Genomic DNA, 185,601 nt, shown 5'->3' on the forward strand with positions numbered 1-185,601 from the left:
GTAAAATTGCCGTTGCCATCACTACCCCCGCCGAAACCAGTGCCGATTTGTCGCTAGCGTATAGCCCAGGTGTTGCCGAGCCTTGCCGAGAAATTGCCAAGAACCCTGACGATGTTTACAAATATACCGGTAAGGGCAATACCGTTGCCGTTATTTCAAATGGTACCGCTGTACTTGGCCTAGGAAATCTAGGACCAATGGCGTCAAAACCAGTAATGGAAGGTAAAGCGTTATTATTTAAACGTTTTGCCGATATTAACTCCTTCGATATCGAAGTAACCCATAAAACTACCGAAGAGTTTATCAATACAGTTGCCTGTATTGCTGATAGCTTTGGTGGTATTAATTTAGAAGATATCAAAGCACCTGAGTGTTTTATCATTGAAAAAGCACTGAAAGAGCGTTGTAAAATCCCGGTATTTCATGATGATCAACACGGTACCGCTATCGTGACGTCTGCCGCCATGCTTAATGCCTTAGAAATTCAAAATAAAAAAATCGAACACGCAAATATCGTCTGTTTAGGTGCCGGCGCTGCCGCGATTGCCTGTATGGAACTGCTCATTCAATGTGGCGCAATGCGTGAAAAGATATATATGCTCGACACTAAAGGGGTAATTCATACCCGCCGTAGTGATTTATCTGAATATAAAACACGTTTCGCTAATAACACCGACAAAAGAACCTTAGATGATGTGATTGAAGGCGCTGATGTTTTCCTTGGTGTTTCTGGTCCTAACTTACTTAGCCCTGAGCAGGTAAAGAAAATGGCTGATAATCCGATAATATTTGCTTGCTCTAACCCAGATCCTGAAATTAAACCTGAGCTAGCACACGCAGTTAGAAGTGATTTAATTATGGCGACAGGTCGTTCTGATTACCCGAACCAAGTAAACAACGTCCTTTGTTTCCCGTTTATTTTCCGTGGTGCCTTAGATGTACGCGCCAGCACAATTAATAATGAAATGAAATTAGCAGCGGTTCATGCTATTAGAGAGCTAGCCAAACAAGATGTACCGGAAAGCGTGTTAAAAGCCAGTGGTGAAAAGGAATTATCCTTTGGTAAAGGTTATATTATCCCTCGCCCTATGGACCCAAGGTTATGTAAAAACGTCGCCTTTGCTGTGGCTAAAGCCGCAGTAGACTCAGGCGTTGCTGCCCTGCCTTTACCCGATAATTATATGAATGACACTTAATTCATAGCTTAGTAAGTAACTATTCACTTATTGTCAGTAATAGTTACGTACTAATTTAGGAAGAACATATAACAGGGCATTTCCTATGGTAGCTTATATCTAATCTGACCGTCGATTTTGAACTGTGCGATATGCCGTTCCACCGTTGACTAATAAGGCTCACTTAGTGCGCTTAGCGGAAGCTAGCAACTCGTTAATCCAAACGTCCTCTTTACCGCTCAAAGCTGCCATTGACTTTCCAACACTTGATGTATTTGAGCCTAAAACAGATCTTTTATTTCTATGGAAAGGCTGACGCTGACGGGCAATTTTTTACCGACAAGTTTTGTCTTCTTAAATTGTTTTAAATAAAAAACTAAACTGTAGGCTGATATATGCAACTTTCTATATCCCTAAATTAAACTAGACTTAGGGAATATTCATTTTTAAGTAAAAATTAATTGTCTAAAAAAATACAATTTACCTTACCTTTTATAACGTTGCTTTTTGTAACGATATTCTTTTCTTCAATTGCTTTTTCTTTTGATGGAAAACCGTCTATTCGCTTTAAGCACATAACCATTGAAGATGGCTTACCCCAAAATTCCGTACATACAATACTGCAAGGTAGCACAGGTTTTTTATGGATTGGCACAGAAGAAGGGCTGGTTCGATATGATGGCTATAGCCTAAAAGTATTTAAACATGAGCCTAATAATAGTCACTCACTGTCTGATAATGACATTCTTAGCCTTATTGAAGACAGCCGAGGGAATCTTTGGGTGGGAACTCGTGGCGGCGGTCTTAATTATTTTAATGCCAAAACACAGCAGTTTACCCAGTACCGTCATCAGGCAGGTGATTTAAATAGTTTAAGTCATGACACTGTCTATAGTCTTCTAGAAGATAGCCAAGGCAACCTTTGGGTGGGAACTCGTGGTGGCGGTCTTAATCATTTTAATCCCAAAACTCAGCAGTTTACCCATTACCGTCATCAGACAGATGATGCAAATAGTTTAAGTGATGACGATGTCTTTAGTCTTCTTGAGGATAGCCAAGGCAACCTTTGGGTGGGAACTCGTGGTGGCGGTCTTAATTATTTTAATGCCAAAACACAGCAGTTTACCCATTACCGTCATCAGGCAGGTGATGCAAATAGTTTAAGTGATGACGATGTCTATAGTCTTGTTGAGGATAGCCAAGGCAATCTTTGGGTGGGAACTCATGGTGGCGGTCTTAATTATTTTAATCCCAAAACCCAGCAGTTTAGCCATTACCGTCATCAGGCAGGTGATGCCAATAGTTTAAGTGATGACGATGTCTATAGTCTTGTTGAGGATAGCCAAGGCAATCTTTGGGTGGGAACTCGTGGTGGCCTCAATCATTTTAATCCCAAAACCCAGCAGTTTACTCAGTACCGTCATCAGGCAGGTGATGCCAATAGTTTAAGTCATGACGATGTCTTTAGTCTTCTAGAGGATAGCCAAGGCAACCTTTGGGTGGGAACTCTTGGTGGCGGTCTTAATCATTTTAATCCCAAAATCCAGCAGTTTACCCATTACCGTCATCAGTCAGATGATGCCAATAGTTTAAGTGATGACACTGTCTATAGTCTTCTAGAGGATAGCCAAGGCAACCTTTGGGTGGGAACTCTTGGTGGCGGTCTTAATTATTTTAACCCCCAAACCCAGCAGTTTACCCATTACCGTCATCAGGCAGGTGATGCAAATAGTTTAAGTGATGACGATGTCTTTAGTCTTCTAGAGGATAGCCAAGGCAATCTTTGGGTGGGAACTCGTGGTGGCCTCAATCATTTCAATCCCAAAACCCAGCAGTTTAGCCAGTACCGTCATCAGACAGGTGATGCAAATAGTTTAAGTCATGACACTGTCTATAGTCTTCTAGAGGATAGCCAAGGCAACCTTTGGGTGGGAACTCTTGGTGGCGGTCTTAATCATTTTAATCCCAAAACCCAGCAGTTTAGCCAGTATCGTCATCAGGCAGGTGATGCAAATAGTTTAAGTGATGACGATGTCTTTAGTCTTCTAGAGGATAGCCAAGGCAACCTTTGGGTGGGAACTTATGGTGGTGGTCTCAATCATTTTAATCCCAAAACCCAGCAGTTTACCCATTACCGTCATCAGTCAGATGATGCCAATAGTTTAAGTCATGACAGTGTCTATAGTCTTCTAGAGGATAACCAAGGCAATCTTTGGGTTGGCACACCTGGTGGGCTTAACCTTTTTAATAACAAAACAGCAAAGTTTAAGCGGTTCACCACAGAAAATGGCCTAGCCAATAATGTTATTTACCGTATTGAAGAAGATAAACAAGGGAATATCTGGTTAAGTACCAATCAAGGGTTGTCACGGATGACGCTAAAAGCTAAAACGTTTAGAAATTATGATGTTGGCGATGGCCTGCAAAGTAATGAATTTAACAGTGGCGCTTCTTTTAAAAGCAAAAACGGAGAACTATTTTTTGGCGGCATTAATGGCTTTAATCGTTTTTATCCAGAAAATATTATCGATGATAAACAAGTACCCATTGTGCTGATAACTGATATGTTTTTATTAAATGAATCTGTGCCAATAGTGCCATTAGTATTAAGCAACAGTCCAACCTTGGAGCAAAACAGTGAGACAAAATCATTATTGGACTCTTCATCCAGCAATGCCGTTGATGAGGTGGCAGGTTTTAGTCTCACTCAGGCAATTCACGTAACTAAAGCGATAACATTAACCTATAAAGACAATATTGTTGCCTTTGAATTTGCCGCGTTACATTTCTCTAATCCGAAAAAAAATAAATTTGCTTATCAATTGGTCGGTTGGGATAAGGATTGGGTAAGTACCGACTACAAAAACCGAAGAGCTACCTATACTAATCTGCCTAACGGAGATTATACCTTCAGAGTAAAAGCGAGCAATGCTGACGGATATTGGAATGAAGAGGGAGCATCATTAAACATTACTGTTTTACCTCCACCTTGGAAAACATGGTGGGCATATACTTTCTATGGCTTGTTTTTACTGAGCTTAGTTTTGGCGTTCATTGATTCTCAAAGAAAGAAGGTGATTGTTGAACGAGTAATTAATGAGCAATTGGAGCGTAAAGTTGCAGAGAGAACAGCAGAATTGGAGAAAGTTAGTCTTACAGATCAATTAACGGGTGCCCATAATCGCCGTTTTTTTCATAAACACATAGGCAAAGAGATCGCACAAATAAAAAGAGCTTATTTTAAACCCAAAGAAGGTACACCACCTAAAATTGGTTTCATCATGCTTGATATGGATCATTTCAAGCAAGTAAACGATGTTCATGGACACGATGCAGGCGATAGAGTTTTAGTACAGTTAGTTAAAGTAATCACTGATACGTGTAGAGAATCTGATTGGGTTGTTCGCTGGGGCGGAGAAGAGTTTGTTGTGATTGCAAATACTGTTAATTTGCAAGAGATACAAAACTTAGCAGAAAGAATAAGAATTAATATAGAGGCATACTCATTTGATATTGGTAACGGAAAAACGTTAAATAAAACATGTTCTATTGGTATTTCTAGTTATCCATTTATTGAACAAAAACCAGAAGCTCTTAGTTGGGAGCAAACCTTGAGTTTTGCAGATATAGCCCTTTATGCTGTTAAAAATAATGGTAGAAATGCATGGATTAGTTTGTTTGAAAAAGATATCACTAATGTTGACCTGCTTATTGAAGTAACTAACTCAATTGAGACTCTAATAAAAAACGGCCACTTATCTTATGGGACCTCATTACAGCAAGAAGTAGATTGGAGCTGAAATAATTTAAAGGCTATTTAGGCACTAATAGTTCTATAACTTAAATCCAGAGAATGACATCTTTTGCTCTAAATAGCTCCCCCCATTGTTCTGAACGTCAGCTCTGGTGGCGAAGCGGACTATTTATTATGATAAATATCTGTCTAAATTAGGTCGGTTTTGTGGTAACAGTTGACGTTAAGAACTCAAAAGCTATTGTCTTCTTTGTGGTTATAACACCAGACACCCACTCCAAATAATTAATACATAATATCAATAAATCATCGTTACTGATTTACATTGAGCAGAGTTTTACTTTGAGTATTATGATGACAAAGAGGGTATTCAAATTAATTCACAAAAATAGAGGTTTCATCCACTTTAAAGTGCAACTAGCCTTAAGTAAATAAACCACTAAGCCAATCAAACGTTAATACTGTGGTGAATATTTTTAACGCTATTATGCCAAGGCCCAAGACGATTACCGCGACTTTTATTTTTCTGCTTTTAAGGTTATTCCAGTACAGCAGCTTGGCTTTCAGCTCAGTTTTCAGTTCATTCTTCACTTCTGCTATCGATTCTTTCATTGCTGCTTTCATGAAACCTTCTCCGCTAGATTATTAGTTAGTTTGTTAGCTATCCCCTGCACGACTCCTTTAGCCAAGTTATCAGGTGCTCCCCAACTATAGATGAATTCTTTCGCCTTGTTGCCACAAGGGGTATGCCAATAAGCTGTCGCTATATTCGTCGCCCCTTTCGCTTGGTAGAAGCCTATTGCTTTGTTATTACCGGCTAAAACCTCAAGGTATACATCATGGTCTTTATAATTGGCAGTAGCCCAAGATGCCGCAGCCGCTAATAAACGAGAGCCAGTACCTTGACCTTTATTAGCTGACATCACATGCAGGTTATCAATGATGGTGCCATATTTAGGATGGTTACCACCCAAGAGACAAATAAAGCCACAGAAAACTCCCTCTAACTCAGCCACTAGCACTAATTGATTACTCTGTGGTGTTGTTAATCTTGTTGTCCATATGGCTAGCCTTTCAGCAAAAACTTTATCATTAAGATAGTCTGCCGACAGTACTTGCTGATAGTTTTCACGCCAGCTTTGTGCATGTAACTCAGCAATATGCTCTAAATCGTCTAAACGCGCCGCTCTAATTATCACCATGATATCAATGAGCTCCAATACACCAACAAATACCGACTAAATAACTCACTATACACTTGCTCACATAAACTCCTGGTAACTAGGTAACTAACAAACGACAAAAAAACGGTTATTAACCAATCTAACCTTAATAGCTTTATTTTCAAAGTATTAAAATCCCTCTGCTACGCAAGATTTTACTTATGTGCTTACTGCTACTTTTAAGCAAAAAAAATGGCTGTTTAAATGAATAAACAGCCATGATGACTTGTCGCCTCCGATGAGGCTTACTTTTTAGCCGCACTAACTGGAAAAGTCTTCGTTAAAAAGCACTAACCTTATAGTTTAAAGTAAGTCGCTAAACCTTTAGCTTCGGCTAATTCAGCGGCTAAAGAAGCTACCGCTAAATCTTGTAAACCAACACCAGTACCATCAAAAAGAGTAATGTCTTCCGCTGAAGTACGTCCAGGTTTAGTACCATTAATTACTTCACCTATAGGAACGATATCACTTTGTTGAATTAGTTTGCGCGCAATCGCGTGCTGGGCTTCACCTATGGTAATTGATTGTGCTAATTCATCGGTAAATACCTTAGCCACTGTCAGTAATTTAGCATCAACTTCTTGCTTACCTTTAGTATCAGTACCCATACAAGCGATATGAGTACCGGGCTTGATCCAATCTTTTTCAATAAGTGCTTCAAAAGCAGAAGTAATGGTAATAATGACGTCTGCTTGGGCACAAAGCTCTTCACGTGTTACCGACTCAAACGGTAAACCTAATTCTTCAGCGACAGCGGCAAGGTTAGAAATGTGCTCTGGGTGTAAGTTCCAACACACTACTTTTTCAAAATTACGTTGCTCAACCGCAGCACGTAATTGGAAAGTAGATTGATGGCCCGCACCTATCATGCCTAACACTTTGGCATCTTTTCGGGCTAAATACGCGATAGAGATAGCAGAAGAAGCGGCCGTACGTACCGCCGTTAAATAGTTACCACCCACTAGAGATTTTAATTTGCCGGTATCTGGATCAAATAAAATCACTGTTGATTGATGGTTAGTTAGACCTTTTGCCATGTTACTCGGCCAGTAACCACCAGATTTTAAACCTAATACCATACCGTCACGATCGAAACCTGACTTAAATCCATATAACGCATCGGCATGCCCAATGGCTTCACGAATTACCGGAAAGTTGTAGGCGGTTTTTTTAGCCATAGCAGAAAAGACGTTTTCTACCGCAGTAAAGGCATTGGCTCTACCCATAACTTGTTGGCAAACCTCTTCAGAAATTACTGATACGCCCTTGTTTATTTGTGAATCACTCATAATTAATGTCCTAGAAAAATGGAAACACCCTCGGCGAATACCGAAGGCGATGGGCTACTATTATTTAAGCAGCAATTAAAGCAGAGCTAACTAGTACGCTTTACCACGTGCAGAAACTGGCCATAAGGTTTCAACCTTACCGTTACGCACACCAACGTAGTAATCGTGCACGTTACAAGTGGGATCACAATGACCTGGTACCAACTTTAATTTTTCATTAATTTTTAATACGCCGTTCGGATCTGAAATAACACCATGTTCATCAGAACACTTGATGTATTCAACATCATCACGACCAAAGATATAGGGTAAACCACTATCGACTGATTGTGCTTTAAGACCAGCATCACAAATAGCTTTGTCGGCTTTGGTATGGCTCATAACCGAGGTTAAAATGAATAGTGAGTTTTCGAATTCTGAAATTTTCTCGCCATTTTCATCATGAATACGTTGGTAATCAGCATCCATAAATGCGTAAGAACCACACTGTAATTCATTGAAAACACCTGAGTTACCTTCGAAGTAGTATGAACCTGTACCACCACCACCAACGATGTCACACTCAAGGCCTTCGGCTTTAAGCATTGCAACTGTGCGGGCAACCATACCGATAGCAATATCGATTTTTTCTTTACGTGCTTGGAAACTTTCCATGTGCTGCATAGCACCTTGGTAAGCTTGAATACCGGAGAAAGTTAAGCCTGGCGTTGCCGCTATCGCTTTAGCAATATCAACCACCGGTTGGCCTTCAGTAACACCACAACGGCCAGCACCACAATCAATCTCTACTAGACATTCAATTTGTGTATCATGTTTAGCAACGGCAGCCGCTAATTCAGCAACGTTATCAATATCATCAACACACACGATAGTACGGGCACCTAATAAAGGTAAACGGGCTAAACGGTCAATTTTTGCTGGATCACGAACTTGATTAGACACTAAAATGTCTTTAATACCGCCACGCGCAAATACTTCGGCTTCTGATACTTTCTGACAACATACACCACAGCTATCACCAAGCTTCTCTTGTAAAAGAGCAATATCTACCGATTTATGCATCTTGCCATGGACACGATGGCGCACGCCCATGTCTTTCGCGTATTGACCCATTTTAACGATGTTGCGCTCTAACGCGTCTAAATCAACGATTAAACAGGGTGTTTGAATATCGGCTTCATCCATACCCGGAATTGCGGGCACGTCATAACCTACGGCTAAATCATTTATTTTTGTCATTTTATTCTCCAAAATTTTAATTGTTTATATTTATTTAACGTAATATTTTTAACCACCGAGGTGCTACGCACTGCTCTGAGAAAAATATCCTGGTAGGCTGGTCAAGCCCTCGGTGGATAACATTGGCTTTATTTTTTATTTATTCATCCACGGCAGTTTGTCTAAATCGACATTGCCTCCGGTTATAATTACGCCAACACGCTTGCCCTTGAAAACTTCGGGATTATTCAAAATACAGGCTACGGCTACCGCTGAACTTGGTTCGATAATAATTTTCATTGTTTTCCAGACAAGTTTCATCGCAGCAACGATTTCTTCTTCGCTACAAGTAAAAATATCGGTTACGTACTTGCTAACAAAGTGCCAAGTTAGATCTTTTAAAGGCACCTTAAGGCCGTCGGCCACTGTGTTGGGCGCATCATCAGCAATAATGTGTCCGGCTCTAAAAGAGCGCGCGGCATCATCAGCATTTAAAGGTTCAGCCGCGTAAATTTTAACGTCAGGCGCAACATGAGAAAGTGTTAAACAGGTCCCTGAGATCATACCGCCACCACCGATAGGGGCTATTACAGCGTCAAGGTTGTTAACTTGCTCAAGCAATTCTTTGGCACAAGTCGCTTGACCGGCAATAACACGAGGGTCGTTGTATGGATGGACAAAATCAGCACCTGATTGGGCAACAACATCAGCAAATACTGCTTCACGAGAAGAGGTTGACGGTTCACATTCTACGATTTTGCCACCATAGCCGATCACCGCATCTTTCTTCGCTTGTGGTGCGGTATGAGGCATGACTACGGTAACGGGAATACCGCGGCGTCCCGCTGCATATGAAAGTGATAAAGCATGGTTTCCTGAAGAATGCGTGGCAACACCAATCTTTGCTGCTTCGTCGGTTAAACCAAAGACAGCATTACAGGCACCACGAACTTTAAATGCCGCTGCTTTTTGTAAGTTTTCACATTTGAAGAATAACTCAGCCCCGGTCATTTCGTTCAAACGCGTTGACGTTAGCACTGGAGTTTTGTGGATGTAAGGTTGAATGCGTTCATGGGCAACGAGTACATCTTCGTAGCTTGGAATGATCATAGTCGGTTTGGTTGCACTGCTCATAGGTTCCTCTTAATCTTTTCTTGGCTATTAACCGTGGTATTAGTCGCGGTTTCAGCCGTGATATTTCTCGCGTTTTTAGTCGCGCTATTAGTAATATTTTTCAATAATTAGTCTCAATGTGAGTGTTAATTAGTAGAATATTTTGTTTTTATCGCTTCAATTTCACCTTATGAAAAATAGCCAAAGCAGGCAAATAAGAGGGGTTTCACCATATGAAATCCAACCTCGCAGCCACCGAATTAAAAACAATAAACAATTGTTTTTATTCAACTTATTAACCACTAAATTCACCCTGAAATTAATATTCCACAATGTGAAATAAGCAAACTGAAATTAATTATGGTTTTTAGCTCTATATTTAAATCAAAAGTTGACACAAGAGTCAAGAAAGGGGATGTTAGATGGATGATAAAATTAAGCCTGTAAATAAGCGGTAACATTATGAACAAAGCCAAACCAGAATCTCGCATTCAAGTACTCGATAGAGCCGCCGCATTACTCGATGCGATATCACGCTATACCATGCCAGTAACATTAAAAGCGCTCAGTGCAGATACTAACTTGGCGCCATCTACTGCTTTTCGTATCTTACATTCCCTTATCGACAATCATTTTGTTGATCGTGGCAATTCAGGTAAGTATCAGTTAAGCGGCCGACTCATTAGGTTAAGTAATTATCAATATCAAAATGTTGATTTTCGTAAAGTGGCACTACCTTATATGGAAAAACTGCGTGATAAATTTGGTGAAACCATCAACCTTACCGCTCGTGAAGGTGATGTCGTTATTTATGTAGAAAAAGCCGTGCCCAATAGAATGATGCATGTACAACAAATTATAGGTAGCCGCGCGCCTTTACATGTCACCGGTGTTGGCAAAATGATGTTAGGTATGGAAGGCAGCAAAGGTATTAGTGGCTATGCGCAGCGAACAAACTTACCTACCTATACCCGTAAAACATTTTCACAGATAGAAAGCTTAGAGCGCGAATGTATGCGCTGTGTCGAACAAGGTTTTGCCTATGACAACGAAGAAGCCGAAATAGGCGTAGGTTGTATTGGTGTACTTTTATATGACAGATATGGCGAAGTTGTTGCCGGATTATCGGTGTCAGCGCCGATTGAACGACGTAAAGATGAGTGGATTAAAGACTTGGTTAAAGCGGGTAAGTCAATTTCCATTGAGCTGGGTTATGTTAAAACCGAACCAGTCATTAAAAAAGCCAGTTAAAAGATATTTTGTAATCGTTAAGCAGATTACATCAGCCAAGGTAATAACTCACTGTCAATATAATTATCTTGAGCAAGCTGAACCAGTTTTAAAATTAGAAGAGTAGCAACTATGTTGACAATAAATAGACTAAACCAAACGGAAGCAAAAACCATCATTGACGGCGCAGTACAAAAAGCCACTGAGCTTGGCATACCCATGTGTATTGCCGTTGTCGATGAATCCGGTAACTTAATTGCCTTTGAACGTATGGATGGCGGTAAAGTACACAGTATTACCATTTCGCAAGATAAAGCCTTTACCGCAGCATCGGCACGCAAGGGTACCCATGAATTAAATAAAGCCTGTATTCCAGGCGATAAAAATAATTTATTTGGTATTCATACCGCTTTAGGTGGCCGTATGTGTATTGTTGGTGGTGGTTTACCAATAAGCTTCAATGGCAACGTAGTTGGCGGCATTGGCATCAGCTCAGGCTCGCCAGAGCAAGATTTAAGCTGTGCGCAAGCAGGCATTGATAGTTTTAGTAAAACCTATGCTTAGCGGTAAGTTAAGGTGTTAACTCGATAAAAGCACTAAGACGCTAAAGCCATTAGGTTTTAGCATTTTTTATTTTATATACTCTGCTGTTCAATCAGCAAGATATCATAATAAAAACAATACTGGCACTAGTTGAATCGGCTTGCTAGCTGTTACTTGGCAAAGCTTCAATCGACATAAGTATGTCTCGCACTATCGCCTGCCTCTTGTAGAGATCACTCATGCCGTCTGGGGTATCGATATTTAAGGCAAAGAATACCGGCCCGTTAGGCCATTCAACCCAACCTACCCACCAACCATGCCGGCCTTGCCAGCCAGTTTTAGCTCTTAGTATCCAGGTTCTTTTTGCTGCAATCACCATAAGATCTTTCACTAATAATTGGTATTCGACTTTAAAAGGCAGCTCATTTTTATAAAGACGCTGCAGAAATTCTATTTGTTCGTGCGCTGAAACGGCCAGTTTACCCTCAATCCAATAGCTACCTTGTGCGGTACTTGGGTCGGCATTACCATAGGCTATTTTCTTCAAATAATTGCCAGACTTTTTCTTACCTAGCTGTTTAGCAAAAATATCATACACCCAGACCGCGGAGTTACGCATGGCCGAGCGTAAATTTTGATCTCGATTATGCGGTGAGTAAGCTCTTTTCACCCCATCCCAAGGAAAAACTTGCCATTCATCTTTTACCAAGCCTGCATCCAGAGCAAAAAGCGTGTGCGGGATCTTGTAAGTAGAAGCAGGTGAATAACGTTGCTGTGCTCTTTTTTGATCAAACACCCAGCTTTGCTCTTGATTAGCACGTTGATCAAGGATAACTATGGTGCCTTTAGCATTATACTTTTTGAAATATTTACCCCAGTCTGCTCCTAGGTTTTTAGGCGCTTCGGCCTGACTGACAGGGCTTATTGCTAAGCTCGCAATTAGCATAACGGCAGTTATAATAACGGCTTTAATTATTGATGAATTCTTCTTAAACGGCTTCATAAATTACTTTTTATTATTTAGGATAAATAGTACTAGTCAGCCATGATACTTAATGATAAATAACTAGAGAAACACTAATCTGTAACAAAATAATTATTACCACTCGCTAATTTTTTAATCAAGATTTATCCGCAGCAAGTAAGGTGATTTCACCACCAGAGAAACTGGCAACTACCTCGGTGACAATTGGCGCGGAAAAATCAATGCCCTGATGCGGCCTATGAGCTCGAAAATCACTAATATCATCATAACCAGAAGAAATTCGGCCACTACTCACGGGTAAGATGCCGTCAGTATTAAGCTGGTTAAAGCTGTGTAGTGAAAAAAGGGTTAAAGCAAAATAAACAAGCACAAAAACGCCATAAAATAACCGCCTTAGGGTCCTGCCTTTTTATATGCATTAATTCATGGTCAATTAGCAAACGTTGTTGCGCTACTGGCATGGTAAAAACAGATTGAGGTAACAACATAGTGACTTGGAAAAAACCAAAAACAAAAGGAGATACACTTTCATCGGTCACCAATATTCGTGTTTTTGTCGTCGCTATGGTCTTTTGCTGTGCTTGAGTGAAAGCCTTTAAATCCGTCACTAGCACCGCTTGTTGAATGAATTACTTCACTTTCCATAAGCCAAGGGCAAAGCGTAGCCGCCAGTATAGTGGTGTAAAGATGACCAAGTTTAATCACCAGATTTAGCTAAACTAGTCTTTTAATAGCCACAATATTTTAATTTCGTGCAGCAGCGCTTTAAGTACCGGCTCTTGTGCTCGGCTTTTAGCAATAACAAAATGCAATGGCGTGGTAAAATCAAGGGTTGGGATAATATGCACGGTTTTATTTTCTTGCGCTAAAAGCGCTTCATCTAAAGTGACAAAACTCAAACCAAAGTTATTTTTCACCAGCTCCAGACGAGTACCATCATCACTAGATTTCAATACCGATAAGATGTTATCACCAAGTTTACTGCTTAACATGTCATCAAAGGGGCAATACTCGCCCATCATTATCCAAGGTTGCTGACTAAGCGCTGACACCGTCAATATTTTTCTGCTAGCAAAGCTTAACGGCGCTATGGTGGTTATTTTTTGCGCCAGCACTGTTACACCAACAAAATCATCGGGAATATCACCAAAAATATAGCCACCGTCTAGTTGCTTAGCTCTAATATCTTCCAGAATTTTACCTGTGGATTGCTGATGAATAGCTAAACTAATACCTGGACAATTTTCTTGTAGGTTTTCAGTCAACTCAGCAAGTTTTATCTGCTCAACACTGAGGTTATTACCTAAGTTAAAGCTGCCGATAATTTCATATTGATTATCAGCGGCTAGATTGACTAAATCGACCGCACTATCTAAGGTTACTTGTGCTTTTTTTAGCAGTAATTGACCTTTTTCGGTTAATGCCATGCCCTTGCTTGAACGGATAAATAGCGGTGTTGCCAACTCCTCTTCAAGACTTTTTATATGGGCACTTATTGCCGGCGGTGTAGTATATAAACGCTTGGCCGCTTGAGTTAAGTTGCCTGTTTGCGCAACCGCGACAAATGAACGCAGGTGATAAAATTCCACAGCTTACTTCCTTACATTTTACTCAATACTCTACTCGGAACCTTACTAGCGATTTGACCAAGTTCTTTGCTAGCTAAAGAATGAGTCAACTATACTCGTTAGCCGAAATTATTACCCTTCAGTATTAGCGAATATTGACTTCAGTATTGCTGAATGTAGCAAAAGAATACGTCACGTTAAAGTAATGCTCTTACCAATAAATTAAGAGTATTTATGTCTAACTATAGTAATGCATTTCCTCAACAAATAATCACAACTCAACAGCGGCATAATTTTTTTGCCGCTAAACTTGCCAGTGAAACCGATTGTTCAGATGTCTATGGGGATATTAAAGCGGCTAACCAAAACTATATATTATTAGATGTACGCGCTAAAGCAGCTTTTGAAAAAAGCCACGCTATTACCGCCATCAATATGCCGCACAGTGAAATAAACACGGATACCTTGGCTAAATTCGATAAAACGACCCTGTTTGTGGTTTATTGTTGGGGGCCAGGCTGCAACGGTGCCGCGAAAGCGGCATTGAAAATTTCAGCCCTAGGCTATGGCGTAAAAGAAATGCTCGGTGGTATTCATTACTGGGAAGACTTTGAAAGATATCCGGTGAATCGTCGAATAAAAGTCGCACAAAAATAGTCACTGCGCTATTAAATAACATCTCCGCTAATGGCAAACAAACGGGGTCGAAGGATTCGGCTAAAACGCTTTTATCTCGAACAAAATTTAACCCTCAAAGATCAACAGCCCCTAATGAAAAAGATTTTATTTTTACTGCAACTTTTTTAAGTCAATGGCGTATAACTAATTGAACCCTGATAAAAATGGACTATAAAAATGAAATCATACCTCTTGATTTTTACTCTAATCACCAGCGCTTGCTTAGTTTTATTATCCGCTTGCGGTGGTGGTGACGGAGGCTCATCTACTCCAGCTGACGGTGGTTATGTTGAACCACCGGTAAGTAGCACTTTCCCTACGCAAGTAGCGTTGCCAAGTATGACCGTTGTTAATGACAATGGCAGCTTACTTTTAGCCGCGTCTGGTTTATCTTTATATACCTTTGATAATGACGCAATGAACGTTTCTAGCTGTAATGGCGCTGTTGATGATACAACAAGTTGTGCTGGACGATGGCCGCCCTTATTAGTAACTAATGGCGCGATAGCTTCGGGGAACTTTAGCTTTATTACTCGCGCTGACAACGTTCAACAATGGGCTTATAACCAACAAGCCTTATATACCTATGCACTAGATTCAGCTCAAGGAGATGTCTTGGGTGATGGTATAGATAATATTTGGCACCTAGCTAGACCTATGCCAATTAAAACCGCCATGATAAATGAGCTTGCTAGTTATGTTGGTAATCAAACCGTGTTGTCTGTCAGCGAAAACAATGCAGTATTAACACCTTTAAGAACTAATAAAAACGGCTTTACTTTATATACCTTTGATATGGACATGGTTAATACCACTAGCTGTACTGGCAGCTGTATTAATGCTTGGCCACCGCTACTGGCCGATACTGGCGCACAAGCACAGCTACCGTTAAGTCTTATTAATGTAACTGCTGGCATGATGCAATGGGCCTATAAGGGCAAACCATTATATTTCTATATGGGCGATGAAGTTGCCGGCGATAACAAGGGGGATGAAGTTAATGATGTTTGGCATACCGCCACATTAGAGCCAGCCATTCAACGTACCGATGTCAATGGTCGTTATTTATCTGCCACTGGGTTGGTTAATGTGTTACTCGCCGATGAAGGCAGTAATACTGAGTTTTCCGTGGTTAAGCAAAGCATGGACGGATTTTCACTGTATACCTTTGCTATGGACTCAGCCAATAGCTCTAGCTGTAGTGGTGATTGTCTAGTCAATTGGCCTGCTTTTGTACCAAGTGCCGCCGATGCCACCATAGGTGATTTTTCCATATTTACCCGAGCAGACGGCACTAAACAATGGGCCCACAAGGGTATGGCTTTGTACTTCTTTGCTGGTGATACCGCTAAAACGGATATTAACGGCGATAACGTCAATGGTGTCTGGCACTTAATTGCGCCAAGTACTACCACCAACTTCGTCGAAGAAACAACTGCCTTAGGGGCCAGTATTACCATCATGGGTATGGTCCATGTAATGTTGAGAGACGTTGATACCATGGATTTTGTTGACCTGCTAATGGATAAGTCAGGTTTCGCCTTGTATACCTTTGATACTGATAGTGCTGGCGTGAGCAACTGCTTTGATGCGTGTTTAGATGCTTGGCCAGCTTTACTTGCCGATGATGGCGATCAAGCCACAGCACCCTATTCAATAATCACCCGTAGCAATGGCATGAAACAATGGGCAATTAATGACATGGCTTTATATTTCTTTAGCCCTGATACCACAGCAGCCGACCTCTTAGGTGAAAACGTTGATCTGACCTGGCATATAGCACGGCCAGCACCGGTTAAAGTAGATAACCATGCCACTAAAGGCGATCTATTTGCCGCCCATGGCGATGTCTTGGCCAGCCAAGGAAAAACATCAGCTCAACTAATGGGACTTACCCTTTATACTTTTGACAGCGATACAGCAAACTCAGGGTTAAGTACTTGTTTTGATAGTTGCGCAATGATTTGGCCGCCATTATATGCCAGCTCTACTGAGCAAGCTTTTGGAAAATTTACTATTATTAGTAGAGCAGAAAACAGCGGCACAACTTATCAATGGCTTTATCAAGGTTTACCACTGTATTTTTACATAGGTGATAGCCTAGTTGGCGATACCAACGGTGATTATCCGTTATGGACAATTGCCCGGCCTTAATTGCACTAAATTAAGTGTTGTAAATGGATATTGAAACCTGACTTGAGCAAAGGCTTTGCTCAAGTCGATAAGAGGTGAATATGAAATTATTATTTATCACTATGATAGGGCTATTAACAGCTTGTAATGCCGGTAATGGTGAAAACCTAGATGGACAAGGACAACCGCTAGAGCCAGTCATAGCGGAAGATATTACCGACGATGATGGCAACGAAGAAAAATCAACACTGTTATGGATTCAAGATAATGTCTTTAGCCCTATCTGCGTTGAGTGTCACGGTGGCGCTAATCCCGCTGCGGGTCAAAACCTGTCGGACTTGGCAACATCGGCCAAAAACTTAATTAATGTTACTTCCGCCAATGCAAATTTCAAGCGGGTTTTGCCCGGCTCGGCACAAAACAGCTACTTATATTTAAAAATCACTGGCGCTAGTCAAGCCGGTGCACGTATGCCTTTAGGTAAACCCGCTTTATCAACTGACGCAATTAACGCCATTAAACAATGGATTACTTTAGGCGCACTGGTGCCGCCAAACAGTAATATTAGCGCCCAGGTAAATAACAGCCATATGACAACAAGGCAGCTTAATGAACATAAAAGTGCGACGTTAACTTTAAGCTTCAATCAGCCGATGAACTTTAGCAGCTTAGCTAGTGAGCAAATATTGATTAACGCCAGTTCGCCGACCGCGACCTGGTCAATTAGCGATGAAAATATCACCTTATCTGTCATTAACCCACAGACACTAAAGATAACTATCAGCCAGTTACCCCTAGCCGTGACTCAGCTGAAGTTTTCTCTAAATAACAACAGTATCTCTTCTATTATTTCTATCGGTGGGCAACTGCTAGATGGCAATTATAATAATGTCGATGGTGGAGAATTTAACTATGAACATAATTTTTAAGCAAGCCGCTCTCTTACCAGGGTTAGTGCTAATAACGTTATTATTGAGCAGTTTCACCAGTAAAGCCGAGCCTTATTTAGCTTATAAAAACAATTTAAAATGTATGGCTTGTCATGTAAATCCCGATGGTGGCGGGCAAAGAAATAACTTTGGTCGAGCATTTGGTCAAACAATATTGCCCGCTAAAACTAATAGCTTTGATAGTAATAAACTGGCGCAATTAACGCAGTATTTAACCATAGGCTCAGATGCTCGCTTCAACGCTAATGCTCAAAAAGACAAAAATGAACTAACCAGTAAATCCTTTGAGGTCAGTAGTGTCTTGTTATACGCGAACATTGTCTTTGCTGACACCGGTCTATCTTTCTATATAGATGAACAAATAGCCCCAGGCTCGGCGCTAAACAGAGAAGCCTGGGCGATGATGAGTTTTGCTAGTGGCAACTTGCTCAAAGTGGGTAAAATGTTCCTGCCCTATGGCATCAGAATAGAAGATGATGGTGCCTTTATCAGACAAGTCACCGGTATGAACTTTGACAATGGCGATAACGGTATTGAATACACGGTAAATTATCAAAGGTCGGCGATTAATTTGTTTATGGCCAATGGTACCAGTCAACTAATCAATGATGATGATAACTTTTTATATGGCATTAGAGCTGAACATCTATTCAGTGATTATCGCCTTGGTACTAGTCTAGTATTTAATAATAATGAACAACAAACTAAGATGTTTAATCTATATTCAGGTGCTACTTGGGGAAATTTCACCCTGCTAGCTGAGGTAGATTTAATCACCTTTAAGCCAATAAATAACGTTAGCTCAGCTCAAATAAAGCAGCTAATTACCTTTGTAGAAATCAATTATCAATGGCAAAAAGGCCTAAATTTTAAGATTACGGCTGAATACTTTGACCCTGATCAGGATATTGATGAGAACCAACAAACTCGCTACTCATTTGTCACTGAATACACCCCAATTGCCAATGTGCAGTTACGATTAGGGCTACGGACCAAAGAAGATATACCGCAAAAGCCAAGCCAAAGTTATGATTTGATTTTTTTGCAAAGTCATTTTTATTTTTAGTAAATGGTTAAGACTCACTCAATTAATATATTAAGTTCGACCGATGGAAAACAACAAGTTATGCCATACGAATCAATGAAATATGACCAGCAGCACAACCAAGAAATTAGTGAGCTAATTGACTTGTTATATCACTGTGGCAAGGGCGACAAGGTCGCCTTTAAGCGGTTATATCAACAAACAGCGCCGCGACTAAATGGTATTGCCTATCGCATTACTCGCAATCGAGATAGTGCCAACGAAGTACTACAAGAAGCCTTCATTAAGATATGGGAAAATAGCAGTCATTATCAAGTGGACAAAAGTGAGCCCTTTACTTGGCTCGCGGCTATTGTCCGATATCGAGCCTATGACAGATTAAGGTACGATAAACGTAGGCACCAAGCAGATATGATTGAGTTTCATGAAGACGACATTCAGGCATTAAACTTCAACAGTCAACAACTTGCTTTCAAAGAACATGCGCAAGGTGCGCTCAATGACTGTTTAGCTAAGCTAGCACAGCAACAAAGCCAAGCTATTTTAATGGCCTACCTATACGGTTATAGTCGAGCAGATATCGCGGCATATTTAAAATCTCCGGTCAATACGATTAAGTCTTGGATACGGCGTGGATTAGGGAGATTACAATTATGCCTAAAAAATTAGCGCCTAAGCAATTAACGCGTTACACCAAGCCGACCATAGTAGAGCATATTGCTAGCCACTATGTTTTAGGTACGTTATCTACACTCGTACATAATAGAGCAGAGCAACTTATGCTTGTTCATCCGCAACTTGAAGCCATAATCAATCACTGGCAACAAAGTTTTATTGCTTTGGACAGACAAACCACAGAATTAGCGCCTAAGGAGTCAACTTGGCAAGCAATAACGGCCCAGGTAGACAATTTAACAACTACCGAGGCTAACAATAACTTAGGACAAGCTGCGGTAAAAGCACAACCAGCAAAACAAAAGCATGCCCGGCAAGAACTAGTCGCGCTAATTAAGCCGTGGTTTACGTTAGCCAGTTCGCGCTTTATCCACGCAGTATCTATTGTCGTTATTTGCCTGCTAAGCTTTGCCTTACTCAACTCTAACCGACAAGGCGGCACAGAGGATTCGTTAAGTTACATTGCCGTACTAACCAACCCAGATAATAATGCACAATTCGTTGCCAGCACCTATGGGGAATCAAAGACATTAGTCATCAACATCATACATACCCCTGACATTAGCGCCGCAGAAGATTTAGAGCTTTGGGTTGTCTCCAAAACCGACCAACAAGCACGCAGCCTAGGCATTATCCCCCGAAATGTCGCCATACTTGCACAGCAATTAACTGTAGCGCAATGGCGTTTAATTAAAGACTCAGCTTCACTGATAGTGACCATTGAAGACTTAGGGGGCTCTCCCATAGGTGAGCCCAGTGATATTATTGTTGCTCGAGGCTTATGTATTAGGTTAAAGGAATGGCAGAAAAATGCATAGAACCATGCCTAAAATAATACGTAAGACAATGTGTAAAACAATAAATATAGCCTTGATAACATTACTAGCTGGCTTTACTGGCGTGTCTTTTGCGGAAGTAGAGTCAAAGGAACAAGTAGCTGACAAATACAATGTTGAACTACCAGGTAAACATGAGCTGGCTTTTCGTAGTCGTTATCAAAGTACCCATGATGATTGGTGGCAAGATGCCAATGCCTTTACAACTCGGGTTAAATTAACCTCTAGCTTTACCTTAGATGATAATGAGCAATGGCTACTTTTATTACAGCCTAACTATGTTTTTGTTCACAACGATAATTACAACTCAATCAGCCAGTTTAATCGCAAGTCGGTTATTCCTGATACCCAAGGCGGCAGCTTAAGCCAAGGTTATTTAGCTTTTAGCAGTAATAATAATTGGCAGATAAAAGCTGGCCGACAAAGCCTGTCATACGATAATGAACGCATGGTTGGCGCGCTAGAGTATTGGCAAACCCCGCAAAGTTTCGATGCTATTTCAGCGCAATATAACGATCAAATGAACTGGCATATTCAATACGCTTATGTTGATAAAGTGCAGCGAATTTTTGGTCGGCATGCAGATAAAGAGTTACCTGCAGACGACCCTCGTAATGATTACCTGACTAACAGACCGACAAGTGAATGGGGTGAACACCAGCTTAAAGGCCACTTCATTAATGTCGGCTATAAAACAGAGAATAACTGGCAACTTGTTGTATACAATTATCTTATTGATAATAGAGACCAAGCATCATTTTCTAGTAACACTGTCGGCATTAGAATTGCAGATGAATTTAAGCCCAATAGTATTAAATATCGTTATAACGCTGAGTTTGCTTGGCAAGAAGATGCTTACAACAACACCGACAATTATCAAGCTTGGTATAACCTAGTTGCAGCCAGTATTCAGTATAAAAGTCATATCTTTCAACTTAGCCAAGAAACCTTTAGCCAAGATCAGGGCATTGGCTTTAAATCTTCACTGGGCACTAACCATAAATTTCAAGGTTGGGCCGATGTCTTTACCAGCTATTCCGGACAAAAGGGCTTACGCGATACGTTCTTTACCTATCGTGGTCGTCATAAAAAGCTACGTTGGCGCTTTGTTTACCATGACTTCAATACTTACGGCACGGGCCAAGAGATAGGCTATGAGTTCGATTTTGAGTTAGCGTATAGACTGACCAGAAAGTGGCAGATAAAAGCGGTTTATGCGGATTACCGTAGTAAAGATACCTGGACAGCTGAGTACCTCGCCGCCAATTTTGATTTATCGACTTGGTTTATTTCGATTTCCTATAATATTTAACCAGTGAAAATGATCACATAGTTAATGAGATTGCTATTACTTCCAATCGTCAGCATTACCATCATGGATAATGGTAATGCCTTCCATTTCATCATAACGGTCGTACACTTCATCCGGCATTGGGTTCTGCCTTAACTCGATAAATTTTAATTTAGTTAAACCGGCAAGCACTAGATCTTCAAGCTTGTTATCAAAAAAGTAAGCCTTTTCTAATGAGGTCAGTGCACTGATATTAATATCAACTAACTGGTTATTAGTAATGCGTATTTTTTTTAACTTCCCTAGACCCGTTAGATTTATTGACCTTAATTTATTTTTGAATAAATACAGTGTCGTTAGCTCTGACAAGCCTGACAGTTTTACTTCGACCAGTTGATTATTAGAAATATTCACAAACTTTAATTTTTTGAAAGATGAAATATCTACTACTTTTAATTGATTATTAAATAACGATAAGTGCTCTAAATCCGTCAACACAGTTAAACCATCTAATTGCTTAATATGCTTACCATGACATTTTACTTTTTTTAACTTATGCCATGCAACGGCTGGCGTATCAGCAACTAATTCAGTAAGACAGCGAGCTAAATATTCATCTTTAATAATGTTAGTTATTGACTGCTCAGTTGCCTGACTAGCAAAATTTGTCACTAAACTGAGGGCAATAATAGGCAAAGTGACTGATAAAACTTTACTTAGTTTATTGATGTTTAGCTTGGTCAATGGTTTGATGATATTAGTGATCACAGTGAGCTCTTACGGCAATTATTAATAAAGTCAAAGCTGGTTACTTTGCTACTTATTACTTTAGCCTAGATAAATAATTAATAGCACTATGGCCACTCTTTTTTTACTAAGCAACTTCAAACCCTAATGCTATTACTTTTTCGGTTGATGAAACTCGATAACATTACAGTCGGGATCACGAATGAAAACCGATGTTCCGCTAGGAAAAACTACCGGCCCTTCAGTAATATCAATAGCCAATGTTTTCAGCTGGGCAATAACAGCATCCATATCATTTACTTCCAAAGCAACATGGGTATAACCTGCTTTTTTCACCGCTTCATCCATCAACACATTCGTCTCTGTTGGCGCGGCGGCATTTAGAATAAAGTTAATATTAACGCCACTGGCATGCTCCATAATGGCAACAGGCTCAGGTCCTACCGGGCCGACAATAAATTTAAAACCCAGCTTTTCGTAAAAAGCTCTCGAGCTAGCCAAGCTAAAAACACGAATGCCAAGATGATTTACCCGGGTGATTTGCTGCATAGTAGACCTTTAAGTTATTGTGCTGCTGATTAACAGTGTAATCAATATATCAAATAAGATGAATACCCTGACAGTACAATTATTGTTGCCATCTTCAGTTTAATAAAGCTTGACCGTAAGGAGAAAAATGAAAGGGCCAGGCATTTAGCCGCTGACGTTTGCTGGTAGGCAATAGTGCCTTTAAACTACTCACAGATTACAAATTGTCATATTCCTTATTATTTCATTTGTTTAAGATAGCTTACTAAGCATCGTACTAGGAGTTTAGTCCATATCGGCATTACTTAGCTAAGCTATTCTACGCAAATGACTATTAGAAGGTTCAATAGGAACGGAAAAAATGAAGTATTGGTTAAAACAAATCGCTATTTTTGGTGTGATTTTTCTTATGATGAGCTTTGCCGTAGATACATGGCGAACTAAGGATATGGATCGACAAGCGCTGCCCGAATTACAAGGGCTGACGATTCATAACGCAGCAATTGATTTAAAGGCGTTAAGCTTTGAACAGCCCATATTAGTGTACTTTTGGGGTACCTGGTGTCCGGTTTGTTCCGTAGTGAGTTCTTCGGTCGATACTATTTCGCGGCATTACCCTGTTTACAGCATTGCCATGCAATCTGGTGATAATGAGACACTAAAAACGTATATGAGCACTGAAGATTATCAATTTAAGGTCATCAACGACAATGATAATCGTATAGCGAGATCACTGGGTGTGCAAGTAACACCTTTAGTGATGGTGATTGACCAAGGTGAATTAGTTAATTACACCACAGGTTATGTCAGTTTATTTGGTTTATGGTGGCGCATTGCTTGGGCTAGTTGGTAAGTAATACCTGACAGAAAATTATCGAATATATAGTGTAATAGATATCACCAACATGGCTAAAGTAACCTTAACCATGCCACTTCAGCAACGCCCCAATAAGGGGCTAATAATAGTTGGCTAAAATGTGAAGCGATGCTGAAGCGAGCAAACGGTTAGCAGTCCATTTTAATTGGCTTATGTGCCATAGTTAGCATCGACAAGTTTACCCATATTAAACTCTGCAACGATATTTTGGCCTTTCAACCAATTAGAGATGCTTGATATGTCCGATTCAGTGACTGAACCATAGCGTTCCTGAGAAGAAATAAAGCCTGCAAAGGAAGTCAGATCTCCGCCCCCGCCAACACACAAGTTTAGAGTGTCAACATAAACAAAAAAGTCATCCATTATGGTTGCTAATTCAGACTCATCCTTACAAGTTAAATTACAATCTAATTCAACCCCCATTACAGCAAATTCATCTAAATAAAGTTTTTTTCTTAATCTACGGGATTTTCGAGAGTGCATAATTTTTCCTTGACCTAACGCCACAATATGCGGCTAAGTAACAGTTGGCTAAAATAAGTGATACACGAACAAAAAGCCAACTGTTTTTTGTCCTTGTTGAATTGCTTATAGCAGTATATTCACTGCATTACGCTATTTCTTGTTTATAAAGCTTTAATCCTCTCGCTTTATAATTAGATAATGCTGAATCGTGATCTAATGAACAAGTATGTACCCATACTCTCTTAGTTTTAGTGATTTTCCACGCATTCGAAATTGCTTGTGATAATAAATAACCGCCAAAACCCTTACCAATAAAATTTGGAGCTAAGCCAAAATAAGCTATTTCTGTATCTCCTGATTCGTTAGTATTTAATTCAAAATAACCAGCGATAGTCCCTTCATAATATGCAACCCAAGTACGTAAATCTGGGTTTTCTACATACGCTTCCCATTCTGCCTCCGGGAGTGATAATTTATCTACCCACGCCCATTGCTCTCCGATAAGCTGATAAAGAAATTTATTGAACCTAAATTCGTTAATTTTCGCTTCTACAATGGCAAGCCCACGTGGGTTTGTTTTTTCAATCAACTCTTCAGGAGTATTCATTTCTAAATAATAAGTTCTAACTTTCATATAGCTCCATACTACCGACACTGCTAACGCCGTTTTAAGCGGCCGATTGCTGTTAACTATAATCGCGAAGCGATGGCTAACTGTTATTTTTCCGTTGAAGCAACTTGTAAAGCCGCATTATGCTACTTGAAAATTATATGGTGAAACATGTAGTGATTTTTGCTCTAGTCTTGTTTGCCATAAATCATGTGCATTCTGTAAACGAAGCCAATGTTCTGCTGATGGTTTACCAAAAGCCAACTCAAGACGTACAGCCATTTCAGGTGTGACAGCGCCTTTAGCATTTAAAATTTTAGATAAAGTTTTACGGCTTACATCAAGATGTTTTGCAACATCGGTGATCGTTAATTCTAAAGAGTCGATCACTAACTCTTTTAATATTTCTCCCGGATGAGCAGGATTAAACATAGCCATTAGTGGTAATCCTCATCATTTATTATCTCAACATCACGTCCAGTAAACCTATATTTCATACGCCAACTTCCGCTTGATCTAAGATTAGCGAGGATAAGGCGTAGCTTATTTTCGTGCTTTTTTGTATCCCCGCAGTGCGGCCTGAAGCATAAAACTTTCGAAAAACCTTATGAATTAAGTTTTAAATCATAGATCAAGTGTAACCCTAAAGGTGTCGAATTAACAGCGGGACTTTGATATACCAACGCCCCAATAACGGGCAAATAATGCTTGGCTTGTTATATTTACTTATCACCTAAAGCTTCATTAATTTTGTTAACTAAATCCCTAGCTTGAGCCTCATCAAGAGATATAGGGAAAGATGAAGCAGACAAAAAACCTTTACTCACTATGTTAAGACCAACGCCAGTAGCGCCATCTTCTAGGCAAAGCTTATGAACATTCATTTTAGTTTTAACAAAAGACTTCTGTAATGCTTCAACTTGGCCTAAATCGCCAACCTCTTCACCTTTAAATAAATTGAAAAATGCCATGACTACCTTGGTAAATATAACGCCATTTTAAGCGATAATTAACAGTGGGCTAAAATGAGTGAGGGACGAACAACAGCCCACTGTTAATTGTCCGTCTTGAAAATTCTTATGAGTATGTGCTAGTGGTGCTGCCTCATATTTTTATGACTTTAGGTCTAAATAAGAAACCAAGAATACTACCAAAGAGATTTTTATACATTGCTTCTATCTCTTCTTTACCAATGTTTCCGCCAAATATTAGCATCTCAAGCCGCTCTCCAGGTTCTTCCACTATATAACCTGAAGAAATGAACCCGTTTTTCTCATAAAAAGCTTTACGCTTGACCCGCTGTTTGTAGTTTTTTGTTTGCTGATTAAGTTCTTCAATATTTAGTACAATTCTTTTTCCGGAGTGAGTCCCCTTCAACGAAGCCATTACCTTACTGCCGTACCCAGCTGAGCGATAAGATTCCGCTATAGCTAAAAATTGTACAAATATAATATCGGTATACTCAGTGATATAAATGAGGCCAATCCAAGTATCATGCGCATAAATAATGTTAAAACCTACCTTACCTTTTCTTAGTGTATATCGAAGCAACCATGTAGGTATATGCCGAGCTTCTGGAAAAGCTTTTTTATAAAGATCGATCACATCAAAATAATTTTCGTCAGACTTAGATAGTGGTCGGAGATTAATATTCATACGAAGTACTCATAATGCCGCATTAAGCGGACTAGAATTGTTGGGTATAATTCGTAGCGACTCCAAACTTAACCAACTGTTTTAATTGCGTTAAAATTACTTTCTATACACCAGACTTCGCATTTTCTATATAGTTTGCATGTATTTCTTTAATAGGCATGACTTTAAATGGGCTCACATCTGCTCCACCTGTATTGCCACTTGGAACTAAGCCGATAGCTGTTTTTGTTGCAGCTCCGATCACCCTAAAGGTTTGACCAAGTAATTCATGAATATCTCGCTGCCGCAATGCCCAATAAAACATAATGCAATGTACTTTTACGTGAAAGTATGTCGACTCTTGGCCTAATACATGAGCATTTTCTAGGTATTTAAATGCCTGAGAGTAGTCTCCAACGACATAAGAAGTACGTGCGAGCTGTAATTCAGCCTCTACGTACGGCTTAATATTGGTTGTAAAATTACCGAGCATGGGAAACTACCTCTAGCTAGACATAATGACTCCCACGAGGTGCTAGCCTCCAGATTCGTGGGTTAGTAAAACCAGAGCCATAATATATGTGTTAAACAATATAAACTGGAGGCTAACAGGTATCAACATAACATACTTTTCATTGGTCTAGATACCCATAAAGTATCTACCAAAGTGGCACACATAGCAGACCAACGTGGTGCCAGAGCCTAAAGACGAAGCAAGACGTGACTTATCAAGAGCGGTGTTAACAGGCAATAAAATAGTTGGTTAAAATTAGCGACACAGGAGCAAAAACCAACGGTTAGTTATCCACCTCAGGGCGTGTTGTTAGTTTTTCATAACACCAGCACGCCTTTTAGCATAATAAATTGCTAGACCACAAATGATTATAAAAAGACTGTAGAAACCTACTTGAAACTCCCACGGTACTTGTGGCAATGAACCATAAAGCCGAAGACTATCATTAACGATAAATATACTAATACCTGAAATTACAGCGGTAACTTTAAAATAAAATAGATTTCCAGTCTTAATTGTAACTATAGATATAACCAATATTAACAGAGTAATAATTGATGCTAGAGCTGACATTGCACCGGGCACTATACTTGGCGCAAGAACTATTACCTCGATTAGAATACACATCCACCCTAAAACTTTTAAATACACCATTCCTCCTTGAAAAACTAACGCCCGGTTAACAGATAATAAAATAGTTGGTTAAAATATGAAGCGAAACGTAGCCAACTGTAAATGTTAGCTTTTTTTAGATTTAAGTCCTAAAAAGTGTTTTCTTGAATAAATAGCAACACCGAAGATAATACCTAGAAAAAGATAGAAAACATCACCTCTAATGAAGAAATTCATACTCACAGCAAGAGAGCAGACTACTGCATAAGAGAATTTTTTAGAGTGACTATATTCAACCTTAATAAGGTAACCTTTAGCCTTACCAATTTTCATCAGTATAAAGACCATTACAAAGATTATAAAAAGAAGAATCTGAATATCCATATAGTTGAGCCCTCTATAAAAGCTAACGCCCAAATAATGGGCAAATATCAGTTGGTTAAAATTAGCGACGCAGGATAAAAAACCAACTGTTATTTGTCCTGCCTTAATTGGCTTATTGTTATTTAACTAGTTCAGATAATTGGCTCTTTGTTAATGAACCACTTTTCCTAGCAACTTCATCGCCATTTTTAAATACTATGACAGTAGGTAACCCTCTTACTGCGTATAACTTACTAAGTGTTGAATTTAATGATACGTCGACTTTAACAACAGCTATCTTTCCTTCATATTCTTTTGCCATGCTATTTATAGTTTTATTCATCAATAAGCACGGACCACACCACTCAGCCCAAAAATCGACTAAGACAGTGCCTTGCTCAGCAACAATTTGACTAAGCTCGCTATCGGAAGAAATATTAATTGGATCACCCATACCTAAGTCTTTTTTATTCAGTCTTTTATATATCGCGGATAAAGGCCATTTAGCAAGAGCTATTAAATTCGTAATCATCAAAGCAACAAACAGTAATATCCAACCTATTATTTTTAATGGAAATAAATAGCTTGGTGAATTCTCAATGAACATCTCAATGTTATTTAATTTTTCTGTAATTTGATTACCAAGGTTCAATTAAAACTCCTTATATACACATAATGCCTAAATAACAGGCGAAGCGAAAAGTAGCCAACTTACGTGTCCTTGTTGATTTTCTTGGTTAGGTATACTTAGCCCAACACTTTGATTTGGTTTATTGATTTAACTCTTATATGAGTTTGAAAATAATATTTTTCAGTTCTTTTACCATTAGAAAAAAACCAAATTTTCATTTTTTTAGCTTCACCAGTAACTTCGATATTTTTATTAATAAAGTATTCTTCAGGTGAAGAGCCATATTTTTTGGTAAACGCTGCGATTGTTTTAGGATGAAGTGCAACCGTAATACTTCTTTTATCCCTGTAATCTAATTCAGTGTTTAAATAAACAACTTTTCTCTCTATACCAGAGGCTTTTATTGCAAATTGAAACGTACCTTTTACACCTTTTGGGGCATTTACTTCTGTTTGTTCAATTAATCGCATAACGTCAGTTGATGCTGAATTTGAAGTTACCTCGAGTGTTGTAGTACATGCAGATAAAACTAAAATTGATAATAATAAAAAACACTTCATTGAAATGACATCCTTGTTTGTATACCAACGCTCAAATAACAGGCTAAGTAATGCTTGCTAAAATGTGGAACTGGGTAAGCGTTACGTGTCCCTGTTTATTTTCTTATAGTTTAAAATTGATAGCCGGCCTGAAATATACCACCGACACCTATACCATCTTTTTCATTTCCTGCGACTAGAGTAAAGCCAAAATTAAAGCCGGGATTTCCTATGCCTCTATGAAAGTAATGATATCCTAAGCCGGCACCATACACAGCCTCATGATCTAAATTGTCATACTCACTGCCAACGACGCCAATATATAAACTTGCACCATGTTTCGGGGTCTGGAAGTCAAAGATGTCCGTTTTGACCCAACCAATACCAACACCACAGGTACCACCGTAAATGGAAGAGTAGCTAACACAACCAGCAGATATATATTTCAAATCATTTTTAGATTGAATACCTGCATTAACACCAATACCACTATAAAAGGTGCCAGCACCCATACCAAAGGTAAAGTTATCGTTTGCTAATGTTTGAGGTGATAAGACTAAAGCGAATGAAACTAGAAGTGATTTTGTGATTGTTTTCAAAAGTGATCCCTACTTGATTTAAATATTTAAACATAACGCCCCAATTAAGCGGCAAATTGCAGTTGGCTAAAATAAGCGACGCAGGATAAAAAACCAACTGTTATTTGTCCTGATTAATTTGCTTATATTTTACTTGTGTCCAAATATAAATTCAGTTGTCACATAAACAGGCGCATTTGATGAATTAGCTTTAGAGGGAACATAGTGAATATTGCTTAAGGCACGTAATGCAAATTTATCCCATGCTCCATTGGGGGAAGACTCAACAACTGTTGGATTGAAAATCGCCCCATTAGAGTCAACTAAGTACTTAACTTTAACGAAGCCACTGGTTTTCGGTGGCTTTAATGTACTAGATTTAAAACTAAACTCTTTGGCTTCTTGAACCCAATAGTTTTGTAACTCAGATTGCTCCACGGTTATAGGGGATTTTGTAAGGTACTGCTCAGGAGTTGACTTGCAACCACTCAACACTAAAAGTCCTAGGGATAAAATACTCAAAAGTTTCATATACACTCCTTGTAAAATATAACGCCCTGTTAACAGGCAAAAAATTGTCCACCAAAGTGGTACAAGATCAAAGTGAAACAGCCAACTGTAATTTGTCCGTTTGATTGCCTTATTATATTTTTTGAACTACAATGTACGACAATACCGTACATAAACAGCGAGTTAATTATGGATAGCATAAGCGTAAATCAGTTTAGAGACAACCTAAAAACATATGTTGAACAAACTGTTAGTCAGCACGAGCCTATTAAAGTTACTAGGCGAGCTGGTGACGACTTTATTATAATGAGTGCTGATGATTGGGAAAGAGAGCAAGAGACACTACATGTTTTACAAAGTAGTAATTTAATGAAACAAATTTCTGAATCGATGGCGACACACCAAACAAACACTGGATATAAACCGACACAAGAGCAATTAAATGAGATCACTAGTTTTTGAAGGTAAGACTTGGCTTATTTATGAGCAGTTAAGAGAGAAAGACAAAAAGCTTCATAAAGCATTATGCAAAACTTTAAAAGAAATGTTACTTGCAGATCCTGCAAGTGGTTTAGGTAAACCAGAACCGCTAAAGCATAATTTATCGGAATTATGGTCAAAACGTATTTCCCAGAAAGACAGAGTGGTCTATAAATTTGATGATGACAGTATTTATATCTTCGCAATTGGCGGACATTACGACCAGCATTAAAAATATAACGCTTAAATAAGAGGAAATAGTGATTGGCTCGCTTTTTTACGGCTCTTTGCAAAAAACGAGACGAGCTCTATTTTTCCTTTTAATTTGCTTATGTGCTTTTTGAATTGTTTTTAATCCAATTTATAATTGAGGGATATAGGTCAGCAATTTTTTCTTTAGCTGACTTGTTGTTATACAAGCGGATAAGTTCATTATTAAAAGCTTTAAATTGGGAAAAACCCTTCTTATTTATCATGAAATCTTCAGTATATTTTTTTATAAATAGATACTCTTGCGGAGAATAATTTTCCATTGCGTATAAAGAGACTAATGACCATGTCATATACTCATTAAATATTAAATAAGGTTTGTTGTATCCACCGCCGTTATACCACGGTTTTAAATCCACCAGAGCAGCATTAATATCGTCTATATATTTGTCAGAGGTTGGATTCACGTAAGTATGATCAATTTCAGTAAAGAATGAACGAGTGAACTTTATCGATTGAATTGAAAAAGACTCCCTCTCATTTTCATAACGGTTAGGGGCAACGATAAACATGATAGATTCATTAAATCCATTATTGGCATACATTCGAGAACTATTTTTACCCGGCCCTAATGGAGAAAAGAAAACCTTATAACTTTGATATCTTGCCGGGAAATGAGACTCTAACCATTGCCAAATGTTTTTTGGTTGAGCACCTAGTTGGAACACGTTACTCAACTTTAAGTAATACTCATGATGTTGTTGGTAAAACTTTTTGAAATTACTCTTTTTTGCAAAATCTTCTAACAAGGTAATATTGTCTTTAATAACATCAACGGCTCGAAAGCTTTTATATACCGATGATTTTTCTATTTTATCGCCGTTAAAAACATACGCAGGACCATTTTCAACAAATGAATAATAATCAACGTTAACGAGTTTTTTAAAAATCTCATGATCTTTAAAAGGTGAAAACCACTTTAAAACATCTGAGTAGTATTCTCCTTTCGAATACATCTTATAATTAGCGTGATAAAACTTGTCAAATAGAGCTAATATAATGTTGTTAAGTTCGTAAACTTCGGGCGTTTCAACACTAACTTTTCCAATATGCTCTTGAATATACTCTTTATTATAACGAACCGGATTAAGCTGTATATTGAAGGTAATTGTTTTTACTTTTTGATTAAATTCTAAATGTACTTGTTCAATTTCGTTATCATGACCCGAAATAAATAAACTTTTGCCATTGTATTTAATTTCAGCTTTTGGGCTACTTCCCCAATAGGTTAAATTAACCGTTTTGTTTTCAGGTAGTGAATTAAAATCTAAACGTTGACTAAAAAAAACATCTGTAACCAAGGTAAAATCAGCACTTTGCAATGATATGTAATAATCACTAGCTTGAACTCTACCACTAGAGCAAATTATTAAAATAAAAAATATATACTTCAACTTTAATTTATCCTTTAAACATAAAATCTGGTAAAACATCAGACATCCCTTTAAAATAATCACCATAGGTTATCACAAGTCATTAAATTTTCATCATTAACATCACCTGTTATTGAGGGATTTCACGTAAAAAAAATGAATTGTTGGCTGTAGAGGATGAAATCAGCTGCTCGGTAAATTTCAGTCATGCTTAAGCCTTAAGTCTCAAAAATCTGCTTAATTGGTTATGACTTTTTGTTATGAGTTTGGTTATGAAGTGATGCTAAGCGAATAGCTTTTGGCAAACAGAGACTGCCGCACGTTTTTTAAGGTGTTGATGCTGACAAAACTCAGTTAACGCTTTAGGATTACCCACCGCGCCATGAAATAATGTTCTAAATTGTGTGGTCAATACTAACCAGTTTTCAGTACTGATGTTTAATCGAGTGAGTATATTGGGCAGGTTATTGTCAATGTAGCCGCATTTGTCTTCCCTAATACAACGACCTGTTAAATCAACTAATTCAATATACTCTGTTAGCTCAAACGCTAAACCTTTAGGCGCGTTTTGTCTTGGATTGCCAATAAAAGGGAAAAGTACTTTCGGTTGCTTTGCTTTTTTTGCTGAATGAATGCGTTGTTGAATACTGGTGTGGTTTGAGGTTTCGGGGGTTGTAGCTATGTTGGCTCTTATCGGGTTTAAATCAACATACGCCATACAGGCGATAACAGCAGCTTCATCTAATAAGGCTTGGGATTTAAAGCGACCTTCCCAGAACCTGCCTGTGCATCCATCTTCTTTGTTGGCTTGTACGGCAATGCTTTCATTTAGAATGCGCATAAACCAGCTGATATCGGTTAACCTTGCTCGATACACCTCTGCGGTTTCTTCCAGTACTTGTTGCAGAGGTTTAATCAGTTTTTCGCCGCGTAAATATTGTTGCGTGATTAATGTGCCTTTAAATAATTGATGCCAACGAGTAACAACTTCATGCATTGACCATGCTTTGGCTTGCTCAACATCAACATGTAAAACAAGATGAGTATGATTACTCATTACTGCGTAAGCACATACATCAATAGCAAAGGTTTGGCTTAACGCTAATAGTTTATCCTTGACCCAACCGCGCCTGTGTTCAAAGCTTTGCCCGGTTAACTTATCTTCGCCACATAGAAAAGCACGACGAACACAACGAGAGATACAGTGATAATAACAGGTATCAATTAAACTGACTTGCTGTTTTCTTGGGGTTGCCATAGTAACCTCAACTGGTTTTTTTGCTGATTAAATAAGCATAGTTGAGGTTTTTGTTTAGTTCCATTGAAAGGGGTGTCTGCTATATTTTATACCAAGAAAGTAACACCAAGGAGTTTACAACCATAACGGAGCCAGCGACGGAATTTTTATGGCGAGTGCTGCAACATGTTTTGCCCAAAGGATTCAGGCGAGCGCGTAATTATGGTTTTTTACACGGCAATGCTAAACAAACATTACATTGGTTACAGTTAATGCTAAAAGTTGTACTGCCGCCCATCGTAATATCGGATAAAAAAGGCGTCTGCTGCCCTCACTGTAAGACGATAATGACCTTAGCTCTAATGCGAATAGGGCATCGAATTATTAGTGGCCAGTCGATTTAAAACAAGGAGGTGCTTAAGCAGAGGGAATTGTTGCGTGCTAAATATTAACTAACCGAGGGTTTAAACAACAAGAGAAAATATAGGGTGAGTGACGATATTACCAAACTCAGTTTAGTGATAATGGCTAAGTTTGGCCTGAAGTTTACCCATAACAAAACCACCAAAACACCGCCAACCTCAATTTTATTTATTTACTTATAAAGAGTACTCATCAATATCGGGCTTGTTCAACAACAGGATCAAGTTGCGGCTGCGCGCAACCTATCCTTTATTTATTATACCTAAATTACACTTCAGCTCTTGGTCTAACTTTTGCCTCTATAGCTGTCCCTTTTACTGAGATCTTTAATAAACCATCTGTACCTTTACACCTTTTAGCTAATGGTAATAATTGAGATTTAAAGTCATTATTATGAATTAAGTGCTCCATAGCACTTAATGATATTTCATACTCACCGCAGTTTTCATTTGAGCATAAATAATGGCGTTTCTTCTCATTATCCGTTTTAATGTAATTAGAATCCGAATTACATAGATAACAACTTTCAGAAAATTTAGTATTACTCACGAATTATCCTTTAGGTATAACAGCTTATTATGGATACGGCTCAGTAATGTCCGCTCCATAGCTTTAATTTAATTCATATTAATATCCCATATTTTCAGCACCTTAGACACTTAAAATATTTTATTTCTGTTAGGCCTTGGAGATTACTGAGACCTCTAAGTAATCTCCAATATATAATTAAAGACTATTTTACGTAATATCAATTGGTTAGGTCTTATAACGATTGATTGGGGGGATATTACTAAGGCTTCTCAGTAATATTTAGTTGATAAAATATTTGATATTTAATTAACCTAAAACTATAACTGTATATAAATACAGCTTTAGGGTTTTATTATGTCTACTTCACCTTTTCTTGAGAGTATCCGACACATCCTTCGTACAAAGCATTACAGTATTCAAACAGAAAAAGCGTACTTACTTTGGATAAAACGCTTTATTATTTTTAATCACAAACGGCACCCTAAGGATATGGGGGAACAAGAAGTAAGTAATTACCTCACTTATATCCATAGTAAGGACTTGGCGGAAGGAGAAGGTAAAACGAGTTTGCATTCTGGGTCAACCCGTAAATACCCAATAGCAATTGCGCAGTTTAAATGGCAATATTTATTTCCCTCACCCGTAAGATGGCAACATCCTACGGACGGTTATTTTTGTCGTCGTCACTTACATTGGACTTCATTAAGTAAAGTTTTGAGAGCGGCGGTTATGAAGACGGATATTAGAAAGCATGTCACGGCACATACGTTCCGACACAGTTTCGCGACTCAGTTGCTATTGAATGGCGCTGATATAAGAACTGTCCAAGAGTTGCTTGGCCATAATAACTTAAAGACTACACAAATATATACTCATGTCATTGGTCCGCATTCGTCAGGGAATTTAAGCCCTATTGCTAGGTAACTTAACCATTACCACATAAGAGACAAGCCTTTGTTGGCTGAATTAGTCAGTTACAGTATTAGCGCTCGGTTTATTGTCATTGTCGACTACATCCGCCAATAACTCGGCCATTGTATCTATGGCGAAGTTGATAAACTTTTTGCCACCACTTGATGTCAACATGACGACACCAACACCATGCTCTGGCGAAAACCTATACTCACTACCAAAGCCATCAAGATCTCCACCATGAAAAAGCTCTAGAGCAATCATGCTGGTTATTGCTTTTGAATGTGAGCCAATTTGAAACAGGATTTTTGAATTGATTGCTTGGTTATTTATTCTATCCATTACACCATACGCGGAAGTAAAGACAACTTTTCCGTGTTGAATAATACCGATGGCTAATGCTTACTTGTCACTGGTCCTTCCTTTGGCTAATGTCGCTATTGGCGCTAGCGGTTTTAAGGCTGCATAATAAAAAAACAAACACACCAAAAACCATAAATCTTTAATCAGAAAATGCCCCGTAGTTGACAGTAAGGTTTCACTAGATAAGGCAGCAGAAAAACTTAACAAAAAGCTTTGAGTTACCACAAAAACCATGCCCGACATTAACACCGCCGGATAAATAAGTTTCGGATAATACATCGCCAAAATTAATAATAACACGGCAATTAAGTCATACACGCCAATGATATTTGACGTGGTTTGTATACTGAAAACATCATACAACCAACTCATTAAAGGCGAACTTTTAACCAATGCTGCTATGCCTTGCGCTTCGAGCAAGGTGAACTTCATACCACCAATCCACAATAAAACTAACAGCACAGGAATAATACTAATCCAAGCGGAGAGCAAGGGAGAAAGCGTGCGTTTGATTAACAATATTCCTATCGATAACAAGGCGAAATACTTAATAACACCTTGGCCTGAGCCAATAACGGGAAAGCCACCCATAGACGCTATCCACATGGTGTCACTCAGCAGTGAACCTAAAGGCACTAAGCTTATAGCAATCAAAACGTAGGCTAAAATTGGCCGAAAGTTACTTTGCTTGATCGATAAAAAAGCCAAAATTGCACTAAAAATAAAAGCCAGTGCCGCTAATAGGTTAAAGACTTTAGCCGGGAATAAATCACTAATAAGATAAAAATCAGTGGTTAAGGCAATATGTTTATGAGGACCTAAGAGCAATATACTTAAACCCAATAGCAAGGTGGAAAAGCCAAGTAAGAGTAACGCAGGGGTCATGTGTCGTGGTTTCATCGGGATCCTGAACGGGTTAACATGTTAACTGTTCATAAGACCTGATTAACTGAGCTTTATTTCATTGGTAAAATAAATAATATCGCTAGAATTTGCCCCTTTCATTGTCGAGTAAAAGTGCTTTGTTGAAAGTCACTCTAGCTTGCTAATCTATAATATCTACGGCAATAGCTGCGGCACCGGGTCTGCGTGGATCGGCTGCACCTAAAAATACGCCATTATGTTTCATAATAGTTTGTAAACTACCCAGCGAACTAGAGACTTTTACGGTATAACCCATAGTTTTTAAGTTATCGACGGTATCGGCAGGAATATTTCTTTCCACATATAAAATATCGGGTTGCCATTGATGATGAACCCTTGGTGCGTTGGTCGCCTCAGCAATATTCATTTCGAAATACAAAACATTCACCAATTGTTGAAATACTGCCGTAATAATTTTACTGCCGCCAGGAGTACCTGTGGCAATATAAGGTTTACCATCTTTTAGCACTATTGTTGGCGTCATTGAACTTAATGGCCGTTTTTTTGCTTCAATAGCATTAGCGGTGCCGCCAATTAAACCATAACTATTGGGTCTACCCGGTTTTAACGAAAAATCATCCATGGTGTTATTGAGTAAGATGCCTGTACCTGGAATAATAATGCCACTGCCATAATTATGATTTAAGGTATAAGTACTACTGACCACATTACCCGCAGCATCCATAACAGAAAAATGCGTGGTATCGGGGCTTTCATATTTATTTGGCTGCCCTGCTTTGATATCGCTTGATGGGGTAATTTTATTGCGCTTAATATTTTCACTTAACGCTTGCGCGTATTTTTTACTGGTTAAGCCCTTACTTGGCACTTGCACAAAATCTGGATCACCTAAAAAGGTACTTCTGTCGGCAAAAGCACGCTTAAAGATTTCAGTTTGCAGATGTATCATGGCTGCAGAGCCTTGCTGAATACCGTCTAAGTCTAGAGATTCAAACATATTTAACATTTGAATAAGATGCACGCCACCAGAGCTGGGTGGTGGCATGGTTAAAATTTCATAGCCGTGGAATGTGCCACGAATCGGCGCCACTTCTTTCACGGTATAATCCGCTAAGTCTTTTGCGGTAATAAGGCCATCACCTTGCTCCATTATCGCGACAATTTTTTTAGCGATGTCACCTTGATAAAAACCCGCTTTACCCTGCTTTTGTAAATACACTAAGCTATCAGCCAGATCTTCTTGGATAAAGAGCTCTCCGGCTAAGTAAGGCTTACAATTGGCTTTCAAATAGACTCGACACGTTTCTGCGCTATTCGCTAAAAAATTTTGCTCTTTATAAAAAAATCTCGCCATATCATCATCAACAACAACGCCATTTCGAGCCAGTTTTTCTGCCGGTTTTATTACCTCAGCCCAAGACATTGAGCCATAATTTTCTAGGGCATAATGTAAACCAGCCACTGTACCAGGTACGCCTGAAGCGGATAATGATTTTAGTGATTTGTTCACTATCGGCGTACCATATTTATCAAGAAAAAGATCTTTATAGGCTAAAGCCGGTGCGGTTTCACGATAATCAATGGCGATGGTTTTATTTTGCTCGGCTAAATGAACCAACATAAAACCACCACCGGCTAAGTTACCTGCTCGCGGTAAAACCACGGCTAAGGCGAAACCAACGGCTACCGCAGCATCAATGGCATTACCGCCTTGTCGGAGAATATCAGCACCCACTTCACTGGCGATACGCTTTTGACTAACCACCATGCCTTGTCTACCAATAACAGGATGGTTTACATCATAATAATCAACTAATTGCGATAAATACGGCGGCTTAATTTTTGTAACTTGCTGGCTGGCGACATTGGCATTGGCATTGGCATTGGCAATACTATTAACGCCAATAAAAACCAAACAGCAACAGGTCAATTTTATTGCCGAATATCGTGATTTTGTTAGCCGAACAAATCTGGAGAATATATGCGTCTGGATATGGGTAATGAAATGTTTTTGCATGGTTATTTCTTTATTGCCTATGTTTTTCCACCAAGGAAAAATGGTTGAATGAACGGCCCCGCTAAAGCTAGGCAGTTGCTAATTCAGAAAATTTCGCTTACTCAAACTTAGCAGGTATATGAGTAATCTTTGAGGATTGTAAAACATTTACATCAGATTAAGTATCTCTGCTTGGTAACATTCGCTATTGGGTTAGTATTGCTTCAATTACTCATTTTTATTAAGCGCATAGCCAATAACCGCACTAAGTAAACCTTTTTCAAGCAAAAAAATAGCCGCTACCTATCTTCAGGTAGCGGCTAGTTTATGAAGGTAAGCCGAGTTTTAGGTTAGTGCCTAGTTAAGATCGACCAAGCTATTAACTAATCGGTCACTTCATTTTAACCGGATTATTCTACAGTAACTGATTTTGCCAAGTTACGCGGTTGGTCAACGTCGGTACCTTTGATGATGGCAACGTAGTAAGAAAGTAACTGTAACGGTAAGGTGTAAACTATGGGCGCGATAATGTCATCACACACAGGCACATCAATCACTTTCATGGTGTCGTCACTAGCGAAATTAGCATCGCTATCGGCAAAGACATACATTAATCCGCCTCGAGCACGTACTTCTTCAACGTTTGATTTAAGTTTTTCAATTAAATCATTTTTTGGTGCTACGACAATTACCGGCATTTCAGCATCAATAAGTGCTAATGGACCATGTTTAAGTTCACCCGCGGCATAGGCTTCAGCATGAATATATGAAATTTCTTTCAGCTTCAGCGCGCCTTCCATTGCGATTGGATATTGGTCACCACGACCTAAAAATAGTGCATGGTTTTTATCAGCAAAGTCTTCTGCTAGCTCTTCAATGGTAGAGGCAAGGGCTAATACTTCATCAAGTTTTGCCGGTAATGACATTAATGATTGGCAAATTTCGCCTTGTTTTTCTTTGCTCATACCATTATGTTGGCCTATGGCTACGGTCAGCATTAATAAGCCAACAAGTTGCGTAGTAAAGGCTTTAGTTGACGCTACGCCAATTTCAGCACCTGCTTTAGTCATAAAGGCTATATCAGACTCACGCACTAACGATGAACCTGCCACATTACAAATAACCAAACTTGATTTGTAGCCTATCTCTTTGGCTAAACGCAACGCGGCTAAAGTATCTGCGGTTTCACCCGATTGTGAAATAGTGACCAATAATGAATTTTTTGGTACAAACGATTTTCGGTATCTAAACTCACTGGCAATTTCAATATTACAAGAAATACCAGCCAGCTCTTCTAACCAGTACCTTGCTACCATACCTGAGTGATAACTGGTACCACAGGCAATAATTTGGATATGTTTTACTTGCTTAAAGATCTCGTCAGCACCTTCACCAAAAGCATTGATATCCAAAGCACCCGCAACGATTCGACCTTCTAAGGTGTTACGAATAGCAGTCGGTTGCTCGAAAGTTTCTTTTAACATGAAATGACGGTATTCACCTTTATCACCACTGTCATGTGAGACGTTAACTTCTTTCGCGGCACGCTCTACTGGCTTGCCATCAATATCAAAAATTTTCACCTCAAAACGACTAATTTGCGCCACGTCGCCTTCTTCAAGGTAGGAGAATTTACGGGTTACCGGCAGTAACGCCATGATATCTGAGGCAATAAAGTTTTCACCTAAACCATAACCTATCACTAATGGGCTACCAGAACGCGCCACAATAAGATTGTCTTTATCGCGACTATCCATCACCACAGTACCGTAAGCACCTTCAAGCTGCTTAACGGTTTTTTGTACGGCTGCAAGTAAGTTATCGCTGGTTTTTAGTTCATGATGAACCAAATGGGTAATCACTTCGGTATCGGTTTGCGATAAGAATTCGTAACCCAAGCCTTGTAGTTGTGTACGTAAGGCTTGGTGGTTTTCGATAATGCCATTATGTACTACCGCAATAGTATTACTTGATATATGCGGGTGAGCATTCACTTCGCTTGGTGCACCATGAGTAGCCCAGCGTGTATGAGCAATACCAGTGCCACCAGATAAAGGTTGTTGCTCTAACGCTTGCACCAACTCTTGAACTTTACCTAAACGTTTTGTGGTAAATAGTTCGTTATTGTTATTGATCACTGCGACACCGGCAGAATCGTAACCGCGATATTCTAATCGCTTTAAACCTTCTACTAAAATATCTGTTACATCGCGTTGGGCTACTGCGCCGACTATGCCACACATAATGTTGATTCCTTTATTTTTACGTTATTTATTGTCTATGATTTATACACATCATTGCTTTAATCTGGGCTTAACAAAGCTTCTCTGAACTCAGTTAAGCTTTGGCGATAATTAGCTTTACGCCTTGTTCACTTAGCGCGGTTTGCATTTCATCTGAGAGACCATCATCGGTGATCAGGGTATGAATTTGTTGCCAAGTGAGCTCTAAATTAGGGATTTTCTTACTTATTTTGGCCGACTCAACCATGACAATGACTTCACGGGAGACTTCTGCCATAACCCGGCTTAAGCCAATTAATTCATTAAACGTGGTGGTACCACGGTTAATATCAATACCATCGGCACCAATAAATAACTGGTCAAAATCGTAAGAGCGTAATACTTGCTCGGCAACTTGCCCTTGAAACGCCTCTGAATTGGCATCCCAAGTACCACCGGTCATCAATAATGTCGGTTCGTTTTCTAATGCGTGAATTTCGTTAGCTATGCTAAGAGCATTGGTCATCACCACTAAGCCTTTTTTATTGGCTAATTCACTCACTAAAGCCGAAGTGGTTTGGCCGCTATCAATAATAATGCGGTTATGATCACGAATAAGCGTTGCTGCTGTTTTGGCAATCAGTAATTTTTGTTGCGACAGTTGCTCGGTCTTTACTTCGGTAATTTCACTCGGCAAGGCCACCGCACCACCGTAACGCCTTAACAGCAAACCACTGGTTTCAAGGGCGGCTAGATCTTTTCTGATGGTTACTTCTGAAGTATCAAATTGCTTGGCTAAGCTGTCTACGCTCACTTCACCCTGAGCATTTAAGTCGGCAATAATATTATGACGACGTTGTTGAGTATTTCGTTTAGACATAGGATTTTTGTGTTTAACTGCTATGATTAATTTGTTTCGAAAAGTTTCGAAGTGCGTAACTTAGTTTCGCTATAACGGTTATTATGTTTCATACCGAAAGATAAAGCAATTTTTTCCTTTGATCTTGCCATCACTTACCTTAAAAATTTGTCACAAAAAAAGCGCTAAAAATAGCGCTTTTGTAAAGTATACTTAAATTAAGCTAGTCCACGTTAACTGCTATTTTTTACCGGTCGTTGCCAGCCGGTTACATTGCGCTGTTTAGCTCGACCCAGGGCTAAGTCATTTTCTGCTACATTTTTAGTGATCACAGAACCCGCACCTATGGTCGCTGACTTGCCAATAGTTACTGGTGCTACCAAGGAGCTGTTTGAACCAATAAAAACATTGTCACCAATTTCTGTGATCGACTTATTAACGCCGTCATAGTTACAGGTAATAGTACCAGCACCAATATTTACCTTGCTACCAATTTGGGCATTACCCAAGTAACTTAAATGACCGGCTTTACTGCCAGCACCTAAAGTGGTTTTCTTCATTTCAACAAAGTTGCCAATATGAGAATCTTGTTTCATTACTGAGCCCGGACGAATACGGGCAAAAGGACCAACAGAGCAGTCTGCTTCAATAACAGCGTCTTCAATAATACTGTTGGGCTTAATTTCGACATTATCGGCAATAGTGCTGTTGGTGATAATACAGTTAGCGCCGATAAGTACGTTATCACCTAAAGTGACGTCACCGGCAAAGATACAGTTAATATCAATAGTTACTTCCATGCCTGTGGTTAACTTGCCACGAACATCAATGCGGGCAGGGTCGCGTAAACTGGCACCAGCAAGCATCAACTCTTCGGCTATACGAGCTTGGTAAGCGCGCTCTAACGTGGCTAATTGTACGCGGTTATTCGCGCCTTCCACTTCAATTTCAGTATCAGGGTGGGCGGTGGCAATGGTTTTACCTTCAGCATGGGCAGCAGCAATGATATCCGTTAAATAATACTCGCCTTGGGCATTATCACTGGATAAGTTACTTAACCAACGCTTTAAATCAGCACCGTTGGCAAGTAAAATACCGGTATTGGCTTCATTAATTTTTAACTGCTCGGCGCTGGCATCTTTTTGCTCAATAATACCAACCACTTGCTGTTGGCCGGCTATTTCTTCACGGACAATACGGCCATAACCCATAGGGTTGGCTAAATGTACGGTTAACAGCGCCATGCCATTTTCTGGTTTAGCCGCCAGCAAACGTGCCAAGGTAGATACTTTTGTTAAAGGTACATCCCCGTAAAGCACTAAGACGTTTTCATCATCTGATAAAAAAGGTGAAGCTTGAGCAACCGCATGTCCTGTACCTAGTTGTTCTTTTTGCTCAATAAACCTTAGGTCGTCACCGGTATTGTCTTTAGTGAGTGTCGCTTTTAACACCTCACCACCAAAGCCGTACACTAGGTAGATATTACTGGCGCCTAGTTGACGAGCACTATCGATAACATGAGCCACCATAGGTTTGTCAGCAATATTATGGAGTACTTTTGGTAAAGAAGAGCGCATGCGAGTACCTTTACCCGCAGCAAGAATAACAACAGAAAGTGACATGATAAATCCATTCATTGAGCATTTTTAAGAGCGCGTATTGTAACCAAGTTAGCCCTTACTTTGCTAGAGATTGTTTAGGGTGATCGCTTTACTGTGTTTTGTTTAGCAGCATCACCCTTTCATGCCATCAACCCGCACCGAGTTCATTTACAGCCAAGGGTTCTGAAGCTTTATGCAAACTAATCATGCTGGCCAATTCCGGCTTACATGATCCACACTTAGTACCACATTGCAGCTGTTCGCCCAATTTATCGACACTAGTACAACCTTGCGCTATGGCATTAACAATAGTTTTTTCACCAATATTGAAACAACTACACACTTGTTTACCTTGATTAAACTCATTACTGGCAATGCCCAACAATAGCGATTGTATGGTGGCAAACTCCAATGTTTCTTCACTGAAAACATGCTCAAGCCAGCTAGTTTCTATCACAGGCCATTGCTGAGAGAAGTACGCTAAGGCAACTAATTTTCCCGCTTGCAAGCAGACGATATAGGATTGACTGTCTTGATTAAATTGCAACCATTCTCCAGATAAACCGGTCGCTTGTTGGCACCACAACATGGCATCGACAATAGGTTCATCAAACGCGGCTTGATAAGCATCACCGTAAGCCGTGGTATTTTTCAGCCAAAAATCTGCCGAGACTTCAAGTTCAACATCACTCACTGTGTGCAAGCTTAAATATTGACTATAACTTTTTTTCGTTAGCGCCACCGCGCCTTGTTTACACTCGGCTTGGCCTGAAATAGGGTCAACAATACTTTGATACAAAGCGCTGACATTAGCATGGGAAGCAAAACTTTTATTCCAATGTATTGGCATAAAACATTCACCCGCGCGCTGTTTATCATCTAGCTTAACGTGGGCAATCGCGTGACCCGTACTGGCGGTAATGTTAAGCATATCGTCATCAACGACCGCTAAGGTTTTCGCATCACTGGGGTGCAGGTAAAGATAAGGTTTGTCGGTGTGTGCGACCAGCTTACTGGTTTTGCCCGTGCGGGTCATGGTATGCCATTGATCACGAATACGACCACTGTTCAGCACAAAAGGAAACTGCTCGGAAGTTCTTTGTTTGGGCAGCTGAGGACTCACCGCGATAAATTGCGCTTTACCGGAGGCGGTATTGAATTGTCCATCGGCATAAACGCGATCACAACCTTGCGGGTATTGCTCGTTAACCGGCCATTGTATCGGTGTCAACTCATGGTATTCTTGCGCCGTTAATTGGCTTAAGCCACTTAAATCAAGCAAGCGCTCACCATTATTTTCAAAGTGAGTTAATTGTGCATGTTCTTTAAAAACATCGCTAACGTCTGCAAAATCAAAGCCAGAAAAACCCATGGCTTGGGCAACATCACGGATAATTTGCCAATCATGCTTGGCTTGTCCTGCGGGTAAAACCGCATTACGTTGACGAGAAATACGTCGCTCAGAATTAGTCACTGTGCCATTTTTTTCTAACCAAGGTGTTGCTGGCAATTTAACATCGGCAAAAGCCAAGGTATCATTTTCGTCAACACAATCAGATACCACCACTAATTGACACTTTTTCAACGCTGCGGCAATTTTGTCGCGATCGGGCAAACTCACCATAGGATTGGTGGCCATTATCCACACCGCTTTAATTTCACCGCTAGCAATTTTATCAAACATATCTATGGCTTTAGCGCCTTGCTTTGTGGCTATGGTCGGTGATTGCCAAAAACGCTGCACTTTATCTTGATGTGCGGGGTTATCAATATCCATATGGGCAGCCAGTTGATTAGCTAAGCCACCGACTTCCCTACCGCCCATGGCATTAGGTTGCCCGGTAATTGAAAAAGGGCCACAACCGGTTTTGGCCATTTTTCCGCTGGCTAAATGACAGTTAATAATACTTTGACACTTATCGACGCCAGAAGATGATTGATTAATACCCATAGAATAGAAGGTTATCGCCTTTTTACTCTGGCAAAAAAGCTGATAAACCGCAGTTAATTCTTGCTCGCTAACGTGGCAATATTCAGCCACTTTCGCCACCGACCACGTTGTGGCTTGTGCCAGTGTTTCAGCAAAACCTTCGGTGTTTTTCGCTATATAGTCAGCGTCTAAACCGCCATTTTCACTTAAATAGTTCAACAAGCCATTAAAAAATGCACCATCACTGCCTGGTTTTAATTGAATAAAATTATCGGCTAGTTCACAGGTAGCTGTTTTTCTGGGATCAAGCACTACCACTTTCATCAAGGGATTGATTTTTTTTGCACGCTCAATACGTTGATATAAAACCGGATGTGTCCACGCGGCGTTCGAGCCGATCAGTAATAGCAAGTCTGTTTGCTCAAGATCTTGATAAGTACAAGGCACAACGTCTTCACCAAAGGCACGCTTATAAGCAGAAACTGCCGACGACATACACAATCTCGAATTAGTATCGATATTGCCTGAGCCGATATAACCCTTCATCAATTTGTTGGCCAGATAATAGTCTTCGGTCAAGAGTTGACCGGATACATAAAAAGCAACGGCATCTTTACCGTGCTCTTTAATAATATCGCTGAACTTTTCCGCTACGTAATTCGTAGCTTGTTGCCAGCTAACTTTTTTACCATCGATTTCAGGCGCCAACAAGCGATTCGTTAAATCTATGGTATTGAGTAAGTTACTGCCTTTAACACATAACTTGCCATAGTTTGCCGGATGATCAGCTGAGCCCGTTAAGGAGGTAGCTTTGCCATCGGCGACCACAATATCAACACCACAACCAACACCACAATAGGCGCAGGTACTCTGAATAAGTGATGGCATCTTTTTTTCACTACTAGGTGAAACATGTGGTGAATCAGCGATTAATAAACTCATACTGAGCTCCTAAACAAGGTATTAATAAAACGATATGAAAGAACAAGTTAATAAAAAACTTGCACTTGTTCGTTTTCAATACGTATCTCGTACACAGCAATACTCTGCTCTTCCTGCAAACAACGCCCTGTTTTTAACGAAAAATGTTGCTTATATAAGGGCGAAGCAACCACAGGTTCATCGGCAATACAGCCAACAATACCGCGATAAAGCACGTTGGCTTTACCTATAGGGTCGTAGTTGCCAACGGCATATATTTTTTCTTCACTGTTAGGTAGGTGAAAAATGGCAATTTGTTCTTCGTTACCGGCCTCATCAGCAAGTAACGCGCAAATACCTGAATCTTTTACTAAGTCACTTGAGTCACAAATTGTGCGCCATGTTTTATTGGTAGTTGTAGTCATTTTTTTGTGCTCCTCTTAAGCGTCTTCAGCTACTGCTTCTTTTTCTGTAGCATCAATGATGGTTACCGCAATTTTTTCTTCATCGCGTGCGGGACGAATTTGCTCTCGTTCAGTAACAAACTGGATATTGCTATCACCTTTATCTGAGTTAACAAAAGGTTGGAAACGTTTTAATGCTTCAGGATCTGCCAAGGTCGTTTTCCATTCACATTGATAACTACCAACAATTGTCGCCATTTGCTCTTCTAGCGCATCAGTAATACCTAGACTGTCTTTCATGATAACGTCTTGTAAGTAAGCTAAACCGCCTGCTAAGTTTTCCAGCCAAACTGAAGTACGTTGTAACCTGTCACCCGTTTGTACATAAAACATTAAAATGCGATCAATATATTTCACTAAGGTTTCATCATCTAAATCGGTGGCAAATAAATCACCGTGACGTGGTTTCATACCACCGTTACCGCCGACAAAAAGGTTCCAACCATTTTCGGTGGCAATAATACCTATGTCTTTACCTTGTGCTTCAGCACATTCGCGGGTACAACCCGAAACACCAAATTTGATCTTATGTGGTGCACGTAAACCTTTGTATCTGTGCTCTAAATCGATGGCCATGCTCATGCTATCTTGCACGCCGTAACGACACCAAGTAGAACCAACACATGATTTAACGGTACGTAATGATTTACCGTAGGCGTGGCCGGTTTCAAAACCAGCATCAATCAACTCTTTCCAAATAGGGGGTAGCTGTTCAACACGGGCGCCGAATAAATCAACCCGTGCGCCACCAGTAATCTTGGTATAGAGATTATATTTTTTAGCCACTTGCCCTAAAACGATAAGTTTATCTGGGGTGATTTCGCCACCAGCAATACGTGGTACCACTGAATAAGTACCATCTTTTTGCATATTGCCTAGGTAAGTATCATTGGTGTCTTGTAATGATAAATGTGGTTTTTTAAGAATGTAGTCATTCCACACTGACGCCAATACCGAAGCCGCTACCGGTTTACAAATTTCACAACCTAAACCACGACCGTGCGAGCTAAGTAGTTCATCAAACGTTTTGATTTTTTCAACACTGACAATGTCAAATAATTCGCGGCGTGAATAAGCAAAATGTTCACAAATGTCTTTTTTAACAACAAGACCGCGTTTTTCAAACTCATTTTCGGCCACACTCTTAACTAGAGCGGCACAACCACCACAACCAGAACCGGCTTTAGTGTCGCTTTTCACTTGACCAACATCAACGGCGCCACAATCAATAGCGGCAATGATGTCGCCTTTAGTAACGTTATGACACGAACAAATGGTGGCAGTATCAGGTAAGGCATCCACACCTAAGGTTGGCTTATCTGCCGCCATTGGTAGAATAAGACCTTCTGGCGCTTCAGGTAATTCAATGGCATTAAGCATATATTGCAACAAGGTATCGTATTCACTGGTATCCCCAATAAGCACAGCACCCAGTAAGGTTTTCTTGTCGCTCGATACCACTATTTTTTTATAAACGCCTTCAGGTTGGTTTTCATAGGTATAAGTTAATGAACCCTCTGTTTTACCGTGAGCATCACCAATAGAGCCAACTTCTACGCCCATTAGCTTTAATTTTGTACTCATATCAGCGCCAGTAAATTCAGCCAACTCTCCGTTAGTACCCGTTACGCCGCCAATATGTTTTGCCGCCACTTTCGCCATGGCATAACCCGGAGCAACTAAACCAAAAATAAAGTTATTCCATAAGGCACACTCACCAATAGCATAGATATCGACGTCTGAGGTTTGACATTGATTGTTGACCACAATACCGCCACGCTCACCAATAGCTAAATCGAACTCACGGGCAAGGTTGTCATAAGGACGAATACCGGCGGAGAATAAAATTAGATCGGTTTCTAATTCACTGCCATCGTTAAAACAAAGTTTATAACGACACTTATCACCTTTTTCAATGACGTTAGTGGCTTTGGAGGTGTGCACTTGCACACCCAGCTCTTCAATTTTACTTTTTAATAAACGACCACCGCCGCCATCAATTTGCACGCCCATTAACTGCGGAGCAAATTCAACAACGTGTGTTTGTAGGCCTAATTGTTTGATCGCATTTGCCGCTTCTAGACCTAATAATCCACCACCAATAACGACACCGACTTTACTCACTTTAGCGCTATTTGCTATGTCTTCTAAATCATCAATGGTACGATAAACTAGGCAGTGATCTTGATCTTTACCGGGAATAGGAGGCACAAAGGGATAAGAGCCGGTCGCTAAAATCAACTTGTCGTAGTGATATGTGGCACCGCTTTCGGTCGTAACACATTTAGCGACTTTATCAATCTTGGTCACTTTGGCATTGGTTTTAAAAGTAACACCAAGTTCGTCATAATGTTCTGGCGTGGTCATCGCCAAGTCTTCGGCAGTTTTGCCACCAAAGTATTCGGATAAGTGCACTCTATCATAAGCTAAACGTGATTCTGCCGAGAGCACTGTTATTTGATAATCTGAATTTTTAGCCATTTCTTCGACAAAGTGATGGCCAACCATGCCATTACCAACCACAACAATTTTAGCTTTGCTCAACAGCTGTTTATCTGTATTCATAAGGACAATCCTACTCATAGTGCGAGAATAGAATAAAACGCTTTAGCAAAGGCTTAATTGCCACCAAGGTTCTATTCAACATGGTATAAGTAGAGCAAGCTAAGTGCCAACTAAATTAATAGTTATATAACAAGTGGTTAGATAGTTTACATCTCTATATCTGTTAGTTGATGCACTAGAGTGATGACTATTGAGCACTGCTACGGTGCAAGTGCTGACAAAAACTTAAACAAGCTGCACCTGGCTCAATAAATGGCAATTGAGGGCTGCACTCGGGAAGCTTTAGGGTCTAATGATGAATGTTTTGCTATTAAAAAGGCGATATTATCTCGCTGGCATTATGTTAGCGACTGCTAATTTTAGTCGCTATGAGCTTTAGCCGAACAAAGGATGGATATAGCGCCTATATCGACTCCAACACATTAAGGCTCTACTATCCGTAACATAATTTTTAGCTACAAAGCCCTTAATAGCGCTACTTTGCTCACGTTGTTATAGAGGAGACCATCCCTGCTCGCTCCGCTAAGCTAGTGTCCTTGGCTCGCTTAAATGTTTCGATAAATTGGCTGGCTGGCATAGGTCTGCCGGTATAATATCCCTGGACAAAATCACACTTTTCGCCCTGTAGATATTGCAGTTGCGCCTCTGTTTCTACGCCTTCGGCAAGTACATCTAATCCTAACGAGTGGCTCATCTGAATAATTGCCGTGGTAATGGATTTATTATCATCATCATTCTCAAGATCAGAAATAAAACTACGATCTATTTTCACCTTTTGAATCGGAAAACGCTTTAAATAACTCAGCGAAGAATAACCGGTACCAAAATCATCCATTGCCAACTGAAAGCCTGCATCGTGCAAGGCTTGCATCATATCAATGGCTTGATCAACATTATCCATCACCGCGCCTTCGGTGATTTCAAGTTCGATACAATTGGCACTAACATCATGCTGTGCTAGGATCAGCAGCATTTGTTGTAAAAAATCTTTACGCTTAAATTGTACCGGTGAAATATTAATCGCTACCTTAATATCTAAAATCCCCGCATTGACAAAGTTTTTTATGTCACGACAGGCTTGTGCCAGGACCCAATCGCCCAACTCATTGATCAAGCCACTCTGCTCAGCAACGGCAATAAATTTATCCGGAGGGATCATGCCTTTGTCAGGGTGGTGCCAGCGTATCAGCGCTTCTGCGCCAACAAGTGTTTTATGGTCGATAGTAAAAAGCGGTTGATAATAGAGTTCAAAATGGTCTTGAGTCAAAGACTCGGCTAGATCAGTCAAAATCTCCTTGTTTTGTTGCAATTTAGCCTTCATTTCACGAGTAAAGAAACGGGTAGTATTACGACCATCATCCTTCGCCTGATACATGGCAATATCGGCATTGCGCAGTAATTCGTCACAGTTATCGGCATCGTCAGGATAAATAGTTACCCCGATGCTACTGCCGATATTAATATTGTTGCCGTTAACTGCTATCGGTGTTTTCAATAACTTATTGAGTCGCAGAGCAAAGTTCACCGCGTCTGCAATGCTATCAATCTTATTAATAATGAAAGCAAATTCATCTCCACCTAACCGCGCAACCGTATCCGTCTCTCGCCCTGTTTCTGAGAGCCTTAGCGCCACTTGTCTAAGTAGTTCATCGCCAGCTTCATGACCCATGGTGTCATTAATGATCTTGAAGTTGTCTAGATCCATAAAGAACACGGCAAATTTATGCCCATGACGTTTAGCCAGCGCTATCGCTTGCTGCAACCGATCTTGAAATAATAACCGATTAGGCAAACCCGTCAGAGGGTCATGCAGTGCCAAATGTTTTAATTGCTGTTCTGCCTGCTTACGTTCATTTATCTGTAGTGTAAGATCTCGGTTGTTCCTATCTAACGCTATTTTTGCTTGGTTAAAATGATAAGCCAGTAAACCAAATTCATCCTGTCTGCGGTCATCAAGTAATGCTGTGTGAGTATGCTCCCCTTCTGGCACCGATTGCTGCAGTTGCTTGACCATTTTATACATAGGCACGATTAAACTACGTCGGCAATAAATAAAGCCGAAAAAAGCCGCGATAATCATGATTGCGGTCAGTAATATTAAGATCAGGTTTGCCACCTTACTCGCGCTGTTTATCGCCACCTGTTGCGGTGTAACCACAATAACCTTCCACAGGGTTTTTGGCATAATAAATACCGACACGTTCACCGGTTCACCGAGTAAAAAATCCTGCTTACTGATCATCGAAATCGTCTTAGCATTACGGTCATATTTCTGCTCTCGTAGCAGCAACATATTGGCGACAATTAATTGCGCGTCTAAGAGCGATATTTGCTTACTTTGCTCGGCAATGTCCTCAGCCAGTAGTCTATTATTGTCTGCGACAGACTGAATAAACGTTTTATTTATCTCAGTCAATATATCGGCAATAGGCTGAAATAAATCAAGCTTTTCTGCTAGTTGCTTTACTGTTATATATTCTTGAGTTAAATTATTATTATCTCGATTGCTTATTTTAGTTAACTGCTCATCAGGAAAAGACAAAAACTTATTATTACGATCGACGGCATATGCGTAACCGCCAAGTTTAGCGCTACCCTCGCGTAATATACTCTTGAGTTGTTGTAGACTGACATCAACCGTGGCATTGCCGACAAATTTTTGCTGTTGGAACATTGCCACTGTACAGGTTACCATCGGCGCCAATGTATAGGGATCCATATAAGACTTGGACCAAAGGCACTCCCCTGGTTTGCTATAACGACCTGGCACATACCAATCTTCATTGTGGTAACCAGTACTCTCGACATCATTATATTGGTCGAAGTATTGCAACTTACCCAAGCTGTCTCGACCCCAAAAAAAACTACGTAGCACTACGCCAGGAGTGAATTGTTCAGGTTCAGGCCACACGCCACCACCAACAATAAAGTCTTGGTTCTCTTGCATATCAAGCATCTGAGGAATAACTTGGCGGAATAGTTGCGGATCTTTAGGTAATGTTTCCCCTACGGCGGCCAAATTTCGAGCTAAAGTTTCCGCAATACTAATGCGCAGTGATATATCGGCGACGATATGCAAACCAGTCTCGTAGATCAACTCCTTATTTTTATTTATTAAATATTCTTTAGCAACGAGATCAACCACCATATACGTTGCTGTGATCATGACTAAAAACAGCACACTCATGCCAAAAGAAAACTTAAATAAAATCGTATTTTTGGGTCTTACCGTCGGTCGAATAACAGACACTCATTCTCCTAAGAACTAGGTATAGTCATAATACAAACTGAATTACAGGGTAAATATACAGCTATTCACTGTATAAACGTGATTAAAATTACCTTATTTATCAATCATATAAGTGTAATTAACTTCATAATTACCACTATCATTCATTAATGGCATTACCATGCAGCTTACGCATATTAAATAGAATATCAATAGGTTGTAATGCTGTGTAATATCACTTGCGCGCTGGAGACTAGCAAGCAAGTGTTTATTGCAAATATGGTCAAGGCGACATTGAGGATTAACAGGGCTTTTATTTCATTGCTGCGCTAACCTAAACTATCAGCAATAACAGCTAATAGTGACGCGTGCTTAAAGCAGCTAGGCAGTATTAAGTAGTTATAGGTGAGATAAGATGAAGCTTACGCTAGGTAAACTCATCTTGGGGTAAATTCAGGCAAGGTTTCATCAGCATCTACATTTTATCGAAGCAGCCTACTCACTAATGTTGCCATTAAGTTGCAGGCAAACACACTGAATATCACCGGATAAAATGATGACAACAAAGCCCTTTGTATCTCATAAATCAGGCATTGCTTGGGAAAACTAGTCACAGTGACTAGTTCATCAACGACTGTGTTTTTTTTACCACTTACCCGTAAAGTTATTGGCTTACTTCACTGTTTGCGTATAAAACTCACTAATGTACTGTCCTCCTTTAATTTTAGCAATCAGGCGTAGTTTATAGCTATCACCTTTATGGCTAATTAACTTACGTAACTCAGTATTGCTGTGCCAATAATAAGGATTTTTTTGCATGCCTAAAGGGTAAGGTGTTGCCTTATCGTGTTTATCGACTAAAAATAGAGTGACGCTATCAAGCGGAAAAGTAGCGTTCACTTCAGTCACCCCTGCGACATCTGAAATGTTAACTTTAAACTCACCCGATTTCAGTACACAACTTTGATTGATAATATCGCAGTGCCCATCTGGAGATAAGGTGATAAGTTTACTGTCGTTTGCAACCGCCTCTTCATAATAATCAGCGCCAACAAAACCAAAAACAGCTAGGAAAGGGGCCACGATAAAGGCAATCCTTGTGTGTTTATTCATAGGGTATCTTCTTATATTTTTTCTTTAAAAAAACATTTAGTTATCTAAAGACATTAAAACAAATAACGCTAGAAAAAGAAAGGCTAGCGACTTTAGGAGAAACAGTCGTCTAGCCTTTGTATTTTAACCTGACGTGACCTAAGTCACATCTAATCACTGTACATGCTAGTGATCGTGTGCGGCACCAGCACCTGATGGTATACGCATATTTTCAACCATTTCTTGAATATGCTTAGGCGCAGGACCAGTCACTTGTAATGCCACAAAGGCAACACTAAAGTTAACTATCGCACCAATGACACCAAAGGCATTAGGTGAAATACCGAAGAACCAGTTAGGTTCCATGCCACCTAGGAACGAAGTACCTGGGATAAACATAATACCCTTATGTTGGAACACGTACAACATAGTGATACCAATACCTGAACACATACCTGCCACTGCCGCTGGGCCACTCATTTTCTTACAGAAAATACCCATCATTAGTGCCGGGAAGATACTGGATGCCGCTAAACCAAAGGCTAAGGCGACCGTACCTGCGGCAAAACCAGGCGGATTTAAACCAAGATAACCGGAGACGATTATCGCTATGGTCATCACCACTCGACTCGATAACAGCTCATTTTTCTCGGACATGTTTGGTGTTAATATACCCTTCATTAAATCATGCGAGATGGAGGAGGATATCGCCAATAACAAACCAGCAGCGGTTGACAGTGCAGCGGCTAAACCACCCGCGGCAACTAAGGCGATAACCCAGTTAGGTAAGTTAGCAATAGCAGGGTTAGCAAGTACCATAATGTCACGGTCAACTTTAACCATTTCATTAATCGCTATTTCTTTACCCGTTTTTTCATCAATTATGATTTTATCGGTATTATTAGCCGTATATTGAATTTTACCATCACCATTTTTATCTTCATACTTTAACAGACCGGTTTTTTCCCAATCTTTAAACCATTGTGGACGCTCGTCATAAACAAGGTTTTGACCGGCTACTGGTTCAATAGTATTCATTAAATTCAAACGAGCCATAGCACCAACGGCTGGAGCAACAGTGTAAAGCAAGGCGATACATACTAAGGCGTAACCCGCTGAAGCACGTGCTGCTTGTACTGAAGGTACAGTGAAGAAGCGCATAATTACATGAGGAAGACCGGCAGTACCTATCATCAGAGATAAGGTGTAAGCGAACATGTTCACTGTGCCACCTAAGTTAGCTGTGGTGTACTCTTTAAAGCCTAAATCAGTTACTACTAAATCAAGTTTATCAAGTAAGTACATGCCACTACCGTCAGCTAAGGTTGAACCTAAACCAAGCTGTGGAATTGGGTTACCGGTAAGCTGTAATGAAATGAATACCGCTGGAATAGTATAAGCAAAAATCATCACCACGTATTGGGCAATTTGTGTATAAGTAATACCTTTCATACCACCAAGTACTGCGTATACCCAAACAACAAACATACCAATGTATAAACCGTTATCATAGTCAATTTCTAAGAAACGAGAGAAAGCAACACCGACACCTTTCATTTGACCAATGATGTAAGTTAATGAAGCGATGATTAAACAAGCAACCGCAACAACACGGGCAGTTTTAGAATAATATCTATCGTAGATAAATTCAGGTACGGTAAATTTACCGTGTTTACGCATATATGGCGCTAACAGCAAAGCCAATAAGACATAACCACCAGTCCAACCCATTAAAAATACTGAGCCGCCGTAGCCCATAAAGGAAATCATGCCAGCCATTGAAATAAACGACGCTGCCGACATCCAATCAGCACCAATTGCCATACCATTTTGTAATGGCGTAATACCACCACCAGCAACATAAAAATCACTGGTATTGGTCGCACGAGCCCACCAGGCAATAGCGAAATATAAGGCGAATGTGCCGAACACGGCAATGTAAGTATATAGTTTTAACTCTTCCATGCTTAGTCCTCCGAGTGATATTTTTTATCAAGCTTGTTCATTTTGGCACCATACCAAAAGATCAAACCTAAAAATGCGTAAATAGAGCCTTGTTGGGCAAACCAAAAACCAAGTTTGTAGCCACCTAGACGAAATTCATTTAATGGTTCAACTAACAGTAAACCTAAACCAAATGAAACTACAAACCAGATGGTGAGACAGATAAAGATCAGACGAAGATTCTCCGACCAATAGGTTGCTTTATTTTCTTCCACGATGTTCTCCTAGCGAATGTATAACGTTAATTAGCGTTTTATAGTTTTATTGCGCTTTGACGCCTTTTTTATAGAGAGTTATAAAAAACTTATAAAAGATAAGTTGTAATAATATAGTCAGTTATGACTGTAATTAATCTAACAAGCTTTTTTTGAGGCGGATATTAGCCTTTAGTCTAGATTGTGACGAAAGCCTACCAGTAAGGCGAAATCTGAGTAATTAGTCTATTTTTACTCATCAGCTGATACTTGTGATTTTCCGCAAATAAAATAAAACTTTAGTCTAGGTTTGCGCGATAATTCTTGTCTATACCGCAACAAAACTCTAAATTAACGCTATTACTTGATATTTGATCATTACTGGCTAGATGACGGGGCAAAACATGGCTACTGAACTTTCAGAAATTAGCACGTTTATTCACAGTATTCCGCCTTTTGATAGCTTGCCTAAGCAGGTATTGGCGCAGCTGGTGCGGGAATTAACGATCAATTATGTGCGAAAAGGTGACTATCTGCCGCCAAAAGGCGTTAACGAGCCGAGATTATATATATTGCGCAAAGGGGCTATCAGCTGCCTTTCCTCTGACGGTGAATTAGTCAGCCGCTTGGGTGAAGGCGACTTGTGTGACGCTTTTTATCATCACGATGAGCAGACACTAAGTAATAGTAAAATCACCTCCGAAAGCCCGCTACAAGTTCAAACCGATGAAGATTGTTTGCTCTACAGCGTCAAGGCCGCTGTCTTAGATGAAATAGGAGCACGTTTCCCTAGTATTAGCGATTATTTTAGCCAAAACTCCGCCCAGCGTTTAAAAAACAAAATGAGTCAGGTCAACGAAGAAGCGATTTTATCGTCCACCTTGATGAATACTGCCGTCAGTAATTTCTACCAAAGTCCTATCGCCTCGATTAATGCTGAAAAAACCATTCAGCAAGCAGCTATGCAAATGAATGAAGAGGGCTATTCCTGTTTAGTTGTGATTGACAAAGAAAATCCCGTTGGCATCGTCACTGATAAAGATATCCGTCGCCGTTGTGTCGCTACCGGATTAGCAACCAGTGCAGCCATTAGCGAAATTATGACCCGCAATATGTATACTATTGATGTGAAAAGCAACGCTTATGATGCGTTAATGATGATGACGGCTAAACATATCCATCACCTGCCCGTCACCCGACATGACCAGCTAGTTGGTATGGTTACCGTCACGGATTTGATTAATAACGAAGGCCATAATGCCATTAATTTGTCGAGCATTATCCACAAAGCACGTACCATTACTGAGCTAAAAGAAATAAGTCAGTTATTACCTAAATTGCAAATTCGCCTAGCAAAACTAGGCAGCAGTGCCGACCACGTTGGTAAGAGTATCAGCGCTATTACCATGGCATTTACTAAGCGCTTAATTGCGATGGCCGAATATAAGTATGGCCAAGCGCCGGTACCCTATGCTTGGCTTGCTGCGGGATCGCAGGCTAGACAAGAGCAGTTAGCACATTCAGATCAAGATAATGCCATTATTATTTGCAACACCATGAAGCCTTATGATGATGCTTGGTTTGAAAGTCTCGCTACTTTTGTCTGTGATGGTTTAGCTGAGTGTGGTTTTATCTATTGTCCCGGCGATATTATGGCCACTAATCCTAAATGGCGCCAGCCACAAAAAATGTGGCATAAATACTTTACCGATTGGGTTGAGACACCTAGCCCGAAAGCACTATTAAACAGTAGTATCTTCTTTGATTTAGAGACCGTTTATGGTGATGTCTCTTTACTTAACCAGGTAAGAAAAAAACTACTCCATAAAACGCAAAACAACACGTTATTTATCGCTCATTTAACTAAAAACGCCTTAAACTTACGGCCGCCACTGGGATTTTTTCGCGACTTTGTTTTAAAGCAAAATGGTAAACATAGAGCCACTCTCGATTTGAAAAATAATGGCATAGCGCCTGTGGTCGATTTGGCGAGAATTTATGCTTTATCTGAAGGTATTAGTGCGGTAAATACCATTGAGCGAATTCAACAGGCAGCGGGCACACCTTCGCTAAGCAAAGAGTCAGCGGAAAACCTAATTGATGCTTATGAGTTTTTAGGTATGCTCAGAGTTGAGCATCAAGCGAAAGAGTTAATGCGTGGCAAGAGTGCTGATAACTTTTTGTCACCGAAAGAAATCTCTAAGTTAGAGCAAGGGCACCTTAAAGATGCCTTTAAGGTGATTAAAAATCTACAAGATGCTAGACAATCGAGCTACTAATGCCCAGTGCCTCCTTAATTAATTCACCAATGTTCTCTTGGCTGCTGGGTTATGAAGCCAAGCGTAAACTGTTATTAAAAAAAGCACCGGCGGGCGTGTTACATGATTTTTTATCTGTGCCTTTACCCAATATAAATACTCCCATTGATAAAGTCGCTATTTTGGCGGTGGATTTTGAAACAACGGGCCTTAATGCCAAACAAGATAAATTACTGAGTGTCGGTTATATCACCCTTCAACAGCAACAAATTTCACTCAAGTCCAGCTACCATCAAATTATCAAAAGCAAAGCACAACTTGAAGAAAGTAATGTCATTATTCATCACATTACTGATAGCCAAAAAGAGCAAGGACAAGCCTTAGCAACTGTGGTGGCATCTTTACTGCAAGCACTGGCGGGTAAAGTGATGCTGGTACATTTTGCTCGTATTGAAAAACAATTTTTGACTGAAGCTTGTTATGAGCTTTATGGCATGGCACCCAGTTTCCCTATGATAGATACCCTGGCACTGGCTAAGCGCCGCTTAGATAAACGCGATGTTGCTTATGATCCCTCCGAATTGCGCCTTGCCAGCCTACGTCATAAAATACAATTACCCGAGCACCATGGCCATAATGCCCTCAACGATGCTATTGCTACCGCCGAATTATTTATGGCACAAATGAGTAAAGTCAATAAAGATGGCAAGATTACGCTGAAAGATGTCTTACTCTAGAACTGTATAAAAAACATCCCTGATAAAGCTTCTGCTGCAATATCAATTTCAGCTCTATTTTGTCAAATAGTGCTCTCTTTTGAGCGCTAACGCTTCCGCTTTACTGTGCTTAGGTTACAATCAGGACATGCATAAAAATGCCAGACAAAGGATGCTCATGAATAATTTACTGAATGCAGAAAACAACGGTACAGCGTTAATAATCCTTGAAAAAACAGCCTATCCAGCATGGCTTGAACAGCAAGATAAACGTTGTCAGAACTGGTTAGAAAACACCCAGTACAAAGGTGATGGTTTAGCCCTTATCCCTAATAACCAAGGCAAGCTAAGCCAAGCTTTATTCGTGGTTACAGATGCGCATGATTATTTTGCTTGTGGCGACTTAATCAAGCAGTTACCCCAAGGTCAATATTTATTGCAAGCACAAGCCGAACACGTTACCGCGATCAGTTTTGGTTGGTTAGTTGGTGCTTATCAATATGATAGATATATCACCGACAAGTCAGATAAAACATTAGCTAGTTTAGCCATTAACAATGCCGAGATAGTTGCCAGCGCCATTAAATTTGCCCAAGCAACCGCCTTAACACGTGATCTCGTCAATACTCCTGCTGCCGATATGATGCCGGTAGATATAGCCCAAGCTACGTTAGAGCTTGCTGAGACATTTAATGGTGCAGTTACACAAATTATTGGTGACGAGCTATTAGTGCATAATTACCCCACTATTCATGCGGTAGGTCGCGCCAGTATTAATACCCCGCGTTTAATTGATTTAACTTGGGGTGATAAAAGTCATCCACAAGTAACACTTATTGGTAAAGGTGTCTGTTTTGACAGTGGTGGTTTAGATATGAAACCCGCTGCTGGCATGCGTAATATGAAAAAAGACATGGGCGGAGCTGCTCATGTTTTAGGTTTAGCGCAGCTGATCATGGCACATAACTTACCCATTTATTTACGAGTATTAATTCCCGCGGTAGAAAATGCGGTGTCAAGCAATGCCCTTCGTCCAGGCGATGTGGTTACTACGCGTAAAGGTCTTTCTGTTGAAATTCATAATACCGATGCCGAAGGTCGTTTGGTGCTATGTGATGCCTTAGCAGAGGCAGAAAACGATGAGCCTGAATTGATCATAGATTTTGCCACCTTAACCGGTGCTATGCGTGTTGCTTTAGGCACTGAAATAGCGGGATTTTTCTCCAATAATGATCAAATTGCTGCCGAGATCACCTCTGCCGGCAGTAAAATTAGCGATCCGGTATGGCGTATGCCCTTACATAAGCCTTATGATGATTTATTCCAAAGCACTATAGCTGATATGACTAACTGCCCAACCCAGCCTTTTGGCGGTGCTATTACTGCCGCATTATATTTACAGCGGTTTGTTGAAAAGACCGATTGGGTACACTTTGATGTTATGGCTTTTAATGTTCGTCATTTGCCTGGTCGCCCCTTAGGTGGTGAGGCTTTTGCTATCCGTGCTGTGTTCGACTATTTACAAGCTAGGTTTAAATAGGCTAGGCGGATTAGGTACAGTAGATGTTCGCCGCTGCATAGTGATAGCCTGGTCGCCCTTAGGTGGTGAGGCTTTTGCTATCCGTGCGTTATTTATCGCTAGTATGCGACTATTTACCAGCTAGGTTTAAATAGGCTAGGCGGATTAGGTACAGTAGATGTTCGCCGCTGCATAGTTATCCTGGTCGCCCTTAGGTGGTGAGGCTTTTGCTATCCGTGCGTTATTTATCACTAGTATGCGACTATTTACCAGCTAGGTTTAAATAGGCTAGGCGGATTAGGTACAGTAGATGTTCGCCGCTGCATAGTGATAGCCTGGTCGCCCTTAGGTGGTGAGGCTTTTGCTATCCGTGCGTTATTTATCGCTAGTATGCGACTATTTACCAGCTAGGTTTAAATAGGCTAGGCGGATTAGGTACAGTAGATGTTCGCCGCTGCATAGTGATAGCCTGGTCGCCCCTTAGGTGGTGAGGCTTTTGGTATCCGTGCGTTATTTATCGCTAGTATGCGACTATTTACCAGCTAGGTTTAAATAGGCTAGGCGGATTAGGTACAGTAGATGTTCGCCGCTGCATAGTGATAGCCTGGTCGCCCCTTAGGCTAATTTACTTTTATAAAGTCACCCTGCCATAACTTAGGTAGGCTGACTTTTTTATGCTTTACTCTTTATGCACACACTTAGTGTATTTGATATTTAGCATAGATTTTTTCAATACTGCCATCGTGCTTTAGCTGTTTTATCACTTTATTGACCGCATCCCTTAAGTCAGCATCTTTAAAGGCCATATGTGAATACACATCCGGCCATAAGCGATGAATGTTAAAGTCACTTTTGTGTATGGGTGTTTCTCCTTGGTAATATTTATGTTCTAAGTCATGCCAAAATATATGAATATCACCTACTCGAATATCTTTCTGGCCCGCGGCCATTAAATAAGTAGTCTCTTTAGGGTGGGAGTGCTCTGAGTAATTAACATTAGCCAATGCCATTTTTTTATACTGCTCACCCAAGAGATCGGTTGCCCCTTGATAAGCGGCGATAGAAAATTCCTGTAAGTCGTCGATATTTTCAATTTCAAGGCCATGCTCCTTCTTAGACACAGCCACATCGGTATAACGGAAAAGCGCCGCAGATAAATAACCATTAACTTTTGCCGCAGAAAATATATTACAAGCGACGTCAATAATCTTGCCGCTGTTAATTTCATGCAGCAATCTATGATTACTCATAAAAATGAATTTAACCTCATATTCAGGTAATTGCTTAAATATTTCTCGGGTTATATCAAGAAACAAACCCTTGTTTTCCGCTTCGATAAAAAATGGCGGGAAATTACCGACACCAACACGCAGCTCTTGTTTGGCAAGTAACAAAGAAGGAAAAACCAGTAAAAAAACAATGAATACCTGCGGGTATATTTTAAACATAGACGAACAAATTGTTGAGAATACTGTAAATCAGTATAAACCAAGTGTTTACTAAATTTAAACAACTAAATTTAAACAACTAAATTTAAACAACTAAATTTAAATTACCATGAGTGAAATAGCCGTATAAATAGCAAGACCGGCATAACCTATGGTTAATAAGCCAAAAGCTAGCAGCAAAGAATTGCGAAAACCTATCTTATCGGCTAAGGCGCCTGTAAAAGTGGGTAGTAAATATAAACCAGCAGAAAATGAACCTGAGATCCAAGCGGCTTCAATATCATCAAAACCTAGAATTCTTGAAAGGTATAAAGTAATCACAATGAACACACCATAATAGGCAGCCCGTTCAAGTAACTCTACGCCATTGGCGGTCCAAAAAATTTTTGGAAAACCTCGCCATAAAGTAACGTTAATTTATTGTCCATTTATGCTAATTGATAAATTTGACAAAATACACACGAGTAACCTCTATTTAATCTCGATTTTTCCTCTTTTCATCGAATTTAATACACTTACCATTGGTTTCACGCTCAAAAAAACATAAACTCAGGGCGTTGAAATTTTTCAAATAGACCTCTAGGACTAGAAATGAAACTAAAAATAAACTCGTTAAAACAGGCCTTAGCGCTCAGCTTAGGCTTGCTTACTTGCTCAGTCGCCACAGCTGAACAAACAAGCAAAGTTATTACCGCTGAAAACCTGGCCACCTTGCAATCCGTTAGCCAAGCACAAGTAAGCCCAAGTGGTGAATATATTGCCTATACTCGCTCAGTTCCTCGGGAAATCTATGTTGAAAAAGACGGTAAAAATTGGGCTGAGTTATACCTAGTTAATGATAAAGGCGTAGAGCGTGCTTTTATTACTGGCAAAGTAAATGTTAGAAATATTCAGTGGTCTGCTGATGGTGCATTAATTTACTTCTTAGCCAAAATGAATGATGATAAATTCACTGCTCTTTATCAAATCCCTACCAACGGTGGCCAAGCACAAAAATCAGTGCAGTTAAAAGACACCAACATTGCGCACTATGCGCTGAGCAGTGATAATAAAAAAATTGCTATATTGGCGAAAAAAGCCAAAGAAAAATCAGTTAAAAAACTACAAGATTTAGGCTTTAAAGCCGAAGTTTTCGAAGAAGAGCTAAGCAATCAACTTTTATACCTAATCGACCTTACTCAGTCTGATAAAGCGCTCACACCTGAAGCATGGGACATCAAGGGTTATGTTGCTGATGTTCATTTTTCGCCAACAGGTAAAGAGTTATTAATAAAAACTCAACCTACCGCCTTAATTGATGACAAATATATGAAGTCACAATGGCACATTGTTGATATCGCTAAAAAAGCGGTTAAAACTTCTTTTGCTACCGCAGGAAAATTAGGCGCCGCTGAATTTTCCTATGATGGTAAATATGTTGCCTTACTTGGTGCTCAAGACCAGCATGACCCAGCAACAGGTCGCTTATTTATAGCGAATGTTAGCTCAGGCAAAGTAGCTAACTGGTTACCAGATTTTAACGGTCACGTCAGTGATTTCGAATGGTCTAATAAACGCAATGAATTATATTTTATCGCCAATATAGGCACCCAGTCTGTTGTTGCCAAGATAAAGCCTGGCACTAACAAATACCAAACAATTGTTGCCGGTGGACAATTCATCGCCGCTAACTTGAGTATTTCTGACTCAGACAAAACCATTGTGGTCAAAGCCAACAGTGCTCAGCATCCTAACGAAGTATTTATGCTGCGCGGCAAAAAGCAAACGCGTTTAACCGACTCAAATACTTGGTTAAATGATGTTGCCTTAGCGAAACAAGAAAGCCTTACGATTAAAGCCCGTGACGGTGTTGAAATTGGTGGTGTGTTAATTTATCCACTTAATTACAAAAAAGGTCAGCGTTATCCATTAATCATGTCAGTGCACGGTGGCCCAGAAAGCCATGATAAAGATGGCTGGTTAACCGCTTACTCTCGTCCTGGCCAATTAGCGGCTGCGCAAGGTTACGTGGTATTTCACCCTAACTACCGAGGTAGCACAGGTAAAGGCGTAGACTATTCTAAACTGGGTCAAAATGATTACGCGGGTAAAGAATTTGATGATTTAGTCGACCTTAAAAACCACCTGGTTAATATTGGTTTAGTGAATGAGAAAAAAGTGGGTATCACTGGCGGCTCATACGGTGGTTATGCTTCAGCTTGGGGTGCAACTAAATTAACTAAACACTTTGCCGCCAGTGTCATGTTTGTTGGTATTTCTAATCAGTTATCAAAGTTTGGTACTACCGATATTTCCAACGAAATGAACTTAGTTCATGCGCGTTCATATCCTTGGGACAAATGGCAATGGTACTTAGAGCGCAGCCCTATTTATTGGGTAGAGCAATCTGAAACACCATTACTCATTATGCACGGTAAAGCCGATCCACGTGTGCATCCAGCACAATCTATGGAAATGTACCGTTACATGAAAGTACGGGGTAAAACCGTGCGTTTAGTTTATTACCCAGGCGAAGGCCATGGTAATAAACGTGCCGCGGCAAAATACGATTACAGCTTACGTTTAATGCGTTGGATGGATAACTACTTAAAACATGATAACCAGCCAATGCCCGCACATGATTTACCTCATGCGGCGAACTTAACGGCGAAAAAAGAAAAAGAAACAGAAACAGAAAAAAGCTAATTAAAGCATTCTAAATATTAGCCTAAGGCCAAGTACTGCTGTGCTTGGCCTTTTTTGTCTTTATCTTTTCAGAAACCGCCCCTGCATACAAATAGCTAGTCAATTAGCCACCACTTTAGCTGAGGTGCTCGGTAATGATGCTAGCTTAAATTCAAACCCCCTTGCTAGTACAATGTACTGAGATGATTTACGCCGGCGCCGTTGATATCAATGGGTTATACCAATGTCATTAAATTATTGCTCACTTATGGGGGTAAAATACTTCACGTCCGCGTTCCTCTCAATCCCAATAGCCAGTAATTTCTCAATCGAGCGTCTTGCCCTGATTTATTTTTTCTATGCACAATAAGACCACAAACTTAATGAAAGTGGTATTACTTCCCGACTCATAACAAGTGCTGCTCTAAACCTTTTACCGATAACACGGATAAATTCCTCTTACAAACCTACAAACGAGATACCAGTGAAATTATACACCAGGTCTCAACGGCCATTTTTATTCAAGGTATACATTGCGGCGGTTTTAGCATGGACTCAAAGCTCAATAAATTTCAAATAATGAAGCTTTTTAATAAAAATCGACTAAAGTCTAAGTGATTTTTCTGGCAATGTAGACTTAGGTCTAATTCCTTTTGTTCACTTTACACTCTAAATTATTATTAGATAACAAAAAGAAAAAACACCATTAAATAAAATAACAAGCAGCATTTATAGCCAAAACAGCTCAAGTAACTCGGCTATAAAAGCACACAGAAAATTGCAACAAAGACATTACAATAAGTCACACTATAATAAGTAAGCAAAAATGGGGAATACCATGTTTAAGAATTCATTATTTAAGGTTAAAAAATTAGTACTGGCAACCACCTTATTAGCAGTTACCGGTGCCGCTAATGCCGGTTACACCATTAAACTAGATGACGGTGACAGCCTAACTTTTGGGGGTTACGTGAAAGTTGATGCTCGCTATATTAGTGGCGATATTGGCGCTACTGATTATTGGTACGGTGGTGGCACTGTCCTAGCAGAAAGTCAGTCAAACTTTGGTATTTCTGCCAATGAAACTCGCTTTAATACTAAATATATCCATGGTGATGTTACCGGTTTTATTGAAATTGATTTTTATGGTGACGCGGTTAAAGGTGGCGGTAATGAACTCATTTCTAATTCGTCAAATGTGCGTTTACGCCATGCCTTTGTGAAGTACAAAAATATCTTAGTTGGCCAAACCTGGACCACGTTCCAAAACACTAGCTCGCTGGCTGAAGCCGCTGATTTTGGTGGTCCATTAGTGGCCTCGGCCTTTATTCGTCAAGGGCAAATTCGTTATACCATGGGCGCCTTACAACTTTCCATTGAAAACCCGGCATCATACGGCGGTAATAACATTGCCCAAGGTGGTACAGCAAACGACAGCATTCCAGACTTTATTGGTAAATACACCTTTAAGGGCGATTGGGGTAATGTGTCCTTATCCGGTTTAGCGCGCCAATTAGAAAGCAAATCAGGCAATACAGAAGCGGCAGTCGGTGTTGGTGTTGCTGGTCGTATTAATACTTTTGGTAAAGATGATTTCCGTTTTCAACTACATGCGGGTAATACCGGTCGTTATGTTGGTGTAACGGCGGCAACGGATATGGTCGGTGAAGAAATAGAAGAGTCTATTGCTGTTATGGCTGCCTATCGTCACTTCTGGACGGAAACCTTACGCAGTTCAGTGTTTTTCGGCTACCAAGAAACTGAAGAATCTGATAGAGAGCGCTATCATGTTGGTGTTAACTTATTCACCAACGTCACTAAGCAGCTTTCTTTTGGTATTGAAGTCGGTAGTTTCGCCATTGACGATAATGCACCGGGCGCCAAAACTGGCGACTCAGCGTACTTACAGTTCTCAACTAAATTCGTACTCTAGCCTGAGCCAGAAAAACACAGATAAAACCGAGGCCATTTAATGTGACCTTTTGCGTTAGTTAACCTCTTTTGAGGTTGTTTTATAGGGAAGCATTTGCTTCCCTTTTTTTATATCAAAGCATTAACTTGTCTATCCTATGACCTATACTAAAGTATTATTCTCCTACCTTAGGCTAATAAAATGCCCCCTAATACCGGCAAACAAGCCTTTCTAGCTGCACTCGCTTTTCTGATTTTCATCATACCGCTGCTCCTCGCCGATGAAGTCTCTTTGTTAACGACTTGGTTATTCATTTTTATTAGTTGGTCATTCATCATTTTATTATCTGCTTTGAGCCCATCAAAGGATGATAATAACACCGCCAAGCAAACTGATTAGCGCTACAGGAATAGCCCTAAGTGATTTCATTTAGCCAGATAATCATAATATTATCCATTTATATTATCTCACTGTTTTCTTGGCTCAATGGGGCAGTCGGACAGTAAAAGCGCGAAAAAAACACGCAACTCTGCCAACACCTACGCCTTGAGTCTTGCTGTTTTTTTTGTACCTCATGGACCTTTTTTGGCAATATTTCCGTCTCGACTAAACAAGGAATCTTTCCAGTTTCCTTATACCTAGGCACTACATTAACCTTCATTTTTATGACGCCATTGTTAAAAAAGATGGTGCTATTGAAAAATGGATTTCACTCAACCAGTATTGCTGATTTCATCTCGGCTCGTTATAAAAGGTCGCAAGCATTAGCGGCATTAATTAGCTGACTGTGTTTAGTTGGCATCATACCCTGGTGCCATTGCCCAAATCACCAATAACTTGATCATCAATAGTTTGGTACACGCCTTTAGTGAGCAAAACGATAGCGGTGACGAAATAACCATTCAAGTTAAAGCCTTAGCTGAAAGTATAGAGTTACTTTATGGCGATAATGGCTGCAAGTTAGATGAAATCACTAAAGCACAATTATTTGAACCTTTTTATACCACCAAAAGAGGCCAAGGTGACTCAGGTCTAGGAGCACATATAGTCTACAACCTAGTTACGCAAAAATTAAAGGGCTCTATAGAGCTAATTACTGATCAAGCTCAAGGTAAAACGTTTAAAATAAATATCCCGCTAACGGTCGATTTATAACAGATAAAACACTGACAGGATTAGCAATAAATTGTTGTTTTATCAACGACTTTATTTTTATTTTACTTTGAGTAATTATGATAAAAATTGAACTAAACTGATAAATACAGTTTGAAAATAGAGAAGAATAGCCTATGAGTTTTTTACGTGAATTCACCATACAGCAAAGATTAGCCATGCTGGTGGCATTAATTATTATTGGCCTCACGGCGCTAGATGCCATGAGTTTGTCGGAAGAATATCAGTCATTACTAGCACAAAAAAAATCAACCACTAACGAGTTAATCGATAGCACTTACGGCATTATTGAACATCATTATGCCTTACAACAAAAAGGTGAGTTAACTGAAGCACAAGCACAAAAGCAAGCGCTAAGTATTATTGCAAGTTTACGCTACGATACCAATAATTATTTTTGGATCAACGACTTTACCCCGACTATGATCATGCACCCCATAAAACCACAGCTCAATGGTAAAAATATTGGCGGTATTAAAGACCCAGATGGTAAAGCTTTATTTATTGATATGGTTAATATTACTCGGGCAAAGGGCCAAGGCTTTGTCTATTACAAATGGGCTAAACCTGGCTTTGATAAGCCGGTCGACAAAATTGGTTTTGTTAAAGGTTTCACCCCTTGGCAATGGATTATTGGTACTGGTACCTATTTAGATGATATTGACGCTACTTTTGTCGAACAACGTAATAGGGTTATCATTGATAGCCTAGTTATTGCCTTTATTATTATGGTTTTAAGTTACGTTATCGGCAATAGTATCTTAGTGCCGACCCGCTCCGCCGCCGAGTTAATGAAAGATATAGCCCAAGGTGAAGGCGATCTGACCAGCTCTTTAGATGATAGCGGACAAGATGAGATTTCTCATTTATCTAAATACTTTAATGAGTTCATCGGTAAGATGCGGCAGTTACTACAAGATGTCACCGATAATACCTCGCAAGTGTTAGACCATGCAGAAGCGGTTGCTGATGCCAGTGAGACCACCCAATCGCTGATACAAAGCCAAAATGATATTACTGCACAAGTTGCTACGGCAATGGAACAAATGACCTCACAAATTAAGGACGTGAGTGATAATGCTAGCTCTGCTGAGCAAGCGGCTAATGATGCCAGAAATAACACCTCGGACGGCAAAGAAATCATCTCTCACACCATTGCGCAAATGCAAACGCTGTCGAGCAATATTGATGAGGTTAGTAAAGTAGTCGCTAGTTTAGCCTCTGAAAGTGACAATATAGGCTCAGTACTTGATGTTATTAGAGGGATTGCCGAACAAACTAATTTATTAGCGCTAAATGCAGCGATAGAAGCAGCACGCGCCGGTGAACAAGGCCGTGGTTTTGCTGTAGTGGCTGATGAAGTACGTACCTTAGCTAACCGTACGGAACAAAGCACTAATGAAATTCAGCAAATGATACAGAAACTTCAATCTGGAGCTCAAGAAGCTGTTGCCGCGGTGAAAGTCAGCCAAGATATTTCCCTGAAAACCGTAGAGCAAACAGCAAAAGCCGATGGGTCTCTTAACGAAATAGATCGTTTGATGGTGGTTATTTCTGATATGAATACACAAATAGCCAGAGCTACCGAGCAACAAAGCCAAGCGGCTGACGAGGTTAATTTACGTATTAATGATTTAGCGGGCATGACCGAGGAATCACTGGCTACCACCGAGCAGCTTAGTGAAACGAGTCAGAAATTGAAAGTAAGTAGCAATGCCATGTCAGAGGTTGTTAGTCGCTTTAAAATTTAGCTTAAAACTGAAAAATACCAATACCAATGGCACTAACTAAGTGATCATGTGCAAATGGCATAAAAAAGCCAGTAATACCTATCGATTAAGATAATATTACTGGCTAAACCATCAAAAATTTTAAAGTCGAAGTGAACTCCGTAGAATTCTAAAGCTGTTACTTAGTGATTATGTGTCCTGGAGCATAACCACTAAGTTCCATGCTTTGCTGTTACTTACTTAGTGAGAGAGCATTCACTGCCTAAGCAACGAAACAAATGATAATCATTCTCATTACTATAGTCAACACTATTTGTTAACTTTTATTAAGTAATACCACTTTTATTAAGTTTGTGATCTTGTGGTGCATAGGAAAAATATTTCAGGACAAGGCGCTCGATTGAGCAATAGCGAGCTATTGGGATTGAGAGCAACGTAGTCTTAGGCTATTTTACCCCCCACAAGTGGGCAATAATTTAATAAAATTGCTATTAATGCTTACATTGATATGACAGGCATAAAAAAACCAGTAACACCTATCGATTAAGATAATGTTACTGGCTAAACCATCAAAAATTTTAAAGTCGAATTGAACTCCGTATAATGCCAAAGTGGTCACTTAGTGGTTATGTGTCCTGGAGCATAACCACTAAGTTCCGTGCTTCACTGTTACCTATTTAGTGAGAGAGCATTCACTGCCTAAGCAACGAAACGAATGATAATCATTCTCATTACGTTAGTCAACACTATTTCGACAGTTAATTTAATAAAACTGTTTTTTATTTCTTAAACTTAGCAAAAGCATCGGCGAAAGCGTTACCCATAGCGGCATTATCACCTTTTTTAACTTTCGATTTATTTTGCGTTGCTGATGGTTTTTTTTGATTATGGCTACTGTTTTGCTGATTTTTCGTTTTATTGTTATCACGCTTGCCACTATCCTTAACTTGATAAGGCTTGTTAACTCGGGCATTAGTTTGCTCATCCAATCGCATGGTTAAACTGATACGCTTACGAGCCGCATCAACTTCTAACACTTTTACCTTAACAATTTCCCCCGCCTTGACAATTTCACGTGGGTCACTAATAAACTTATCAGTTATTGATGAAATATGTACTAAACCGTCTTGGTGTACACCAATATCAACAAAAGCACCGAAATTAGCCACATTAGAGACCACACCCTCAAGTATCATGCCTGGGATTAAGTCTGCCATAGTATGAACGCCTTCAGCAAAACTCGCGGTTTTAAACTCAGGGCGCGGATCTCTCTTTGGTTTTGCTAGCTCTTCAATAATTCCCTTGACCGTGACTTCACCAAAGTCATCATTTGTTAACTGACTTATATCTAACGCTTTTAATTGTGAACTGTTATTTAGTACCTCAGTTACATTCAGTTGTAATTGTTTGATAATTTTCTCTACCAAGGCATAACTTTCCGGATGTAAGGCCGACTGATCTAACGGGTTATCTCCGTCAGTAATACGTAAAAAACCGGCTGCTTGCTCATAAGCTTTTGGCCCTAAGCGGGCAACTTTTTTCAATTGTTTTCTATTAGTAAAACGCCCGTGGCTATCTCGAAAAGCAACAATGTTATTAGCCATAGTTTTGTTTAACCCTGAAACACGTGTCAATAACGCTGCTGACGCACTGTTTAAGTCAACACCAACAGCATTAACACAATCTTCAACGACATCGTCAAGGGTTTTACTCAGCTGACTCTGACTGACATCATGCTGATATTGGCCAACCCCTATTGCTTTCGGGTCAATTTTTACTAATTCAGCCAAGGGATCTTGTAATCGTCGGGCAATAGAAACTGCGCCACGTAATGATACATCTAGGTCAGGAAATTCATTGGCAGCAAATTCAGAGGCAGAATAAACAGAGGCGCCGGCCTCACTAACAATCATTTTAGTGAGTGTTAATTTACTTTCATCGTCTTTAAAGTTTTGTATAACCTCGGCAACTAATTTGTCACTTTCACGTGAACCAGTGCCATTACCAATAGCCACTAGCTCTACTTTATGTTGGCGACAAATACTGACTAGGGTGCGCACGGATTTATCCCAGTGTTTTTGTGGCACATGCGGGAATATAGTGGTGGTGTATAATAATTTTCCGGTGCCATCAACAATGGCAATTTTACAACCGGTTCTTAAACCCGGATCCAAGCCAAGAGTCACTTGTGGTCCAGCTGGTGCAGCCATTAACAAATCAGCAAGGTTATTAGAGAAAACATCGATCGCTTGTGTTTCTGCTTGCTCGCGTAAACTACTGAGTAATTCATTAGTTAAACTGATACTTAATTTAGCTTTCCAAGTTAATTGCACTACCTTGGTTAAGAATTCAGCACCTGCTTGTTTAGTTAACCGCAACGTTAAGTGCTCACTAATAATGTGTTCTGCGCTACTACATGCCCTGGCATCTTGTCCGGGATCGACATCAATATTAAGCTGTAAAAAACCTTCATTCCTACCACGTAACATCGCTAACATTCGATGTGAAGGTACAGTTCTCAGTTTCTCACTATGCTCAAAGTAATCACGAAATTTTGCGGCGGCTTTATCTTGGCCCTTAACAAGCTTGCTGGTTAAGTGCGCCTGTTTTAATAAGTGACGACGCAGCTTTGCTAATAAATTGGCATCTTCGCTAAAACGTTCGGCTAAAATATAACTCGCCCCCTCAAGTACCGCTTTTACCTCGGCAAAACCAGCCGCCTCATTTATAAAAGCTTTAGCTTCCTGCTCAGGAGAAAGTTGCCAGTTATTGAATAGTTTATTCGCCAAAGGCGTGATACCGGCCTCACTGGCTATCTTGCCTTTAGTACGGCGCTTTGGCTTATAGGGTAAATATAAGTCTTCTAAACGAGTTTTATTATCGGCTTGCTGAATTGATTTTTCCAGCTCAGCGCTAAGCTTATCTTGCTGCTTGATACTGGTTAAAATCACCTGACGGCGATCCTCTAGTTCCCGTAAATAACTTAACCGCTGTGCTAAATGACGCAAATGATTATCGTCTAACCCTTGGGTGACTTCTTTACGGTAACGGGCAATAAATGGCACGGTAGAGCCATCATCAAGTAAGGTAATAGCGGCATTAATTTGTACCGCGTTAACATTGAGTTCTTGAGCAATTTGCTCGGCAATAGTTAACATTAAATTGAAATTCCAACAGCATTAAGAGTAGACAGACATGATAACAGAAAACTATTCTGACGAAAATTACCTAGGCTAAGGTAATGAAATTACTCACTGCCAAGCGTACTCTGTTCGCTACTTGCTACACTTTTATCGCTCGCAATGAGGTAAAACATATAAAAAAGCATTAATAGCAATAAACAGATTATTATTGATATTATGTGCTGCGAAGCGAAACCAATAAAAGATATCTTGCTATGAAAAGATCAAATTACATTACCCGCGCAGGCTGGGACCGTTTAGATAAAGAGTTAAAATTTCTTTGGAAAGATGAACGCCCTAAAGTTACTCGCTCAGTCAGTGAAGCAGCAGCTGAGTGGCTCTTATAACCCCTATAATCATACTATTTAATAGATTAGTATTGATAAATAACAAAATATAAATAGTATGCGTACTAACCTCGCATACTATTTAATGAAATGTGTGAGAACACCTCTAACTAGATGGGCAAATGAACTATGCCACTATACCCCCTCAATATTTAAGCTAAGATTCCTATTTTTTAGGTTGTAAATTCTAAGTGTTATATTTCTTTTGATAACTAAAAATCCAAATTTATAATTTTGGAGCTTTAAGTTTATTCATCAATAGAAAACAAAACTTGGGTCATGATATTTTCAAACTCCACGCAGTCGTTATTTTCTTCCATTACCTTTCTTAAGTTAGAAAACTTGTTTGATACATTGTAAACCTGAGTACTTGTTGAGCTTCTACTTACTTCTAATACTCCAATTTTAATGAGCATACCTAATACATGAGAGTGATTTTTCATTTTCTTATTTATATTAACTAATAATTTTTCTTTAAATCTACCATTACTCCAAAATAACTTCAGGCACCTTATGACATTTGTTCTTTGTTGCTCTTGTTGACTTTGGTTTTGAACCTCTATCTCTACTAATTTATTTTCGATACCCACAAGCTCACAAGATTTCTGTTCGAAGTTCGAACGATTTAATAGTGTTTTGATTCCCTTTGTAAATAGGGGAGCTATAAAAGTTGAATTGCTAAAATATGTAATATCATTAAACCTACTTGTACCGAAACAATCATAATTTTCCAACCAACAGTTATCTAGTTTATACCCAGAGAAGTCAAAAGTAGGCTTTTGATCTCTCTTTGTATGGAAGTTGATTAAGCATAAATTGTTAATAACATTATCTTCGGACGAGAAAATATCTATTAATAAAGATGTTCGCTCTTTTATATTGTGTGGATTAAATAATGAGATAAGAAATGAAAATAAAGATGATGTTACTTTCCTATTCTTCAAGCAATCATCGTCTTCAATAAGCATATTAATGTACATATAAACGCCATTTTTTATATCTTCATTACTAATTTTAAAAAAACTTAGACGTTGTTTTATTATTTTAACTACATAGCTATCTAGGTTTATAATTTCTGTGATTATTGATTTGGTATTTTCAGAAATGTCTTCTAGGATGTTTTTAATAAATATTTTAGATAAATGAATCCCTTTAAAATACTCTGTAAAAAAGTCATACCTGAAAGTTAATGTTTCACTTTCGGCTGAATATATTAATAATGGGTGTGAAATATAAATGCTAATACTTTTTTCTATATCATGATCACTTGACTGATCGTTAAGTAATTTATTTAAATGAGACTTATGAATGTTGCCTTCATAATGAGTGGCAATAGATGTAAAGATATCAACTTGATCCTCTATTGATGTTTGATCTAGTTTAACTATCTCTCGTTCACAAACCTTTCCAATTAAAAAATCATTAGGTATTGATTTTATTAAAATTTTACTAGAAGGAAAATGTTGGTTTAAATTAGTGGATAAAAGGTTTTCTTTAACCATATCTAAAATATAAGGAATATACTCTTTTGATTTCTCATTTAAAGCAAATGTATTGGCATATCCCATAGCTTTAGAGGTTTTCTTATCATCGTTGCCAAATTGAAATTTAAAATATTCTAAGGCTAATTTTTCCGTAAATGGTTTTAATGTTAGTGTTTTTATATCAAAATCAATTTGAGAACGTTCCCAAAACTCATCTCTACAAGTAAATAAAACTTTAGTATTTGATACGCTATCAGAGTAAACATTAAATATTGCCGATATCAAACTGCTCACATCGAATTTCTCTCCTAATTTTGATATTACCTCATCAATACCATCTATAACAAAAATAAGATTTCCATGATCTATTGATAATTCAAATTGCTCCTTGTTCAATTGTTTAGAAACATTCTCTTTTTCTGCTAATACTCGATAAAAATCAAAAATGTCTTCAATTCTGTCCTGCCTCATCATTTCATTAATTAAATCATGTGAACTGATGAAAAGAATTTTTGCTGTTCCACTTGTATCTTTATAAAGTTTATCTAGAAAATCCTTTGCAACAGTTGTTTTTCCTATGCCGCCTAAACCTTTAATTACAAGTAATGGAGCTTCCTCTTCTTCGAACCATTCATATAGCAAAGTATCAGCATGCTTCTCATCTGAGCTCGTTGTCATAGGACTTATGAAGTCGTTGATAGCAAAACTACCATCATGAAAAATATCGGAATCTAAAGGTTCTCTATAAATTTTGTCATAAGAAAAATCCTCTACTGTATATGCGGAGATAGTAATTTTCTTTTCTTTAAAAATGTTGATAATACGATGAAGATTAAACTTCCCACCTGATTTATTAGCATTATCAGTAATTAAAATAACCTTGTCATTAGGCGTGATATGTTGTTCTGTGACTAAATGAGCAATAGTTTTGTCTTGAGAAGTATTTTTATTAAAATAAAGAATACTTAAAGAGCCTATGTATTCATCTACAAGCTTAAAAAGTTCATATTTAAATTCCTTATTCGCAGAGCAGGTTATTTGTGCTAGAGGCATCGTCTTATTTACGAATGATCGAACTAATTTATCAATACTAATTATTTTATCTGGAAAGTCATTTTTTTTGATTAATTTAACTTGTTCTATGAGCTTTACTGAATCTTCATGATTTGCAATTCCATTTTCAGGTTCACCATCAACTTTATTTTTTCTAATTAATAAATTGCCAATTTTAAATGAAGCGTTACCCTGTAATTCTTTTGTTAATTCTAAGCAGAATGGCGCTTGATTAAATTGAATAACAAGCAATTTTTTTCCTTGAAAATTGATTTCTTCAAGCTTAAAAAAATCTTGAATATCTTCAAGACTATTTTTAACTTCATTAGGTATAGCTTTAAAATTTAATTTTATTTTTTTTGCAATATAAACTTTGAAATCATCTAGTCCAGTAAAAAAAGGAATTACCTTTCCATTTCTATCTTCATTGTAGTTGTTACACTCTTTTGTTTTTTCATCAAAGCCTATAATGAAGTATTTTTTTGTTCCTTTATCTACATAAGTATTAAATAAAGCAGTAAAATCTTTTAAAAATTCACCTATCGCTTTTGGAGTGATTTTATCGGCTGCTTTCCAATACCAATATGATTTAAACTCTAACCACTCCGATTCCTTTTGCTTCAACAATTCGTTGATTAGTAGACTGCTCATTTTGCTATTCAATCCTTTATGTAAGACAAACTTTGATTATTTAAACGTTAACTAAATTAGACTAACACAAATGAATTTAGCCAGCGCTAATTACAGTTATTTTTTCAATGGGTTACAGCTATTATTGTACGTAGAATAAAAGATAAACAGTCATAAAACTTTAGGGGTAAGACTTAATAAATAAAGACTTCAGGACCAGTAACTACTGCATTAGGTCTATTTTAGCTAATCTAGGCTAATTTTATGCTTTCGTCTTGATGGCATTATTTCTTCAAATTCACAATTTAATGCATTAGTGAGTTTGTATAAAGTTTCTAATTTAATATTTACACCACCTCTTTCCATCTTGCCGTAATTTCCTCTTTCAATGCCAACATACGCAGCAAAGCTTTCCTGAGAATAACCTGCAGATTTACGCTTTAAGCGTAACATTTCACCAAATTCTTTAACTAAATCACTCACCAAATTTTCCCTAGAGGCAAAATAATTAGGTTTTCATGTTGAGGGCTTTGGCACCACGCCCTATATTCCCATTATCAATAATTACCAAAGATATACACCGTTAATTTCAACTAAAAACACAACAACATTTCGCTAAATTACTTAGTTATTCTTTATATATAGTCACTTTATTTTGGCTTATAGAGAAACCCTATAAAACTCATGTAGTAAAAATCGATAAACGATTGAAGGTTAAACAACCAATACTTATACCAATAAACAGATTATTATTGATATTATGTGCTACGAAGCGAAACCAATAAAAGATATCTTGCTATGAAAAGATCAAATTACATTACCCGCGCAGGCTGGGACCGTTTAGATAAAGAGTTAAAATTTCTTTGGAAAGATGAACGCCCTAAAGTTACTCGCTCAGTCAGTGAAGCAGCAGCGCAAGGCGATCGCAGTGATAATGCTGAGTATATCTATGGCAAGCGCCGTTTACGTGAGATAGACCGAAGAGTACGTTTTTTAATGAAGCGTACCGAAGACTTAAATATAGTCTATCCAGATCCCCAGCAAGAAGGACGGGTATTTTTTGGTGCTTGGGTGACCTTAGTTACTGAAGATGATATTGAAGTGGTTTATCGTCTGGTTGGCCCGGATGAATGGGACGTTAAACGAGGAGAAATCAGTATCGATTCGCCTATGGCTCGCGCATTATTAGGCAAAGCCATTGACGATGAAGTGGTAGTACAAGCCCCTGAAGGTGAGCGTGTTTTTGATATTATTCAGATTAGCTATAAAGCTACATTATAAAAGCACTATTGTGCTAGCCAGCTAGTAATCAAATTGTATACCTAAACGCAGATTAATGCCGCGCCGCAGCTCATTTCCATTTAAAATAACCTTATCTATGGTAGTGGCAACATCAAGATTAATAAATTTCAGTACGGTAACGCCGGCATTAACATAACCCAAGCCAGTACCGGCTAAATTTCTGCTCATACCTAAACGTGCGCTGGGTAACCACCAACTATCGCCAGCATAGCCTGCCGTTAAGGTAAACCATTGATACTCGTCATGCATAGGGTCATCAATAGGGTTAGCATCTAATTCAACATTTAAGCTCCAATGGCGCTGATCGGTATATATACCGGCTTCAAGCTTCAGCTGACGTTCCATGGTAAATACCTCGTGCTCATTCAACAGGCTGAGAATACTTGCGGAACTAAACCGCCGTCTATCAAGCTCAGGAAAGTCATAGGTGTGTTCGAATAAGCTAGTCAATGCAGCACCCAGCTGATAATGATCAGCTGCCCAAACAATACCTAAATCAAGGTCATAACCATTCTCATAAATAAAGTCAGCATTTTTTATATCGTCAAACAAGCCTTCGGTATCGGTAATATCACCAATACGCGTACCGACATTCGTTAAACCAACACGATAAAAAGTCGGCTTAACCCCCCAGTATAAATCTCCTGCATCACTTGCCAGTGCCTTACGACTATAAGACAAGGAGAACTGTGATACTTTTGCCGCTTTAATCAATAATAGACTGTCATTGTCCACAGACATTTTGAATTTATTATTGGCCGGATTATAAAATAAACTGATACCGCCGGAGAGATCAAGCTCTTGCACTGGGTCATTTTCAGTAAAAGTCGGAATTCTTTGCAACTCACTTCGCGCTTGCTCGACATCAAGGTTAATATCCTCAAAAATCCCTACCGCTTTTGAATTACCTTTAAAAGACATGCCAAACAATAAAGTACCACCTAATAAGTCTTTACTCAGCACAAAGCTGGCATTACTAGTGGCTTCGGCTTTGCCATAGCCCTCAGTAGCAATCAAAGCTAACGCTGCTGCAGTAGTGGCTATTTTGACTTTAATGATATCAAGGCGATCGGCTAACTCAGGAGTATTGGCAAAGAGATCTTGCCAAGTGTAATCTCTGCTTGGGTTTTCTACTGTTGGCGATGATGGTGGTTCAGATGGCTGACTACCATCATCGCCTGCACCGGGTGGATTAAACAAAAAAGATAATTCATCGATTTTGGCAAATAATTCATCGAGATTGCCGTATTCAATGCCGCCACCCAATTCGATAGAGCCCCCCGTCATCACCTGCGGATCTTTTCGGGCAACAATTAAGGCCGCCGCCGCAGGGTTACCGGCATTAGATAATGATTTTTGCGAATAATTAAGGCTAGCACTGCGGGGTTGAATGTCTGCCCAAGCATTGCTACTTAGTGCGGACAGACTGAGTAAAGTAACAACAGCTATGGCATTGTGCTTAGCGGTTAGTTCAAGAAAACGTGTTTTTAATAAGCTTAATGACGGCAAAATATCGACCCTAATTAGTTATTAGTGATAGGTAACAGCTACTATTAATAACCTAGTTTAACATGTTGATAATATTACACCTTCATAAAGCAATAAAACCACCAAATAATGACAACTTTATACAAGCGACTATACTCATGCCACTTGCCGCTAGTGGAATTAGCTAGTTAACGGTTAAACTAGCTTAATATTTACTTAATTAGCCTACTTCTAATTGGAATTTGGCAAACATCGAGTACTGGCGGTGGTTTTTTGTAGAAAAAGGCACTGTCGCGTGTACGGCGTTGTACCAAGCGCTCGGCAAATGCCGTTGATTCAGTATTCTCGACTTCAAGATGTATTTGCTCAGCTTTTGCTACATCACTCATTAACTGCATACTGACTATTTTAGTAAAGTGACCCGGCTCAACTGCATCATCGCCGTCAATAACTGCAGTGCGCTGTATTGCTTGAATATGTTGCATACCATAAACCACGCGACCAAATATGGTCATAATTCGGTCTAAATAACGCGGCGCTTGGCCAATAACAAAGTAAAAATGACTCGAGGCAGAATCCGCAGCATTGTTTCTAGCCATTGCTATAGTACCTGGGCAATGTGTTAACCACGCTGTACCTAGGCTATCATTTTCACCTGCTTGATAAGCCAAAGCAAAACCCTGTTTAAAGCCAGTTTGCGGGGCAAATAAATCGTGTTGCTGTACTGGCGTATAGGTCCATTTACTATCAGTTTGCCATTCCGATTCCATTGCTAATAGCGGTACGGACTTGTCTTTTTTACTACCATCTTTTGGCCCGGCTTGCGCAACAAACCCGTCGATAACACGATAGAACTTGGTACCATCATAAAAACCTTGTTGCGTTAACTTGCTAAATTGCGCGGCATTTTTTGGCGAAAATTGTGGCGCCAATTCGATCACCACTTGGCCATGGGGTAAGGTTAATAACACAGTATTGTTCAGTGACAATTTTCGCCACGAAGAATCATCGGCACCGCAAACACTAATAAAAAATAACGTTGCTAACGTCAGCACAATTTTTAAAGTAACTTTCATGGCACAATCGCATCTATTTTTAAGGAAAGTAAATTAAATGCTATCATAGCCGCCTTTATTTAACCAAATCATTGTGGAGTAGCTCGTGAACAAAAGCCTTATTACCAACCTTATTGCATTAACTTTTACATTAGCGGGCTATGTTAGCGAACAACATCTTCTTTTTACTGTGGGACTTTTTGCTTTATCTGGTGCTATCACTAACTGGCTTGCCGTGCATATGCTCTTTGAAAAAGTACCACTACTATACGGCTCTGGCGTTATTCCTGCGCGTTTTGAAGAATTCAAAGTAGCCATTGGTCAATTAATGATGGAAGAATTTTTTACCGAAGCAAACATCGACCGATTTCTTTCTGACAGTTCAGGTAAAGCCAGCACCATTAACTTAGCCCCCGTTATTGATAAAGTCGACCTTAGTCCGGCATTCAATAGTTTAGTTGAAGTTATTGAACAATCGTCATTTGGACCTATGCTTGACATGGTTGGCGGCAGTGAAGCAATTCAGCCAATGAGAGAACCCTTTATTGCCAAGATGAAACTCGCCATGCAGGAAATCACCCAAAGTGAGCAATTTAATACTCTACTGCGAGAAGAATTAGAACAACCGGATATGATTTCCGGTATACGGGATAAAGTTAGCGATATTATCGAAAAGCGCCTCAGTGAATTAACACCGCTGTTAGTCAAAGAGATCATTCAAAAAATGATCAAAAAACACTTAGGTTGGTTAGTGGTCTGGGGCGGTATATTTGGTGGTGTTATTGGCCTGGTTGCAGCACTTACTAATAGTTTCTAATTATTATTTACCCTGATAGCTATTCAGGGTTTTATTGAACAACTCGATGGCACTTATAAAATAAAGCCAAAATCCGTACAAATTAATCTTAGTTTTGTCACTATATGGCATAGAAATCTCTTTAATTGCGCCCTAACTTTACGTTATGCTTGAGTGATTAAAAATTAGAGAGTTTAGACTCATAAGCGCGATGATGCCTTATTGAGGTAACTCTCCTCTAACATAAGGTAAACTTCTGTCATGTTTGGTAGTTTAAAGGCTTTGCCTGCCGATCCAATTCTTGGATTATTAGCTAAATATAGAAAAGATAACAACCCAAATAAAATCGATTTAGGTGTTGGCGTATACAAAAATGAAGCAGGTCACACTGCCATACTTAATTGTGTAAAAAAAGCCGAACAACATCGCCTAAAGACAGAAGACACCAAGGTTTATATTGGTCCTACTGGTTCAGAGTTATTCAACGATGAAATGGCTAAGCTTATTTTTACCGCTGAGCATAAAGTATTAAACCAAAATCGTGCTCGTACCGTATCTACCCCTGGTGGTACTGGTGCTTTACGTGTTGCTGCTGAATTTATCAAATCTTGTAAAGCCGGCGCTACCATTTGGGTAAGTAATCCAACCTGGGCAAATCACACCGGTTTATTTAAAGCTGCGGGTTTAACCGTTAAAACGTATCCTTATTACGATTATGAAAACAAAAGCTTAGACTTTGATGGCATGTTAAATGCGCTTAAAGAAGTTAGCAGTGATGATGTGGTGTTATTACACGCTTGTTGTCATAACCCAAGTGGTATGGATTTAAACAAAGAACAATGGCAACAAGTTGCTGAAGTCGCTAAAAATGTTGGTTTCATGCCGTTAATTGATATGGCTTACCAAGGTTTTGGCGCTGGTTTAGACGAAGATGCTTACGGTTTACGTTTAATGGCTGACACGGTTAAAGAAATGATCGTCTGTAGTTCATGCTCGAAAAACTTCGGTCTATACCGAGACCGTATTGGTGCTTGTACCATCATAGGTGAATCCAGCACAGCGGTTGATATCGCTAAGTCGGTCTTACTTTATGTGATACGTGTTATTTATTCTATGCCACCAGCACATGGTGCGGCTATTGTAGAAACTATCCTAAGTTCAGATGAACTACGTAATGAATGGTATGGCGAATTAAAAGAAATGCGTGATCGCATTAATGGCAACCGCAAATTAATCGTTGATAAGCTTGTAGAAAATGGCGTAACTCGCGACTTTAGCTTTATTCAACGTCAAAGTGGTATGTTCTCTTTCTTAGGTATTACCCCTGAGCAAGTGCAACAGCTACAAGATGAATACAGCATTTATATGGTCGGTTCTAGCCGTATGAGTATCGCTGGTATTGCCAATAGTAATGTTGATTACTTAGCAAAATCTATTGCTAAAATATTGTAAAAAGCGCGAACAAGTTCCCGCCTACTAGCAATAACGCTAGGCGGCTTATTTTTAAGAAAAGTAATCGCGCAAATACAAAAATTAATATTGCTTACCGTCAGACAGGCTGAGCTTTTTTTATTCTAATAGAGTAAAATAATGCCCAGCCTTTTTTATTGGCAAAAATTTATAACTAAACGGAGTAATTAATTACTCAATTTAGTACTACTCATCTGTGATGCAAGTTTGTTTTAAAGGAAAGCCCTGTGATTGTTCCCGGTAATTTATTTATTCTTTCTGCACCAAGTGGTGCCGGAAAATCAAGCCTTATTAAGGCTTTACTAAAGCAAGATAAGCAAACATCAGCCAGAGCTATGCAGGTATCAGTTTCTCATACCACGCGAGATGCTCGTCCTGGTGAAAATAATGGCGAACATTATCATTTTGTTAGTGTTACCGAGTTTAAAAAACAAATAAATAACCATGCCTTTTATGAGTATGCGGAAGTATTTGGTAACTATTACGGTACGTCTGCTGCCGCTATCGATGCACAACTTGCCCAAGGTATTGATGTATTTCTTGATATTGATTGGCAAGGCGCTCAACAAGTTCGCATGAAAAAACCGAACGTAACCACTATTTTTATTAGCCCGCCTTCAAAAGAAGAGCTAGAAAGTCGCTTACGAGCTCGCGGCCAAGACAGTGATGAAGTAATAGCCAGCCGTATGGCGCAATCGCAAGCAGAATGCTCTCATTATCATGAATTTGATTACATTATCGTTAATGACAACTTCGACCAAGCCTTGCTTGATCTAACTACTGTGGTAAATAATCAACGGCTAAAATGCCGCCAGCAAAGCATTGCCCAACAAGAATTATTTAGCACGCTATTAAATAATGAAGCAACAAAAACTGCTAAATAAGTACTATAATAAGATATGCCCTTGGTTGTGTGGCGATAATACCAATGCTATTAATTTCCATTGAGTGGGATATAACTTAATAGACATGGTATTGCTTGCTTAATTAGTGAGTGGGCAGTAGACTACGCAGCTATTTTGTAAGTTGTTTATTAGTTGGAGTGACCGGATGGCTCGCATAACTGTTGAAGAGGCCGTAGAGAAAATCGGTAATCGTTTTGATTTGGTGCTAGTTGCATCACGTCGTGCTCGTCAAATCGCAACGGGCGGAAAAGAACCATTGGTTGACGTCGAAAACGACAAACCAACGGTAATTGCTTTGCGTGAAATCGAAGCAGGCTTAATTACTACCGAAATTATGGATGCTTCTGATCGTCAACAGCAAATCCAGCGAGATACAGCTGAATTAGATGCTGTTGCCGCGATTGTTGGTGGTCAACAAGACGAATTAAGCTAGAGTTGATGCCTTCTATCTAGAGAAGGCTTTAGTTTTAAGCACTTAAAACGCGTACCTTATTCTGCTTTATCTCAGAAAATAGGCTACGCGTTTTTTATTCGCTCAGCTTTAAATAGCAGTTTAACTAAGTTACTGGCCACTGGTGCTGGTTAAAATACGCCAAGGCGACGTTGCTCTCAATGCCAATAGCCAGCTATTGGTCAATAGTACACCTTGCCCTGATTTATTTTCCCTGCCGACAACAAGATCATAAACTTAATGAACTGGTATGATTTTCCTTGTAAATAGAGCGTATTGCCGCGTATTCTATCTAAACTCAAGAAACTTCAACTATGCAGTTCGAGGTAACATGAGTATATACTAGGGTAGATACTCGAACTCCCCCTTTTTCCCCCTTAATTTGGAGTATTAGGTGTACCTATTTGAACCATTAAAAGAACTTACCTCGACCTACCTATCAAAAGTACAAGTTGATCTGCTTAAACACGCCTATGTCGTAGCACGTGATGCCCATGATGGCCAAATGCGCTCAAGTGGTGATCCTTATATTACTCATCCAGTTGCCGTAGCGATTAATTTAGCCCAAATGCATTTAGACCATGAAACCCTCATGGCGGCTTTATTACACGATGTTATTGAAGATACCGACGTTACCAAGGATGAATTAGCGGAACTTTTCGGTCATACCGTAGCAGAACTCGTTGAAGGCGTAAGTAAACTCGATAAATTAAAGTTTACTAACCAAGAAGAGAGGCAAGCGGAAAACTTCCGTAAAATGGTACTTGCCATGGTGCAAGACATTCGTGTTATTTTAATTAAACTTGCCGACCGTACCCATAATATGCGCACCCTTGGTTCTTTACGACCTGATAAACGACGTCGTATTGCCCGCGAAACCTTAGAGATTTATGCCCCCATAGCGAACCGTTTAGGTATTCATGATATAAAAAACGAATTAGAGCTATTAGGCTTTGAAGCGCTTTACCCTATGCGGTCACGTGCTTTAAAATCAGCGGTAAAAAGCGCCCGTGGTAATCGTAAAGCTATTATTGATAATATTGAAAAAGAAATTTCGGCTCGTTTAAAGGAAAGCGGTATTGAGGCACAGGTTATCGGTAGAGAAAAGCACCTGTATTCGATTTATAAGAAGATGCTTAATAAGGAATTAATGTTCAATGAAGTCATGGATATCTATGCTTTTCGCGTTATCGTTACTGAGAAAATTGACAACTGCTACCGCGCCTTAGGTGCCGTGCATAATCTCTTCAAACCCATTGAATCACGGTTTAAAGATTACATCGCTATCCCTAAAACTAACGGTTACCAATCACTGCATACATCATTAATTGGCCCCCATGGCATTCCGGTAGAAATTCAAATTCGTACCCAAGATATGGATCAAATGGCGGATAAAGGTATTGCCGCTCACTGGCTCTACAAGCAAGACGGTAAAAACACTGGCACAACGGCACAAATGAAAGCGCGTCGTTGGATGCAAAGTTTACTTGAGCTACAACAAAGCGCAGGTAGCTCTTTTGAGTTTATTGAAAACGTTAAATCAGACTTATTTCCAGAAGAAATTTATGTCTTTACCCCTAATGGCCGAATTATTGAGTTGCCCATGGGCGCCACCGCTATAGATTTTGCTTATGCAGTGCACACCGATGTCGGCAACTCTTGTGTTGGTGTGAAGGTCGACCGAAAACCTTATCCAATGAGCCAACCGATAGATTCAGGACAAACCATAGAAGTAATTACCTCTACGGCAGCCCGACCGAATGCGACCTGGCTAAACTTTGTTGTCACCTCCAAAGCACGTTTACAAATCAGAACTTACTTAAGAAGTTGCGAAAAAGACGAATCCCATGCTTTAGGCCTGCGTTTATTAAGTCATGCCCTGGGTGAAACAAAACTTGAAGATTTAGCGAAAGAAAAAATTGATGAAGTAGTACAACAAAGTGGTAATGCTAATTTTGATGATTTACTGACCAATATTGGTTTGGGTAATGCGCTGAGTATAGGTATTGCCCGACAGCTAACCGATGGTTTTACCGAAGAGACCGAGCTAGACCCGAACAGCACTAAAGCTAAAATGCCGATAAGAGGCACCGAAGGCATGTTAGTAAATTACGGTAAATGTTGTCGCCCTATCCCAGGTGATGCAATTTTAGCTTACTTAAGTCCAGGTAAAGGCTTAATGGTCCACCAGCAAGGTTGCCGCAATATCAAAGGTCATGACCAAGTTAGCTTGTTCCCAGTAAGATGGGACAATGATATTGATAAAGAATTTATTGCTAAGCTACGAGTGGAAATCGTCAATCATCAAGGTGCGCTGGCATTACTAACCAATGTTATCGCTCGATGCAACTCCAATGTCCATAGCTTAAACTCAGGTGAAAAAGAAGCGGGTTTATACGTAATCGATATGGAAATCACCTGCCGCGATCGTATTCACTTAGCTGATATTATTCGCAAGATTAAAGTAATGATTGATGTACAACGTGTCATCCGCAATAAATAATAACAGTGCTTTGCCCATTAATGACGGCAAGGCCTAAGACCATTTTGTCTAATTTAGTACTCAATGATGACACGGAAAAATTAGCAAATTGAGCGATAAACTCCAGCAGTTAACAACAGGAAGTATTATGAAAAGTATTATCAGTACAGACAAAGCTCCAAGTGCCATTGGTACATACAGCCAAGCGGTAAAAGTAAATAATACTGTTTATTTATCAGGACAAATTCCTCTTATTGCCGAAACCATGGCAGTGGTTGAAGGTGGTTTTACTGAACAAGCTGAACAAGTATTTAAAAACCTAGTCGCTGTCTGTGAAGCGGCGGGTGGTGAAATTAACAATATGGTAAAAGTAAATATCTACCTTACGGACCTAAGTAACTTTGCCACGGTAAATGATATTATGAGCCGTTACTTTACTCAGCCTTATCCAGCAAGAGCTGCGGTACAAGTGTCTAGATTGCCTAAAGATGTTGAAATAGAAATTGACGGTATAATGGAACTGCCTAGCGTTAATTAATATATGTGTCATGCCTGATATTTATTCGGCATTGTCTGCGCTGTTCGTTCAAGTCACTGTGCTTATTCTTTTATAGAAAAGCATAAGCTCCATGAACTCACAGCGTGACGGCTTTGCCTAAATTTCATTCATTTAACATATTGGCTATGTTTACGCGTATTGCTTGTTCGTGCAGCAACACTTAAAACTAACAGATTAGACTTTTTACCTTTACAGAATAAACCACAATGACTCCAGAAAGATTAAAACGTATTAACGCCATGTTAGACCAACGCCAGCCAGATTTAACCATTTGCATGGAAGGTCTGCATAAAAGCCATAATTTAGCCGCGGTTGTACGTACTTGTGATGCCATTGGTGTTAGTGATGTTCATGCTGTATGGAAAAGTGATGCCGCTGAAGTACGTGGTGGCAGTGCTGCCGGCAGTCAGAACTGGATTGACGTGCATAACTATCAAAAAACAGCTGATGCCATTGCCGCATTAAAAGCACAGGGCATGCAGATATTGGTGACAAATTTGTCTGCTACTGCAGTTAATTTTACCGAAATTGATTATACCAAACCAACCGCTATTATTTTAGGGCAAGAAAAATTTGGCGCCTCTGATGTAGCCCTAGAGCTTGCCGATCAACATATTGTCATTCCTATGGTTGGCATGGTGCAATCATTAAATGTTTCAGTGGCTTGTTCCGTTGTTTTATACGAAGCACAACGCCAGCGTCAATTAGCCGGTATGTATAATAAACCTCGCTTAAGCCATGAACGTCGTCAGCGTACTTTATTTGAAGGTGGTCATCCGATTTTTGCCGATGCCTGTCAGCGTAAGGGCTTACCTTACCCTGAAATTGATGAGGATGGTCAAATTGTTGCTAATGAAGTCTGGTGGCAAAAAATGCAAATGAATAAAAGTGCTTGGCAACACATTGATGACTAGGTATTAACAATGGCAGAAGAAGCGTTAAGCCTATTATCACAAGTTCCTCTGAGTACACTCAAAGGTGTCGGGCCTAGTTTAGCGGAAAAATTAGCAAAAATTGGCTTGCTGTCAGTACAAGATATGCTCTTCCATCTACCGATGCGTTATGAAGATAAAACCCGTGTCACCACAGTACGCAATTTATTAGTGGGTACCTCAACCAATATTATTGGTGAAATTACCGACAACCAAATAACTCATGGTAAACGCCGCATGCTGGTGGTTACTCTCCATGATGGCACCGGCAGCATACAATTGTGTTTTTTCAGCTTCTCTGCCAGCCAAAAAAACAGCTTAGCCATAGGTAAAACTATTCGTTGTTACGGTGAAGTAAAACGCGGTCCGCGTGGCTATCAAATTGTCCATCCTGAATATAAAAGCCTTGATGACGACAGAGCATTAACCTCCGCTGAAGAAACCTTAACACCGATTTACCCTAGTACCGATGGTCTAAGGCAAATATCGTTACGCAATCTAACCGAGCAAGCCTTACTGCGATTACAGCGCGGCCAGGTAGAAGAGTTACTGCCCAGCAATCTTTTTAATGAACAATACTCTCTCGGTGAAGCCTTAGCGATTATTCATCGTCCGCCACCAGACGTTTCTATTGAGCAATTAGAGCAAGGCCGCCACCCAGCACAGCAACGTTTAATTAAAGAAGAGTTACTGGCTCACAACTTAAGCATGCTTAAGATCAGACAAAATAGTGATAGCCATGATGCAATACCTTTATTGGGTGATGAGCAAGTAAATCAAAAATTCCTCAACGCTTTACCGTTTACGCCAACCAAGGCGCAAACACGTGTGGTAGCTGAAATAAAAGCTGACCTAGCTAAAAGTCAGCCAATGATGCGTTTGGTACAAGGCGATGTCGGCTCAGGAAAAACCCTAGTTGCTGCCCTTGCCGCATTAACCGCCATTAGTGAGGGCTATCAAGTTGCCTTGATGGCACCCACTGAAATTCTTGCCGAACAACACGCTATTAATTTCACCAACTGGTTTACCCCGCTAGATATCAGTGTCGGTTGGCTGGTAGGGAAAACTAAAGTAAAAGCAAAAAGACTGGCGCTCGAGCAGATTGCAAGTGGTGCCATGCAAATGATTATTGGCACACACGCACTATTTCAAGCCGATGTGGTCTTTAAAAACCTGGTACTGGTTATTATTGATGAACAACATAAATTTGGTGTTCATCAACGTCTAACGTTGCGTGAAAAAGGCGTTTTTGATAATAAATACCCACATCAACTGATCATGACAGCCACTCCTATTCCCCGCACTTTATCGATGACAGCTTATGCGGATTTAGATGCCTCAATTATTGATGAATTACCTCCAGGTCGCACCCCGATAAATACCGTGGCATTACCTGATTCACGCCGCGCCGATGTGATTGAACGTATCCGCCAAGGCTGTGTGAATGATGGTAGACAAGCGTATTGGGTATGTACTTTAATCGAAGAATCTGAAGTATTACAGTGCCAAGCCGCCGAAGCAACTGCGCTTTTATTAACGGCTCAACTACCAGAATTAAAAATTGGCTTAGTGCATGGCCGCATGAAATCTGCTGAAAAAAAACAAGTTATGGATGCCTTTAAAGCAGGTGATCTACACCTACTTATTGCCACCACAGTCATTGAAGTTGGCGTTGATGTACCTAACTCCAGTTTAATGGTCATTGAGAACCCAGAGCGTTTAGGCTTAGCGCAATTGCACCAGTTACGTGGCCGTGTTGGTCGTGGCTCGGTCGCCTCTTTTTGTGTGTTGATGTATAAAGCACCACTATCAAAAACCGCCGTCAAACGCTTAAAAGTATTACGTGAAAGTAATGATGGTTTTGTTATCGCCGAAAAAGATCTGGAAATCCGTGGTCCGGGTGAGTTATTAGGCACCAAACAGACCGGTCTAGCCGATCTTAAAATTGCCGATCTAGTACGTGATGGTTACCTCATACCTGAAATACAGCAAAAAGCGTATTTATTATCACGCCAACAACCTGAATGTGCGCAAGCATTAATTCAGCGCTGGTTAGGCAATAAAGAACGTTACTCAAATGCTTAGCGAACGACTGAAATAAATAACCCTATCGACCCGCCTCTTACTGATAACAGTAAATCAGTAAACAATGGCTTTAAGCAAAAGACACTAGTATTAAGAAAATAGATGAATTACGATAAATAACAATGGAGTAGATAAATAGAACTGTTGGTAAAATATGTCATTCAAACCATTGCTACAAAATAACCTTGCTGGCTAAGTAAAAAAACAATAATAAAGCACCGCTAATTGAGTGCTATTAATAATAGAGTTTGCCATCATTATGAAATTAACCCGTCAGCACTTTATCCTTCTAGGGCCAGCGCTGGCTTTTGGCTGTTACTTATTGCTTAGCCACTTTGGTTTAGCCGAGCAACCTGCCATAGCCTCAGCCATTACCCTACTGACAGTAATATGGTGGGTCACCGAAGCCATTCCTATCCCTGCCACATCACTGGTGCCATTTGCACTGCTGCCAATGTTCGGAATACTTGATCACAAAACCGTGGCTTCCTCATTAGGAAGCCATGTCATCTTATTATTGATGGGCGCCTTTATGCTGTCAAAAGCATTAGAGAAAAGTGGCGCGCATGAAAGGTTAGCTGTTTACATGGTTCGGCTTGTAGGTGTCTCTAGCGGTAGACGATTAGTGCTAGGCTTTATGCTGGCTGCTGGTTTCTTGAGTATGTGGATATCAAACACTGCTACTACTTTAATCATGTTACCTATGGCGTTAGCAATACTAAGCCATGTAGATAATAAAAAGTTAAAGGTGGCTCTGATCTTAGGTATCGCTTATGCGGCTAGTGTTGGTGGACTAGGTACTTTGATTGGCACTCCTCCTAACATAATCTTCGCGGCTATCTATGAAGAGAACACCGGTAAAGAGTTTGGCTTCCTTGCCTGGATGAAAATCGGTGTTCCTGTGGTGCTTATATCATTGCCGATAATGGCGCTATGGTTAACACGTAACGTTAAACTTGAGCATGAGATACACTTACCTGAGTTGGGTAAATGGAGAGCTGAAGAAAAGCGTACCTTATGGGTATTTGGTTTAACGGCTCTAGCTTGGATAACTAGAGGTGAACCCTTTGGTGGCTGGAGTTCATTGCTGGAGATAAAGATTGCCGGTGATAGCACAGTAGCGCTGTTGGCCGTAGTTATTATGTTTGTCGTACCTAATGGCAAAGGCGGTAGATTACTTGATTGGAAAACGGCTAATTCAATCCCGTGGGGCATGTTGTTATTGTTTGCCGGTGGTATTGCAATCGCTAAAGGTTTTACTGCTTCGGGTCTTAGTACCATTCTTGGCGAGTGGTTAACGTCACTATCTAGCCTACCGCCAATGCTAATGATATTGACTATTTGTTTGGTGGTTACCTACTTGACTGAAATAACCAGTAATACGGCAACGGCAACGTTACTAATGCCTATATTAGCTGCTGCAGCTATATCATCCGGAATAAACCCTGAGGTACTTATGATACCCGCAGCGATGGCTGCTAGTTGTGCCTTCATGCTGCCTGTGGCGACAGCTCCTAATGCTATTGCCTATGGTACAGGAGAGATTGAGATTGAAGATATGGTTAAAGAAGGATTCTTCTTAAGTATTATCGTCTCAAGTATTGTAGCTATGGTTTGTTATGCATTTCTTATTTAAAAAGAAGTGATAAACAGCTACAGTAGCAGTAGCTCACCTCAGTAATGGGCCTTTCCTAATGTACTTATTTTTCTCAGCGAGACAAAAACAAAGCCTCTTATCTATAAAAGCTAAGAGGCATACGTTTGCCTTAGCTTTACTTTTTAGTACTCGGCAAAGTATCACTTTAACGCTTACCGTCATTATTTGCTTTAGCTTCAGCCAAGTCGTATCAGCTAAAATTCAAGACGACATTCAAAACGAACAGTTAACGGTTACTTATTTCACCCATGGATTACAGCATACCATCCAAGGGAAAAAAACAGCTAAAGGCTATCGATTTAATGGCAGTTCTAACAAGATAATCAATCTAGCCACCTTAAATTGGCCACCTTATATCAGCGAAGAGCTCTGCAATAAAGGCTGGGTTTTCCAATTTACCGTGGCAATACTTGTCAGTAAAGGTTATCAAGTAAATATCCACTTTTATCCTTGGGCAAGGTCAGTAATGTTGGTTGAAAAGGGCCAGATGGACATACTCTTCCCAGAGTACTTTATTGAAAGTTCAGCCCCTTCAGATATTGTGCTCGGTAAAAAGCGTAGAGAACTGCTGGTACTTTCAAATAAGTTTTCCGGTGGCGAGTTATCCTTACTGAAAAGACCAGATTACTCGTTCGACTTACAAGAAAATTTAGGTAATTTAACAGGTAAAATAATTGGCGTGGTGCGCGGCTATCAAAATACCCCTGAGTTTGATGCCGTGATGGATTCAAAGCAATTTTCCATTGTTGAAGCGGTAGATGAATTACAATTAGTAAAACTACTGGTCGCTAAACGAGTTGACTTAATCATTGGCGATCCTAAGGTGTTTACCTATAGTATCAATTACTCCAGTTTATCAAATCGTAACAAACAAGCACTACTCAATGGCATTGAAATAGTTCAGCCGGCGCTAAAATACAACCATTTGTATTTTGCCATCAGCCATAGTTATCCACAATGGTCGCAATTACTTGCTGACGTTAATTTAGCGCTACTTGAGTTTCAACAAAGTGGTGAAAGCGATAGATTTATCAAGGTCGGCAGTGGCTGTACCTTAGATTTATAAACGGATTTTAATACCCGCAATAAAAAGGCAGTAAGCTATTCCATGTGGAATAACTAACTGCCTGATTTTTGATAAGTTATAGTTTTCTAGGTTGAAAATAACTTAACTTAATATACTCTAATGGGCTTCATCCCAGTTATCACCTATGCCCGCTTCGGCAATTAATGGCACGTTTAACACCACCGCATTATTCATTAATTCAACCAGTTTTTTCGTGGTCTGTTCAACAATATCTTGATGAATTTCAAAAATCAATTCATCGTGCACCTGCATGGTCATTTTAATACGGTCATCATTTTGCTCTAGTAACCAAGCATCTACGGCTAACATCGCCTTTTTAATGATATCAGCAGCTGTGCCTTGCATTGGTGCATTGATGGCAGCACGCTCGGCGGCTTTTTTACGTATGCCATTTTTAGCATTTATGTCCGGTAAATATAAACGACGGCCATACAAGGTTTCCACATAACCCTGTTCACTCGCTTTTTTGCGCGTCTCTGCCATATACATTAATACACCAGGGTAGCGTTGGAAATACTTATCTTGATACTCTTGTGCTTGCTGACGGCCAATATTCAATTGCTTGGCTAAACCAAAGGCTGACATACCATAAATCAAACCAAAGTTAATGGCTTTGGCACTGCGACGTTGATCGATAGTGACTTCATCAAGTTCGACCGCAAAAATTTCTGCGGCTGTCGCCCGATGAATATCTTTACCTTCGCTAAAAGCGGTTACTAAGCCTTCATCGGCGGACAAATGCGCCATGATGCGTAATTCAATTTGCGAGTAATCTATCGCGACTATTTTGTGATCTTTTGGCGCAATAAAGGCTTGACGAATTTTGCGACCTTGCTCACTACGAATTGGAATATTTTGTAAATTTGGATCGGTTGAAGATAAACGTCCCGTCGCCGTAACCGCTTGATGATACGAAGTATGCAAACGCCCAGTTTTATCACTAACCATTAACGGTAATTTGTCGGTATAGGTCGACTTTAATTTACTTAGTCCCCTATTCTCGATAATAACTTTAGGTAATGGATAATCAAGTGCTAGCTCTTGCAAGACATCTTCTGCGGTAGATGGTGCACCTTTTGGCGTTTTTTTGATGACCGGAATTTTTAACTCTTCAAAAAGAATTTGTTGTAATTGCTTCGGCGATGCCAAGTTAAAACTCTTACCTGCTAAATTGTGTGCTTCAATTTCCAGCTCATCTAAGCGCTGCCCTAAGATCAGGCTTTGCTCCGCTAAGATATCACTATCAATTAATACCCCAGTTTGTTCCATACGGGCCAGTACGGGTAATAGTGGCATTTCTATGTCATTAAAAACACTGAGCAGCGCAGGTGATTGCGCTAGTGCTGGAAAAATAGCCTTATGTAACCGCAAAGTGATATCGGCATCTTCGGCAGCATAGTGACCGGCTTTTTCCACATCAATTTGATTGAAAGTAAGCTGTTTAGCACCTTTACCCGCAATATCTTCAAATTTCACCATTTTATAATCGAGATATTTCAGTGCCAGCGCATCCATATTATGACGCGTAGCAACACTGTTGTAGCAGTAAGATTCAATCATGGTATCAAATTCAATACCCTGCAACGTAATATCATAATGACTTAGTACATTGGCATCATATTTAAGGTTTTGACCGATTTTTTTAATCTTGGTACTTTCTAATAGCGGCTTTAATTGCGCTAATACCCAATCTATATCAAGTTGTTCCGGTGCATCAGTATAATCATGAGTCAATGGCACATAAGCGGCCTTGCCCACTTCAATGGCAAATGATAGCCCGACTAATTCGGCTTTCATATAATCAACACTGGTGGTTTCAGTATCAAAGGCAAAAGCATCACACCCTTGTAGTTTATTAAGCCACTCGGTAAATAAGGTTTTATCTAAGATGATATCGTATTGGCTTTCGGCCACGGCCTCGGCATGGATTTCAATAACCTGTTCACCGGCAGAGCTAGACGTTTTACCGGCTTTAGTCGTGGTACTGCCAGTGCTATCACCTTTACCTAAACCCGCTAATAAACGCTTTAATTCGAATTTTTGATAAAGCTTAGTTAGCGCCTCAATATCGGGTTCATTGGCAGCTAATTGTGCTGCGGTTTGTGCTAATTCAACATCACATTTAATAGTCGCTAATTTATATGACAAAGGTAGCTGTTCTAACGCATCACGTAGATTTTCGCCTATTTTTCCTTTCACTTTATCCGCATTAGCGATAACTTCAGCCATGGTGCCATGCTCTGCCAACCATTTAACCGCCGTTTTTGGACCACATTTTACCACGCCGGGAATGTTATCCACTTTATCGCCCATCAAGGCGAGGTAATCAATTATTTGATCAGGACGCACACCAAACTTTTCCATCACACCCGCTTCATCCATTTCTACATCAGTCATGGTATTAATTAAACGCACATGCTTAGTAACTAGCTGTGCCATATCTTTATCACCCGTAGAAATGACGGTTTCGATACCTAGTTCATCGGCTTGTTTAGCCAAGGTGCCAATAACATCATCGGCTTCAACGCCAGGAATGACCAATAAAGGCAGACCCATAGCGGTAATAATCTCATGTAAAGGCGCGATTTGACTGCGTAAATCATCCGGCATGGGTGGACGATTGGCTTTGTATTCTGGGTACATGTCATTGCGGAAAGTTTTACCTTTAGCATCAAAAATAGCGATGATATTGCCATTGGGATAGTCTTTTTTCAAACTACCTAACATATTTAATACACCGGTTATGGCACCTGTTGGTTGGCCATCTGCGGTTGAAAGTGCTTGTAAATAGGGCACGTGATAGGCTCGAAATAAATACGAAGAACCATCGACTAATATCAGGGGTGATTGCATGTTATTAGCATCAGGTGAGGTTGCAGGAGTTGTCATAAAAAATACGCGAAGTGACTAAAATAAGCTAAAGGTGGCTAAGCATGCCACAAAGCATAATACCAAGTCCATTAAGTTTGTTCACATTCAGCGAGAGTTAAAAGGCTTAGAGGCAAGGCATTGATTGAAGATAATGGTTATTCCCTTGTTAAAATCAATAACGCTGCATGTAAGCCTTTTAAACTCGCCCTTTGGGAGTTTGTCAGCAATTAGATAACTGCACAGAATTTCCTTAATATAGAATGACTATATACAAAAAAATTCTATTTGTTCTCAAACCGCTGACAAGCTCTGAATGGGAAGAAACTTAATGGAATTGGTATACGTTGGCTCCACTTTATCGCTAGGCTTTATTGTTTACTTTAAGGATCCTCTTGTGGATAACCTTGTGATCAAGTACAAAAAGTAGCCAGACATTTACGCTAAAAAGATCAAAATAAATAAATATAACAATTTGATTTTATTGAAATAAATACATGCATTAGCGTCTTTCATTAACAAGATTATTTATTTTTATACTATGTGGATAGTTTTGTTATTAAGTTATTTTTTAGTTGTACAAAAAAGCAACTGATGGAAATAACGAGGTAAGAGATTATCAGAATTTGGCGTGATTACCAGCGCATTTTTAAACTTTTTTTACCGAGTTGTTACACTTTTAAAGAACAAAAAAACATAAGCGAGTAAGGGCAGTAGCTAGCAAGTGATCCACCAGTTAAATTTTCTTTTTTCTGCAAAAAAATAAATATATTTATGGTGAAAATGAAGAATATTTACGAAAACATTCTTCATTTTTATTTTCTTAAAAAAACATGCTTATTGGTGTTTTTTGTTCACTTGGTTTTAGTTAACTTGGCTTATTTTTCCTAATGAGAATTTCTGGTAAAGCACCGGCAGTACAAACAAAGTTAACAAGGTCGCACTGACCAAGCCGCCAACAATAACCGTAGCCAATGGTTTTTGTATTTCAGCACCCACTCCGGTAGATATTAACATAGGTAATAAACCTAACAGTGAGGTCAACGCGGTCATTAATACCGGGCGTAAGCGTGCTAATGCACCCGTAAATATTGCGCTCTTTATCTGTGTGTCGGTAGCACGACCTTTAGCCAGTAATAATTTTATCTCAGCATTAATACTTTCAACCATGACCACACCATTCAGTACGGCGACACCAAATAAGGTAATAAAACCCACTGAACTTGGCACCGACAAATATTGCCCTGATAAATATAAAGCAACAATGCCACCTATAGTGGCTAAGGGTACGTTAAGTAGAATCAATAAGGCTTGGCCAACCGAATTAAAGGCAAAATAAAGCAATAGGGTAATCAAGGCTAATGACAGCGGTACTACCAACATTAAGCGTTTCTGCGCCCGTTGTTGTGATTCAAATTGACCACCAATTTGCACACTATATCCCCCAGGTAGCTCTACTTGTTGCGCTATGGCTTGACGAATGTCAGCCACCACACTGCCCATATCACGGCCTTGTACATTAGCTTGAATAACCACACGCCTTTGTACATCATCACGACGCACTTGTGGTGGCCCAGATTCAATGGCTATGTCAGCAATATCAGCTAAGCGTAACCAAGCACCACTAGGTGCTAATAAACGCAATTCACTAATTGCCGCCACATCTTGTCGGTATGCACTAGCAAGACGCACATAGATATCATAGCGCTCATTACCATTAATAATTTGCCCCGCCACACGTCCACCAAGACCGTCACTGACCACATTCATCACATCCGCAACCGATAAACCATAACGAGATAATTGTCGACGTTTAGGCTTAATAACAAGCTGTGCTTCCCCGGAAATTTGCTCCATGGCGACATCTTTCGTGCCAGTAACACCTTGTACCGCCTGGACAATTTGCTGTCCCTTCTCAGCTAATATCGCCAAATCATTGCCAAATAACTTTATCGCCAGTTGAGCTTTCACCCCAGAGAGTAATTCATCAACACGAGTCGCTATCGGTTGTGAAAAATTAAACAGTAAACCTGGGAATTGCTCAAGTTTTTCCGCCATTTTATCTTGCAGCTCTTTACGGTTACTGGCACTTTGCCATGTAGCCACCGGCTTTAGGCCCAAATAAATTTCAATATTATTGACCGGCTCTGGATCGCCGCCTATTTCTGGGCGGCCAATACGACTCAGCGCATAGGTAACTTCAGGAAAGCCAAGCAGAATTTTTTCTAACTTAGGGGCAACCGCTAATGCCGTGGCTAAACTTGCTGAAGGAGCTAAGGTAACCCGTAAGTTAATGGTGCCCTCTTCGAGTTCAGGGACAAATTCAGTGCCCAATTGTGGCACCAGTGCTATTGCCGCAACCATCAAGGTTAGTGCGAAGCCAATAATTGTTTTTTTCCACAGCAGCGCTTTAGTTAAGCTAAACCGATATAAAGCAGTCAGCGGTTTTAACACCATGCTTTCCCTGACTTTGATACCACGCTTAAATAAGATACTCGCCAATGCTGGCACAATAATAATGGCGACAATTAAAGCCGCCAACATAGCTAACATTATACTAATAGCCATGGGCTGAAATAGCTTAGCTTCAACACCTTCGAAGCTAAATAATGGCATAAAGACCACCAGTATAATCGCGGTAGCAAAGAAGATAGGACGAACGACAGCCCGCGCAGCTTGGCTTATGGTATTTTGTATCTGCTCTGGAGTTAACTTCTGCTTAGCCTTACTTTGGGCCAGATGCAAATTTTTGAAAATATTCTCAACCATCACTACCGAGCCATCAACCAGCATACCTATGGCTACCGCCAAGCCACCTAATGACATTAGGTTAGCTGAAAGGCCTAACCAAACCATCACCATAAGCGCTAAGCCAATCGAAATAGGAATAGAAATCAGCACCAAAAATGTTGCTGATAAGTTCAGCAGAAATAACGCTAAAATAATGATTATCAAAACAAAGGCCAACAATAGTGCATCAATAACGGTAGTCACTGCTTGTTGGATTAAATCGGCTTGATCATAGAGCACAACAAATTTTACCCCCTCAGGTAAAGCTTGATTAATCATCACCGCTCGAGCATTAATACCATCTATAGTAGTTTTGGTATTAGCGCCCATACGTTTTAAGACAATACCGGTAACTACTTCACCAGCACTTTTAATTTGTCCTTGTGCATCACGGCTAGACATAGTGACCGCCCCTTGACGAATTTCACTGCCTATGCTCACCGTAGCGACATCACCAACGGTAACGACCACGCCATCAATAGTTTTAATTGGCACTTGGGCAATTTCCTCTAAGGTGTTTTCTCCCGAGGTTAACCAACCCATACCTCTGATAACTAACTGCTCTTGGCCTCGATTTAGATACCAACCGCCAGCATTCTGGTTGTTATTTTCGATAGCCTCTATCACTTGTTGCTGATTCAACTGATAAGCTAATAGTTTATTCGGCTCAATATTAACCTGATATTGTTTTACTTCACCGCCAAAGGACAGCACTTCAGTAACACCATCAATAGGCATTAACATCAACTTAACCAACCAATCATTTAAGCTGCGCAACGCCATAATATCTATATCCACACCTTCTTCTGTAGTGAGTAAATACTGATAAATCTGCCCTAAACCTGAGGTATTTGGTCCTATTTCAGGCGTACCAATACCTTGGGGAATAAGTTCCTTAGCGGCTTGTAAGCGTTCAAAAACCAGCTGCCGAGCAAAATAAATATCCGTAGCGTCTTTAAAAACCACCGTTATGCTAGACAAGCCAGTTTTAGAAATAGAGCGTACTTGTTCGACATCAGGTAAGGCATACATTACCGCTTCTATTGGAAAAGTAATGAGTTGCTCAACTTCTTCCGCGGCTAGACCCGGCGCTTCCGTATTAATGACCACTTGCACATTAGTGACATCGGGAAACGCATCAAGGTTAAGTTTTGGCAGCACCATGACACTGCTAATAAGAAGGCTGAATAAAGCAATGACCACCAGCAATTTATTGCTGATAGCCCAATCAATTAAACGATTTAACATGAAAAAACTCCAAAAAATTAGTGGTTATGGGCATCAAAGCCGCTTTTAGCGCCTTGTGAGGCAATAAAAAACGCGCCTGTGATGGCAAAATAACTATTGGCTTCGACACCCGTTATTTCGCGCCAGCTTAACCACTGCTGAGTTTTTTCAGAAAACACTCGATATACCGCACCGAGTTCGACTTCTTGGGCGATAAAAGTTGTTGGCTCTTGCTGCTCTTGTTGGTGTTCAAGTACAGCGTCATGGGCAAGTTCCCCAGCAAGACTAACGGAAAGCACTTGCTCATGTGATTCACCATGCTCAAGAGCTTCTTCATGTTGGTGTTGATCACCTTGATGAGAATTTTCTTGTTTACTGTGCTCTTGTTTTAGGTGCTCTTGTTTTAGGTATAGGTACCAATCACCGTCAGCGCCTCTTAGTAAGGCGCTTTCAGGTACCACAAGCACAGGATTTTTGCTTAGCTGCGAGAAATATACATCAACAAACAAACCCGGGTGTAATTGGTGATTGGTATTTTTTACTTTCAAGCGCACAATTCGAGTACGGGTTTTGGGATCTATGGTATGGGCTTGCTGAATGACTTCAGCTTGATAAGTAGTATTTTCACTCGGCTTACTAGCTAAGAGAATAACTTGGGCTTTAGTGCCCTTCGTTAGCGGCACGCTATTATTGGCAGCAAGGCGAGCCTCAACCCAAAGTTCATTTTCATCGGTGAGTACCATAATGGTATCGCCAGCACTAACACGTTGACCTTGCTGAAAATCATCCAAAAGTACTGTACCAGAACGCTCGGCTTTTAAGGTGTACTCACCTAGCGCAGAGCTAGTGTTTTTGGTAATAGCGTCAATTGCTTGCTTTGATAAGCCATAAGCTTTTAAACGGCTAAAGGCAGCAATATAATTAGTTTCCGCAGACAGTAACTGACTTTCACTGATCACGGAGTTACCTACTTTTTTAGCCCGTTGCCAATCAGCCGATGAAATACGATAAAGTGCTTGTGCTTGGGCAACCTCTTCACTAAACAAAGTCACTAACGCTTGACCTTTTTCAACATACTCACCCAAGATGGCATGACGGCGCACTATCACTGACTCTACCCTAGGGGAGACAACATAACTGGTATAGCCGTTAGCTTGCACTTCTCCTGGGGCATAAAGTCGCTTATCCATATACTGTGGGATTAATTGGGCCACTTGAATGTCGGCCATTTGCATTTGCGTAGCGGTAAAACTGAGTAACTGCGCTTCATTTTCATGCTTATCACTATTATTTGTTTGCGCCACACTCACTTGCAGAGAAATTACTGGCAAGAATACAGCCGCCAGCAAGCTGAATGATTTGAAAAAATTCATATAAATCTCGTTTAATGGCAAGTGGCTTAATTGACCACTTGCTCTGTCTTATTAAAAAATGGGCGAGCTTAGTCGCTCTGGGATAAATAAGAATTAAACGATGGGAGGGCGAGAGTCTGGACTGAGTGGTAAAGAGTTAAATAGTACGGTTTTATTGCTTACTTGCTTATCAATAGTCTTGGATAAATACACTGGCGAGGAAAAATCTAAGTAGAGCAAGTTACTGTGATGACAATGATTCGTATGACAATCAGGATGATCGGCATCGCTATGCACTGATTTACCATCAAGTGCTTGTATTTGAAAAGCTAAGAGCTCGGCTGCACTATGGTGATCACTGTCTTGGTGGCTATTTGAATGAGAGTTTTGATGAGCAGTCAAATGCGAATTTTGCTGAGCGTCATTCTGGCTAATACTAATCGCGGCGATCGCATTAACCGATTGCAGGACAATCAAGATAATAACAAGATAACAGCATAAGATACGCACAAATTAAATCCACACTACAAGGAGAATGACGGTTTAGCAACAGCTTATTCTAGCAAAACTGTATAAATAATAACAACTGTTTTACCATGAAAAATATCTACCCGTTTTAATACTAGCCATTATGACCGTTTATCCCACTGTCATTAAGTTTGTTAGCTTACTGTGCTTAGGAAAAACAATTCAGCACAAGTGGCCGATAATTGTATAAAATTGTTATAACTATTGACTGGTGTATTGAGTAGCGCTATTTTTATCACAACCCTATAAAAATCAATTAAAATAATCAATTGAAACTATTTACTTGAAATAAGCGAATTATATTATGAAAAAACTTGTGCAATTATCACTGTTAACTTTGGCTTTAAGTCCTGCGCTATTAGTCGCTGAACTAGCTAACGCTAGTAGTATGCCGCAATCTGTTGCTCCGGCGAGTGCTAATGTTTATATTATTTCACCAAGCGATGGTGCCACAGTGTCAACTACCTTTACGGTGAAATTTGGTTTAAAAGATATGGGCGTGGCGCCAGCGGGTATGGAGAAAAAAAATACCGGTCATCATCACTTATTAATCGATAAAGACTCGCTGCCAGCCTTTGATATGCCTATGGGTGGTGACGTGAAACACTTCGGTGGTGGACAAACACAAACGACGTTAACTTTACCTAAAGGCAAACATACGCTGCAGTTAATTTTAGGCGACCATCACCATATCCCTCATAAACCAGCGGTTGTTTCTAAGAAGATAACCATTACTGTTGAGTAAACTAGCTTTAAGTAAAAACCGTTAGATAAATACATCGATACAAAGCCCCTAATACCTATGTTCAAATAAGTATTAGGGGCTTTTTCTTAAGCAAGATTAACTGGCTTTTATGGTATAAAATCAACAGCTTTATTTTATCTTAAATAAGAATTATTTGACTTGATACTATGTTAAATAATTGTTAACTTAGCCACGTTAAAATAAATACCCTGCGCCAATTTTCTTCACTTAGGCTCAGTTTAAAAGGAGGTTTTATGATTAGGATTAATACAGCTATGACACTGTTAATGGTGCTATTTTTAGCTGGCTGTTCTAATGGTGGTGTGTATGTATCTTTATCTAATACACGTTTAGATAACCCTGAGGTGAGCAGTAAACCATTACAAGTAAACCTTGCTTGGAGTAATGGCAATCGAAAATACTTAATGATAGAAAAAATTGCTGAGGGTGACTATGGTAATGAAGGCACGGGTTTTGTACGTGCTAGTATCACCACAATACCTGGATTAGCGTTATCCGTAAATGATGGCGCAGGCTCGGTATTACACTTTGCTGCTAAATATCAATTTTATGGCCAATATAGTGACCAATCAAAAACAGGTAATATTTCCCAAGCAATTACCTTAGGTTACGAGAAGAAAAACACCAAGGGCACTAGTACTACTGGGATACAAAGTGACTATGGCTATACTTATGATGATGATAGCTCTTGGCAGCATAACACTGGTATTTACGATGTTGCTTGGATTGTCGGTTATAAATTATCACCACACAACATTATTTACGGCGGCCCATTTTATCAATGGGGTACTTTAAAAGGCAGTAAAAACTTCTCTAGTGGTGTTAGCAAAAACCTCAATAGTAACGGCAGCAGTATCGGCGCGAATATAGCCATTGAACATCGATTTACTTACGGCTTGGGTGTCGGCGCCGAACTGCTTTATTCAAGTAGCAATTGGGCTGGTTATCACTCATCGGATAGCGCTTTTAACTTTAAAGTTGATTTTCAGTTTTAACCGTTAATACGGCGAGAAGTTATCCCACTTAGTAGCGAATGTTAACGGCATTCACTGAGACCATAATAGCTCAGCTCATGGATATATTTTCAGCATAAAGGCGAGCAAGCTTACCTTTATGCTCTGTTGCTTAATTCAAGGTAACAAACTCTTCCGCACTGGTAGGATGTATGGCAACTGTGTTATCAAAATCAGCCTTGGTGGCGCCCATTTTCATGGCAACTGCAAAACCTTGTAATAATTCATCGCTACCAAAGCCAATACTATGCAAACCCACTACTTTTTCTTCACTGCCAGCACAAATTAATTTCATCCGAGTAGGATCACGATAATCCTCGGTAATAGCTTGATAAAGCGCGGTGAACTGTGAGTTATATACGGTAATATTTTCTTCACCGTACTCAGCAATAGCCTCATCTTCAGTTAAACCGACGGTAGCTATAACCGGATGACTAAATACCACGGTAGCGATGCCAGAATAATCTAGATGTTCATCGGGTTTATTATTGAATAAACGTTCACATAAACGGCGACCCGCAGCAACAGCTACCGGTGTTAACTGCGCACGGCCAGTGTTATCTCCGACCGCATAGATACCGGCAACATTAGTGTTTTGATATTTGTCAGTGATGATAAAGCCACGCTCGTCGAGTTCGACCCCGGCCGCTGCAAGGTTAATATTATTGGTAGCTGGCTCACGGCCTATGGCCCAGACTAAAGTGTCTACCGGCTCTAATGACTTACCATTAGTAAAATGAATAACTAAACGACCATCACTCATTTTTTCAATGCGCTCTGGTGTGCTGTGATTGTGTAGTCTAGGACCATGTTTAGCCATGTGCTCAACCAAGGTATCACTTAACATATCATCAAAACCACGTAATGGTTTTTCTTTACGTACCACTAGGTGAGACTCTGTGCCCAACGCTTGAAAGACACCGGCTAATTCAACGGCAATATAACCAGCGCCAATAACAGCAACACTTTTAGGTTGCTCTGTTAAGGCAAAAAAGCCATCGGAATCGATACCATACTCGGCACCTTCGATATTAGGAATAGCAGGACGACCACCAGTGGCAATAGTAATGTGATCAGCGGTGATTAACTCACCATTGACTTCCACGGTGTTTTTATCAATAAACTTGGCAAAACCTTTAATGACAGTGACATTATTAGCATCAAAACCACGCTGATAGGCCGCATGAATTCGTTTTATATATGCTTCGCGATTTACAACCAACTTGGCCCAATCAAACTGAGATTCGCCTTGATTTAGCTGCTGAGCGAAACCGTAATCTTTGGCATATTTTAAGGCATCGGCTATCTGTCCGGCATACCACATGGCTTTTTTCGGCACACAACCAACATTTACACAGGTACCGCCAATGTGTTTTGCTTCAATAACGGCTGCTTTTTTACCTAATTTTGCTGCTCGGTTAGCCGATGCTATACCGCCACTGCCACCGCCAATGGCAAGGTAATCAAAATGTTGTGTCATGGTATTACTCATTAGTTAGTGTATTATTTAAATTAGTTAATGTATTACTTAAGTAGAATGTGGGCGCAAAAAAGACTTTATTCAAGGAGAAAAGCATAATATTTATAGCCGCTCTCAGTACTGGGCTGCTAACGTTTGTAAATTAACTAGGGATATTAGTTGTATCGAACGCTCAAAAACCCCGAGTAGTAGAGATAATTTCTGTTTTATTTAACAACAGATTTTGCATAATTTTCTCCGGCGGTATTGGCTTACTATATAAATACCCTTGTATATAATGGCATTGTTTGGCAACTAGATAGTGCAACTGCTCAACCGTTTCCACACCCTCAGCAATGCAGTACATGTTAAGCCTTTTGGCTAAAACTAACGTGGTATCAACAATCGCTTCATCGGCTTCATTAATGCCAATACCAGCAACAAAACTGCGATCTATTTTTATGATATCTAAGGGTAATTGTTTTAAATAAGATAATGACGAGAAGCCTGTGCCAAAGTCATCTAGCGCTAAAATCACGCCAAGTTCCGATAATTTACGCATAGTGGTTATGGCATTTTCAGGTTGTAAAATTAACGTACTTTCTGTTATTTCAACGCGTAAACTTTTGGCTGGCAATTGGTAATCGGCCAATAATTCACGAATATATGAAACAATGTCCGCTTCAACAAAGTGTTGTACCGAAAGGTTTATCGACACGTAAAAATCTGCTCGTATGGCATGCCACTCTTTTAGATGTTTACAAGCCTGTTGAAGTGCAGACTCTGTCATAGTGATAATTAAATTTAGCTCCTCTGATAAAGGAATAAAGTCATTAGGTGGCACTAAACCCGTCGGTGTTTGCCAACGCATTAACATCTCTACACCTACCGCCTTACCGGTATGTGCATCAATTATTGGTTGGTAGTGATTAATGAACTCCTTATTTTTTACCGCTAATTTTAACGCCGACTCCTTACTTAAGCGCTCCATGGCATCAATGTTCATTTGTGCAGTATAAAACTTAAAGTTATTTTTCCCTGCTTGCTTGGCATGATACATAGCAACATCAGCATGGCGTAACAGCTCGTCTGAGTTATGACCATCATTAGGATATAAAGCAATACCAATACTGGCGCCAACACTGACAATATTCTTATCTAAATCTACGGGGTTACCAATGACACCAATAATTTTTTCAGCTATGCTGCCCAGTTGATTATTATTAGCAAAGCTCTCCAATAGAACAACAAATTCATCACCACCAATACGTGCCACCGTATCATCTATTCGTAAGACATCTTCTAAACGCTTAGTAATTTCTTGCAACAACAAATCACCTTTATCATGCCCTAAGGAATCATTCACTTGTTTAAAGCGATCTAAATCGATAAAAAACAGTGCCAATGATTTTGTTTTTCGGTGGGAAAAGTCTATTGCATGTTTAATACGTTCAAGCAATAAAGTACGATTAGGCAACCCCGTTAAATGATCATAATTTGCTAATAACCTTAATTCATTTTCGGCACTTTTTTGTGCACTAATATCAGTTAATACAAACAAATAATGCAAAGCGTTACTCACTGAGTTTCGACCTACCGTCACATTGATAATAACGTGGTACTCGCCCTTATTAGGGGTCTCGATTAACTCCTCGCCACGCCAATGTTCGCCTTCATTTAAAGACAGCATTAATTTATGGTAGAAACTGCGGCGTTTTTGACTAATACCTAATAATTTCGCATTAAAATCAAACTCTTCTTCGGGCCAATCAAAAACAACTCGCATTGATTTGTTTGCCGTTACTTTCGATATTTTTTCATCAATAATAAATACCCAGTCTTGAGTTTGCTGAAATGCATCACCGTAATATTGCGCGCGCTCTTCGTTAGCACGAGACTTGGTAATATTAGTATAAGAACCAGTAACTCTAATGGGGTTATTATTAGCATCTACCGCGACTGTTTTTCCTAAGTCTTTGTACCAAAGCCACTGACCATCTGCTGTTTTCAAACGATAGGTACAAGAAAAGTTATCCTCTAAACTGGCGCTGCTAATAAATAATTGCCAGCTACGAAGAAAATCATCATGATCCTCAGGATGAATAAGGGCAACATGCTTTGAAAAACTATAAAATAACGCTTCTTCTTTGTAGCCTAAATCTAACACAATGCGTTTACCGAACATTAGATTTTCATCAGCTTGCCAGTCCCAAACCTCACTATTACTACCCGTTAAGGCTAGTTGTAAACGATTTTCTCGATACTTAACTTGCTCATGCGCATCAAGCAACAACTGTTGCTGGCCTTTACGATAACGATACCAAGTTAGCGTCATTAGTAGGAACACCATGAAATAAAAAGCCAATGCCAAAGGTGAACGCCAAGGAGCAAAGCTGACGTTAAAGTTAATATGTACGGGCGTTGAATATTCTCCCGAGTAGGGTGACTTAGCCTGAATAGATAAGGTATGTTTGCCTGATGCTAGGCTAGGAAAGGTAATATGGCCTTCTCTAGTTGCGGGGTAGTCAATATTATTTATCCCCGTCACATGATACTTATAACTGATGTTTTTCTCATTGCCATAAGAAAAGGTGGAAAAATCAATGCGAATACCTACATCATCATAGTGAAGGTTAATAACGGCATTATCTTCAATGGTCAAAGGTAGGGCTAACTTGCGGGATAACAATGCTACAGCGGTCACTTTGACGTTAAAGTTTTCGCTATGGTGTACTTTTTTTAGTTTTAACGGCTCGAAAATACTAATACCTTCCATTGAACCATAGACAAAACGACCATTGGGTAATTTTGCATAAGCCCTACCATTAAATTCAGTTGCGCCAAGGCCATCTTTACGGGTGAAATGACTGATATTTTGACTATTGGAGTCCAACATAAATAAACCATTATGGCTAGAGAACCAGATATCTCCTGCCTCATCGGCCATTACACCGTAAATATTATTACCAATAATAGAATTGCCTTTATGGTAGAAATATTGCTCTTTAAAGTCAGGCAAGGTTAAACCAACCAGACCTTTACCACTAAAACTCAACCATAATATTTGATTTTTATCTATGGCCCAGTTATCGATAGAGGTATATTCTCCGGGCAATATGCCTGACAACTTATAAAGCTGTACAAACTCTCGTGTATTCGCATTAAAACCCCATAAACCATCATTGCTTGTTAGTAAAAACCAATCACTATTCGGTAATGTACCTAATAAAGCCAATAATTTTTCAGGAGGGAACTGTTCGGAAATTTCACTTAAAGTATCTATTTCATTGGTGCTTAAATTTATTTTAAAGAGTCCTTTTTCATTTACTAACCAAAGAAATTCGTCTTCTTTTAATATGTCATACTGTTCCACTGCAAGCAGTTGATTAATTTCATTATTAAAGGGTAATTCTAATTCTATCCCTTGCTGTTTATCAAATAAATACACACCTTTAGCAGTAGAAATAAGTAGTTGCTCAGCTGTCAAACCTAACAGGCTATAAATATGACTTTTGGTGTATATACTTTTAGAGTCATTATTCACTAAGTATCGGGTAACACGCTGTTTTGCCAAATCAATTAGATTCAAACCATTAGACGTTGCAACCCAGAGAAAATCATCATTTAAGTCATCAGGTAAAGTATGCCAAACTTCGTTATAACTTAAACTAGCTGCATTATTTTTTTTATAACCGTAATTTTTAACTAATTCTCTTCTGGGATTCCATTGATAGGCACCCATAGCCCTTGAACCTAACCAAAAAACACCTTGATTATCTTTAATCAAGGTTGGTATGTTGTCATCACTGATATTGTCAAAATAATCACTAAAACCAAACAAAAATTCACTGCTATTATCGACTGTATTGATCGAATACAAACCTTTATCAGCAGCTATATAAAGAGTATTGCCATCAGACAATGTTTGCCATGCCGCCATATTTTCAATAAGTCGTTGGTAGTTAGGTAATGATGATTCGCCGGTAATATATGCTTTAATATCAGTGACATTGATAGCAAAAAACCCATCGTAAGAGCCTAGGTATAAGGTCTGATTAATATCCGCGTGTACGGTATATATTTTGTTGAGCTCTTCAGTGTTCGACTGTGCAGTGATATCAGCGGGTATTTGAGGTAATTTTTTCCAGTGATTTTTCTCAATATTATAGGCAAAAATGCCTACCTTTGAGCCTATATACATCACACCATCATGCAATGACATTTTAAATAATGCAAGGTCACCGGCTAATTCTGCTGCCAAGTCTATTACTTGCTGGTATTCATTGGTAACTTGATTATAAAACCCGAGTGTTTTAGAGGTTAATAGCCATATTTTATTGTCATTACTGTTAAGCAGATCAGCAATATAATAGTTTGAATTGGGCGAGCTTTTTATTGGTATATGTCGATAGATATTAGTTTTAGGGTTATAGCTATAAAGTTTTCGACCATCAACATTTAACCAAATCAAACCATTTTTATCTTCAAGTAACGTATAGATAGCAACATCTTCAAAACTATTATTTGGCCCAGGTAATTGCCTAACTTTATTACCATCATAAATATTGACGCCATTTTCTGTGGCTAGCCATATGAAACCGGTTTTATCTTGGATAATTGCATGAATACTACCCTGTGATAAACCATCATCAACAGATAGGTGGTCTAAGGAGAGATTTTTTATTGCGGCATAACTGGTTGGCACCATGAAAATGGTAAGTAATACACTTAATATTAATAACAGGGTAATAAGTAACGTCTTAAACATAATCACTCAACAACAAACTTAACCAAAAAAACCCAACGATGCTACAAACTATAACGTCTTTGTGTTTTTGTGCAAATGAAAAGTTAACTAAAAAGCGGCTGTTAACAACAAGTTAACTTACTCAATAAAATAAAATGATAACAAGAGGTAATCGAGTAATAAATATTTTATAACTATTGCTGCAATTGCCTTGAATAAAGCCTCCCTCAGTCTTACATCACTAATAACATAAACTAATTTTTAAGTATCATGACCAATCCATTATTAGTATCTAGCGAACTGCCTGCCTTTGCAAAAATAAAACCTGAGCACGTAAAACCTGCTGTAGAACAAGCCATTAACGATTGTAAAAAAGTTATCGAGCAGGTTCTCGCTGACAATGAGCTATTTACCTGGCAAAACCTAGTGTTGCCCATTGATGAGGTAGACGATGTGTTAGCTAAGTTATGGTCACCGGTTTCCCATATGAACTCAGTGGTGAGTAGTGATGAATTGCGTGCAGCTTATGAGTCTTGTCTACCACTTTTATCTGCATATGGTACTTTTGTTGGTCAACATGAAGGTTTATATCAAGCCTACCTTAGCGTTAAAAACAGTCAGCATTTTAAACAGCTAGATACCGCACAACAAAAAGTAATCACTAATGCTCTGCGCGACTTTAAATTATCGGGCATAGCGCTAAATGATAAAGATAAAAAACGTTATGGTGAAATAAAGACGCGTTTATCTGAACTCAGTTCAAGTTTTAGCAATAACGTACTCGACGCCACCCAGGCTTTTAGCATAACCATTGAAAATAAAGCGCAGCTAACCGGCTTACCTGAAAGCGCCTTAGCAGCAGCGCAAGAGTTAGCTAAAAGTAAAGATAAAACCGGTTACAGTTTCACCCTAGATATTCCAAGCTACCTACCAGTGATGATGTATTGTGATAATACTGACTTACGTGAACAGCTTTATACTGCCTTTGTTACCCGTGCCTCAGATCAAGGTCCTAACGCCGGTGAGTTTGATAACAGCAGCATTATGAATGAATTACTAAGCTTGAGACATGAGCTAGCGACTTTGCTCGATTTTGACAACTATGCCCAACACTCATTGGCAACCAAAATGGCAAACTCTACCAGTGAAGTGATGGCCTTCCTGGAGAACTTAGCCCTTAAATCACAACAGCAAGGTAAGCAAGATTTTAAAGAACTAAGCGACTTTGCTGCCAGTGAATTTAAGCAAGATAACTTACAGGCTTGGGATTTGGCTTATTACAGCGAGAAATTAAAACAAAGTCGCTATGCCATTTCAGACGAGCAATTACGGCCATACTTCCCGAAAGATAAAGTTGTCTCGGGTTTATTTGCCGTAGTGCATAAATTATTTGGCCTAACGATCAAACACCGAGCGGGTGTTGATGTCTGGCATGACGATGTTAACTTCTATGATGTATTTGATAAAGCCGGAGAAAAACGTGGTAGCTTTTATTTAGATCTGTATGCGCGCGAGAAAAAACGCGGTGGCGCTTGGATGGATGACTGTGTTGGTCGCAGCCAGAAAGCTGATGGTTCGATTCAATATCCGGTTGCCTATTTAACCTGTAACTTTAATGGTCCTGTCGGTGATAAGCCGGCGTTATTTACTCATGATGAAGTAGTTACCCTATTCCACGAGTTTGGTCACGGTCTTCACCATATGTTAAGCCAAATAAATGCCAGCAGTGTTGCCGGTATTAATGGTGTGCCTTGGGATGCGGTTGAGTTGCCGAGCCAATTTTTAGAAAACTGGTGCTGGCAACCCGAAGCACTAGCCTTTATTTCTGGCCATTATGAAAGTGGCGAGCCATTACCTCAGGAAATGTTAGATAAAATGTTAGCCGCCAAAAATTTCCAATCGGCGATGCAAATGTTACGTCAACTCGAGTTTAGTATCTTCGATTTTACTATGCATGAAAGTTATGACGCCAAAGCACCGAACAATGAACAACACATTCAACAAACCCTCAACAGTGTTAGAAGCCAATATTCGGTAGTACAAGCACCTGAATTTAATCGTTTCCAACATGGCTTTAGCCATATCTTTGGTGGTGGTTATTCCGCCGGCTATTACAGCTACAAGTGGGCAGAAGTATTATCGGCAGATGCCTTTAGCTTATTTGAAGAGCAAGGTATCTTCAATGAGCAAACCGGCCAGTCATTCTTAACGAATATCCTCGAGAAAGGTGGCAGTGAAGAGCCTAGTGCATTATTCCAAAAGTTCCGCGGTCGAGCACCTGAGATTGATGCCTTGTTACGTCATTGTGGTATTGAAGCGTAATAAAGACCTAGAGCCAGTATTTGTGGCATAAAATTCGTCATCTCCGAAGTGTTTTGTTGGAGACCCATGCATGATTGAAATCCAAACCATGCGCGATTAAAATCCCGCCTACGACATTCACTCGTAGGCGGGAACTTGTTCGCGCTTACTTATCTTTGCAATGGCAGAAAACTACTCATTTTAATTAAGAAACTATGACTCACGAATCATTTAAATCATTATTTAAACGCGCTGCCGAACGAAAAGGTGGTGTTCCGGCACTTAAGACCTTATTAGGGAAAAAAATCCTTGGTAAGAAGTTGCTCGATGATACCGCAGCACAACAAAGTATCGCCGAGTTAAGCGATGACCGTATCCTTGCCGCTTTTACCAAACAAATTTTCAAATCAGGTTTTGTCTGGCGGGTGGTCGAAAAAAAATGGCCCGACTTTGAAGAGCATTTTTTCAATTTCAACCTAGAAAAAATAATGATGATGCCAGAAGAAATGTGGGAACGAAAAGCGGCTGATCCTAAAATAATTCGTAACTTTAATAAAGTTAAAACCATTCAAGCCAATGCACAAATGATGTTCGATCACCACATTGATACAAATACCAGTTTTGCTCAGTTTATCAACGACTGGCCAAGTACCGACATTATTGGTTTATGGGCTTATCTGAAAAAACACGGTCAACGCTTAGGCGGTAATACCGGTCCTTATGCCTTGCGCTTATTAGGTAAAGATACTTTTATTTTAAGCAGCGATGTTGAAGCTTATTTAAGAGCCCAAGAAATTATTGATGGTGGTTTACAAAGTAAAAAAAGCTTAACCGCTATACAAGCACACTTTAATAAATTACAAAGTGAAAGCGGCTATAGCTTAACGCAACTGAGCCGCTTGATTGCTTTTTCTTGTGGTGATAATTATGTGCAGATTGATATATAAAGTCGATTAACCTTTAATTCTGTAAATTTCAATACCTTCATGTTGAATGTATATATTATCCCAAAGGCTTAAAGGAATTATATACTTTAAGCCTAATTTTAATATTATCTGACCAAGTAATCTTGGCTCAGGTGACATTTTTTTAATTAATACCCAAGAATTTTTTGGCTGAAAATAAACTTTCTTTTCTTTAGCCATTAACCAATTTACATGTAGTGCTCTAGCGGGATTATATATATAAATACCATTTAATGGTTGTTCATCAACCTTAACAAACTCATCTAGTCCTTGCCATTTAAGTAATAATCGTGCTCTATATTTAGTCATAGGATCTGTATAAATGGTTTCATTCAGATTATTTTTAACGAAAGTCATCATCGCTTTCTCGCCAAAAAGCAGGGATTTATTCTCAATATATAAGCTAAGTAAATTAATAGAAACTACAGCTAACATGATACCTAATACCGATTTTTTATAGTAACCAAGGTTATAAATTTTTAGTAAACCTATACCTAAAAACATAATGGCAACAAGACTTGAAACCATGAAATATCTAGGATTTAAAGGCAGTAGAGTGGTAGCTAAAGAAGCACAGACAAACCAAACAATAGCGAAAATCCCGAAGACTAAGAAAAAGTTTTTATCATGTAAACTATCCGAAGTTTTATAGAGCCACACACCTAATGGAATAGCAAACCAAAACAGAATACCGAATTCTTGATTTAACAGTAAAACAAATAAAGGGTCAATAAAAGGGTGAAGTAGCACATTTCCAGCCTTATCAATACTTCGATCTATTGCACTATCATGATTTAAAGATATATTAACTCGATATAAGGGGTCACCAGTCATAACTGTTAAGTATAATAGCTCTATGGCCCACACTGAAAAAAAGCCTACTGCAATTAATAAATAATATTTTCTTGGTATTTTATAACCAAAAACAAAAAGTAATACGAAAAATGGCGCGATAAATATAGCAGTTTCACGAGTAACAAAGCCAACCCCACATAGAGCACCCGTAATAAATAGACCTTTACTTGAGACAGTGCCTTTTATTGAAAAATAAAATACGACAACAGCAGAAAAAACAAAAAAGGCTTCTACAATATCTATAGATGCAATTGAAGACCATATAACTAACATAGGAGAGGTAACAAAGAACAATAGTACTGCTGCCATATAGCCCACTGAAAACTCTTTATTGATTAGGTATGCGATAATACCCAATAGCCCTAAACAATATAAAATTGTCGGTAATGCCAAGCACAGCTCATTTTCACCCAAAAATATAAAAGTTAACGCCATTGGAATAGTTATGGTGTATCTAATAGTCCCGTGTCCTCCGACAAAAGGAAATTCATTTATCCAACCGTAAGCGCCGTTTGCATAAGTTACATCATCAGAGCCAAGGTAGCCTACCCAACTGATCATAACTAGCCCTAAAAAAACCATAAAACTAATTAAAATAACTTTGTAAAAACTGGGCACTATCATAATTCCTTTCTAAAAATAAAATATCTTGCAACAAAAAAAGCTACTAATATTACAAAAATATCGACTAGTATTTTCCATGTTACTGGTGACCAATGCTGTATATCTATCAATAAAAACAACAATAATGTAGATATTATCACATTAGTTAATGTTAATAATGCATAGTCAAATGCAGCTCTTTTTGTATTTTTATTTTTTTTCCAACTAAATGTATAGTAGCTATGCAATACGTACCCTGTTGATGCCCCAATACCTTTCGAAATAATATTCGCCATTGCAGCAGAAAACTCAAACCATTCAAAAAGTAAAAGGAATACACTGAAATCAAGTATAAAAACGCCCCCCCCTGAAATTAAATATCTAATTAAGTGTGCAATCTTATTTTGACTTTTCCCTAATACAGATTGAAAAAATAACGTAAAAATATTATTCATCTTTTACCGTAAGCTTCTGTAGTGGTATTTTAGGCTCATTACCAACATCATAATTTAAAAAGGCAAGTAACATTTGAAATCCGAGAATAATAGGTAAAGTAGCTATCATAACTGTTCCCGTACTAGCAACCTCATCATTTATAATGGAAAGTGACCACTCAATTGAGCCATATATTAATCCAAATAATGTAAATACTATTCCAAAAAACAACTCTACCGAAGCAATATTAAAATCCCTCATATAATATGAATAAATTATTCGACGTAAAGTAGCTTTAATATTTCCAATAAAAAATTGGAAAAATATATTTGATATTTTAAGGTTACTTTCTTCTTCCCCATATACCGCTTCCATAGGAACATCAACCACTAACGCCCTAACATCACCTAATTTAATTAACATGTCACTTTCAAAAAAATAACGTTCACTAATGTTTTTTAATTCAAGCTTTATTAAAGCTGCTTTATGAATAGCGATGTAACCATTAGTCGGATCAAAAACGCTCCAGTAACCACTAGAAAATTTGGTTAAAAATGATAGACTTGCATTACCAAAAATGAGAAGTTTTGGCATTTTACTCACACTATAAAAAGAATGGAATCTATTGCCTTTTGTGTAATCTGCTTGGCCAGAGACTATAGGAGCAATGATAGATGACATAATAGACGGATCCATTTGACCATCCCCATCAATCTTCACCAGAATTGTAGCGCCCAACTTCAGAGCAGTGTTATAACCAGACATAACAGCCCCGCCAACACCTTTATTTATTTCATGGAATACGACTGTTAAACGTTGGTCTGAACACTCCTTTACAATAAATTCACCTGAATTATCAGGACATTTATCATCAACCACAACAATAAAATCAACATCTGGTCCTATTTTTTTTATAACATCTAGCACAAAAGTTCTTACTTTATAGCAAGGTATTATTACTGCAACTTTATGAGACATAAGACTACTCCATTTTATTTACAATCCAATAAGGAGGGAAAAAGGTAAGGGAATAATTAACTTAATAAGTGTAGCTGATTACTTAGCGTTTATGAGAGAACATAACTTAGTGCCATAATTAGTCAACGAGATAACTGTCACGATAACCGATAATGCGGTTGTTGAAAGTTTTTTTGCCACGATTAAAAGGAGGATGATAAAAAGGAAAGTATACTCAACACGTAATGATTAGAAAGCAGAGATATTTAATTTTATAGAAATGTTTTACAATCCTAAAAAGCTTCACTCGCATACAGGTGGTGTTACAACTGCTAATGTTTAAGGAAGCGTATTTTTCTGAATTACAAACTGTCTAGTGAAATATGGCAAGTCCAATTTGAACAGAAAAATGGCGATAAAAGTTTTGCTCAATTTATTCAAGATGGGCCTATGGGCATACTTAAAAAAGCAAGTTCAACGCTTAGGCCGTAATACCAGTCCTACGCTTCGCAGATACTTTTATTTTAAGCAGCAATGTTGAAGCTTACTTAAGAGCACAATAAATTGTTGATGGTAGTTTACAAAGTGAAAGCGGCTATAGCTTAACGCAACTGAGCCGCTTGATTGCTTTTTCTTGTGGTGATAATTATGTGCAGCTTGATACAAAATCACTCTAAAGGTATTATAAAAACCAATAAAATCGCCATCTCTGAATGAATTTGACTCAATATGATTAAAGAACAAACAAATTTACTGCCAATAATAAAAATGCTCTGTAAATGACTAGCGAAGCCTTAAAACTCGGTCTATGATAAATAAATTATTAAATAAAGTATGCGGTATTTTTAATATGAATATGGATATCACCTCAATGTTAAGAACCATTGTATTTATCAGTCTTTCTTTTTTACTTATCAGTTGTTCACCGGATGAAGAAACACCTGTAACTAATTTATTACCTAACTTCTATGATCTAGAAATTAAATTCATTCAAGCAGAGCAAGACTTGGGCGTTATTAATATTCAGCCAAGTAATTTAGTCTGTAAAACAACATGTACCTCAAATATTGCCGCTGACACAGTGGTAGAACTAATAGCAACGCCTAAGGCTGGTGTTGTTTTTGTTGAATGGGGTGGTGATTGTACGGGCAGTACCGCATGTCAGGTAACAATGTCATCCGCACATAGTGTTACCGCTTCATTTGCTGCAGCGCCATCTACTTTTGCATTATCCCTACAAATAACTAGCGGTGGCTCAATTACATTGGCTGATAAGTTAGGCGAATGCTTTGCAGATTGCCAATTAAGTTTTGCCAATAAAGAGCTATTAACCCTTACCGCTACACCTGAGACTGGCTATACCTTCACAGGATGGAGTGGTGACTGTACAGGTGATACTACTTGCCAAGTGACAATGACAGCAGCACACTCGATAACAACAACATTTACTGAAATACCTCTTTATTCTCTAACGACATCAATTAGTATTGGTGGCTCAATCTCATTAAAAGATGGCTCTCTCACTTGTGCAGCAGAAACTGACTGTAGTTTTAACATAGTAGAAAATGAAGCCGTGGTAATTAAGCCTCTGCCTGCTGCAGGTTTTATTTTTACTGGCTGGAACGGAGACTGTACCGGAAGCTCATCCTGTGAATTAACAATGTCAGCGAAGCATAGTTTAACAGCAAATTTTATTAAAATTTCCACAGGTGAATTGCTCTCTTTGACAATATCAGCAGGTGGGTCAATTGTTTTAGCGGATAATTTAGGCGAATGCTTTGCAGATTGCCAATTAAGTTTTGCCAATAAAGAGCTATTAACCCTTACCGCTACACCTGAGACTGGCTATACCTTCACAGGATGGAGTGGTGACTGTACAGGTGATACTACTTGCCAAGTGACAATGACAGCAGCACACTCGATAACAACAACATTTACTGAAATACCTCTTTATTCTCTAACGACATCAATTAGTATTGGTGGCTCAATCTCATTAAAAGATGGCTCTCTCACTTGTGCAGCAGAAACTGACTGTAGTTTTAATATACTAGAGAGTGAAACTCTGACGGCTACAGCTACACCTGAGGCTGGCTATACGTTCACAGGATGGAGTGGTGACTGTACAGGTGATACTACTTGCCAAGTAACAATGTCGGCAGCCCGTTCAATAACAGCAACATTTATAGAAATCCCTACTGAAACGACTTTAAAAGTGATAGTCGATACTGGCGGCTCAATAACTCTTTCTGATAATTTAAGCGATTGCGAAATCGGTTGTGAATTAACATTCACTTTACAAGAGCTAATAACGCTTACTGCTACTGCTGAAGCGGGTTATGTATTTTATGGCTGGAGTGGTGATTGTGCTGGTGATGCAAACTGCTTAGTAAATATGTCCTCAAATCAAACAGTGAAAGCTATATTTAAACCAACATCACACAGCTGTATAGCCCAAGCTTCTTTGCCAGCAAACAGCTTTGATGCTGATGCAGAATTTGCTTATCATAACCCAGCCAATGATGGTTCAAAATATGAAACTCTCTTAACTGACTTTATTGTCAAAGAATCATCAGGAAAAGGTGCCACCAATTACCCTGTATCTATGGTCTTTCCAGTAGAACAAGGCCTATTCTTCCACCCTGGTGATTTCCACATCAAAAATAGTGCCGGTGAAGTTATTCCTGCACAGTTTAATGTTATCAATCGCTGGTGGGCAAAAGATCGTTCGCTTCGTCATATTCAAGCACACTTTAATGTAGATATTGAAGCCTATACTGTTGGGCAAGCTGACACTGGCATCCAAACATTTAACTTATATTCAGGCAATGGCAACATCAAACCTAACTATAGTGTTTGTACTACTGAAACTGATACAGAAATTCTGCTTGATAACGGCCTTGTTGATATAAAAATCACCAAAAGTCCTTTAACAATCACAACACCCGCAGGGCAATTAAAATCACTTTTTATAAAAGAAAATGGTGATAGTGATTACTCATTTGACCACGATAATATAAAAATTGAATTAGAAGAAATTGGCTACCTCCGCACTATAGTTAAAATATCTTCATTAACGAATTATGTTAGTCCAACCGATATAAAACATGGCTGGGCGATAAGACTTTATATGTATGCCAATACAGATAAAGTGAAGGTGGATTTTCAATTACAAAATTCTGCTATTAATACCGCATTATCTGCCCCTCTTTATTTTCAAAGTCACATTTTACGTATTGATAATGCCCAAGTTAGCACTAACCAATCAATAAAAGCTGATGTGATGCCATTAGCAGATATAGAAAACTTACCATTGGGCATTATTCATTCCGATAATTTGAATGTTATATTACGAAATTTTTGGCAAACATTCCCTAATGGTTTATCCACTCACACTGAGGGGAATATAAATATTGAGCTTTGGCCTGATTGGTCAAAGCAGTTTCTTAGTAGGCGTTTCTATGACCCCGATTATTGGTTAGGTTTCGTTGACCCAGAAATTTATTGGTTAGATGATATGAAGCAGACTTATAAAGAAATATTATTTGATTTTTCTGGTCAAAATAATGTCGATTACTTACAAAAAATTGCAAAAACATTTCAATACCCACCAGTTGCCGTGATTCCTCAGGCATATTATGCAAAAACCAAAGTTACCGTAGATTATGGTGGGATCTTTCCAAAATCAGCACTTCCTATAATTGGGTCAAGAGTTCCAACTTATAATGGAGAATATTACGATACAGAAAGCTATGGCGGTTATAGGTTTGGTATGGATAACTTCGGGTTAGACACACATAGAAAGTTACAAACAAACATGACTGGTGGTGTGCCATATACTAGACAACATTTTTTCGTTAGCGGTAGTCCCGTAGATTTCTATAATGCTCAAGATTTTGCTCAAGCGGAATTGAATATTCGACCACAATGGTTGTCTGGATATAAAGACGAGTTACACTTCAATATACTCACCCCCTCCACAAACCCCTATGGAGGAAACACTTGGCGAAGATTTTTAGGACACTCTGTACCTACAAGTACTCGTGATTATTTAACCGGAACGTACAGAACGGCAAACCCAAGAGATGACCAACATGCATGGTTCTATCATGTTGAACACGCCTATTTAATGTCTGGAAATAAGTGGATAAAAGATTGGTATGAGTTCATGGCTGAATTTAAAAAGATATATTTATCAGAAAAGGACCCATGGCCAGATAGAAGTCACAGAGCAGAAGGTGAAGCATTGGCAGTTGCTCTTGCAGCCTATAGATATACCGATAATCAAACTTTAAAACCGCTTATTGAGAACTATATTTCTGATGTGCATAATAAACATATAGAGCAACCACATTTTATTAAACCTGACTACGGTAAAATTGCAGCTTATCAGATGGGGTACTTATTAAGAGAGTTTATTGGTATATACAATGAATTCCCTGAAAACCCGAGTACGATAGAGACCATCAGAAATTACATACAATGGAATTATAAATACGGTCAATTTAGTTATTATAAATCTACAACTGACTATATTGTTTCCCCAAGCACTGCTCCAGCATCGCTAAGCTTGGTTGATTCAGTTATTTGGTTTGGCTTAAAGACTAAGGAGCAACAATACACTGATCACGCAATAGAATTTGTCGAGGTTGGCATAAATAATACTAAGCCCTACGGGAAATGGGATTCTTGGGTGGGGCAATTTGAAGCCCCTATGTATAGGTACTATAAACAAAATATTGAATAAGGTGTTGATAATATTTTACAGATACTAATACTAAAAATTCAGTGTTTGCAAAGTATCCGTTATTATTCCAACGTCTATTACATAATAAAATAACTAAGACGAGATATAAAATATAATAAACATATAAGGATTTATATGTTTATCAATAATAAGCAGCCTTAGCCTAGTTTTATTCGTTAAGCGCGACCATATTTGTCTTCAAAACGAACAATGTCATCTTCACCTAAATAGCTACCAGATTGTACTTCAATCATTTCTAAAGGCAGTATTCCCGGATTCTCTAAAGCATGCACTGCACCGACTGGAATATAAGCCGACTGATTCTCTGTTAATAACATTGTTTTTTCATCTATGGTAACTTTTGCAGTGCCCGAAACGATGATCCAATGTTCTGCTCGATGATGGTGCATTTGCACAGATAACTTAGCCCCAGGTTTTACGGTAATTCGTTTTACTTGAAAGCGATCACCCATATCAACACTATCGTACTTGCCCCAAGGGCGATAAACCTCACGATGTAATACCGCTTCACTACGTTTATCTGCTTTTAGCTGTGCAACTATTTGTTTCACTTCTTGCACTTGATCTTTATTGGCAACTAATATCGCATCAGGCGTATCAATAATCACTAAATTATCAACGCCAATTGTCGCAATTAATTTTTTTTGACTATGGATATAACTATTAGTCGTTTTCAAAGCGATAATATCGCCTTTTAAAACATTATTATTGTCATCTTGAGGACAAACTTCCCACAATGCTGAATATGAACCGACATCGCTCCAACCTGCGTCTAAGGGAACAACAACAGCATCGTCTGTTTTTTCCATCACAGCGTAATCGATAGACTCACTAGCACAGGCTAAAAAGGCGGCTTTATTTGGCCTTAAAAAGTCTAGATCATGTTCAACGTATGCCATTGCTTGTTGGCAATTATCTAATATATCACCACGATGCTTAGCTAGCTCTTCTAAATAGCGAGATGCTTTAAATAAAAACATACCGCTATTCCACAAATAATCACCTGAATCTAAATAGCGTTGCGCGGTATCGGTATCAGGTTTTTCAACGAACTGGTCAACTTGATAAAAACAATCATCTAGGCCCTTGCTTTTTTTTGTAGATAATTTCGAGCCTTGTTTTATATAACCATACCCGGTTTCAGCGTGTGTAGGAACGACACCAAAAGTAACAAGTTTTCCTTGCTGCGCAGCTGTTATAGCAACCTCAATGGCTTTATGGAACTTATCAACATCTTTTATGACATGATCAGCAGCTAATACTAAAAGTAGCGCATCACCATTATTTTTGATGGCATGTAATGCTGCAAGGGCAACTGCAGGAGCAGTATTTCGTCCTTCAGGTTCAAGTAATATCGTAGATTGCATTAAGTTAAGTTGCTTAACCTGTTCAGCAACTAAAAAACGGTGATCTTCATTACAAATAAATACCGGTGTATGATATTGCTCAGGCAATCGAGACAGAGTATTTTGCAACATACTGCTATCATCTACCAAAGGAAGAAATTGTTTAGGAAACTGAGCCCTAGATAGAGGCCAAAGACGTGTACCACTACCACCACACATGATTACAGGAGAGATTTCAAGCTTGCTCATTTACATTCCATTTGTTGAGTTAAAGATTGCCGAATAGAGATATGATAATTCATGGAAAGGTGTATTGGAACTATAGATTTAACTATAAAGTGAAATATAGGAAATTGGTGTAAATATCGTTACTATAACAGCCACAAAGATCATGACAGTGACCTACAAGTACTCTACCTGCGTTTTTAAAGACTGTTGTCACAACTTAGTGTAAATTTATGCTACTTTTCGTTGCTCTGAGTTTAAGGTGATCGGGCCTATTGCATCACAGTTCTGCACGTCCCCCGACCATCGTAACGGTTTCCACATTTTTGCTGCTGCCAACACATCTCTACGACTCGCTAATATCTCTCCATCTATACATTAATCCTGATCGGATAGTGTGACAAATTTTATGTTCACCGTTGTACCAATTAACAAAAGTATCGAACCATTTTCTTGCAATATCTAAGCTATCAAACTTAGCTGCATCTGATAAATTAGACATTTGAGATTATTTTCCTAGCAAAGCCTGACTCGATTTTCTTACCTGTTTGAGCCAATAATACAACATTTGATAATTGACGCATCTTCAAATGAAACTTCTCTCACCGATCTACTTTGTGAAAGTAATGCTTTACTTGAAATTTCCTGTTTTCGTTCAGCTGAATATCTAGGCACTTCTTACTCAATAACAGCCCCTTGTTTATAAAAAACTAAAGGGTGACAACAATCCTGCCACAGGGAGCTAATTTCGTGCTCTAAACAATCAATCAGCTGAAAGCAAAGGGCAAGGGGTAATCAACTGACAAAGTACCTTAGGAAAGTAAGGGTACTTAGGAAAACCAGCCCCATCTCTATTTTCAAAATAAAAATTACCTTGAAATTCATCCACAGCGTCTTTATTAATAATAATATTACCAGCAATAACACTATCAATATTATGCTCCCCTGTAGCGAGTAATACGTTCTGTTTAATTCTTTCTAGCAAAATAATATTATCTTGTAACCTTATAGAATTTACATCGTGTTTTATTCCCTCTAAACCGAAAGAAATTGCTTGACCATTCGCAGATAACGGGCCCTGATGTAAAAGTGAGTAGTTAATGTTGAGCACACCACCATTAGAAATATCTAACAAGCGGCTATCATTAGATGACATAGAGGTTATTAAGCTATGAGTAATATAAGTTTCAGCCCCCCTATTTTTAATCGTATGCCCTTCATCTTTTGAAGCAATAAAGAGACTGTTTTCAATATATAAATTGGCTTTATTACTATATATTGCATGTGCCCTGCCATTTTTGCCTAACAACTCAAACCTGCTATCTCTGATATAAATATTGCCCTGTTCTTTAGCAGACTCTAAAATACCATTTTCACTATGATGAAAGTACACATGCTCCAGTGTTAGCCCTAAACCTTCCTGTCGAACGCAAGCTCCATTTTTATCAGCAACACTAATATAACGACATTCAATATTTTTTATCGTTAAATTACGCCCTTTATTAACGATAAAAGCTTTTCCATTGTAAGCTGATTTTTCAAAGACAACATGACCCACCCCTGTGATGGTAATATCATTTTTATCTATCAAAAAAGGGGTATCAAAAACACCACTATAAAACTGAAGTTCATCACCATCTTTTAAATTTTCAAGCGCTTGATTCAAATTTATAAAATCGATACCGTTAACAGCCACTTGTTTACTTTTAACACTTGAGCTTTTTATTGATTGCCAAGGTATAAAGACCATATCAATTTGCTGCTCAACTGTTTTCTCAGCAGCCACTAAATGAGAATATTCATAGTCCGCAATTTTGTTATAGTAATAGTTAATTGATAGGGAATAAATTTTAAGAAGTAACTGAGGTTGCCATAGAAACACCGTAACTAACAATAAGTGAAAGCACAAACCACTGTATACAAAATAATTAAAAAACTTACTTTTCATCGACATCACTATATTTAAATTGGCGGTTAGGATTGGTTAAATTTACTTTATCGAGACAAAATTTTTCATCAAAAAATGCCCCTAAATAATTTGCATCAACCATATACCCACAAAAGTCGACATGTTTATTACTGCTTTCATAGCTTATTAACTCTTTAAATTTATCAATCCAAATGAAATTTCCATTTGTAGGGGCTTGAAAAATTTCATTTAAAGGTTCTGCTGCGGTTAGCCAAGTTCTAGACATCACCAAATTATTAGTCATATAGAATTCACCATTATCACGCCCTAATACTCTTCCTGACAAAATATTTTGATTGAATACAACTGAGCTCTCTTTAAACCGAACATCAATACCAACCGTGTTATACAAAATATTATGACTAATAAGTGTGTTTTTTCCTTTATTGATATAAATACCCACATCATTAGCGCAATGCATAATGATATTATTACGAATAATACCATTCGCATGTTCAAAAGCATTGTTATCTCTGTGCCACTTATCAGGTGAACCTCCGCCGCCAAGAGACAAACCAATAGCAACTGAATCAGATTTTAAGTTGGCATTACACATAACCAAGTTGCGAGAAAACTCACCATTAATGCTTCCCCCTTTAAAGAATGCACCGTAACTTACTTTATTCCCCCCAGCTTTAATAAAGTCAAAAATAAAATTCGATGAAACTTGCCAATTATTAGCATGCATTAGATCAATTGGCGTAACAGGGTTAGCTGTTTCTCTGGCCGATGTATTATAAAAAGTATTACCCAGTACTTTACCATTATCAGGATAATCGCCGTTTAAACCATTAACTTTTATCGCTGCATTAAAATCTTGAAAAATGTTATTTTTAAAAACAACATTAGATCCTTTACCTACAACATGAAAAGCATGCTCGCAACTGGAGTGGTTAGTGTGACAATTGCCAATTAAGTAAAGATTCTCAAATTGCCAATAAGGTTGATCAACAACAAAACCCTCGCCTTTCAACTTAATGACCACCTCTCCTAATTTTTTAGCAATAATACGGATAGGAAAAGAAGGGATTCCCGCTTCATAAATATTAACCTTATATTTTTTAATTTCATATATACCAGGTTGTAATTCAATAACTTGCCCTGGTTTTACACTCTTTAAAGCATTTATTAGTTGTGAAACAGAACTAACACTTATTTTGTTTTGTACTAGTCTTGATGAAATTTTAGTTGCATTTGCCCCAACACCTTGCCATTTGAGAGGATCAATTTTAAAACCATATTCAATATTTTGTTGCCATGATGAAATTTCAGATAGGGTTGGACTGATAAATTGTGCTATTGATGGATAATTATTATTTATATTTTGTTTTGTTTTTTCTGCAAAAATAGGAAGAGGTATTTCGCTTGAAACAAAGAATTTAAGCCCTAGAACCACCATGAAAAGAGCTATAAAATGAAAAATGACTCCCACACTGAATAAGTACATATTGACCATAAAAACAAAATCACCATTATTAAAGTTGTAGAAAACGACTATATCGAAAATTTAATTTATGTGCTTGTACCAAATAGCCTACAAACGTCTTCATTTTATATACTCTATTTCAATAACTATCACCCGGTATCAAAGTATGTAAAATTAGCTGCAGGGTATTTTTTTTGCAAAGCAGGTATAAGACAAATAGTTATATCATCACACGAAAATCTTATACACTTTTAATACTTATTAGCCATTTTACACCTCACGTCTTACCAATTCCAAATACAATGATGAATGTTGCTTTGTTATTTCGTTAATATTCAATGAAGTATTAGAGAACTTCAGATTTTCCGCTCCCTTACATCTTGAAGCCAAGGAAAATCCTTGATTAATGGCATTACTTACAATTTCAGGTTCTAAAGGGTTAAACGTAGGATTACCGGTTTCCTGTAATAACTCTTTCATGTTACCTATCTCAGGACCTACTACAACTAAACCATATGAAAAACCTAAAGAAATCACGCCTGAATTTAATCCCACTAGGCGAGGAATAAAAAGAATATCCGCTGCACACAAGTATTGATCAATGGAGCTAGGCTCTACCTCACCTACATGTAATACATATTTTTTAATTTTGGTCATGTAAAAATTATAAAGTTTAAAAAACACTTTACTTATAAGGTTATTAGAGCTATTAAACCCGCGCCAATTTGCAATTAATAAGGTTTTATTATTAATATTACAAGCTTTAAAAGATTCTATGATTAGCTTTTCCTCATCAAAATTTCGAATAGAACCAAAGACCAACATGACCTTTCTATTTTCATCTATATTTAAAGACTTCCTCGCCTGTTGTTTATTCATATCCTTATTTTCACGACAATATGATTGGAGAAAAGTGATCCTATGGAGAGGGGTTAAATCTGGGTAATTTTTATGAAAAAGAGAAAGACTATGCGAACCTAAATGGATTACTGCATTTGCAAAAGAATATACAATAGAATATAACTGCTCATTTAATGAGTTAGTAGAATTATGAGGACGTTCATTATGCATGGTCACCACTATTTTTGCATGGTTTGACCAATGCTCTAATACAGTATTCAATCTATCTAAAGTTCTTTGACTTAATTCCTTCCAATAATTTAATTCTTCAGGCCAATGAATATGTACTATGTCATACTCCCTCATGCATAACCAAAAATTGTCAACACCAAAAGTAACATCATGATAATTACTTAAAGATTTCGCAAGGTCTTTATTATAACTATTTGGCATGATTGATGTTGCAAACAAAATTGATAATCGCTGCATCGCTATAACTCCATTTTTATAAAATTGAAAACACTGTTTCTTCGTGGGATAATGCCTAGACTTCTTCTAGTCATTTATAACATGAATTGTTTTTATTGAATATTAATGTTTAAAAACTTACTGGTAATATCAACAGAATATCCTCCTAAGTTAGGGCCTGGGGCTTGTCGTAATTTCTTTTTATGTAAGGATTTTACTGATAATGGTTGGAATGTTGATGTACTCACAGTCAAAGAAAACTCACTATCTAGTGTTGACTATTCGTTTAATTATTTTAACAGTAATGCAAAAGTTCATCGTACGGCAGCAAGAGATTCCACCAAAATATTTTCAATCCTTGGTAAATATCCTAAATTTGTAGAAATACCTGACAGGTGGCTTTCATGGTTATTTACTGCCATTCCAAAAGGGTTGCGTTTAATAAAAAAATCGCGCCCTGATATCATCTATGTAAGCTACCCTAATTATACCAGTTTATTAGTAGCTATTTGCCTACATAAACTGACTAAGATTAAACTAGTCTTAGAGTTGAGAGATCCATTTAGATATAGGTATGATGGACAGAATGTTCCTTACCATTACTTATATCGTTGGATTGAAAAAAAAGCAATTCAGTCTGCCTCCTATGTAATAACTACAACGGAAGAATGCTTAATGTTATATAAGCAGTGCTTCCCTGAATTACACAATAAAAAAACAGCTTGTTTCAAAAATGGTTTTATAATAGATGCTCACACACTAGCTAGATCACAACTCCCCAAAACAAGAAATAAAAAATTTACTTTATTGCACTCTGGGAGTTTATACGTCATAGGGAGGAATCCCTTACCTTTATTAGAAGCAATCCAACTTCTTAAAAGTGATGGCACGATAACCAATCAAAGTTTTGAACTAATATTTAGAGGTTGTTCACCATGGAGTACATTAACGCAGACAATTAACCAAATGGGGCTGGAAAGCTTAATTACTTTCAAGGAGTCCATTGATTATATAGAATCTATAGGTGAAATATATCAATGTGATCTGGCGATCATAATTCAAGAAGAAATATTTAATAATCAAATACCCAGCAAATTATACGATATAATAAAAACTAAGAAGCCAATATTAGCCCTTTCTCCAAGTTCTAGTGCCCTATCAAAAGAGCTTATTAAATTTGATAGGCAAGAAGGGGTTCAATCACCACAGGAAATTGCTCTGCTAATTACTACTCAAATGCTCAATGAACCTAAAATGAAAGACCAAAACTTAACACACTCAGATCGCAGTATAATCAACATGAACCTAGCCAATTTTCTAAGGGATTTATAGCTATGTCAAATAACAATGCCCTGCATAGCTCTGCACTTATGATTTCCGCTAGTTGGCTAGCTAAAGGGTTAGGTTTAATAAGCACTGTAATCTTAGCGCGCCTATTAACACCAAGTGATTTTGGGTTAGTTGCAATAACAATGCTAATAATTTACTTCTTTAACATTTTTACTGAAACTGGTTTTAAACAATATTTACTCAGTTTAGAACAAATATCAAATGAAGAATTAAATACAGCTTGGACACTTAATGTTCTATCCAAAATTTTTCTTGCAATTGGCGTTGTAATATTTTCAAAATCTATTGCGGGATTTTTTGATAAACCGGATCTCTATACCACTATTATAGTGGTAGCATTAGTTCCTCTAATAAATAGCATTGAAAGCCCTGCTATCTATCTAAAGAAACGAAATTTTTCTTATGGCGGTATTTTTAAGTTGACACTTTTTTCACGCTTTCTCAGTTTTTTCTTTACTCTGGCATTAGCCTATCAATTAAAAAGTCACTGGGCCTTAATCGGCGGAACTATATTGTATTTTTCATCGATGAGTATAGGAAGCTTTATTATTGCACCTTACAAACCCTCTTTTACCCTTATTAATATTAAAGCCCAATGGAATTATTCTAAATGGATTTTTTTTAGAGGTTTTGTAGGGTACGCAAGAGCAAAAGCAGATACTTTCATTTTAGCGAAGGCTTTTACATCAACAGAACTAGGCTTATTTACGGTTGCTAAAGAATTTTCAATGTTAATATATGAACAAATCGCTTCTCCTTTAGGGGAAATAATTATGACCAGCGTGCAAAAGGCAAAAAGCAGCTCCGAAACAGTAGAATCAGTTATTGAGAAATATTTCTCTTTGCTTACATCAATAATGCTTCCTGCAGCTATAGGACTATCTTTGTTGTCTGAATACGTTGTCATTAATATATTAGGTGAGCAATGGCACTTTGCTAGCCCAATATTATCTGTGCTAGTTTATTTAGGTCTATTTAGTGGGCTGGTAATAATATTTCAAGCGTCTCTTAGTGCTTTAAACCACACAAAAACAATATTCAAAGTCGACCTTATTACTTCTGTTGTGCTGGTTTTAACCTTACTATATTTTTCAAATAAAGACTTGGTCACTTTTGCACTTATTCGCTCTTTACTTGGAATTATAGTACTAGTGGGTTATCTCATAATTATCAAAAGCGTAACTAAACTGAGTCTGCTTAGATTGGGCACGTCAATTACACCTAGCTTATTTGCCTCGTTTTGTATGTATATTATACTACTACAAGCGATAGAACTATTACCCGATAAAAATATCTCTAGCTTAATCATACTGATATTTGTGGGTATAATAGCTTACTCAATAATATTTATTTCATTTATAAAGCTTACGCCATATAAATTTAAATCGACAATATACTTAGAAAACATAATTAATAATTTAATTAACAAGATTGCACACTAGGACATTATGAATACTATTAAGATAATCTATTCTTCATTGTTTGATACGGCAATTTCTTACTGTCTTTGGCTAAAGCTTAAAACAATTATACTGCTTTCTTCTCATGATTTGGATAAAGGAGATTGTGTACTTTTATTTTCTAATTTTCCCCCTGAAAAAGGTGGTGGTATATTTAGGCCACATTCATGGGTGAAATATATACCCGATGATGGTTTACAGATTAAAGTAATAACACTCAAAGCAACAGCAAAAAACACATCAAGTGTCAATGAAAATATGTTAAAAGAATTACCAAAAAATTCTTCCGTTACTTATGTTTATTCAGATATTTCCCCCTCTTACAAGTTGTTCCCAAAATCATCTGGCTCCTTTATTAAAGCAATATTAATGGCACTCAAAGCTATATATTTATACAAAAAGACACCACCAAAAAAAATTATAGCTAGCGGCCCAGAGTTTAGTTATTTCATAGCCGCATATTATACCTCATTATATTTTGACGCCCCTTTAATTATTGATTATAGAGACGAATGGACCTTATGCCCTTTTGATTTTGTATCAAAGGAACCGGGAGATTCAAAATGGGAAACAGTAATTCAAAAACATGCAAATAAAATTATTTTTACCACACGCAGTCAGTTGATTTCGAATGGCGAGCACTTCGGTAAAGTTTCTTTCGGGAAATCTATTGTAATACCCAATGGATGGGATGATTCAGATTTAAACAAAACTAAGTTAAAATTAAAAACTCAAAAAGAGCATCTAAACCTATGCTTTTTTGGTAATTTTGCAGAACACTCTGTGCCTCAAGCTTTCCTAGAAGTTCTAACTGAAATTAATAAAGATACTAAAATTATTTTATCAATAATTGGTTCAATTTCAGAGTGTATGAAAAAGACTATAGCGAATTATGAGCATAATCTCACTATCAACATTTATTCCCAAATACCAATTAATGAAGTGTTAGACGCAATGAATTTGGAAAGTGTTGATGCGTTGATTTTAATCTCTAATAAAGAACTATCCAATTACTTACCTGGTAAAATATTTTATTATTTAGCTAGTAAAAAACCAATATTACTTTTGGGTGTAGAAGGTGAAAGTCAATACCTTGTAGAAACTTTAAAAGCTGGAATACTTTGTCCTTTGCATAATAAAACCACAGTAAAAAAAGCTTTAAGTAACATTGCTAGCAGCAGAATACCCATTAATGATGATGAAAGACAAGATTGGGCAAGACTTCACACAAGAAGGCAATTAGCTAAAAATCTCTACCAGCTCCTAAAATAGTAGTCGTTTAAAAATGGGGGATCCCCAGAAGTACACTTGCGGTGTTTTCAAGGTAGTTGTCGCCTAAATGTAAGCGTATAGCTAACGACACCTGCCTCTAGCACTTGATCTCATCTACATTATCTCCTCATTTAATATAGGAGATAAGCATGAGAATTTCACGTAGCCAAGAACAATGGCAAACCATCATTGAAGATCAACAAACCAGCGGCTTAACCATTATTGATTATTGCCAACAACAGCAATTATCAACGTCGAGCTTTTGATCTTCCCCCGATAAAACGGACACATTTTTTTTCACGCTGCTATTGCTTCATATTCTATCGGTGAGCAATAATTTATACCTGAATGCATCCTTGTCGCATTGTAGTATTTGTTAATATAATTGCCAAGTGTTCCTCGTAACTGTGCATCAGTTTTAAAAACATTACCACGAATAGCTTCCGTTTTCATTGAATGGAAAAATGACTCCATATGAGCATTGTCCGTACACTTTCCTGCTCGACTCAAACTATGCACTATCCCATTTCGTTTCAATGCTTTTTGATAAACTTGTCCGCGATACTCAACGCCTCTATCGGTATGTAGCATTAAATCACCTTGTGGCTTTCTCTTTTTAACGGCATTGAGTAACGTCCGCTTCGTTACTTGTGCTGTTCTATTTTTATCTAAACTCCAACTAATAACACGTCGAGAATACAAATCCATTATCACGGATAAATAACGCATACACCTTTTACCTTTAAATAAGTAACGTCGGCAACCCACACTTTATTGACTGCGGTAGGCACATCACCATCAGGGCGTAAATTGTCACCTGTCACGAGGAAACGTTTATAAGCGGCCGAACGAGTCGTCACGAGCATCACTCTAGCAACCAGGCCAAGTCCACGGTACAAACGTTCTACACGTTTTTTACCTATCTTGTAGCCTTGCTTTTGTAAGGCCTTAAAAATGCGGGGACTACCATATCGCCCTTTGTTCTCAGTGAATATTCGTTGAATTTTAACCTTCAGTTCATCATCTTCAATTAAACGATCGCTAGGCTGACGATTTCTCCAATCGTAATACCCACTTTTGGATACACCAAGCAGATGAATTAATGCTTTAACACTTACTTCTGCTCTGAGTTTTTCGATGAATCGATATCTTGCTGATGTTCCTCGGCAAGATACCGTTGCCACTTTTTTAGCACGTACAACTCCTCCTTAAGCTGTTTATTTTCACGCTCAAGTTTTTGTTCGTTGGTCAGTTGTTTTTTTGCTTTCGATTGCCCAGCTACTTTTTTACGTTTATCCGCCACAATAATTCCTTCGCGATATTCTTTTCGCCATCGTGACAGCATGAACGGGTGAATGTCGAGCTTTAGTGCGACAGATTTTATTGTGACGCCAACAACGAAACTAAGTTGAACAGCGGTGACTTTGAAGTCGTTTGAATACTTCCAAGTTCGTCTTGGATTGTTGTACTTTGGCATTGAACACCTCATCTTTAGTTAGATTTTGGTGTCCGTTAAAGCGGGGGAAGATCATTTCCCCCTGTGTCAGGGTTGTTATCGCCTCAATTAAGTTTATAAATACACAGGGTGCGGTAAGTTTAAGTTAGTGGATTATCAAAGGTATTCAAGCCAGTTTAAAGAAGCAATATTAAATAAGCTAAGTCAAAGTGGTTTGTCGGTCAGAAAGTTTGCTGAGCAAGAAGGCATTAATCTTTCAACAATGTATAGTTGGCAAAAGCAATTCAATGTCTCAGGTTTTAGTGTGTCAAAAGTTAGTTCGTCAGATAAGTGGTCAAGCGAAGAGAAGTTTGCTGTTGTGATCGAAACCTCCACATTATCGGAGGTTGATTTAAGTGAATATTGTCGAACCAAAGGTTTGTATCCTGAGCAAATTAAAGTCTGGAAACAAGCTTTCATCGCAGGGAGTACTGCTAAGTCGACAAAAAGAACAAAGAGTACAAAGAGTACACCAGAGCAAAAAGCAGATAAAAAACGTATTAAATAATTAGAGCGTGAGCTGCACCGAAAAGACAAGGCCTTAGCAGAAACTGCTGCATTGCTCGTATTAGGAAAAAAGTTCGATGCCTATTGGAAGGAAAAAGAGGCTCTGTTGTAGAACACTGTTGTCACCCATAGGCAGCGATTAATATTTCCTGTTTATTAAGCTTTGCATTACTTTCCCTAAACCAAGCAAGGTAATTCGATAAATACTTTGTGGCTACTCCTTTCATTTTCCCGTTAACCCAACCCTTAAAGTGGGCTATTGCACCGTTCACGGTCTGGATATGGTAAACCTTATCTATGACTCTCTCCTTACCATTTATTAGTCGCTTATGGTCACAATTTTTTTGCTTGGCTATCGTCACATATGACCATGAGCCATCACTGCATAATACCGAGTTCTCAGTAATGTTAGGAGCTAAATTAGCGGCTATTTCTGCCGTTGTATCAGCCGATAATATCGGATTAATCATATGGTTACTGCGATCAATAGATAAAAGTACTGTGACCTGTCCTTCTCTAGTTCTTTTATCAATATTACCACCCCGTTTTCTGGGTTTAGTTTGCTTTGTTAATGTGTTCGAGCCTTTTTCTGAGTAGGCAAGGAAAAACTCATCAACTTCAATAATGCCAGATAATTTATCGTGATTTTTTCCTGATTGAGCACTCAAAAAACGGTGACGCCATAGAAAGGCTGTTCTAAGGTTAATATGACAAATATTAGCGGCTTCTCTTAAGGTTAATTTCAGCACCATACAACGTGCATATTCTTCCCATAAATAACTTTTACGTAGTTTCGCCAGTGGTGTACTCGTCTTATTATTAAAGGTTTTTAAGCAACCTTTACAACGATACCTTTGTATTGAACCAGACTTCCCCCATTTTTTTAAATGGATAGAATGGCAGTGTGGGCATTGAGATAGCGCATCGAAAAGTGGCTGAATTAACTCATCCGTACTAATTTCAGTGTCTAATGCTTGAATTGACTGGTGAACTACCTCTCTTTGCGCCGGTGTCATAGAGAAAAGTGCTTTCGTGATTAGATTAAGCTTACTTACAAATGATTTAGTCTTCATTGCTAGTACCTTCAATCAGTTAAGTCTTATTTATAAGTATAGACAACAATTAGCTACAACAGAGCCGAAAAAGAAGACAGCTAATACCGCTGACCGATAGGCAAGATAAGGCCTGTGAGGTTATTGGCTTATCAGCAAGAACTTTACAGCGTTGGCGTATTGATGGAACTATTGGTGAAGATAAAAGACCAACAGCTATTAGGCCAGAGCCGATGAACAAGCTAAGTGCAAAAGAGCGATAAGCAGTTATTGACGTTTGTAATGTGGAAGAGTTTGCCTCATTGCCACCAAGCCAGATAGTACCCATACTGGCAGACAGAGGTGAATATATTGCTTCTGAGTCGAGCTTTTATCGCCTATTAAAAGCGGAGAACATGCTGCATCACAGAGGTAAAGCTAAACCGAGAAATAGCCATAAAAGGCCAACGAGTTATACTGCTAAAAAGCCCAAAGAAGTATGGAGTTGGGATATCAGTTATATGCCAACAACTGTGATAGGGCAACACTATTACCTGTATATGATTGAAGATATTTACAGCCGTAAAGTCGTTGGTTGGGAAGTTCACACCAACGAAACAGGTGAGCAAGCGGCAGCGTTATTAGAGCGTAGTGTTTGGAGCGAGAAATGTTTAAAAACAGACTTAGTATTGCACTCGGATAATGGTGCGCCCATGAAAAGTTTGACGATGCGAGCCAAGATGTATGATTTAGGTGTTGTTACCTCGCGAAGTCGCCCAAGGGTAAGTAATGATAATCCGTACTCAGAAGCACTGTTTAGAACGGTTAAGTACCATCCTAGCTGGCCTGGTAAAGGTTTTAAATCTTTAGATGAGGCACGTAAGTGGGTAAAGAAGTTCGTTTACTGGTACAACAATGAACATCGCCATAGTCGGATCAGGTTTGTCACGCCAAACCAAAGGCACGAAGGGCTTGATGTAGAAATATTAGCGAAACGAAAAGCGTTGTATCAGGAAAAAAGAAATGAGCATCCAGAGCGATGGTCAAAAAGTGAAAGAAACTTGCGTATTTCGGATGGACCGATCACTTTTTTTCACTCTCTTTTTCATAGTTAATATTTATACCTAGTGATCGGATAGAGTCAAATTTTTTTTCTTTGTGAGTCTCCATTAAGATCAATTTTGTAGCTATTATGGATCAACCTATCAAGTAGCGCATCGGCAATTGTGGGATTGCTTATCAGTTGATGCCACTCTTTAACGGGCACTTGGCTAGCAATAATAGTGCTGTTAACTTGATAACGATCTTCAATAACCTCAAGCAATTCGCTGGCCTGTCGAGCGGTCATTTTTTCTAGCCCCCAGTCATCTAAGATCAACAGTTCAACCTTACTTAATTGATTCATCAACAGCGTGTAACTACCGTCAACTCGTGCCGCGATGAGTGCATCAAGTAGCCGCCCTAAACGATAATATCTCACTCGGTATTGTTGGCGACATCCTTGCTCGCCAAGCGCACAAGCTAAATAGGTTTTGCCACAGCCTGTTTTGCCGGTGATAAGTATATTTTGCTTTAATTGCAGGTAGTTGCCACCGATGAGTGGTGCAATCTCACTCTTTATCAAGCCTCGTTCAATGCTGTAGTTAAGCTTTTCTGGTGGCGCATCAAGGCGAAAATTTGCTTGCTTTCGTAAACGCTTTACTCGCGCATTTTCACGTTCAATGAGTTCATGATCTAGTAGCAGAGTCAGTCTTTCTTCAAACCCTAATTCATTAAACGTAGTCGGTTGTTGACGTTGTAATTCAAGCGCATTAGCGAATGGACTAAGTCGTAAACTACGCAGTTGTTCGATGACAATATCATTCATGTTGTTTTCCTCAGTTGTAGTACTTTGAACCACGGATATTTTGGTGTTTTATCGGCTCGTTTGACTCTTGGCTTTGCTCAAGAGCAACATTTTCTCGTTTGTTTTCAAGGAGGTTTTTTACGGTAAATCGGTCTGGCCTTTCTAACAGCAATGCGCTTTGGCAAGCTTGCTCTAAACGAGCCTCTGTATATTTCCTCGCTAAACTAAGTAAACCTAAACAGGCTCGGTAGGCTTGCTCTGGATGCGTTTTGCTATTAAGTTGGTGCTCAACGACACTACGAGTGCCACACCCAATGCTTTTTCCCCAACTAAGCAAGCGCTGTGGTGACCACTGCTGTTTTTGATGCGCTAACGGCATATGCTCTGCTATGGTCGTGAATCCACCTTCCTTATGGCTTCTAGGATGTTGGGCAATACATTGTCCTTTGAAGTAAATTCTTATCATGCGAACGGTTGCTTGCGTATCAACACGCTCACCGCTATAAATATGCGGTACCGAGTAAGCATGCTTTTTATAAAGCACATGATAATCAATGCCGACTTTGGCGTGATGGTGGTCAACATATTCATAGGGATATTGAGGAAGTGGCTTTAATGCTGGACGGTCAAGTTGCTCAAATAAGCTTTCACGGTTGCCCGGTAACTGCCTAAATTTACGTTGATTTAAGTCTTTGAGTAGATATTTTAGTTCGTGATTCAAGCTCGCCAAGGTGTGGAACACTTGATGGCGTATGCGCATTAATATCCATCGTTCAACGATAAGGACGGCATTCTCAGCTTTTGCTTTATCTTTGGGTTTATAGGGTCTTGCTGGCATTATTGCGGTGTTGTAATGACGCGCTAACTTGAGATAATTCTCATTAAGAGTTGGCTCATATCTATCCGCTTTAGTCACCGCACTGCGCAAGTTATCAGGCACTAGCAAATTTGGCACACCACCAAAAAATTCAAACGCACTGACATGTGCCATTAACCAATCTTCTTGTTTTTGACTGGCACTGGCTTCAATAAAGGTGTAGTTCGATGCGCCTAAAGTCGCGACAAATATCTGTGCATTGCGACACTCTCCGGTATCAGGGTTAACGATTGGTACGGTTGGACCACAGTAATCAATGAAGAGTTTATCACCTGCGATATGATGTTGGCGCATGCTGCGTTTAAGCTTTTTCTTCCAGCGTAGATAGTATTCACAAAACTGAGTGTAGGCATAAGCCTTTTCTAGGTACTTTGCTTGATACTCTTGCCACAAAAGAATTTTAGTCATGCCTTTGCGCTTCAGCTCTTTATGCATCAAGGCAAAATCAGGCACTTCTTTCGTTGCTGAAGAGCCTTTACCTGGGAATAAGCGTTGTTCAAGTACGGCCTCGCTAAGATCGTCAGGTAATGGCCAGCTTAACTTTGCATTTTTAAAGCGCGTGAGAATTTCAGAAACAGTGGCAGGGCCAATTTTTAGGCATAAGGCAATGTCCCGATGAGATAGCTTCGCTTCAAATTTTAAACGTAAGACGTCATTTATTTTGCTCATTGGTGTTCTCTTTTTTCGCATGTTATTCCCCAAAACCATTTGTTGTGATTAATAGAGAGTAACTTATTGATGAAAAACGAAAAAGAGAGGCGTTTCGGACAACCGATCACCTATTTCGGAAATAGTTCCAAAACGATCGGTTCAAAGCGAAAGGAGTGATCGGTTAATCCCGAAATCAATGATCGGATAATACCGAAACGGGTGATCGGTTCAGGCCGAAGCATGCAAAACTGGCAGCCAATAGGCGCTGTGGAGCTAAATCCAGAGCAATACAAAGAAGCTGCTTAACAATTTAGGCGACAACTGCCTTGAAAAACACCGCTATTATGCCCTTAGGAAGAAACTCAGCTTGTCGTCAGGCAACTTTGTTCGCGCCAAAATAACACAACAGGTGGAACTTATTGAAGAGCAAACTTTCATAACAGTTACCGTGGGTAAAGCAAATATCAGTTTACCGGCATCAACCTCGGTTACTTACTTAAGCCAATTATTACGCGAGCTTATTGTATGAAGATGTTTATTGAGCCATCAGCCGTTTTCTTATATCGAGATTTTGTCGACTTTCGCAAAGCAATAAATGGGCTTGCTGCACTGGTTGAAGATGAACTAAATCGGTGTTTTTCCAGATAGTTGGCACTGTTTACCCTAATTTTGTTAAGCGACTTCTTTTTGTTCGTTTTTTATACTTTCCTTTTCTGGATTCAATGATACTGAGCCTGCTGGCTCGCAATTCCTGATCTTTCTCGACCACCGTAGTGGGTTTGCTTCTTTTGCTTTTTCGAGTACTAATTCTCTCTTACTTAAAATAACCTTGTCTTCACCTCGATGCCGTTGCCCTGGTGTAACGAAGTTTATTTTACTGTGCCGATGTTTGTTATTGTACCAATCAACAATATTTTGCACCCAATCTCTAGCGACTTCTAAATTAGCAAAGCCTGAAGATGGCCATTCAGGGCGATATTTTAAGGTTCTCAATAGCGCTTCTGAATAAGGATTATCATCGCTTACCCTTGGTCTGCTGTATGATGGTAATACGCCAAGCTCTTCCATTTTAGCCTTCATTGTTTGAGCTTTCATCGGCGCACCATTGTCAGAATGCAAAACCAATGGGCTATTAAGACATTGTTCGCGTAACATGCATCGCTGTAATAAATTTCCTGCTCGCTTGCCACATTCCTGCTCATAGACTTCATAACCCACAATTTTTCTACTATAAATATCTTCGAACAAATACAGGTAATAAAACCGCCCTTTAACGGTTGAAGCCAAGTAGGTAATATCCCAAGACCACACTTCGTTCGCCTTGTGTGCCGTATAACTCGTTGGTTTACCTACACGCTTTGGCGCATGACTACGGCCTCGGTGATGCAGCTGGTCTGCTTGCTTTAATACGCGGTAAAAGCTCGATTCGGAGCCGTGATAGATACCCTCATCCAATAAAATAGGCACGATTTGCGAAGGCGGTAAATTTGCGTATTCTGCCTCATTACACGTCGCTAAAATAGTTTTCCGTTCTGCTTTGCTTAATTTATTACTTGGCTCAGGGCGCTTAGCGTCGGGCCGCTTATCTACCGTGATCTCTTTACCACAAAACCAGCGACGGTAGGTTCTCAAGCTGAACTCCGTTTCCACGCAGGCAGCATGAATGCTGCACCCGTCTTTCATTGCTGCTTGAATGAGGGTAACGAGCGTCAGCCTTTCATCGGGAGGCGTTAATCGTCCTCTGCTTATTCCCCGTAAAAGGCCTTGAGCTTTTTTCGCAGCACCAATAAAGCGGCAGTTTCTGCCAATGCTTTTTCTTTATATCTCAGGTCTTTTTTCAGTGATTTAATTTCCGCTTTATCTTCTTTCGCTTGCTGCTTTATCGTTTTGTTTTGTTGTTCATTACTCTGAAAGCCTTGAATACATTGCTGCTTCCATTGCTTTACCTGATCAATGAATAATCCTTTTGTTCGACAATACTTGCCTAATTCTGATTCAGATAAGGAGGCCGTTTCAACAACAACCGCGAACTTCATTTCATGTGACCATTGATCTGGTGTTGATTTCTTACCTGGCACTGGCTGACCCTTTCTCTTGCTTGATTAGTAAGCGCGAAATTAGCCCCACATACCAATATAAATCAAGGCTGTGCATAATTACTTCAGCACATTAACATGAGGTAATTATGAAGAAACGGCAAAAAACCAACCATTGGCAAAATATCTTTGAGCAGCACAAAAATAGTGGTTTAAGTATCATGAAATTTTGCCGCGACAATAACGTTAACACCTCCACTTTCTACGCCTGGCGTAAACGTCTTTCTGGCGAAACACTCGCCGTTAAACCGCAACAAGTGATCCCCTTGGTTATTCATGAGCAGCTCTTTACTCAATCCTCAATGATTAAATTGACCACGCCGCAGGGTTACCAACTAGAGTTTGAGTCGACACTCGCGCACCAAACGTTAGCACAACTACTGAAGGTACTGTGATGCACTCCCCAACATCGGTGTTCCTCGTCACAGGGTCTACCGACATGAGAAAATCAATTAATGGTCTTAGCATTATTGTCAGTGAGTCCTTATTACTTGATCCTTTGAGTCAAGCTTGGTTTGTTTTTTGTAATAAACAACGCGATAAATTAAAAATTTTATTTTGGGATACCAACGGTTTCTGGCTCTATTATCGCCGCTTAGAGCAAGGGCGATTTCAGTGGCCAAAACAGAGCGAAGTACTGTCAGCAATTAGCATTGAACAACGGCAGTTGCAATGGTTGTTATCCGGGTTACCGGTCAATAATAAAACGCGACACCAGACTTTATCCGGGCTATCGGTGATTTAAATAGGCCGGATCGTTTTTATCACCTTGAACGATCTTGCCCGTGTGTCATGCTATGCCAATGACTGAACAGACTCAACTAGCCGAACTCCAAAAGCAACTTGCTCGCATGCAAGCGCAGATTGATGCCTTGCACGAAGATAAAGTTGAAATGCAAACACGCATAGACCATTTACTGGCTGAACTCAAATTAAGACAATCACAAAAATACGGCCGAAAAAGTGAAAAAGCCCCACGGGGCACCTTCAACGAAGCCGAGCAGCATAAAACGACTGAGCCGCCAAAACATCATAAAAAAGGCAAACAAACACTGGCGGAGCATTTTGAACGAGAAGTGATTGAGCACACCTTGACGAGTCTTGATTGTCCGTGCTGCGGTGAACAAATGCATCATTGTGGCAGTGAAGACAGTAAGCAAATTAAAATCAGTCCAGCCAAAATTAGCGTGATTAAACACAAGCAATTTAAGTATGCGTGCAGAAGCTGTGAGCACGAGCAACTGACAAATAAAATAATAACGGCCCCTAAACCAAAGGCTCTGTTGTAGCTAATTGTTGTCTATACTTATAAATAAGACTTAACTGATTGAAGGTACTAGCAATGAAGACTAAATCATTTGTAAGTAAGCTTAATCTAATCACGAAAGCACTTTTCTCTATGACACCGGCGCAAAGAGAGGTAGTTCACCAGTCAATTCAAGCATTAGACACTGAAATTAGTACGGATGAGTTAATTCAGCCACTTTTCGATGCGCTATCTCAATGCCCACACTGCCATTCTATCCATTTAAAAAAATGGGGGAAGTCTGGTTCAATACAAAGGTATCGTTGTAAAGGTTGCTTAAAAACCTTTAATAATAAGACGAGTACACCACTGGCGAAACTACGTAAAAGTTATTTATGGGAAGAATATGCACGTTGTATGGTGCTGAAATTAACCTTAAGAGAAGCCGCTAATATTTGTCATATTAACCTTAGAACAGCCTTTCTATGGCGTCACCGTTTTTTGAGTGCTCAATCAGGAAAAAATCACGATAAATTATCTGGCATTATTGAAGTTGATGAGTTTTTCCTTGCCTACTCAGAAAAAGGCTCGAACACATTAACAAAGCAAACTAAACCCAGAAAACGGGGTGGTAATATTGATAAAAGAACTAGAAAAGGACAGGTCACAGTACTTTTATCTATTGATCGCAGTAACCATATGATTAATCCGATATTATCGGCTGATACAACGGCAGAAATAGCCGCTAATTTAGCTCCTAACATTACTGAGAACTCGGTATTATGCAGTGATGGCTCATGGTCATATGTGACGATAGCCAAGCAAAAAAATTGTGACCATAAGCGACTAATAAATGGTAAGGAGAGAGTCATAGATAAGGTTTACCATATCCAGACCGTGAACGGTGCAATAGCCCACTTTAAGGGTTGGGTTAACGGGAAAATGAAAGGAGTAGCCACAAAGTATTTATCGAATTACCTTGCTTGGTTTAGGGAAAGTAATGCAAAGCTTAATAAACAGGAAATATTAATCGCTGCCTATGGGTGACAACAGTGTTCTACAACAGAGCCAAACCAAAACAGCCTATTCCGGGTAGCATGGCAAGTCCTGAAGCATTAGCCGCGGTGGTTACCGCCAAATACTGCGATGCACTCCCTCTTTACCGACAAGTTGATATTTTTGGACGAGGGGGGTTAAGTTTATCGCGAGGAACGCTGGCCAATTGGTGCATTAAAGCCGGTAATCTTATCAAGCCATTAGTGAAAGCGATGCAAAAACACTTGCTTAGCGAGTACAGTTTATGCGCGGATGAAACGCGTGTACAAGTCTTAGATGAAGGTGATAATCCAAGTAGCAACTCACAAATGTGGGTGTATCGTAGCAATGAAGTCAGTGAGCAAGTCGTGGTTATTTACGACTATCAGGCTGGGCTTGTGCAGAGGAATTCCTCGCGGGCTATCAAGGTCACTTACAGTGCGACGGTTACAGTGTTTATGACGGTCTTGAAGGTATTACTCCTGTTGGCTGTTGGGCACATGCCAGACGTAAATACGATGAAGCATTAAAAGCCGGATCTAAAAACAAAGGTCGTGCGCATAAAGCCATTAGTTTTATCAGCCAATTATATAAACTGGAAACCGGAGCCAAAAACAAAAAGTTATCACCCCAAGCTCGCTATCAACTGCGACAAGAAAAAGCCCTGCCGATTTTAATACAATTCAAAGCATGGCTTGATGAAGCCAGTGAGAAAATAATGCCGGGTAGCTATATTGGCAAAGCAATCAAATATAATCTCAATCAATGGCATAAATTAATTCGCTATGTTGAAGATGGTCATCTAGGGATTGATAATAATATCACCGAGCGTGATATCAGGCCGTTTACCACGGGAAGAAAAAATTGGTTATTCTCAAAATCGGTTCAGGGTGCACAGGCAAGTGCAACACTTTATAGCATCGTGATGACGTGTCGAGCCAATGACATCAATCCTTATTATTACTTCCTGCATTTATTTAAAACGTTACCGAATCGACAAGAGGGTGATGATGATTTTACCGACTTAATGCCGTGGAATGTGCAGCTAGACTTCGATTATAGCTAAGCGCACTGCTTAAATGCGCGCTTACGAATAACTAGACATTTATTGTTCGATTACCACTCCCCGATCTAAAAAAATTTAAATTTTAGGGGTGACAACTATTCTGACACGGGGGGGAAATCGTGATGCCTATACCGGCGCTTTATTCGTTTTTTGCAATAAATCCAAAGACAAACTGAAAATATTGTACTGTGACAAAACAGGCTTTGCACTCTGGCAAAAGCGTTTGGAAAAAAAATTCAAATGGCCAAGCAAAGTTAACGGCAATGAATTTGCGTTAAGCGCTAAGCAACTCGATTGGTTACTCTGTGGCTATGATGTCCTTGGACATCAAGAATTACATTATCAGTCGATGATCTAGTTGCCTGGATACTCACTTAACTCAACTTCCGACAATGTGGATGTTTCGAGCACAGCAGCAAACTTATCTTCACTTGACCACTTATCTGACGAACTAACTTTTGACAATTTTAAACCTGAGACATTGAATTGCTTTTGCCAACTATACAGGGTTGAAATATTTATACCTTCTTGCTCTGCAAACTTTCTGACCGACAAGTCCATTTGACTGAGCTTGTTTAATACTGCTTCTTTAAATTGACTTGAATACCTTTGATAATCCACTAACTCAAACTTACCGCACCCTGTTTATTTATAAAATCAATTGAGGCGACAACAACTCTGACACAGGGGGCTCTTTCTAAATCAAAAACTAACTAGTAATGTTTACCGTTGGCTATCCCTTTTTAAACCACTGTAACACACGACTTATGTGTGAATTAAAATAAGAACGAATTAGAAAATTATAAGCTACAAGTAAAGGAAGTCCACATGTTATGGATTTATCAATATACTTTTTACTTTTTTTATAATTATTATGATTCTGAATAGCAAAATCATAATATCTTTTTTTATAGATCTCACGATATTCTTTTTTAGAAATTCTGGCTTCACCTTTTACGTGCTTATCTAACATATTTAAAATAACTACTGCAGGATCAATTTCACCTACTTTCATTAAACTCCCATCATAATCAAAGTAGTGAACTAAAACTTCCTCAACTATAGCAACGGAACCTTCTTTAGCTATCTTAATCCACAAATCTAAGTCTTCCGCAATTTTGTATTTTTGATCAAAACCACCAAATTTTAATGCTAAGTCTGTTTTTGTAACTACCGTAGGTGTAGGCATGAAATTATACTTCAACAATGTGATCCACGCATGAGTACCAGTAACAGGAGGTTTGTTTATATGCCCTCTTTTTAAGGCTTTTCCTGATGGGGATACCTGTAAACAGTCACAAGACACTAAGACACAATTAGGAGTCAATTTGAATACTTCTAATTGCTTTTGTAGTTTCAAAGGCAGCCAAATATCATCTGCATCTAAAAATGCCACATATTCGCCTTTAGCAATCGAAATACCTCTATTCCGCGTAGCGGAAACACCAATATTTACTTCATTATCCAATACTATAATGTTTTTATATTTATCAGCTAAATAGTTCGCTATTTCTAAAGTTTTGTCTGAACTCTTATCATTAATTATTATGACTTCATTATCAATACCTTGCTCTAAGGTAGATAAGAAGGCTCTTTTTAGTGTTTTTTCTGCATTAAATGCTGGGATAATTACACTAACATTATTCTTCAACATCAAATAAGTCTCTTCTTGCAATTATACCGCTTTAAATTTCCACAGTGCAGCTTGGTAAGCCTTAGTAAACTTGCCATAAATGGAATTACTTACCATTTGTGTTTTATATAAAGGAATCGAGTTATTACAAAATTTGTCTTTAAATGCTGTTTCACCCAAACCAAGATCTATACAATGAATATTTTCTGAATAACTTTTTTCTATTATCTTGAAAAGCAGTTGTTTACCTGGTGAGTACTTGTTTACTTCATTATTATGAACTGGAAACCAATAATGAAATATACCATTTGCTTCCACTCCAAAGTGAGAAGCAAGCCATTTATCTCCTGCATTTAGTACTGAAAGGACAGGCGTTATATTAGCCAACCCACCTTTAAAAAGAGTACGTAACATTTCTTTTGTCCAATCCTTTTCTAGGGGGTTTTTAACACCCATTTGCTTATATTGAGCTATTTTTTTATTTATCAAATGCTCAAATTCCCTCTGATCAATTGATTTGTAGGTAAAATTTATTGGACCAAAATCGCGTTCTGCCATCCTTTCAAGTCTTTTTACATCATTATAATATTTTTTGTTTCGTTTTTTAAATTCATCAAAATAAGTGTCAGAATCGCCACTTAGAATGATTTGAGAAGAATCTTCTTGATAAAAATATCCTTCTTCAACATTTAACCTTTGACATTGTTTAGGGACATGATCTAAAAACAAATAACTCAAAGGAAGGCTTGCTACATCTATATTAAAAGCTATATTAGAAGAAATAATAGCACCAGAATAATCTGACAATTGCCCGCCAACTCGCCTTGCTAAGCCTAATATTTTTGCAATTATTGAATCATATTGAAATGGGAGTATAAACACTACACTTTTGTTAACGTAGCCTAAAATCACTTCAACTAAATTCCCTGTATCATTTGCAACTTTAGCGAAGTCATATTGGTAAAAAGGTGACGAAAAATGGGTAGAAGAAGATGTTAATTCACTCCATTCATGTATTTCTAAAAAAGTCATTTCATTGAGTTTTTTTCTTGCAAAAATTATTTCATGCATTGCATATCAACCTCAGTTTTTTTTGTACGATAAAAAAGAAAAAACGATAGTTTTTTTGATGAAAAGCAATTGTTTTCTTTACAATTTTCGGCAGAAAGATGAATTCTTCCAAACAATTTTTTTCCGTCTACTAATAAGTTAATAATGCTCTGACTAGAAAACAGTGTTTGATAACCTGCACATATACTTTCCTGTATAACTTGTGTATTCACTCCACCATGTGGAAAAGAAATACTAGTTACTTTTTGTTTACAAATTTTCTCTAAAGATTTTTTCGATTCAGACAATTCTTTCTGTAATTCAGACTGTGATAACAAACTCAATTTCGAATGTGTTTTGCCATGTGATGAGAGGCTAAAACCTTGAGATTGCATTTTAATAAGTTCGTCACTATTAAGCATCATTTTTTGTGCCAATGGAAATAAAGTAGGTAATAATTTGATTAAATTATTACGTTTCTCTACATTGTTTTCAATTTCAAAAATAGCTTCTGATAGTGAATTAACCTTAAGTTCTAACTTAGTTAACAATTCATCAAATAATAAAAGATCTAATTTGGCAAGTATTGTTAGTTGCTCTTGCCATAGAAATGCATGGTTATCTATACAATCAGAAACCTGATGAATAACTGCAGGTACTTTATGCAACTTAACTATCGGCAAAGCATAACCATAATTATCAGCCCAACCGTCATCAAATGTTAATAGTAATGCTCTATCTGGCAATATGCCCTGACCACTTTGCCAACTTTGTAATTGTTGTAAACTAATAAAATTATAATACTTTTTCGCAAAGACTATTATGGAATCTAATAGTTCAGGTGATATTGTCCATTCTAAATCCGCACCTTGCTCTAAGGCCTGTTTATCAGGAAGGACTCTGTGCAACATTATAATAGTTAGTGTTTTTTTATTACGAAATTGATGAAATATGCGCATCAAACCTATTTTAAAGAACAACCACTTAATTATCTCTTTCATAGCCCCTACATTCAATAAAGTCACCTTGGGATTTATAATTCGCAATAATACTCTTAAGAAAGGATAAACTATTATTGCCCGTTAAACTTATTCTTGGTATTTGCATAGGATCTGAGCCAGCTTCAAAATAACCAGGTGATGTTGTAACAACATATTTAACCCCTGATTCTGATAAGATATCGAGGTGCTCATCACTAAAGTCGAGTTTTGGTTTTCCATTGGGGATAGCAAACTCCAATGGAAAAACTTGAGTTATTTTATGTAAATCCTCGAGGTTATCTATTATTTCTTTTTTTGCGACAACTGTACTTTCCTTTGACAAAATAGGATGATTTACAGTGTGCCCGCCTATTGACATACCGCTTATTTGTAACTCTATTACTTCTTTAACACCGAGCATTCGAGGCTGTGCAGAAATAGTCATATCTTCTAATAAGTTAATTTTATTTATTATTACATTCCGTTTTTCTAAACATAAATATTTGAATATCCTCTCCATATAAGCGTAATCCACCGATTTTTTGCTTTTAGCATCCGCAATTTTTATTAACTCATGACACAATTTTTTCCAATTTGATATCGAAGATCGCTTATAAAATAATAATAACAAATCATTCCATAACAAACTATTTCCGAAGTGTTTACTGGTAATGAAGAATGAAGCTTTGATATCCAAACTAGTTAGTAAAGGTAATATATATTGATAATGAGAATAATAACCATCATCAAAAGTCAAACACGCTGTAGGTTTCTTTAATAAGCCTTTCCTGCATAAATCAACCCCCTCAGCCAGTGGTAAGATATCAAAATATTTATGAATCCAATATATTTGATTCTTTACTTTTCCAAACAGAGAAGAAGATTCAGTAAAGTCAGACTTGCCCTCATATACATCATGAAAGCTAAAAACTAATAATTTACTATATGGTGCTTTGCCAAATGCTTTTTTTATTAAAAATTTAATAACAATATTTAACACGAGACCTCGCTTTCTTTTTTTGAAACATACATTATGCAATGAGAAAGAGCAATTAAAGCAAATAGCAAATCATAATATGCAATACTAAGAGCTGCCCCGCCTGCACAAAAAGCTATAAGTGAAAGCTGTACCATTTGAGACATATATTTAAGATCAGGAGAGAGGTTCTCCATTTTATTCGCAGACGAGAACTTAAAAAAGGCAGAAGTTAGAATTGCAATGTATAATAAAAAACCTACTATTCCCTGATCACCCAAAACTTGGAAATAGATACTATGTGCTGCTTTCGCAAAAGGTGCTACGTAGCTACTAGTATCAATAATATAATCTAATGTATTTAAATCAGGCTCATAGATTTTCCATACTAAGATGTTTTCACATGCCTTAAAACCTGCACCGAAAAATGGATTATCTAGCGCTATTAATGTATTTATTTTCCACGCAGCGAATCTCCCCAACATTGATGCATCTTCTCCCATGTTTTCGATAGTATTCATTCGATTAAGCCAATCTTCAGAAACTAAAAAACTACCGATCAAAACAAGAAATGTCATTACAAAAGAAACTCGGATTTTTCTTTTGCTTTTTAAGAAAAAATATCCTGAAACCACTATCAGCGCAACGATTCCTCCTCTAGAACTTGAGCCAATGATAGAGACAATATTAAGGATTATGACACATACTAATCCTATTTTTAGTATCTTATTAGAGGTTATCGAATATAAATATATAGCAATGGGAATAGACGCATTCAATGCTACAGCTAATTCATTTCTATCTTGTAAGCGACTCCCAGGAATCCCTTCTAATTTATGACTACCTGCTGTAATTATAAACTTGAGTCCTTCACCCGCGCCAAAATAAGCAGCAGACAAAACAATAGCCCATAAAAACACATTTAAATGATGCTTAGTTTTTAACGTAGTAATGCATACCAGATAAAAGATAATAATTTTCATGAACAGATTCCATTCATGCCATACTCTATCTGGATTAGAAATAGTTATAATACTAGAAATTGTCGTCCAACAAAAAAATATAACTACTAATATTGTAATACTAGATATTTCTGTTTTTAATTTGTTTTTTTGAAATAGATAAGAAACGATGGTAACAATAGCTATGATTAAATTAAATCTAATGTTTGATGCTAGCCCCCAAACCCAACCATTAGGAAAGAACAATGCACTCCACATCCATAATGAAGTGCCAATAAATGGGCGACGAAAAACAAAATAAAGAAGTACCGGAAACGCAATTAAGAGAAGAATATCGCGCACTTTATTTGTCGTCCTTATCATTCTTAACTGCCCAATAACACAAATATGTTATTGAAATTATATTCACTAAAAATAATAAGCTATCCACAAGAAGTAAACCTTTTTGTTATGCTAAACAAGATCATTTTTCATTTGACCTGATTAATACTTCAAAGTTATTAACTATTTTTTCAGCATTCGCAGCCCAAATCAAACCTAAATCGGCGATTGTTTTTGCTGAGTTTTCACAAATACTCTCTTTCAGTGGTACGTCATTAATTAATAACTCCACTTGTTCGGTCATTGAGCTGATATCTGTGGCATCAAAGAGTAAACCATTGTGCTTATCCTTAATAAGCTCCTTAATATTTTCAGTATCCGGTGCAACTATTGCCAAGCCCTTACCAAAATATTCAATCATTTTCAAAGGTGAAGCCCAAGGGGTCACTGCAGGTTGTAAAGCTATATCCATTTGATCTAACCAATAAGGCATATCTTTCCTTGAGACTAAGCCTGTCGCTTCAAACTGGCTGTCAAAATCAAGTTGCTTAGCTTTTTCTTTTAACTCATTAATGACAGGACCATCACCTATTAATAGGAAAAAAAGATCCGTTCTTTTAAGCTTCGAAAGTAACTCCATCACTTGATCTAATTTATGCCACTCACGACAAAAACCAACAAAACCAATAACCAGCTTGTTTTTATACTTCTCTGCTCGGTTATCTTTATTCTGCACCTTAAAAACATCTGTATCGACACCATTATGGGTGACAGATATTTTTTCTTTCGCTACGCCCGCTTCAAGAAGGTAACCAGCTAATACTTTAGTAACAGGCAAACATAAATCAGCTTGTCGCCACACATAATATTCACTCCATTTAGCAAGCCAGTCTATTTTAATACCACTATATTCTGAACGTTCAATATATAGTGGAGAATTAACTTCAAGAATAAAGGGTAACTTAAATAATTTTTTAGCCCATATCCCCGATGGCAGGTATAAATTACAGCGTTCATAAATACAATCAGGCTTATGTTTAACAATTGCCTTAACAAGTTTAAAAAAATCATAGAAACAATAAATACACTCTAGTAACTCAGCTATAAAAGCAGGTAATTTACTGCGGAGTTTTGAAACCCAACCGCCATCACTACCAAAATCACTTTCTTGGGCAACATTAGGGGCTACCATGATAATTTCATGGCCTTGCTTAATTAATTGTTTGGTGATTTCTTCAATATGAACAAATTGACCGTCTTTTGAAGCAATTCGATGGTGATATAAAATTTTCATTACTGTTCTATAATCCGTTTAAAAATATTGTATTGTCCTGTAGACGTAGAGTGCCAATCAAATTTCTCTGCGTACTCTCGGGTCAGCTTTCTGTCAGGTAAATTATTTAACAGCTGATTTAACCCCTCTTGTATCGAGTGACTATCACGCTCTACCAATATACCAGCAACCTCAGAGGCAACAACCTCTGGTGTACCCCAAACCCGTGTCGCTACAACAGGTGTACCTGAAGCCATAGACTCAAGTAATACATTCGCCCAGCCTTCTCTGCTAGATGCCAACACAGTAACGTCTGCGGCTTTAAACCATTTATTTAATTCTTGTTGAGATAAAGAACCTAAAAATTTAACTTGTTTCTCTAAACCCAATTTTTTCACTAACTTTTCTAATTTTTTACTATCTGGCCCATCGCCGGCAATGGCTAACGTTACATTAGTTAACTTTTTTAATGCCTCTATAACCAAGTAGTGTCCTTTACGCTCAATGAGCCAGCCAACAGATATAACTAATTGAGTATCAATACCTAATTCTTTTTTAAGAATACCTTGTTCAACTTCTGTGGAAGCAGCGAATAAGTTAAGGTCGACCCCGTTTCGAAGTACGGTGATTTCTTCTTCTTTGGCTCCCAACATTAACATCTCATCTTTTAACGCCTGACATACTGTCATTAAATGAGCCGCACATTTAAAAACTTGTTGGATCATTCCCCTTGCTTTGGCTTGTTGAGGTATCAAATTAATATCTGTGCCGCGTGCAGTGCAAGTAAAAGGAATGCTAAATTCCTTGGCTACTTGGGCAATGGCAACACCATCAGGATAAAAATAATGCCCATCAATTACATCAAATTGTTGCCCTTGCTTTATTAATTGTTTAAGTTTTCTTTTTATCGCTAAACTCATAAAAAAAGGTGTTAAATACATACCAATTTTTGGTAAAACAAGATATTTAGGATGATGAATCTCAACACCATGTCTTACTTCTTGAGAAACAACACCTGAAAATTTTGCATATTCGCCAAAACGTTTATCAGAAAAGGGAAACCAAGGTACTGGCGCAATAACCGTGGTATTAATTTCAGGATAATCAGCAATTAGATGACGAACTCTTGTTTCGACGAACACTCCGTGTTTAGGATCTTTATTATTAGGATATAAAGTAGAAATCGTTAATATATTCATTTAGCGGACTCTCGTTCGATAAACAACCCTAACATCATTAGTGTCCAAAGAGAGTCTGCATGGTTTTTTTTATTCGCTAAATGATCTTCTAGCATGATGTTAATTTTTTCTGATTGAAAAATACCTGTAGCCATAAATGCCTCAGATGTTATTAAAGAGCGAAGTTTGTCTTTCAACGGCCCTCTTAGCCATTCAGCCAAAGGAACACTAAAGCCCATTTTTTTACGGTAAAGGTTATCGTGCGGTACATGAGATTCAAGCTGTTTTTTCAGTGCCGCTTTTCCTTCTCCTTTATACAAGTTAGCACTTGAAGGGACCTTAAATGCCCACTCAATAAATTGGTGATCTAAAAATGGTACTCTTACTTCTAACCCATGTGCCATACTCGCTCGATCCACCTTAGTATTAATATCACCGGTAATCCAAGTTTTATAATCCAGATATTGTACTTCTTTTAACGGGTCATCAAATGACTTGCCTTTAAGTAACCTTTTAAACACTTCGCCTGAGTTATAGCCGTTTAATTTATCCAAAAACCTTTTACTATATAAATTTTCTCTTTCATCAACTCTTAGCTTACTCATACTATTTAAGTATGCTTCACTGCTTGAAAGCGCAAGTGATTGAAAAGTTGTTTTTGCTCGTAAAAATTGCGGCGCCCAGTCAAGTTTTGGATATAATTTTCCTAAGACACTAAAAATAGGTTTTCTAATTGATAAGGGGATTTTATCGCGTAACGCTTGCTCGGCCATATGTAAACGGTAACGTCTATAACCAGCAAATAATTCATCTCCACCATCGCCAGATAAAGCTACAGTGACATGCTTACGCGCAAGTTCACATACACGATATGTGGGTAATGCGGAACTATCAGCATAGGGTTCGTCATAAATATCTATAAGTTTGTCAATTAAGTCAAAATCTTCATGGTTTACCATTTCAACGTTATGGTTGGTTTGGTATCTATCGGCAACAAGTTTTGCAAAATCAGTTTCGTTAAATTCTGGAACATCAAACCCTATAGAACAGGTATTAACCGGTGTACTTTGCAATTGAGACATCATTGCGACTATAGCACCTGAATCAACACCACCAGATAAAAAGGCACCTAATGGTACTTCGGCTTCCATTCTAATCTCTACAGCTTCTTTTAAGCGTTCAATAAGTTCTTCTTCTATCTCTTGTGATGATAGAGTTTCATTAGCTTGCCAAGGTAGGTCCCAGTATTGTATTGGTATCAATTCCTTAGAGTTTTCATTTTGTTTTAAATGAAGGTAATAGCCAGCTTCTAATTTAAAAACATCTGAAAAAATAGTCTTAGGATCGGGGATATAACCAAAGGTTAGGTAATCCTCAATCGATTCTGGATTAATAGTGTTAGGACATAACGGATGTTGACGTAATACTTTTAGCTCAGAGCCAAAAATAACCGAGCCGTTACTAAGCAAACTATAATGCAGGGGTTTTACCCCTAAGCGATCACGGGCTACAAAAAGCTCTTTTTTAATACTATCCCATAAAATAAAGGCAAACATGCCTCTAAAATGATGAACACAGTCTACGCCCCACTCTTGCCATGCATGTACAATGGTTTCTGTATCGCTGTGTGTTTGAAAATTATAACCTAACGCTGTTAACTCTTTAGCAAGATCATGATGATTAAAAATTTCACCATTAAAAACAACTACAACACTTTTATCTGCATTATATAATGGCTGATGGCCGCCAGCTAAATCGATAACAGAAAGTCTTCTATGGCCTAAGCCAATACCCGGTTTAATATGATAACCCTGACCATTAGGCCCACGGTGGGCTTGTGCGTTATTCATTGATTTAAGCAACTCGCTATCAATAACAAAGTCACTATCAAAACTAAATATTCCACTTATACCGCACATTAACTTTTTCCTAATAATTCTTGGTAAAGGCGTAAATATTCGCTTACCATTTTTTGTTCAGAGAAGTGCTTAAAAATGTAACTTCTTGCACTTCTACCATGCAGTTTAATCAACTTGCTATTATTGATATATTTTTCCATCGCTGAACTTAACGCTTCAGCATTTTGTTTTTCGACTAAATATCCTGTCTCATCATCAGTAACAAGTTCAGCTAAACCACCAACATTGGTGGAGATCACAGGAAGACTAGACGCCATAGCCTCTAATACGGTCATAGGAATGCCTTCAGCAATTGATGACAATACAAATACATCCGAATTTGACAGTAACTCCGCAATGTTGCTTCTTGCTCCAGTAAATTCAATTAAAGATGAAATACCTAAACCTTCAGCTAAGACTATTAGCGCCTGCATCTCATTTCCATCACCAACGACAGTAAGATAAATATCGTTCACGGTTAGTTTTTTTCGTTGAACGAGTATCGCGAAAGCTTTCAGTAATCCCACTTGATTTTTTACAGGGTCGAGTCGAGCTACATGAATAAAACGAACTTGATGCTCATTATCTTCTTGATGATTACGAAGGTGATGGAATTCATCAATATTAATTCCATTACGGATCAATACATTTTTTTTGTTTGATACCCCAACGGTTACATCTAACCATTGGTGAAGATCAGTTGATACTGGTACAAAATAATCAACAAAAGGGGATATTAATTGACGTAATAAATTATGCTTTTTATTTAACCCTTGTGGATCACTATTATCTCTACCATGTTCGGCATGAATATGGGCTTTGACTCCGGCTAATCGTGAAATAGGGTGATATTCAATTGTCGCTAAATTATAGGTATGTAAAAGGTCAGGCTTTATTTTTCTTAATAATTTTAATAACCGCCAGTGACTTTTTAAATCTTTTCCAGATTTTTTATCTAACTGGTACACTTTAACAGAATCGTTAAGGTGTTTAGCAAAGTCTGATACTTCAGTAAGCGCAATAACGATATGTTGATAACCTTCATTCTGCATAGCATTAATGCAATTAACCATAACACGCTCTAGACCTCCAATATCAAACCGATAAATTAGATGGGCAATTACAGGCTTCGAATTATTCACCTATTTCTCCAATACTTTAAGTTTAGTGAATGCATCAAGTAAATCAGCTTCAACTTGTAGTAAATCACTATTGTCCGAAACTGAAACAACGATAATTTCACTAGTATCAATCAATTGAAATAAGCTATTAAATGCTTGCGCTATTTTAATTTTAGCCGTTGATATTTCAATATAATCACCTGCTTTATACTGATAAATATAACTGCGTGAAAGTCCGTTTATATTTCTTAAATGAACAATTTCAACTTTGCTGTTATTTATTAATTTCTGCTTAGTTTCTATAACTGTCCATGCTTTATGATTGTGTAAATTATTTTCAAAGCTAATCATTTCACCCTGAGTCTGCTTATTACCGTACACCGCTTTAAAAACTTCAACACCCTGATTATTGATTAGATGGCTTCTTTGCAAACCATCCTTGAATGTTATCCCCCAGTTTGATGCATTTATTTTGTTAAAATTCATTTTCTCAACTAATGCATTTGTTGGAATATCAGGCCTAGGTATTACGTTAATACTATTAAAAACAAATGCGGTACCAATAATCATAGCTAAAGCAATAATAGGTGTACTTACTTTACGCCAAGTAAAATTAGATGATTCATCTTGAATTATCACTATTGAATTTTTGGAGTCACTCTTTTCATGATCAGCAAAAAAACCACCAATCCAAAACATAAACATGATGACTAAACCAAAAAATAGCCAACCATAAATCAAATGGTCGACGCCGGTGGCGTATTCCATATCAGAATAGTAGGCAATAGCCACTATGCCGTATGCTCGTAAGCCATTGGCTAAAATAGGTAAGGTCAAAGCAAAAGCAAAAAAGATGATTTGTTTATAGATTTTTTGATAGGTTAAGTAACCATATAAAGCGCCAACCGCCGCGGAGGCTATTAAGTAGCGAATACCCGAGCAAGCAACGGCGACCTCAAACATACCTGTGGGTATTTGAATATATAAGCCATCAACGTAAACCGGTATGCCATTTAACTTTAAAAAGAACACGGTAAACCAGGCCGTTACATCTTGCAGCCAGGGGATAAGGTTTTCCCCCATAGGCACAGCAAAAAGAAGATAAGCCAGTGGAAATTTGTAGCGCCATGCAAGCTGATTACCTACCAAGGCCCACACTAAAAAGATTAGCGAAGTAACCGCAGATAATTGACTCAAGACATTAATATCTGCCGCATAAGCAAATAGACCGACAAACAAGGAGACTGCCAGCAAAGGTAAAGGCAGCCAACTTGCCTGCACAGTACTTTTTAGCAAGTTTTCTTTATCTTGCCATAAAAGCCATAAGCTAATCGGTAGAATAAAGTAGCCATGGGCAAAAGTATCCGATCTTGACCATATTACTTCCATCCCCATTAAAGCATCTTGATAAACCAGAGCCCAAGCAAGAATGAGTAAGGTAAAAATCACCAAAAAACGATTATCAGTAATCTTCATCAATGACTTTCCTTAGTTGAAAAATAATTCATTAATGGTTGCAAAGTCTGCTGCCAGGTAAAGTGCGCTAAAATCCATTCTCTATTGGTTAATGCCTTTGGCGGCTCACTTAGTAAGGCTAAACAGGCTTGTGCGTAAGTATTACTATCATCGGTGATTATTACCCCCGTTGATTGCTCGGCATTGATACCTACCATCGCCATCGTTGTTACCACTATGGCTTTATTAAGCGACATGGCTTCTAATACTTTATTTTGAATGCCACGGGCAATTTGCAATGGCGCAACCACACATTGAGCTTGCTCGATAAAAGGTCTGACATCATGTACTCGGCCAGTAACGACAATACCTTTGTTGTTAGCTAAGGCACTCACTTCTCGACTTGGATTACCACCAACAATACAAAAAACAGCATCGGGTTGCTTGGCTAAAATTAATGGCCAAACCTGTTCAACAAACCATAACACCGCATCGATATTAGCCCAATAATCCATGGCGCCGGTAAAACTAATAAAGGGTACATCTGGCACCAAGCTTTCTTTTGAAAAATCAGCGCCAGGATCAAAAAACTTAACATCGACACCGTTAAGAACGCCGTGTACCTTGGTTTGTTGGGCTTGTGGCTGATTATCACGAAAGAGTTTTGCTTCATCGGCAGAGACAAACAAGCTATGGGTAAATTGTGCACAAATAGCATTTTCTTCTCGTGCCAATAATTTATATTCACGATTAAAAAACCATTTAGCAATACCTGACTTTTTCTCGGCATATTGACGCCACTTATCGGAGTCGACATCAACAAAATCGATAACTCGCTCTAATGAGTTATATTCATCGCCCAGACCGCCGCTTTTGCTTTGCACGTACTGCGCCATAGAAGATGAGTAAACAAACACCTTACGAATTTTATGCTCAGCAAGGGTTCGATTGCTCCATTGCTGCATACGTTTATCAAAATAATAGGGTAAGGTAATTGCTTTGTTGGTTAAGAATCCCGTTAAACCTTTAATTTTCGCTATGGTTTTATGCTGATCTAAATAAAAAACCGACGCACAGTATTTCGCTAAAGTACCCACATATTGTTTATCAAAGGCATCATCAATAAAACAGCCAAGATGGATATCATAGTGTTCACTTAACTTTTTCAAAATATTAAATGAACGGATCTTATCGCCTTTATTGGGCGGAAAAGGAATACGGTGACAGAGATACAATAATGGTTCTTTGTTGTTACTTTTATTGCTGTTTGAAAAGTTAATTTGATCAGACATTAGTAAACAACCTCAAGCCAAAGAGATATAGACTCCCGACTAAGTGACTTCGGGAATGACGGAGTCGATAACGATAAACCGAGCGCGATTAAGGCCGAACCTACAAATAAGGTTAAATAAAACATCTCCATTAACCCAAAAACTTAGATAAAAAGGGACCAATGATTTGGCTAACTTTTAACGGTAGTTTTTGCCAGAGCTGAATAAACATCTTGTATTTTGGATTGTTTGGGCTGAGATTTGGTAATTCAGTCGCATTCACTAAGTGGTAATAGTAATACAGCGACTTGGGCTGCATGCCCCAGTTTTTCTTATATTTGTACGGACCACTGTCATTTTTACTGCGGCCAAAGTCATACCAACGGTAACCTCTTTCGCTGGCTTTACACATCACTTGGTAATACATGAAATCAGCACTTTTAAGGCCGCGGGCACTAGCATTACCACCACCATAATAAGGCAATACTTGTTCATTAAAATAAAAATTCATTACTGCACTAGATAGCTGTTCTTCTTTATTTTTAATAACCGCGATATCAACGTTATCGCCAAACACCTCTACCAAGTTTTCAAAATAAGCTTTACTAAAAATAGGTGTGCCTAGGTTGCGATAACTGGTTGACAGTAGCTGGTAGAAATCCGTTAAATTGGCCTTACCTGACTCAAGCGAAAAGCTGAGTTCATTTTTTAACGAGTGGCGGATCACCGCCCGTTGTTTTTTCTTTATACTGGCTAGAATTTGTTCCTTGTCTTCGGCTAATTCACAGCCAAAACTACTATGCGCTTGTTTAAGTAACAAGGCTGAATCTTGTTTTTCTTGGTATCTCAGTTCTAAATAATCAACAGAGAGTTTTTCGGCTAACTGACAAGCTTCTTGTTCTAATTGTCGAACCAATTCAGGGGTATCAGCAATGGCGCCACCATAAACACAAAAAGGCGTAGAAATCAGCGCATGACCAAATAATTTACTGTTAACTTCTACTAAAGGTAAAACACCAGCAATTTTACCGTCATGCTCGATATACAAAAAGTAACAATCGTGATTAAAACTTTTTGAGATAACCTGCTGCCAACCACTTAAATGAAAAAAGCTACCTTGTGAGTGCTTTTTAACATAGTGATCCCACTGTTCAAAGTCAGCTGGTGTTAGCTGTTTAATGGCATTATTAGTAATTAAAATAGTATTCAAGTGTCCATTCTCTTTATGTTTAGCTTTATGATTAATTGACCAAAAAAGCATTATCTCCGTTTAGCTATTTATCTAAATAAACACTTTTCATGGTGCCCCATTGGTAATCCTCTAACAAGCGTACTACCTTGGCTTCCATAGTGGATAAGTTTAAGTAATGACGAAGTTTTGATTTAATTGAGGCACCTGCCACACGGGGCTGATCTGGGTCTATTTCCCAAGGGTGAAAGTAAAAGCTATAAGGTTGCTGCTCGGTACTTAAGTAACTATCAATACGCCTTTTTGATAAGAAATAAGGATAAAGACGGAAATAACCGCCGCCACCTATACCAGTATTACGATTATTTTTACGTACCGTCGGCACCGGAATTTCTATAATCCCTTCCGGTCGTTGGTATTTGAAGCGCGGCCAATTAGGTACACCATATAAATCATGCTCAATCGGATAGGTACTCGAGCTATAGTCAAAACCCAACTCAACCAATATTTCATAAACCCAGGTATTACTATCATTAAAGGAGAAACTTGGTGCGCGATAACCAATAACAGCTTGTCCTGAAATATCTTCAAGCACCTGTTTACTTTTACTGACATCAGCGCGAAATTCATCGGGGGTCATTCTCGTCGCCCGTTGGTGATCAAAGCCGTGACTAGCTAACTCGTGCCCTTGCTCAACAATGGCTTTAATTAAATTAGGACAACGCTCAGCCACCCAACCTAAAGTAAAAAAAGTACACTTGGCTTGTTTTTGCTCAAATAGCTCTAATAAGCGATAGGTATTGCGCTCAACTCGCATCTCCAAGTTTTGCCAATCAGACTTAGCAATAGCTTTTTCAAATGCTGAGACATGAAAGTAATCTTCTACATCTACCGTTAACGCTTGTTTATCTGGTATTTTACTTTTTTGCATGCTAATTAACGACCTTTACCAAACAAAACAATTTCAACGGTTCTAATTAATATCAACAAATCCAATAAGAAACTACGATGTTTAATGTAATAAAGATCATACTTTAACTTTTCCAGTGAATCCGCTTCTGTTGCGCCATAAGGATATTTCAATTGCGCCCATCCCGTTAAGCCCGGCTTAACATTATGACGTTCGTTATAATAAGGCAGATTTTTAATTAACCCTTGCACGAATTGTGGACGTTCAGGTCTTGGTCCAACAAAGCCCATATCACCATGAAGTATATTCCATATCTGTGGCAGTTCATCAATACGGTATTTACGTAAATATTGGCCCACCTTGGTAATGCGGCTATCATTTTCACTGGCCATTTGTGCGCCATTTTTTTCAGCATCTAAGCGCATACTGCGAAACTTGATAATATTAAAGGGTTCGCCGTCTAGACCAACCCGCTCTTGCTTATAAAATATCGGTGCACTAAATCCTTCGTTGATCTTCATACATATCACAGCAATAAGCATAATAGGCCAAGTAATTAACAATAAAAACACTGCCATTACCGCATTAAAAATCCAATCTAAGGTATTGCGCAAGTGATTATTAGAGGCAAAACCGTTGGAATAAATGACCCAGCTTGGGTAAATAAGATTTACGGCTATTTGGCCGGTTTCACGTTCGATAAAATCTAATATGTCGGTTATTTCAACACCACGGATTTTACAAGCAAATAGTTCATCTACCGGTAAGTTATTACGACGTTCATCATTGGCAACAACAATTTCGTCAATTTCATGGGCTAAAGAGTAGTCAACCAATGACTCTTCTAAATTGATACGTGTTTCGTATTGAATTCCGCCTGGTGTGTCTCCCACCATGACGACAAAACCATGGACAGAAAAGTCTTGCCTATCAACATCACGGCGCATACGTTTTTCAATGATTGACGCTCGTTCACCTGAACCCAACACTAAAATTTTACGTTTACCAAAGCCAAAAAAATCAACCTTAAAGGTAAAATAACGGAAACAGCTAATAAGAAAAACACTGATCAATGAGGCGATAGCCAATAATTCAATCGGTAGGTGATAAGGCCCATAAAAAGGGTTAATAATGGTGGCAGCAAAAAAGGCCACTGAAACACACATTAACATGCGACGGAAAATGCCTCGAAAGCTTTCCCTCAGTTTTGAGTTATATAAACCTAAGGCTAAAGCGCTTAATTGATTAAGCAAAGCAAAGATGACAGCAGAGAGTAACAAGAAACCATCGGGAATCAACTGAGATTCAATGACTTTAAATAACTCATTCAAGTGCACCGCTAATAACAAAGCACCGGCAAATAATATTTGCTCTATAATAATTAAAGACTTACTTCCTGCTGATAAGTCACGAAACTTCGCACTAGACATAACCGACTAGATTCCCTTTAATTGATAATTGCTAAACTGCAAGTACCTTCCGATAAAACAGCGTCAATTCTAACAAAAAACGCACTAAAGTTAACATTTAATTTACCTTTGTTAATTTACATTGTTAAAAGAAGGTAAAATGCCCTACAATTGATCATTGTTTTTTTAAATCCAATGTATTTTAAAAAGGTGTAAATTATGGATAATCACTTTGTCAGCAAGTTTAAAGTGGTATTGCTGGTAGTAGCAACACTTCTTTCAGGCTGTAGCTCAAACAGTACCCTACCAAGTGCAACCTTACACTCATCAAATACTATTAATATAAATTCATATAAATATTTAATCGGCTCTGGTGATGTACTCAATATTTTTGTTTGGCGAAACCCTGAGGTATCAGGCTCTTTTGTCGTGCGACCCGACGGTATGATCACCACTTCCTTGGTAGAGGATATCAAGGTTGCAGGTAAAACCCCAACCGAATTAGCCCGTTCAATTGAAGAAATCTTAGCCACTTACCTGCGTGACCCTATTGTTACTGTTACCGTAGAAAATTTTGTTGGGCCTTTTAGTGAGCAAATTCGTGTTATTGGTGAAGCCGCTCAACCACGAGCCATTAATTACACTCAGCATATGACTTTACTGGATGTTATGATTCAAGTCGGTGGCTTAACTGAGTTTGCTGATGGCAATGATGCGGTGTTAATACGTATTGAAAATGGTCAGCAAAAACAATATCAAGTCCTGATAGATAAATTGCTTAAAGATGGCGAAATTAGTGCCAATGTAGATATGTTACCCGGGGATATTATCATTATACCTGAGGCATGGTTTTAAGACTGTCATCACTAATAACATCTGAAATTAGCGCACAATTAAAGGGTAGTAATGCAAGAAATATTTGAAGAGATAATTGATTATCTAAAGGGAATTTGGTTAAAACGTCGTTATATCATCATAGCAACTTGGCTTATTTGTCCGCTGGGTTGGTATTTTGTTGCCTCGTTACCCAATATTTATAAATCAGAAGCTAGAGTGTATGTTGATACGCAATCGTTATTACGGCCATTACTAAAAGGATTAACCGTTGAAACTAATCCAAACACTCAAATTCACCTTATGGTTAAAACACTCTTAAGTCGGCCGAATTTAGAGCGTATCTCACGTATGACTGACCTAGATATACAAGCCAGTAATAGTGAAGAGTATGAAGAAATTATTAAGTGGCTTAAAGATAACATTAAAATATCAGGGGTTGGTCGAGAGAATATTTACACCCTAAGTATTGAAGATAAAGATCCAGAAATGGCCAGAAATATTGTTCGCTCTGCTTTAACCGTTTTTATTGAAAATACCTTGGGGAAAACACGCAACGATTCAGATAGTGCACAAAGATTTTTAAGTACTCAAATTAAAGAATATGAAAATCGTTTAGGTAACTCTGAAGCTAGGCTCACTAGTTTTAAACAAAAATATAGTGGTATTTTACCTGAGCAGTCGGGTGGCTATTATATCAAGCTTAATAACATCAGAGATGAATTAAGAGGCATTGATTTAAATATATTGGAAAACAAAACCCGTTTAGCCTCTGCTAAACAACAACTTGTCCAATCGATAATTACCGGTACCCATAGTGATAATAAAATTAAAAATGATAGCGCCATTCAAACCACTTACGATGACAGAATTACTGAACTCGAAGTACAACTTGATACCTTAAAACTACGTTATACCGACAGACATCCAGATGTTATCGAAATAAGCCGAAATATTACCCATTTAAATAAGTTACGCAGTACTGAAATTGACAAGTATCTCGCACAAAATAGTGAAAATAGCGGTAGCTTAAAACGATTAAGTACTAATCCTGTTATTCAAGAAGTGCAAATTCAAGTTAATCAACTGGAAAACTTAATTGCCTCGCTCAATGTCAGAGCTGACAATTACCGCCAGCGTATTATTGAACTTGAAAATAGAGTACATATCTTGCCTGAAATAGAGGCCGAGTTGGTCGCCCTAAACCGTGGTTACGCCATTACCAAAGAAAAGTACGAACAATTATTATCACGTAAGGAAACCGCACAACTAGCACAACAAGCGGATGAAACCACCGATAAAATTCAATTTCGTACCTTAGATCCACCGCGTATCGCAACCAAGCCTTCAGGACCAAAACGCTATATTTTATTTGCTGTAGTCACTTTCTTAGGTTTTGGTGTTGGCATTGGTTTATCTTTTTTAATGAGCCAATTAAACCCAGTAGCCACCTCTACTATGCAATTATCAAAAGCCACGGGAGTGCCTATATTTGGTGTAGTCTCAGCCAATGAAAACTTAGGTTTGCATAAATGGCATAGAAAGAAAACCATGATTTTTATTGGCTCAAATCTGATGTTACTCGGTTTATTAGTGCTATTTATTAGTTATTTTGTATTTCCTGAGCTAGTCCCAACGCCATTGAAAAGGATCTTTTAGCCATGAGTACCATTGAAAAAGCCCTGGCTAAACAAAAATTAGCCCAGCAAGAAAAAACAGCTCAGAGCTCTGAGCATGAAGTTATTACTGCGACAACTACTGCAGAGGCAACTAATAGCTCAGTAGCTGGAGCACCAGAGCACAACAGCACAAGTAATAAAGATAAGATTATATTAAATGGTGATAGATTAAATGAGCGTGGCTTTATTTATAGCCCAGATAGCACTCATCATATCCAAGAAGAATTTCGCCATATAAAACGCAAACTATTAAATAATGCTTTTGGCTTAGCATCAAAAACCCTACATAATAGTAACTTGATTATGGTGACCAGCTCTCACCCTAATGAAGGCAAAACCTATGTCGCCATAAACCTAGCATTAAGTATCGCCTTAGAGCAGGATAAAACAGTACTGCTAATTGATGCCGATGTACTTAGGCCTAGTTTGCATAGAGAATTAGAGTTTGATAGCAAAAAGGGCTTACTTGAATATTTATTAGCTGAAGTGACATCGATTTCCGATATTATTTATAGTACGAATATTGAAAACTTAAAACTAATTCCTGCCGGTAAACCACACCATTTAACCAATGAGTTATTGGCCAGTGAACGGATGGAAAATTTAGCGAAAGAGCTAGCCGAACGTTACCCAGACCGTATCGTTATTTTTGACTGCCCACCAATACTCGGTGTTACCGAAACGCCAGTATTATCCGATCTTGTCGGCCAAGCGATCATAGTGGTAGAGGAGTCAAAAACTAAAATAGAGGACGTTAAAGCAGCAGTAAGTCAGTTAAATAGTGATATTGCTTTAGGCTTAGTCATGAATAAAACCATTCGATCAAAAAAGGATATCTATGGCTATTATGGATATGGCTATGGCAGAAAAACCCAATAATTTTCTGTCAAAAGTACCTTGCTTGGCAATAGTTGGCTTATTTATATCTGCCAACTCATTAGCGGGTGAGTGGCGTTTTGAGCCGAGTTTAGGGCTAACAGAAACCTATACTAATAATATTGAGCTGAGTCAATTAGATAAAAAATCGAGTCTAGTGAGCCAGTTCATTATTGGCGCTGGTATTAATTTTAGCTCCAGAAAATTACAGTTCTCATTTGCCGGTACCGAAACACTAGCAGCCTACAGCCATGATAGTGGACTTAATGATGATTACCAAACGCTAGTGGCTAATGCCTCATATTCACTGTGGCAAGATAATCTAACCGCCATTGCTAGCTCTTCAATAACCAATGTCAGTAAAAATGATAGCGGCAATAGTTTAGCCGACCTAATTACTGCCGATACGGTTCAACAACGAGACCTATCAGCCGGCTTACAATATGACAGTGCCAACAGTGATTATTCACTATTTTCCTCATTCATTTCTAACGCAGTAGATACTGAAGATGGTATCGGTGAAAGTCATGGTTACACGGTACTAATTAATAGTAAGAGTGGTAATGCTGCCCGCACTATTTTTTGGCAAATCGACGGTTCATTTGCTAACCGGGCAAGTGGTGGTTTCAGTGGTATCGACGGTGGTTTCACCAGTGAAAATTATCAATTTGAAGCCAAACTTGGTGTTATTACCCCTTATAAGATTAACCCGTTTTTTCGTTTATACCATGAGAGAGTGACCGGTACCTTAGCCGGCAGTAATCCGGAGGCCATTCCTTCTTGGGGGCCAGGTTTGCGCTATCAGGTGGCTAAGCACTTTATCATCGATTTATCATATAATAACGTTATTAATGATAGCCATGATCACTATATTTCTACCTCTATTGATTGGCAACCCTCAGCAAGAACATCACTTAGCGCTAGCTATTCAAACCGTTTTTTTGGTGACTCTTATGAGCTAGATTTTTCCCATAGAACTAGGCGGCTAATTAATAGCCTTTCTTATCATGAAACTATTGAAGTATTTGACCGAAATAATTACCAAGAAGTAAATGGTGATGTTTGGTGTCCCAACAATAGCTTTAATGTTAGTGATTGTTTACCTTTTGGGCAGGTACCTGATGATACTAGTGACTTTCAAAGTGTCCCTGTTAGTTCGCTTGAACTAGTTGAGGATAATGAGTTTTCATTGAATAAGCGACTAGCATGGCAATCTCAGTTAGCGCTAGCACGTACTACCTTTACCCTAGATCTATCTAACCGCGAACGCGAAAGTTTAAGTAGCGGTATAATAGATGAGTATCTTGAGGCACGTTTTAGCGTTACTCGTCGTATGACTAGTAAAAGTGAGGTGATTGTTTATATTGATTACAGTAACAATATTTTTGACAAATATAGACCTGATGGTCCTCGACAAGAAGATACTTATAAAACATTCTCAGCCAGTTATAATAAAAGCTTAGCGTCATCACTCAAGGCCTTTATTACGCTACAATATCTTGATAGACAATCAAATGTTGAGCGTTACACTTACACTGAAGCCCGAGCTTCCATTAATTTAACAAAAGATTTCTAATATGTATGAAAGTTACTATGGCTTTAGTGAACGACCTTTTCAGTTAAGCCCTGATCCTCGATTTTTCTTTGCCTCAAGCCATCATCAACGTGCTTTATCTTATTTACAATACGGCCTAGATCAAGGTGAAGGATTTATTGTTATTACTGGTCCTGTTGGCACAGGAAAAACAACAATTGCCCGTAATTTATTAGCCAACATTGCCGATGAAAATATTGTCGCAGCTCAATTAGTTACCACTAATTTATCTCCTGATGAATTACTTGAGCTTGTAGCAGCTGAGTTTAAAATTACCGTCACCGGCAACAGTAAGGCGGATAAATTACAAGCCATTGAACAGTTTTTAATCGGCTTAAATAAACAGGGTAAACGTGCTTTGCTGATTGTTGATGAAGCACAAAATCTACCGGCAGAAACCGTAGAAGAATTACGAATGCTCTCTAACTTTCAGCTCGATAATAAGCCTCTTATTCAAAGTTTCTTATTAGGTCAAGAAGAGTTAAAAACCATTATTTCTGCACCCGATATGGAACAATTTAGGCAACGTATTATTGCTTCCGCTCATTTAAAACCCCTTAATGAACAAGAAGTTAAAGGTTATATTAATCACAGGCTAGCCCAGGCGAATTACACTAAAGAGGACTTGTTTAGCGATGATGCTTTTCAACTAATTTTTGAAAAAACGCTTGGGGTACCGAGAAAAATAAATATCTTTGTTGATCGGCTATTATTGTTTGGTTTCCTCGAAGAACTCAGTAACATAAATTGTAAAGTCATTAATGAAGTTGCTCAGGAAATGTCTGAAGAGCTAACGGGATCCCTCAATAGCACAAGCCTAGAAAATAACCGTAAATCTCAGCCACTTTTGCCCAACTCAACTGAAAATGTTGAGAATATAAAGAATATTTTACGAGAAGTGGAAGAAATATTAGAAGGTTCGATTCAACAAAAAGTTAAAATGACCCGCTATATTGATAAAATTTTAAAGCAAAAAAGTCGTGAGTTAGCTGAACTACAAAGTAATAGCACTGAGGATAAATAATTATCCGTATTATACCCGTTACCATTCAAAGTGCTCGATTTCAGTGGGAATTAAAATGGCTTTAGGCAAGGGAAATAATTGAAGCATAGTCATTCTATGGTTTAATTATTTAACGCGGTATAAAGTCATTTTAAACCCATCGAAGAAGCGTTTGAGCAACATCACTTCATCGTTGCTGTAACTCATAATGGAACAACCATTATTTCATCACAGCGCCTTGAATTGAAATTGCTCAACCACTCTGAAACATGCCTCTTGAATGGTAACGGGTATATTACTTATCCTCAAATATGAAGCTGTTAAATATTAATGGCAATTTTATACTTTTCTATTAAAGAATAAAGCGTCGGTCTGGTGATACCCAATAATTCCGACGTTTTTGACATATTTCCTTCCGTCAAGGCATAGGCTTTTTGAATCGCAATAGTTTCGGCTTGTTCACGCACCGCACGTAAATTTAACGACAACTCATACTCGGCATTTTCCTTATCAAAAAAGCCTAAATCAAAAGCACTAATTTGACTACCGGTACACATAATTACCGACGATTTAACTTTATTTTGTAATTCACGAATATTACCCGGCCACTTATGGTGTCTTAAACCATATAACGCATCATCGGCAAACGATTTGACATTGCGCTTATACTCGCCAGCATATTGCTGTAAAAAGAAGTTAGCTAAAATAAGTACATCTTCATCTCGATCACGTAATGGTGGAATATTAATGGTTATTTCAGTAATACGGTAAAAAAGATCTTCTCGGAATGTTTTCTGCGCGACCATACTTTCTAGATCTTGGTTGGTGGCACAAATAATACGAACATCAACCGCTATCTCTTTACGGCCACCTAAGCGCTCAATTACTTTTTCTTGTAAGAAGCGTAATAATTTGGCTTGTAAGTGATAAGGCATATCACCTATCTCATCTAAAAATAGTGTGCCGCCTTGAGCACATTCTATTTTTCCCAACGTGGTTTTGTGAGCCCCGGTAAAAGCACCTTTTTCAAAACCAAATAATTCACTCTCTAATAAATTTTCCGGGATAGAAGCACAATTAATGGCAATAAAAGGTTTATCACTACGATCACTCACTTTATGAATGGCTTTGGCAGTGACTTCTTTACCGGTACCACTTTCACCGAGTAATAACGTGGTGATTAGAGTAGGAGCAATACGTTGCACCATAAGGCGTAGTCTATCAATACTTTCACTACTACCAATAATACCTGTGTCACAACCCACCACAGACTTCATATTGCGGTTATCTGTTTCTATCTTTGCCAAACTAAAAGCGCGAGAAACAATGACATTAATAACATCGGCATCAACGGGCTTTTGGTAAAAATCATAAGCGCCCATTTCTATGGCTTTTAAGGCATTACTTCGATCATCATTACCGGTTATAACAATAACCTTGGTATGAGGGGCAAGCTCCAGTATTTGTTTTAACGTGGCTAAGCCTTCGCTAGCATTAGTGGCATCTGGCGGTAAACCTAAATCTAAAGTGACTACATTAGGCTCATGGCGTCTCACTGCGGCAATAGCACTCTCTCGGGTATCCGCTAAGACCACGTCGTAATCAGCTAAGCTCCATTTCAATTGTTTTTGTATACCGAGATCATCATCAACAATCAGTAACTTTTCCATCGCAATGCTATTTCCTTTATATTATTTTTTAATATTTTTACTTTTTAAAGCGCTTTACTTTTAAATACTTTTACCGGGTATAACTATTTTAAAATGACTGCCTTCATTTACCTGGCTGGTTACCTGCATGGTGCCATCTACGCTCTCAATGAATTGTTTAGCTTCATAAACACCAATACCCATACCCGCATTACCTTTTGTAGTATCAAAGGGTTTAAATAGGCGATTAGCGATGAAATCTGCTGACATTCCGCAGCCGTTATCAATAATTTCGATATGCAACTCATCGTTTATCATCTCAGCAATTATCTTAACCCAGCCATTATCGTTTGTCGCTTCTTGTGCATTTTGTAGAAGATGATTTAGCACGGCAGAAAATGTCTCTTCATCAATACAAATCCTACTAGCAAGTGCTAACTGTACACTGATATGCGGCATGTCTACGTTACGCTGTTTAACTACCGCCATGATTAACGCCTGCACATCGGTATTTTTTTTGCTTGACTCAACCAGTTGTTTATTGCGCAACTGTGTCAGTACTTTATCAAGTCGCCCCGTTGCCGAAGCCACAGTTTCAAAGACATCATCAATAAAATCCGGATTATCTCTATGGCGTTTCGCGTTACTACTAATAAGCGCCAATTGCGCTTGAATATTTTTTAAGTCATGAACTAAAAAAGCAGACATGCGATTAAAAGCGTCAAACTGCTTAGACTCAGCTAGACTCTCATTCGCTTCATTAAGGGACAAATAGTTACTGAGTTGCCTAGAGATAGAAAAAAGTAAGTCCCGGTCCTCCCAGTTTAATAAGCCTTGCTCTGGCGGCATAGCCAATAAGAAAAAGCCATACACAGATTTTTTCATAAAAATAGGAATAATAATATCTATGTGTTTTTGTCGACAGGCTTGCGCATCTAACGATAAATTAGGGTAACTGTTCTCAACAATAGCCAGTTCTCGGACATCAATAATCCAACCATGTTGTTGGCAAAATTCATCAACTGTGGTTAAACAACGTAAGTCATCGGCTTCAAGACGATAATTTTGTTGGTAAAGGCACTGATAATTGCCACTAGAGACTTTTTTAACTAATGCCCCTTGCTGGATATTTAAAGATGAACAAATAATATGAGTCGCGGTATGATAGTAATCATCACTTGCGCCAATTTCGAGCTGCTCTATCGATTTAAGCCACTCAATGCGATAATCATATTTATTGGCAAAAAAGTGTTTGGTGATAAAGACCTTAACTTCTCGACGTAATCTTTCGGTCATTAATAGTGCCGCTAAAACACTACCGCCTAAAAGAATAAAAGCGATACTAATTACATCCCCCCAAGTACCACCAAAAAAATTAATCGCATAGCCGGCTATGGCTAATAACAATAAGTAGACACCTGAAATTAATAACATCGAGCTATAAAAAACCATTTCACGAGAGACAAAAACATCAACTGACCAGTCTTTTATCCGCCTAGTGCTGATCAATATTAATGGCATACCTATAGCCGTAATAAAACCACGGGCATACCAGTAAGAAAAATCTAATTGGTTAACCATGGCCGCCTGAGCAAAAAGCACAAAATCAAATACGGTTGCCATACCTAGGGCGATGATCAATGACCATACCGCCCATTTTACTTTGATATCAGCATTTCTATATAACTGCTCAAGTAACACCAATAGCCACAAATTAAGCAATAAAAACAAAGAGAATAACAGCTTCACGCTACCCGGAATAAAGAGTACTGCGCCCCAGCACAGTACTGATAAACCAGCCCAAATTTGTAGATATTGCTTAATTTTTGGGTGGCTAACAAAGGCTTTTACCGAGGTAATATTGGCTTGGGTGCAAATAATTAGCAGCGACCAGGCAGCTAACTTTAAAGTCTCGATGGCGAGAACAATGAGCAAGGAAAAACCTTGCTTAGTTTGTAAGGCAGCGCTAAGGCTAGAGGCAAAAACTAAAATGGCCGCTAACAAGACTAAAGCACCGGCAAGGGTTTTATTTCGTGCCGCTAACAGTAATAAAATAAAAACTGCGTAAGCACAAGCGGCTAAAAAATAACCTGAGCTACCAATAACTTCCATTTATAGTTATCCTGAAAACGTACAACTAGACGTGGTTACATATTGAAAAGAATTGACACCATTATATATTAATTCATTATTTTGTCTTGGCTTTATTAAAGAATATAATGGTTTAACTGGGGGTTTTTACACTTGCCTTAGGGGTAAATAACTCAGTTAAAATAGGCACCAACAAGAAACTAGAAATAGCAGATATACATAATCCAGAAATTAACACCACGCCAAGTGGTTGCCATAAACCACCACCAAATAAGGTTAATGGAATTAAACCGCCTATGGTGGTTAACGTGGTTAGTAATATAGGGGTAAAACGAACGGCACTGGCCTTTAATATTGCCGAGTGCAGCTCTAACCCAGCTCGTAAATTAGCATTGGTGCTATCAATCAAAATAATGGCATTATTTACCACAATACCAAATAAACTGATCAGGCCGACAAAAGCCATCATAGAAAAAGATAAACCGGTTAAATATAAACCTATAATAGAGCCAGCCATAGCAAACGGTATTGAACTGAAAATTATCATCGGCTGTAAAATAGATTTAAACTGTAATACTAATACCGCAAATATCCCCATCGCTGTAATTAACATTATTTGAGTTAAACCGGCAAACGTTTTTTGTCGTGATTCTTCTTCACCACCTAAGGTAAAATACATCCCCTTAGGCAAGTCATACTGCTCAAGATAAGCCACTAATTCTTTAGTAATGTCACCCACTGAATAACCGGTTTCAACATCGGCAGATACTTTGGCCATACGTAATTTTTGATAATGAAAAAAATCACTGCCGCCTTTTTTTAACTCCATGGTCGCTAGTTGTGCCAGCGGAATAGCCACACCTTGGTTATTGCTCACCTCGATTGCCGATAAACTATCAAGGCTAGGGTTACTTCGACGCACCATAATAGGATAGTCTTCACCGTTAGTATCATTAAACTGACCAATGTTAGTGCCAGATAATATGGTACTAATGGTTTTATCTAATCGTTCAATACTAACACCACTAAGAGAAGCTTGCTGATAATCAATAGTAAGCACTAACTCAGTATTTGCCATACCGATAGGATTATCAATATTTACCACACCTGATAATTGTCGCATTTTCGCCGCTAAATCATTAGCAACTTGCTCTAAATCAGTTAAGGATTCACTTAACAACCGAATGGCAATAACCTGATCGGTCACGGGTCCTTGAGTAAACTCTTTAACGCTTATGTCAGCCTGTGGCCAGTGATTAAAATCATCACGTAGGTTTTTTACCAAAGCGGTTACTTCATCCGCTTGATAGGCCTTTAATACTAACAATGCTTGACCAAAGCGAATCATGCCCCGTTTAGGCACTTCATTATAATAAATACGTGGATTGGCATTACCTATATTCAGTGCGACTTTATCAACTAAAGTATATTGCTTAACATGCTGGCGTACTTGCTGAAGAATTTTGTCGGTATAGGCTAGCGATGAGTTAGCCGGTGTGGTGACATTAATCAATAACATCGGCTTTTCCGCTTTAGGAAATAAGCTCACACCTACTTGCCCAAACAAAGATAACATAGCAACGAGTGCCACCAAGCTAACCAAGATAACGGCTATTTTATGCCGCATAAGTACCTTTAAAATATCGGTATAATTTTTTTCGGCAAATTGATTAGCATAATGTTGTAACGTCTGTATTTTCAACGTTTTCGGTTTATTGTCTGGTGTAATAACAACGAGTAACTTACTGGCTAACAGAGGCGTTAAGGTTAATGCCACTAATAACGAGGCAAGTAGTACTAACACCACAGTTACTGGCATTGAGCGAATAAAATCCCCAGTATTACTTTGGATCATCAGCATAGGTAAAAAAGCCAACATGGTAGTAATTGTGCCACTGGCTATGGCCCAAGCGACTTTACTGGTGCCATCTGCTGCCGCTTGTTTTATGTCTTTACCAAGTTTCTTTTCTCTATGAATACTCTCGGTTACCACAATAGCGTTATCAACCAACAAACCTAAAGCTATAATTAAACCGACGATAGACATTTGCTGTAAACCATAACCACTAAAATCCAACCAACCAATGGCCATCAAAAATGAAATGGGGATAGCAATTATCACCACTAAAGCTTCGCGAAAACCTAAAAACAGCAAGGCCATCAAACCTACAATCACCAGCCCTTGCGTCAAGTTATCAAAAAAACCATTCACACGCACGTTAACACTATCGGCTTGTTGAAATATTTTTTCCAATTTTAGGCCACTAGGTAAGTTCTGCTTAAACAGCTCAAGCTCTTGGTTTATTTGCTCCGTTAAAACAAATATATTGGTTTTTTCTCGTTGTTCTACCGTAATAAATATCGCCGGTATATCATCAAAATACGCTAAATAGCTCGGCTCTGCACTAGCAAAACTAACCTGAGCAATATCTTTAACCTTTAAGATGCCATTAGCCTTGGCTATATTGCTGCTACTAATAATAGTATCTTCAATATCAACTAGTTGGCTAAAGTTACCACTGGCTTTGACATTAAAGCGCCGGGTACCCGCATCAACAAAACCTGGAGTGATATTCATTGCTCGCCCCTGAAGGATTTGATTAATATCCGTCAGTGCTAAGCCATAGTGTTTCAATAACGCCAAATCAATATCTATGGCGACAATTTGCCGCGGATATCCCCATATACTTGCCTTGCGCACACTGGCTATGGTTTCGAGTCGTTTTTCTAGTAACTTGGCCTGTAATTCCATGATTTTGTAGTCTGTCGGCTCTGACCACAAAGCCAACTGCATTATGGCGACACTGCTCGGCGTTGCTTTTAAGACTAGCAACTCGGCAATACCGGCAGGTAAACTAGGTCTTACGGTTGCTACTGCCTGTTTTACTTTATTAAATGCGGCTTCCGCATCTGTGCCATAAAGAAAATCAATGGTAATTCTAACCGCACCATTGTGTATTTTTGCTTCAATTTTTTTAATATTTTCAATATCGGCAATTTCTTGTTCAAGGGGATCAACCACTAACGTTTCAATATCACTGGGCGAGGCGCCAGGATAAACCACCTCAATTAAGGTTACCGGTAAGTCAAACTGTGGATCTTCTGAGCGAGGCATATTAAAATAGGACAGCACACCAACCAAAACTAATAACAAAAAAACAGTTAGGGTGAATTGGGCATTATCTATGGCTAATCGAGGGAGTTTCATCTGCTATTAGCCTTTATTTAGCTGCATCTAACGGCGGCTCTTTAGCCAAAACCAGTTGCTGCCAGCCTAGCGTGACTACGGTTAAGGGTAGGGCGCTTTTTTTAGCTGATAAATAGATATATGTATTTGAGAGCTGCTTAATCACAAACGCCTGTTGCTGGTAATGTTCAGCTTCAGTCGAATGGCTGACGAGCACCATAATTAAGGCTCGACCTTGGCTATCAACACTATTAAGCGCCTCAATAGGCAAGCGATAAGCCAAGCTATCAGTAGTAATGTCGGTTGTTATCCGAGCCAACTGGCCAACAACCACTTGATTTGATTTTATATTTTTTAAAAATATCTCAATGGTAAATAAGTGACTTTGTTGATCGGCAATAGCTGGAATTTTACTGACAGTGCCAGATATAGCAGAAAATCCAGTTAAATTTACCGAAATTTTTTGCTGTAATTTAACTAATTTTACTTCTGCTGCCGTTAACGCGACACGCACCACTAAGTTGTTTTCTATGGCAGCTAATTGCAATGCACCTTGATTGGGGCTCTGCAACTCACCCAACTCGGTAAATAGCTTTACTAGCACACCATCAAAAGGCGCGCGTAATTGCGCTTTACTAAGATTATATAAAGCCACTTTATAACTGGCACGCGTCGTTAACAATAAGGTTTTACCATCATCAAGAGCTTGTTGTGAGCTTAAATTTTTACTGAGCAGGGTTTTAATACGCTTAACATCTCGCTTTGCTTGTAATAAATGCGCATAACTGGCATTTTTTTCCGCTATTAGCTCAGTTGAGTCAAGTTGGGCAAGCAATTGCCCTTTAGTAAAACTTTCGCCCTCATCAATGTTAAGCTGGCTAAGGTAACCACTGCTTTTAAATGACAACGTTAAAGTCCGCTTAAAAGCTAGCTTACCTGTACGGTTAATCTGTTTAACAATCAGCTCAGCCTTAAGAGTTTTCGTTGCAAGCGTTTGTCCATAAACCGGTGTAATTAACGACATACTGACAATAAAAAAACTGCACAGTAAAATTGCTGTTATTTGTGCTGAAAGTAACCGGTAAAGACGTGGTTTCATTTTGAGAATACAACCGAATATTTAATAGGGTATTCATAACATTAGGCAGTTTTTTCACGAAAGTACATAAATTTGATAAATATGCTTAAGATAAGAGCTCAACACAAATATAGCGAGTAACTAATGTGATATTTTCGATAACTTAACTAGACAATTATATTGATAAATTATAGTATTTGCCGCGCATTCCTTAAGGTAATATTAATCTTAAGACATTGCCTAAAAAACCACCCGTAGCTCAGCTGGATAGAGCGCGCCCCTCCGGAGGGCGAGGTCACAGGTTCGACTCCTGTCGGGTGGACCATTTACACTGTTATCCCCATCAATAACACCCTACTTAGTTATCAGTAGCTATTTATTAAAACCAACCTTTGTAGTAACTTCCTAGTAACGCTGACTCAGGCAGTCATGAATTCAAGTAATATTTTTAATGCTGGTGTTACTATGGAAAAAATAATATCCCCGCTAGTTACTGTGCCTAGGCTTCATACTTATATGATGACTATAAAACATCGTCTTATATTTTCGATTTACTACTACACTTGGCTTATCAACACAGCAAGGAACGCCACAAATGAAATTACCTATTCCCTTAGTTAAGGCTTGGTTAGAACTAGCAAGCACTGACGACCCCAAATTACCCGAGGCGCGCGACCGCGCAATAAACAAAATACTTCACCATTTTGGTAAAAACCACCAACCAGAGCAAATAAAAAACACTGATGCTAGCCGCATAAAAGCTAATAACCGACCTAGTTAAAGCCTATTTTTCTACAAGAAAAAAATGACACACTATCCGAAATATCCCCTGAAAAAAGCTTAAATTTATGCACAAAACTCATACCTTTATTTGGGCTTCCTTTAAACAAGTAGCAGTTATGATAGCTGTGTAGCTAGGACACTCTGTGGTAATAATCATTATTTTCTTCGACATAACTTTGTGCTTGGGCAATAGAGCCAAAATAATAGCTAAGTAATTTGCTGCGTTTATCGCGAATAGTGATGGGAATATCGAGTTGTTGGACAACATCAAGCCAGGTTTTAACTAGGGTTAACGGCGGTAGTTCTTGCATAGTTTCATCCTTGAAATTCAGAAGTACCGACACCTTACGTCAAATAATGCTGCAAATCAAAAGCTACCACAGATATTTGTTGGTTTTTTATATGCCTTTATTAGCTAAACTTCCTAAAAATAACAGCTTAAACTGGCATAAACACTTAAGGGATAGCCTCCAAAAATATCGAACTATCACTGATATTATAAAAACGCTACCTATGACAGAAAGCAAAGGTGAATACATAAAAGTTAGCGTGGGATGAAGTAACATGGATATATACCCGCCAGCGTTCTGAGAGGGTACTTGAGTAGCAAGTTGGAAGTAATCCTCTGTGTTTACTGCTTCACCATTATAGTGGTACTCGATCATCACAATAATATCTGCCTTTACTGCAAAATGTAAATTGCAGAAGCTAAGCCAATAGCAAAATGTCAATAATGAGCCTTATAGACAGTAACCGCGACAAGGGCAGGGTTTCAGTAAAACCTTTATAACTTGGCATTCATCGGGTTTACTAAATATATATTACTAGATAAAAAAACCAGCACTAAGCTGGTTTCTAATTTTGGTAAGTTTATCGATAAAATATTAGTTAATTTTTGCTAATATCTCGGTAAGCTTTTCTAAATTAGCGTAAGAAATAACCAGCTTACCTTTACCTTTTTTATTGTGGCTAATCGCAACTTTAGCGCCAAGCTTGTCTGCTAAACCTTGTTCCATTGCTACGGTTTCACTGGCTTTTTCAACTTTTTCTTTTGCCGCAAGCGGATTTTGAATATTGTTAATTAGGCTCTCAGTTTCTCTTACCGTTAACTCTTTAGTTGCCACGGTTTGTGCCGCTGACGTTTGTGCTTCACCATCTAGTGCTAATAAAGCACGGGCATGGCCCATCTCAATATCACCATTTTCTAAAAAAGTTTTTACTTCTGGATTTAAGTTATTTAAACGCAATAAGTTACTCACTGTGGTGCGTGACTTGCCAATGGCTATGGCGACTTCTTGGTGGGTTAAATCGAATTCCGTTAATAAACGCTCTAATGCGATCGCTTCTTCCATGGCATTAAGATCTTCACGCTGAATATTCTCAATTAAGGAGATAGCTACGGCTGATTCATCCGGTACATTTTTAATAATACAAGGAATAACATCAAGTTTTGCTAATTTTGCCGCGCGCCAGCGACGTTCACCGGCAATAATTTCATACTGATCACCTGCCACTAAACGCACCACAATGGGCTGAATAATACCTTGCGCTTGAATGGATAATGATAATTCTTCTAGGGCAGTATCCGACATATCACGGCGCGGTTGATATTTACCCGGAACAAGCGAAGCGATAGCAATTTTTTGAAACTCTTTATCGCGAGTTATTTCCGTAGTACTTTCTTGCGCGCTATCCATTGGAGTTGGTGGAATCATTGGTGATAATAAGGCATCAAGTCCGCGACCTAAGCGACTAACGCCTTTACGTTTTGCTGTACTCATAATTTTCCTTTGCGCTAATTGGCGACACTGGCGGTAGCTTTCTGGGCTTTTTTCGCGGTATTATTTTTACGTAACACTTCACCAGCAAGGGCTAAATAGGCTTTAGCGCCAGTTGATGATTTATCATAATACATGACTGGTGTACCAAAACTTGGTGCTTCAGCTAAACGAACATTTCGAGGGATGACAGTACGATAAACCTTATCACCAAAATGTCGTTTTAGTTGCTCAGATACATCATTAGCTAAGCGATTACGAGGGTCATACATAGTACGAAGTATGCCTTCAATATGTAGTTTATCATTCACCACTGACGTTAACTTAGTGATGGTATCCATAAGTGCTGTTAAGCCTTCTAACGCATAGTATTCACATTGCATTGGCACTAAAACAGAATCAGCTGCCGTCATGGCATTAACGGTCAACATATTGAGTGATGGTGGGCAATCGATAATAATAAAGTCATAGAAGTCTTTTACTGGCGCTAAGGCGTTTTTTAAACGCTGTTCACGGGCGTATACTTCCATCAACTTGATTTCTGCTGCGGTAACATCGGCATTGGCTGAAATTAGATGATAAAGACCTGAGGTTTCTTTAATGACCACTTGTTCAACGCTCTGTTCTTCCACCAGTAATTCATAACAGGTGGCATGAACATTGTATTTATCAACACCACTGGCCATGGTGGCATTGCCTTGCGGATCTAAATCAATTAATAAAACTTTGCGTTTTGTTGCCGCCAACGAGGCCGCCAAATTAACCGCGGTTGTAGTTTTACCCACACCACCTTTTTGGTTTGCAATTGCTATTATTTTTCCCACAAGCGCCTCTATTGTATTTTTTTTGCTTCTAGTGCAACTTCTTCAAAACCAGAACGTGACGTTCACCAACCAAGCCAGGTACGATAATTTTATGACTGTCTACTAAAATAATATTTTCAGGTAATTGTGAAATTTCACTCTGAGGGTATTGCCCTTTCAGTGCAAAAAATCGTCCTTGCTCAGTGGTGATTAAATGCTGACACCAGCTTACCATATCATTAAGGGAAGAAAATGCGCGACTTAGCACACCATCAAAAGGTTGCTCGCCTTGATAGTCTTCAACTCTTGCCTTCACTGGCGTAACATTAGTGAGTTTTAATTTAAAAATCGCTTGTCTAAGGAAGGTAATCCGCTTACCTAAACTGTCTAATAGGACAAAATTTCTTTCTGGATATAAAATAGCCAGTGGTATACCGGGTAAACCAGGACCCGTACCTACATCAATAAAATTTTTACCAATAAGTACTTCACCTACCATTAAACTATCCATAATATGTTTAATTAACATATCACTAGGATCCCGAACTGAAGTAAGGTTATAGGTTTTATTCCATTTGTTGAGTAGTTCAACGTATTGAATAAGTAAATCGATTTGCTGCTGAGATACGACAAGCTGGGTTTTACTGATCAGTGTCGTTAATTCTTGTGTTAAAGTCATTTTTATTTAGACCAGCTGCTAACTTGTTAAGTTAGCAGCTCGCCCCTAGCTATTGCTTTTAGCCTAATTTGCGTAAAAGACCGTGTTTTTTTAAGTAGACTAATAATAACGAAATTGCCGCCGGAGTAATACCAGAAATTCGTGAAGCTTTACCAATAGTTTCCGGACGAGCATCTTTTAGCTTAGCGACAACTTCATTCGAGAGCCCTGAAATTTGCTGATAATTAAGATCCATTGGGATCAAAGTATTTTCATTACGCTTTTTCTTGGCTATTTCATCTAGCTGTCGATCAATATAGCCAGCGTATTTGGTTTGAATTTCAATCTGTTGAGAAGCCTCTTTATCAGCCGCTGCTGGCCCTAAACCTTCAATTTTCATCAGATCATCATATTTTACTTCTGGGCGACGGATCAAATCTTCTAAACTGGCTTCTTTACTCAAAGGCGATTTTAGCAAGGCATTAATCTGCTCAATATTGTGATGATCCTTTTGAATCCAGGTTGAGCGTAACCGCTGACGCTCGAGTTCAATATTTTCCATTTTTTCATTAAATCGTTGCCAGCGAGCATCATCAACTAAGCCAACTTTACGACCTAGTTCGGTTAAACGAATATCGGCGTTATCTTCCCGCAATAACAAACGGTATTCAGCACGCGAAGTAAACATGCGATACGGTTCTTTAGTTCCTAATGTCGCTAAATCATCAATTAGCACACCGACATAAGCTTGGTCACGACCGAGAATAAACTCATCGCGCTCTTTTACTCTATTGGCAGCATTAGTTGCGGCAATAAGCCCTTGCGCGGCAGCTTCTTCATAGCCGGTAGTACCATTAATTTGACCGGCAAAATATAAGTTTTGCACAAATTTACTTTCTAAACTCTGCTTTAAATCACGAGGATCGAAGTAGTCATACTCAATGGCATAGCCTGGACGAGTAATAAAAGCATTTTCAAAACCTTTAATTGAACGTACTAAATCAATTTGTACATCAAAAGGTAAACTGGTTGAAATGCCATTAGGGTACACTTCATTGGTAGTTAAGCCTTCAGGCTCAACGAATATTTGATGTGAATTTTTATCGGCAAAACGAGTGATCTTGTCTTCAATAGATGGACAGTATCTTGGGCCTACGCCTTCAATGACCCCCGTATACAGGGGAGATCTATCTAAACCATCTCGAATAATCTGATGGGTTTTCTCATTGGTGTGAGTGATATAACAAGATATTTGTTTTGGATGATCAGCACGAGAGCCCATAAAAGAAAATACCGGACGCGGTGTATCTCCTGGTTGCTCTTCCATTACCGAAAAATCTATTGATCTTCCATCAAGCCTTGGTGGTGTTCCTGTTTTTAAACGACCCATTCTAAAAGGCATATCACGCATTTTTTCGGCTAGAGTGATACTGGCAGGATCACCTGCACGGCCGCCTTGATAATTATTTAGACCAATGTGAATTTGTCCTGCAAGGAAAGTTCCAACGGTAAGTACCACTGTTTTGCCTTTAAATTTAAGGCCCATTTGTGTTGATATGCCAACTACGCGATCGTTTTCAAGGATCAAGTCATCACAAGGTTGTTGGAAAATAGTTAAGTTTTCTTGGTTTTCCAAGACGTTTCGTACGTAAGATCGATATAATACGCGATCCGCTTGGGCACGAGTCGCTCTTACGGCTGGACCCTTGCTTGAATTTAATGTTCTAAATTGAATGGCACTATGATCAATGGCCGTTGCCATCAAGCCACCAAGTGCATCAATTTCTTTAACAAGATGACCCTTGCCAATGCCACCAATGGCAGGATTACAAGACATTTGGCCTAGAGTGTCAATGTTATGAGTTAACAACAACGTTTTGCAGCCCATACGTGCTGCTGCAAGTGAGGCCTCGGTTCCCGCATGACCACCACCAACAACAATTACGTCATAAGACTCTTGATACCACATAAATTTACAATCCTGCTTGGTTAAAGTTTTTATTTTAAAAGGCAGTGCAAAATTTGCAATGCTTAAAATTAGGAAACGTATTTTAGCGCTTTTTTCTCCTCAGGGATACGATCAAATGCGTAAAAAAGATCTGGGCTGATCTCTAATATATATTAAGAGATCTTTATAAAGATCTTATTACTATTACTTATTAAGATCCTTATTTTCTGTGGGTAAGTACTTTTTCTTTATAAATATTAGTGACTAATAGTAATGATAACCTTGTGATCAAGCCTTGATCAATCTGCTAATAAGCTTTGATCAAAACAGCGACTTATCCACAGGCAGATTAAATCCCAATTTAATCCACTGAATAATAATAGCAAAATAACCGGTTATTCACTGTTTTATCCACAATGTAAAAAATATAGATCAATAACTGTTAATAACTTATGGGTAACTGATCGTGCTAGATCTAAAGTAGATCTTTATTTAAGCTGATCCACTGCTGAGCAAGCTCTTCTGGATCAATATCTTCAGACATATCCAAAGTTTTCAAGGGTGCTATTTCATTACAACCCTTTGTAATCATGAGTTTTGTTATATCTTTAGCTGCTTTACAGAAAGTATCATAGCTAGAATCTCCGATCCCTATGGTTAAAAAACTAACCGTGGATAGATCTTGTCCACAATGAGATAGATCACTGGCAAATTGCTTGATGTTGTCTGGGTAGTCTCCAGCACCATGTGTTGAGGTACAAATGATCCAAAGAGGTTTTTTAGGGATATCACTGTGCTTTTTTTGTTCATTATTGCTCAGGAAAGTATTACTGAGGATGTTATTAAGATCCGGTTTTAAGTGAATATCAACCTTAAAATCAAGTTCAGTTAGGGTTTCTTCACAGGCTTCTGCAACATATTCCGTGCCACCAAGCATACTACCAACAATGATTTGAATTGAGCTCATAGAGGGTCTCTTTTTAATAAAATGGAGTTATATAACGATAATAAGCGGGGAGTTATTGTATTACTTAAGCTAAGTTCGGATAAACAATTACTTTGCATACTTTGTTATATGATGGTTGTATTTTAAACAATAAAAATATAACCAGCACTGTAAGTTGCACATTGTTATGTTGGCCATTAAAGGGCATAAACCGATATATAAAACAGCTGAGGCTGAAAATACCAACAAAATTATTGGCTATTTTGTTGGTGCAGAGCAGATAAATAAAAATATCCAAATCGCTGTTTGTATTCAGAGTGGAGGTTCGACTGGCGCTGCTGGGTTATTTAGTAGCCAATATAACGGCTAACATGGTTATCAAAAGAGATTATCTGCGTTCGATGAAAAGATTTTAGAGCTAGGTTAATAGTAGCGGAATAATATTTTACGCAGCATAGATTTTAGCTATGCTGCGTTTTTCTTGGTTGTTACTTACCAATACAAAAAGAACTGAAGATCTTACCTAACAGATCATCACTGGTGAACTCGCCAGTTATTTGATCCAATTCCTGCTGACAAATACGTAACTCTTCTGCCAATATCTCACCTGCCACGTAAGACTCAAGTTGCTCTAATCCGATGAGTAAATGCTGATGGGTATTCTCTAGCGCCACTAAATGCCGCCTTCTTGCCATAAATCCACCTTCAGTACTACTTTGATAACCCATAATACTTTTTAAGTGCTCTTTTAGGCTGTCAACGCCTGCACCTGTTTTTGCTGATAAAGTAATGATAGTGTGTTGTGTGCCGTCGGTGTCAGTAAACTCGCTAAAACCGGTTTTAGCATTAGTTACATCGGCTTTATTTCTGATCAGCGTAAGGCCAATATTTGCTGGTAGCTTGGCAAAAAATTCTGGGTAGTAATCTTTAATATCTTGCTCATCTGTTAACACGCTGTGATCTTCACTGCCATCAACCATTAATAAAACCCGATCTGCTTTTTCTATTTCTTGCCAAGCACGCTCAATGCCAATTTTTTCAACCACATCATCGCTATCGCGTAATCCTGCGGTATCAATAATATGTAATGGCATGCCATCGATATGAATTTGTTCGGCCAGTACATCACGGGTAGTACCGGCAATATCGGTAACTATGGCGGTTTGTTTACCACTTAAGGAATTTAATAAACTGGATTTTCCGGCATTTGGGCGACCAGCTATGACGACACGCATTCCTTCACGGATAATACAGCCTTGCTGTGCTTGTTTACGTACATCTTCTACTTTACTGATAATAGTTTTTAAATCAGTAACTATTTTTTTATCAGCGAGAAAGTCAATTTCTTCTTCAGGAAAGTCTATGGCCGCTTCAACATACATGCGTAGGTGAATAATACTTTCGACCATTTCATGCACCAGCTTTGAGAAGTCGCCTTGTAAAGAGTGCATGGCAGAGCGAGCAGCTTGCTCTGAACTAGAGTTAATTAAATCAGCGATGGCTTCTGCTTGGGTTAAATCGAGTTTGTCATTTAAAAAAGCTTGTTCACTAAATTCACCTGGTTTAGCCATTATTACTTTCGGTAGCGCAAGAATTGTCTTCAGCAGCATATCTAAAATTACCGGGCCGCCATGGCCTTGAAACTCAATAACATCTTCGCCAGTAAATGAGTTAGGCCCTTTAAAAAATAGTGCTATACCTTGATCTAATACCTGATTTTTATCCGGTAAGGTCTTATCTAAAAAAGGCAGATATTCTGCTTTTCTTACTTCAGGAATTTTACCTAATATAGCTTGAGCAACATTGGTTGCTTCTGGGCCTGATACTCTAATAATACCGACGCCACCACGTCCTGGTGCGGTTGCTTGGGCGGCGATTGTCGTTGTGTGAGAAATTGATGTCATGGCTAGGTAATTAATTTTAACGGTTGAATGCTGGTATTTTACTGTATTTATAAATTAATACCAATTCTGCTGAGGCTATAGTTGGCATTAATGTCGACAATAAAAAAGGCGATTACTGTTAAACAGTAATCGCCTTTTACTTTATTCATTTTATTGTTAACTCAAGACCGATTTTAAGCTGCTTGTGCTGCTTTTTTCTTAGCAATACCCGCAAATATAATCTTCATTTGGGTAATTGAAATCAAGTTACTGATAAACCAATAAAGTACTAAACCTGACGGGAACCAAGCCATAAATATTGAGAATACTACGGGCATATACTGCATGATTTTTTGTTGCATTGGATCTTGAATGGTCATAGGTTGCATTCTTTGCATAACATACATACTTGCACCCATTAATACGGGTAAGACAAAGTAAGGGTCCATTGTCGATAAATCTTGAATCCAGAAGAAGAATGGTGCATGACGTAATTCAACACTTTCTAAGAATACCCAGTAAAGCGCTAAGAAAATGGGCATTTGCAGTAATAATGGTAAACAACCGCCAGCAGGATTTACTTTTTCTTTACGATACATTTCCATGGTGGCTTGTGACATTTTTTGTCTGTCATCGCCAAAACGTTCTTTTAGCTGGGCTATTTTTGGTGCTAAGTCACGCATTTTAGCCATTGAGGTGTATTGCACTTTAGTTAATGGGTACATACCACCTTTGACAATTAAGGTGATGATAATAATAGCCACACCCCAGTTAGTGACAAAGCTTTGGATAGTTAGCAGTAACCAGAATAAGGGTTTACTGATCATCCATAAGAAACCGTAATCAATCGTTAAACCTAAACCGTCAGAAATTTCGTCTAGTACGTATTGATCTTTAGGACCGACATAAAAAATTGCCGATGTAGTGCCTTGTTGACCAGCATCAATAATAATCGCGGGAGCTTTGAAACCTATTACCGCTTCAAAATTATTACTGTAGCTAGTATATAGCTGGTTACTATCTTCAGCGTTTGGTATCCAAGCTGATACGAAGTAATGCTCAAGCATAGCAACCCAACCACCAACGGTTACTTTAGCTAAGTTAGCATCTTGTATATCATCAAAATCATATTTTTCGTAACGATCTTCTGTGGTTGAATAAGCAGTACCACGATAAGTTGGCAACATACCACCGCCTGTGTCTACCAAGGTAGACTGCTTAAGTTGGCCATACATTTGTACAGATACGCTATTCGCTGTGTTGTTATCTATTATGTATTCAACATTAATGCTGTAGCTATTTTTCTTAAAGGTAAAACGTTTAGTGACCGTCATACCACTGACATCGTTAAAAACTAAATCAATGATTAAGCTATCATTGATTAATTCATAATTGCTTTGCACGCTGGAATAGATTGGGCGACCTTTAATGATACGGTCAATACCGTTAGCACCGGTTAAACCACTTTGAGCAATATATTTTTGATTGCCATTTTGCATGATGGTAAAGGGAATACCATTGCCTTGCTCTGTATCGAAGTTAAGTAATTTTACTTCTACGATATCACCACCTTGACTATTAATTTTTAAGGTGAAGGTGTCAGTGGTCACGTTTATTAACTTTGCCGAAGTCACGTTTGATTTTACCGAGCTTATTTGTGCATCTGATGATTCAGGCACGAAGTCAGCGTTAGCAATTTCACCAGACTGATTTTGGCTAATACTTGTTTGTTGCGTAATAGGTGCATTTTGCTGCTGCCATTGACTAAACAGTAAGTAGGTAACAACCATAAGCGCAATAAAAAGTAGACTGCGTTGGGATTCCATAAAATTTACTTCTCTTCTTTGTTGGCAGGGGAGTATTTTCCCGAGCATAATTTAAATGTGATAAGTGCGTGGCATTTTAATATACGTTTGCTTGATAACCAACACTCTTTTAGTCTAGGTAGGTTATTTATTCTTTTTTTTGTGGCACTGGATCGTCACCACCTTCATTGAGAGGGTGACATCTTAATATACGTTTGCTTGCTAACCAACCACCTTTTATGACACCAAAGCGATTAATTGCTTCGGTTGCATAGCTAGAGCAGCTTGGTTGAAATCGACAATTAGAACCTAGTAATGGGCTAATAAAGCGTTGATAGCCTTTAATACCCGTTATAACTAGTTTTTGTGGCGTTGAATTATTTTGCGCCATATTTTCTCTAATTCTTGATTTATTGTCTTGTTATCAAGTTGATCAATACCAGACTTTACCATAACGACTATATCGATAGCAGGTAAATTATGTTGGTTTAAGCGGAAGCTTTCTCTTATTTGCCTTTTAATACGGTTGCGTTGCACAGCAAGTTTAACTCGTTTTTTGGCTATAGCTAAGCCTAAACGGTTTTTGGCAACTGAATTATGTTTATCAGAGACGAGAGTATGAGGTTTTTGTGTTACTAATAAAGTAAAGTGGCGAGAGCCAAAACGGATAGGTTTAGAAAAAACCGCTTGAAAATGACCGGGAGTCAACAAACGTGACTCCCGATTAAATTTGTAAGTAACCATAGCTAGGTTACCTTATATCAAAAATTGTAAACAAGGTTTGATATTATGCGCTAAGGCTTTTACGGCCTTTGGCACGGCGACGAGCTATAACAGCACGGCCGCTTTTAGTTGCCATACGAGCACGGAATCCGTGGTTACGCTTACGCTTTAGTATGCTAGGTTGAAATGTTCTTTTCATTATGTAATCCGTCGGTTGTTGTTGCCCTGGCAAAACAGCCTTTTGAGCACACTGGTCTAAAAAAAGAGGCGGAATATTAAATCTTATTAGGGTAATTGTCAATCTTTTATGTTAGCTATTTTACTATGATCCTTTGGTATTTATCCTAGGATCATGGTGATCTTTATGGTGTTCACTAACTATATTCACAGTTTTACCACATTGCTGTTGGACCATCTGGATAACTAATTTGGTAAATTGCTTGTTTAAAGCTTAAATCATCAATAATAAGTAGAGTTATTTTTGTGATAAATATTATAGTATTTTTATTATTAACAAAGACTTAACATTAGTTAATCAAAAAAAATGTAGAATAGTTAAAAGTCAATAT

147 protein-coding genes, 1 tRNA gene and 8 pseudogenes (1 of these 156 cut by a window edge) are annotated in these 185,601 nt (G+C 38.6%); 64 read left to right on the forward strand and 92 right to left on the reverse strand.

Features of this window, described 5'->3' with window-relative positions; genetic code table 11:
* Positions 1-1,196 carry the 3' portion of a malic enzyme-like NAD(P)-binding protein gene (locus CMT41_RS17605; protein ID WP_057183252.1) on the forward strand. 52 nt of this gene lie to the left of the window's left edge, so only the last 1,196 of its 1,248 coding nucleotides appear in the window; its start codon lies off the left edge, out of view; its stop codon occupies positions 1,194-1,196.
* Between the two features lie 440 nt (positions 1,197-1,636).
* Positions 1,637-4,975, forward strand: a complete 3,339-nt coding sequence (locus CMT41_RS17610; protein ID WP_058027999.1) for a ligand-binding sensor domain-containing diguanylate cyclase — start codon at positions 1,637-1,639, stop codon at positions 4,973-4,975.
* A 377-nt stretch (positions 4,976-5,352) separates the two neighbouring features.
* Here the strand turns inward: CMT41_RS17610 and CMT41_RS17615 are convergent, their stop codons facing one another.
* The 5 genes from CMT41_RS17615 to bhcB form a co-directional block, all read right to left on the reverse strand.
* Positions 5,353-5,553: a hypothetical protein gene (locus tag CMT41_RS17615; RefSeq protein WP_231733106.1), complete on the reverse strand. Its 201-nt coding sequence runs from the start codon at positions 5,551-5,553 to the stop codon at positions 5,353-5,355.
* A complete protein-coding gene (locus tag CMT41_RS17620) occupies positions 5,550-6,131 on the reverse strand; it encodes a GNAT family N-acetyltransferase (protein ID WP_157466396.1) in 582 nt (193 codons plus the stop codon). The genes CMT41_RS17615 and CMT41_RS17620 overlap by 4 nt, the downstream gene beginning before the upstream one ends.
* Before the next feature lie 317 nt (positions 6,132-6,448).
* Positions 6,449-7,441 (reverse strand): iminosuccinate reductase BhcD, encoded by a 993-nt coding sequence (gene bhcD / locus CMT41_RS17625; RefSeq protein ID WP_198149764.1) that lies wholly within the window; start codon positions 7,439-7,441, stop codon positions 6,449-6,451.
* A gap of 90 nt (positions 7,442-7,531) precedes the next feature.
* Positions 7,532-8,680 carry a 3-hydroxy-D-aspartate aldolase BhcC gene (gene bhcC, locus CMT41_RS17630; RefSeq protein WP_058028001.1) on the reverse strand — a complete coding sequence of 383 codons (1,149 nt, stop codon included), beginning with the start codon at positions 8,678-8,680 and terminating at the stop codon, positions 7,532-7,534.
* A 135-nt stretch (positions 8,681-8,815) separates the two neighbouring features.
* On the reverse strand, positions 8,816-9,793 hold the full coding sequence (bhcB, locus tag CMT41_RS17635) for a beta-hydroxyaspartate dehydratase BhcB (protein WP_057183260.1): 978 nt from the start codon (positions 9,791-9,793) through the stop codon (positions 8,816-8,818).
* Positions 9,794-10,234: 441 nt separating this feature from the next.
* On the opposite strand from bhcB, the gene CMT41_RS17640 reads away from it, so the two are divergent.
* Both CMT41_RS17640 and CMT41_RS17645 read left to right on the forward strand, forming a co-directional pair.
* A complete protein-coding gene (locus tag CMT41_RS17640; protein ID WP_058028002.1) occupies positions 10,235-11,023 on the forward strand; it encodes an IclR family transcriptional regulator in 789 nt (262 codons plus the stop codon).
* Positions 11,024-11,134: 111 nt separating this feature from the next.
* Complete coding sequence (locus CMT41_RS17645; RefSeq protein ID WP_057183264.1) at positions 11,135-11,566, forward strand: GlcG/HbpS family heme-binding protein; 432 nt, start codon at positions 11,135-11,137, stop codon at positions 11,564-11,566.
* A gap of 142 nt (positions 11,567-11,708) precedes the next feature.
* Here the strand turns inward: CMT41_RS17645 and blaOXA are convergent, their stop codons facing one another.
* From blaOXA to CMT41_RS17660, 4 genes are all read right to left on the reverse strand, one after another.
* Positions 11,709-12,491 carry a class D beta-lactamase gene (gene blaOXA / locus CMT41_RS17650; RefSeq protein WP_157466432.1) on the reverse strand — a complete coding sequence of 261 codons (783 nt, stop codon included), beginning with the start codon at positions 12,489-12,491 and terminating at the stop codon, positions 11,709-11,711.
* Between the two features lie 175 nt (positions 12,492-12,666).
* Positions 12,667-12,900, reverse strand: a complete 234-nt coding sequence (locus CMT41_RS19285; RefSeq protein WP_157466397.1) for a hypothetical protein — start codon at positions 12,898-12,900, stop codon at positions 12,667-12,669.
* Positions 12,854-13,138, reverse strand: coding sequence for a M56 family metallopeptidase (locus tag CMT41_RS17655; RefSeq protein ID WP_058028004.1), 285 nt, complete (start codon positions 13,136-13,138; stop codon positions 12,854-12,856). Before CMT41_RS17655 ends, CMT41_RS19285 begins: the two co-directional genes overlap by 47 nt.
* A 111-nt stretch (positions 13,139-13,249) precedes the next feature.
* Complete coding sequence (locus tag CMT41_RS17660; protein WP_058028005.1) at positions 13,250-14,119, reverse strand: LysR family transcriptional regulator; 870 nt, start codon at positions 14,117-14,119, stop codon at positions 13,250-13,252.
* A 213-nt stretch (positions 14,120-14,332) separates the two neighbouring features.
* On the opposite strand from CMT41_RS17660, the gene CMT41_RS17665 reads away from it, so the two are divergent.
* The 7 genes from CMT41_RS17665 (at position 14,333) to CMT41_RS17695 (ending at position 21,727) form a co-directional block, all read left to right on the forward strand.
* Positions 14,333-14,755 carry a rhodanese-like domain-containing protein gene (locus CMT41_RS17665; RefSeq protein ID WP_058028006.1) on the forward strand — a complete coding sequence of 141 codons (423 nt, stop codon included), beginning with the start codon at positions 14,333-14,335 and terminating at the stop codon, positions 14,753-14,755.
* Between the two features lie 198 nt (positions 14,756-14,953).
* Complete coding sequence (locus CMT41_RS17670) at positions 14,954-16,930, forward strand: hypothetical protein (RefSeq protein ID WP_058028007.1); 1,977 nt, start codon at positions 14,954-14,956, stop codon at positions 16,928-16,930.
* Between the two features lie 80 nt (positions 16,931-17,010).
* Positions 17,011-17,838: a hypothetical protein gene (locus tag CMT41_RS17675; RefSeq protein ID WP_058028008.1), complete on the forward strand. Its 828-nt coding sequence runs from the start codon at positions 17,011-17,013 to the stop codon at positions 17,836-17,838.
* Complete coding sequence (locus tag CMT41_RS17680; RefSeq protein WP_058028009.1) at positions 17,822-18,925, forward strand: hypothetical protein; 1,104 nt, start codon at positions 17,822-17,824, stop codon at positions 18,923-18,925. Before CMT41_RS17675 ends, CMT41_RS17680 begins: the two co-directional genes overlap by 17 nt.
* Before the next feature lie 60 nt (positions 18,926-18,985).
* On the forward strand, positions 18,986-19,573 hold the full coding sequence (locus CMT41_RS17685) for an RNA polymerase sigma factor (protein ID WP_198149765.1): 588 nt from the start codon (positions 18,986-18,988) through the stop codon (positions 19,571-19,573).
* A complete protein-coding gene (locus CMT41_RS17690) occupies positions 19,558-20,397 on the forward strand; it encodes an anti-sigma factor (protein WP_058028011.1) in 840 nt (279 codons plus the stop codon). The genes CMT41_RS17685 and CMT41_RS17690 overlap by 16 nt, the downstream gene beginning before the upstream one ends.
* Positions 20,390-21,727: a hypothetical protein gene (locus tag CMT41_RS17695; protein WP_058028012.1), complete on the forward strand. Its 1,338-nt coding sequence runs from the start codon at positions 20,390-20,392 to the stop codon at positions 21,725-21,727. The genes CMT41_RS17690 and CMT41_RS17695 overlap by 8 nt, the downstream gene beginning before the upstream one ends.
* Positions 21,728-21,763: 36 nt before the next feature.
* Here CMT41_RS17695 and CMT41_RS17700 read toward each other — a convergent pair whose 3' ends face one another.
* The gene (locus tag CMT41_RS17700) at positions 21,764-22,474 is read right to left on the reverse strand and encodes a leucine-rich repeat domain-containing protein (RefSeq protein WP_057183285.1); all 711 of its coding nucleotides are present in this window, start codon (positions 22,472-22,474) and stop codon (positions 21,764-21,766) included.
* 132 nt (positions 22,475-22,606) lie between these two features.
* Positions 22,607-23,002 (reverse strand): VOC family protein, encoded by a 396-nt coding sequence (locus CMT41_RS17705; RefSeq protein ID WP_057183288.1) that lies wholly within the window; start codon positions 23,000-23,002, stop codon positions 22,607-22,609.
* Positions 23,003-23,342: 340 nt separating this feature from the next.
* On the opposite strand from CMT41_RS17705, the gene CMT41_RS17710 reads away from it, so the two are divergent.
* Positions 23,343-23,834, forward strand: coding sequence for a redoxin domain-containing protein (locus tag CMT41_RS17710; RefSeq protein WP_058028013.1), 492 nt, complete (start codon positions 23,343-23,345; stop codon positions 23,832-23,834).
* A 174-nt stretch (positions 23,835-24,008) separates the two neighbouring features.
* Here the strand turns inward: CMT41_RS17710 and CMT41_RS17715 are convergent, their stop codons facing one another.
* The 10 genes from CMT41_RS17715 to CMT41_RS17770 all read right to left on the reverse strand — a co-directional run bounded on the left by CMT41_RS17715 (position 24,009) and on the right by CMT41_RS17770 (position 30,336).
* Positions 24,009-24,341, reverse strand: coding sequence for a YggL family protein (locus CMT41_RS17715; protein WP_058028014.1), 333 nt, complete (start codon positions 24,339-24,341; stop codon positions 24,009-24,011).
* Between the two features lie 127 nt (positions 24,342-24,468).
* Entirely contained in the window at positions 24,469-24,957 is a 489-nt protein-coding gene (locus tag CMT41_RS17720; RefSeq protein WP_058028015.1) for a GNAT family N-acetyltransferase, read from the reverse strand.
* A gap of 117 nt (positions 24,958-25,074) precedes the next feature.
* The gene (locus CMT41_RS17725) at positions 25,075-25,371 is read right to left on the reverse strand and encodes a HigA family addiction module antitoxin (protein ID WP_057183299.1); all 297 of its coding nucleotides are present in this window, start codon (positions 25,369-25,371) and stop codon (positions 25,075-25,077) included.
* A 284-nt stretch (positions 25,372-25,655) separates the two neighbouring features.
* The gene (locus tag CMT41_RS17730) at positions 25,656-25,904 is read right to left on the reverse strand and encodes a hypothetical protein (protein WP_058028016.1); all 249 of its coding nucleotides are present in this window, start codon (positions 25,902-25,904) and stop codon (positions 25,656-25,658) included.
* A 133-nt stretch (positions 25,905-26,037) separates the two neighbouring features.
* On the reverse strand, positions 26,038-26,589 hold the full coding sequence (locus CMT41_RS17735) for a GNAT family N-acetyltransferase (protein WP_058028017.1): 552 nt from the start codon (positions 26,587-26,589) through the stop codon (positions 26,038-26,040).
* Between the two features lie 103 nt (positions 26,590-26,692).
* The gene (locus CMT41_RS17740; RefSeq protein ID WP_058028018.1) at positions 26,693-27,061 is read right to left on the reverse strand and encodes a DUF3703 domain-containing protein; all 369 of its coding nucleotides are present in this window, start codon (positions 27,059-27,061) and stop codon (positions 26,693-26,695) included.
* A 1,135-nt stretch (positions 27,062-28,196) separates the two neighbouring features.
* On the reverse strand, positions 28,197-28,709 hold the full coding sequence (locus CMT41_RS17755) for a thioredoxin family protein (protein ID WP_057183312.1): 513 nt from the start codon (positions 28,707-28,709) through the stop codon (positions 28,197-28,199).
* Between the two features lie 95 nt (positions 28,710-28,804).
* Complete coding sequence (locus CMT41_RS17760) at positions 28,805-29,248, reverse strand: hypothetical protein (RefSeq protein WP_057183313.1); 444 nt, start codon at positions 29,246-29,248, stop codon at positions 28,805-28,807.
* 110 nt (positions 29,249-29,358) lie between these two features.
* Positions 29,359-29,826, reverse strand: a complete 468-nt coding sequence (locus CMT41_RS17765; RefSeq protein ID WP_058028019.1) for a hypothetical protein — start codon at positions 29,824-29,826, stop codon at positions 29,359-29,361.
* 129 nt (positions 29,827-29,955) lie between these two features.
* Positions 29,956-30,336 (reverse strand): energy transducer TonB, encoded by a 381-nt coding sequence (locus tag CMT41_RS17770; RefSeq protein ID WP_057183317.1) that lies wholly within the window; start codon positions 30,334-30,336, stop codon positions 29,956-29,958.
* 168 nt (positions 30,337-30,504) lie between these two features.
* Here CMT41_RS17770 and CMT41_RS17775 point away from each other — a divergent pair, with 168 nt between their 5' ends.
* Both CMT41_RS17775 and CMT41_RS17780 read left to right on the forward strand, forming a co-directional pair.
* Positions 30,505-30,777, forward strand: a complete 273-nt coding sequence (locus CMT41_RS17775) for a type II toxin-antitoxin system Phd/YefM family antitoxin (protein WP_058028020.1) — start codon at positions 30,505-30,507, stop codon at positions 30,775-30,777.
* Positions 30,758-31,027 carry a Txe/YoeB family addiction module toxin gene (locus CMT41_RS17780; RefSeq protein WP_057183321.1) on the forward strand — a complete coding sequence of 90 codons (270 nt, stop codon included), beginning with the start codon at positions 30,758-30,760 and terminating at the stop codon, positions 31,025-31,027. Before CMT41_RS17775 ends, CMT41_RS17780 begins: the two co-directional genes overlap by 20 nt.
* Before the next feature lie 97 nt (positions 31,028-31,124).
* Here the strand turns inward: CMT41_RS17780 and CMT41_RS17785 are convergent, their stop codons facing one another.
* Together CMT41_RS17785 and CMT41_RS17790 are read right to left on the reverse strand one after the other, a co-directional pair.
* Complete coding sequence (locus CMT41_RS17785; RefSeq protein ID WP_231733107.1) at positions 31,125-32,498, reverse strand: DUF4932 domain-containing protein; 1,374 nt, start codon at positions 32,496-32,498, stop codon at positions 31,125-31,127.
* Between the two features lie 223 nt (positions 32,499-32,721).
* Complete coding sequence (locus CMT41_RS17790; RefSeq protein WP_058028021.1) at positions 32,722-33,696, reverse strand: transposase; 975 nt, start codon at positions 33,694-33,696, stop codon at positions 32,722-32,724.
* Positions 33,697-33,755: 59 nt separating this feature from the next.
* Here CMT41_RS17790 and CMT41_RS19950 point away from each other — a divergent pair.
* A pseudogene (locus CMT41_RS19950) lies at positions 33,756-34,079 on the forward strand (transposase); the annotation flags it as partial.
* 286 nt (positions 34,080-34,365) lie between these two features.
* Here CMT41_RS19950 and CMT41_RS17795 read toward each other — a convergent pair.
* On the reverse strand, positions 34,366-34,647 hold the full coding sequence (locus CMT41_RS17795) for a hypothetical protein (protein WP_057183329.1): 282 nt from the start codon (positions 34,645-34,647) through the stop codon (positions 34,366-34,368).
* A 333-nt stretch (positions 34,648-34,980) separates the two neighbouring features.
* Here CMT41_RS17795 and CMT41_RS17800 point away from each other — a divergent pair, with 333 nt between their 5' ends.
* Complete coding sequence (locus CMT41_RS17800; RefSeq protein WP_442855086.1) at positions 34,981-35,553, forward strand: tyrosine-type recombinase/integrase; 573 nt, start codon at positions 34,981-34,983, stop codon at positions 35,551-35,553.
* A gap of 42 nt (positions 35,554-35,595) precedes the next feature.
* On the opposite strand, the gene CMT41_RS17805 is transcribed toward CMT41_RS17800, so the two are convergent.
* The 13 genes from CMT41_RS17805 to CMT41_RS17865 form a co-directional block, all read right to left on the reverse strand.
* The gene (locus CMT41_RS17805) at positions 35,596-35,934 is read right to left on the reverse strand and encodes a serine hydrolase (protein ID WP_083494326.1); all 339 of its coding nucleotides are present in this window, start codon (positions 35,932-35,934) and stop codon (positions 35,596-35,598) included.
* 9 nt (positions 35,935-35,943) lie between these two features.
* A complete protein-coding gene (locus tag CMT41_RS17810) occupies positions 35,944-36,804 on the reverse strand; it encodes a DUF417 family protein (RefSeq protein WP_058028024.1) in 861 nt (286 codons plus the stop codon).
* Between the two features lie 145 nt (positions 36,805-36,949).
* Positions 36,950-38,806: a gamma-glutamyltransferase gene (ggt, locus tag CMT41_RS17815; protein ID WP_058028025.1), complete on the reverse strand. Its 1,857-nt coding sequence runs from the start codon at positions 38,804-38,806 to the stop codon at positions 36,950-36,952.
* Between the two features lie 389 nt (positions 38,807-39,195).
* Positions 39,196-41,028, reverse strand: a complete 1,833-nt coding sequence (gene glmS / locus CMT41_RS17820) for a glutamine--fructose-6-phosphate transaminase (isomerizing) (RefSeq protein WP_058028026.1) — start codon at positions 41,026-41,028, stop codon at positions 39,196-39,198.
* 94 nt (positions 41,029-41,122) lie between these two features.
* Complete coding sequence (locus CMT41_RS17825; protein WP_057183339.1) at positions 41,123-41,887, reverse strand: DeoR/GlpR family DNA-binding transcription regulator; 765 nt, start codon at positions 41,885-41,887, stop codon at positions 41,123-41,125.
* Between the two features lie 212 nt (positions 41,888-42,099).
* Positions 42,100-43,488: a bifunctional UDP-N-acetylglucosamine diphosphorylase/glucosamine-1-phosphate N-acetyltransferase GlmU gene (gene glmU / locus CMT41_RS17830; RefSeq protein WP_058028027.1), complete on the reverse strand. Its 1,389-nt coding sequence runs from the start codon at positions 43,486-43,488 to the stop codon at positions 42,100-42,102.
* A gap of 127 nt (positions 43,489-43,615) precedes the next feature.
* Positions 43,616-46,339, reverse strand: coding sequence for a nitrate reductase (locus tag CMT41_RS17835; RefSeq protein WP_058028028.1), 2,724 nt, complete (start codon positions 46,337-46,339; stop codon positions 43,616-43,618).
* Positions 46,340-46,386: 47 nt separating this feature from the next.
* Positions 46,387-46,743 (reverse strand): nitrite reductase small subunit NirD, encoded by a 357-nt coding sequence (gene nirD / locus CMT41_RS17840; protein ID WP_057183345.1) that lies wholly within the window; start codon positions 46,741-46,743, stop codon positions 46,387-46,389.
* 15 nt (positions 46,744-46,758) lie between these two features.
* The gene (gene nirB / locus CMT41_RS17845) at positions 46,759-49,347 is read right to left on the reverse strand and encodes a nitrite reductase large subunit NirB (protein ID WP_269465101.1); all 2,589 of its coding nucleotides are present in this window, start codon (positions 49,345-49,347) and stop codon (positions 46,759-46,761) included.
* 484 nt (positions 49,348-49,831) lie between these two features.
* The gene (locus tag CMT41_RS17850) at positions 49,832-52,597 is read right to left on the reverse strand and encodes an EAL domain-containing protein (RefSeq protein ID WP_058028030.1); all 2,766 of its coding nucleotides are present in this window, start codon (positions 52,595-52,597) and stop codon (positions 49,832-49,834) included.
* Positions 52,598-53,248: 651 nt separating this feature from the next.
* Positions 53,249-53,689 (reverse strand): hypothetical protein, encoded by a 441-nt coding sequence (locus CMT41_RS17855; RefSeq protein WP_057183352.1) that lies wholly within the window; start codon positions 53,687-53,689, stop codon positions 53,249-53,251.
* Positions 53,690-53,854: 165 nt separating this feature from the next.
* Positions 53,855-55,633: a sodium:solute symporter family protein gene (locus tag CMT41_RS17860; protein WP_057183353.1), complete on the reverse strand. Its 1,779-nt coding sequence runs from the start codon at positions 55,631-55,633 to the stop codon at positions 53,855-53,857.
* Positions 55,634-55,635: 2 nt separating this feature from the next.
* Positions 55,636-55,887: a DUF4212 domain-containing protein gene (locus CMT41_RS17865; RefSeq protein ID WP_057183355.1), complete on the reverse strand. Its 252-nt coding sequence runs from the start codon at positions 55,885-55,887 to the stop codon at positions 55,636-55,638.
* 383 nt (positions 55,888-56,270) lie between these two features.
* On the opposite strand from CMT41_RS17865, the gene CMT41_RS17870 reads away from it, so the two are divergent.
* The 3 genes from CMT41_RS17870 (at position 56,271) to CMT41_RS17880 (ending at position 60,380) form a co-directional block, all read left to right on the forward strand.
* Positions 56,271-58,145 carry a putative nucleotidyltransferase substrate binding domain-containing protein gene (locus CMT41_RS17870; protein WP_058028031.1) on the forward strand — a complete coding sequence of 625 codons (1,875 nt, stop codon included), beginning with the start codon at positions 56,271-56,273 and terminating at the stop codon, positions 58,143-58,145.
* Positions 58,145-58,861, forward strand: coding sequence for an exonuclease domain-containing protein (locus CMT41_RS17875; protein ID WP_231733108.1), 717 nt, complete (start codon positions 58,145-58,147; stop codon positions 58,859-58,861). Before CMT41_RS17870 ends, CMT41_RS17875 begins: the two co-directional genes overlap by 1 nt.
* Positions 58,862-59,018: 157 nt before the next feature.
* Positions 59,019-60,380, forward strand: a complete 1,362-nt coding sequence (locus CMT41_RS17880; RefSeq protein WP_058028032.1) for a leucyl aminopeptidase family protein — start codon at positions 59,019-59,021, stop codon at positions 60,378-60,380.
* 677 nt (positions 60,381-61,057) lie between these two features.
* Here CMT41_RS17880 and CMT41_RS17885 read toward each other — a convergent pair.
* Together CMT41_RS17885 and CMT41_RS17890 are read right to left on the reverse strand one after the other, a co-directional pair.
* On the reverse strand, positions 61,058-61,807 hold the full coding sequence (locus CMT41_RS17885; RefSeq protein WP_058028033.1) for a substrate-binding periplasmic protein: 750 nt from the start codon (positions 61,805-61,807) through the stop codon (positions 61,058-61,060).
* Positions 61,808-61,906: 99 nt separating this feature from the next.
* The gene (locus CMT41_RS17890) at positions 61,907-62,128 is read right to left on the reverse strand and encodes a hypothetical protein (RefSeq protein WP_058028034.1); all 222 of its coding nucleotides are present in this window, start codon (positions 62,126-62,128) and stop codon (positions 61,907-61,909) included.
* A gap of 270 nt (positions 62,129-62,398) precedes the next feature.
* Here CMT41_RS17890 and CMT41_RS17895 point away from each other — a divergent pair, with 270 nt between their 5' ends.
* The 5 genes from CMT41_RS17895 to CMT41_RS17915 all read left to right on the forward strand — a co-directional run bounded on the left by CMT41_RS17895 (position 62,399) and on the right by CMT41_RS17915 (position 69,307).
* Complete coding sequence (locus tag CMT41_RS17895) at positions 62,399-64,492, forward strand: S9 family peptidase (protein WP_058028035.1); 2,094 nt, start codon at positions 62,399-62,401, stop codon at positions 64,490-64,492.
* Positions 64,493-65,309: 817 nt separating this feature from the next.
* Positions 65,310-66,404: a DcaP family trimeric outer membrane transporter gene (locus CMT41_RS17900; protein ID WP_058028036.1), complete on the forward strand. Its 1,095-nt coding sequence runs from the start codon at positions 65,310-65,312 to the stop codon at positions 66,402-66,404.
* Positions 66,405-66,584: 180 nt separating this feature from the next.
* Entirely contained in the window at positions 66,585-66,782 is a 198-nt protein-coding gene (locus tag CMT41_RS17905; protein WP_058028037.1) for a hypothetical protein, read from the forward strand.
* Positions 66,783-67,178: 396 nt separating this feature from the next.
* A complete protein-coding gene (locus CMT41_RS17910) occupies positions 67,179-67,538 on the forward strand; it encodes an ATP-binding protein (RefSeq protein ID WP_058028038.1) in 360 nt (119 codons plus the stop codon).
* A 134-nt stretch (positions 67,539-67,672) separates the two neighbouring features.
* Positions 67,673-69,307, forward strand: coding sequence for a methyl-accepting chemotaxis protein (locus tag CMT41_RS17915; protein ID WP_058028039.1), 1,635 nt, complete (start codon positions 67,673-67,675; stop codon positions 69,305-69,307).
* A gap of 758 nt (positions 69,308-70,065) precedes the next feature.
* Here CMT41_RS17915 and CMT41_RS17920 read toward each other — a convergent pair.
* Positions 70,066-72,444, reverse strand: coding sequence for a Tex family protein (locus CMT41_RS17920; protein ID WP_058028040.1), 2,379 nt, complete (start codon positions 72,442-72,444; stop codon positions 70,066-70,068).
* Between the two features lie 239 nt (positions 72,445-72,683).
* Between CMT41_RS17920 and CMT41_RS18830 the strand changes: the two are divergent.
* Positions 72,684-72,803, forward strand: a pseudogene (locus CMT41_RS18830) (transcription elongation factor GreB); the annotation flags it as partial.
* A 260-nt stretch (positions 72,804-73,063) separates the two neighbouring features.
* Here CMT41_RS18830 and CMT41_RS17925 read toward each other — a convergent pair.
* Positions 73,064-76,003 carry an NACHT domain-containing protein gene (locus tag CMT41_RS17925; protein ID WP_058028041.1) on the reverse strand — a complete coding sequence of 980 codons (2,940 nt, stop codon included), beginning with the start codon at positions 76,001-76,003 and terminating at the stop codon, positions 73,064-73,066.
* Between the two features lie 225 nt (positions 76,004-76,228).
* Positions 76,229-76,465, reverse strand: coding sequence for a helix-turn-helix domain-containing protein (locus CMT41_RS17930; protein WP_058028042.1), 237 nt, complete (start codon positions 76,463-76,465; stop codon positions 76,229-76,231).
* Between the two features lie 315 nt (positions 76,466-76,780).
* Between CMT41_RS17930 and greB the strand changes: the two genes are divergently transcribed.
* Positions 76,781-77,263, forward strand: coding sequence for a transcription elongation factor GreB (gene greB / locus CMT41_RS17935; protein WP_058028043.1), 483 nt, complete (start codon positions 76,781-76,783; stop codon positions 77,261-77,263).
* A 21-nt stretch (positions 77,264-77,284) separates the two neighbouring features.
* Here greB and traF read toward each other — a convergent pair whose 3' ends face one another.
* Both traF and CMT41_RS17945 read right to left on the reverse strand, forming a co-directional pair.
* Positions 77,285-78,793, reverse strand: coding sequence for a conjugal transfer protein TraF (gene traF, locus CMT41_RS17940; protein WP_058028044.1), 1,509 nt, complete (start codon positions 78,791-78,793; stop codon positions 77,285-77,287).
* Positions 78,794-78,984: 191 nt separating this feature from the next.
* Positions 78,985-79,848 (reverse strand): peptidylprolyl isomerase, encoded by an 864-nt coding sequence (locus CMT41_RS17945; RefSeq protein ID WP_058028045.1) that lies wholly within the window; start codon positions 79,846-79,848, stop codon positions 78,985-78,987.
* An 85-nt stretch (positions 79,849-79,933) separates the two neighbouring features.
* Between CMT41_RS17945 and CMT41_RS17950 the strand changes: the two genes are divergently transcribed.
* From CMT41_RS17950 to CMT41_RS17995, 10 genes are all read left to right on the forward strand, one after another.
* Positions 79,934-80,644, forward strand: coding sequence for a DUF445 family protein (locus CMT41_RS17950; RefSeq protein WP_057183381.1), 711 nt, complete (start codon positions 79,934-79,936; stop codon positions 80,642-80,644).
* Positions 80,645-80,884: 240 nt separating this feature from the next.
* Positions 80,885-82,075, forward strand: a complete 1,191-nt coding sequence (locus tag CMT41_RS17955) for an amino acid aminotransferase (protein ID WP_057183383.1) — start codon at positions 80,885-80,887, stop codon at positions 82,073-82,075.
* A gap of 245 nt (positions 82,076-82,320) precedes the next feature.
* A complete protein-coding gene (gene gmk, locus CMT41_RS17960) occupies positions 82,321-82,977 on the forward strand; it encodes a guanylate kinase (protein WP_083494328.1) in 657 nt (218 codons plus the stop codon).
* Between the two features lie 166 nt (positions 82,978-83,143).
* Positions 83,144-83,431, forward strand: a complete 288-nt coding sequence (gene rpoZ / locus CMT41_RS17965; RefSeq protein ID WP_057183385.1) for a DNA-directed RNA polymerase subunit omega — start codon at positions 83,144-83,146, stop codon at positions 83,429-83,431.
* 412 nt (positions 83,432-83,843) lie between these two features.
* Complete coding sequence (gene spoT / locus CMT41_RS17970) at positions 83,844-85,952, forward strand: bifunctional GTP diphosphokinase/guanosine-3',5'-bis pyrophosphate 3'-pyrophosphohydrolase (protein ID WP_057183387.1); 2,109 nt, start codon at positions 83,844-83,846, stop codon at positions 85,950-85,952.
* A 124-nt stretch (positions 85,953-86,076) separates the two neighbouring features.
* Positions 86,077-86,469 (forward strand): RidA family protein, encoded by a 393-nt coding sequence (locus tag CMT41_RS17975; RefSeq protein ID WP_197410313.1) that lies wholly within the window; start codon positions 86,077-86,079, stop codon positions 86,467-86,469.
* A 227-nt stretch (positions 86,470-86,696) separates the two neighbouring features.
* Positions 86,697-87,404: a tRNA (guanosine(18)-2'-O)-methyltransferase TrmH gene (gene trmH, locus CMT41_RS17980; protein ID WP_057183391.1), complete on the forward strand. Its 708-nt coding sequence runs from the start codon at positions 86,697-86,699 to the stop codon at positions 87,402-87,404.
* Between the two features lie 9 nt (positions 87,405-87,413).
* On the forward strand, positions 87,414-89,507 hold the full coding sequence (gene recG / locus CMT41_RS17985; protein ID WP_058028046.1) for an ATP-dependent DNA helicase RecG: 2,094 nt from the start codon (positions 87,414-87,416) through the stop codon (positions 89,505-89,507).
* Positions 89,508-89,766: 259 nt separating this feature from the next.
* Positions 89,767-91,143 carry an SLC13 family permease gene (locus tag CMT41_RS17990; protein ID WP_058028047.1) on the forward strand — a complete coding sequence of 459 codons (1,377 nt, stop codon included), beginning with the start codon at positions 89,767-89,769 and terminating at the stop codon, positions 91,141-91,143.
* Between the two features lie 58 nt (positions 91,144-91,201).
* On the forward strand, positions 91,202-92,230 hold the full coding sequence (locus CMT41_RS17995) for a substrate-binding periplasmic protein (protein WP_082606613.1): 1,029 nt from the start codon (positions 91,202-91,204) through the stop codon (positions 92,228-92,230).
* Positions 92,231-92,347: 117 nt separating this feature from the next.
* Here the strand turns inward: CMT41_RS17995 and polA are convergent, their stop codons facing one another.
* The 4 genes from polA to CMT41_RS18015 all read right to left on the reverse strand — a co-directional run bounded on the left by polA (position 92,348) and on the right by CMT41_RS18015 (position 100,998).
* Positions 92,348-95,140 (reverse strand): DNA polymerase I, encoded by a 2,793-nt coding sequence (gene polA / locus CMT41_RS18000; RefSeq protein ID WP_083494329.1) that lies wholly within the window; start codon positions 95,138-95,140, stop codon positions 92,348-92,350.
* An 843-nt stretch (positions 95,141-95,983) separates the two neighbouring features.
* Complete coding sequence (locus CMT41_RS18005) at positions 95,984-99,157, reverse strand: efflux RND transporter permease subunit (RefSeq protein ID WP_058028048.1); 3,174 nt, start codon at positions 99,155-99,157, stop codon at positions 95,984-95,986.
* Positions 99,158-99,174: 17 nt separating this feature from the next.
* Entirely contained in the window at positions 99,175-100,509 is a 1,335-nt protein-coding gene (locus CMT41_RS18010) for an efflux RND transporter periplasmic adaptor subunit (protein WP_058028049.1), read from the reverse strand.
* Between the two features lie 93 nt (positions 100,510-100,602).
* Entirely contained in the window at positions 100,603-100,998 is a 396-nt protein-coding gene (locus tag CMT41_RS18015) for a hypothetical protein (protein ID WP_057183401.1), read from the reverse strand.
* A 322-nt stretch (positions 100,999-101,320) separates the two neighbouring features.
* Here CMT41_RS18015 and CMT41_RS18020 point away from each other — a divergent pair, with 322 nt between their 5' ends.
* Together CMT41_RS18020 and CMT41_RS18025 are read left to right on the forward strand one after the other, a co-directional pair.
* Entirely contained in the window at positions 101,321-101,761 is a 441-nt protein-coding gene (locus CMT41_RS18020) for a DUF4399 domain-containing protein (RefSeq protein ID WP_058028050.1), read from the forward strand.
* Positions 101,762-102,015: 254 nt separating this feature from the next.
* Entirely contained in the window at positions 102,016-102,777 is a 762-nt protein-coding gene (locus tag CMT41_RS18025; protein ID WP_058028051.1) for a hypothetical protein, read from the forward strand.
* A 130-nt stretch (positions 102,778-102,907) separates the two neighbouring features.
* Here CMT41_RS18025 and gorA read toward each other — a convergent pair whose 3' ends face one another.
* Positions 102,908-104,275 carry a glutathione-disulfide reductase gene (gene gorA, locus CMT41_RS18030; RefSeq protein ID WP_058028277.1) on the reverse strand — a complete coding sequence of 456 codons (1,368 nt, stop codon included), beginning with the start codon at positions 104,273-104,275 and terminating at the stop codon, positions 102,908-102,910.
* A gap of 172 nt (positions 104,276-104,447) precedes the next feature.
* Positions 104,448-109,022 carry an EAL domain-containing protein gene (locus tag CMT41_RS18035; protein ID WP_058028052.1) on the reverse strand — a complete coding sequence of 1,525 codons (4,575 nt, stop codon included), beginning with the start codon at positions 109,020-109,022 and terminating at the stop codon, positions 104,448-104,450.
* Between the two features lie 249 nt (positions 109,023-109,271).
* Between CMT41_RS18035 and prlC the strand changes: the two genes are divergently transcribed.
* Together prlC and CMT41_RS18045 are read left to right on the forward strand one after the other, a co-directional pair.
* On the forward strand, positions 109,272-111,323 hold the full coding sequence (gene prlC / locus CMT41_RS18040; RefSeq protein WP_058028053.1) for an oligopeptidase A: 2,052 nt from the start codon (positions 109,272-109,274) through the stop codon (positions 111,321-111,323).
* 194 nt (positions 111,324-111,517) lie between these two features.
* Positions 111,518-112,249 carry a DNA-3-methyladenine glycosylase I gene (locus CMT41_RS18045; protein WP_058028054.1) on the forward strand — a complete coding sequence of 244 codons (732 nt, stop codon included), beginning with the start codon at positions 111,518-111,520 and terminating at the stop codon, positions 112,247-112,249.
* A gap of 6 nt (positions 112,250-112,255) precedes the next feature.
* On the opposite strand, the gene CMT41_RS18050 is transcribed toward CMT41_RS18045, so the two are convergent.
* The 3 genes from CMT41_RS18050 to CMT41_RS18060 are packed head-to-tail and all read right to left on the reverse strand — an operon-like array spanning position 112,256 to position 115,138.
* The gene (locus CMT41_RS18050) at positions 112,256-113,740 is read right to left on the reverse strand and encodes a glycosyltransferase family 39 protein (protein ID WP_198149766.1); all 1,485 of its coding nucleotides are present in this window, start codon (positions 113,738-113,740) and stop codon (positions 112,256-112,258) included.
* Positions 113,741-113,742: 2 nt separating this feature from the next.
* On the reverse strand, positions 113,743-114,180 hold the full coding sequence (locus tag CMT41_RS18055; protein ID WP_058028056.1) for a GtrA family protein: 438 nt from the start codon (positions 114,178-114,180) through the stop codon (positions 113,743-113,745).
* Positions 114,173-115,138: a glycosyltransferase family 2 protein gene (locus CMT41_RS18060; RefSeq protein ID WP_058028057.1), complete on the reverse strand. Its 966-nt coding sequence runs from the start codon at positions 115,136-115,138 to the stop codon at positions 114,173-114,175. Before CMT41_RS18060 ends, CMT41_RS18055 begins: the two co-directional genes overlap by 8 nt.
* 787 nt (positions 115,139-115,925) lie before the next feature.
* Between CMT41_RS18060 and CMT41_RS18070 the strand changes: the two genes are divergently transcribed.
* Positions 115,926-119,861, forward strand: coding sequence for an InlB B-repeat-containing protein (locus CMT41_RS18070; RefSeq protein ID WP_058028059.1), 3,936 nt, complete (start codon positions 115,926-115,928; stop codon positions 119,859-119,861).
* Between the two features lie 176 nt (positions 119,862-120,037).
* On the opposite strand, the gene CMT41_RS18075 is transcribed toward CMT41_RS18070, so the two are convergent.
* The 4 genes from CMT41_RS18075 to CMT41_RS18090 all read right to left on the reverse strand — a co-directional run bounded on the left by CMT41_RS18075 (position 120,038) and on the right by CMT41_RS18090 (position 126,177).
* Positions 120,038-121,477, reverse strand: a complete 1,440-nt coding sequence (locus tag CMT41_RS18075; protein WP_058028060.1) for a mannose-1-phosphate guanylyltransferase/mannose-6-phosphate isomerase — start codon at positions 121,475-121,477, stop codon at positions 120,038-120,040.
* A 739-nt stretch (positions 121,478-122,216) separates the two neighbouring features.
* A complete protein-coding gene (locus tag CMT41_RS18080) occupies positions 122,217-123,401 on the reverse strand; it encodes a hypothetical protein (protein ID WP_058028061.1) in 1,185 nt (394 codons plus the stop codon).
* Positions 123,391-124,878, reverse strand: a complete 1,488-nt coding sequence (locus CMT41_RS18085; protein ID WP_157466398.1) for a hypothetical protein — start codon at positions 124,876-124,878, stop codon at positions 123,391-123,393. The genes CMT41_RS18080 and CMT41_RS18085 overlap by 11 nt, the downstream gene beginning before the upstream one ends.
* A 240-nt stretch (positions 124,879-125,118) precedes the next feature.
* Entirely contained in the window at positions 125,119-126,177 is a 1,059-nt protein-coding gene (locus tag CMT41_RS18090; protein ID WP_058028063.1) for a glycosyltransferase, read from the reverse strand.
* A 105-nt stretch (positions 126,178-126,282) separates the two neighbouring features.
* On the opposite strand from CMT41_RS18090, the gene CMT41_RS18095 reads away from it, so the two are divergent.
* The 4 genes from CMT41_RS18095 to tnpA (CMT41_RS19955) all read left to right on the forward strand — a co-directional run bounded on the left by CMT41_RS18095 (position 126,283) and on the right by tnpA (CMT41_RS19955) (position 130,504).
* A complete protein-coding gene (locus tag CMT41_RS18095) occupies positions 126,283-127,488 on the forward strand; it encodes a glycosyltransferase (protein WP_058028064.1) in 1,206 nt (401 codons plus the stop codon).
* Positions 127,489-127,490: 2 nt separating this feature from the next.
* Positions 127,491-128,948 carry an oligosaccharide flippase family protein gene (locus CMT41_RS18100; protein WP_058028065.1) on the forward strand — a complete coding sequence of 486 codons (1,458 nt, stop codon included), beginning with the start codon at positions 127,491-127,493 and terminating at the stop codon, positions 128,946-128,948.
* A gap of 6 nt (positions 128,949-128,954) precedes the next feature.
* Positions 128,955-130,238, forward strand: coding sequence for a hypothetical protein (locus CMT41_RS18105; protein WP_058028066.1), 1,284 nt, complete (start codon positions 128,955-128,957; stop codon positions 130,236-130,238).
* A 149-nt stretch (positions 130,239-130,387) separates the two neighbouring features.
* Complete coding sequence (gene tnpA / locus CMT41_RS19955) at positions 130,388-130,504, forward strand: IS66 family insertion sequence element accessory protein TnpA (RefSeq protein ID WP_442855055.1); 117 nt, start codon at positions 130,388-130,390, stop codon at positions 130,502-130,504.
* A gap of 31 nt (positions 130,505-130,535) precedes the next feature.
* On the opposite strand, the pseudogene CMT41_RS18110 reads toward tnpA (CMT41_RS19955), so the two are convergent.
* Positions 130,536-131,715, reverse strand: a pseudogene (locus CMT41_RS18110) (IS3 family transposase).
* 127 nt (positions 131,716-131,842) lie between these two features.
* Between CMT41_RS18110 and tnpA (CMT41_RS18120) the strand changes: the two are divergent.
* A pseudogene (gene tnpA / locus CMT41_RS18120) lies at positions 131,843-132,351 on the forward strand (IS66 family insertion sequence element accessory protein TnpA); the annotation flags it as partial.
* Between the two features lie 11 nt (positions 132,352-132,362).
* On the opposite strand, the gene CMT41_RS18125 reads toward tnpA (CMT41_RS18120), so the two are convergent.
* The gene (locus CMT41_RS18125; RefSeq protein WP_057183692.1) at positions 132,363-133,313 is read right to left on the reverse strand and encodes an IS1595 family transposase; all 951 of its coding nucleotides are present in this window, start codon (positions 133,311-133,313) and stop codon (positions 132,363-132,365) included.
* Positions 133,314-133,381: 68 nt separating this feature from the next.
* Between CMT41_RS18125 and CMT41_RS18130 the strand changes: the two are divergent.
* Positions 133,382-134,386, forward strand: a pseudogene (locus CMT41_RS18130) (IS3 family transposase); the annotation flags it as partial.
* A 26-nt stretch (positions 134,387-134,412) separates the two neighbouring features.
* Here CMT41_RS18130 and istB read toward each other — a convergent pair.
* On the reverse strand, positions 134,413-135,138 hold the full coding sequence (istB, locus tag CMT41_RS18135) for an IS21-like element helper ATPase IstB (protein ID WP_058028069.1): 726 nt from the start codon (positions 135,136-135,138) through the stop codon (positions 134,413-134,415).
* A gap of 10 nt (positions 135,139-135,148) precedes the next feature.
* Positions 135,149-136,684, reverse strand: a complete 1,536-nt coding sequence (istA, locus tag CMT41_RS18140; RefSeq protein ID WP_058028070.1) for an IS21 family transposase — start codon at positions 136,682-136,684, stop codon at positions 135,149-135,151.
* A 328-nt stretch (positions 136,685-137,012) separates the two neighbouring features.
* Here istA and CMT41_RS18145 point away from each other — a divergent pair, with 328 nt between their 5' ends.
* Positions 137,013-137,174: a hypothetical protein gene (locus CMT41_RS18145; protein WP_198149767.1), complete on the forward strand. Its 162-nt coding sequence runs from the start codon at positions 137,013-137,015 to the stop codon at positions 137,172-137,174.
* A gap of 143 nt (positions 137,175-137,317) precedes the next feature.
* Here the strand turns inward: CMT41_RS18145 and CMT41_RS18150 are convergent.
* Positions 137,318-138,744 (reverse strand): annotated as a pseudogene (locus tag CMT41_RS18150) (IS3 family transposase); the annotation flags it as partial.
* A gap of 86 nt (positions 138,745-138,830) precedes the next feature.
* Here CMT41_RS18150 and tnpA (CMT41_RS18160) point away from each other — a divergent pair.
* The 8 genes and pseudogenes from tnpA (CMT41_RS18160) to tnpB (CMT41_RS18190) all read left to right on the forward strand — a co-directional run bounded on the left by tnpA (CMT41_RS18160) (position 138,831) and on the right by tnpB (CMT41_RS18190) (position 142,446).
* Positions 138,831-139,136 carry an IS66 family insertion sequence element accessory protein TnpA gene (gene tnpA / locus CMT41_RS18160; RefSeq protein ID WP_058028074.1) on the forward strand — a complete coding sequence of 102 codons (306 nt, stop codon included), beginning with the start codon at positions 138,831-138,833 and terminating at the stop codon, positions 139,134-139,136.
* Complete coding sequence (tnpB, locus tag CMT41_RS18165; RefSeq protein ID WP_058028075.1) at positions 139,136-139,486, forward strand: IS66 family insertion sequence element accessory protein TnpB; 351 nt, start codon at positions 139,136-139,138, stop codon at positions 139,484-139,486. The genes tnpA (CMT41_RS18160) and tnpB (CMT41_RS18165) overlap by 1 nt, the downstream gene beginning before the upstream one ends.
* Positions 139,487-139,544: 58 nt before the next feature.
* A complete protein-coding gene (locus CMT41_RS18840; RefSeq protein WP_083494331.1) occupies positions 139,545-140,030 on the forward strand; it encodes an IS66 family transposase zinc-finger binding domain-containing protein in 486 nt (161 codons plus the stop codon).
* A gap of 53 nt (positions 140,031-140,083) precedes the next feature.
* Positions 140,084-141,034, forward strand: coding sequence for an IS1595 family transposase (locus CMT41_RS18175; protein ID WP_058028076.1), 951 nt, complete (start codon positions 140,084-140,086; stop codon positions 141,032-141,034).
* A 50-nt stretch (positions 141,035-141,084) separates the two neighbouring features.
* Positions 141,085-141,552: an IS66 family transposase gene (locus CMT41_RS19820; protein ID WP_335338162.1), complete on the forward strand. Its 468-nt coding sequence runs from the start codon at positions 141,085-141,087 to the stop codon at positions 141,550-141,552.
* Positions 141,477-141,947: pseudogene (locus CMT41_RS19825) on the forward strand (IS66 family transposase); the annotation flags it as partial. The gene CMT41_RS19820 and the pseudogene CMT41_RS19825, both read left to right, overlap by 76 nt.
* Positions 141,948-142,088 (forward strand): transposase domain-containing protein, encoded by a 141-nt coding sequence (locus CMT41_RS19650; RefSeq protein WP_232300078.1) that lies wholly within the window; start codon positions 141,948-141,950, stop codon positions 142,086-142,088.
* An 88-nt stretch (positions 142,089-142,176) separates the two neighbouring features.
* On the forward strand, positions 142,177-142,446 hold the full coding sequence (tnpB, locus tag CMT41_RS18190; RefSeq protein ID WP_198149769.1) for an IS66 family insertion sequence element accessory protein TnpB: 270 nt from the start codon (positions 142,177-142,179) through the stop codon (positions 142,444-142,446).
* Between the two features lie 8 nt (positions 142,447-142,454).
* Here tnpB (CMT41_RS18190) and CMT41_RS18195 read toward each other — a convergent pair.
* The 15 genes and pseudogenes from CMT41_RS18195 to CMT41_RS18265 all read right to left on the reverse strand — a co-directional run.
* Positions 142,455-142,709, reverse strand: a pseudogene (locus CMT41_RS18195) (transposase); the annotation flags it as partial.
* A gap of 112 nt (positions 142,710-142,821) precedes the next feature.
* Positions 142,822-143,763: a glycosyltransferase family 2 protein gene (locus CMT41_RS18200; RefSeq protein WP_157466401.1), complete on the reverse strand. Its 942-nt coding sequence runs from the start codon at positions 143,761-143,763 to the stop codon at positions 142,822-142,824.
* A complete protein-coding gene (locus CMT41_RS18205; RefSeq protein ID WP_058028080.1) occupies positions 143,764-144,792 on the reverse strand; it encodes a GNAT family N-acetyltransferase in 1,029 nt (342 codons plus the stop codon). It abuts the gene before it with no gap.
* A complete protein-coding gene (locus CMT41_RS18210; RefSeq protein ID WP_058028081.1) occupies positions 144,780-145,772 on the reverse strand; it encodes a polysaccharide deacetylase family protein in 993 nt (330 codons plus the stop codon). The genes CMT41_RS18205 and CMT41_RS18210 overlap by 13 nt, the downstream gene beginning before the upstream one ends.
* Positions 145,756-146,751: a polysaccharide deacetylase family protein gene (locus CMT41_RS18215; protein ID WP_058028082.1), complete on the reverse strand. Its 996-nt coding sequence runs from the start codon at positions 146,749-146,751 to the stop codon at positions 145,756-145,758. Before CMT41_RS18215 ends, CMT41_RS18210 begins: the two co-directional genes overlap by 17 nt.
* Positions 146,745-148,031 (reverse strand): putative O-glycosylation ligase, exosortase A system-associated, encoded by a 1,287-nt coding sequence (locus CMT41_RS18220; protein ID WP_198149770.1) that lies wholly within the window; start codon positions 148,029-148,031, stop codon positions 146,745-146,747. The genes CMT41_RS18215 and CMT41_RS18220 overlap by 7 nt, the downstream gene beginning before the upstream one ends.
* Positions 148,032-148,152: 121 nt before the next feature.
* Positions 148,153-149,304 carry a glycosyltransferase family 4 protein gene (locus CMT41_RS18225; protein ID WP_058028084.1) on the reverse strand — a complete coding sequence of 384 codons (1,152 nt, stop codon included), beginning with the start codon at positions 149,302-149,304 and terminating at the stop codon, positions 148,153-148,155.
* Positions 149,304-150,482, reverse strand: a complete 1,179-nt coding sequence (locus CMT41_RS18230) for a glycosyltransferase (protein WP_058028085.1) — start codon at positions 150,480-150,482, stop codon at positions 149,304-149,306. The genes CMT41_RS18225 and CMT41_RS18230 overlap by 1 nt, the downstream gene beginning before the upstream one ends.
* Complete coding sequence (locus CMT41_RS18235; RefSeq protein ID WP_058028086.1) at positions 150,479-152,380, reverse strand: XrtA/PEP-CTERM system amidotransferase; 1,902 nt, start codon at positions 152,378-152,380, stop codon at positions 150,479-150,481. The genes CMT41_RS18230 and CMT41_RS18235 overlap by 4 nt, the downstream gene beginning before the upstream one ends.
* Positions 152,380-153,501, reverse strand: coding sequence for a TIGR03088 family PEP-CTERM/XrtA system glycosyltransferase (locus tag CMT41_RS18240; protein WP_058028087.1), 1,122 nt, complete (start codon positions 153,499-153,501; stop codon positions 152,380-152,382). Before CMT41_RS18240 ends, CMT41_RS18235 begins: the two co-directional genes overlap by 1 nt.
* Positions 153,502-154,956 (reverse strand): exosortase A, encoded by a 1,455-nt coding sequence (gene xrtA, locus CMT41_RS18245; RefSeq protein WP_058028088.1) that lies wholly within the window; start codon positions 154,954-154,956, stop codon positions 153,502-153,504.
* A complete protein-coding gene (locus tag CMT41_RS18250; RefSeq protein WP_058028089.1) occupies positions 154,956-156,227 on the reverse strand; it encodes a TIGR03087 family PEP-CTERM/XrtA system glycosyltransferase in 1,272 nt (423 codons plus the stop codon). The genes xrtA and CMT41_RS18250 overlap by 1 nt, the downstream gene beginning before the upstream one ends.
* Positions 156,228-156,357: 130 nt before the next feature.
* Positions 156,358-157,416, reverse strand: coding sequence for a FemAB family XrtA/PEP-CTERM system-associated protein (locus CMT41_RS18255; protein ID WP_232299987.1), 1,059 nt, complete (start codon positions 157,414-157,416; stop codon positions 156,358-156,360).
* A 64-nt stretch (positions 157,417-157,480) separates the two neighbouring features.
* Complete coding sequence (locus CMT41_RS18260) at positions 157,481-158,326, reverse strand: XrtA system polysaccharide deacetylase (RefSeq protein ID WP_058028090.1); 846 nt, start codon at positions 158,324-158,326, stop codon at positions 157,481-157,483.
* Between the two features lie 5 nt (positions 158,327-158,331).
* A complete protein-coding gene (locus tag CMT41_RS18265) occupies positions 158,332-159,735 on the reverse strand; it encodes a TIGR03013 family XrtA/PEP-CTERM system glycosyltransferase (RefSeq protein WP_057183476.1) in 1,404 nt (467 codons plus the stop codon).
* Between the two features lie 198 nt (positions 159,736-159,933).
* On the opposite strand from CMT41_RS18265, the gene CMT41_RS18270 reads away from it, so the two are divergent.
* From CMT41_RS18270 to CMT41_RS18290, 5 genes are read left to right on the forward strand one after another with little or no spacing between them, the layout of a single operon-like run.
* Entirely contained in the window at positions 159,934-160,569 is a 636-nt protein-coding gene (locus tag CMT41_RS18270; RefSeq protein WP_057183479.1) for an XrtA/PEP-CTERM system exopolysaccharide export protein, read from the forward strand.
* A 51-nt stretch (positions 160,570-160,620) separates the two neighbouring features.
* On the forward strand, positions 160,621-162,207 hold the full coding sequence (locus CMT41_RS18275; RefSeq protein WP_058028091.1) for an XrtA system polysaccharide chain length determinant: 1,587 nt from the start codon (positions 160,621-160,623) through the stop codon (positions 162,205-162,207).
* A 2-nt stretch (positions 162,208-162,209) separates the two neighbouring features.
* Complete coding sequence (locus CMT41_RS18280; protein ID WP_058028092.1) at positions 162,210-163,106, forward strand: XrtA-associated tyrosine autokinase; 897 nt, start codon at positions 162,210-162,212, stop codon at positions 163,104-163,106.
* Positions 163,066-164,679: a TIGR03016 family PEP-CTERM system-associated outer membrane protein gene (locus tag CMT41_RS18285; protein WP_058028093.1), complete on the forward strand. Its 1,614-nt coding sequence runs from the start codon at positions 163,066-163,068 to the stop codon at positions 164,677-164,679. Before CMT41_RS18280 ends, CMT41_RS18285 begins: the two co-directional genes overlap by 41 nt.
* 1 nt (position 164,680) lies before the next feature.
* Positions 164,681-165,721, forward strand: a complete 1,041-nt coding sequence (locus CMT41_RS18290; RefSeq protein ID WP_058028094.1) for an XrtA/PEP-CTERM system-associated ATPase — start codon at positions 164,681-164,683, stop codon at positions 165,719-165,721.
* A 299-nt stretch (positions 165,722-166,020) separates the two neighbouring features.
* Here the strand turns inward: CMT41_RS18290 and prsR are convergent, their stop codons facing one another.
* From prsR to CMT41_RS18310, 4 genes are all read right to left on the reverse strand, one after another.
* The gene (prsR, locus tag CMT41_RS18295) at positions 166,021-167,370 is read right to left on the reverse strand and encodes a PEP-CTERM-box response regulator transcription factor (RefSeq protein WP_058028095.1); all 1,350 of its coding nucleotides are present in this window, start codon (positions 167,368-167,370) and stop codon (positions 166,021-166,023) included.
* Positions 167,371-167,430: 60 nt separating this feature from the next.
* Positions 167,431-169,461: an XrtA/PEP-CTERM system histidine kinase PrsK gene (gene prsK / locus CMT41_RS18300; RefSeq protein ID WP_058028096.1), complete on the reverse strand. Its 2,031-nt coding sequence runs from the start codon at positions 169,459-169,461 to the stop codon at positions 167,431-167,433.
* 112 nt (positions 169,462-169,573) lie between these two features.
* On the reverse strand, positions 169,574-172,648 hold the full coding sequence (locus CMT41_RS18305) for an efflux RND transporter permease subunit (RefSeq protein ID WP_058028097.1): 3,075 nt from the start codon (positions 172,646-172,648) through the stop codon (positions 169,574-169,576).
* 13 nt (positions 172,649-172,661) lie between these two features.
* Positions 172,662-173,726: an efflux RND transporter periplasmic adaptor subunit gene (locus CMT41_RS18310; protein WP_058028098.1), complete on the reverse strand. Its 1,065-nt coding sequence runs from the start codon at positions 173,724-173,726 to the stop codon at positions 172,662-172,664.
* A 227-nt stretch (positions 173,727-173,953) separates the two neighbouring features.
* On the opposite strand from CMT41_RS18310, the gene CMT41_RS18315 reads away from it, so the two are divergent.
* Both CMT41_RS18315 and CMT41_RS18320 read left to right on the forward strand, forming a co-directional pair.
* Positions 173,954-174,030: transfer RNA gene (locus tag CMT41_RS18315), tRNA-Arg, on the forward strand.
* A gap of 270 nt (positions 174,031-174,300) precedes the next feature.
* Positions 174,301-174,486, forward strand: a complete 186-nt coding sequence (locus CMT41_RS18320; RefSeq protein WP_058028099.1) for a hypothetical protein — start codon at positions 174,301-174,303, stop codon at positions 174,484-174,486.
* 133 nt (positions 174,487-174,619) lie between these two features.
* Here the strand turns inward: CMT41_RS18320 and CMT41_RS18325 are convergent, their stop codons facing one another.
* From CMT41_RS18325 to CMT41_RS18350, 6 genes are all read right to left on the reverse strand, one after another.
* Entirely contained in the window at positions 174,620-174,799 is a 180-nt protein-coding gene (locus CMT41_RS18325) for a hypothetical protein (RefSeq protein WP_057183513.1), read from the reverse strand.
* Between the two features lie 573 nt (positions 174,800-175,372).
* Entirely contained in the window at positions 175,373-176,269 is an 897-nt protein-coding gene (locus CMT41_RS18330) for a ParB/RepB/Spo0J family partition protein (protein ID WP_058028100.1), read from the reverse strand.
* Between the two features lie 14 nt (positions 176,270-176,283).
* On the reverse strand, positions 176,284-177,090 hold the full coding sequence (locus CMT41_RS18335) for a ParA family protein (protein WP_057183515.1): 807 nt from the start codon (positions 177,088-177,090) through the stop codon (positions 176,284-176,286).
* Positions 177,091-177,118: 28 nt separating this feature from the next.
* Positions 177,119-177,748, reverse strand: coding sequence for a 16S rRNA (guanine(527)-N(7))-methyltransferase RsmG (gene rsmG, locus CMT41_RS18340; protein ID WP_058028101.1), 630 nt, complete (start codon positions 177,746-177,748; stop codon positions 177,119-177,121).
* 58 nt (positions 177,749-177,806) lie between these two features.
* On the reverse strand, positions 177,807-179,696 hold the full coding sequence (gene mnmG / locus CMT41_RS18345) for a tRNA uridine-5-carboxymethylaminomethyl(34) synthesis enzyme MnmG (RefSeq protein ID WP_058028102.1): 1,890 nt from the start codon (positions 179,694-179,696) through the stop codon (positions 177,807-177,809).
* 454 nt (positions 179,697-180,150) lie between these two features.
* Complete coding sequence (locus tag CMT41_RS18350; protein WP_058028103.1) at positions 180,151-180,642, reverse strand: flavodoxin domain-containing protein; 492 nt, start codon at positions 180,640-180,642, stop codon at positions 180,151-180,153.
* Between the two features lie 166 nt (positions 180,643-180,808).
* Between CMT41_RS18350 and CMT41_RS18355 the strand changes: the two genes are divergently transcribed.
* Positions 180,809-180,991 (forward strand): hypothetical protein, encoded by a 183-nt coding sequence (locus CMT41_RS18355; protein ID WP_058028104.1) that lies wholly within the window; start codon positions 180,809-180,811, stop codon positions 180,989-180,991.
* A gap of 118 nt (positions 180,992-181,109) precedes the next feature.
* On the opposite strand, the gene mnmE is transcribed toward CMT41_RS18355, so the two are convergent.
* The 5 genes from mnmE to rpmH form a co-directional block, all read right to left on the reverse strand.
* A complete protein-coding gene (mnmE, locus tag CMT41_RS18360; protein ID WP_057183526.1) occupies positions 181,110-182,525 on the reverse strand; it encodes a tRNA uridine-5-carboxymethylaminomethyl(34) synthesis GTPase MnmE in 1,416 nt (471 codons plus the stop codon).
* 173 nt (positions 182,526-182,698) lie between these two features.
* Positions 182,699-184,330: a membrane protein insertase YidC gene (yidC, locus tag CMT41_RS18365; protein WP_057183528.1), complete on the reverse strand. Its 1,632-nt coding sequence runs from the start codon at positions 184,328-184,330 to the stop codon at positions 182,699-182,701.
* A 127-nt stretch (positions 184,331-184,457) separates the two neighbouring features.
* Entirely contained in the window at positions 184,458-184,700 is a 243-nt protein-coding gene (gene yidD, locus CMT41_RS18370; protein ID WP_057183530.1) for a membrane protein insertion efficiency factor YidD, read from the reverse strand.
* Entirely contained in the window at positions 184,667-185,053 is a 387-nt protein-coding gene (gene rnpA / locus CMT41_RS18375; RefSeq protein WP_057183532.1) for a ribonuclease P protein component, read from the reverse strand. Before rnpA ends, yidD begins: the two co-directional genes overlap by 34 nt.
* Before the next feature lie 43 nt (positions 185,054-185,096).
* On the reverse strand, positions 185,097-185,231 hold the full coding sequence (rpmH, locus tag CMT41_RS18380) for a 50S ribosomal protein L34 (RefSeq protein ID WP_057183533.1): 135 nt from the start codon (positions 185,229-185,231) through the stop codon (positions 185,097-185,099).
* Positions 185,232-185,601 lie beyond the last annotated feature (370 nt).

It is taken from the genome of Colwellia sp. MT41 (genome assembly GCF_001444365.1).
Lineage (GTDB): Bacteria > Pseudomonadota > Gammaproteobacteria > Enterobacterales > Alteromonadaceae > Colwellia > Colwellia marinimaniae.

Coding starts and splice junctions, on each gene's coding strand:
- CMT41_RS17725 (WP_057183299.1), bottom strand. CDS start 25,371: ATGGCTATGTTTAATCCTGCTCATCCGGGAGAAATATTAAAAGAGTTA.
- CMT41_RS18095 (WP_058028064.1), top strand. CDS start 126,283: ATGTTTAAAAACTTACTGGTAATATCAACAGAATATCCTCCTAAGTTA.
- CMT41_RS18265 (WP_057183476.1), bottom strand. CDS start 159,735: ATGTCTAGTGCGAAGTTTCGTGACTTATCAGCAGGAAGTAAGTCTTTA.
- CMT41_RS17705 (WP_057183288.1), bottom strand. CDS start 23,002: ATGCAGCAAATCACCCGGGTAAATCATCTTGGCATTCGTGTTTTTAGC.
- CMT41_RS17855 (WP_057183352.1), bottom strand. CDS start 53,689: ATGAATAAACACACAAGGATTGCCTTTATCGTGGCCCCTTTCCTAGCT.
- CMT41_RS17990 (WP_058028047.1), top strand. CDS start 89,767: ATGAAATTAACCCGTCAGCACTTTATCCTTCTAGGGCCAGCGCTGGCT.
- CMT41_RS17770 (WP_057183317.1), bottom strand. CDS start 30,336: ATGAAACTTTTGAGTATTTTATCCCTAGGACTTTTAGTGTTGAGTGGT.
- CMT41_RS19820 (WP_335338162.1), top strand. CDS start 141,085: ATGGCAAGTCCTGAAGCATTAGCCGCGGTGGTTACCGCCAAATACTGC.
- CMT41_RS19650 (WP_232300078.1), top strand. CDS start 141,948: ATGACGTGTCGAGCCAATGACATCAATCCTTATTATTACTTCCTGCAT.
- CMT41_RS17880 (WP_058028032.1), top strand. CDS start 59,019: ATGAATAATTTACTGAATGCAGAAAACAACGGTACAGCGTTAATAATC.
- CMT41_RS17665 (WP_058028006.1), top strand. CDS start 14,333: ATGTCTAACTATAGTAATGCATTTCCTCAACAAATAATCACAACTCAA.
- CMT41_RS17925 (WP_058028041.1), bottom strand. CDS start 76,003: ATGAGCAGTCTACTAATCAACGAATTGTTGAAGCAAAAGGAATCGGAG.
- bhcC (WP_058028001.1), bottom strand. CDS start 8,680: ATGACAAAAATAAATGATTTAGCCGTAGGTTATGACGTGCCCGCAATT.
- CMT41_RS17945 (WP_058028045.1), bottom strand. CDS start 79,848: ATGAAAGTTACTTTAAAAATTGTGCTGACGTTAGCAACGTTATTTTTT.
- CMT41_RS18275 (WP_058028091.1), top strand. CDS start 160,621: ATGCAAGAAATATTTGAAGAGATAATTGATTATCTAAAGGGAATTTGG.
- CMT41_RS17920 (WP_058028040.1), bottom strand. CDS start 72,444: ATGTTAACTATTGCCGAGCAAATTGCTCAAGAACTCAATGTTAACGCG.
- nirD (WP_057183345.1), bottom strand. CDS start 46,743: ATGACTACAACTACCAATAAAACATGGCGCACAATTTGTGACTCAAGT.
- CMT41_RS17905 (WP_058028037.1), top strand. CDS start 66,585: ATGCCCCCTAATACCGGCAAACAAGCCTTTCTAGCTGCACTCGCTTTT.
- istB (WP_058028069.1), bottom strand. CDS start 135,138: ATGAATGATATTGTCATCGAACAACTGCGTAGTTTACGACTTAGTCCA.
- istA (WP_058028070.1), bottom strand. CDS start 136,684: ATGCGAAAAAAGAGAACACCAATGAGCAAAATAAATGACGTCTTACGT.
- CMT41_RS17615 (WP_231733106.1), bottom strand. CDS start 5,553: ATGAAAGCAGCAATGAAAGAATCGATAGCAGAAGTGAAGAATGAACTG.
- greB (WP_058028043.1), top strand. CDS start 76,781: ATGAAAAGATCAAATTACATTACCCGCGCAGGCTGGGACCGTTTAGAT.
- CMT41_RS18070 (WP_058028059.1), top strand. CDS start 115,926: ATGATAAATAAATTATTAAATAAAGTATGCGGTATTTTTAATATGAAT.
- CMT41_RS17710 (WP_058028013.1), top strand. CDS start 23,343: ATGAAGTATTGGTTAAAACAAATCGCTATTTTTGGTGTGATTTTTCTT.
- glmS (WP_058028026.1), bottom strand. CDS start 41,028: ATGTGTGGCATAGTCGGCGCAGTAGCCCAACGCGATGTAACAGATATT.
- CMT41_RS17695 (WP_058028012.1), top strand. CDS start 20,390: ATGCATAGAACCATGCCTAAAATAATACGTAAGACAATGTGTAAAACA.
- CMT41_RS17870 (WP_058028031.1), top strand. CDS start 56,271: ATGGCTACTGAACTTTCAGAAATTAGCACGTTTATTCACAGTATTCCG.
- CMT41_RS17685 (WP_198149765.1), top strand. CDS start 18,986: ATGCCATACGAATCAATGAAATATGACCAGCAGCACAACCAAGAAATT.
- CMT41_RS18060 (WP_058028057.1), bottom strand. CDS start 115,138: ATGTCTCATAAAGTTGCAGTAATAATACCTTGCTATAAAGTAAGAACT.
- CMT41_RS18175 (WP_058028076.1), top strand. CDS start 140,084: ATGAAGACTAAATCATTTGTAAGTAAGCTTAATCTAATCACGAAAGCA.
- CMT41_RS17900 (WP_058028036.1), top strand. CDS start 65,310: ATGTTTAAGAATTCATTATTTAAGGTTAAAAAATTAGTACTGGCAACC.
- CMT41_RS17645 (WP_057183264.1), top strand. CDS start 11,135: ATGTTGACAATAAATAGACTAAACCAAACGGAAGCAAAAACCATCATT.
- trmH (WP_057183391.1), top strand. CDS start 86,697: ATGACTCCAGAAAGATTAAAACGTATTAACGCCATGTTAGACCAACGC.
- prlC (WP_058028053.1), top strand. CDS start 109,272: ATGACCAATCCATTATTAGTATCTAGCGAACTGCCTGCCTTTGCAAAA.
- CMT41_RS17715 (WP_058028014.1), bottom strand. CDS start 24,341: ATGCACTCTCGAAAATCCCGTAGATTAAGAAAAAAACTTTATTTAGAT.
- CMT41_RS17955 (WP_057183383.1), top strand. CDS start 80,885: ATGTTTGGTAGTTTAAAGGCTTTGCCTGCCGATCCAATTCTTGGATTA.
- mnmG (WP_058028102.1), bottom strand. CDS start 179,696: ATGTGGTATCAAGAGTCTTATGACGTAATTGTTGTTGGTGGTGGTCAT.
- CMT41_RS18085 (WP_157466398.1), bottom strand. CDS start 124,878: ATGGTCAATATGTACTTATTCAGTGTGGGAGTCATTTTTCATTTTATA.
- yidC (WP_057183528.1), bottom strand. CDS start 184,330: ATGGAATCCCAACGCAGTCTACTTTTTATTGCGCTTATGGTTGTTACC.
- CMT41_RS18325 (WP_057183513.1), bottom strand. CDS start 174,799: ATGCAAGAACTACCGCCGTTAACCCTAGTTAAAACCTGGCTTGATGTT.
- CMT41_RS18080 (WP_058028061.1), bottom strand. CDS start 123,401: ATGAAAAGTAAGTTTTTTAATTATTTTGTATACAGTGGTTTGTGCTTT.
- CMT41_RS17790 (WP_058028021.1), bottom strand. CDS start 33,696: ATGGCAACCCCAAGAAAACAGCAAGTCAGTTTAATTGATACCTGTTAT.
- CMT41_RS17785 (WP_231733107.1), bottom strand. CDS start 32,498: ATGTTTTACCAGATTTTATGTTTAAAGGATAAATTAAAGTTGAAGTAT.
- bhcD (WP_198149764.1), bottom strand. CDS start 7,441: ATGAGTGATTCACAAATAAACAAGGGCGTATCAGTAATTTCTGAAGAG.
- rpmH (WP_057183533.1), bottom strand. CDS start 185,231: ATGAAAAGAACATTTCAACCTAGCATACTAAAGCGTAAGCGTAACCAC.
- CMT41_RS18055 (WP_058028056.1), bottom strand. CDS start 114,180: ATGAATAATATTTTTACGTTATTTTTTCAATCTGTATTAGGGAAAAGT.
- CMT41_RS18090 (WP_058028063.1), bottom strand. CDS start 126,177: ATGCAGCGATTATCAATTTTGTTTGCAACATCAATCATGCCAAATAGT.
- CMT41_RS17760 (WP_057183313.1), bottom strand. CDS start 29,248: ATGAAGTGTTTTTTATTATTATCAATTTTAGTTTTATCTGCATGTACT.
- CMT41_RS18005 (WP_058028048.1), bottom strand. CDS start 99,157: ATGTTAAATCGTTTAATTGATTGGGCTATCAGCAATAAATTGCTGGTG.
- CMT41_RS17885 (WP_058028033.1), bottom strand. CDS start 61,807: ATGTTTAAAATATACCCGCAGGTATTCATTGTTTTTTTACTGGTTTTT.
- CMT41_RS17690 (WP_058028011.1), top strand. CDS start 19,558: ATGCCTAAAAAATTAGCGCCTAAGCAATTAACGCGTTACACCAAGCCG.
- CMT41_RS18125 (WP_057183692.1), bottom strand. CDS start 133,313: ATGAAGACTAAATCATTTGTAAGTAAGCTTAATCTAATCACGAAAGCA.
- CMT41_RS18020 (WP_058028050.1), top strand. CDS start 101,321: ATGAAAAAACTTGTGCAATTATCACTGTTAACTTTGGCTTTAAGTCCT.
- CMT41_RS17875 (WP_231733108.1), top strand. CDS start 58,145: ATGCCCAGTGCCTCCTTAATTAATTCACCAATGTTCTCTTGGCTGCTG.
- CMT41_RS17730 (WP_058028016.1), bottom strand. CDS start 25,904: ATGGCATTTTTCAATTTATTTAAAGGTGAAGAGGTTGGCGATTTAGGC.
- CMT41_RS18270 (WP_057183479.1), top strand. CDS start 159,934: ATGGATAATCACTTTGTCAGCAAGTTTAAAGTGGTATTGCTGGTAGTA.
- rpoZ (WP_057183385.1), top strand. CDS start 83,144: ATGGCTCGCATAACTGTTGAAGAGGCCGTAGAGAAAATCGGTAATCGT.
- tnpB (WP_058028075.1), top strand. CDS start 139,136: ATGCACTCCCCAACATCGGTGTTCCTCGTCACAGGGTCTACCGACATG.
- CMT41_RS18355 (WP_058028104.1), top strand. CDS start 180,809: ATGTTGGCCATTAAAGGGCATAAACCGATATATAAAACAGCTGAGGCT.
- CMT41_RS17915 (WP_058028039.1), top strand. CDS start 67,673: ATGAGTTTTTTACGTGAATTCACCATACAGCAAAGATTAGCCATGCTG.
- rsmG (WP_058028101.1), bottom strand. CDS start 177,748: ATGACTTTAACACAAGAATTAACGACACTGATCAGTAAAACCCAGCTT.
- CMT41_RS18225 (WP_058028084.1), bottom strand. CDS start 149,304: ATGAAAATTTTATATCACCATCGAATTGCTTCAAAAGACGGTCAATTT.
- CMT41_RS17810 (WP_058028024.1), bottom strand. CDS start 36,804: ATGAAACCACGACACATGACCCCTGCGTTACTCTTACTTGGCTTTTCC.
- CMT41_RS18075 (WP_058028060.1), bottom strand. CDS start 121,477: ATGAGCAAGCTTGAAATCTCTCCTGTAATCATGTGTGGTGGTAGTGGT.
- CMT41_RS17995 (WP_082606613.1), top strand. CDS start 91,202: ATGTACTTATTTTTCTCAGCGAGACAAAAACAAAGCCTCTTATCTATA.
- CMT41_RS18230 (WP_058028085.1), bottom strand. CDS start 150,482: ATGAATATATTAACGATTTCTACTTTATATCCTAATAATAAAGATCCT.
- tnpA (WP_058028074.1), top strand. CDS start 138,831: ATGAAGAAACGGCAAAAAACCAACCATTGGCAAAATATCTTTGAGCAG.
- CMT41_RS17780 (WP_057183321.1), top strand. CDS start 30,758: ATGAGATCACTAGTTTTTGAAGGTAAGACTTGGCTTATTTATGAGCAG.
- CMT41_RS17835 (WP_058028028.1), bottom strand. CDS start 46,339: ATGAGTTTATTAATCGCTGATTCACCACATGTTTCACCTAGTAGTGAA.
- CMT41_RS18105 (WP_058028066.1), top strand. CDS start 128,955: ATGAATACTATTAAGATAATCTATTCTTCATTGTTTGATACGGCAATT.
- CMT41_RS17860 (WP_057183353.1), bottom strand. CDS start 55,633: ATGGAAGAGTTAAAACTATATACTTACATTGCCGTGTTCGGCACATTC.
- CMT41_RS18250 (WP_058028089.1), bottom strand. CDS start 156,227: ATGTCTGATCAAATTAACTTTTCAAACAGCAATAAAAGTAACAACAAA.
- glmU (WP_058028027.1), bottom strand. CDS start 43,488: ATGTCACTTTCTGTTGTTATTCTTGCTGCGGGTAAAGGTACTCGCATG.
- CMT41_RS17720 (WP_058028015.1), bottom strand. CDS start 24,957: ATGAAAGTTAGAACTTATTATTTAGAAATGAATACTCCTGAAGAGTTG.
- CMT41_RS17680 (WP_058028009.1), top strand. CDS start 17,822: ATGAACATAATTTTTAAGCAAGCCGCTCTCTTACCAGGGTTAGTGCTA.
- CMT41_RS18350 (WP_058028103.1), bottom strand. CDS start 180,642: ATGAGCTCAATTCAAATCATTGTTGGTAGTATGCTTGGTGGCACGGAA.
- CMT41_RS18280 (WP_058028092.1), top strand. CDS start 162,210: ATGAGTACCATTGAAAAAGCCCTGGCTAAACAAAAATTAGCCCAGCAA.
- recG (WP_058028046.1), top strand. CDS start 87,414: ATGGCAGAAGAAGCGTTAAGCCTATTATCACAAGTTCCTCTGAGTACA.
- yidD (WP_057183530.1), bottom strand. CDS start 184,700: ATGGCGCAAAATAATTCAACGCCACAAAAACTAGTTATAACGGGTATT.
- ggt (WP_058028025.1), bottom strand. CDS start 38,806: ATGCAAAAACATTTCATTACCCATATCCAGACGCATATATTCTCCAGA.
- CMT41_RS18100 (WP_058028065.1), top strand. CDS start 127,491: ATGTCAAATAACAATGCCCTGCATAGCTCTGCACTTATGATTTCCGCT.
- polA (WP_083494329.1), bottom strand. CDS start 95,140: ATGACAACTCCTGCAACCTCACCTGATGCTAATAACATGCAATCACCC.
- CMT41_RS18840 (WP_083494331.1), top strand. CDS start 139,545: ATGACTGAACAGACTCAACTAGCCGAACTCCAAAAGCAACTTGCTCGC.
- blaOXA (WP_157466432.1), bottom strand. CDS start 12,491: ATGCTAATTGCGAGCTTAGCAATAAGCCCTGTCAGTCAGGCCGAAGCG.
- CMT41_RS18260 (WP_058028090.1), bottom strand. CDS start 158,326: ATGCAAAAAAGTAAAATACCAGATAAACAAGCGTTAACGGTAGATGTA.
- CMT41_RS18285 (WP_058028093.1), top strand. CDS start 163,066: ATGGCTATTATGGATATGGCTATGGCAGAAAAACCCAATAATTTTCTG.
- CMT41_RS17675 (WP_058028008.1), top strand. CDS start 17,011: ATGAAATTATTATTTATCACTATGATAGGGCTATTAACAGCTTGTAAT.
- CMT41_RS18320 (WP_058028099.1), top strand. CDS start 174,301: ATGAAATTACCTATTCCCTTAGTTAAGGCTTGGTTAGAACTAGCAAGC.
- bhcB (WP_057183260.1), bottom strand. CDS start 9,793: ATGAGCAGTGCAACCAAACCGACTATGATCATTCCAAGCTACGAAGAT.
- CMT41_RS18045 (WP_058028054.1), top strand. CDS start 111,518: ATGACTCACGAATCATTTAAATCATTATTTAAACGCGCTGCCGAACGA.
- gorA (WP_058028277.1), bottom strand. CDS start 104,275: ATGACACAACATTTTGATTACCTTGCCATTGGCGGTGGCAGTGGCGGT.
- CMT41_RS18305 (WP_058028097.1), bottom strand. CDS start 172,648: ATGAAACTCCCTCGATTAGCCATAGATAATGCCCAATTCACCCTAACT.
- CMT41_RS18010 (WP_058028049.1), bottom strand. CDS start 100,509: ATGAATTTTTTCAAATCATTCAGCTTGCTGGCGGCTGTATTCTTGCCA.
- CMT41_RS18035 (WP_058028052.1), bottom strand. CDS start 109,022: ATGTTTAAGACGTTACTTATTACCCTGTTATTAATATTAAGTGTATTA.
- CMT41_RS18310 (WP_058028098.1), bottom strand. CDS start 173,726: ATGAAACCACGTCTTTACCGGTTACTTTCAGCACAAATAACAGCAATT.
- nirB (WP_269465101.1), bottom strand. CDS start 49,347: ATGAATACAGATAAACAGCTGTTGAGCAAAGCTAAAATTGTTGTGGTT.
- CMT41_RS18330 (WP_058028100.1), bottom strand. CDS start 176,269: ATGAGTACAGCAAAACGTAAAGGCGTTAGTCGCTTAGGTCGCGGACTT.
- CMT41_RS18290 (WP_058028094.1), top strand. CDS start 164,681: ATGTATGAAAGTTACTATGGCTTTAGTGAACGACCTTTTCAGTTAAGC.
- prsK (WP_058028096.1), bottom strand. CDS start 169,461: ATGGAAGTTATTGGTAGCTCAGGTTATTTTTTAGCCGCTTGTGCTTAC.
- CMT41_RS18205 (WP_058028080.1), bottom strand. CDS start 144,792: ATGCATGAAATAATTTTTGCAAGAAAAAAACTCAATGAAATGACTTTT.
- tnpA (WP_442855055.1), top strand. CDS start 130,388: ATGAGAATTTCACGTAGCCAAGAACAATGGCAAACCATCATTGAAGAT.
- CMT41_RS17895 (WP_058028035.1), top strand. CDS start 62,399: ATGAAACTAAAAATAAACTCGTTAAAACAGGCCTTAGCGCTCAGCTTA.
- mnmE (WP_057183526.1), bottom strand. CDS start 182,525: ATGACATCAATTTCTCACACAACGACAATCGCCGCCCAAGCAACCGCA.
- CMT41_RS18025 (WP_058028051.1), top strand. CDS start 102,016: ATGATTAGGATTAATACAGCTATGACACTGTTAATGGTGCTATTTTTA.
- xrtA (WP_058028088.1), bottom strand. CDS start 154,956: ATGAAGATTACTGATAATCGTTTTTTGGTGATTTTTACCTTACTCATT.
- CMT41_RS17740 (WP_058028018.1), bottom strand. CDS start 27,061: ATGCTCGGTAATTTTACAACCAATATTAAGCCGTACGTAGAGGCTGAA.
- CMT41_RS17620 (WP_157466396.1), bottom strand. CDS start 6,131: ATGGTGATAATTAGAGCGGCGCGTTTAGACGATTTAGAGCATATTGCT.
- CMT41_RS17640 (WP_058028002.1), top strand. CDS start 10,235: ATGAACAAAGCCAAACCAGAATCTCGCATTCAAGTACTCGATAGAGCC.
- CMT41_RS17735 (WP_058028017.1), bottom strand. CDS start 26,589: ATGAATATTAATCTCCGACCACTATCTAAGTCTGACGAAAATTATTTT.
- CMT41_RS18210 (WP_058028081.1), bottom strand. CDS start 145,772: ATGAAAGAGATAATTAAGTGGTTGTTCTTTAAAATAGGTTTGATGCGC.
- CMT41_RS18235 (WP_058028086.1), bottom strand. CDS start 152,380: ATGTGCGGTATAAGTGGAATATTTAGTTTTGATAGTGACTTTGTTATT.
- CMT41_RS17825 (WP_057183339.1), bottom strand. CDS start 41,887: ATGTCTAAACGAAATACTCAACAACGTCGTCATAATATTATTGCCGAC.
- CMT41_RS17670 (WP_058028007.1), top strand. CDS start 14,954: ATGAAATCATACCTCTTGATTTTTACTCTAATCACCAGCGCTTGCTTA.
- rnpA (WP_057183532.1), bottom strand. CDS start 185,053: ATGGTTACTTACAAATTTAATCGGGAGTCACGTTTGTTGACTCCCGGT.
- CMT41_RS17775 (WP_058028020.1), top strand. CDS start 30,505: ATGGATAGCATAAGCGTAAATCAGTTTAGAGACAACCTAAAAACATAT.
- prsR (WP_058028095.1), bottom strand. CDS start 167,370: ATGGAAAAGTTACTGATTGTTGATGATGATCTCGGTATACAAAAACAA.